We start from the raw sequence: 163,155 nt of genomic DNA, 5'->3' as shown, positions 1-163,155 counted from the left end.
CTTAGACCAAGGAAGGTGAAGAGCTAGGAATAATAGGCGATTAAAACAGTTTCATTAATTGCCACCAAATAGCTTGGTCTTGGTGTCCTACTCGTCGTTTCCAAACCTCGAAAAGAGTTCTGATCAGAGGTAATAGGGCTTTGGAAGAGGCAGCGCGAACGCCTCCTCCTGTTTTACCGACTCAGGCGACGATATCCGTGACTGCCGCCTGCCCCACCGTGGTGACCAGGAAGTCCGCCACGCCATACCCTGAGAAATCGATCGCCAGGGTGCCCATGCCGGTACCCGCCACATAACTCAGCACCGCATCGCCAGCATGCCCGGTAAAGGCATTGACGAAGTTCAGCGCCGAACCCTGGGTGATCCCCGACAGATCGATTTTGTCCCGGCCGCTGACAAAATCCATGATCCGATCACCGGCATTCAGCGCCGAGTCGGAAACGGCGATAAATACGAAGGTATCGTTGCCCGCCCCGCCCCACAGTTTGTCCGCACCGCCCGCGCCATAGAGGATGTCGTTGCCGGCACCGCCGCGCAGCTCGTTGACTCCATCGTTGCCGAGCAACAGGTCATTACCCGCACCGCCGGTGGCATGCTCCACCATGACACCCTGGGCAATGGAGATATTGCCAACCATGCCCCCTACGTCGGAGAACGAGCCGGCATGCAGGTTGATCTTCTGGTTCTGGGTGAAGCCGGAGAAATCCAGAGTGTCCTCACCGCCGCCGTCCCAGACACAAAATACCAAGGCATCCGAGGATTGAGATGCACTCAGGAAGTCGCGCCCCGCATTGGAATTGAAGCCATAGGTGGTATCGTCGGCACGGGTGCTCCAATTGGCGCCATAGAGTTTCTGAATGGCCGCGATGTCGTCCATCAAGGGGGCAGACGCGTAGAAGGTGGCGGCATCGCGGGTGAAGTCCTGGCCGTTGGAGGCTTCGCTCCAGTAGCTCATCACGCTATAACCCAACGTGTCCTGCGCATAGCCGGCATTGCTCGTGTAGCTCACGCCTGCTCCGTTATAGTTGCCGGGATGTGGCAAACCCAGTACATGACCGATTTCATGGGTCAAGGTCTGTCGACCATTGTTGTTCAGTCCCGGATTGTTGTTGTCAGCATATCCTTCAGCAATGCTGTACCAGGTCTGCCCGCCCAATCCCGATGCATCCCCCGGGCGAATGGTCTGGGCGGCTCCGAGCCCGACCTTGTAATTGCCAAAGGTGATATGACCGTCGCCACCCTGTGGCGCTTCGGAAAACCGGAGATTGGCGGCGTCCGACCAGGATTGCATGGCCAACGCCGCCTGAGCCTTTTGCAAGGGGCTGAACTCCCTGAGTCCGGCGATATCCAACGCATAATAATCATCATTGGACAGCAGTTGCGACTCTCTCGGAAAGCTGTAGGTCAGCTCTATTTTCCCGTTCTTATCAATGTCCGCCCAAGGCGTTGAGCCCTTCAACAGATTTGTCGCGGCTTGATCCACTGAATAAGAGGGTTTCCCATTGATTGTCATTCCCCCAGGGCGCTCAGACTTGGCACTGAACTCACGAACGGTTGAAAGAAGATACTGCTGGCTGCCTTCAACATTGCCTGCTTGCAGATTGGCGACTTCAATGGTGCTCGACACGTTTATACCCTATCAATGTAAGACAACCCATTGAACAACCTCCTGGCTACGCGGACTTTTAAATATCGCCCGATACCACCTCCCTTCCCGGCATCTTGATAGGCGTTCCCACGCAAACGGTTCGACGTGGGAACGATCAGCCTCGATCCTTTAGATAACGAAGCGCGCCACCATCGCATTCAGGTCCACTGCCAGGCGCGATAGCTCATGACTGGCCACACTGGTCTGGTTAGCTCCCGCAGCCGACTGGGTCGCCAGATCGCGGATGTTCACCAGATTGCGATCGACCTCCCGGGAGACTTGCGCCTGTTCTTCCGAAGCGCTGGCAATCACCAGATTGCGCTCGTTGATCAGATTGATCGAATGAGTGATCTGCTCCAGGGCGGCACCGGCGGCACGGGCCATTTCCAGGGTGTTTTGGGTTCGTTGATTGCTCTGATGCATCGATTGCACCGCTTCGCCCGTGCCGTTCTGGATCCCGGCCACCATCTGTTCGATTTCCCGAGTCGACTGCTGGGTACGATGGGCCAGGGCCCGTACTTCGTCGGCCACTACGGCAAAACCACGACCGGCCTCACCGGCACGGGCCGCTTCGATGGCGGCGTTGAGTGCCAGCAGGTTGGTCTGCTCGGCTATCGCCCGGATCACGTCCAGTACCTGGCCGATGTCGCGGCCCTGGGTCGCCAACCCTTCGATCAGTATTGAGGTGCTTTGCACGTCCTGGCTCATGGCCTGGATCGCCTCGACGGTTTCGACCACTCGGTCGCGGCCTTCGCGCGCCGCCAGATTGGATTGCTGGGACGCTTCGGAGGTGGAGACGGCGTTGCGCGCCACTTCCTCTACGGCACTGGTCATCTCGTTGACGGCGGTGGCTGCCTGTTCGATTTCATTGTTCTGCTGTTGCAGCCCGCGCGAAGCTTCTTCGGTCGCCGTGTTGAGCTCTTGCGCCGCCGAGGCCAGTTGGGTGGCCGAGCCGGTAATCTGTTCGATGGTCTTGCGTAGGTTGCCCTGCATGGCCGACAACGCCGTGAGTAAACGTGCCGGTTCGTCTCTGCCAGCAACCTCGATCGGTTGGGCCAGATTACCACCGGCAATGGCCTCGGCCGCGATCAGCGCCTTGTTCAAAGGAGCGACAATACTGCGGGTCAGCAACCATGCGAGCAACACGGTCATCAGTGCGGCGACGACCGATACGGTGATAATGCCCAGGCTGGCGCTGTCATATTCCTGTCCCGCCAGCTCCGATGCCTGCGCCGCCCCAGCCTTATTGATCTCAACCAACTGATTGAGTTGCACACCCATCAAGTCGGTACCGGCCTTGATTTGGCTATTGATCAGCAAGCGCAGCTCATCGAGCTTGTTCTGCCGTGACAGCTCAAGCATTCGCGCCTGGTTCTCGAGATAGCTTTCCAGGGTCGCGGCAAACTCCTTGTACTTGGCCAACTCCTCTCCCGCTGAGGGGAGACCGGCATAGCTCTTCTGGTCCTTGCGGATCTTGTTCGTCAGGAACGTAATACGTGCATCGGCCTCCTGTAGTGCTGCTGGCTCGCGATTGACCAGCACGCGAAAGGACAGGATGCGCAGCCGCAGGACACCCTCGATGAGATTCCCCAGATAACCCACACCGGGCAGATGATGGCTCTGCATATTGACCGAAACCTGGCGGATCACCGTCATGCGCGTTTGTGCAAACACCCCCAACACCACCACTAACAGTGCGATAAAGGCAAAACCGAGAAAGGCTCGAGGGGCGATATTCATATTACGTAGGGACATGGGAAGCTCTCTCTGAACATTGGGGTTGCTAGCGTCCCTGCCATTTGTCTATCGGGATCTAGCGCCAGATAGTTTCAACACCGCATCTGTGAAAAGCTCACGGGCTTATTATCAATATCGGCAGGACTTCATGCTTTATTCAGGGTGAGAGGTAAAAATTTCATTAAATAATGATAAACAATCGAATGGCTATGCAGGTGACGCCAAAAAAATGGCTATTTGATATCAATAAAACGGTTCAGCCATGTAACTGCATCGCTTCGAGTCCATCAGATTGTTGGTCACTGAATTGTGGTTGAGGTACTTCACATAGTTGCTGATACCGCTTATGGGGCGCCCTCCACCATTGATTTTTGCTGGCGTGCTCAGGGGATGAGTCCTACGGGTGGATGACCTGGAGCAGCTATGCCGGCTTCATCGGGTCATCGAGCTGATCCAGCTCTCAACCGATATTTCGTCAAACCGGCATTCCAGACTCTACAAGCTGTAACAAATGATGGCGATCCTAGTACCGATGGGCAGGGAGCGTCGCCGATGACCTGGACTTGAGTCGTCGTCGGATACAGAGCACGCCAACGAAGGTGAGCTATGACAGTGATCGAATTGCACGAAAACAATCGCCGAATGACCTGAAAAAACTCCCCTGCCTGCTGCGAACGGATATTATTTTTAGCATGAGCCAGGTTGGACCATGAGGTCCTTCCGTTCCTACCCGCAGGCGAAAGGAAGCGTTCAATGAAACAGGTGGGCAGCATGAGCCAAGTTTTCAGCAAGGTCACCTTCCCCAATGCCTGCCAATTGATGCGCTGGCATTTTCACCCCTTGGGTTTCGAAGCCACCATGGACGCCCCCGTCAGCATGATCGCCCGACTGTTCGACCGGGCCAGTGGCGAAACCCTGATCGCCATTGCTGGAATACCCTGTGCCACAGTGATGAATGCTGCTGATGTCGAACGCATCATCGAGGCAATCGAGGCCGAACTCGAGGCCTTTGTGCCACCCCAGAACCTCAAAGCCCTGGCCTGACCCCCTAGACACGGTCCTCCCGATGAGGCGTGACCATCTCTATGCGGGTTTATGCCTTGACACGAAAATCGGCAAAAAACGCCTTGTCCCCAGCAATCCGATCGGATGCCTTGGGCGCGCTCGCCGCCTGGGCCTCCTGCCGATCCAGATACCAATAGCAATGTTTCACCGCCCTGGTGATCCCGACATAAGCCAGGCGCAGGATCTCATCTTTCTGCGCGGTGTCATAGGGTTCGGTATCGCCATCCTTGCCGAGTCCCGCCATCCGGTAGACCTGGTTCTTATAGGGTGAACGGGTCAGGTGCAGGCAATCACCCAACAGGAACACCACATCGGCCTGCAACCCCTTGGCGCTGTGATAGGTCAATTGCTTGAGCCGACGCTGTTCGCGGGGCAAACTAGAATCCACATTAACTATCGATTGAATATGCTCACTTATCAATGACTTATCACTATTTCTTCGAAACAACATCAAGATACTGTCGCCCTTTCGATAGTGTCCTGCCAAGCGCTGGCCCAGCTCGGCGTCATCCCGATCAAGGATATTCACGGGCAGCGCATCCTTCGCTTCTCCCGCAACCTTGGCTTTTTTCCCGGCGATGGTCGGAGCTGCCCGCACAATATGCTCGGCAGCATCAATGATATGTTGGTGGCTGCGATAATTGTCACTCAGCATCACCCGGGTTGTCATCGGCGAGGGGAACTGCTTGGCGAACTCCATGAAGTACTTGGGTGAACTGCCCCGCCAGCCATAGATCGACTGCCAGTCATCGCCCACGCATAACAACGACGAATGTTGGGCCTCACGTCCGACATGCAAGGCTGGAGTGCGCCGACGAATCTCCCGCAGGCTGGCCCGCAACCAGGAGACGATCTGCGGCGAAACATCCTGAAACTCGTCGATCATCAGGTGCGACAGCGGCCGCAACAGTTCGTCGCTGAGCAATGCCTGGTTTTCCGGGCTATTCTCGCCGAATAGCGAGAACATCCGGTTATAGGTCATGATCGGCGGCGATTGCGCAAGCAAGTGCGTTTCCAGGGCCTTCCAGAACAAACTCAGGGCTTCGAAGAAGAATCGGTCCGGGTCATCCTGGGCAAAACTCATCTGGCCCACCGCAACATGGACGTCCAAGCCAAGGTTCTCGATAAACCCGGCCGCCATGACAAAACAATCGAGCAACGGTGCCGAGGCGAGTTCGCCCTTGACCTTGTAATCAAAGCCGGGACCAGCCGTAGCCTCCCCATCCAAGGAGGATAGAAGGCGCTTTGCAGATTCATAACTATCAAGCCATATCAAAGGCTTACGGCAAAAAGCTTGAAACAAGGTGCGCTTGACCGCCCATTCCGCGCGCACCGTCAAGCGTGAGCCTGGGCGAGCGATCTGCGGACTTTCGCGCTGATCGAAACCCAGCACTACCCAAGCATCCAGCTGCGGGATATAGCCATGGCAATGAAACGGCGAGCCGTTGATATCGACCGTCTCGCGGTTCGGCTCGATACCCTCGATCGGCCAGGCGCCAGCGCGAAACCACAGGTCCTCGACGGTATCGCACAGCTCTTCGTCGCGCCTGGAAGCGAGTTCGGTGACCGCCATGCGTTTCTGCACATCCGGGTGATCCTGTTCCAGCTCCTTGAGTTGTAGCGCCTGCTTGTACAGCGGTACCAGAACGTCGCGAAAACGTGGCTCATCGCGGTACAGCCGGTGGTAGCAGGCATTGAGCTGCTGGCGCTGGGCATCATTGATGCGCAGATCGAAGGGATTGCTGTCGGCGCCTTCGTCCTCGAACAACGTGCGCGTACCGAGGTTCTCGAACGCCTGCAACTGGGCAAAATCCGGCAGACTGCGGACCATGGGCAGGATCTGCGAGTGGAAAGTGCGCACCACGTTCCTGGCGTCCCTGAGACTGAGGGAATGTCCCCATAACGCAAAAACCTCAATCAGCTTGGCGATGAAATCCTTGCGCGACTCGCGGGTAAAGGTCACGACGGTCAGCGAGTCAAGCTCGAAGCCCAGGTAGTGGGTCAGCAAGAGAATGCGCAGGACCAGGGATGTCGATTTACCGGCGCCAGCCCCGGCGATCACCGAGGTAGACGGCGTATCACTGAAGATCATTTTCCATTGCGCGGCGCTCGGTTGCGCATGGGCCGGCAACAGACGGGCGATGTCCGCCTTGATGAGCTTCTTCAGCTCAACACCCAGCGGCAGGCGCCAGTCGTCGAATAGATGACCGTCGACTCCAGGCGCCTGGTGCTGCGCGGGCCGGGTATCGCGAATCAATAATATTTGGCGTCCCTGCTCCAGGCCGTCGGCGCGCCCTTCCTGATAACCGTATTCCACTCCCGCGCTGTGGCCACTGCGAAAGCCATCCGCCTGGCCCTGCAACCAAGAGGCCATGTGCTGTGCCCGTAATCGGCTCAGGCCACTGCCCAACACGCGGGCTATCAGGCGCTTGAGCGGCGGCAATTGGGTCAGGGAGGTAAGTTTGGCAGGCGGTTCGGGGGGGTATGACGACACGCTGACTCCAGGTCTTGGGGCTGTCCGGGCGGGAGGCCTATGGTCGCTCCATTACGCCGGGACTTCTAGTCAATTGCCTATCTATCAGTTATTTAGGCGATGAATTGAAAGTAGAGAGACTCTTCGAAGCGTGCGAATACATCAATTTTTTCGATTATTTTTAAGCATTATTTACGCTTTTTATCGATATTGATTTGATCGAAGATAATCCCACTATCAATCGGTCACCGTCCTGTCCTGGCCCGCGCCAGCCCTCGACGAACCTGAACAGGAGAAGACTCATGCTGCAACTCAGACCCTTCAACACCCTGGGCGGCGCCCATCACGGCTGGCTGGACGCGCATCACCACTTTTCATTCGCCGAATATTACGACCCGCAGCGCATGAACTGGGGCAACCTGCGGGTTTGGAACGATGACGTGATCGCCCCCGGCACCGGTTTTCCGCAACACCCGCACCGGGACATGGAAATCATTACTTATGTCCGAGAAGGTGCGATCAGCCACGAGGACAACCTTGGCAACAAGGGCCGCACCGAAGCTGGCGATGTGCAGGTGATGAGCGCCGGTACCGGGATCGCCCACAGCGAGTACAACCTGGAGTCGACACCCACCAAGATCTTCCAGATCTGGATCATCCCCAACGAAGCCGGTTCAGCCCCTTCCTGGGGTGCCAAACCGTTTCCCAAGGGCGAGCGTGGCGAGGGTTTCGTGACCCTGGCAAGCGGCAAGGCCGGCGATGACCAGAGCTTGCGGATTCGCGCCGATGCCCGGTTGGCGGCAGCCAACCTGAAAGCCGGCGAAAGCGCCGAATACCACCTGGACAGCAATCGTCGGGCGTATCTGGTGCCGGCTACCGGGGTGATCGAGGTCAATGGCCTGCGCGCCGAAGCCCGCGATGGCGTGGCCGTAGCTCAGGAAGCAGTCTTGCGCATCACCGCCGTGCAAGACAGCGAGATCATCCTGGTCGACTTGGCCTGATTCACGGAACGACGCACAAAGGCAAGGTGAACAGCCATGGTGGCGAGCGGGTCAGCCCGTTCGCCACCATGTGTTTCTCTGCCTCAACGATCAGGCCAGCGAAATGGCCTTATCTACCAGTACCTGGGCTTCCGCCACCAGTTGCTTGAGATGATCGTCACCGACAAAACTCTCGGCATAGATCTTATAGATATCCTCAGTGCCCGATGGCCGTGCGGCGAACCAACCGTTCTCGGTCATAACCTTCAGGCCACCGATGGCCTGCTGATTGCCCGGTGCGTGGCTGAGTATCTGCTGGATGGCCTCGCCGGCCAATTGCGTCGAGGCGACCTGCTCCGGCGACAACTTACTCAGCATTACCTTCTGTGCCGGCGTCGCCTTGGCATCGACCCGCACGGAGAACGGCTCGCCCAGCTCCTCCGTCAGGCCATGGTAGATCTGGCTCGGGTCACGCCCGGTGCGCGAGGTCATCTCCGCCGCCAGCAAGGCCGGGATCAGGCCATCCTTGTCGGTGGACCAGACACTGCCATCCTTGCGCAGGAACGACGCCCCGGCACTCTCCTCGCCAGCAAAACCAAGGGAGCCGTCGAACAGGCCGTCGGCGAACCACTTGAAACCTACCGGCACCTCGTGCAGGCGCCGGCCCAAGCGTGCTGCTACGCGGTCGATCAGGCCGCTGCTGACCACCGTCTTGCCGACCGCAGCATCGACACGCCATTGTGGACGGTTTTGAAAGAGGTAGTCGATGGACACCGCCAGGTAATTGTTCGGCGCCAGCAGGCCTGCGGACGGTGTGACGATACCGTGACGGTCATGGTCGGGATCGCAAGCGAAAGCCACGTCGAAACGCTCCTTCAAGCCGATCAGGCCTTGCATCGCATGGCTTGAGGATGGGTCCATGCGAATCTTGCCGTCCCAGTCGACGCACATGAAGCGGAACGTCGGATCGACCTCGGTGTTCACCACGTCCAGGTTCAACCGGTAATGATCGGCAATCGCCGACCAGTAACGCACGCCGGCACCGCCCAGCGGATCGACACCCAAGCGTAGGTTGGCGCCACGGATGACGTCCATGTCGATGACATTGACTAGATCGGCGACATAGCTGTTGAGATAGTCATGCCGGTGAGTGGTGTCAGCCTTGAGCGCCCTCTCATAGCTGATACGTTCGACGCCGGCCAACTGATTGCCCAGCAACTCATTGGCCTTGGCTTCGATCCATCGGGTGATGTGGGTATCGGCCGGGCCGCCGTTGGGCGGGTTGTACTTGAAACCACCGCTTTGCGGCGGGTTGTGAGACGGAGTAATCACCACACCGTCCGCCAGGCCGCGGGTACGGCCGCGGTTGTAACAGATGATCGCGTGGGACACCGCCGGCGTCGGCGTGTATTCATCGTCAGGAGCAATCATGGTTTCCACGCCATTGGCGGCAAACACTTCCAGGGCGCTGACGCCAGCCGGAGTCGACAATGCATGGGTATCGATCCCGACGAACAACGGACCATCGATTCCCTGGGACTGGCGATACAGGCAAATGGCCTGGCTAATGGCCAGGACATGCCATTCATTGAAACTCAGTTCGAATGAACTGCCCCGATGCCCCGAGGTGCCGAAGGCAACGCGCTGGGTGGCGAGCGCGGCATCGGGTTGGCCGGTGTAATAGGCCGATACCAGTCGCGGGATATCAACCAGCAGCTGTGCCGGCGCCGGTTTGCCCGCAAAAGGACTGAGTGTCATGCAAAACCTCTGGAAATGAAGAATACGGAGGGGGAAAAGCGCGCAGTTTACTGGCAGTTCGGCGTTGACGTTAGGCTATCTAAGCCATGACGGGAAGATTTTCCGCAGTAGACATCCCCTGCGCCTCGGGGCGTCCGGGAGGCTCATACAATATTGTCGGGATGTTTCAGCGGACCCTCGCTCGCCCCTCACCGTGATGGCGCTCCCGACCATGCTCAAGGTCATAGCGCAATTCGGCGATCAGTTCGCAAATGGCGCGATTACTGTCTAGTTTCGAGGCACAGATCCCGGTCACCATGAGGTCGACCCGTGCGGATTTCCTGTTGAATACCTTGACGGTCAGGGACTCATCCGCGCTCAGGGTGCACTGGCAGCGCATGGGCAGGAAACTGCTTTCAATGATATTGCGTAACTCCAGTGTCGATAGCGATAGCATGGCGACGCTCTCCATTCTATGAGGCAGCCAGATTTTATTGTAGTAACGGCCACTGGCCGTCTCTCAATTCACGGGTGGCTCGTCTCGCCCTGTCCCGGACAACGAAACCACCTTCAAGATTAGGCCGCTTTTTGCCCGCTGTTAAGGTTATTCGCCCGACAATCCGGCCAGTGGTTGTCACCGGAAGACAGCAGGAAGCATGCCTGCCACGCTAAATAATGATTTGCTGGAAAAACAACGACTTTGACGCACCAATAGCAAAGTGACACCATGCAAAATGCAAGAAAATCGCTTTGGCATAGTGCAATTTGCCCTTATCTTGGCAACTTGCTTGGGTACCCGGACAAAAACCATCGCAGCCCATACGGCATAACGTCGGGACTGTGTGACTCAAACGAGGGATAGTTCCCTCCTGACAGGGCAAAAGAGCTCATGAATTCGACGACTATCGCCACCACATTTCTGTTGGCATTGACCACTACCGCCAACGCGGTCGCCGCCGACAAATCGGACCTGGCCCCCTTCCCCAAGGCAGAAGCTGGCTTTACCCGCACGGTGATCCGGGTACCGAAGATGACCAAGGACGCCGATCACCGGGTGGAAATCATCGCCGGCAAGATCCTGCCCGTCGATTGCAACCAGAAACGCCTGAGCAGCAACCTCGACGAGAAGAACCTCGAAGGCTGGGGTTACTCCTACTATCGCCTGGAAAGCGTCAGCGGCCCGATGTCCACGCTGATGGCCTGCCCACCTGGCACCAAGAGCAAGAAGGACTTTGTCCCGGTGATCGGCACCGGCTACATGCTGCGCTACAACAGCAAGCTGCCGCTGGTGATCTACGCCCCGGACGATGTGGAAATCCGCTACCGTATCTGGACACCGTCCAAGCTGACCAAAAAAGCCGTCAGCGAGTAATCACCGAGAAATGGCAGCGGGCGGTTATCCTCTATTCCAGGCTCACCTTGTAGAGTGCGCCGTTCTCGGCATCGGTCAGGACATACAGGTAGCCGTCCGGTCCCTGGCGCACATCGCGAACCCGTGACTTCAGTTCGCTCAGCAGGCGCTCTTCATGGACGATGCGGTCGCCTTCGAACTGCAGCCGGATCAACTCCTGGGCCGCCAGTGCGCCGACAAACAGGTTGTGCTGCCATTTCGGGAAGCGATCAGCATCGTAGAATGCCATGCCGCTGAGGCCAGGGGATTTATCCCAGACATGATGGGGTGGCACGGTGCCTTTTACCGTCTTGCCCTGAGCCTCGGGGATCGGTTGCAGCGAATAGTTGATGCCATGGGTGGCCAGCGGCCAACCGTAGTTCTTGCCCCGCACGATAATATTGATCTCGTCACCACCTCGCGGCCCGTGTTCGTGGGTCCACAAGGTACCTGTCCAGGGGTTGAGCGCCGCACCCTGCTGGTTGCGATGTCCGTAGGACCAGATTTGCCCACGCACGCCCGGTTGACCGACAAAGGGATTGTCGTCGGGAATCCCGCCGTCAGGGAAGATCCGCACCACCTTGCCTTGCAACTTGTCGAGGTCCTGGGCTGTCGGCCGTTCGTTGTTTTCACCCAGGGCGATAAACAGGTAGCCGTCGCGGTCGAACACCAGGCGCGAGCCGTAGTGATTGCCCACCGACAGCTTCGGCTCCTGGCGGAAGATCACCTTGAAGTCGCTCAATTGCTTCAGGTCGACCGACAGGTGCCCTCGCCCCACCACGGTGCCGGCCTTACCGCCCGCGCCGCCGCCCTCCGCGTAGGACAGGTAGACCAGGCGATCCTGCTTGAACGATGGCGACAGCACTACATCGAGCAAGCCGCCCTGGCCCTTGGCCCATACTTCGGGAACACCGCCCAGCGGAGCCGACAGCTCGCCGCCGGGACTCACCACCCGCAGGTTCCCAGGGCGCTCGGTCACTAGCATGCCCTGCTTGTCGGGCAGGAACGCCAGCGCCCAGGGATGCTTGAGCCCCTCGATGATTTCGCTGACGGTCACCGGCCCTAATTCGGACTGGAAGGTTCGGGAAGCGCTATCGGCCGCCCACACGGACAGGCTCATCAATGAGCCTGCGCACAAAGTCGCCAGAAGTGTTTTCAGCAACATAGGCATATCCTTATGGATGGAGGAAAAACACCCATCACACCGACCGTCAACCCCGTCTCAACGGCGTGGGTTCGGATCGGCGCGAGTTCCGGGTTGGATCGGCACCGCCGTCGGCGCCTGCTGTTCACGCGGATAACCATTGCGCACCGCTCCGTTCTCGAGCGTCGAAGGGCGTAGCGTCGGCAGGGTATTGAGACCGCGTACAGGCGGTGTGGCCGGTTTGGTCCCCTGCTGGCTATTGGGATTGGCGCGGCGAATCGGGTTGTTATAGGGGTTGTCGTTATTGGGCAGGTTCTGCGCCAGTTGCGGCGTAGCGGTCGCTCTCGGATCCAGGACGGCGCCGTCGGCAGGGAGCGCAACGACCAGCAGGCCGATGACCAACAACGGAGTCAGACCGAAGACAAGTCTGTTCATGATGCCTCTCTTGGGACGCATTAGTCGGCGTTGGATAGCTATTTATAAATTAGATAACACCCTACGCCGGAGGTTCGAGGGCGGGAGAAATTTCATATGACAGAATGCTTCAGCGAATCGAAGACTATAGCGCGAAAGGCTCATCGCCAAATCACTTTAGTGAAACAAAGTCGGATCAAACCCTTCACACTACGCCTATTTCGCCTCCAATATAACCTGTCAACTTTGACAGTTATGCGCTGATCTTTTTTACGTTATAACCCTCCACGAACACCCATGTTGAGCGCATAGGGCCCTCAACATGCGCCGTGGTGGCTACGCCCTATCCTTGAAAAAAGGATAAATGCGATGCCTTATTTTCTGCTTCGTTCCCTCTTTGTTTGCTTTTGCCTCCTGATAACACTGCAAGGCGCGCACGCCGCTTGCACTTTCGCCCCTCCTACTGCCGGCAACGATGACTACACCTGCGACAGTGACACCGCTCCGACACTCGTCGACAACGCCGGCAACAACAGCCTGACGATGCCCACCGCCGGCACCGGTAGCATTACCGGCCCGGTGAGCTTCGGCACCGGCAACGACCGCGTCGTCATCGGCGGCGGCACGATCCATGGTGATGTCGATGAAGGCAGCGGAACCGACAACTTCACCATGACCGGTGGACAGATCCAATCGCTGCACCAGGGCGACGGCCTCGACACTTTCGAGATGAGCGGCGGGGTCATCGCCGATGAGTTCGAGGATGGTGACAAGGCTCACATGACAGGCGGGACGATTGGACGCGTCGACATGAAGCTGGACGATAACTTGTTCGACATGGACGGCGGCACTATCGTCGGCAACCTGGTGACTGGCTTCGGCAAGGACACCATCCTCGTCAAGGGCGGGACCATCGGCGGCAACATCAGCGTCAGCGGTGGCGACGATCAGATCCTGGTCAGTGACGGGACCATACACGGTGAAATTCGCATGAGCGCGGGCGCGGACGTCTTCAACTGGCGCGACGCCGGCATCATCCACGGCGCAATCGTGATGGAGCTCGATGACGACCGGGCACTGCTCGACGGCCTCTCGGACGCGACCCTCTCCTCCACTCCAGCAGTGGATGGCGGAGAGGGCAATGACCAATTGACGTTCCAGGCCAGCACGCCGATCAATGGCGCGCGATACGTCAACTGGGAATCGGTGAGTCTTACCCAAGGCACTCAACTGACCCTCAATGACAATCTAGTCCTGGGAGACGCCGGCACCGGCACGGGCACCCTGGATATCGATGCCAGCAGCAGTCTGAGCGCTCACAGCGGCGTGGTCACGGCCTTCACCGCCGGGCAGAATGTCACTCTGACCAACGCCGGTACGATCAACCTCACCAGCGGCGGCGCGCAGGTGGACGACCGCTTCACCGTGGTCGGTAACTATATCGGCAATAACGGTCACTTGAAGTTGCACAGCATCCTCGCCGACGATGATTCACCCTCCGACCGGCTGGTGGTATCGCGAGGCACGCTCTCCGGTACGACCGCCATAGAGGTCAGCAACTTCGGCGGAGGCGGTGCCCAAACCTTGCAAAACGGTATCCAGGTCGTCGAGGCTAACCAGGGTGCCACCAGCAGCGCCAACGCCTTCAGCCTGGCAGGTTCGGTATCCGCTGGCGCCTTCGATTACTATCTGTTCAAGGGCGGCGTCACCGCCGGCACGGAAAACAACTGGTACCTGCGCTCCAGCGTGACCGCTCCAGTGGTACCGCTGCCTGAACCGGAAGGGCCGGTCACACCGCTGCCAGAACCTGGTGGACCCGATCTGCCGACACCCGAACCGGGAGAAACCATTCCCTTTTACCGTCCCGAAGTACCGATCGACGCGGTCGTCACGCCAGCCGCCGCGCAGTTGGCCCAGACCGCGCTGGGCACCTTTCATGAGCGTCAGGGCGAGCAAGGCCTATTGCGGGAAAACGGCGAGCTGCCCGCCGGTTGGGCCCGCACGTTCGCCAGCCATGGGCGGCGCAGCTGGTCGGGAGATGTGAATCCGAGCCTGGACAGTACGATCTGGGGATTCCAGGTCGGTCACGACCTGTTCGGCTCGACCAGCACACAAGGCTACCGGCAACACGCCGGACTGTTCCTCAGCCATGCGCGCCTGGACGGTGACGTGCGTGGTTTCATCGACGGCTTCCAGGATCGCGAAGCCGGCAATCTGCGCCTCAACGGCGATAGCCTGGGCGCTTACTGGACCTTGATCGGTCCCACCGACTGGTATATCGATACCGTCGCCATGGGCACGCGCTATACCGGCAGCGCCCGCTCCGACCGTGGTGTCAAACTCGACCTCAAGGGGCATGCGGTGACGCTGTCCGTGGAAAGCGGTTATCCGCTGCCGCTGTCCGAGCGTTGGGCCATCGAACCGCAAGTCCAATTGATCGGCCAGAAGGTATCGATGAACAATGACGAAGACGGTATCTCACAAGTCGGTTTCGACACCCAAGAGTATCTGAAAGGTCGCATTGGCGTGCGTGCCAAAGGCCCATACCACGCAGGCTCGGTGCCCCTCGAACTCTATGTGCGCGGCAACCTCTGGCATGACTTCAAGGCACGCGACACCGCGACCTTCGACGATTACCCGATCAAGACCGAGCATACCGGCACCACCCTGGACTTCGGCGCTGGCGTGGTGGCGACATTGAGCCGGGACGTCGACCTCTACAGCAGCATCGACTACGGCAGCAATATCGATACCCGGCAACAGGAAGCCGTTTCCGCGACCATCGGGCTGCGCATGCGCTGGTAACCGGTGATTTGCCGGGCACAGGCGCTATCGCCAACGCAAGGAACCCCGGCACTGCCGGGGTTCGACTCTCAGTCAACCAATCGGTTACTGGCTGTTTTTCGCTCGCATGACCTTGTGCATCGGCAGCGACACCACGTAGGCCATGGCCTCTTCCCGAGTACTGAATGAACTCAATCGATCAGCCTGAGTGCGCACCTTCCAAGGACCGCCGCAGGCGTGGATTACCTCATAGCCGTTGACATGCATCTTCCAGAGCAGTGAAACGCTCATAGCCACCTCCTTTCAGTAGAGATATCCAAGGGTTGCTCTCCCACCATACACCTGGCCGGGGCCACTGGACCGTCCATACGTCGCCGGACGACTCACCACCGGCCTCTCGCCACCCCCGAAGTCGCCAGCTTCAGCGGCGTCGTGGCGGGCAAAGCGGTGAATATCCGTTGTCGGCTGCCATACAACTGTCGTCACACCTATGCGACAATATGCAGTATGTCTGGCATGAACCCCGCCTTCATCTCCCAGCAGCTCGGCCATAGTGTGCAGATGCTGCTCTCGACTTATGCGCGTTGGATCAACTCAAGCTCGGATTGGAGCGAAATGAAACAGCTCCAGATGGGTCCCAAATGGGTCCCGGCTCAAATAAGCGCACCCTAAGCTATTGATAGGTAAAGTAATTGATCTCCACAGCTAACATCACCATGCAGTTCGGCGCCAAGCCGCTCTTCGAGAACGTCTCGGTCAAATTCGGCAGTGGTAACCGCTACGGCCTGATCGGCGCCAACGGGTGCGGCAAATCCACCTTCATGAAAATCCTCGGCGGCGACCTCGAGCCGTCCGGCGGCCAGGTCATGCTGGAGCCGAATGTGCGTCTGGGTAAACTGCGCCAGGATCAGTTCGCCTACGAAGAGTTCAGCGTGATCGACACCGTGATCATGGGTCACGAGGAACTGTGGAAGGTCAAGGCCGAGCGCGACCGCATTTACTCGCTGCCGGAAATGACCGAAGAAGACGGCATGGCAGTGGCTGAGCTGGAAACCGAGTTCGCCGAGATGGACGGTTACACCGCCGAATCCCGTGCCGGCGAGCTGCTACTGGGCCTGGGCATCGGCATCGAGCAGCACTTCGGCCCAATGAGCGAAGTGTCCCCTGGCTGGAAATTGCGCGTACTACTGGCCCAAGCGCTGTTTTCCGACCCCGAAGTGCTGCTGCTCGACGAGCCGACCAACCACCTGGACATCAACACCATCCGCTGGCTGGAAAACATCCTGACCCAGCGCTCCAGCCTGATGATCATCATCTCTCACGACCGTCACTTCCTGAATAGCGTGTGCACCCACATGGCTGACCTGGATTACGGCGAGCTGCGTCTGTTTCCTGGCAACTACGACGAGTACATGACCGTGGCGACCCAGTCGCGCGAGCAATTGCTATCGGACAACGCCAAGAAGAAGGCGCAGATTTCCGAGTTGCAATCGTTCGTCAGCCGTTTTTCGGCCAACGCCTCGAAAGCCAAACAGGCCACCTCCCGCGCCAAGCAGATCGACAAGATCCAACTGGCCGAGGTCAAGCCATCGAGCCGTGTCAGCCCGTTCATCCGCTTCGAACAGACCAAGAAACTGCATCGCCAGGCGGTCATCGTCGAGCATATGGCCAAGGGCTTTGATGGCGTCCCACTGTTCAAGGACTTCAGCTTTACCGTCGAAGCCGGCGAGCGCGTGGCCATCATCGGCCCGAACGGTATCGGCAAGACCACCCTACTGCGTACCCTGGTCAACGAACTGAGCCCGGATGCCGGCACCGTGAAGTGGACCGACGCCGCCGAGCTGGGCTATTACGCCCAGGATCACGCCCATGACTTCGAAGACGACGTCAACCTGTTCGACTGGATGGGCCAATGGACCCAAGGTGGTGAACAATTGGTACGCGGCACCCTGGGCCGCATGCTGTTCTCCAACGACGAAATCCTCAAGTCGGTCAAGGTGATTTCCGGCGGTGAGCAGGGTCGCATGCTGTTCGGCAAGCTGATCCTGCAAAAACCCAACGTACTGGTAATGGACGAACCGACCAACCACCTGGACATGGAATCCATCGAGGCGCTCAACCTTGCGTTGGAAAACTACCCCGGCACGCTGATCTTCGTCAGCCACGACCGCGAGTTCGTCTCGTCGCTGGCCACCCGTATCATCGAGCTGAGCCCGAGCGGTGTGACTGACTTCAGCGGCACCTATGACGACTACCTGCGCAGCCAGGGCGTGGTTTTCTAAACACAGCTTTGTCAGGACCGGCGATCGAGGCTTTCAAGCCTTGTATCGTCCGGTCGGCCGCCGTTATCGGCAACCGCTATTGACACAGGCTGTGCGGAGTTTTCAGGTTCGGCGCTTCAGAAAAATTAATTAGCCTGCTTTCTTTTATCCCTCCGGCCCGCCATGATGAAGCTCTCCAACCGCCCGCCCGCGAACGAGCCCTCATGTCCGCCCAGCAACCTCCCCGACTGCCTGGCAACCTGACCGTCACCCTGCAAATCGTTTCCATCGTCTTATACACCTTTGTCGCATTTCTGTGCATCGGCCTGCCGATTGCGGTCTTGCCCGGCTACGTGCATGAGCAACTGGGTTTCAGTGCCGTGATCGCCGGGCTGACCATCGGCTCACAGTATCTGGCTACTCTCCTTAGCCGGCCCCTGGCCGGGCGCATGGCCGACAGCGTCGGCACCAAGCGTTCGATCATCTATGGCCTGTCGGGCATTTTCCTCAGCGGTGGGCTGACCCTGCTGTCGACGCTGGTGCAACACTTGCCCCTGTTGAGCCTGGGCATTCTGATCGCCGGGCGGTTGCTGCTGGGAGTCGCCCAGGGACTGATCGGCGTGGGCACCAGCAGTTGGGGGATCAGCCAAGTCGGTGCCGACCAGACCGCTCGGGTAATTTCCTGGAACGGCATCGCCTCCTATGGCGCCATTGCCATCGGCGCGCCGCTGGGGGTGCTGATGGTCGCCGAGTATGGCTTCCCCAGCCTCGGCATTGCCTTGTCGACACTGGCTGCAGGAGCATTGCTGTTAATCCGCAACAGGCCGTCGGTACCGGTGGTTCGTGGCGAGCGCATGCCCTTCAGAGCGGTGTTCAGACGCATTGCGCCCTATGGTGCAAGCCTGACGTTAGCGTCTATCGGCTATGGCACGCTGACCACTTTTATCACCCTGTTCTACCTCAGCCGCGGCTGGACAGGCGCAGCCTATTGCCTGACGGTTTTCGGCAGTTGCTTTATCCTCGCGCGTTTATTCTTTATCAGCAGCATCAATCGCCACGGCGGTTTCAAGGTCGCGATCGCCTGCATGAGCATCGAAACCCTGGGCCTGGCCTTGCTCTGGCTGTCGCCCTCCCCCGAGATGGCGCTGACTGGAGCCGGGCTGGCCGGATTCGGCCTGTCGCTGGTGTACCCGGCCATCGGTGTGGAAGCCATTCGGCAGGTGCCAAACTCCAGTCGTGGCGCGGGGCTGAGTGCCTATGCGCTGTTTTTTGACCTGGCGCTGGCCATCGCCGGCCCCTTGATGGGCGCAGTGGCGCTGAACCTGGGCTATACATGGATTTTCTTCACGGCGGCATTGCTGTCGATCACCGGTCTGTCCGTCGCCGTGCTGCTGGCGTATCGCCCGACAGCACGCTGAGTCATTGATCGGCGGTCTGTAGACCGCCGCGATTCGGCACGCTGAGGACCTCGCTGAAGAAACGTGCGGCTTCGAAGATCAGATCGCGGTGAATATCCACACGATTGACTCCTTCAGGATCGGTGCATAACGCGGGCGTGGCCTTGAGCTGCTCTTCATTGCAGGGCGCCATGAACACAAAATGCCCGGCCCCGGCGATCATCCTGAACTGCGGTGCCACCGGCAGCTTGCGTGCCAGGGCCGCGACGTTCTTGTCGGGAAATACCAGCTTGTCGCCATCACCGCCGTACATCAGTACCGGCACATGCACGTCGGCCAAGGAGTGACGACCGAACATCAGGCTCAGCGGCGCCATCAGCATCAGTGCATGAACGCGCGGATCGGCGACCGGTCGCAAGTCATCGCGATCGACGATCAACTCGCCCTTTGTCCTGCAGGCATCTTTGTCTTCCGGACGCTCCTGACAGTAGTGGCGCAGGCGATCCAGATTCGGTTGTGCGCCAGAAAGAATCAGCGCGGTCTCGCCACCAGCGGAGTAACCAATCACTCCAACTTGCTCTGCCTCGACAAACGGCGACAGCATCGGGTCGCCAAGGGTAGCGGTGATGGCCGCGGAAATTTGCATCGGTCGACCGTAGAGGTTGCTCAAGGTCCCCAGGCGACTGTTGTCCTTATAGTTATCGCCCGGATGCAGCACAGCCACGACGATAAAGCCTTTGCGCGCCAACGAGGTCGCCAGGTCATGCAGGGCGAGCGGCGTACCGGTATTGCCATGGGATAACATCAGCAGTGGGTAGCGGCCGATAGCAATGGGCGAGTCTTCTCTGGCCTGGATGGTGTAACCGCCGATTTTGCTCGACTGCTCGCGACCGAAGGACGGATAGAAGGCAAGCGCTTTCATCGGTTGCAGGTCAAGCGGGTCAAGAAACGTCAGGCGATGGAAGCCCACGCTCCAATGAGCTGCTGGCGCCGCTCGAGCCGTCATCAGGCTGCTGGATAAACAGATCAGTAACACTGCACAAAGACGCATCATGGAGATGCCCACCTTTGCTGTGTATTTAGCATGCTAAGTTCTCTTTCATTCCCTGAAAATTGGAGCTGCGCTTAAGACTTCGACTGACTTTTTGAGGTGTTCGGAGCATCTGTGCCGAAGAGCAATCCTCAGTCAGCACAAGTCGCGTCAACCAAGGCCACCCGATGCAAAAAACTCCGTATTCGATCACTCGCATGATCAGAGCACAGAGTTTAGTGTTTGTTACCGGAAGTTTCTTGCTCGTTTACAAAAGCTTTACGCAGCGGCGAACAATCTGTTGTTGATCCGTGCCTGGGCGTCGCTCATCGCCTTGGCGCGAACCTCTTCACCGTAAGCCAGGCCGTGGGCACGAATAAACTGGATATCGGTGATGCCCAGGAAACCAAACAGCACTTTCAGGTAGTCTTCGTGGGCTACACCGGTCGGTTGGCCTTCGTGCAGGCCACCGGAAGTGGAGACGATCACCAGCTTTTTGCCGCCAGCCAGGCCTTCGGGACCGTTTTCGGTGTAGTGGAAGGTCTTGCCGGCGACGGCGATACGGTCGATCCAAGCCTTGAGCTGGCTCGGCACGGAAAAGTTATACATCGGCGCGGCGATCACGATGGCATCGGCAGCGAGGAACTCTTCCATGGTCGAAGCACTGAGCTCGGCTTCATGGCGCTGGGCCGCGTCACGCAGTTCGGCGGCGGTGCCACCGGCAACCAAGGTCAGGCTGGAAAAGTGGCTGATGGCATCGCTTGCCAGGTCGCGATAAGTCACCACGCTCGAAGGTTCGGCGGCTTGCCAGGCTTCAACCACGCGACGGCTCAGTTCGCGAGAGGCCGAGTTGTCGCCTAGGATGCTGGAATCGATGTGCAAGAGTTTCATGTGGTCTCTCCAAGTGAGAATCGCCTCTCAGCGATCAAGTTGGGACAATCCTACCTGTGAAACCAATAGCTGATTAGTCGCTTAAAATACGATAGCTTGTCCCACTGATAGAACAATTGAGCGATCACAATGCAGGATCTCAACGTTTTCCTAGACGAACCACTTACACCCCCTTTTCTGATCAATACTCCTCACTCCTCCTAAAGCAATAAACACCCAAATGATACTGATGGGGAGTGATCCTACCCCTACTCTATAGGTTGCAAAGCTACTTAATTGAACCAGCATGATCCGCGCACCCCAGCGTCATGATTATGTCAGAGCCTCGTGCGCCCCCGCCTTCACATGACTGTGGGCAACACGCTCTCCGAGCGCATGATTTTGAGTTGGTGATCAGGTCTCATGCCTGCCTTCAAAGCTATCCAGAAGCAGATAGACAGATGGGAGGACTGGTAAGCCGGCTCTCCATAGGCCAGGTGGCGCTACTCAGCCTAAGCACCGCGCAGCAGCCTGCGTGGGACTTGCTGCCACGCGGTAAGCCCTGAAAGGCCCAGAGAACCTTTGTGATAGCTGATAGTCGCGCCGACATAGCGGCGTCTGGGAAATCTAGCACCGTCAACAGGGCCGTAAGCCCTGCTGGTACTTATACCGGCACAAATTGAACCCCAGGCGGTACACGCATCAGAAGCATCATGCCCCGAGGGACTCGCCACACGGTACTGAGCCAACCAGAGTAGAGAGAGCAACAATGGCGGATGGATGACCCGCCACCATGGAGCGTTGCCTTGCATAAAGAGATGTCCGAGTTGGGCAAACCGCAGGCCGTATTGGCCTTTCCGTGGTTCGGAAGCAGGAATCAGGTACGGGTGCGCAGGTAGTTTCTAATCGTGCTTATGGAGCGATCTTCCTGGTCTTGAGCAGAAATGAGCCCGGCCCTATAGTCCGCCTCATAATCATCCAGAATCGCTGATAAAGCTTTCACAGAAGCATCCGCGAACACATCACTGACAACCGCTTCCATGCGGGCAAGTTCGTTGTACGCGAGGTGGATGTACCGATCCAAGCTCTCAGTTATTTTATGACCAGTCCATTCCTGCAACACCCGCTTGATCACATCAGCGTTCGCCAAAGCTCGCCGCATCACATCGGTGTTTTGCAAATCATAATGAACGATCAACTCCTTAAACTTTTCAGTAATGAAGCGATGCCTGAACATATGTGGATGTGAACGCTCAGAAATCCCTGCTGATTGTTTTAAATCTGAAATACCGTTCGTGATAGTATTAATCGCCAGCGCATTGCCGTTTACGGCGTTCACAAAAACAAATCCATGATCAACAAAACCAGAATACTGTGGTTTTTGGCTGATATCATAAATAATATCAGCACGATCACCTTCAATATAAGCAACCCAGGTATCAATCACCACATGCGGAACGGGAACGAACCGGTATTCATTCGAACCTTTAGCCGAAGGAATCTTCACCAAGGGGTGTGAGAGCGAAGACCTATAGGCGCGCATGATGTCAGGTACTCGGATCCGGGCAGCTTCACAACGCCTACTACCAGTATTTACTAGAATGGAGATGAGTAGTAATGAACGAGACGCTACATCCCGGGAACATTTTCTCGCAGCGGATTTTAGGGCAGTTATTGCACTGGGCGTGATAGGACTTCTGGTTCGTGCACCACTAGAAAGGGGAAATGAGTGGTGATACCAGACGACCTTTCTGAAATGGGAAGGATCATCACGTCGTTGCTTTTGGTTAACCTTAAACGCTTTGACAACTCCTGCTTCAGAAACAAAATCGGGGCGATTGAAAAGGCTCGATATGAAAGATAGGCAGTCAAGGCATTTTGTACCAATAGCCCTTACAGTATCTGGCACTTTTATAGGGTCATTATATTCATCAACCTCAGCACTAAGACCTTTAATGAACATTGTAAAATACGTATCAGTCAATTGTAAAAAACCTAGCCTATTCCTTTCTAAAAACCTGATAAGGTGAGTGATCTGCATGCAATACTGCCTCAACGACCCCCCATTGTTAAGGAGTGATGCTTTTTCGAATCTCCATACATTAAGAATATATGCGTTAACCTCAAAGCAATACTCACCACTAGACCAATAGAAGCATGGTAGATCGGCGCAACTCGTCTCCCCCTCATCATAGGTAAGGCCATCGTGCAGAGTAGCATGGGGGGGCAGAGGGCGGTGGAGCTGATTAGCTACCATTTTACAATCTCCTGGTACCAAGGATTTTCATGATCTTTTTGATCTCTAGATCATAGTATTCTTTAGGACTCACTAAATCCAAAGTCGCGAGATCAAGAGAAAGCCTCATCAGCTCGGTAATCACCAATGTCAAGCGTTGCAAATCTACGTCCTGCGCCGAAATGACTTTTTGCAGCTTCGCCTTGTCATCTTGCAGTGATCGGCGAGAACCAGGCTTGGTTTTTTTTGTCTTCAATTTTGAAAAAGCTCTGTTGACCAACAGCCTTAAATCCTCTACCCCCTCAAAGCCCTCACCTAAGCCAGAGCAAAGCTTTTTGAAAGTATTGAGACTACATCCAACGATACCTAACTCCGGGTTGTCATAAGCAGCCAACTTTACCTGGGACTTCACAGCCCCCCTAATCACTTGATCAGCCGCGTACTGCTGCGGTTCATCTAATATCCCATACAGCAATTTTACAAGCATCACAATTGTAGCTTCGCTTGTGCGATGAGGTTTTTTCATCACAATTTCAACTTTACAATCAAATGGACGTCCTGGCGGATGCCTTGATCGTCTTCAACACGCACAAAATCAGGCTGCAAATCAATTAGCTTAAGAGTTAAAAGATACTCTAAATTGTCATACACGTCGGTTTCTGAAAGGCTAGGTATATCACTCCTAAGTTGTTCACCACATGACGCACTAGCCCGACGCAAGATCGATTTTAGGGACGAGACATCCTTGAGAGTTAAGTCGTGAACATTATTAACTTCACAGAGAAACCTCTTGAGAACATTGATGTTTTCGATAGTAGGAGATTCAGCTAGAGCTGCTTCAGTAAGTGTTCTTGCCTTGACCTCCTGTAACATGGCCCCTGGGGTGACCTCAACAATGTAAGTGTACAGATGTTGAATATCGCTATGGCCCATGAATGCACGGAGTGCATCAAGATCTTTAAATCCTGCAGAAGCGAAGAAAACCATTGCGAAAAAACGACGAAACTGATGCTGACGCACATAAAACCGGTGTACCCGACCATTCAATTCAATAGTTGGTGTCTGAGTATAATCACAGATCGCTGTAAGACAACTATTGTAGGTAGATGGGCTCATCGGCCTAGCGGTGACATTTTTTGCCCCAACGTAAAAAAACAAAGGCATGTCCGCAGGCATCAGGCCCTCGCGAACAAATGCATGGTGAAATATTTTGAGATCCCAGAGTAACTTGGCAACCAGCGTAGGGATTGGAACTGTCAAAAATTCTTTGGCATGCCGATTACCGGTTTTGCCTGCCATGAAGCCCAGTTCGTATTCGACGGATAGGTTAGCGGGATCGTAAGGATTAACATCCGGATATAGACACGTTTCTGACGCAGCGGTGAGCAGTTCAGTCTGCCTACGGGCGGTCAAAGCGCCAATGATCACCAAATAACTGCCCATTAAAATTAGATATGAATTAAACAACGCTTGATTTTGGCGAAGAAAAGGGTGATATGCAGGGCTTTGAGTTGAATAAGGAATTAACCAATGCTTATAGTCCCCTCCGAGAACCTGGAGCTCAGAGTCAATAATTATTTTCGCCGCAGAGTCAAGCGAAATATATTGGAGCCGAATATCGCCATGGCTTGTACCGGCCAGCTTAGCAACAAGTGGCATAATTAGTGCTTTAAACCTAAATATGTAGTCATATGAATCACGAATTAAGTTAAATACTACCTCACCTGGTACTGACCGATAACGACCGAGGGGCTTCGGCCCCACTTTTTTAAGGATACTAGATAGACTCAAATTAACGCACACATTAGAATTGAATTTAAGTCCTGGAACCAACTCCTGCGCCAACCTTAGACTCCGGACAACTTTCAAATGGATTGATATGACACGCTTCGAGGGTGGCCGAGTGGTCTCATTGCGCACGGGCACTGCGGGAAACTCTGAATTGCACGCAATGCCTTCATTTAACTCATCAAAGGTAGGCGGAACCAAGCTCCTTCCTGCAAGTGTATTTCTGTAAAAGAAACACAAAAACTCAGAGGAATTGTATTTCACCATACGAAATTGACGAGAGAAAAAATTATTAATTACGATATACGTACGAGCCTTTATTAATTCATCATCTGTTAGCAACAACTTCCTGTCGGAGGTCGGAGGCAAATCGCGCAAATTTTCAAATATCAGCTCTGCTTCACTGATTTGGCTTTCAGAGATACCGGATGCAGCGCGCTTTAGAAAGCCTTCGAGCTTCGATGGATAATCGTATAAACATGAAGATGCCGGATTGCCGGTTTTATTAATCAGATAGTCCGTTAAATCAACAGATCGTATGAGGTTGAAGCCAGAGGTAATTAAACCAAGACGTTCACCATTCATCAGTAGGTGGTCTGTAAATTTCATGCCAAGCCTAAACCGATTAGCTTCAGCACCGCCCGACTTCCTTCTGTTTCTGTTATATTTCGGATGTATCTGTATGGCTAGAAATGTTTTTATCCCTCTAAGCAATGTCGAATTCTTAGCATCAGTTAGCAGAGATGAATCATATAGCTCTATACGGAAGTCCACTGTAATCCGAATATTGCTACTTGCTTGACCGAAACAACAATGCCAAACATTAGAATTGAAATTTGATCCACTCACCAGCCAGTCGGGAAAGTCTAGATCTTTGTCGCCAAAAGCACCATTCTCTTTGGTTTTCTTCAAAAGCATGCGCTGGTCATAAAAGCTTAGGTTTTCAAAGTCAGCATGATCAGGTGATAAGTTCCCCGGACTGTAATGTTTTGGGCGGCTTTTTTTTGTGTTTTTCATGCTGCCTCTTTGAAACCAATAAGCTGATGAATTTTTGCTACCAAAGGCTCTGATAGTTCAATCTTCGATAAGATAGATAGCACCTTATGGTCAACCAAATCGAGCTCGCCACTTTTGGTAAGCTCAACCGCGTGCCGGGTGAGCGCGGCAGTATTGCGCCAGTTTTGAAGCACTTCGGGCACCTCATGCCCGGAAGCAATTAACTGGCTGACAACATGATCGACACAAACCATGAAAGTAGATATTCCAATTTCAACCGGTATTATCCCTTTGTTTAAAATTTGGCTTGGATTCCTCTCATCTGCTGGCAACCAATTTTTTAGGTTCAGTTGACCTGGCAAAGATTTCAACCGATAGTGCTTAAGGAATTCGTCAAGCTCTTCGAGCGTATTTAGTCCTATTACATCCAGGAGGTGTTCTGAATCCTGGAAAGACTCGAAGATGATTCCATCTTGAAAAGTTCTAATCCACCTGCCAAGATAGTAACGCCTGATCACCTTAGGCAAATATCTATCCAGCAGTTTTGCCGAATAATGCTTGTGACCTAGAGCTTCAGACATCGCTTGGACGCTTGACGTTTTGAAATAGACAATCACACCGGCAGTGGCACGCATGGATTTAAGTGACAGTCGTCTCAGGAGTGTCTTCGAATGCTTACCGAAATAGAAGGAGATTTTCTCTGCCAATAAGCTCGTGCAATTTTTCTGAGCGCTCATTCCTGATATTTTACCGAGCCTGGTAGGTGAGGCCAAACCTGTAGAGGAACTCAATAACGTATAACGCGCTGCTGGATCATTATGCGCTTGTAACCAGGCCCTTGCCTCACCTGTCAGTTCGTAAATTTCGGATAACAGAACTCTGGCCTTCGCAGTGAGGCGTAAGGTTTGCTCAGCATCTGCAGCGCCTCTGCGTGGCTTCAATCCAGTAGCAGAGTTAAGCTCGTCATTGAATCCAAATTTTTGATTATACTTATCGGTGTACTTGTGCCCCAACAACCAAGATTTGGTTATAGCTGGAACTTCATTAATCAACAGATAAATAAATGGTAACAAAGTAACGCTATCTAGCAGTTTAAGCTCTCGACTTGCTTCAGCCTTTTTGACACCATAAAATTTTTCAAATTTGTAGTCATCAAGCGTGAAATATACGTTGTCAGTCCATTTTTTACATAGAAGCATGTACTGTTTTTCTTTTTCTGTCGCATTCGCGAACAGCTCTTCGTTTGAACAATTTACGGCCGCAGCCTGCTGCCTTCTAAATGCCTCTAGAGTTTCAAGGCGCGCTTCTTCACATGCCTGTACGATAGTATCAACATCGGTATTTATTTTGTCATACAGACGCTTTGCTGCAGACTCATCGCTGATATGAGAAGGCATGGCTGTAATGAGACTTACAAGGTTAATACTTCCGCCTTTCGCGAATGGATTACCATCCACAACGCCAACATATTCTTCAAACGCGAAATCATATAATTTTGCCGGAAACAGCTCGTGCGTTATGAAAACATCTTCAACTACTCGCATCATCGCAGACCAATCTCGCGAGAACGCTTTCATATCAAGCCCCTGATTCAATCTTCTTTTCTGTTCGAGCGCATGGGCGTGTTCAAAGAACGCGTGCATTTCGATGGGATCTTGAACAAGATCCAGTTCGAATTTATCCTTAAATGCTTTAGTTAAAGATTTTAATAGCATTGACACACTTCGGTTCACCGACATAGCGCTAATGTAAGGGTATTTAGTTACATGATCCCGGATACGGCGATAAAATTCGTCACATACACCCTTTCCGAACTGGTCATAAACAGCCGACAAATACACGAATATTGGTTTTTTATCTGGATAGGAAAGCCACCAGCCTTGATAGTAATTGATTCTTTCCCGACTCACACGAAGAGACCTGTAGTATTCCTTACACTTATTCTTCAGCTTACTGCCACAAACAATTTTAAAATCCTCAACATTTAAGCCTATTAAATGTCCCACCTTCCTAACCTTACTAACTAGTATCCAAGCGTAAACATCTGTCGCATTAGTTTCTACTAGAAGAAACCCCCAGAATGCGGCTATAAACATCGGGTCTTTCAAGGCGCTTATATCCAAGCGAGCTATATCTAAAAACTCATCCAACAACCCCAAGGCTTGCGCAGCGACACTGCGGTCAGTTTGATTAGCAAAGAAACCCACAACCTCAGATATAAAATCCCCGCTTAGAAAAACACGAGGATAGTAAGAAAATGAAATTGTCCTAATCACGAGACTCACACTCTAAATTTTAATATTATAAGCAATACCATGGTATCCCAATCAACGCAAACTTATTTAAAGCCAACTAAAAATATTTGCCTCAAGTACCAAAGTTATGTGACACGGCCAAACGCATTCCTAGATTTACACGTGCTCTTTAGGCAAATAACTTCGTCGTGCGTCACTATGCGCAGCACACAAGCGCGCCGAATCGGACAGACTCTCTTTAAACTAAATCCCTGCAAATAAGTTTGGCTGAGCTCGCCATCGCGACGTCGACAGGGGCTGCATGGGAGATATGTTTGCTTAGCGAGGCGTTACGTCAAGTTTTTTGCCCAATTTGGGTTAAATAGGTCACATGCTTGATGATGGCAGACTTCCGGTCAGCAGCATTGGAGGAATACTTATATATTTCAATAGGATAACAACTCATCATCCAGTGCTGATCGTTGTGCGCCTACCTTCAGGACGCTGTTGATCTGAAGCGTTGCTCGCCTGCCTAGCTCCCAGCCCACCAGGCACCTTCTTTCCCCTTGCTCCGCCTCGCTCTCCTTTCCGCTCCAATTTACTTACAACAACCAAGAGTTACTTATTTTGAGGGAGGAACCTCCACTGGCTCAGCCCACAAATAGTTAAACAACTTAATTAACTTTCAACTACCACACAAGCTAGATCATATTTATAGCAATTACTTCCTCCGCACCTGACCTTAGGCGACGTGAAGGCGAACTCTATGTAATCTCCTGTTATTTGCAACGCACGCTAACCGGAGCGTAAGCTACATCGGCGCCTACTCCTTGGGTTAACGTTTCAACGGTTTTAGCTGGGACATGCCGGGCTCACCCAAGCATCTATCGTTACGGAGCTGTTTCTCAGTTGAACAAATTCAGCGCGAAATATATCTAGGAATTATAGATACCAGTCGTAAATACAAACGACTCCCTGCACTTGTCTAATCGAGCAAACACGAAGCAAATAGGATGCCGCAGACATCAATCAACCGCACGAACCTACCTAGCAAACCTTCCTTCAGGTAAAAGTCAGTGGCCCCATGCCAGCGCCGCGGCCTGTGTCGCTACAGCTGATCATAGGTGTAATTCAATCAGGCTCAGCCAACGACGAAAACAGGCTTTTGCCTATAAAGAATTTAGTGACGCCATTCAACAAAAGTGGGACGATTAAAAGAACCAAATCCTTCAAGTTGCAAGATGCCCGTTCACTCCTCACCAACCTATTCTCCAACGGCGCATATTTTATCAGAGACATTGGTATCAACAACGTAATATCCTGTTTCGCACAAGTCGCCGCTGAACGATGGAACATCGTCGAAAGATTGCGAGTTTAACACACTAAAATAACTGCTCCGAATACCGAAGTCTTTATACAACTCAAGCCCCAACTTCAGCGCTGCGTCTTGGCGCAACCGCAACTCTTTCAGATTCTCCAATTCATCCAACGAGGCCAAGTACCGGCCATGCTTATTGACCTTGACTCGACCAGCCATTACTAACGCCCTGACGTACTCGTGAGTGTTGCCTTCAAACCAGAGCCAGCATCCTCCCCTTTCTACGACTGGCTCTCTACGAACAGGCCCGTCATGTAGCAGTACCCGCGACCCGAAATCAAATGGCAAGATCAACTGAGACAAGATTCCGACATTCAAACATGATTTGAAGTCATAACACGCGCTGGCGAATGCAGAATTCACCTCATTCTCACTGAGGCCTTCAAGGCTATCCGGCAGCTTGTCGCATACAAGGATATGATCAAAGTGCGTAGTGGAAATGATTTGGCGATCAATCAGAGACAGAATGTCGTATTGAAGTGCCCGAGCGCTCGCCATATCAGGAACAACTACCCCTATTCCCGCCCATTTCTTCTGGGACAGTTTAAGTCCTGGGATAGTGTTACCTTCCCATCCGCTGCTCTCAATCCTCTCGATACGACGCTTATAGTTCCCCGTGTGCAACCACCTCCACTCCGGCTCGCTGCCGCCCGTAGGGGATCCACTATGTCCTGCATCCCTCCCAACCACTGGCTGGATTCCTCCCTTCTGCGCGACCTTCAACGGGAAGGTCAGGGCGTACTGGGTGGCTGACTCGCTACGCGGACTGAAACCATCACGCACGGCGATCAGGTCAGCCAGGTTGAAGTCAGAGAAGCACACCGCCGGCTGGGGGCTAATAATGGTTCTGTGGCCCTCTCGGACACCATAGGTCGCCCAGATGTGTTGGAAACGCACAGCGGCTCTCAAAAGAAAACCTGCAGACCATTGATCATCGGCATATTCGCAATTCAGCGGAAACGCTTCGGGAATGAACTCCGGACGCGACTTACTCGCTAGATCAACATTTCGAAAATAGTGCACGACGCGCGGGCCTATTTTCTGGTCAATTTTCTTACGCATCCTTAGCCTCCATCATCAAAGAAAATCATCCAACATCATCACTCTTAGAGCCTATAACTCACCACCAACGAAACAAACATAGATCCAACTAAACCACTCCGCAAGTATCTGCCCAATCTTTTCGGCCACACCCTTACTTAGGGATATTACTTATATTGAGCAAACTACAATATTAAGGACAAGCGCTACTAATTAGGTGAGACCGCAAAAACCAATCGCTTCATAAAAACCTGCGAAAAGACCTGTACCAAACCCCTTAAATACTCCCATGAAAACCCCAATAAACATGAAGTCTTTAAACAACAATTGAAGGTATTGGAGACTATTAGCGTTTAGGCACCGGAAGGCGGATGAGCGACTATGCAGGCCGACCCGAGGGCCAGATCACCGATTCACCCAGAACACCCTAATTCACATCCACCGATGCGGGCAGATCCATTGCGGCGCCCCATTGCCCCTAATACCGACCCGGCTGACAGCCCACCGAAGACGCGCTGCGCGGTGACTCCCCGCCCTTTGGAAATCGCGTTGGTACAAACCACGACCGTTTGTCGGGACAGGTCTAGGGCAGAGCCCACTTAGGCAGATTCAGAAGGGGAGCACTATGCAAGACAAAGGGCGCGAGGCCGCTAGTGGCGCCCCTGCGTACCCCGAACCACCTAGCATTTTCGTTCCGACGACCGCCAAATGGCCACCGCCTGGATGCACAGATATCCCGCCAGACCAGGCAATAGCAAAATGACACCATCCCAACGTCCTCTACTGGACAAAATGCCACCATTTCGATACCCTATTTTTCGGGAATAAAGAATGACATTCAGATGCTCATCAATAGGTTAGCGGCGCTACCTTAAACTTTATATTTGGAATGGAGTCCACGATGATGTTCGCTCAGACCTGTCTATCCTGTTAGCGCATTTCTGCTGAGATCAATTTTGATCAGGGATTAGTTTCATGAGCCAACGGCTCAGAAAATTCTCTACTGCAGGAGCCAAAAATGGCTAACGGAAAAATCCTCAGGCAACTCTTCAAAGCCGGCACCCTAGGTGATCCAGCGGCGTTTCGCCTCGCATCCGAAGCGATCATTGAAGAAGAGCGCCAGAAGCAGCATCACCTGCTTGCTAACGATCTGGAACAGATCCTCTACGGTGGAGACCTGCACAAGCAGTCTTCCCCGAGAAAACCGAAGTTTGAGTTCGACATTCCCACGGATAAAGAGCGTGGACTCCCCCTGCTCGACATTCGTCCTCCTAAGCGCTCACTGGAAGAAATCATCCTTCCAGAAACCAGCTCTGCAATGGTTGAAGAAATGTTGGAGGAGCATCGTCGCTCGGACATCCTGCGCAGCTACGGTATGAGGCCTTCGGGTAAGGTCATCTTCTTCGGCCCTCCTGGTTGCGGTAAAACGCTCGCAGCCGAAGTGGTGGCCTTTGAGCTGGATAGACCACTGGCGATTGTTCGCCTGGACGCGCTCGTTTCGTCGTTTCTGGGCGAGACCGCTGCCAACCTGCGCAAAGTCTTCGAATTCATTGCCGACCATTCGCTTGTCGTACTTTTCGATGAGTTTGATGCGATTGGTAAAGAACGTGGCGACAGCGCTGAGCACGGCGAGCTTCGCCGTGTAGTCAATGCGGTGCTGCAGATGATGGATGCCTACGACGGCAAAAGCTTGATCCTTGCTGCGACTAACCATGAGAGCATCCTGGACTCGGCCATCTGGCGTCGCTTTGATGAGGCGATCGAGTTCCCGCTCCCGAACCGCGCACAGTTGACGATGTTACTTAAGCTCAAACTGAGGGGCATCCGGCGGCAGTTTGAATTGGACGACGACGAGCTGCTCGCGGAGTTTGAAGGAAAAAGCGGGGCCGACCTAGAGCGTGTGGTTCGCAGGGCCGTTAAAAGAATGATTTTGAGGGGCCAAGAATTCCTTACTATCAAAGAACTGCGCAGCGCTCTTGTTCGCGAAGGACTTCGAAAACATTAACCACCTCAATCAGGGATGATGTAATTGGCTACCTACAAACACCTCACGATTAATCGTGAGCAGCTTAGTAACGATCGTCGTACGAGACAAGCGCCTCCCCCGCGAAAGATTGATGACCTCAGAGGCCATGGGCAGAAGCTCAATGGCTATTTCGCGACCGCCAAAGCTGAAGTCCAAAAGCAGAACGCCTCCCAAGACAGAGACAGCGCCACTTATATTCTGAAAATTCGCTATGAGGGGGCATTGAACTTTAAGCACCTCAACATTCATGGCCTGGAGTTTGTAAGCCATGAGGGCAAGGAATTATGCGTTGTCTTCGCTACCGAAGAAGGTCTCGCCAAATTCCAGGAGCATCTGAACAAGTTAGGGGTTTCAGGCGAAAGCCTCACCTACAAACAGGTGCTGACCGCGATTGAGGGCATTGACAGCTGGTCTGCCGAAGATCGGATGAGTTGGGCACTTCAGAACAAAGGAATGCCCCAAACGCAGACATTCAGTCTGGATGTGGAGCTCTGGCCGTATCATACGGCCAACCATCCCGTCCGTCTCAGAACCCACACCAATTTCGAAGCCTGGCTGGCTGGCATCGGCGCGAGGCAAATTGATCGCATCAACTTGGACAGCCTCCTCATGTATCGGGTGGAGGTTAACCAGGAACAGGCCGATCAGTTACTGGATCATCGCGATGTCCGCCTGGTAGACCTCATTCCTCAGACTGGTATCAGTTTTCCCCAACTGAACCGTGATATCGCAGAGCTTCCGCTCAACATTCACGCGCCGCACGCCGATGCTGCCCGAGTCTGCATCTTGGACAGCGGTATTAACACCAACCACCCGCTGCTGCGCTCCGCTATCGGTGAGAGCCACTCGTTTGTTCGTGGTCAGGATGAATTTGATGAGGCGGGCCACGGTACAGCGGTGGCAGGAATCGTGCTGTATGGCGACGTTGAAGCTTGCGATCAGAGCAACTACTGGCATCCCGCATTTTGGCTGTTCAACGCCAAGGTGATGCGCAAGTGTGAGCACTCAGACGAGGCGGTGTTTGATGAACACTCGGTCGAAACAACGCTCACCAATGCCATCGAACATTTCATTGACCTCGGCTGCAGGATTTTCAACCTGTCGCTAGGCAATTCGAACGCGCCCTACGACGGTATGCATGTCCGAGGACTGGCGTACATCCTCGATGTTCTTGCACGCAAACATAACGTCCTGTTTGTGGTGTCGACCGGAAACTTTCGCGGATCAATGGATCCGCCCGTTCCCGTGAACAGCTGGCGAGAAGAGTACCCGGAGTATCTCCTGAACTCCCAAAGCGTGATCATCGATCCAGCCCCGGCGTTGAACGTGTTGACGGTGGGAAGCATTGCTCGCCACAACGCCACCGTGGATAGCCAGAAATACCCTGACATCCATCAGCTTTCGCCGGCTAGCGAATCACAGCCATCCCCTTTCACACGGCACGGCCCATCTGTGAAAGGCGCTCTCAAACCTGAGCTGGTAGCACCTGGCGGCAATCTCGCTAGCCCGATGCGGCGCGATGGGGAGCAATGGGATCCCAGCACAAGAGGACTTGGCGTACTCACGCTCAATAATGCGTTTCAGGGCAACACCGTCTTCAAGGAAATCAGCGGAACGAGCTTTTCGGCCCCATACGTCACGCATTTGGCGGGGCGCTTGCTGAACGAATACCCAGAGGCGTCTGCGAATCTGCTTCGGGCCATGCTTGTCAATCACGCTTATTTCCCGGCGGAAGTTGAATCAACCTTCACTGACGAAATGAAGAAGGCTTACCACAAGGACAAGGCGACTTGGCAGCGCGAAATCGCCCGAGACGTCGGTGGATATGGCCAGATCAGCGACAACGATCTTTTCCGATCTTCCGACCATTGCGTCGTGCTGATGTGTGAAGAAGCCATTGAGCGCGATTCCAGCCAATTCTATGAACTCCCTCTTCCTCCCTCATTCCTTCGCGCTTCACGCGGGCAGCGAGAGCTCAGCATCACCTTGGCTTACACGCCGGCTGTTCGAACAACACGGATCGAGTACGTCGCCACTCAGATCAGCTATCGACTGGTAAAGGGCGATTCCCTAGAAGCGGTGCAGAAGTCCTTCAACCACGCCTACCAGAAGGACGAAGCGACTCGCAACGATGACATGACCGGAAATCGTGACATCTCGGCGCAGTTGCGTAGTAAAGGCACCGTTCAATCCTCACGGTGGACGTTCAAACAACGCAACCCCAAAGAAAAGTGGTTCGTCGTTGTCACCCGATCAGACAGAGACTGGAATCACCCCGATGTTCTGGACAAGGAACAGTACGCACTCGTGGTGACTGTCGCCGATCGGGACAATGAAGAAGCACAGCTTTACACACAAATTGAGACCGTCCTCGCTGCACAGGTTCAAGCACGCAATCAGGCACAACTGGAGGCCCGTCAACGCGCCACTAGCTGAGTCGAGATTTGAGGCCCGAGAACGCGCCATAAGCCAGGTGCTGTATACGTTTCACACTGGTACCTAGCCTGTCGCCCAGACCAAAGCCAAAGTCAAAGTCAAAGTCAAAGTCAAAGTCAAAGCCGGACACAGACACGGACAGGCTTCCGACTCTCGCAACGGTTAACGCATATATTGGCTGGATCGATTGCCGGTCAGGCAGTGTACAATTCGCCATCATGCCAATGCGCCAAGCTCAAACCCAGCTGTGCTGTCGAAGGCGAATAGAACAGGATTGTCAGGGAACGAAATGAGGACACCAGAGGATCTGAAACTCGCAGCCGCAATATTGTGGCTAAACATTCATTCCGCTAGAGCCACTGATAGGATTGTGAGCTCTATTGGGGTCTATCGTATCTGGCAAAGCGCACCTGCCGACGAGTTTCAGAACACGCTTGTTTTCAGCTTAAAAACATCCAGCATGGTGGTTCTAGAGCGTCTGTTAGCACATCTGCAGGATCTCAGACTGAGCCCTCAGTCTGACGAGCTGCTGCTCCGGCTGAACAGCATGTCAGAAGCTCAGTTTTCCAGCTACGCCAGAACCCACAGCTTCAAACAGGTGGTGAGAGCCTCCATCACATTGCCATCTGAGATGGTAGGCAGCCTGGGCATCGACGCCGCTGACAACTACCACTCCGAACCCAAAGCCGGTCGACCGACTGCAGGCCTAGAAACTCCAGACATCCGTGTGAAACCTTTGAGCCAGATCCACCCGGCTCCGTTCACATCCCAGGGGTTTGGAGTGACTGCGCCGAACGCTACGACACATAGCGTCTTTTTCGGGACGGACAGAAACCATATCTCCAGCCACCTCAAAGCCCAGTTTGGTGATGAGCGAACCGAAGAAGGCATTACCTATGGCGTGGCAGAGGTTTCGATCCCTCACGTCCATAAAGAAGGGAGCGTTGAGCGTCCGACCAAAAGATTCAGACTCTTCCCGACAGCTGAAAACCCCAACCTGCACATCGTCATCCATAAGGTGACCGCCCGCTCCTTACAGGACTGGATTGAGTCTGCAAAGGTAACTGATTCTGATGGCCTGCTCTTCATCCATGGGTTCAATGTGACCTTCGATGAGGCACTCTGGCGTACCAGCCAGCTCTGTCATGATCTGAAGTTTTCCGGGCGCAAATTTTGTTACTCGTGGGCGTCGTGCGGCAGGGTTCTGAGCTACCCAACAGACGAGGCAACGATAGACTGGTCGGTGGCACACCTTCGCGAGTTCCTGCATACCATCACCCAAAACCTCGGCCTGAGGCGGCTCCATATCATCGCGCACAGCATGGGGAATCGAGCTCTGCTTGCAGTGCTTGAGAACTGGAAGCACGCAGCGGGAGAAACGCCAATCAGCCAAATAGTCCTGGCTGCTCCTGATGTAGATACAGGGCGTTTCAAGCAAATCGCCAAGGTGTTTGGCCATTATGATCAGGTAACGCTGTACGCCTCGCGCGACGATAGGGCCATCAAAGTCTCCAGGGCTGTCAAATCACTGCCTAGGGCAGGAGATGCCAATCCCCCCATTGTCATGACAGGGCTGTCGACGGTCGATGTCACAGCCGTCGCCGGCGAGCTGTTTGGGCTTGGGCATAGCTACATCGCCGCCACCTCCCCCGTGTTCCGTGACCTGTATTACATCATCCAGGAGGGGCTGGCCCCGGAGAAGCGAGCTGGGGTTCGCAAATGCGATGACGGGTATTACATACTCAGCTAGAGAGGCCAGGCTAGAGGTTTGCTTTGTCGCCAAAAAAAAGCGTAGTGTCAGCCGCAACCCCAACGACCTGCCGCAGGAGAAATAGGATGGCGAAGACGTTCCGAGATCGAATCCAGTCGATGAATGAGATGTACAAGCTGCCTGTCCACGACGCGCCGCACCTTTTCGAGGGTACCGACGAGCGTCTGTTGAAGTTCAAGAAGACACTGCTGGATGAGGTTCACGAGATCGATGAGATTGTCGCGAGCATCAAGGAAGGAGCAAATCCTCTGGACATACAGGTCGCGCTGGCCGACCTCTTGGGGGATGTGATCGTGTACTGCCGCTCCGAGGCCATGAAATACGGACTTCCGCTGGAGGAGGTCTTGGACGTCATCATGGATAGCAACGAAAGCAAGCTGGGTGCTGACGGAAAGCCTATTTACGACGAGAATGGGAAATTCCTGAAAGGCCCTGCGTACTGGAAGCCGGAACCACGGATCAAAGACCTTCTGGCAGGCTACACGCCCAAAAAATGATTCCGTCACCGAGGTGATTCGTTGGCCAAAATTAATGTAGGTAAATGCCGCAGCCTGGCTGACATCGAACGCGCTATCAGCCAGATGGACAGCCAGCCCCAGGATGACAGGTTTGTTTTTCCTCTGGACTTTTTCAAAGGTCGCCATAGCCCAATTTACGACGCTTCGAGACTGCAGATGGTCGTTACGCTGGCTCGGCATCGGCTCAAAGATGGGTATCTAGACATTCATCAGAATGCATCCCCTGAGGACGCCAAAAACGCCGTCTGCAGTTACTCACCAGGCATCGCTGGTGCGCGCTTAACGCGAGGCATTCGCCTGGGCGAACAGGTGCTTGATCGGCGTGACGTGCTGACAGCTGCGGCGGAAAAAATGCAGAACACCGATGCTGGAAATTTCCGCGATGTCATTCGCGGCAGATCGTTGGATCTCATCTGTGTTGCAGCCTCCAAAGTCCAATATCTTCGGCCACTTTTCGCCTCCGCCCAGGTGGCCAAGAAACAGAAGGATATGCGGAACTCGATGGCCGAACTCGTTGCCTTCGTAAACCAGCAAAGCCGTGAAAGCGTGCCTGAATCCCTTATTGATGCCTTGGGATCGTTTTCGAGCGAGCTTCTTCAGAATACCCAAGACCACGCTGTCACCGATCATGAAGGCACTGAATATCTGTCGCACGTTGAAGGCCTGATCTTGGGATGGACACGTCTGAGTGAAGAGTTATTTGCCGAAGATTTTTCGGGAAACGACAAGCTGGAAGACTACTGGGCTACCGAAGCAGGCGAGACAGAATCGGGCCTCACAAGCCTGCGCGTTTTTGAAATCAGTTATTTCGACTCCGGCCCTGGGCTTGTCAGTCGGTACACCGGCAAATTGGTTACCGAAATGACAATTGAGGAGGAAAAGGACGCTCTGCTTCGATGTCTTCAACACAATGTTTCATCGAAACCCCAGGATGCTGCCGGCGAGGGTTTGCCACTGGTTCTTAACGAGTTGAGCAAGATCGGAGGGTTGATCAGGATAAGGTCAGGTCGCTTGTCGGTCTTCAACGTGTTCACCAAAGGTGATGACGAGCGCAATCATTTCGACTTTGAGGACTGGGTTCCCCAGCCTCTCGCCCCGGTAGAAGGCGCGGTTGTGTCTATCCTCGTGCCATTGAGGGCAGAGTAATGGAAAGATTCTACCCATGGCGTCATGTGAAACACTGCGCTGTTCAAGGCTCCGTTGAGGTTTTGAGCCTTTGCTACAACCGGTGCGACCTTAGCCCTAGCGATGTCTATGACGACGTTGATTTTGCGCTCAAGCGCGAAGCCAACCTCCCCGATTGCGTTTATATCTTCGGCAACAGCAACCAGCTTGGGGCATTCCAACAGGCATGGGCAACTGATAGCCCACAGCGCACCACAATGCTCAAGCGCGGTGAGAAGAGCCAGATAGATTTCGTGCGTCAATACGTGTTCAACGAGTGGCAAGGCGCCGGCTTCACAAGACACTCGTTAGGGGGCGGTACAGAGAATTTCCAGTTTTCGGCAAACGACCTGCTGGAGCGCGGTGTTTTTTCGCTGCTCCAGCGCAACAATGCCATTCACAGAGCACCGTCTGGCCACATTTTCAAGCACCCTTCAGGCACTAAAAACCGCGTATTTATCCAGGCTCGTGATATCGCCAGCGGTGAAGCCGAGCTGTTTGTGGTGGGTTACTGCATTGCCCTAAGGCACAGCTCACGCCTGCGCGTCGCCAAAAAGATCTACATCGATACCATGGGTATTTACGCGTTTGTGAAGAATGCTCTGAGCTTGTGTGGTGGCGATGCGGAGATCCACAGCTTTCACTCATACGATGAACTAGAGAAGCTCATCCCTCCAAGCTTTCCTTACTTCTGCGTCGTATCCGCTTCCACCACGGGACGGATGGCTGCAAAAATGCGGGAACGCTGGTTCTCCGAGGATTGCATCCTGACATTGGTGGACGTCACGAAGCAAAGCCGCGATGGTGATGTCTTGGTTTCGCTAAATGCGATGGGGCTCAGCCTGCCCGAGCTCGGTGAAAAAGAGGGAACGCTGATAGAAATTATTGGGGAAAATTTCTCTTCCAAGGCCAAACCGCCTAGAGCTGTCGTGATCGGCACGAAGCACGCTCCGGACACACTGGACATAATCCATAAGCATTTCGGGTTCACAATTCCGCCCCTGAATTCTCGTGTTGATGGTGGCCGCTCCAAACTGATCCAGCTCGACCCTCAGCAGGTTTTCGAAAACCCTGATTTCATTGAGTGGCTGGATGATGAGATCAGCTGGCGATTCCCTATCGCGACCAACCTCGTCATCCACGCTGCCGACGACAGTTCGTTGCGATTGGCGCAGGCAGTCGTCGAGAAGCTCAGAGAGAAGCGTGAAAGTGACAGGCCGATACGACTGATAGCGTCTGCCGATCTTCTCGCAACCGAGTGCAGCGATGTAACCGGGGTGGTAGTGGTGTCAGCAGTGTCGCGAGATGGGGGCGTGCTCAGGGAAATCAGCCGGGATCTGCGTACGCGCATCTTGAGCAATATACCCAGACAGTACCTAACGCCAATCGGGATCCCGCAGAGCGCCAGCGCGTGGAAGCAGCTGGAAATTTTCCTTGCACGAAATCCAACGGATCGCCTGTACGGCTTTTCCAACTGGATCAACATGCCGATTGGGGAGGACACGGAGCAAAGCTTTTGGTCTCAGCTCACCGCAATGGGCTCGCTGGCACAGACGCTTACCCTACTTGAGCTAGACCCTGGGGGTGGGATCAGCCCCACTGTCGTGACTCAATCAGTAGACCTGGCAACTGACGAAATCGAGGCGGCCCGCCAAGCGCTGATGCGCTCGCCGCGAGCAGCGCCTCTCAAGCTGTCAGAGGGTTTTCTGTTCTTCAAAAAGGATTCTGACATCGCCACAGGGTACGAGCGCGTAAGCCAGAGCACTGTGTACCTAACCCTCTCGGCGGTGCTTCAGTACGCTCGTGAGCATGAAAACCCCAATTTGCGACTTTGCCCCAACGGCTATGAATCGGTGGTGCTCGGCCCCGAATGCTTCTTGCGATTCAATGATTCGATCCTCCAGGCGTGCTTACTGAGGGCGAGTCTTCCTTCAGAACTGGACTATTCTGCCAGCCCTGAATTGAGCAGGCTCATGCGGGAATTCCTGTCGAAGGTGTTCATTCGCTGCAACGAAGAGTATGGCGATGCCGGCCTGGAATTCGCTGCGGCGCTGGCGATCGGCAGGTTGCGGTTGGTGAAGAAAGACATCGACGACCTGCTGGCTGAAAACTTTCAGAGAGCACATGGGGTGGGTCAGCCGTCCGCGCTGCTAGGGATGCTGATTCTCGCAAAGTACCAACTTGGATGATCCAGCCTACCGCTTGACCGCTCAGAGATACGGCGGTCGATTCGCCAGAGCGGTTTGCCACAGGGTGACTCATCTTTTCTACTTCGCGTGTACTCCGACAAACGCCAGAGGTTAGCTGACACAGCTGACCAATGGCGGATGAGCGCACGGATCTTATCCGTGACCTCACATATCCCTCCGCCACGGCTTAGCCTTTGGCAACCCGTCGCTTGCTCATTAACCATCGTGGCGACTCAGGAGTACCCAGGCGCACTCAGAGACGGTCAACGCACAGCCCAGCATTTCGTACATCAGATCGGCCACAGCGCTTGGCTTTGCGTGGAGCACCGCGTAGCCAAAAAACTCGTCGCCAATTTCGACCTAGAACCATCAGCCCTCGCTGGATAACCTGAATGCACTACTCACGGAGCCACTCCAGCCAGTCTGGAACTCCAAATTCAGGAGCATCACCATGAACCAGAAAAACCCCACCAACAAATCCTCAGGCACACAGCCATCGTCGTCTCAGCGGGCTCAGGCCAACCATCGTTCTGATACCTCAAACGCCAACAAAGGTACGAAAGGTTCGAACATCACGAACTCCCAGGTGCATGGCAACCGGGGCAAACAACTCAATCCCAACCAATACTAAGCACTAACGGCGATCGAGGCATTACCCATGGAACGACTGTACACCTCCCCTACCCTCGGCGACGTCGCGCAGTACGCCGTTGCAGCGTCCGGCGTGATGCCTCGCAAAGCCCATAATCGTGAAGACGAGACCGAGTTTGATCAAGGCATAGCAAAGACCTATCAGAAGCGTATGCAGAGGTTGGCCAAGGAGGACTGCAATTTGCAGGAGGCGTTTGAAGATATCGCTGATCTGCTGACCGCTTCACTTCGCAGGTACATCCGCTGCCCCTTTTGGGCCCAGCAGGCTCAAGAGGTACTGAACGAGCTTTATGGCTCATATGCGTCGATGGTCAAGACCATGGGTACGACCATGACCAAACGCGATACCGCGCGATTCTTCTTGACCAGCTACGCCGTCGAAGTCGCCGTACGGTCACTGGCTCGAAACTGGGTAGTCTTTCAGGGATACATCTACGCAGCCCCGCAACCGATGGAACCGTGCTGGTTTCTGCCATCGAGTGTCGAGGGAAATATTTCAACGCCGCTGGATAAAGTTCTGGCTTGGGCTTATGCCTCCTGCGGCCTCACCCTTGCGACATTCCACGATCCAATCGGTGTAGTCGGCGATACCACACACCTGAAACAAAATGAGCGAGCAGCACGAAGCTGGAAAAACGCCAAGCACCTGCCGTCACTTCCCGCACTTGTGAAAAACCTTGAGGACTCGTTTCAGGCGCAGGCCTCGGTTGGTAACGTCGTTGATCAAAGGCTCCAAGACGGCATCATCACTTGCGCCACCATCGCGCGAATCATCACATTCATTTTGATGGATATTCAGGAGCGGCTGGGAACCGAGTATCTTCAAGACATCACGCGCCAAACTCGCCTTTATTTCGGGTGGATCAAGGAAGAAATCACCGAGTACCTAACCCAACTAGATCGGGAAGTCGTGGCGGCTGTCTCAGTCAAACCTCGCGGGTACACCCCACAGGAACAAATTCAAATCGAAGCCACGGAACGAGTTGAGCTTGGGATCAGGATGGGCCCGCACTTCTGGGGACATTTTGAGGGCAAACTCCAGAACGCGAATGAGCTGTTGCTAAGCAATCAAGATAGTCGAGGTTACGTCCCAGACAAAGTCGTGCAGTGGATTGAAAAGAGATACGGATCCTACGCTGCAAGGATTCGCTCGGACGCGATTTCTCGCTGGAGGGTAGATAAGCCTGAACATTTTGATCACTACCTCCAGCGTGCCCTTGCCATGAGAAACAGCGAAGGTGTCACGCTGGAGGCTGTGGATGCGCTGTGCGAACAGATGAGACTGGCGGGGGTTGCCGAGCGCCTTCCATGGCTTATGCACTGGCTGAAGGGAATAGTGTGCTATCGGGCTGAAGACTTTGCCTCTGCGTCCCCTCACTACACTAAAGCCTTTCAGCTTGCTAAGTACTCCGCTGGAGACCTGCAGTATTTGTTGGTCAACCAATACCTGGAGGTCATGGCCAAAACCAAGCAATGGAGGCAATTCAAACAAGGTGCACGCTGGGCAGGTTATCTGGATATTCCCGTTCGTTGGCTGCGTGACAAGGAGCCCACAGAACAGAACATTCGCAATAGCTACGGCATTCTCGGACTTGAGAAAATCCAATACGCACGCCTGTAGTAGACGCGCTACCTCGATCATGGCTCAATCTTGTTATCTGAGTACCAGGGCATTGCTCACAACATCACGCGGGGCACTCGCCAATGCGGCGTGCGAATAACATCCACAGAGCCTGATATGAACCTCAGCCATGCGACACTGGTTCTGCTGTTAGCCGCAAAATCCACGGCACGGATGCGGGTGTGAGGGCGGCAGCGAAGAATGTGGTCAAAAAATTGCCCCGCAGTCAGCGCGACCTCATCTACCGGGTCATCGACAGCAAGCAGCCACTAGAAATTGTCAGGCAGATGGCGTTGAATCTTGACGCTTGATTATCTCGACTCGCTTTGAAGACAGAGTGATACAGGGCGAACGACCGCCCTGCATCCACACATCTTGATCAACCTGGCCATCGATTAGACGGATAGTCGCTCCAATAACGGTGCCACATGTTGCCATCGCACCCGGAGCCTCACGTAGACCCACTCACGTTAAGCTGTCCGCGCTCTTCCCAGTGTCTCTAACTCCTATAGACACTCTTGGCCTAAGCGCTTTTGGAGTGGTCAGCTAAGCTATTGAGCAATCTCGTTGGCTGAACTCGCCAAACTGCCGCTACCCAAAAATGGAGCCTCCCTATGAACAAGCTGACCCAGCCCAAAGACGTCACCGTGACTTTCGGTATACACCGCCTTCAGGCGGATGCCGATCTGAGCCAGGAGGAAACCTTGGCACTTGCCCAATTCTTTAAACGGCTCGATTGGAGCGAAGTACGTGGGTGCGCAATAGATGATAACGAAGCCTATACAATTCGAGCCGCTGTCGGAAAGCTGCAGGATGCCCTGGCCCATGGTGGTTATGCACCACGCTGATCCTTTCGGTATGACCCAAAAAGCTAGCCGCCTCCCCGCCCGATCACCACAACCACTTTGGCTAATGCGGTCTCAGCTATTGCTACAGGCGAGGCAATGGAGCTGCCATAGGACTCGCCTATAACGCCTCAAGCGACAACAACAGCTTTCTGATCTCTGCGAATTGATCTTCCGCCAAGATGTCGTATTCCCCGACGCTGCTGAGCCGGTAGACATCCCGAGCCTTCTTGACCCGATCAAGCAGCGGAAGAATCTGGCTCGATGCAAGCTCCAGAAAATCGTTTATGTCAGCGCGTGTTCGAGGGATCTTGTACCCCTTCGTAGCGGAGGCGATGATTACATCGCAGTCCCGCAGTTTTGCGATCCCACTTGATCTGATCTTCTGATCGCCCAGCCCAGGGAAGCCTCTGTCCGCCAGGTGCTTGGCGATGTCTTCAGTGGAGACGTACTCGTCGCTGACAAATTCGCTTCGAAAGCGCAGGTAATCCAGGATGCAGAGTGGTAGCCGCTCCTCTTCGCTTGGATGCTCGCCAATCTTGGCGAGAAACAAATCTGCCTGCTTCAACGCTTGCTGGTGTACTCGGTAGTCCGCATACGCAGACTCGCTCATTGGTGGAGGCAGGAAAGGCTGAAATTTGGGTGGCCACTCAAGCAGCCCCAGAGTGCTGTTACGCAGGATATTTTTGTAGACCTCAACCACCTCGTTCGAGGTTTTGCCTTCGTAGATATGGGCCACAGTGCCGGCGAAAAAATCAGCTACCTGGATCAGGACATCGCTCTTGCTGCTCTTGGTCTGGAATGCCGAGTCCCCGAAAAGATCATTGGCGTACCGCGCTGCGACGTAATCCCGCAAGCTCTCTTGGAATTCCGGCCCACCGTGCTCGTCGACGGTCATATGCAAATCTTGGCAATGATTGAACAGGCGTTCGTACAAGAGATTGTTCACGCTTTTGATGAAGGACTGCTTGAATTGGTGCCCTCCGTCCTTGTACACAAGCCTTTTGTCTACAACCGTGAAATAAAGCTTTAGGGGCAGCTCAGCAAGATCGACAAGGATCTTCCGGCGACGATCAAAATCCTTTGCTTTGAGCTTGCTGGATTTGATCTCGCCCGTTTGAAAGTGTTGTGCCCGTAGAGCCTCCGCAAGCTCGTAGGCTCGCGGCAGATCTTTTTCGGTGATAATGATCGAGCAGATCACGAAGAAGCTTGAGCTTCCCGATTTCGACGTGTCCAGGTCGTGATTGCCTGACTCGTCAACGAATGCGAACGTCCTTCCCACACACCTACTCCATCAGTCAAAGCGCTCAGCGCAGCTCTGAGCATACTACCTGAGTTCCAGACGCCAGCAGTCATACGCTCCGGGGCCCTGTAAGACCGAGACCCTCTATATAGAGCGTCATTCGCGCAGTCCTTGATCTGCCCTCGTAACAAAATGATACCCTTCGTACGACCGGAAATAGGGCAGAAGCGCTCGTTGGCCAGTGTCGCAAAAATCGACACCCACACCCGGCACTCGTCCTCGTCGAAAGAAAATGGAGATTTACCGCAAGTGGATGCTAAAGATTCCAGCTCGCCAGTTGATGAGCTACCAGAGCCATCCTTACCGAATGGCATCTTGTCCCGGATGACCAACCTGATTCTCGATGCGGCAGGTATATGCCAATTATCCGCCTGGAGAGCTGGCCGATCCGCCGGACGCCATGAAGGCTATCGGGAGGGGTGGAGCGCTGGGCAGATTTCGGGCGTTTCGACTGGGGACGAAGCAGGACACTCCCGGGGGCTTCACGAGGGGCATGAGTCTGGGCATGAGAAAGGTCGAGCAGTGGGGTATGACGAGGGCCGCGCGGAGGGTCTTGAAACTGGCTATAAAGCTGGATTCGATGAAGGAAAACTGATCATTGAACTGCAGCCCGGGCCAGCTCCGAAGATTGATGCTCCGGGTATCAGGGAGGACGTGCTTTTCAAAAATTGGCGCTTCCCGATAACAGATGAACTGGAACAGAAGATTCGATCAGACGTAGAAGCCAAGCTACCGAATCAGCCTCCCTCAGCGGATCAGTGGAAGATGATCCTCTCCAGGACGCCTACCACGTCAGTTGTTGCCGGCGCTGGCAGCGGCAAATCTACGACGATGGTATTGCGGCTCTTGGTCTTGCGGCACTACCTGGGCATTGATTTCTCCAACCTCACAGTAGTGACTTTTACGGTCGAGTCCAAGAAAGACTTTGCGAACAAGGTCAGAGAGGTTTTTAAGCTTTGGGGCTATGACATATCCCATGATGACTCACTGAAAATTGTCCGCACCTTCCACTCGCGGATCCTTTCGTTCGCTCGCTGCCTTCCTGGGATGGCGAGCGTGCAGCCGTTCGAGTTTTTAGAAAAGGATGGGAGCGCGAAGGAAAAAGGCTCGGTGTTCCAGGTGAAAATGGGTGAGCCCCAGCTTGAGCTGATGAATAAATGCTATATGCGGCTGTACGACAATAATCCCGAATTCAAGGCGTTGATCGGCAAACTGTATCGCCACGCATTAGCGATGGAGAAGGTCAATGCAGACAGCCCCGAAGCGTTGAAAGCCCAACGACAAGCTCGTGACCTCGCGAAAGCGGACGAAGACATCTGCGATACCTTGGAGAGGCTATGGCGTGGTGCCGGTAAATGGCCGATCGACGGGATTGAGCCTTCGCGCAAGGTAATTCAATTGCTCGGACACGATTTCCAAGTCAACGGATACATCCCGGAGCTTGATGCTTTCGTTATTCTTGGAGTGGACAAGTCAGAGTCCCAAGATTTGAAGGCGAAGGAAGGACGGTTTCCCTACCTGAATACGGATGTCAAAAACAAACGAATCCTCTTTCAGGCGCATTGTTCCCGCCCTGTAATCTATCTCAAAAGCTACGTCGACTCAGCCAGCTCCATCGAGGCGATCAAGAGCCTAGTGAACACCTGCCCTAAATTCACCTACAAGATCGAAGGTGACATTTTTCCTCAGTACATCACTGAAGCTTTCTACAGCGCTGCGTCGTACATGGAAAATCTGGGCTTGGACGTCTTCGAAGCCATCCGGGCGATGCGCTTGCCGAAGGGCGACGTGGATCGAGATTTCTTCCATGCGTTGGCGATCTACTGGAATGATTTTACCCGCATGCTGTTCAACATGACCCCGCCGGTAATGACGTTCAATACCATGTTCGCCATCTTCAGCGAGCGTAAGCCACACAATCTCAAAGCGCTCTCACCGGGCGTGCTAAAACCTCTGACGACTCTGCTTGTTGACGAGTTTCAGGATGTCGGTGCCAACACGATATCGTGGATTCGTGCGACGTTCGCCGAGATCGAAAGGCGCAATTTGACAGTTCCCACCAACGGTTCACCAGCCTACGCTTCGCTTATGGCAGTAGGTGATGACTGGCAAAGTATCTACGGCTGGCGAGGTAGCTCTCCTCACTACCTCATCGATTTCGACAAGGTGTTCGAGTCGCCTGAGCCAAATCAGGTGCTCATGCAAGAGAACCATCGATCCCATCAGATGGTGATTGATGCAGCAGAGGAAATTGTGAAACACACCCCTGGAGGCGTTCCCAACAAGCAAGGGGTTGCGAAAAACAATTCCGTAATAAAGCACCAAGTGCCAGTTGAAGTCCGGGAACTGAACTGGAAGCAAATCGCTGCTGACGTTGAAAGACATTACCTCGCCGGAGACTCCATACTCGTCTTGACGCGCTCAAACTCAGTGAAGGATGAGGCACGCGACGAACTTGAGGAGTTGCTTGATAGGGCAAGGATGGAGAAACGCTCCAGCCAGATAAAATTCCTTACCTACCATTCAGCCAAGGGTCTCCAAGCAAAGGCTGTATTTCTACTCGGTGACTGTGACCTGAAGACTTCCTCGCCCTCAAAGAACGACCTATACGCGCAGGCGGGTCTAAATCGGGTAGGAGACCCGTGTGGATATGACACCGCGCAGGGCGAGGAAGCACTCCGTACGGCATATGTAGCGATCACCCGCGCCATCACGTACTGCTACTGGTATCTGGATGATGAGTCGAGACCGGCAATTCAGAGGGCCAGCCGACATATCCAGTCGGCACAGCCGTATTGGAATGTAGTGAAGGCGCCCGTCCCTGCATCCAAGCCATGAAAGGTAGAGTGCCCCACCCAAGGTAGTCAGGAGATGTGTACCGGCAAGCTTTGAGTACGCGCCAGTTCATTCCGAATGGGCCTCCTGGCAGCGTGAGCCCCAACACAACGCAACAAGTCTGATTTCTTTCACCGATCAGACCCTTGCCCAGGCTCAAATCGAGCTGGACGCCTGCCACAATGCCCGGCGCCCATAGATTCCTCGTGACGCCATCTGCTCCACCGTAACAACGCATTAGACTGCCCGCAATGCACCTAGGATGAACGCTTTGCTCAGGATGCATTCGCCCGACTTATGAACTTAACCATGTCGTCAAGCTCGCGCGAAAACCCCCAGAGCATGTCTTCTGGCGTCAGGCCCTCCAACGTGAGAGCGGCCCTCATCATTGCCACCTTGTTGGCCTCTCCCCATAAGCTTTTGCCATGAACATGAATTTGCTCGACGCCGTCTTTGACTTTCAATGAGGTGACACCGGCGCTCTCAAAAAAAGCCTGCAGGGCCTGGTGAAAAGGCTGGTATTGCCCGCACATAAAATCATCAACTGGCAGAGTTGCTTCATGGTCTGCGTATCCCTGCCAGCACGAAGACGCTGCGTGGAGCAGCGCTTTAGGTGGGAGATAGTTTTCAATCTCGCGCCCTTTGGTAACGCAAAATAGGGCAGAGTCCGCCCGGCTGCCATTCAGTCGATCCACCTCAGCTTTTACCGCCCGTGCACCAGGCTTCAAATGCTCAGAGTCGTTACCCACCACTACCCCATCAAGATCTGAGTCGATGGCGATGATGATGTTGCGGCAGATACTGAGTGCATCAAAGGCCAACTCGCGGTGCTCATCATCCGCAACGCCAAGGTACGAAATCAGCCCCCCCCCATAATGCATGATTGTGTAATGAAACCCCTCCTCCAGATCTAGTCCCTGCAATGCATGCTTAAGCCAGTGCCGGTAGAACACGAGCTCCGTAGGGCCTTCAACCCAAAGCACGACATTTGCAGTAAAAAGGGTACGAGCAGGTTGCACGCCCAGTGCCTCTAGCAGAAGGAAGCCATCCTTGCGACTGGTCACCTCTCGAACTTGAAGAGTCGTATTCTCTGCGTCCTCCTCGTAGGAAGAATCGCACCTGTAAATCTTGCTATCGACCGCGAAAATAGGAGCAAACTCTAGCGCATGTGTAGCAATCAGAAATTGCCGTGGATCTTGTTGAATGAGATCCAGGATTCTGATCCGACGGGTCGGGTGCAGTCCATTCTCGGGCTCGTCCCAAATTACGAAGTCTGTATGGTTCAGAAAATGAGTCAGACCAAAGTATGCAAGTGAGACACGGGTGCCGGACGATGCCCTGCGGTAGTCCACTCCATCAATGGATAAGCATTTCTCGCCATCAACCTCATGAAAATCTACCTCATGCTGCAGAAGGTGGTTCAACGCAGCATGAGCGGCACGGAATTTTTTCTTCTCGGCTGGTTTACCAGACTGCTGCTCACACATCCGATTAATGAAGTCTGGAATGACGCCCTCTAGGTTCTTGGCCGAATCCACCCAAACCGCTGCTGGGAAACGGGTGTTGCTCAGGGCTTCATCCAGAAGCTTTCGGTTGACCTCCTCCGTCACAGTACCCGGCTTTATGATCTCGCATTGCATCGCCACCTCAAGATCAATTAGGTACTTCTCGTGCGCTTGCCGGATACGGTCGAGCTCCAGCCTGACACCTTGGTTACTTTGATTCTGATTGAGTTGAGCCTGTGCTTCGTCTATACGTTCCTCGGTCTGCTGTATAGCATTCTGCAAATTCTCGATTACCTCAATTTTCTTAGCAGATACAACATGGACTTCTGACTCGGATTTAATAGATTCAATAAAGAAATCAGTATCATCGCATTTAATTCTTAAATGCAAAGTATCTGAAACCATCTCAAGCAAGTCAGACATGGCATTGGCGAGAGTTCGATCTTGATCCTGAAACACCATGTCAACTGAAGTGAACGTCAGCCAGCTTGGAACATCACCAATCTCACCGCATATGGTCTTGCGAGACAAAATCTCAAGCGCCAGTTTCACTACTAACAATGCAGTTGTTTTCCCAGCCCCATTGGGCCCGACAAAAACATTCACCTTTTCAAAATCCAAGCACAGCGTTTCTACACCCGGCAACCCATGAAATACAGCACTCCGAAGCCTCATTTATACTCCACGAATATTTAGATTAAACTATCAAACACTGATTAAGAAACTCGCAAACAATTCGGACTGAGTCTTGATGTTCAATTTGCTATAGATATGCCGGCGATGCGTCTTCACGGTATCAACCGAGATCGCCAAGCGGTCGGCGATTCCCTTGCTCGAATGGCCACTGAGCATCAGTTGGCAGATATCGAACTCCCGAGCGGTCAGCGCTGCCCGCAATCCATCAAGGCCATCTGTCGCTGGTACCTCCACCCGCTCCTGAGCTTCATACGCAACGCGCTGACGCATCAAGGAGATGACCCATGGCTGGATCATGGCCAAAGCCCCCATTTCCTCGTCCGTGTAACTCCGATGCGAACCAAAGGACAGGCACACCAACCGCTTGCTATCCAGCTGACAGTTGAACTGGACTTCATCAGCAACGATGTTGAGGTGGAAGTAGCGCTGATAGTACTCCGTCTCTTCAAAACAGTCGGGGGCTACATCTCGCAGCTGTATCAGGCCGCTGCGGGGAGTCTCGCAGTTTACGCCGTAGAACGGGTCAATCAGATAAATGCCTTTCAGGTAATCCTGAAACAGCGGGTCAGGCCCGCCGCCTGGCGCAGAGGACTCGGCCAAAAGATGAGGCCTCCCCTCCTGGAAGAGCAACGCCACCCAGTTGTCGAAATGAAGTACGTCGGAGATCCGTCCAACAACCGCTTGCCAAAAGCCTGGGCGGTCAATGCTGTCTATCAGAAGACCGACTGAGCGATGCCATGCGATTTCTGGAAACGAGGGGGCCATTGTCACTCCTTGGGATTACCCACCACGTGTGATTACCGTCATGGTAAGGGCAGCCCATAATAGCCCAGCGTGAAGGCGTTTAGCCCGTTCAGAGTGCTTGGAGATTTGGAATGAAAGTCGAGTTGGCCCAGATAAAAGGTCGAGATGGCGACACCGCATACAACTTGACCAGAGCGTTGGAGGTGATCGCTACCTGCGCGGTCGATACCGAACTGCTGATCCTCCCGGAAACCTACATCACCGGGTTTCCGACCAAGGACAACATCGCCATCCTAGCTGAGCCTTTGAATGGCCCAAGCATTCAAAGCCTGCACGCTGCCGCCAAGGCTCGAAACATCTCTGTCGCCGTAGGGTTCGCTGAAGTGTGTGATGGCCGCTACTTCAATACCAGCCTTGGGAGGTAGCAGATGCAGCCTGCTACCTCACAGCCCCCGAAAGCGGGTTTATAACTGGCCAGGTGCTTGATGTGGCAGGCGGGTGGCTAATGCGATAGCGGTTATGTTGGGCACCGCGAGAAGGCGGTGCTCAACATGTCTATTCAAGTGATCGTACTGGTCAAAGCAAGATTATGCTCGATACTCTGCATGGCCCTGCTCGTATTTAAATACCTATTGGTTTGACACATCGGGCGCCTCTAGCTTCGCCAGCTTCATAGCGTCTTCGTCAACATCTAAAACACCGGCAAAAAACATAGAGCCTTCAGATGTATAGTGCGCATACTTATGATATGTAAAATGGCTTGCAATCAGTTTTAATTGAGGAGGAAACGCCAGATACTCCAGCAACTCTTCCACGGTTGGTTTCTCACCCACCCATAATTGATGTAAAACCTTATTGACTTTCTTTTTGCCATCGACGTAGCTGAATTCAGAAATATTACGCTCCTGAAAAAACTTACCAGTCAATGAGAAGTCAGAAATATATACACCATCGATAGGGGGACTGGAATAGGTGAACGAATTAAGAATTAATGGTATTAGTCGAAATTCTGACAGATCTCGCCCAAACAAAGACTTTACGATATCAGGCTTAAGTTTAAGCCCAGCCTCCAACCGTTTAATCTGACCGATAGTTTCCGATAGAAACTGAGCATATCTCAAAGCCTTAACGGCGTTATTCCCGGATACTGACGTATTTTTACATTCAATCAACAGCAATGCATCATCAACAACAAGGAGCGCATCATACTCGAATGGCGCGCCATCAATATTAAATTTAGCCGCCTCACAGTCATAACCCAACTTATTAAAAAAAGATATTACTTTCCGCTCAAACCCCTTCCCCTTTTTGGCGGAAATCTTTGACTTCTTAGACGAGTCTCGCTCACTCCGGGGCATTCCTTTCTCGCTTTTCTCAAGTTCGATATCGAGCGCGCTCAACTTGGATGGTATAACCACAACCAAATTGGCGGAAAGCAGCGCCTGAGGCAAGAACGAATACTTACCGTCTTCTGAAACAATTAGCGGGGAATCAAAAAGGTCTCGCCCATCCGGGCCAAATGTTAAATGATTGATCAGGATAGACGCGCTAGCTTCGGACAAATTATACGCCCGTAATGACGCCTTAAGAAAACCCTTATCCACTTGCACAAAGCTGGTGTCCGAAAATTCATTCTCTACGACGAGTTTTAATACAGAGTACCCTCGCACCCACTCACAGAGTGTCAGGCCATGATGCTTTTCTTGATCATCTTTGATGTCGAAGGCGAATAGCTCACTCAGGCTGGCAGCGACTATAGCTTCGTCCTTGGAAATGTATCTATGTATCGCCAAGCCAGGCGGCGTTTCGCCCGCGCCCATGACGACGGCATCTATGTGCGGTGAGTAAAACATCCGGGTCATATTCTGGAACGCCCAAGAATGAAGTCTTCGATTTGCTAGAAAATCTAATTTCTCGATATCACAAGGGCTACGATAAAAAACCTTCCTATCTTCAAAAGTCGCAAAAAAACTTTTGTCAAACAACTCCTCAGGCACTCCCCCATCTTCGAAGCTCGTGATTTCGCCTCCGAAAAATAGTGTTCTGTTAGCGGCATCTTCAAGAGCATCCCATGCCAAAGCGAACTGCTGAATGGCAGCCGCTTTAGACACATGATCTGCCGAAATTGTAGGCCTAGAAGGCGCGATAAGCTTCCCACCTTTAATCCAACCATTCTGATGAGCTAACATTTTCAACGTCAGGCCCAGAGTGCTTATTATCGAGGAAAATGCACCATCAATATTGACATCACCGCCTTCCTCATTTTTTACAATAAGCATCTCGGGCATAGCATAGTGGGCATTGCCGCCCACACTTTCTTGAATTGCTTGATCAATTTTATCATGAAAATGTTTCAAACCCTGAGAGGCGCCCTCGACTGCGCTCCACATCTGAATATCGACTGGATATTTGGAAATGTCACACTTCGGCAACGTCGCACGTATTTTATCAAACTCACTTTCAATGGCGAGTATCTTCGCATGTTGCCCCTTGACGTACTCTTGGGCTTTCGCGAACTGCTGGGAAAATAAGTCATCCCCTAATAACCGCGAATAGAAATTATTTCGCGCTTTTTGGCCACCACGAATACTATAAGATCCTGGCTGCGCAAACGACTCCTCAAAAAAGTCTAACATCTCATCTGAGGATAGCTTCGTCATGTTCTCAGTAAACATTGGAAAATCATATTTCTTTAAAGCAGTTCCTAACAGCTGACGAAACGATTCATTTTCAACGCCCATAATTCCCCACTTGGACTTTAATATTTCTAGATACTTTAGAAAACGGGTATGGTGCGGTGCTCCGCTTCAGCTTTCTGATTCGCGAAAAACCACTAACACGCGAGATAAAGCGTTATATCATTAGCCCTAAAGGCGGCGACGATTACTACTCACTTACAAGCCAATAGGCACGTGAAGCACCTCCCTGTCGAGCGTAACCAATACAAAATGCCATCAGATCACTCAATCTTTCATCAACCAATGAACTGCGGATGCCAGGTTGAACACCAATCACCGAAAAACTTAACTTAGTCGCTGGAGTAGCCTTCAGAACTTGCGAAATTTCCGGCAGACTGCCCGTTACGAAATAGGATGGACAAGTGTGCCTTCGATGCATACGATCCTCCATGTGTTCCAAGAGCGTAGCCACATCGCAGTAATAAACAGATTTGACGAGTTGGCCAGCGACTTCATACACATCACCCACTCGACCTCCATTGGCCGGGCCGCCTGCGCCTTTGCAGTGATAAAGACTGACATTTACCTCATTATCTGCGTTTTTTGTGACACATATATAGTCGGCTGCCTCACCCGTCCTGTGGTCGTAAAAAATCCCCTCAACGTCCGGCAAAGTGAGTAAATGCTGCTGGAGGTGCTCCTGCACTGTAGCCTTGCCTTGTAGTAACGCTCGCCTTCGCTGTGTCTCAGCTGAGTTGTCGTTCGGCAAGAATTCCACCCTAATACTGCAGTTATCCCAATTAATTGTGGCGGTGTCGCCGGGCACAAGTCTCAGCGTTTGCAGGAGCGGGGCCGCCATTAGGTTCATGCTCTCGAACGACGATTTATCCGCAGCATAGAAGACAGGGCTATGGTCACACAGCCAGTCTGCAAGCGGAGTCCAACTATCATGAGCAGGCTCAATCTCGATTGTGACAGCAGGTTCCTCGCACGTAATCATTCGCCCCTGCTCAAGATGGAAACACATGCCAACCGCGCGATCTACGTGGGCAACGGAGAACTGCATTCGGCCATTTTGCGGGTCGCTCCGGAAATCCTGCAGATCCCACTCAACCAACTTTGAGTAGCGAAATGCCTGCTCATGTGTACGGTATCGGACTCGTGGGTTGTTCTTGAATGCTTCCTTTGGCCAGTTTGCCGCAATCACGTTATCAGGAAGCCGGCGCAGCTTAGTGGTTGTACGCACGATATCTAGATGTGTAGCGCTGAAAGGAACATTACCGGCGATGCGTTCATTTAGCGTGCGTATCCAATCGACAAAATCAGGGATGGAAAGGCGTTGATTGCTCCACATTCTGGAGCTACTGCTCGCTCCTATGGTCTCCTTGATCTGCCCATTCATGCCACTACCAAAGAAATGCCCTTGGGCATACGCTCGGCTGTCTCCAGAGGTCACTGCTCGCTCTGCCTGAGGCCCGGTCAGCGTTCTGTAGGTTTCGCTCTGAGAGTTAAATGCCGTGTTCTTTAATCCAACGTTGAAGAACCTCACACTGTCCAAGCCTGCACGCGCCCTACTCGTCTCCTCATAGCTCAGTGCCCGACAACCTGCCGGACAAACGACATCCATAATTGCCAGGTAAAGCTTCTCCGTCCTGAGGGTTGAACCGATAAAACAGTAACCGGATACCGGAAAGTACATTAGAAGAAAGGCTTGATGGCTGATGTCAATCAGCGCATCCAGAGCTGTCCAGTTGGGCGGTGCCTCGTCGGCAGTCAGTACAAGGGAAAGGGTTCCATCCCCAGCTGCCCACTGCTTAACGATTCGTAGTTGTCGGCCAATCTTCGCCCCGAATAACGAAAAATCAGGAGCTTCATCACAATGGAAGCCGCGAACGTGGGCATATAGGTGAAAAGATAAAGGTGTCACAGAATCATAATCTGACTCCGTCACGCGTCTGACAGGCAAACCTTCCATAAACTGCTGATCGTCAAGCGTGCCCTGGATCTCGGCAAGAGCGGCGTCATCAATCATCTGAGCAAGGTTGACACCCTCTTTAAGCAGCGCCGCAGTCGCCTCTCTGATTCTAAAGCTGGGAGCGATCAACGTCGGCGTACCGGTGGAGTCATCAATCCTCGCGAATCGGCCTATGAACTGAATGGTCGGCACCAGTGATTTATGTGGAGCATGCAAAGCTGCGACTTTGAGCTTCGGAAAATCATAGCCCTCGCCAAACATGTCCACACAGATGATGGCTCCAAGCTCGCCCGAGATCAGCCTCGCTTCAACGTCATCTTGCTGACGTCTGGTTAGCTTGCTATTGATCGCTTCCACAGCAATGCCCAATCCTTGATACAGAGGGACGAGGTCGTGCGCAGCCTTAATCGTTGCCGCCCTGATGAACAAGCGATGGTCGAATCCATTGGCACGATCTTGATTGAAACGCTCTACGGCTGCCCTGGCGATAACCTGATCCACATGGGCATCATCAAGCTCGTTCTCGACTTGCACGGCGCAGAAGGTAACAGGGTCAAAAGCGCCCTCCTCTACCGCTCTCATGACCGGGTAGCGATAGATGAGCTTCCCCGGGATTACCAACCCATCTCGTCTAAACGGCGTAGCGGTAAGGAACACAAACCTCGCCTGCTGGTAATGCTCCAAGTAGGCCATCCAAGAGTTGGCTGGTGCGTGATGTGCCTCGTCGAAAATAATGAGATCGAAGAGATCGTCAGGTGAACCGGGAGCAATCGCTGGAGATGAGCTTCCTGGCGTCGACACGACAACGTCGTACTGTTCTAGCGAGCTCCAGTCTTCAACTGACTGAGGTCGTCCTGAATGCAGATGAACAGCGGGTAGCGGAGAAGCTTCAGCTAAGACGCCGATTCTCTTCAGCGTCGATAGCACTGAGAAGTGTGAATGGACTTGCTTTCGAAGTGCGCTCGACGGCTCAACTACCAAAATCCGCTTGGGGCACATCAACAGGGGCAGCGCCATCATCAACGAGGTTTTGCCATAACCGGTCGGCAGACAAATGATCGCTGGGTCGTCCTGCACAGAAAAATGAGCGAGTACTGCATGCAGCGCACCGAGCTGTCCAGGCCTAAAGCCCCGGTTAGGAAGCATTTGCTGCTGGAACAGGTTCAATGAGCCCGCTTGCGTGGCAAAGTAGTCGGGCACGACACCCCTCCATGGGAATTAAATCTCTGCCCTCATCCTAATAGGGTGCTGGCCATAAGCAAGCACCAAAATGGATTTTTCCCACTACACGGATTCAAGCAAAAATCGACACCTACTCTGGAATCGATCGAGCTTACCGCTTTCGCCTAGCCAAGCCCCGTGTTGTGACTGAGTGGATGTAAGGACGTAGGTCGAAGAAACGATCCATCAGTCGGCGGTAGGAATTAAGCCTAATGTCTTGCAGCAAGCGGCCTGATCCAGTGGAAAAACCAGCTGTACGTCAACTTCGCCTGCTACCCCTAAGCCGCCGAGCGGTAGCTAGCTAAACGTCTGCTCCTCTTGCCCTACCACCTTGGGTGGCAGGGCTTTTTCAGGTTGAAACCTTGCTGAATGCTACCCTTACGACGCCTGATTGAGATTTTATAGAAGCCCTAGCAGACGCCGTTGTCGGACTACCTCATACCGTTGCGACTGACCGTGCTGCTTGAAAGGTGCGAACCGGCGAGTAGGGAATGTCATCTACCGGGTAGAAAGGTCGAGCGACAGTGAACGCCTGATCCTTCGGATGGTAAGCAGTCATGCCCGGGGTATCGGCAGTAACGCACTCCCCAAGCGATGCGTAGTTGAGACTGAAGTGATACCCCGATCGAGCTACCAGGACGTCCTTGTCTTCAACCGACACCTGCATCGCACGGTAGAAATTGGGATCCATGTAGGTTTGAGGCAACTCAGTAACCACAATGTAGATATCGCCCTTCCTCACGACCGCATATTCGCCCGTATCGAGTTTGGCTCCGCCTTGTGAGGGCCCCTCGAACACAGTAGTTACATTTGCGCCGCAAGCATGCAGTACCCCCTCCACCGTTACCGGTGCCGTATCCTTGGAGTAAGTCCCGCCCAGGGTATCCCTGGCGAGTGCATCAAAGCGCACTATCACCCAGCCCAGATAAAAGACTTCCACCACTACGTGCCTACTTACGTTAACAAGACCGTGCGCTGCGAGCACTGCCCCCCAATCGACTTATAGGATGGGGTCTACAGCAGCACTTCTGTTAGCCGAGAAAGCTGAGCTGAACCTAGGCCAATTACCCGCCCAGCAGGTACTGGCTTTTCTGTTGCAGCTCTTGGATGGAGCCTGCGGCCCCATCCAGTGCTGGCTCTGCAGAGCCGTCATCGTTTAGTTGGGAGCTGAACCTTCCGGCAAGTGGTAGCGCGTGGCCAAAGCAGCAATCTCCTCAACGGTGATTATCTCGCCCGACCTGGGATTAGCAACGGTGTCAAAGATCGCATGGATCACGGCTTCCACATCAGGGATCTCCATTTGAATGTTGCGACAAAAGGCCAATCTGGCACGTTGCCCCTTCTTGATTTGCCGCACCAAGATTTCCCATCGGTGATCGTCTGGAATGATCGCCGCTTTCATTTGAGAGGGAACCGTTTCCCGCTCGCCTGGATGCATAGGCCGTAACCGGTGAGATCTATCTGGGTGGCTCTCAAACCAATTGGCGTCGTCCGTTTTCCAAGGCGTGTCGGTCAACGAGATCCCTTGGACAGGGCCCGAGAGCCCAGCGCGGCGCTTGGTGCTTTCGACGATTTCCTCTAACCCGCCAATGCCCGACTGTAGGCGCCTAGATGCTTCGAGTGCATCGGCGACTGGTTGCCCTCCCGAGTTACCTTTCATTTGGCCTAATACATCCCTGATGGCATCGGTGTTTTGATTGATATAGACCCCGGAGCCCATGACGACGTCGAGCTGGTCTTGACAACACTCACCCGCCAATGCCGCGCGTCCATCCGACAACACTCCACCAAAAGTACGGGAGTTGTGTTGAAGTGGCTTACGGCAGATCCCGCAATTGTCACCGGCCTTCTTCAAGACCTTTGGAAACTCTTTCTCGTACCTACGGCGCTCTGATCGGTTCATTCCTTGGAAACCTCGTGATTGGACGAAGGGGAAGCTTGCGCCGCATGCTCGCGGCGTTCTGAATGCTCTGCAATTGGGGCCACCGGGCGGTGGGTTTCAGGCTATCGGGGCTCTGATCATGGTACGCGGCGTATCTAACGACCTTGAATTCGTCAGAATATTAGTCATAGATCTCGCCTCATACCAACGCGAGAGTTTTGCAGTCACCAAGGAGCTTTGATGAAACGCAATTGAGTAAGCGACGCAGACTCACTGCGGCAATTCGAAGCCTTGGTTGTTGGTGGCAGCCCATCCATACCCGAAGGAGTTGAAGACCCACGCCCCTGCCGCCCGGCTCTTCTCCATGTACAGGCTCAGTTTCAGACGCTTCCTCAGGAAGCCCGCGACGCTGCTCATCGTCCGCTCGCCCGAGCGAGGATTTGGCACATAGATGTTCGCGTCGCCATATGCTTGAGGTACGAGACCCCGATTTCGAACTGCTGGATTTTTAGCGACTGGCCCGCCCTAAATGCTAAACGGCTCTTTGCTAAACTCAGAAAAGATAATACTGTATGCGCATACAGTATTATTTTGGAAATGTTTATGGACGCCAGCCAGATTGCTGACTCCCTGGCGCAATGGAAGACCAGCCTCGATGCTCGCGCGACTTGGCAAAACCCCGGAGCCCAATACCGCTACCTGGTGCGCTACGCCGACAAGCTGGCGGCATGCAAAGCCATCGACCCGCTGGAGCGATTCGACATGGTCGAAATGGCGCTCGCCGCGTTTTGCCATTTTGTTGAAGAGAAGCCAGAGGAATGGCGGCACCCGGCGTCCGAGTATGATGTTTACAACGATGCGGGCGCTCAGGTCGGAAGCCTGCAAGGGAGCAGATACTTCCTGCACGGTGCAACTGTACGACCCGACCCGAAGGGGTTTTTCGCACAGATCCAGGAGAAAGACGGCGAGAGTTTGCTAACGACCCGCACTTACGCGCCCTACGGCGTGCTACGCGATCGATACATTCACACCCATACCGGTCAACGCCTGACGCTGGTGGAAACAGCTCGAATGATCAACGGCAAGTGGCGAGTCCGTATTGATGACCCGGATACGTACCGAGGTGTCGTGGATGCCTCCCAAGTGGCGTTGGAGCAAGGCAACACGGCGGCCTACGTTGACCTGTGGGAGAAGGAGCATTTCTCGATATTCACTCAATGTTCGCGGTGCTGCGACCGCTTCGACCTGCGGGAAGATTGCACGGGGTGCGAAGGACGCGGCTTCATCGAAGATCTGCAATGTCCGAGTAGGCTTCCGTCATCGGCGATCGCCAGAAAGAGCCAAGCACCTGACCTTCAGGTGCCGAAAAACCATGAACCTGCTCCGTACTGACCGCTCTAAAATCTGTATCGATGGACACATCTCAGGAAAGCCTTTGGGCTGGCCAACAGGATGCATGAAACACAGGGGGTACCGATGGGCCTGACAATGATCTTATTCACCATGATCGCAGCCTGGGTGGTCGCGGCGATGGCAATGCTATGGGGAGTGCTGCGCGTCGCGCGTCGTCACCATGCCATTGCCCAGGCAGATATCGACATATCTAGGCCGAGCAAGACTTCCCACCTTTCAGCTGCAAGTTGACATCGAAATGGCTCACAGCAGCGTCCACCGCCTATGAACCCTACAACCCCTGACGGTCGTTATTTCGTCGTAAAAGGGCAACTGTGGCGCTGCTCCAATCCCTTGTTGAACAGCGATGAACGCCAGCGACTCGTGAGTGAGTTAATGAGCGCGCGGCGAGCCGTGAGGGCGGCGAAGGCGTCAGGTGATCCAGGAGAAATGGAGCTTGCGCGATCAGGCGTTCAGGCCGCGAAAGTGGCGCTTGGCGAGCGTGGCCCTGTCTGGTGGGACGATGGCAGCCCGGACTTCAATCGACACCGGGTGGAAAACTCACCCTATGCACACTGGTATCGCTCGCTGCCTCATTGATCAGTTTCCGACGGTACGTGAAGTTGCTCTTGAGCAACCCTACGCTGCTTCAACTGATCGAGCATCCAATCTTGAGCGTCATCCAGCTCGCGCATCATTGCGTCAAACTCATGGGCTGTGAGTGGCCCTGGCGTGTTGTCGTGCATCACATGTCTCCGATAATCACCCGCAGGAACGATATACCCCGGTAAGGCCCTACAAGCCCAGGTCACCCGCGAAGTAGCTGTCGCCGATCTCATCACTCCAACCTGCCGTCTGCATCAGCTGCCATTGCAGATGCCGCCTCAGATGAGTCCGTAGATGCGATCGGACGACAATGAAGCCTTGGCCACTCCAAGCGCTCTGTGCGATGCCCTGCGTCTCCAGAGCCCCCAGCAGCGCATCAAACCCCGGTACTCCGATGGTAGATGCATGCACTCGGGTTGGGTCATCTAAACCGGGCTGACGCTTGAAACTGGCGATCCCCTGTTCCACCAGGTTCTGCAATCGCACACCAAAGACCTGTGCGGCTGTTCCCCACACGCGGCCTTCGAAATCAATATCCACAAAACCTCATCTGCCAGAGCACCACACTGTTGTCCGACACCGGTACAAATACAGACGCACCTGTGGCGCTTTTCAAGAGCAATCTATTTGAATCCAAATGAAAAGCAGCTGCCTAACGACCAAGGAGCGATTCCCCTATGCCCCCTGCCCTGCCAACCGACCTTTTCCTGCTTCGATACCTCGGATTGAAAACCAACAGCTAAGAGCCAACAGCCCCAAAAACCGGGCAGATGGAGGAAGAGTCGGCGAGTTCGAGAGAGCTGCTTTTTCCTTGCCCTCAAATAATAATACTCCGTCTCGTTTAAAAATTTTCAAGTGGGGGGGGGGGTGAAAATAAACGAGCCCTGTCCGACAGACGGTAGCTGAATTGGCTATTTGGCAATTGTGTTGAGTAAGCCAAAGGCCCCGAATCTATTGGCTTAGAAGCAGACTACCGGCCAGAAAACGCCTTGACGACTCCCGTCGCTGAGATTCGAGTTTGGCCGGGCTCTTTCCTGCCCAATTGCGAGTTTAGGGTTACTACGGGCTGCCCAGCTCAAGCACCCTAATTCCTTCTTTTCATGCTTGGTTCCGGCGTTGTTTGATCCGATGATAAGCTTTGGCGCAGGCCTTCCTGCATGCTGCCAGCTATGTATACGGAGCGACTTCTTGAAATTCTCCCATCGCAACGGTTTTGATCCCAATCGCCAGCAAGGCCCGATCGTGGAGGACGCTCCGCCATGGTTACGAGATGAGTTCCAAATTTCAATTCTCTCGAAACTGACCTACGTGGACTTGGACAGTCGGCAAAAAAACAAGGAGATGTTGCCTCTGGGCATCAAAAGCCTGAACGAACGGCTATGCATAGAGACGCAACGTCAGATGGATGACAGTGACTGGGACACCTGGACGTGTGCCGACGGCCTTGCGTACACCCTTAAGCATTGTGAGTGGTACCAGTTCTACGATTGCGTGGAAGTGGTAGGAGAGCAGCTGAAATCCGTCGAACCGTTCTATAAGGGCGCTCCGGGCACCATTGATGTGGCAGCTTTTAGCTTCGCCGCGTACCGCAAAAAAGTGAATGACGTCTTCACCAGGCACAATGTGGGATGGCGCCTGAACAGCAAGAGCCAGCTGGAATCTGCGCTCCCCAAGGATCTGGCCGACCGAATGGATAGCGTCGAGGCGGGACTCGATAAATTTGAAGCCGCACGGGAACACTTTGGCAAGGCCAAGCGGTATGCGTTGGGCACACACCGGGATTGCGAAAACTCGATCAAGGAATCGGTGAGCGCTTTTGAGAGCGTGGGCAAGGTTCTGCATGATCGAACTGCAACGCTTGGGGACGTGCTCAGCCGCATGAAAAAAGAAGGTTCAGTGCCCCCAATGCTCGTGAGTGTCATGGAGAAGTTCTACGCGTATGCAAACGCAGAACCTGGCGTAAGGCATGGCGGAGTCCAGAAGCCCAAATCGGGAGACATGGACGCGGAATTAGCGTTGCACCTCAGCGGAGCTTTCATACGCTACATCATTGAAGTGCAAAGCCAGGAAATCAATGAGAATGGTGGCTCGGTTGAGGAGGCTCAGTAGGCAGTTAAACTGTGTTGAAGATTTGATCGCGGGGCTCTTCGGAAGGCCGTGGCGCTAACGGCTGCCCTGCCCCTGATCGGATCTGACATTTTGTGGAACAGCCTAGCTGGGCGTCCACACTCTAAGTCACGCCACCCTCAATCCTGATCGATGACCAGTCGGGCAAACCGCGTGAGATCTCGGATCTTCCCTGCACGTGTTCGACTCAACAGGATGCCCATAATGCCTACCATCCGGGGGCCATCCCTGTCACACCTCGGCGAGTCTCCGATCATGTACACGCGCCCCATTTCGACCCCGAAACCATCACCAGGCTCTACTCCCATCTGGTTGCAAGTAGACAGATAGATTTTAGGGTCGGGCTTCATGATCGCCTGCTCGTAGCTAAACGCGTATCCATCCATCATGGGAAACAGCTCTCTAACAACCCGGCCAAACGGAGCTGCGAGGTTTGAGCAGATACCCAGCTGGCACCCCGATTTCTGCAGCATCTCGATCGCCTCCAAAGCCTCGGGATACGGTCTGATCGACGACAGTTCGAGTTCCAGTGCACGGTTCAACTCCTGACGAACCGTGGAACGGAGAGTGATGCCGAGATGAGCGGCGAACTCATCCAGCGGTAAGTCCATCGTCATCGCGCAACCAATTGTGTTCGGCCCCAAAATGCGCCCTTGCCGGCGACCTTCGCGAAAGAGTTGGAGATACGGATTCGTCCGCTGGCCAATCTGCAGAATTGTCCCAAACGCATCAAAGATTACTCCACCGACCATTGCGCTCTCCTTCTCTGGCATCACTTACCTGGATCGTGCGATCCGCCATGCTCGCGCTACGGAATTCACATCAATTGCGCTCTCTACGAATACCCACTGAGGTGCCAACCTCGCGTTCGATATCGCAAAAGACACTTTCCAGAATGGCATGGTGACCCGAGTCTTTAAGGGCTTGAACCAGAGCCACAAGCGCATGCCCCTGGGCCACGGACATCTGAATATCGCAGTGAACTACATTTGAGCTGCGGCTCAATGCAGCGATGCCTGTACCCTGGTCGTGAAAGTCGACAGTCCAGGATTTGTCGATGATTCCTTCCGGAATGGTATTGATGGCTTCGAGAGCAGCAGGCCGTCGAAAGCCTTTCCCAAAGAGTATGTAGATCGTGTCTTCAGTCTCAAAAATACCGCGCCCGTCGTAAGAAATCGCGTAACCGCTTCTGACGGACGCGCCTTTGTCGACCCGCCCAAAGCTATCGAATCCGACGTCATGGGAGAAAAGCACCAGTGGCAACCTCGCTGGCCTAGAATCGCTCGGATCAACGTCAGCGGAGTCTTGAAGAGTGGCACTAGATTCGCTCTCAAGACCGCATTTGGCTGCTGCCACATCAAGTACGATCCACGAATACACTGCACAGTAGCGCTTCGAGGTGCGCGATCCGAGGGCTGACAAAATCGAAGAGTCGTTTATTGGAAGCCCTTCCAGTAATTCACCGCTGAGGTTCGACGGTGCCACACAATCTGGGATTGGCATAAAGCCCTCCTGCAGCATGGTTCGCGGTAGCAACGCCGCTCCACGGCGTATATCAATACATACATCACCAGGCTCATTGACCGGTGCTTCAGTGCAGGCTGCCTTGCGGCTCTGAGCTGGTTAGCCGCAGTTTGCTCAATCCAGCGAAGGCGTTGCCACCCGCCTGAACCAAGAGGTAGCGACTGCCCGAAAACGTATGCGCAATAATCCAGCCGTCCTCCTCTATCAGCCTCAAGATTTGGGACGTTCTGATCAAACGGCCATCTCCGAATCGATTACTCAGATCCATGTAAATGCGGCCTATGAGGCACGGGTAATCGATCTCGGGCTGCCAGAGCAAAGCACTGATCGGCGTTGCTAGCTTCACAGTAGCTGCCGCCAGCACCTGAGCTGGCCAATCAACCGTGATAGCCATCAGCAGCCTCCCCTGGCTTGGTCTCAGTCACAACGACGTAGTGGTCTGCGCCATCCAATGTTCTCAACAACTTGAAGCCTCCTATGGTCGAAACCAGGCGCACAGGTTGAGTTGCCACCGTCATGCCATCGGACGCTGCACCAGATCGGTCACAGAACACTGTCGCTGCGAAGCGATTGCCTACACAAGCTGCGTTGAACAGATAAGCGTCGACTAAAACGCCCCAGTTCTGGGCCATTGCCTGGACAACCTCGTCCGGCAGATTGTCTTTTTTCATCGCTTCAGCCCGCGTACGTGCGCACTCTGTTAAAGAGATAACGTTCGATTTCAAAGCCCCTGCACTCATCACATCTCGATCTCAAAAGCGGGGTTGAACCCTGTCGATTCGCCGGGATAACCACGCGGGTTTGAAACAATGCGACAACCGCCGTGTTCAACATCGACAAATTCGTGCGTATGACCAAAGACCCACAGATCTGCCTGTTCAATCAGTCGTGGCCAGTCGTTCGTGTACGCTGCGTTGAGGTGTCCATCATGCTTGCTCCCGACAACTAGTGACGACGGCGAATGGTGAGTAATGACGATCGTTTTACCTACGAACGGCCTTGCGAGCTCTTCGGTCAGCCAGCTTTTCGCTGCATGATTTCGGGCAATCAGATCTGCCGGCCTGAGCCGTCGGTAACCTTCATCGATGCGAATGTAGCCGAAGTCGTTCATGCGCTCCCAGGCGACCCTCGAAGCTGCAACTTGGTCGCCGGTAGAGCTGAAATCTGTCCAGCCCGTTGTACCTAGAACCCTCACACCGTTGAGCACGACGAGATCGTTTTCAAGCACATGGACATGCGGTTCTGCCGCATCCCGCATCTTTGTGAGCGTGCGATCGATATGCCCGTCATAGTATTCGTGGTTGCCGCACACATACGCGACTGGGCACGTGAAATTCTCATTTGCCCATTTCACGCCTCTGCACTTTTTGTCGATGTCACCGCCCAGGATCACAAGGTCGATGCTCGGATCTAGCGCCGGCATATCGTAGCTGGCGAATTCGAGGTGCAAATCTGAGTAGATTCTCAGCTTCATCTAGGCTTCCAAAATCGTGCGATGTGTCAGGGGGTAAGAGACGCTGCAGCGATGCAGTTGACGGCTTGCTCGCAACGCGTGCTTAAATTCGATTTACGCAATAATTGAATTTGGCTGAGCAGGAATGTGGTCTCAAGAGGCCTCTACCGCCCTTACTCATTCGAAGCCGCTGGTTGGCACCGCTTCTGATAGAGCAGAGGTGCTCGCTCCGTCATGCTCTTTTTTTTAAATATATAGATTTGAGTAAGCATTGGCAAACGCGGCATATCATTTCGTTTGCGCGAGAACACTGATGATGTCGCTACGCCAAGCGTTCGCTGCCGCCCTGAAATTCGTTAGGGCACACCACAAGCTTCTGCAGCAAGACGTGTCCAGCGGCGTAACACAGGCGCGCATCAGCCAGCTCGAATCCGGTAAGAACAGCGCAACATTGGAGACTACGCAGCAGGTCGCCCAGGCCATGCGTATGACGACCACGTCGTTCGTGGTAACGGTACTCGCCGCCAAGGACAGAACGACTCCCCGCCAGATTCTCAGCGAAGCGCTTGCCGAACTGGAATCTCTGGGACTGTTGGACGTGGACATCTCTGAGCACGTCCCAGATCCGAGCCATCCCGTTACTCAAAAGGCGGCAAATACCCGCGAGCAGGTTCAGAAGCTGAAGGCAGAGGGGCACAGGCATGTCGAGGTTGCCAGGATACTCGGGTTGAGTAAGTCGACCGTGACCCGCCATTGGCGAGAAGAATGATTGGCGCCGATGCCTGGCGATCCTCCTACTGCGTACTCAGCCAATGCCCTTGATCCGATTTTGAAAAGTGGCCCTCAAACTGCATGCGAAAGAGCTTAGGGAGACGAGTGCCTGGCCAATCATTCCAAGATCGACGCCTCTGACCCCTCCCGTGCAATTTCCATGGCCGGGCGCCCTGCCAGTTTCATCGCTGAATAGTCCTGAACTAAGATCACACGGCTAACGGTTTCGAAATCCGCTCGATAGAAACAGAGCCTTTCGAAGTTTGCATACATGGCTTTCGACATCGCCAACGCATGGCCGCAGGTCTCACCGGTCGTAAGGGCCGGTAGGTTCAACAGGATGGCGTCACGCAGAGCGATCGCAGCCCTGTCATCTTCACCAGTCGACGAGCGACCTGAATGGTATGGACGTGCTGCGCGAGCCTGCATCAACTCAGTGGCCTCGTCGTTGATCCGGGAGAGAGAAGCGTTTCCATTTTCTGAGAAAGGGAAGTTATCGTCGTGCCGCATGTCGGTGTATACGCACAGCGTGTCAAACATACCTTGCACATGGGCATTACTGATCACGCCACTGAAATCATTATCGAATTCGTACAGATGGTCGAGCTTCAACTGGGCAGCCTCAAGAAGCGCTCTCTCCCAAGGACTCGAAAACGCGGGTTGCTTATCCATGGCCTGACTCATCAAAAATACTGCGCGATGCTACTACATGATCGTGTGAAACGTTTCCTGATGCAGTTGGTCAGCAGCTAGCTAGACTGAGGTCTTTGACTTCAAAGAGAGCGCTGGAATGACCGAGTCCCCGTACGTTAAGCACCGCGAAGCCTTACTCGAAGGCAAGTACGGCACCGCGTACCTGCTCCAACAGTTCATTCTCCATCAGTACGACCCCTACAGGTACTCGTTCGAAATCGATAATCATCGCGGAGGGTTCGACAGCCGACATTTGCAGATGTACCAGGACATGAAGCAGTGGTTCTGGGAAAACGGTCAAGCGTCGGATGGCTTCAGGGAGCTCGCTGAGACTATCGAAGCTAGATGGATCCGCCAGGCGGAAGCCAACCGGGATGAGCTTTTTCGGCTCAGGGAGATGCGTCCGGAAGACTACCCGCACGACAATGGGAGTGATCAACTGGACTCGTACAAATTGGCTATAGCGCGTCATGAGATGTACCACGAAAGATATGTCGAGAAGGGTTTTCTCGATGAGTAATCTCACCGCTGAGACAGCGTGGACGCCGACATGGCACGGAGCTATCGTTCTGCATCGCGCGACGTAGGCATTGGGCTGTTCACTGGCTGGCGATAGCTGATCAGTACTGCCCTTCCCTTCGTTGTCATGTCGCATTCTGCTCAGAAGGGAATCCCATGATCTATCAATGCAACGGATGCAACAGAACCACGTTTGAAACCGCCTGCCCGTGGTGTAACAGCACCCAGGTGTCCCCCTCTGCAGAACTGCGCGCACAGAACCTGACGCCTCTTGACCCGTCCTTTTACCCCGACTTCCAGTACCAGTCCAAGGGACTCATCATGGATTTTCTGGGCAAAAAGAAGGAGCAGGCCCAGCTAAAACGATCTGCTCAATAACGTGTTGAGGAAACCCCTTACTGGAAACGAGTGTACGAATCACCTCACTGGTTTCTTACGCCTTTTCTACGCCGACGTGCGTCTCATCCCTCCCCTTCGTTACAATACCCACGCCTACGCCACCACAGCTCACTGGAAAAGAAGCACGTGTCTACCAGCGCCCCCAGAAACCTGAATGATCTTTTTTACTTTGCCAAGGTTGTTGAGGCAGGAGGATTCGCGGCGGCAGGCCGGATACTGGGGATTCCCAAATCACGGCTATCCCGTCGAATCTCTGAGCTTGAAGAACGCTTGAATGCCCGGCTTCTGCAGCGCACTACCCGCAAGCTCCAACTCACCACTTTAGGGGAGCGGTACTTACGGCATTGCCAAGCGATGCTGCTTGAAGCGGATCTGGCGGATGAGATGGTGGCAAGCGCTGCAAGTGTGCCGCGAGGGCCGCTACGAGTGAGCAGCCCGGTGGGTTTAGCAAATCAATTTCTGACGCCTATTGTTAGAGATTTTTTGTTGAAATTCCCGCAGGTTGAACTTGATCTGCTGCTAGTCAACCGTCGAGTAGACTTGATTAACGAAGGCATTGATGTCGCCTTAAGGGTTCGCGAAGCGGACGATGAGGAACCCAACTTGATCAGCCGGCGGCTGCGTGAAGCTCACACCGAAGTCGTTGCCTCGCCGGATTTCGCTAGTGATCGGAAATTGACTCACCCACATGAGTTGACGTCCCTGCCCTTCCTTGGGGCTCTCGACCCAGATCGTCTTTCGCGAACGCGCCTCTTTAATGAGAAAGGTGAACGGTACGAGCTAGCGATGCCTGCGCGCTTAGGCGTTGAGGACTTTTCGATGCGAAAGCAGGCAGCTTTGGCCGGCTTGGGCTTCACGGTGCTTCCAATGATGTACTGCGAAACAGAGCTGGCCGAAGGAACGTTGGTGCGACTACTTCCTGAGTGGCACTGCCCTCCCGCGTGGCTGCAAGCAGTGTATCCGCACAGACGTGGGGTCTTGCCCGCCGTAAGGGCGTGGCTAGAACATCTGGGGCATGCATTCGATCAGTGTGGCGATCGTCCGCTCTGATCCTCTCTCGAACTCACGACCTTGGGGTGCTGGATAAATGGAGTTTCTAGACTAGGCTCAGCCAGGATCGTAGCCGCTCAATTCTGATTTTTTTTGACGAGTCGTCAATTTCATTATCAACCTAATGCTCTGATACTTATCAATAAAAGGTTTTTTGATTGGTGGTGCCTCTAGGAAAACAGGCCATCTCTACTACTTCGCCAAGGTGGTGGAAGCCGGTGGCTTCGCCGCCGCCGGGCGTTTGCTGGGGGTTCCCAAGTCGCGCCTGTCGCGGCGTATCGCCGAACTGGAGGAGCGCCTCGGTACGAGGTTGTTGCAGCGCACCACGCGGCAATTGAAACTGACCGCTGTCGGCGAACGTTACCTGCGCCATTGCCAGGCAATGTTGTTGGAGGCGGAAATGGCCGATGAGGCCGTGGCCAGCATGTCCAGCGAACCGCGTGGGCGATTGCGGGTGTCGTGTCCGGTGGGACTGGCCCAGGAATTCATGCCCTGGGTGATTTCCAGCTTCCTGGCCGCGCATCCGCTGGTCCAGCTTGAGGTGCTGATGGTCAACCGTCGTGTCGACCTGGTCGCCGAGGGCATCGATGTCGCTCTGCGGGTTCGCGAGCACGGCGACGAAGATCCGTTGCTCGTCACCCGGCGGCTACGCCGGGCGCAGACCTTCATGCTAGCTACGCCGGCTTTCTTGCAAGAACACCCGATCAACAGCCTCGACGATCTCAAGGACGCACCGATCCTCGGCGCCCTGGAGGCGGATCGACTGGTCCACCTGAGCCTGCGGGACGAGCGTGACCAGAAACGCGAATTGATCCTCGAGGCCCGGCTGGGGGTGGACGATTTTGTCGTGCGCAAGGCCTGCGCGCTCGCAGGGCTGGGCTTTACCGTGCTGCCCATGTTGTACTGCGAACAGGAGCTGGCCAACGGTACCTTTGTGCGGATTCTGCCCGAATGGTCGTTACCCGGCGGCTGGCTGCAGACGGTCTATCCCCATCGACGCGGAGTATTACCGGCCGTGCGGGCCTGGATCGATCACCTGGCCGAAGTATTCAACGGATGTGGGGACAGGACACTGTGAAAGGATCCACGATGAACCCGGCAGCAATTGCGCGTTTCTGCCTTGATCTGCCAGGTGCCAGGGAGGACGACAAGTGGAACGGCGTGCAGGTATTTTCCATTGCCGAGACCAAGATGTTCGCCCTGCTCAACCTGAGCGGCGACACCCTGTCGTTCAAGGTCGACAAAGAGCTGTTCCTCGGTCATATCGATCGTCCGGGAATCCGCCCCGCCCCCTATCTGGCCCGGGCCTATTGGATCACCATGACGGCGCCCTACCCGCTGGGCGCCGGCGAACTGCAGATGCTGCTCAAGCGCTCTCATCAACTGGTGGTCGGCAGGCTGCCCAAGCGCATGCAGGTGGGCCTGCTGCTATAGAAAGGACAGGCGAGCCAAACCGGTGCCGAGAAACAACGGAGCGATCCAAAACACCTGGTGCGGTAGCGTGATAGCCCGCAAAGCAATACCCAAACTTGAGTTTGAGCCTGGGGGGCTGCAACTGGCCAACGGGCGTTGGCCAGTTGCGTCACGGGTTACCCGGCCCCGTCATCCTTCGCTCGACCAGTCGATCCAGCCGAACTGCCAAGTGGCCAGAATCACCAGGCCAAACACGATCCGATACCAAGCGAACGCCGCATAGCTGTGACTGGCGATGAATTTCAGCAGGCCACGGACGGCGATCATCGCGAACACAAAGGATGTCACGAAGCCCACGGCAAACACCGGCAGATCGGCCATTTGGAACTGATGGCGAAAGCCGTAGCCGGAGTACACCGCGGCGGCGACCATGGTCGGCATCGCCAGGAAGAACGAGAACTCGGTAGCGGTCTTGCGCGACAGGCCAAACAATAAGCCACCGATGATAGTCGCCCCGGAGCGCGAGGTACCGGGAATCATCGCCAGGCACTGGGCGAAGCCGACTTTCAAGGCATCTTTCCAGTTGATCTCATCGACGCTCTCGGCACGCACCACATGCTCCCGGCGCTCGGCCCAGAGGATGACCAGGCCACCGACCACCAGCGCTGTGGCAACGGTAATCGGGTTGAACAGGTAAGTGGCGATGAGATCCTTGAACAACACCCCGAGAATCACCGCCGGCATGAACGCCACCAACAGGTTGACGGTGAAGCGTTGTGCCGTGCGCTGGGTCGGCAGATCCCGTATCACAGTGAAAATTTTCTCGCGAAACTCCCAGACAACCGCCAGGATCGCCGCGAGCTGAATGATGATATTGAAAGCAATTGCCCTTTCACCACCAAAATTGAGTAGATCCGCCACGATGATCTGATGTCCAGTGCTGGAAATCGGCAGAAACTCGGTCAAACCCTCGACAATACCCAGTATCAACGCCTGCGCGGCGCTCCAAAGATCCATCATTCCCCCTCACGGCCCGCCCCTGCGGGCCCTTATAAAATTCAAAAGCCGCGGCTCGCCCCTGGCGTCATCTCGCATCGAAGCGGCCTCACCACCTGTCGCCAAACCATGAAAAATGCCTGAAAAATCAAACATCAATCAGGTTTGGCGATTTCGGGCCGAAATCCTATCAGACATATTTGTTTATCGCTGCCTCGATATAGTCATAAGCAAGCCACAAGGAGCAATCAACCCACTCCTCTCCCTGAGACAGTCTGGTTACAATCCGCCCCTTCTTTTTCGATTCAAAGGAAACTCCATGTCCGGGCTTGAACTGGTTGGCGCCGCGCTCGGCGTGATCGCTGTCTGGCTGACAGTCAAGCAAAACCCCTGGTGCTGGCCGATCGGCCTGGTCATGGTGCTGCTTTATAGCTGGATCTTCTTCGACGTCAAGCTCTATTCGGACATGCTGCTGCAAGTGGTTTACGCCGTACTGCAGCTCTATGGCTGGTGGCAATGGACTTACGGCGGCACCGTCCGCCATGGCCGAAAGGTCACGACCCTTGGCTTGCGACCCTTGCTCACGGGACTCGCCGCCGGTGCCTTGGGCAGCCTGCTGCTGGGCGCCGCCATGGCTCATTGGACCGACGCCGCCCAACCCTGGCTGGATGCCGCCCTGACCGCCTTCAGCCTGGTGGCGCAAGTTTGGATGGCGCAGAAGCGTATCCAGTGCTGGCCGCTGTGGGTCGCTGTCGATGTGATTTTTGTCGGCCTGTTTATCTATAAGGACCTGTACCTGACCGCGGCTCTCTATGCCTTGTTCACCCTGCTGGCTGTACAGGGCTGGCAGGCATGGCGAGCCGACTCGGCGCCGCAAACATGAAGGTAGTGGTGCTGACCGGCCCCGAGTCCAGCGGCAAAAGCTGGCTGTCGGGCGAGTTGCAGGCACGCTTTGGCGGCCTGTTGGTGGGTGAGTATGTACGTCACTTCATCGACCAACACGGGCGCGACACCTGCCTGGCCGATATCACCGAGATCGCTCGCGGTCAACTGGCTTGGGAGGACGAAGCCCGCGCCCGCCAGCCGTCACTACTGATTCTCGACACGCACCTGCTGAGCAATATCCTCTGGAGCCAGACCTTGTTCGGCGATTGCCCGGCGTGGCTCGAACCGGCACTGCTGGTCCGACAGTATGACCTGCATCTGTTGCTCAGCCCCGACGGGGTGGGCTGGACCGACGACGGCCAACGCTGCCAGCCGAACCTGAACGAGCGTCGTGCTTTTTTTGCCGCCAGCCTGGCGTGGCTGACAGCACATCGGCAGGCAGTCCAGGTAGTCGACGGTGATTGGCAACAACGACGCCAACAGCTCATGGCGGCTGTCGGGCAACTGCTGGAGACCTGAGGGAAAGCGAGGCAATCAGCCGACGATGGGCAAACCAGGGCGCAGGGACGCAACCGATAACCGTGGTCTGCAGAGTCGACGACCAGGAGACTTCTGGGAGGCGCAGTTTGCTGCAAGGTTACTCGCCACCACTTGAGCTAAAAAATACCATTAAAAACAGCAGCTTGTAAAACCAGATCGTCGCACCTGCAATAACTTGACGCCTACTTGCATCGTTTGATTATTAGCTTGTTCAGCCACGGCTGATGGTACACATGACCGAGGCCACAATTTTCTATTCCCAGTCGCACAATAGTGCGTTAACGAACTATATAAACAAAAATGAAAAAACTTTATTTACCATGTGACCTGATACCACTTAGCGGACATCAGTATATATAACCAGCCGCGACGGTACGCCCAACCGACGGCTTGCAGCATGATTATCGGGCCACTTTGAGAGAAGACCCCATGAACGCCCCGCTCCGTTTCAACGAAGCACTCCTGATGGCCGGCAACGCATTCAAACCCTTCCAATGCGTAGCCTGGACGGCACAAGACAAAGGCGACCTGAGCCTGACGGTGATCGATCGCACTAATAACAGCATTGGCCGCCAGCAGATATCCTGCAGCGACTACTCGGACCCGAAGCAACTGAAATTACTGTTGGAACAGGCCCGTGCCGAATTGAGTAAAAAAGGCTACGACTTACAGCCGTGGACCATGTCCGCCTGAGCTACCGGGCAGCACTCGGATCCGTATTGCCGTCCCAGCCGCCACCGAGCGCCGCAATCAACTGCACGCTGGCGATCAAGCGGCTTTGCAGCAGGCTCAGTACGCTGCGCTCATTGCTCAGGGCGGTGGTCTGCACCGTGACCACATCCAGGTAGGCAATCAGTCCGGCCTTGTACTGGTTATCGGTCAGCCGCAGTGACTCACGGGCTGCATCCAGTGCCTGCTGGCGGACTGCTGCTTCGTCCTCCATGACCTTGAGCTGCACCAGGTAGTTTTCCACCTCGCGGAAGCCGTCGAGCACGGTCTGGCGGTATTTCGCGACGGTCTGGTCATACACCGCCTCGGTACGGTCGACTTCCGCCGAGCGCTGCCCGCCGTCGAACAGAGTCATCGCCAGTTTAGGCCCCACCGACCAGAATCGGTTCGGCAGGCTGATCCAATTGGCATAGGTACTGCTGCTGTAACCGCCGGACAGGCTCAGGCTCAGGTCCGGGTAGTACGCCGATTTCGCCACACCGATCTTGGCATTGGCGGAAATCACCGAACGCTCCGCCGAGGCAATATCGGGACGCCGCTCCAGCAACTGCGATGGCAGACTCAGCGGAATCTGGGGCAACGCCGGAATATCCTGGGTGGTCACCAGGGTGAATTGCGCCGGTGGTTGACCGGTGAGTACGGCAATTGCGTTTTCGAATTGGGCACGCTGCCAGATCAGGTCAATCAGATCACCCTGGGTACTTTTCAGTTGCGTTTGCGCCTGGGCAATGGCCGCCCTGCCGGAAACCCCAAAACGGTATTGGTTCTCGGTGGTTTTCAAGGAGCGCTCGTAAGCCATGACCGTGGCTTCGAGCAGACGCTTCTGCTCATCGATCACTCGCAACTGCAGGTAATTCTGCACCAGCTCCGATTGCTGGCTTAAGCGCATGGCCGCCAGATCGGCAAAGCTCGCCTGGGCGCTGGCCTGATCGGCTTCCAGGCCACGGCGCAACTTGCCCCAAATATCGGCCTCCCAACTGACCCCAAGCTGAGTGTTGTAGGTATCACGTATCCCGCTCGACGAACTGCTCAGGCTTGAGGTGCTACTACCGCTGCCTTGGCTGGAGCGAGTCTTGCCGGCACTCAGGTCGACACTCGGAAAGAATGCGCCGCGCGAGCTGCGCACCAGGGCCTGGGCCTGGCGAAACTGCGCTTCGGACTGGGCCACCGTCTGGTTGCTGCTGTTGAGTTTCGCCACCAGGTCGTTGAGCGTGCGGTCGCCATACAGCTCCCACCAGGCGCCACGAGCCAGCGAATCGCTGGGTTGAGCCTGGCGCCAACCGGACGCCTCCTTGTATTGCTCCGGGGTCTGGGCATCCGGGCGCCGGTAGTCCGGGCCAACAGCACAAGCGCTGAGCAACAGCCCGGCCAAGGCCAGAGTCAGCAGGCGCGAGCCACGGGCCGTCTCAAGGCGTAGGGCTGCCGGTACGGGCGCGTTGCAGTGTGAACGGTCAGTCATAGCGGAGTTTCCAGAGCACCATCGGTACGTACACCGCGCCAGGCGTTAAAGCGGTGGCGCAGCCGGTCGAGATAAAGGTAAACCACCGGAGTGGTATAGAGCGTCAGGATCTGGCTGAAGATCAGCCCGCCAATAATGGTCAAGCCCAATGGCTGGCGCATTTCCGCACCTTCGGCGCTGCTGAGCAGCAACGGCAAGGCGCCGAGGATCGCCGCCAACGTGGTCATCAGGATCGGGCGCAGGCGCAGCAGGCAGGCTTCGCGGATCGAGGCCAGGGGCGCAAGTCCCGAATGCCGCTCCAGTTGCAGGGCCAGATCGATCATCAGAATCGCGTTTTTCTTTACGACACCGATCAGCAGGAACAACCCGAGCAGGGAAATCAAGCTGAACTCGCCCCCCAGCAGATAGATACTGAGCAAGGCGCCGACACCCGCCGACGGCAAGGTGGAGAGAATGGTCAACGGATGGATGTAGCTCTCGTAGAGAATCCCCAACACCAGGTAGACCGCCACCAGCGCTCCGAGAATCATGAACGGCTGGCTTTTCTGGGTTGCAGCGAAGGCGTTGCTGGTCCCGGCCATTTTGGCAATCACAGACTCCGGCAGGCCGACCTTGGCGACCGCCCGCTCAATCGCTGCGGTGCCCTGCTCCACCGTCACCCCAGGCGCCATGTCGAACGACAGGCTTTGCGAGGCAAACTGGCCCTCATGGTCGACCCGGTCGTCCTGCAGGCTGTTTTCGTAATGGGCGATGGCCGAAAGCGGTATGCGCTGCCCATCGCTGCCGATCACCTTGACCTGGTCCAGAGTTTGCGGGTCTTGGGCATATTTCGGGTTGACCTCCATCACCACCTGATACTGGTTCAGACTGTCATAGATGGTAGAGATCTGGCGCTGGCTATAGGCATTGTTCAGTACCGCCGTGACCATGTTCATGTCGACGCCCAGGCGCTTGGCGGTGTCGCGGTCGACCACCAGGGTGGTCTGTTGGGCGCCACGACCTTCGCGGGCGTCGATGGCGGTGAGTTCCGGCAAAGACCTGAAGGCGGCGACCACCTTCGGATACCACTCGCGCAAGGCCGCCAGGTCGTCGCTTTGCAAGATATAGGAGTACTGTGAGGTGGTCTGTTCACGACCACCACCGAACTGCAGGTCCTGGTCGGCCATCAGCATCAGGCGCGCACCGGGAACCTTGGGCATTTCGTTGCGCAGGCGCTCGATCACCTTCTGCGCCGAGACACCACGCGCCTTGATCGGCTTGAGTCGCACCAGCATGAGGGCGTTGTTAGTGCCGCTGTTGCCACCGATGAAGCCGGCCACGCTCTCCACCGCTGGATCGGCCAGGACTGCTTTGCGGAAGATTTCCATTTTCGGCTGCATAATGCCGAATGACAGGCCGTCATCGCCGCGCACAAAACCGATCAACTGCCCGGTGTCTTGCTGTGGCATAAAGGTTTTCGGTACCACCACGTACAGGGCTATATTGACCCCAATGGTGACGAACAGGCTGAGCAAGGTCAGGCGCCGATGGCGCAACACCCAGTCCAGGCTGACGGCATAACTGGCGATCATCCGCTCGTTGACGTTCTCGCTCCAGCGCTGCAAGCGCGTGCGCCGCCCCTGGGCATGGGGTTTGAGCCAGCGGGCACAGAGCATCGGGGTCAGGGTCAGGGAGACCAGCAGCGAAACAACAATGGAAGCCGCCAGGGTAATGGAAAACTCGCGGAACAGACTCTCGATGATCCCGCCCATGAACAGGATCGAGAGGAACACCGCCACCAGCGACACGTTCATCGACAGCAAGGTAAAGCCGACTTCCTTAGCCCCCAGGTACGCCGCCTTCAGCGGCGCGAGGCCAGCGTCGATGTGCCGGGAAATGTTCTCCAGCACCACGATTGCATCGTCCACCACCAGGCCGGTGGCGAGGATCAGCGCCATCAGCGACAGATTGTTCAGGGAGAATCCGTAGAGATACATGATGGCGAAAGTGCCCACCAACGACACCGGCACCGCCAGGGTCGGAATCAATGAGGCGCGCCAATTGCCGAGGAACAGATAGACCACCAGGACCACCAGGACCACGGCAATCAGCAAGGTCATCTCGGCTTCATGCAGAGTTGCCTTGATCACCGGCGAACGGTCCATGGCCAGGTTCAGCTTGACGCTGGCCGGTAGCACCGCCTGCAGAGCCGGCAGTTGGGTCTTGATCGCGTTGACCGTCTGGATGATGTTGGCCCCAGCCTGACGATTGATCACCAACAGCACGGCTGCGTCGTTGTTGAAAAAACCGCTGTTGTAACGGTCCTCGACGCTGTCGTTGATCTTCGCCACATCGCCCAGACGCAATGCCGCGCCATCCTGGTAATGGATAATCAGTGGCTCGTAGTCCTTGGCCTTCTCCAACTGGTCGTTGGCCTGTATCTGCCAGTTACGCTGGGCGTCCTCCAGCGAACCCTTGGGTCGGCGCACGTTGGCGTTGGCGATGGCGTTCCGCACTTCGTCCAGGGCCACGCCATACTGGTTCAGGGCCTGAGGTTCGAGCTCGATGCGCACCGCCGGCAGCGAGCTGCCGCCAATCTGCACCTCCCCCACCCCTGGCACCTGAGACAGGCTCTGGGACAGGATGGTCGAGGCCAGGTCGTAAAGCTGACCCTTCTGCAACACATCGGAGGTCAGCGATAGCACCATGATCGGCGCTTGGGATGGATTGACCTTCTTGTAGGTCGGCATGCTGCGCATACCGCTGGGCAGCAGGTTGCGCGAGGCGTTGATGGCCGCTTGGACCTCCCGCGCCGCGCCGTTGATATCACGGTCGAGATCGAATTGCAGGATCACCCGGGTCGAGCCCTGACTGGACCGGCTGCTCATGGTGTTGACGCCGGGGATCACGCCGAACGAGCGCTCCAGCGGCGTGGCGACGGTCGAAGCCATGACTTCCGGACTCGCTCCGGGCAGACTGGCCTGGACCACGATCACCGGGAAATCCATCTGCGGCAATGGCGACACGGGCAACAGACCGAAGCTGACGCCGCCGAGCAGGACAATGGCCAGGCTCAGCAGCAGGGTCGCCACCGGCCGGCGGATAAAGGGGCCGGAAAGGTTCATGTATCCGCCTGTTCCAGGCGACTCGGATGGCGGCCCCAACGCTGTCCGAGACGGTCGAAGAACAGGTAGATCACCGGCGTGGTGAACAGCGTCAGCACTTGGCTGACCAACAGCCCGCCGACCATCACCAGGCCCAAGGGTTGGCGCAGCTCAGCGCCGGAGCCGGTCGCCAGCATCAGTGGCACGGCACCGAACAACGCCGCCAGAGTGGTCATCAGGATAGGCCGGAAGCGCAACAGCGCCGCCTGGTAAATCGCCTGCTCGGGCAGCATGCCTTGGTTGCGCTCGGCGTCGAGGGCGAAGTCGATCATCATGATCGCGTTTTTCTTGACGATGCCGATCAGCAATATGATCCCGATGATGGCGATCATGCCCAGGTCATTGCCCGTCAGGATCAGCGCCAGCAAGGCGCCGACCGCCGCCGATGGCAAGGTCGAGAGGATGGTGATCGGATGGATGTAGCTCTCGTAGAGCACGCCGAGCACGATATACATAGTCACTACTGCTGCCAGGATCAGTAGCAAGGTGCTCGAAAGCGACGCCTGGAAAGCTTCGGCGGCGCCCTGAAACTGGGTCTGCACGCCCACCGGCATACCGATGTCCTGCTTCACCTGGTCGATGATTTCGACGCCCTTGCCCAGGGCGATGCCCGGTGCCAGGTTGAACGACATCATCACCGCCGGGAACTGGCCAATATGGGTAATCGCCAATTGCGCCTGGCGCTCCTCGACGCGAGCCAGGCTCGACAGACGTACCTGGCCGCCGTCGCTGGTCTTCACATGGATCTGATCCAGAGCCGCCGGACCGATCTTCTCTCCCGACTGCGCCTGGAGCACCACGCGATACTGACTGGCCTGGGTGTAGATGGTGGAAATCTGCCGTTGGCCAAAGCTGTCGTACAACGCATCGGTGATATTGGCGACCGACACCCCGAGCCGCGACGCGGCGTCCCGGTCGATCGTCAGGTACACTTGCAGGCCTTTGTCCTGCAAATCGCTGGCGACATCGGTCAGTTCCGGGCGCTGGGCCAGAGCCTCGACCAGCCTGTGGCTCCATTCGGCCAACAGGTCGGCATCCGGCGAGGACATGCTGAATTGGTACTGGGTGCGGCTGACCCGGTCCTCGATGGTCAGATCCTGCACCGGCTGCATGTACAGGCGAATCCCCACCTGCTTGTCCAACTCGGGCTGCAAGCGGGCGATCACCTGCGCGGCACTCAGGTCGCGCTCGCGATGGGGCTTGAGGTTGATCAGCAGGCGCCCGCTATTGAGGGTGGCGTTGTCGCCGTCGACGCCGATATAGGACGACAGGCTTTGTACCGCCGGATCGTTGAGGATCACCTTGGCTAACGCCTGCTGGCGTTGGCTCATGGCCGCGAACGACACCGACTGCGGCGCCTCGGAAATGCCCTGGATCACCCCAGTGTCCTGCACCGGGAAAAAGCCCTTGGGCACCGCCAGGTAGAGGAGTACCGTCAGGGCGAGTGTGCCGACGGCAACCAGCAGGGTCAGCGGTTGGTGCTTGAGTACCCATTGCAACTTGCGCCCGTAGGACGCGATCAACCAGTCGATCCAGGCCCCGCTCGCACGGTAGAAACGCCCCTGCTCTGCTTCCTTGGGCTCACGCTTGAGCAGGCGTGCGCACATCATCGGGGTCAGGGTCAGGGACACCACCAGGGAAATCAGGATCGCCACTGCCAAGGTGATGGCGAATTCGCGAAACAAGCGCCCCACCACATCGGCCATGAACAGCAGCGGAATCAGCACCGCGATCAGCGACAGCGTCAATGACACCAGGGTGAAACCGATCTGCCTGGCGCCTTTGAGTGCCGCCTGCATCGGGCTATCGCCCTCCTCGATAAAGCGCGAGATGTTCTCCAACATCACAATCGCATCGTCGACCACAAAGCCGGTGGCAATGGTCAGGGCCATCAGGGTCAGGTTGTTGACCGAAAAGCCCGCCAGGTACATCACGCCAAAAGTTCCGACCAACGACAGCGGCACGGCCACCGAGGGAATGATGGTGGCACTGGCCCGGCGTAGAAACAGGAACGTCACCATCACCACCAGAGCAATGGCGATCAGCAGCTCGTGCTGTACATCGGTGACCGAGGCGCGAATGGTCTGGGTGCGGTCGGTGAGTACAGTGACATCGATACCGGCCGGCAGGTTGTCGGTGATGCTCGGCAACAACGCCTTGATCCGGTCGACCACTTCGATCACGTTGGCTCCCGGCTGGCGCTGGATATTGACCAGCACCGCCTGGTTTTCGTTGGCCCAGGCCGCCAGGCGTTCGTTTTCGGCACCATCGACGATCTGCGCCACATCCTTCAGGCGCAACGGTGCGCCATCCTTGTAGGCGAGGATCAACTCGGCGTATTCCTTGGGCGAGCGCAACTGGTCGTTGGCATCGAGCATCGACACCCGGGTGGGGCCGTCGAAGTTGCCCTTGGGCTGGTTGACGTTGGAGGCGCCGATCAAGGTGCGCACATCGGACAGGTTCAGGCCGTTGGCCGCCAGAGCCTCGGGGTTGACCTTGATCCGTACCGCCTGGCGCTGGCCGCCGGCAATGCTGACCATGCCGACACCACTGATCTGGGCGATCTTCTGCGCCATGCGAGTGTCGACCAAGTCATTGAGCTTGGGCAGCAGCATGGTCTTGGAGGTGATCGCCAGGGTCAGCACCGGGGTGTCCGCCGGGTTGACCTTGTTGTACACCGGCGGTGCCGGCAGGTCCTTGGGCAGCAGGTTAGTCGCGGCATTGATCGCCGCCTGGACCTGCTGCTCGGCGACATCCATGTTGATGTCCAGGTTGAAGCGCAGGGTCAGCACGGACGCACCACCGGAACTGGTGGACGCCATCTGGATCAACCCCGGCATCTGCCCGAACTGACGTTCCAGCGGCGCGGTCACCGCACTGGTCATCACATCCGGGCTGGCGCCTGGGTACAGGGTCATAACGCGAATCGTCGGGTAGTCGACCTGCGGCAGCGCCGAGACCGGCAGCAGCCGGTAGGCGATCACTCCGGCCAGGACAATCGCCAACATGCTCAGGGTGGTCGCTACCGGGCGAAGGATAAACAGCCGCGAGAGATTCATGCGCCGACCTTTTTCGCCTTAATATCCGCCGAAGCGTCGTCGCTCTGCGATTTCGCGCCGTGCAGGTGTTCGGTCGGCGTGCTCGGCACGTCCTGGCTGTCGTTGACCACTTCCACCTCGCCGCCGTCCTTGAGACGGTCGGTACCTTCGAGCACGACGCGGTCGCCGGCGCCGAGCCCTTCGGTGATCACCGTGACGTTGCCGTCGCTGGCGCCGACTTTCAGTGGGCGGATCTTGACCTTCTTGTCACCGTCCATGGCGTAGACAAAGGTGCCGTCGTTGCCGAACTGGATCGCCGCGCTCGGTGCCAGCACTACGTTCTTCAGGGTATCGGCAAGCAGGCGCACATTGACGAACTGGTTGGGAAACAGGGTCTGTTCCTTGTTCTCGTAGAGCGCCTTGAACTTTAGGGTGCCAGTGGTGATATCGATCTGATTGTCCAGGCTCTGCAACACCCCGGTAGCTTGCAGCTTCACGTCACTGCGATCCCAGGCCTCGGCAGGCAGGTGCGCGCCGCTGCGAAAACGCGGCAAGACGACGGCCAGGTTATTTTCCGGCAAGGTGAACGCCACGCTGATCGGTTGGGTCTGGGTGATCACCGCCAGCGCTTGACTATCGTTCGCCGCCAGCAGGTTGCCGACATCCAGTTGGCGCAGGCCCAGGCGCCCGGCAATCGGTGCGCGGACCTTGGTGAACTCCAGGTTCAACTTGGCGGCATCGACCGCCCCCTGGTTGTTCTTGACCATGCCCTGGTACTGCAGCACCGTGGCTTCGGCGGTATCCAGGGTCTGCTTGGCGATACTGTCCTCGGCATACAACCCGCGATAGCGTTGCAGGTCGACCTGGGCATTTTTCAGTTGCGCCTGGCTCTGCAACAAGGTGCCCTGGGCCTGCAGCAAGGCACTTTGGTAGTTGCGCGGGTCGATCTCGGCCAGCACATCGCCGGCCTTGACCATTTGTCCTTCCTGGAAATAAATCTTGACCAGTTGCCCCGCTACCTGCGAGCGCACATTGACCGTGTTGAGCGCGGTCACCGTGCCCAGTGCCTTGTAGTAAAGTGGGAAATCGCCAACGGTGACCGGCGCTACGCGCACCGGTACCGGCCCCGCCGAAGCACCGAAACCGGGGCGCATCATGCCGCTCTTGCCGGTACGCCCAACAGGTTGGCGTTCGGCCTTATGGTCCCCGGCGGGCCAGAAATGCCAGCACAGCGCCGCGATGATCAGCAGGGTCAGCAGGCCGAATAGCCAGCGACGGGAATTGCGAGGAGCAGAGGATTGCATGGAGTGATCAACCATTGTGCGAGCGCTTCTTCCTTAGGAGGCTGAAAGATAAGCACTCGGAGGTTTCAAGCAAAGCGCCTTTACCGGCAATTTACCTTCGCCTGACGTTCTTCAGCCTTCGACTAAGGCACTGAAGCACAAATAAAAACGGCCTGGACAGAGGCAGGCCGTCAATAATTGTAAAAGCGCTTAACGCAGCACCTCGAGCGCCGCGGCATAATCGGGCTCTTGACCGATATCGGCGACCAGTTCGCTGTGCAGCACCTGGTCTTGCTCATTGAGGACCAGCACCGCACGGGCTGTCAGGCCGGCAAGCGGGCCATCGGCGATGGCCACGCCATAATTGATCATGAATTCGCCACCGCGCAGGGTCGACAAATTGAATACTTCGCCCAGCCCTTCCGCCCCGCAGAAGCGCGCCTGCGCGAACGGCAGGTCGGCGGAAATGCACAACACCACGGTATTGGTCAACTCATTGGCCCTGGCATTGAAAGTCCGGACCGACTTGGCACAGGTTGGCGTATCGATGCTCGGGAAGATATTCAGCACTTTGCGCTGACCGGCAAAATCCTCCAGGGAAATATCGTCCAGGTCCTGGTTCACCAGGGAAAACGCCGGTGCCCGGGTCCCTGGACGCGGCAACTCACCGTTGATCTGAACCACTACGCCCCTGCGCGTCACTTGTGCCATGACCTGAATCCTCCTGAATGAAGAGATGAAAAGATCGAAGTTAACCACGATACGATCTTACGACCTACCGGCAAACACAATTTGTCACACCAGAGCGCCACTGAAGCACGTTCAACGATTTTTCGCAGCACGCTTGGCCACGAAAAACGGCCTGGGCAGAGCCAGGCCGTCGGGCACCACCGCAACCTTTACTTAAGCACGGCAAGGGCCGCTTGGTAATTGGGCTCGTCGGCGATTTCCTTGACCAGCTCGCTGTGTAGGACATTGTCGTTTTCGTCCAGCACCACGACCGCACGGGCGGCCAGGCCGCTCAGTGGGCCGTCAGCGATGGCCACGCCATAGTTCTCGATAAACTCACGACCACGCAGGGTCGACAGGCTTTGGACATTTTCCAGGCCTTCGGCACCGCAGAAACGCGCCTGGGCGAACGGCAAGTCAGCCGAGATGCACAACACCACGGTGTTGGCCAGGTCGCTGGCCTGAGCGTTGAATTTGCGCACGGAGGTGGCGCAGGTCGGTGTATCGACGCTTGGGAAAATGTTCAGCACTTTGCGCTTGCCGGCAAAGCTGCTCAGGGTAACGTCGGCCAGACCGGCGTTTACCAGCGAAAAGGCAGGTGCCTTGGAGCCGGCTGATGGCAGTTGACCTGTGACTTGAACCGGATTGCCTTTGAGGGTGACTTGAGCCATGAACGAAATCCTTCCAGACGTTTTTTGAAGAGGCCGAAATTAAACACAACAGTGTTTGGCGACCTCAAGGGACGCACAAAGTGTCATACGATCCCTGGCGTGGCAAACCTGAAAAACAGCTTTTTAGTGTAGGAACGGGAGCAAAGCGCCGTTGCCCACTTCCGAGCTCGCTCAAGCGCGTTCGCGAGGAATCAGGCTCTGCAACTGCGCGGCAAGGAAATTGGCATCGAACGCGAAGATGTCCGGGTCTTTCAGACCATTGGTCTTGCGCCACTGCCAGTCCCCTGTACCCGGCACACCCACCAGTGAAACGCTGCCATAACGCGCCGCGGTCAAGCCCACCACCGCCAGGGAAATCGCGCCACCGGCCCCCATCACTTCGGGGACGAACTCCACCGCCTTGCCGACGATATGAATGCTCAGTTTCTGCGTCTTGAAGGTCGAGGTTTCCACCGCGACGCCAGCACCGAAGGCCACATACTCTTCGCGTCGTACTTCCAGCAGATGCGGCGCCTTGACCGGCTCCAGCCAGTGTTCGATATGATCGAACAACTCGCCAATCCGCGCGGTCCAGTGGGCCGACTGACTGTCGAACAGTTGTCGCTTATGTGCTTCGCTCTCGGCGTAGTGCCGAAGCATTTCCCCCAGTTGCCGTATGTCGTCCATTGAGCCGCTCCTCGGGTGAACCTGAATCGAAGTTACGATCATGGCAGATCGTATCCGCAAGCGTACAACTAACTCATGAACAGCACCCACAGTATCGACAGGAGCACCACATGCGTACCATCGGCCTTATCGGCGGCATGAGCTGGGAGTCCAGCGCCGAGTATTACCGGATCATCAACCAGCGGGTTCGCTCGCGGCTAGGCCCGTTGCGCTCGGCGTCGTTGCTCATGTACAGCGTCGACTTCGGACCTGTCGAACAAGCCCAGCACGCGGGACGCTGGGACGAAGCTGGGTTGATCCTGGAGAACGCCGCGCAGCGCCTGCAGGCGGGTGGCGCCGAATGCGTCGTACTCTGCACCAACACCATGCATCGGGTCGCAGAGCAAATCCAGGCAGCAGTGGACATACCCCTCCTGCATATCGCCGAGCCGGTCGGACAAGCTGCCCTCGACGCCGGAGCACGCACCGTGGGGCTGCTCGGCACCGCGTTCACGATGGAGCAGCACTTTTTCAAGCAGCGGCTGGCCGCCCTGGGCCTGGAGGTACTGGTGCCCGAGCCCGACGAGCGCCAGGCCGTGCACCGGATCATCTATGAGGAACTCTGCGTCGGTATCATCAGCGAGCACTCGCGCCAGGCTTACCGGCGACTGATTGACGGATTAGCCGCCCGCGGCGCCCAGGCAGTGATTCTCGGCTGCACGGAAATCAGCCTGCTGATCAAGCCCGAGCACAGCGACCTGCCGCTGTTCGACACGACCGAGTTACACGCCATGGCGGCCGTGGAGTTTGCACTCGGCTAGCTCGTGGTAACCATCAGCGCAGGCAGCATACCTTCCCCGACCGTTCAGCCAAGGTTCAGCTATTGTCAATGAAAGCGGTTTAGCAATGAGTATCATTATGTTACAAATTACCATTCATTTTGTAACGGACATGATAACCGCATGCTGGTTCCCTTTCTGATCATGTTGCGCGAAGGCATCGAAGCCGCGCTTATTGTTGGCATCATTGCCAGCTACCTCAAGCAGACCGGCCGGGGCCAGTGGATGCCCGCCGTGTGGGTCGGCGTTTTCCTCGCGGCTGCCCTCGCCCTCCTGGTCGGAGGCGGCCTGGAGCTGATGAGCGCCGAATTCCCGCAAAAGCAACAGGAACTCTTCGAAGGTATCGTCGGCCTGGTCGCCGTCGGCATCCTCAGCTCGATGGTGTTTTGGATGCGCAAAGTCGCACGCTCCATCAAACACTCCCTGCATATTTCCCTCGACCACGCCCTGGCTGGCTCCAAGCATCAGGTCTGGGCATTGATTGCCATGGTGTTTTTCGCCGTGGCCAGGGAAGGCCTGGAAACCGTGTTCTTCCTACTGGCGGTGTTCCAACAGAGCGAAGGCCCGAGCGCCCCAATCGGCGCCCTACTCGGCCTGAGCCTGGCGATTTTCATCGGCTTGGCCATCTACACCGGCAGCATGCGTCTGAACCTGGGCCTGTTCTTCCGCTGGACTGGCTTGTTCATTCTGGTGGTCGCCGCCGGTATCCTCGCCAATGCGGTACAGGCGCTGCATGAAGCCGGCTTGTGGAATCACCTGCAGGGCGTGGTTTTCGATATCAGTGCCACGCTACCGATGGATGGCCCGACCGGTTCGGTCCTGGCCGGCATGTTGGGTTACCAGGACGCCCCGACCGTCAGTGTCGTGAGCGCCTACTTGCTGTATCTGGTGATCGCGCTGGTGATGTTTTTCATCCCGGCTGCATCACCACCCCCCAAGCACTCTTCTTCCGTTCCCAATCAGTAAGGTTACCCATGTCCAACCCTGCAACTGGCAAGCTGCCCCGAGCCTTGCGCTGGGCAGTAGCCGGCTCGGTGATCGTGATGATCGCAGCCGGCGGACTGTTCTATTACGCCTCGCAACTGGCGGCGAGCAAACGCCAGGGCCAGCACCACGAAATCAGCGTCAGCATCCTGTCCCACGGTTGCGAGCCCAACGCACTGACTGTTCCGGCAGGGTTGAACCGCTTCCGGATTCTCAACAAGTCGGATCGCGCGGTGGAATGGGAAATCCTCGACGGCGTGCTGGTGGTCGAAGAGCGCGAGAACATCGCTCCCGGCCTGAGCCAGGTGATCAGGGCCAACCTCGCTCCAGGCGACTATATGATTACCTGCGGACTGCTGAGCAATCCACGTGGCACGCTGCACGTGACCTCGACCGCCGCCTCGACAGCAGCTGCCCAGGCGCGCCCGCCGATGACCGCCTTTATCGGCCCGCTGTCGGAATTTCGCGTCTATCTGAGCACCCAAGGCAGTGCCCTGATCCAGGCGGTCGACGCGCTACAGCAAGCTATCGCCGCCGGCGACCTGATCCAGGCCCAGGCACTCTATGCGCCGGCCCGCGCCGCCTATCAACGTCTGGCACCTGCCGCCCAACGTTTTTCCGAGCTGGACAACGCTATCAACGCCCGCGCCGACTACTACGAACAACGCGAACAGGATCCTGGCTTCGATGGCTTTCATCGCCTTGAATACGGGCTGTTTCAACAACGCCACCTCGCCGACCTGCTGCCGATTGCCCTGCGCCTGCAAGCCGATGTGACCCACCTCAAGCAACAGCTGCTGGGCCAGTCGCTGCCACCCGAGCAACTGATCAGTCTGGTAGCCCGGAACATACGCAGCATCGCCGACCGCCGTGGCATCAGCGGTGAGGAAGAACGCTACAGCCATGTCGACCTCGACGGTTTCGCCGCCAACCTGCAAACCACGCGCAAGGTCATCGACCTCCTGCGGCCATTACTGGTGAAATCGGCCGCCGATCTGCTACCCAAGCTCGACGAGGCCACCGTTGCCCTCGAAGCCGAATTCAACGGCCTGAAGATTGCCAGTGGCTACGTGACCTATGACACCGTCGGCGCCGAGCAGCGCCAGCAGATCGCCGACAAGGCCAAGGTCGTGGCCGATGCACTCGAAGGAATCGATCCCGCCCTTGGCCTCTCTGGCCTGTAATTGAGCAGACGACCCGAACATGAGCGATTTACCACCCCGCAACAACGAGTTTTCCGCCGACCGCCGTCGTGTCCTACTGGGCATGGGCGTAGCCGGCGCGGCAATCGCTGGCAGCGCCCTGAGCTGCCCGGCCCTGGCCGCTGCCGCACAGACCCGGTTGACACAAGCCCAAGTGACCCAGGCGCCGAGTAGCGATAAGACCCAGGACCGCCACGATTTCCACGGTCGGCACCAGACCGGCATCGTCACGCCGCGTCCGGCAGCCGGGATGATCGTCGCCTTCGACGTCCTCGCCAGCGACCGCGCAGACCTTGAGCGGCTGTTCCGCACCCTCAACCAACGCATCGCCTTCCTGATGAGCGGTGGCGCGGTAAAGCAGCTCGACCCGAAGCTGCCACCCGTGGACTCAGGGATTCTCGGCCCGGTCGTCACTCCGGACAACCTGACCATTACCGTCTCTGTCGGCGACTCGTTGTTCGATGAGCGTTTCGGCCTGGAGGCCGCCAAGCCCAAGCGCTTGAGCCGGATGATCGGTTTCCCCAACGATGCCCTGCAACCTGACCTGTGCCACGGTGATCTGAGTATCCAATTCTGCGCGAACACGCCGGACACCAACATCCACGCCCTGCGCGATATCGTCAAGAACACCCCGGACCTGTTGCTGGTGCGCTGGAAGCAGGAAGGTACGGTACCGCCCCAGGCCCCGACCCAGCCCGGCGAGCCGGCTCAGAGCGCGCGCAATTTTCTCGGTTTCCGTGACGGCTCGGCCAACCCGGACTCCAACGACAACACCGTCATGGACCGTGTCGTCTGGATCCAGCCCGGCAGCGACGAGCCCGCCTGGGCCAGCCATGGCAGCTACCAGGCAGTACGCATCATCCGCAACCTCGTGGAGCGCTGGGACCGCACTCCCCTGCAAGAGCAAGAGAGCATCATTGGCCGCATCAAGAGCTCGGGCGCACCGATGGACGGCCAGAAGGAAACCCAGGTACCGGACTACACCAAGGACCCTGAAGGCAAGCTGACCAAGCTCGATGCCCACATCCGCCTGGCCAACCCGCGTACCGCCGAGACCCAGCACAATCTGATCCTGCGCCGCCCGTTCAACTACTCCAACGGCGTGAGCAAGAACGGTCAACTGGAGATGGGCCTGCTGTTCATCTGCTATCAGGCCAACCTGGAGCAAGGTTTTATCGCGGTCCAGACACGGCTCAACGGCGAGCCCCTGGAGGAATATCTCAAGCCGATCGGTGGCGGTTATTTCTTCACCTTGCCGGGGGTCGCGAACGATCAGGACTTCATCGGTCGCTCGCTACTTTCGGCAACATCAGCAAAAAAACAGCTTAATCCTTAACTCACCCGGAAACGTCCCATGAAAAAGTCGCCTCTTGCTTGGTTGTTGGCTCTCGGCCTGGTTCACGCTCCGCTCTCGGCTTTCGCGGCCACTGCGCCCTTGGACCTGGTGGGGCCGCTCTCGGACTACAAGATCTACGTCACAGAACAGCTCGACGAGCTGGCCAACAAAACCCAGCAGTTCACCGATGCCGTGAAGAAAGGCGACCTGGCCACCGCGCAGAAACTCTACGCGCCGACCCGTGTTCACTACGAGTCGATCGAGCCGATCGCTGAGCTGTTCAGTGATCTCGACGCGGCTATCGACTCCCGTGTCGATGATCATGAGCAAGGCGTCAAGGCCAAGGACTTCACCGGTTTTCACCGCATCGAATACAGCCTGTTCTCCGAGAAGACCACCGATAGCCTGGGCGAACTGGCCGATGGCTTGAACGCCAACGTCAAAGAGCTACAGGCCCGTGTTGCCGACCTGACCTTCCCGCCCGAGAAAGTCGTGGGCGGCGCCGCCACCTTGCTCGAAGAAGTGGCCGCGACCAAGATTTCCGGTGAAGAAGACCGCTACAGTCACACCGACCTCTATGACTTTCAAGGCAACATCGACGGTGCGAAGAAAATCGTCGAACTGTTCCGCCCGCAGATCGAGCAGCAGGACAAGGCCTTCGCCGCCAAAGTCGACAAGAACTTTGCCGCAGTGAACAAGATCCTGGCCAAGTACAAAACCGAGGACGGTGGTTTCCAGACCTATGACAAGGTCAAGGACGCCGACCGCAAGGCGTTGGTCGGCCCGGTCAACACCCTGGCCGAAGACCTGTCGACCCTGCGCGGCAAGTTGGGTCTGAACTGAGTAAACAGGAACACGCCCAATCACCGATATCGGTGACTGGGCTTTCCAACAGTGCTCCAGGATCAGGGGTATACGCCAACAGGAGCGGTGATGGACTTAGCATAGGCAGACATCGCCGCAGCTCTTTCACCCCACAACCTAGTCATATCCGCGGTTTTTGCATTGCCTAGTGGACGACCGCTACCATCCAGAACAAAAGGCGTCGAATAATAATTAACATTATTTCCACATAGAAAAGTTGCCGATGTGCCATTACTGAATCCAAACTTATAATTATCAGTGCCACCCGTATTGCAGTGCCCGCCGCCGACATTATGCCCGATTTCATGCCGAAATGCGGCAGGCTGGGCAGTTCTCTGAATACTATAACGGCCAGGCGCATAAGCAATGCCCCCCGCCGCATCACCTGTAGGCATATTAAAATACCCGGCAACCATATCAGCCCCGGACTCAAGAATACCATTCTTGAAAATACTCGTGACCAAGCTAAGAGTTGTCTCAGTGACCGGATAATCCTCGTTGACAATCTGGGTGCCCACTAACCTGAGACGCACCGTATCGGCTCTTGAATTTCGCAGTCCCAAGTTTGCACTTTCGATTTGCGCAAGTGCAAAAGCGGTAGCGTCTCCCACCCGATCAGCGGCAGACTTCGAGAACCCGGCCAATACATCGACAATGATCCGGCCATTACAATCATGATCAACCAGCAGGCTGTTTACCGAGTTATCCGCGACAAAGGACAAATCCTCGAACTGCGCATCGGACTCAACGGTGTCCGGGGTAAGATAATCATATTTTTCTTCCTTGATCCAGGTTTGTGCTCCGTTGGCGCTACCAATGATAGTTCCACGGTTTTCCGGAGTATCGAGAAATGCAACAAAACTACCGTCGGCGCGAAGGGCAACAATCAGAGCCCCAAAATCGCCATTATCCTTTATCAAATTCGCGCTGCTTACCTGATAATCTTCATAGATGTTCCTGAGTTCCAACATGGAAGGGCGAACGCCCTTGAGTAACGACGAGAGCTGCCCGGTCGGCGATTTCGAGAGCAATGATTGAATGTCCGGAAAACGCCCCTCAGGCAGCTTGGCCTGTTGGCTGGTATCGGCCATTGCCAGGTCGCTCAGCGAGGTTACCGGACTCCTCCCTGTCCAACATCCGCTGGCGGCGGTATGCCACCAGGCATTCTCCCGCGTGTTGGTTGGGTAATAATGTGTGGCTTGTGCAGCACCATTGAATTTTGAAACAAAGCGCTTTGTATGACCGAGCCCATGTATTGCGCCGACATAAGAGAACTCGCTCCAGGATTTCGGATCATTAAAAGTCCCGGCATGTGCCCCACGAAAAAGCCACCAGGCATTATCGGCGCCAGCAGGTGGATAGTAACAGGTCGAGCATGCACTACCGTTGAACCTGGCCTCATAGAAACCGGTATTTCCCCGATGTATCGCTCCTACATAGGTAGTTTCACTCCAGGACTTCGGATTCGAATACAAACCCGAATTCACACCGCGAAAGAACCACCAGGCATTATCGGCTCCAGCGGGCGGGTAGTAACAGGTAGAACAGGCTCGACCGTTGAATCGAGCCTCATAAAAACCATCCCCGCTTCGATGTATAGCGCCCACATAGGTGATTTCGCTCCAGGACTTCGGGTTCGAATACAAGCCCGAATTCACACCGCGAAAGAACCACCAGGCATTATCGGCTCCAGCGGGCGGGTAGTAACAGGTCGGGCATGCGCCACCGTTGAATCTTGCCTCATAAAAACCATCATTGCCCTTATGTATCGCCCCTATAAAGGTGGCCTCGCTCCAGTGCTTCGGGTCTGCATAAGTGCCGGCTGCCCTGGCTGCGTCGGGATTATTTTCGGAAGCTGTCGTTGGCAGCTCATCCGTGGAGGAATCCGACAACGACCCCTCCCGAGAGAAAGAGCAGCCTTGGAATAATATCAATGTTACAAGTAGATAAAAAATACCGGCACGCATCGCAACTCTCCAAGGGCACTGAGCCTCTATCATTAGGCTCTCTCGGAATCGAAAAGTACTGGAGAGACAGCCATAGGACTGAAACTACATACATGCGCGACAATCATCTACTGTCAAAAATAACAGGTATTTATATTATTTAATAATAACACTTAGCCCTTTTGATACGAGTTGACAATGTGCCACCCATCAGGCAATCAGAGCATCCGATACAACAATCTTTCGATCTTCACCCGACTGACCCGCCGCAGGAACTTGCTCACCGCCTCCGGATATTGCGCCAGAGTATCCAGCTCCTTGAAGCTGTCGATGCGACGCGCGTTCTCGAAAATCAACGCCAGTTCCCGAGCCCGTGGCGCCAGTAATTCGCTGCGCGGGTCGTCGATCAGCAAGGCGTTTTCCAAGTCCAGGCGGAATGCCCGAGGATTGAGGTTGTTACCGGTCAGCAAGGTATAACGCTGGTCGATCCACATACCCTTGAGGTGGTAGGTATTCTCGCCATCGCACCACAGATGCAAGTTCAACAGACCGCTGTCGATGGCCGCCTGATGACGTTTGGCAAAGCGTCGCAGGCTGATCTCATACAGGTACGGCAATGCCGCGATGACCCTGAACGGCTGGCTCGGTGGAATGTAGAAATCGTTGGCGATCTTGTCGCCGACGATGATGTCGATCTTCACCCCGCGCTCCAGAGCCCGGTTGATTTCCCGTACCACCGCCAGCGGCAGGTTGAAGTACGGTGTACAGAGAGTCAGTTGCTGCTGACTGGTGGCGATCAGTTCGCAGATCACCCGGTTCAGCGGATTGTTTTTCCCCAGGCCCAGCAGTGGGCTGACCGAAAGACTGAAGCTCGGCGCGACACCGGCATGGGTATCGTATTGGGCCTTTTTCAGCCGGGCGCGCAAATCGCCGATATTGCCACGCAGGCTGCGGGTGCTCGGCAAGGTCGGCAAGTCCAAGCGGCAGACCGCATGGGAGGCCAGCAACTCTTCACGCACCAGACTCTGCATGGAGTCGGCCAAGACGCGATTGTGCAACAGGTGATAGCGATCGAAGCGGTACTTGTCGAACTTGTGCAAGTAGACGTTGTTCAGGCTGGCGCCGCTGTAGATCACGCAATCATCGATCACAAACCCCTTGAGGTGCAGCACGCCGAACAACTCACGAGTCTGCACCGGCACGCCGTAGATCGGCACTTCGGTGCTGTGGTTACGGGTTTGCGCCTGATACCAGGCGCTGTTGCCCGGCTGCTTGCCGGCACCGATCAGGCCCCGCTGGGCCCGCAGCCAGTCGACCACGACGACGATCTCCAGCGCCGGATGGGCTGCCTTGGCCGCATGCAGCGCATCGAGAATCTCCTGCCCCGCCTCGTCCTCCTGCAAGTACAACGCCACCAGGGTGATGCGTCGCCGTGCTCCGGCGATCTTCTCTAACAGGCAGCGCCGGAATTCGGCGGCGCCCGACAGGATGGTCAACGCATCGGCAGCCAGGGGAAAACCGCGCAGTTTGGGCAGCAAGGAGCGTTTGAAGAGCGACGGCATAAGGCTCGCTAAGGGTCGAATGCGAAGAACCCGAGAGCTTACACCATGCATCGCTTTTTGCGTGTGTCTTGCAACCGGGCACTGCTGTCACGCTTTCGGCTCCTTTCGCCATCGGTCCGATAGGCCAAAACAAATTCAGGCCCTCCCTTGTAACACAGCAAAACTTGGCCTATCTAATGGCCTACTGACATCAATTTTGTTTCTTTCGCTAAGGAAATCTGAATGCCCCGCTCGTTGACAATCGCCAAACGCCTTGGATTGGGATTTGGGCTGGTACTTTCGCTGTTGATTCTGGTGACTCTGATTGGGGTCAATCGCGTGGGCTTGATCGACTCGACCCTGACCAACGTCAGTGACGACAGTGCGGTCAAGCAACGTTACGCCATCAACTTCCGCGGCAGTGTGCATGACCGCGCCATTGCCATTCGCGATGCGGTGCTGGTCCGCGATGGCGCCGGCCTGGAAACCCATCTGCGCGCTATCGAACGGCTGAACGCCGATTACCAAGCCTCGGCCCAGCCGATGGACGCGATCTTTTCCCACATGGGTGCCTCCGACGCCGAACGGCGCCTGCTCGATGACATCAAGGACAGCGAGCGCACCACCCTGGCCCTGACCGCTCGCTTGCTCGACCTGCGCAAGCAGGGCGACATGGACAAGGCCCAGGCTTTTCTGCTGTCCGACATTTCCCCGGCCTATACGCAATGGCTGAAACGCATCAACGCGCTAATCGATTGGGAGGAGGCCTCGATCGGCACACTACTGGCGCAAGTGCGCACCACCGCCAGCCATTTCGCCACCCTGATGCTACTGACCACCAGCGTCGCCGTGCTGCTCAGCGTGTTGGTCTCGTTACTGATCATCCGCAACCTCAAGTCGACCCTCGGCGCGGAGCCGGAAGCGGTTGCCGACTCGATCCGCCAACTGGCCAACGGTCAACTCGACGGCGAGATCGAGACTCGCTATCCCAACAGTGTCATGGGAGCGCTGAAGACCAGTAACCAGCGTCTGGCTGAAACCATCCACCAAGTGCGCGCGGTGGCCCACGATCTGATGGGCTCCTCCAACCAATTACTGGCCAGCTCCGACAACAACAACGAGCAGATGCGCGTGCAGACCGGGGAAACCCAGCGCATGGCCAGCGCGATCAACCAAATGGCGGTCACGGTTCACGAAATCGCCGGCTACGCGCAGAAAGCCGCGCTGGCCAGCAATGCCGCCGATCAAGCGGTGGAAAGCGGCAAACAGGTGGTCGAAACCACCGCTGGCGATATGCAGCGCCTGGCTTTGGTGCTGGATCAGGCCGCTGACTCCGTGGGTCAAGTGTCCCATGACAGCCAGGCCATCGAGAATGTGGTGGCGGTGATCAACTCGATTGCCGAACGGACCAACCTGTTGGCCCTCAACGCCGCTATCGAAGCGGCACGAGCCGGTGAAGCCGGGCGCGGTTTTGCCGTGGTGGCCGATGAAGTCCGCTCCCTGGCGACCCGTACCCAGGATTCGACCCGGGAAATCCGCGAAATGGTTGCCCAGTTGCAGTCCGGTGCCGGCAAGACCGCCGAGATCATGCGCAATAGCCGCGAAATGGCCCAGCAAACCGTCGAACACACCCGTCTCGCCGAAGGCGCGCTGATCCGGATTCGGGAGGAAGTCGGCGCGATCAACGACATGAACGCGCAGATCGCCAGCGCCTCTACCCAGCAAGGCGTCGCGGCTCAGGAAGTGAACCAGAACATCAATCGCATTCACGACGCGGCCATGGAAACCTCAGTCGGCTCCAACCAGGTGGCCCGCTCCAGCCGTGAGTTGTCGCTACTGGCTGACAGCCTGACGCAGAAAGTCAGCTTCTTCAAAGTTTGAACCAATGCTTTCACGGTTGCCAGGGACGGCGATACTCTTCTTGCCAGTGTATGGCGACAACAAAGATTGATCAGGGAGAACGACCGTTCTACTCTGCATCCCCTAAACCAAAATCTACCTGATGTTTTCGCGCACAAGCCAGGCGAACGCGGGCCAGCACGTTGCTGGTGCTCTGAGGGTGTCATGCTCCGGGAATCATCGCTTGATCTGGATGGCGACTTGTGGAGCGCTACGCGTATCGCTTGAACGCAGTGCGACAACGAGTCTGAACTCAACCTCATTGGAAACATTGAAATGTCATCAAACGCAGACGTCCGCCCGCCACTTCCACCCTTCACTCGAGAATCGGCAATTGAGAAAGTTCGCCTCGCCGAAGACGGCTGGAACTCCCGTGACCCGGAACGAGTTTCCCTGGCCTATACCCTGGACACCCGCTGGCGTAACCGTACCGAATTCGCCAACAACCGCGAGGAAGCCAAGGCTTTCCTGACCCGCAAATGGGCCAAGGAACTCGATTATCGGCTGATCAAGGAACTCTGGGCCTTTACCGACAACCGTATTGCGGTGCGTTACGCTTATGAATGGCATGACGACTCGGGCAATTGGTTCCGCTCCTATGGCAACGAAAACTGGGAGTTCGCCGAGAATGGCCTGATGGCCCGTCGTTTCGCCTGCCTCAACGACTTGCCGATCAAGGCTGAGGAGCGCAAATTCCACTGGCCTTTGGGACGTCGCCCCGATGATCATCCGGGCCTGTCGGAGCTGGGTCTGTAACCACCCTCTCGCCGTTGTCGCCCGACTCATCGCTCCCAAGCTCAGGGCTGGAGCGATCAGGCTAACCCATCCGGCAACAAATGAATAAACTCCGAATATCGCGTGTTCAATCGATACCACCACCGAGGATTGCTCATGTACACCGTCTCCCTGCCCCTGGGCAACTCGCCCACCCGGCGCCATGACCGCCTGACCATCGGCCTGCACTGGCTGACCGCACTGCTGGTGATTTATCTCTTCGCCAGCTCGCAGATCTGGGCTCAACTGGAGCGCGGTACACCGTTACGCAAAGACCTACAGTCGCTGCATATCTCCTGCGGCATCTTGTTGGCGCTAATCGTCCTCACCCGGATCACCTGGCGCCTGTTCGCCGCGCGCCGCTTGCCCGCCCAGCAGCGCGGCGCCATGGATGGCCCGGCCAAACTCGCCCACTGGGCGCTTTATGGATTGTTGCTGACACAGATCTGCCTGGGTTTCGCCTTTCGCTGGGCCCAGGGTGAGCCTTTCCGTTTTTTTGGCCTGATGGATATCCCGACACTGGTCAGCCTCGACCGCTCGCTGCGCCCGCTACTGTCCGGCCTGCACGAACAAGTGGCATGGATTATCGTGATACTGGCGGGCTTGCACGCGATCATGGCCCTGGTGCATCACTATGTTCTGGGCGACGATACCTTACGACGAATGTTGCCGGGCACCCGCCTGAAATAACTTTCGAATTCTGGGAGTCAAATCCGACGCACGGACGCTCTCCAGGTTGCCGACAGCGGAGCAGTATCCATGAACCTTCGTAACCGCACATTCACCGCTCCCCTCCTCACGGCCGGTTGCCTGGTGGCTGCGCTGTCGGGCAGCCTGGCGCTCGCTTCCGACGACGCCCTGCAACCGCCCAAGCCCACATGCACCGATCAACAGGTGTGGAACCCGCAAACCAACCAGTGCGATCCACGGGTGACCAGCACCACCCCCGATCAGGGCCGCGCCGACCACGCCTACAACCTGGTCAAGGACAAGCCGTATCAGCAAGCGTTGAACGGACTCAACAGAGCAGTTGCAGACCATCAAATCACTCAGCGGCAGCCGGTGTGAAGAATATGAGGCGCAAAAAAGACAGTTATCTTTGTCTGCTTGACGGTACCCCATTGAACTCCCATCCGAGAACCCAGGAATGCTCTCCACCGCCAGCCTGCCAGCCTTGAACGACCCACGTTGCGCGTTGATCGTGATCGACGTGCAGAACGACTTTATCCCCGGTGGTCAACTGGCCGTTACCGGTGGCGACGAAATCGTGCCGCTGATCAATCGCCTGGCGAGCCGCTTTGGCAATGTAATCATCACCCAGGACTGGCACCCCGCCGGCCACGCCTCGTTCGCCAGCAGTCATCCGGGACGCGCGCCCTTCGATACCGTGCAACTGGCCTACGGCACCCAGGTGCTGTGGCCCGACCACTGTCTGCAAGGCAGCCATGGCGCCGAACTGCATGTCGAGCTGTACCTGCCCCACGCTCGACTGATAGTGCGCAAGGGCAGCAACCCTGGCATCGACAGCTACTCGGCGTTTGTCGAAGCCGATCGCAAGACCCCGACCGGCCTGGCGGGATATCTCAAGGAATGCGCTATCGACACGGTGTACCTCACCGGCCTGGCCCTGGACTACTGCGTGGCCTGGTCCGCCCTGGATGCCCGTGCGGCGGGATTCACCACGATCCTGATCCCCGACGCCTGCCGCGCCATCGACCTGAACGGCTCCTTGCAACGAGCCATGGCGCAGATGGAGGCGGCGGGCGTGCAGTGTATGGATTCATTGAGCCTGGTTGCGCTGAATCAGTAGGGCTGAGCAATCATCAACGAGACTTGCCGCGTATTCCCCAACGGCGGTCGCTTCGCAGGTCGAGCGGGTCCGGCTGCGCCCTGGACAACCGACAAACATGGCGTTGCGGTACTTATCGCCCAGCAGCCAGCTTCCACACCCGGGCGATGTCGCGAGCCCTTGCCGACAGCAACGGTGCGGCTTGCGCGCAGGCCTGTTCCAGGCTCATCGGGCCGGACGCCAGGGCAAATGCCGCATCGACACCGTGTTGGTACATCTGTTCATAACCCTCGCCCAGGGTTCCGGCGAGGACGATGACCGGCACTCCGTATTGGCGGGCAATCCGCGCCACGCCAAAGGGCGTCTTGCCTCGCAGCGTCTGCGCATCGAAACGCCCTTCGCCGGTGATCACCAGATCGGCACCCTGCATCGCTTGCGCCAGGCCCACCAGTTCCGCGACCACGTCCACGCCTGGCCGGAATCGTGCGCCAAGGAACGCCTTGGCCGCAAACCCCAGTCCCCCAGCCGCGCCGCTGCCGGGCTCAGCGCGCACATCCTTGGGCATTACCCCGGCGCACAGGTCGGCGAAATGGCCGAGCGCGGCATCCAGTTCCCGGACCTGAGCCGGTGTGGCGCCTTTCTGTGGGCCGAAGATCACCGAGGCACCCTGCTCGCCACACAGGGGGTTGTTCACATCGGCGGCGATTTCGAAACGCACCTCGGCCAGGCGCGGGTCCAGCCCGGCCAGTTCGATTCGCCGCAAGTCCGTCAAGGCTCGGCCACCGTGTGCCAGTTCTCGGCCCTGAGCGTCGAACAGGCCCAGGCCCAACGCTTGCAAGGCGCCAGCGCCAGCATCGTTGGTGGCGCTGCCGCCGATGGCGAGGATGATTCGTCGAGCTCCCGCATCAAGGGCCGCGCCAATCAACTGGCCCGTGCCAAAGGTGCTGCTGATGCAGGCATCCCGTTGGCCAGGCGGCAACAATTGCAAGCCACTGGCCTTGGCCATCTCGATAATCGCGGTCTGGCTTGCAGCCAGCCAGCCCCAATGAGCCTGTACCGACCTCCCCAATGGTCCTTGAACCGTGGCCTCGCGCCACTCGCCGTCGCAGGCCGCCAGCACCGACGCCACCGTGCCTTCGCCACCATCGGCCATCGGGCACTGTATCAACTGTGCTTCTGGCAACACCTCGACCAGCCCCTCGGCAATGGCCTTGGCCACCGCGTCGGCGCTCAGGCTGTCCTTGAAGGAATCAGGCGCGATGATGATTTTCATGGGGAGCACTCTCCGGTTCTTATGGCGCCCCTGCGGCCCACCGGAACAGGTGCGGCAACGCCAGGGTGGTCGGGACTCACTGGGCGATCCACCTTACTCTTGCAGCGCAAAAGATCATAATGGCGCGACCGTTTATGGCTTATGGGGCGAAGTCTTCCTTGAACCGATTCGGTCCATTGCCTCTTTCACCTCGATTGATTGGTTTTTTTGCCACCCGCCCCGCTCAGACGTCGATATCAGATTTAGTGAATACCTGGCTGCCATTTCTCCCGCTACCTTGTCAGATACTGGCAAATTATTTGAGGGATTGCTCAACATCGGGCTTCTGGTATCTGATTGAAGCCTCTGCGTCACCACAAAAGGACGTCAATCATGAATTATCGCACCCTCGGCCAATCCGGCCTCAAGGTTTCCACACTGACCCTCGGCAGTATGATGTTCGGCGAACAGACCGACACTGAAACTTCACTGCGTATCATCGACAAAGCCTGGGATCAGGGGGTCAATTTCATCGACACGGCGGATGTCTACAATGCCGGGCGTTCGGAGGAAATCGTCGGTGAAGGAGTGGCCCGCCACCGGCACGACTGGATCATTGCCTCCAAGGTCGGCATCGGCCCGACAGACGGAATACCGAACCGCGGTGGCCTGAGCCGCAAGCACATCTTCAATGCCATCGACGCCAGCCTCACCCGGCTTGGCACCGATTACCTGGATATCTACTACCTGCACCGCGAGGACCACGACACGGCGCTGGAGGTTACGGTAGCGGCCATCGGCGACCTGCTACGCCAGGGCAAGATCCGCCACTGGGGCCTGTCGAACTATCGTGGCTGGCGCATCGCCGAGGTGATTCGCGTCGCCGAACGGCTCGGGGTCGACTGGCCGGTGATCAGTCAGCCGCTGTACAACATTGTCAACCGCCAGGCCGAGACCGAGCAAATCACCGCCGCTGCGGCTTACGGCCTCGGCGTAGTGCCCTACAGCCCGCTGGCCCGTGGCGTGCTCAGCGGCCAGTACGCTCCCGATATCGCGCCGGATGGTAACAGCCGAGCTGGCCGCCGGGACAAGCGGATCCTGGAAACCGAGTGGCGGGTGGAGTCCCTGCGCATCGCCCAGCAGATCCAGCAATACACCCAAGACCGTGGCGTGGGCATTGTCGAGTTCGCCATCGCCTGGGTACTGAACAACGCGACAGTCAGCTCGGCGATTGTCGGCCCGCGCACCGAAGCGCAATGGGACCGTTACACCCAGGCGTTGGCGGTACGGATCAGCACCGAGGACGAAGCCTTTATCGATTCGCTGGTGACGCCGGGGCATGCCTCGACGCCAGGCTTCAACGATGTCAGCCACTTTGTGTCCGGGCGCCGGGCGCTGAGCCGCTGAGACAGACGATACAACCGGATCGCGTTTGCTCGACAGCATCGAAGCTCCCTTTTGGTAAAACGCCCACTGTCTACCCTTGGGCGTTTGCCAGGCCGAAATTGACTGACAGAACTCGCCACATGGGCCACCAGCGCCGCCGCATCCCCCATTAAACTGCAGAAAACCATCAGTCACCGGCATCGCCCGCCAGCGGCAAAGCGTCGACCAAGCAGGGCCTAGAGCCTTCCGTGATATCAAAACGACACGACTGCCCACAACCGGCATTACTAAATATTTTCCGATGTCATCAGACAGAAATAATTCAGGCATTAAATCGCTATCAGTCTGACTTATAAACCCTTTCACTCACCCCTGTACATCGAGGTATTGCCGTGATTTTGCTGACAAAAAAACGCCTGTCGGTCCTGCTGGCTTCTCTCTGCCTAAGCGGCGTTGCTCATGCCACCGATGTCACCGGTGCCGGCTCCAGTTTCGTCTTTCCGGTGTTGTCCAAGTGGTCCCAGGACTACGGCAAGACTTCCAGCAACCGCATCAACTACCAGTCCATCGGTTCCGGCGGCGGGATCGCCCAGATCAAGGCGGCAACCGTGGACTTCGGTGCTTCCGACGCGCCATTGTCGGCTGACGAACTCAAGGCCGGCGGTTTGGGCCAGTTCCCCAGCGTGATCGGCGGGATCGTGCCGGTAATGAACCTCGAAGGCGTCACCGCCGGCCAGTTGAAGCTCGATGGCGAAACTCTGGCGAAGATCTTCCTGGGCACCGTCAGCGCTTGGAACGATCCGGCTATCGCAGCCCTCAACCCCGACCTGAAGCTGCCTGATGCGAAGATCACCGTCGTCCACCGTTCCGACGGTTCGGGGACCTCGTACAACTTCACCAACTACCTGAACAAAGCCAGCGAGGACTGGAAGTCGAAGATCGGTTTCGGCACCACCGTGCCTTGGCCGGTCGGCGTGGGCGGCAAGGGTAACGAAGGTGTTTCGGCCTACGTGAAGCAGATCAAGAACTCGATCGGTTACGTCGAATACGCCTACGCCCTGCAGAACAAAATGACCCATGCGCAGTTGAAGAACGCCTCCGGTAAGTTCGTCCAGCCTAGCGCCAAGGCCTTCCAGGCCGCTGCCGATACGGCTGACTGGGCCGGTGCCAAGGACTTCAACCTGATCATGACCAACGCGCCGGGCGACGCCGCATGGCCGATCACCGCAACCACCTGGATCATCATGTACAAGCAACCGAAGAACGCCGAGCAGAGTTCGGCGGCCTTCAACTTCTTCAAGTGGTCCCTGGAAAACGGCCAGCAACAAGCCGCCTCGCTGGACTACGTTGCCTTGCCTGATTCGCTGGTCCAGCGCATCGAAGGTTACTGGAAGTCCGACTTCAGCCATTGATCCGGCCCGCCTGAAACACCCCGTCATCTGGCCGTCAGCGGCCCGGTGACGGGACTTGAGCAGAGTAATAATGAACGACACCACACAATCCTTGGCCCTGTCCACCTACAGCAGCGATTCGGCCAGCGATGGTCGGGCCGCCCGCGACCAGCGCCACGACCTGTGGTTCAAGCGAACCCTGTTCGGCGCCGCCATGCTGGTGTTGGTCCTCCTGGCAAGCATCGCGGCCTCTACCCTGTGGGGTGGCAGCCTCGCCTTCAAGACCTTTGGTCTCGACTTCCTGACCAGCACCGAATGGGATGCGGTCAATAACCATTTTGGCGCGCTGGTGCCGATCTACGGCACCCTCGTGACCTCCTTCCTGGCCTTGCTGATCGCGGTTCCCGTGAGTTTCGGCATCGCCATCTTCCTCACCGAAGTCGCGCCGCCCTGGCTGCGTGCGCCTGTCGCCTCCGCCGTCGAGCTGCTGGCCGGGATTCCCTCGATCATCTACGGCATGTGGGGCCTGTTCGTGTTCGGCCCGTTCATGGCCGACCACTTGTCGCCATGGATCAACGACTACCTCGGCGCCTTGCCGGGTATCGGGCCGCTGTTCCAGGGGCCGCCCCTGGGCATCGGTATGCTGACCGCCGGCATCGTCCTGGCCATCATGATCCTGCCCTTCATCACCTCGGTGATGCATGAGGTGTTTCGCAGCGTTCCCACCACTCTCAAGGAGTCCGCCTACGCATTGGGTAGCACCACCTGGGAGGTGGTCTGGGACATTGTCCTACCCTACACCCGCTCCGCGGTGGTCGGCGGCGTGTTCCTCGGCCTCGGTCGGGCCCTGGGCGAAACCATGGCGGTGACCTTCGTACTGGGCAATGCCCAGCAGTTCTCCGCCTCGTTGCTGATGCCGAGCAGCTCCATCGCTTCGATCATCGCCAACGAATTCAGCGAAGCCTATACCGACTTGCATCGGTCGGCGTTGATCGCCCTGGGCTTCTTGCTGTTTATCGTCACCTTTATCGTCCTGGCATTGGCACGACTGATGCTCATGCGACTCTCACGCAAGGAAGGTTTATGACGGGCAATGAACGTCTTTACCGGGCCCGCGCCTTCAAGAACCGCCTGGCGATGGTCCTGAGCTGTGCTGCCACGTTGTTTGGCCTGACCTGGCTGGTGTGGATTCTGCTGACCACCGTGATCAACGGCTTCCAGGCCCTCAACCTGCGACTCTTCACGGCGATGACACCACCACCTGGCAGCGAAGGCGGCCTGGCGAATGCCTTCTACGGCAGCGCCCTGATGTCGGCGATCGCCCTGCTGATCGGCACTCCGATCGGCTTGATGGCGGGGGTCTGGCTGGCTGAATTCGCCCGGCACTCGCGTCTGGGTAGCATTGTGCGGTTCATCAACGACATCCTGCTCTCGGCACCGTCGATTGTGCTCGGCCTGTTCGTCTACACCGCCGTGATCCTACCGCTCAATCTGCTGACCAATCATCAGGTTGGCTTCTCTGCCATTGCCGGAGCCCTGACCCTGGCGTTGCTGGTGATTCCGGTGGTCGTGCGGACCACCGACGAAATGCTCCAGTTGCAGCCCTCGACCATGCGCGAGGCGGCCCTGGCCCTGGGCGTACCGCAGTGGAAAATGACCTTGCAGATTGTCTTGCGCGCGGCCAAGGCCGGCGTCGTCACCGGGGTGCTGCTGGCTCTGGCACGCATCACCGGCGAAACCGCGCCACTGCTGTTTACCGCCTTCGGCAACCAATTCTGGAGCAGCAACCTGCTCAAGCCGATTGCCAGCGTGCCAGTAGTGATCTTCCAGTACGCCATGAGCCCATTCGAGGACTGGCATGCCCTGGCCTGGGCCGGCGCCCTGGTACTGACACTGTTTGTACTGCTGCTCAGTTTGCTGTCCCGATTGATCCTTTTGCGCAATAGGCTGACCTGATGAAGACTCGTGACCTTGCCAGCGAGAACACCAAGATCCGTGTTCGTGGCCTGGAATTTTTCTACAACAACCAGCGGTCGCTGAAGTCCATCGACATGGATATCCCGGAGAAACGCATCACGGCGATCATCGGACCTTCCGGCTGCGGCAAATCGACCCTGCTCCGGGTGTTCAATCGTATCTACGCGATGTACTTGAAGCAGGAAGCCCGCGGCGAAGTGCTACTCAACGGCGAGAACATCCTCGCCCCCGGCTATTCGATGAACCGCCTGCGCAGCCATGTCGGCATGGTGTTTCAAAAGCCCGTACCGTTTCCGATGTCGATCTACGAAAACATCGCCTACGCGGTGCGCCACCACGAAAAGCTGTCGCGCCAGGAGATGGATGAACGGGTCGAGCAGGCCTTGCACGGCGCGGCGCTGTGGAGCGAAGTCAAGGACAAACTCAAGCAGAGCGCACAAGGCCTCTCCGGTGGTCAGCAACAACGCCTGTGCATCGCCCGCACCATCGCTCTGCGCCCGCAGGTGCTGCTACTGGACGAACCGACCTCGGCCCTCGACCCGATTTCCACCGGGCGCATCGAGCAATTGATCACCGAACTGAAAGAGCAATACACCGTGATCATCGTCACCCATAACATGCAGCAGGCAGCCCGGGTATCGGACTACACCGCGTTCATGTTCATGGGAGAGCTGATCGAGCACGACGAAACCGATGCGATCTTCACCCACCCGAAAATGAAACAGACCGAAGACTACATCACCGGCCGGTTCGGCTGACCGAAGGACTAGGCGAGACAACGGCTACTAACGCTCAGGCCACGGACGGCAACGCTATTTCTTGGGCAGATTTTGCCAGTCGACACTGACACCAAAGGTCTTTCGTCGAATAAAGAGCCCTTTACCCGCGGCAACCTGTGTCGTGGCGTCACCATTTTTCAAGTTTAAAAAATCGCTATTATCCGGAACCTTTTTGAGAAAGTAATCTTCCACTGCTATGCGAGCAGGGTCGGTGCGTTTTTTATACCGATCAATCACACACCATGAAAGCAGCGGATAATCATTACAATTCAAATCCCTCAAGTGAGCGTTGAGATTGCTCGGCGCCCTGAAATCTTTTTTTTCTGCCTTGAACGCAATCGTCGTCGCATTGGGTGGATCCCCGTCCCGGTCAAACAGATATTCCCATAAGTAACGCCTGTAGGCCCCGGTCCCGAGATCGCTAAAAACACTTGTTGTCGTTTGCTCCAGATTTTCTTGTGCCGCGTGATTCAACAACCCACCCACGCTTATCCATCTCTTGACATCTCTATAGACATCTCCTGCATTACGTAATGGCAAGCCATTTCCGATTATGTACCACTGTATTCTATGGGAATACTCGCCATGGGCAGGCCCCGCGCCAAGGTCCTTGAAAGGACGACCGTCTGCCAGTTGCTGGTTGAAAAGCGATCCGGGAATACCGTGCATGATATCGGCGGGGCGGCGGTCGCCCAAACCAAAATAGTGGTCCACATCAAACCCGCTCTTTTCCTCCCACCGCCCCAAAGCCTCGGTCAGAAGTTTTGAAAAAAGCTCCTTGGCCACCGGTAGATATCCACTCATTTGAGGAGAGTTCAAATTGACGCCAAATCGATTATTGCGCGCCCCCGCCAAAGTCTTCAGCAAGTCATGCAGCGTATCCAGGCTTAATGAATTACCAATGCGCTGGAGTTTCCCCCGCATCTCCGCTATCCGGTGAATCAAGATGGCCGACATTTCAGCATCGAGCTTCTTTAATTGCTCCCTGCAGTTATCTACAGACGACAAGTGCGCACCTATTTGACAATAGGCATCGAAATATTTACTACCCACGCATGCCGGGGAAAAATAACGCCTCAAGTCTCGTTCGACGTCCGCTGCAGACTGACTCATGAGCAAACCTCCGATTCGCTTCGCTCAAAGCGTAGTACATCTTCGCCAAAAACAAGATGGCTGATAGTGCCGGTATTTTCGCAAGTGCCAAAAGGCTGCTTTAATGAGTGCCTCGATCCACTCGAAAGGTAGCGCACCGATGGAACGTCTCACGGCGAAAGACTTTGCCCCTGAACTGCTCGAACTCTATGACTACTACGTCCATGGCAAGATCAATCGCCGGGAATTTCTCGACCGAGCGGCAAAATTCACCCTCGGCAGCATGGCGGCCGCCAGCGTGCTGGCGGCGCTGAGCCCGAACTACGCGCTGGCCGAACAAGTGTCGTTTACCGATCCGGATATCGTCGCCGAATACATCACCTACCCGTCGCCCAAAGGCCATCAACAGGTCCGCGCCTATAGAGTCCGGCCGGCCAAAGCCACGAGCCAGGTACCGGCGGTAGTGGTGGTGCATGAGAATCGCGGACTCAACCCGTATATAGAAGACGTCGCCCGGCGTCTCGCCAAGGCCGGTTTCGTCACCTTGGCTCCCGATGGCCTGTCATCGGTCGGCGGCTATCCTGGCAACGATGAGCAAGGTGTAGCCCTGCAGAAAACCGTCGATCCGGAGAAACTCATGAACGACTTCTTCGCCGCCATCGAATGGTTGATGAGCCATGGCGCGACCACCGGAAAAGTCGGGATCACTGGGTTCTGCTACGGCGGCGGAGTGGTCAATGCGGCGGCCGTGGCCTACCCCGAACTGAGTGCGGCGGTGCCTTTCTACGGTCGCCAGCCCAAGGCCGAGGACGTGCCCCGGATCAAGGCGCCATTGCTGCTGCACTACGCCGAGCTGGACAAAGGCATCACCGATGGCTGGCCGGCCTACGAACAGGCGCTCAAGGCAGCCGACAAGACCTATGAGGCGCATATCTACCAGGGGGTCAATCATGGCTTTCACAACGACTCGACCCCCCGCTACGACGAGGCAGCGGCCAAGCTGGCGTGGGACCGTACAGTGGCATGGTTTCGCCGCTACCTGGTTTGACGTTTCGGCTGTTGAGTCCGCGTTCGCCTGATCAGGGAGCGGTTCAATATAAACGCCGGGGTTATTTCGCCTTGTCATCCTGAGGTTTGTAGAACAGGAACTTGTCGGTCTCGGCGGTCTTGATGTACTGCTTGACCCAGTTCGGGGTGACGCTCCGGTCATGGAAGTACAGCGCGCCGTGGGTGCGGTCCTTGAGTTGCTGGTTGAGGGCCTTGCGCGCGATTTCCTTGGCGATGGTGTAACGTCCCTCCTCCTGCACCTCATCCGAGCGTCCGTCGCACCACCAGGAAAACTGGCAGACGCGCTGCTCGGAACCTTGTTTGACCACCTCGCAGATCGTCCGGGGAAACCCTTCATGTGCCAGGCGGTTCAACACCACGCTGGTCACCGCTTCCATATCGGCCGGCCCGCCGCCCTTGGCTTCCCAGTAGATGGTCCGCGACAGGCAGGTAATGGTATCGGCTACCGCCGCGTCGCCCGCCGGATCCACCGCCTGTGCCTCGACCTTGGTCAGGGTAGGTGCCTGGGGTTGCGCCGCCGGGCCCTCCTTTTTAGCGGCTTTGTGCTCCAGGACCTGCGCCTTCTCGATGGCAACTTCCGGTTTCGGCTCAGGGTCGCCCGCGATGACCGTCCCCGTGGCAAGAGCGGTCACCAGACACAGACAACTGGCTATCCAGGCAAGGCGCATGGTCCGGTCCTGTTAAATGACCCCCGCCCAAAAGAGTGTCGCCGCGCCGCCTCCGGGCAGATGATCCGAGGTTCGCCACCCTATTTGACCTCGGCACGGGCAAATCATTCCTCCTATCCGCGTGGCTGGGCCTGATACTGAGCACCTCCGCCCTGGCCAGCGAAGAAATGCAGTTTGCCTTCGCCCTTAACAGCATATCTGTAAAGTATCGACTATTACTTTTCAGAATATTTTTATTATGGAAAACCACCTGCTAGCATCTACTCCACAACAACAAAGAAGCGCTGCATTGCGAAGGTTTGCCAGACTTATGCCCACTCGCCTCACTACCCTGCTACGTGTCCTGGTGCCTGCTGTCGCCATCGCTAGTGCCTTGATGGCCGGCGGGTGCGCCTCCTCGCAGACAACCCAGACTGATCGATCACAGCAAACCATCCAGATCGGCCCCCAGGGCGCCAGTTATCCGTTCGTGGTCTTTGCTAATCACGACCTGCAGGCCCCTGAAGCCGGGATCGAGCAGGCGGTGGTGATCCTCCATGGGGTCAAGCGCAACGCCGATACCTATTTTGCCACTGGCCGCAAATTGCTCAAGCTGGCGCAGTTGCAGAACCCGCAGACCTTACTGCTGGCGCCCAATTTCCTCACCGAAGCCGATCACCGCGCCAACAATAAGCTGCCGCTGTGGCGCAAGGACAACTGGATGCAGGGCGAGCCGTCGGGGTTTGGTCTCGGCGGCGTCAGCTCGTTCCAGGCACTGGACGATGTGGTGCGCTACCTGGCGGACCGTGAACGCTTCCCGGCCCTCAAGCGTATCACCCTGATCGGTCATTCCGCCGGTGCCCAGTTGATGCAGCGTTATGCCGTGCTCAACCCTCAGGACGAAAGCCTGCGCCAGTCGGGTATCGCCATCCGCTACGTGATCTCCAGCCCGTCGACCTATGTCTATTTCGACGCCAACCGGCCTCACTCCCAGGGATTCGCCCCAGTCGTCACGATCATGTGCCCCAGCTATAACCGCTACCGCTATGGGATCGATGCCGCACCTGCCTATCTACAGGTCCAGAACCTGAATGCCGAGCAGTTGTTCCGCCGCTACGCGGGGCGCGATGTCACCTACCTGGTGGGTTCGAAAGACAATGACCCGGCCAACCGGATCCTCGACAAATCGTGCGGCGCCCGCATGCAGGGTGCGAGCCGGGTCGAGCGCCAGATCAATTACCTGGCCTACGAACGCTTTCTCGGTCAGACCTGGAACATCGCCGTACACCATCCGCAGTTCCAAGTGCCCGGCATCGGTCACAGCGCCAACGGCCTGTACACCTCGCCCCTGACCGCCGAGCGATTATTTCCGGCGCGCTAGGGAACGGACGGCAGGCCCGCCCCGTTCCCCTGAACATCCCGTTAGCCCTCAAAACAATTAAAAAATCCGGGAACCACCCCATCATGAAATGGATACGTGCTTCTGCCGCTGCCCAGCCGATCGGTCGTGGTCGTCATTTGACGCTGCTGGCTGCCACCTTGTTCACGCTTCATGCCCAGGCCGAGACGTTGCCCTCCTCCGGCACCCTGTTCGATGCCAACCGCTCACAGCTAAGCCCTTCCGAGCGCGTCCCCGTCCCGGCCCGCCAGCGGGTACAGATCGATGCACCGGTCACGGAACAGAATCGCCCTGCGGCCGCAACCTCGACCCTGAAGGTCAAGGCCAGTCATTTCACCTTGAGCGGCAACCAGGCATTGAGCGACACGCAATTGCAGGCGCGATTGAAGCCCTTCCTGAACCGGGAACTGGACCTCGACGGCCTGCGCGATGCCGCTGCCAGCATCACGGCGTTGTATCGCGAAAACGGCTACCTGGTGGCCCGCGCCTATCTGCCGCCGCAGAATATCCAGGCCGGCAGCGTCGCCCTTGCCGTGCGCGAGGGGGTGATCGGCCGGGTCCGCGCCGAAGCGGCACCCGATGTACGCCTGAGCGCCGGCATGCAGCAGCGCTTTATCGATGACCTGGTGCCCGGCACGGTAATCCGCGAAGCCGACCTGGAACGGGTGCTGTTGCGCCTGTCCGATATCGCCGGGGTCTCGGTCCGCGCGGTCCTCGCTCCGTCCGCCCAACCGGGGGCCGCCGACATCGTGCTCAAGATCACCGAGATGACGGCCTGGACCAGCCGCGCCAGCATCGACAACTACGGCAACTACTACACCGGTTCCAAACGCATTTCGACCAATGTCAGCCTCAACGACGCCCTGGGCCTGGGCGAAAGCCTGTTCCTCAATACCCAGAACTCCCTGGAGGGCCTGAACATCCGCAGTATCGGCTACCTGCAACCACTGGGTGCCAGCGGTGTCTCCCTCGGGCTCAACCACGCCACGCTGGACTATGAGATCGGCAAGGAACTCAAGGACGCCCAGGCCAGCGGCTCGGCGGACATCGATACGGTCTACCTGACCAGTTCATTACTACGCAGCCGCAACAGCAATATCAACCTATCCCTGGCGCAAGAGTGGCGGCGTTTCGAAGACCGCACCGCAGCGACCAAGGTCAGAAAATCAGCCAACTTCCATAGCATCGGCCTCTACGGCGACTGGCGCGACGGCTGGCTGGGCAGCAACCTGTGGAGCCTGCGCTATGGGCGCGGCAGCTTGAACAAGGACACCGCCGCCGATGCCGCCCTCGACCGGGTCACCGCCCGCGCCGACGGCAGCTACACCAAGGCCAATGCGTCCTTCAGCCGCCTGCAGCAACTGGGCAACGGTTTCTCCCTGCTCGGCTCGATCACCGGCCAATATGCCGACAAGAACCTCGACGCTTCCGAGAAGCTCAGTCTCGGTGGCCCCGATGGCGTGCGCGCCTATCCGATGGGTGAAGCCGCCGGTGACGAAGGCGTACTCGGCAGGCTGGAACTGCGCAAATACCTGGGCCGCTTCGTCGACTCCCAGGTCGAAGCGGCGCTGTTCGCCGACGCCGGTCGGGTCACGGTGAACAAGCACCCTTGGGACAACAGCGAAAATCAGCTCAGCCGGTATGGCTATGGCGTGGGCCTGAATGTCTATCACAAGGATCTGGTGATGAACGCCAGTCTGGCGTTTTCTCCCGGCGCCACGCCGACCGCCGATCCCCACGAGGCACGGCGTTTCTGGTTGTCGATTTCCGGTTCGCCCCAGGCCTTCGTCGGCCTAGCCAGCGATATCGGCGGCAAGGGCGAGGATTTCGAAGAGCCTAGCACCGACTTTACCCTCTACGGTTCCATCGGCATCGTTCCCGAATACGTCGACCGCCATGGCGCCAGCCCGGCGGGCGTGGCCAACCAGAGCAAACTGGCCACCCCCAACGGCCGCAATATGGCCAGTTTTTGGCGGGTGCGCGACAACGTGTCCTATATCGGCGCACACAGCGGGATTCCCCTGGCCTACGACTGGAACTTTCTCTGGCAACTGGAATATGGCCTGTCGCTGAACTATGCCGATCACAGCGACCCGTCCGTGCCGGACGACACCTCGTCCAACGACGAATTGCGCAACACCGGGGTGGCCCTGGCTAACCCGGATCGCGGGACGTTCCTGTATGGCATCTGGGATATGCCGATGAAGGAAAGCATGACCGGCCTCGATCCCTTCCATGGTCGAACCAGCGCCGCCCACTACAACATCATCGGCTCGCCTGGCTTCAGCACCAGCATCACCCGCAATAAAGGCCCGGTGGGCACCGCCTCGGAGGCGAACAACGACGACGCGGCGTTCAATCGCCGCCAATCCGGGGTATTCGCCTACTGGACACCCCAATGGCATGGCCTGCAAATGAAGTTGGCGTACTCCAACAACGGTCTCAAAGCCGCGCCGGACGTCAACGAAGGCTATATCTACGGCGGCAGCCTGACTTATGAGAACGAAGGTTTCACCGCCATCGCCGCGTATGAAAAGCATGTCAACTACTTCGGCGTCGCCAATCTGGGACGCAACGCTCGCGGGGTGGGCAGCAACACCCACGTGACAGCGGGCACTTCGTCCGATGATTTCAGCCTGCGCTACGGCCTGGCCTACGATTTCGGGGCGACCAAGCTCTCGCTGATCGCCGATGACCTGTCCTATTCCGAAGACGGCGTGGTCAACACCAGCAACACCTCCACCGACCTGTCGCGCTATCGCCGCCGGGCCTGGATGGTCGGACTGAGCCACAATGTGAACAAGCAACTGCAGTTGCGCGCCACCTACTCCAAGGCTCTGCCTGGGGAGTGCACGATGATTTCCGGGAACAACCGCGAGTGCTCCACCGACGGTATGGGCGCGACTCAATACGCCTTTGGCGTCTCCTACAAGCTGAACAAGCAGACCGAGCTGTTCAGCCAGTACGTGCTGCTGCAGAACCGCTCGCTGGCCAACTATAACTTCGCGATCTCCGGAGTCTATGCGGCCACCGGTTATTCCCCAGGTGCCGGGACCACGATCAGTGCCTTGGGCACCGGCATCAACTATTCATTCTGAGGAGGCGACCATGAAGACGCACAAGACCCCAGGAATGGCCCGCCCAGCGCTCAGCCCGCTGAGTTGGGCGATATTCGCCGCTGTCTACAGCCTGGTGCCTCTATCAGCCTGGGCGCTGGACCCCAATGCGCTACCGAGCAACGGTCACATCACCGCTGGCAGTGGCAGCATCAACAGCAGCGGCAACGTACTTAACGTCAACCAGACCAGCGATCGCCTGTCCGCCACCTGGGACACCTTCAATATCGGCAGTGCCGCCCAGGTCAACTTCAATCAACCGGGGGCTTCCTCGGTGGCTTTGAACCGGGTGATGTCCAGCGACGCCTCGCAGATCTTCGGCAAACTCAACGCCAACGGCCAGGTATTCCTGATCAACCCGTCCGGCGTGTTGTTCGGCGCCGGCTCGGCAGTCAATGTCGGTGGGCTGGTGGCCAGTACCCTGAATCTGTCCGACGCCAACTTCATGGCCGGCAAGAACCTTTTCGAGGGTAACGGCAGCAGCGGCACGGTGATCAACCAGGGCCAGATCCAGGCCACCGACGGCGGCTACGTCGCCCTGCTCGGCGCCCAGGTACGCAACGAAGGCACGGTGGTCGCCCGGCTCGGCTCGGTGATGCTCGGTGCCGGGGAAACCGTCACCCTGGACCTCAACGGCGACGGCTTGATCAACATGGCGGTGGACAACCCGGCGCTCAATGCCAGCGTGGTCAACAGCGGCCTATTGCAGGCCAATGGTGGCCGCGTAATGCTCTCGGCTCGGGCCAGCGACTCGATGCTCAACGAGGTGGTGAACAACAGCGGCGTCATCGAAGCCACCAGCCTGCAACAGCGCAACGGCGTCATCCGCCTCGACGGCGGCGACAACGGGGCCGTGGTCAACAGCGGCCGCCTCGACGCATCCGGGCGCAACGCGGGGGAAAGCGGCGGCGACGTGACCTTGACCGGCCAATATGTCGGCCTGTTCGACGGCACCCGCATCGACGCATCGGGCGCCAGCGGCGGCGGCAAGGTGCTGGTCGGCGGTGACTTCCAGGGTACCGGGCCGTTGCACCAGGCCGACGCCACCTACATGGATAGCAATGCCAGTATTCATGCCGACGCCCTGAGCAGCGGTAACGGCGGCAAGGTGATCCTCTGGTCGAAGGACAGCACCCGCTTCTACGGCAATATCAGCGTCACCGGTGCCGGCCAGAGTGGCAAAGGCGGCCTGGCGGAAACCTCGGGGCATGCGCTGGATGCCTTTGGCGTAGTCAACCTCAGCGCCGCCTCGGGGATCGGCGGGACCTGGCTGATCGACCCGTACAATATCAATATCACCAGCAGCGCCAGCTCCGGTGCCACCAGCAGCAACCCTTTCACCTCCAGTGGCTCGTCCAGTTCCAACCTGAGTTCGGCGACCCTCAACGCGTCGCTCTCCGAAGGCGCCAACATTCTGGTCTACACCACGTCGGTGGGCGGTACCTCTGGCGATATCAACGTGTTGGACAACGTCAAGGCCGGCGGCAACGCGAGTCTGACGCTCCAGGCTCACCGCAATATCGTGATGAACAACACCAGCATCAGCAACGCCAGCGGCAAGACATTGAACGTCTCACTGCTGTCCAACTTCAACAACAGCGGCAACGGCTCGGTGCAACTGAGCAATGCCAGCATCCGCACCAACGGCGGCAACCTGACCATCAGCGGCGCCGCATCGCCCACCGGGTCCTTTGCCAGTACCAATGTCAGCACCGGCTTCGGCGTCTCGCTGAACAACAGCCAGTTGCTCACCAGCGGCGGCGACATCCTGATTCGCGCCGCCACCTCTTCCTCCCTGGCCAGCGGCTCCTCCGCCACAGCCATGCAGATTGGCGGCGCCAGCCTGCTGGACGCCGGCGGCGGCAGCATCGCCATCGTCGCCAACCAGGCCAGCAGCAGCGGCACCGGTGACGCCTTCGTACTCACCGGCGGCAGCCAGATCGTCACCAGCGGTACCGGTTCGATTCGTATCGACAGCAGCAACCTGGGTAGCGGCAACGGTACGCGGATCTTCAGCACCAGCAACACCATTGCCGCCACCGGCTCGGGCAACGTCACCCTTAACGGCAACGCGACTTCCGGTCAGGGCGTGCTGATCTGCTCGACGGCCGCCGGCTCCACCCAAAGTGTCCGCGTGGGCAGCGGCGCGTTGACAATCAATGGCCGCGGCACCAGCGGACGCGGGGTCAACCTGTCGGCTTCCGGCACGGGCGTGGTCAATCTCCAGGCCACGGCAGGCGGCAAGCTGCTGGTCAGCGGCGACAGCGGCGGCTCCTATGGCACGATCCTCAACGCCACGGGTGTCAGCTCCTCGATCAACCTGCTGAGCGACGGCGATATCAGCGTATCGGGCAACCTCTCGGGCGGCAGCACGCCCGCGTTGGGCCTGGTCAGCGCCGGCAGCGGCAGTGCGCTGGCGCCGGGCTCGCAGATCAACATTGCCAGCAGCGCAGGCAACGTCACGCTGACCGCCAACAACAGCCTGATCAACAACAGCAGCGGCTCGTTCCGGGCGATTTTCTTCGACGCCAGCGGCGCCTATGGGACGATCAACGTCAGCACCCAAAGCGGTCGGCTGACCGTGGACGGCACCAGCGCTTCGGGGCGCGGTATCGATATTGCGCCATCGGGCAACCATGCCAGCGTCAACCTCTCGACCACCACCGGCGACCTGCTGCTCAGCGGCAACAGTACCAACAGCTTCGGCGGCTACGGGATACTCTTCAACTCGACCGGCGGTTCCCAGGGTGTGAGCGTCTCGACCACCAGCGGCAACATCACCCTGCGCGGCGACTCGGTCGGCACCTCCGACGCCATTGCGCTAGGCGGCAGCGGGGTCGCCTCGACCAACAGCATCACCTCGCAGACCGGCAATATCAGCGTGCTCGGCAACTTCCATTCGCCCAACAGCGGCGAACTGGACCACGGTATCGCGATCCTCGGTGTGACCAACATCATCCAGACCCACGGCGACGGCGATATCACCCTCGAGGGCCGCGCCGCCGACGAGGGCAATGGCATCGACTTCTATGGCGGTGGCCGGGCGCTGGTCAGTGTCGACGACGGCCAACTGACCGTGCGCGGCAGCAGCGGCTACGCCGACGGCATCGGCATGGCCACGGGGATCAACCAGATTCAGGCGACCGGCAGCGGTTCGGTGGCGCTGATCGGGACCTCCACCTACGGTAACGGCATCAGCTTCTACCCCTCCGGCAGTGCCAGTTCGGCCACCTTGTCGACCGGCAGCGGCGACTTGACCCTGACCGGTACCAGCGGCGCGGGTGGCGGGTCCGGGATTTTGATTCGCGCCGCCTCGGCAGGGCCGGATAACGGTGTGAGCCTGTTGTCGGACAGCGGTAACGTGCGCCTCAACGGACGTAGCGAGGGCAGCGGCTCCGGTATCGCCTTCGTCGGCAACAGCGATACCGCCTACACCTCGATGCAGACCGGTGGTAGCGGTCAATTGAGCCTCGACGGCTACAGTGCCGGCGGTTACGCCTTGAGCTTCGACGGCGGCAATCACAACTTGCAGGGCGGCGGCGGCGGTGTGCTGGTCAATACCGACTCGCCCACCGAGCGCTTTATCAGCCATACCGACGATATCACCCACTTTGCCGCCAGCGGCCCCGTGGTGTTTCGCCAGGGCGGCACGATCAACCACCTGTTGACCGACCCGACGACCGCCCAGGCCAGCGACGCCGTACAAAGAAGCATGAGCGATGGCTCCTGGGTCAGACCACTCCAGGACCACAGTCGCCTGACGCTCCTCGATGGCCTGCGCGACCGGCCGCGTATCGACCTGGCTCGGTTCGAGCCGACTCCTGTTTCCAACCTATTCGATAACCGTGTAGAGAGACCTCGCGACCATGAATAACCTTAAGCCGACCCGCCCTGCGTTTCGCCTCAGCCGGCTGGCCCTCGGATCGTTGTTGCTGCTGGCAACGAGCGCGGCGAATGCCGCCGACCCCAAGGTAGCCCACGACTACTTCTATTTCCTGGGGGAAATGAACAAAGCCTCGACCGTGATGGTGATCGACAACAAGATTGTCCCTGCGGACCTGGGCAAGAAGATCGTCGCCGCCGTCGACCAGGTCATCAATGACGGCAATCGACCCGGCGCCGAGCGGCCAGCCGACTACCTGAAGTACGAACCGCTGATCCTGGCCATCGCCGGCCCCGACGGTTCGCGCATGCACTCCGGGCGCAGCCGCCAGGATATCCTGTCCACCACCCGCCGCCTGATGCAGCGCGAGCGTGTGCTGAGCCTGCTCGACGCGATGAACAAGTCCAAGGCAGTGCTGCTCAAGCTCGCCGAGCAGAACCGCGATACCCTGATTCCGGCTTATACCAATGGTGTTCAGGCCCAGCCGACCACCTACGCCCACTACCTGTTGGCCTTCAGCGCGGTGTTCGACCGCGATGCCGAGCGCTTGCGCCAGGCCTACGCCCGCCTCAACCTCAGCCCGCTGGGCGCAGGCGCTCTGGGCACCTCGAGTTTCCCCGTGGATCGTAAGCAACTGGCCGAGCTGTTGGGCTTCGACGGTCCCGTGGAAAACTCCTATGACGCCGCGCAACTGGGCGCCCTGGACACCGGCATGGAACTGACCGGTATCTGCAGCAACGCCGCGACCACCCTCGGCCTGCTGGTGCAGGACATGCACACCCAGTACCACCAGCCCTATCCGTGGATCATGATCACCGAGGGTCGCCTGACCGGCACCAGCAGTATCATGCCGCAGAAGCGCAACCCCTACGGCCTGAACCTGTTGCGTCTACAGGCCAGCGATGTGGTGGGCGGTGCCATGACCTATCAGTTCGAGGCGCACAACGTCACTCCAGGTATGCCGGACTACAAGCGCGACCAGGTGGAAAAGACCCTGGACCTGACAGCTAGCTCGTTCCAGATGCTTGCCGACCTGCTGAGCAACCTGCAAATCGACAAGGCACGGGCCCTCCAGGAGATCGATGCCGACTACTCCACCACCACGGAGCTGGCGGACGTGCTGCAACGCGACTCCAACGTACCGTTCCGCGTCGGCCACCACTTCGCCTCGGACCTGGTGACTTATGGGCGCTCCAACAAGATGAAACCGGCTGATATTCCCTTCGCCGAGGTACAGCAGATCTACGGCAAAGCGCTGAAAGCCTTCGATATGCAGAATGGGCAATTCCCACTGACCCAGGAGCAGTTCCGCAAATCCTTGACCGCGCAGAACATGATCGAGTCGAGCAAGGGCCTCGGCGGTCCGCAGCGTGCGGAAGTGGATCGGATGCTGGCGGCGCAACAGGCGAGCTTGAGCAGCAACGAAAACTGGGTCAAGGAGCAGAACCAGAAACTGGCCACGGCTTCGGCTAATCTTGACAAGGAGTTCCTGGCGCGCGGACGTTAAAAAGGTATCGAGGGCACGGTGGGGTCAAGGGATCACGCTTGAATCCATCGATGTCCTCGCCCAGGCTTTCCGATTCAGTGATGCGCGGACTGTGTGCATCTCTGAACCGTGAGGCGGGTTTAGCCACGAAAGGTCGGGGACAGAAACCACGCCCCCCCGAGACTGCATCATTCCCTACCACAGGCCTACCCAATGCCCGAAGACAACTACTCGCTGGAGCACTTCGAGTTCCTCTGCTACTCGCGCAACCACGAAGCCGCCGCGCGTGAACTGGTACGCCTGCTGCTGTTGATCGACCGCCATTACGGCAAGCTGTCCACTACCTTTTCCCTGGCGGTATCACCGGCCCTGCCCCCCGCAGAGCTGGAGGCCCATGCCCTGACCCGCCTGACCAGCGCCATTTCGGCGCTGTTCTCCGACCCCGGCTTTCGCATCAGCCCGGATGGCTTCGGACAACTGATCCATTTCCAGCGCTGGCTGTCGTCGCTGTTCGCCGCCAGCGCCTTCGTCAATGCCGATCACCTCCTGCAATCGTTGAATAACCTGGGGCCGCAGGCCGAAGGATTCCAGGTCAACGGCACCGACCTGGTGAAGTTCTGCGTGCTCTACTCGGCGGAATCGGAGGTGCCCCTGGATGTCGAACTGCTCTGGCGGCAAAACCGCGATATCGCCGCGGCACTGTTCATGGCGTTGTTGTCACCCCGGCTGATCGGCACCCAGGCCGCTCATTCCAAGCGCGAGGCGCTGCTGGCCTGGCTGCCCCGGCGACTGGAGGAAATCGACAGCCTGGACACCCTGCCGGTGGGTATCCTGCACGATGCCTACATGCATTGCAGCTACGCCGACCTGCCGCAACGCCATGACATCAAGGCCTCGATCAATCGCCTGGTGGAACGCAAGCTTGTCGCGGCCCATATCCTCGATCTGCCGACCGCTACCCCGCGTCCCGTCACTTCGGGCAAGCCGGTGATGCTGGTGCTACTCGAATGGTTTTCCGCCGGGCACTCGATCTACCGCACCCATTCCAGGACCCTGGAAGCGGCCCGCGCGGACTTCCAATTGGTCGCCATCGGCTACCAGGCCAATGTCGACGATCCGGGTCGCGAGATTTTCGACTCGTTTATCGCCTTCGATGAACCCGACGATCTCTATGCCTGCCTGCGCCAGCTCAGGAGCGTCGCTCAGGAATGGGCGCCACAGGTGTTCTACATGCCCAGCGTCGGCATGTTCCCGATCACCCTGTTCGCCAGCAATCTGCGCCTGGCGCCATTGCAAGTCGCCGCCCTCGGACATCCGGCCACCACCCGCTCGCGGCATATCGATTACATCAGCGTCGAAGAAGACTTTATCGGCGATCCGGCCTGCTTCAGCGAACGGCTGTTACGCTTGCCCGCCGACGGCCAGCCGTATCGCCCATCGGCCCACGCGGTGCCACTGCCCAAACGTCAACGCCAGGACTCGCCACTGGTGCACATCGCCATCGCGGCCACCACCATGAAACTCAATCCGCGCTTTCTCCTGGCCTGCCAAAAGATCGTCGAGCTCATGCCGCAACTGCATGGCCGCGAAGTGCGCCTGCACTTCCTGATCGGCCAGGCCCAGGGGTTGCTCTATCCACAGGTGGTCCGGTTGATTCAGCGCTATGTGCCGCAGGCAGTGGTGTATGCCCATCAACCGTACCAGGACTACCTGGCGATTTTTAACCAGTGCGATCTGTTCCTCAGTCCCCTGCCCTTCGGCAATACCAACGGCATCATCGATGCCCTGACCGTGGGCTTGCCCGGCGTTTGCAAGACCGGACCGGAAGTGTTCGAGCATATCGACGAAGGGCTGTTTCGCAGGGTCGGCCTACCGGACTGGACCATCACTCACACACTTGAGGAGTACGTCCGCGCAGCCTGCCGTCTGGCCGGCAACTTTGCCGAGCGCGAGGCGCTCTATCGCCAACTGGAGCGTCCCGAAGCGCTGCAGCGCCTGTTCAGCGGTCGCCCGCAGGCCCTCAGTCAGGCGCTATTGGCCCTGCTGAAAACGGCGCCTTGAGTTCACGCCGCATGACCTCGCGGTCGAGGGCGTTATCCCAGCGGGCAATGGCCACGCAAGCCACGCAGTTACCGATGGCATTGGTCAGCGAGCGGCACTTCATCAACCGCTCGACGCCCAACAGCAAAACCATCCCTTCGGTGGGCATGAACGGCAGCGCACTGAGGGTCGCGGCCAGGGCGACAAAGGCCGAGCCAGTCACACCAGTGGCCCCCTTAGACGTCAATGAGGCCACCAGTACCAGCATCACCAATTGCCCGAGGCTCAGCGGTATCTCCTGGACCTGGGCGAGAAAAATCACCGCCACCGCCAGGTACAGGTTGGTGCCGTTGAGGTTGAACGAATACCCCGCCGGCAACACCAGCCGCACCACTGCGGGCGAACACCCCAAGCGCTCCATCCTGGCGATCAGGCCCGGCAGCGCGGCAATCGAGGAAGTGGTGAACAGCACCAGTGCCAGTTCGTCCTTCACATACAGCAGCAGACGCCACAGACTGACGCCCGCGAGCTGGCTGACCAGCGCCAGGACCAGCAGGATAAAGGCCGCGCTGGCCAGGTACAGGGTTGCGACGAATTTGAGCAACGGTACCATCGAGCCAATCCCGTACTTGCCGATGGTGAAGGCGATGGCTCCGAACGCCGCCAGGGGCGCCAGCTTGAGCACAAGGTTCATCAAACTGAACAACAACTCAAGCAACAGCTCGATCATCTGCCGTATCGGCGCGCCGCGCTCGCCGCTCCAGGCCAGGGCGACGCCGAACAGCAGGGCGAGCAACAGCACCTGTTGGATATCACCCTCGACGAATGCGCCGAAAAAACTGCTCGGGATCGTCTCCAGCATGGCCTCGGAGAACTGCCACTGTTGCCATTGGGCGAAAAAATACTCGCTCGACGACGTCAAGCTCGACAGTTCCTCCAGAGCAAAACCCGGCTCCAGATCGTTGCCGGGATGCAGCAGCAGGGCCGCCACAACGCCCACCAACAACGACAATAACGTCATCAGCGCGAAATACAGCAAGGCCTTGCCGCCGATCTTGGCTGCCTGCGTCTGACTGCGCATGCCGGCGATACCCGAGACCACCAACGCGAACACCAGCAGGCTGATGGGCATGCCGATCAATCGGACAAAACCGTCACTGAGGGGTTTCATTTCCACCGCCAGCGCCGGATGCCAGCGTCCGAGGACGATGCCACAGGCGACCGCGATCAGAATCTGTACCACCCCTCGCTTGAAGAACCCCAACCTCATCCGCTGCACCGTCGCTTGTCGACCCTCGCCCATGGTACTGGCATCTTGGCTCACACTCACGCCTGATTTCTTACATGGCCGCGCAGCGTGGGCTGACGGTACAATCGAGACCGTCCGAAGGCGCTGGCAATCATGGCCACCCACAATAAAAGAAGCCCCATGGAACTCCGACACCTGCGTTATTTCCTGATGGTCGCCGAAGAACTGCATTTCACTCGGGCCGCCGCGCGCCTGAACATGCAGCAACCGCCCCTGAGCAACCAGATCCGCCTGCTGGAAAAAGAATTGGGCTTCGAGTTGTTCAAGCGCCATCCCAAGGGTGTCGATCTGACCACCGGTGGTCAGGTGTTCCTGCAAGAGGCCAGGGCCATTCTCAATCGGATCGAGGAGGGTTCGAAACGGGCGGCACGGGCGGCGCAGGGCCTGGAGGGCAAGCTGTCGATCGGTTTCACCAGTTCGACGGCCGCCCACCCATTGATTCCCGGCATGATCCGCGCCTATCGCGGGCTCTATCCCAACGTCGAGCTGTTGCTCAGCGAGGGCAACGCCGGGGAACTGACCGATGAAGTGAGTTTCGGGCGCATGGACCTGGGCATTCTGCGGGCACCGGTCAGCCAGCCCCGAGGCGTGACCCTGTACCGGCTGCTCGACGAGGAGATGCTGCTGGTGCTGCCGGTGGGCCATCGCCTGTTACCGGCGGGCATATTAGTCAACGGCCTGAGCCCGGAAGCGATCGATGCCATGCCGGTGATTGCCCTTGGCGACCTGGCCGACGAGTCATTTATCCTGGTGCGCCGCCATGGCGCGCCCGGTATGTACGCCAATTTGTTGGAAGCCTGTGAACACGCCGGTTTCACCCCGAAAATAGCCTTCGAAATCGAACGGATGCTGACCAACATCAACTTGGTGGCCGCCGGTGCCGGGATCTCGGTGGTACCGGCTTCGATGCGCAGCTTTCATCGCCACAGCGTCGTCTACTGTCGGATCGGCGAGGCGAGCCCACCGCTGGTGGCCCCCATCACCCTGATTGCGCGCACCGAGGACCAGGAGCCGACTCGGCAAAACTTCATCGAATTGGCCCAGGAGCTGGGGCGACAATTTCGCCGAGAACAGCCACCCTGTCCCTGAGTCACGGTCACTGCCCTGCCGCAGCGCGACTCACCTGCATGCGGATCTTGCATTGCGCCGATGCCAGCACGCTCTGGCTCGGCGGCGAAAGCCGTGATGCATTGCCACTATGTCCTTTAGGCGATATCCACAGGCTTATTGGCGTTAGCCGGCAACCATCAGACCGGTTAAAGTCCCTGTAACTTTTTTGCACCCGGATAATGCCATCGATGACCCGCCCTCGCTTTTTGCCCGACAATTTCACCCTGACCCTGATCAGCGTGGTGCTTCTGGCCAGCCTCCTGCCCGCCAGCGGCCAGGTCGCCGTCGGCTTCGGCTGGTTGACCAATATCGCCATTGCCCTGCTGTTCTTTCTGCACGGCGCCAAGCTGTCACGCGAATCGATCATCGCCGGTGCCGGTCATTGGCGCCTGCATCTGCTGGTATTCGGTCTGACCTTTGTCCTGTTCCCACTGCTGGGCCTGGCGCTCAAGCCGCTGCTATCGCCGCTGATCGGCGACCAGCTGTACATGGGCATGCTCTATCTCTGCGCTCTGCCGGCCACAGTGCAATCGGCGATTGCCTTTACTTCCCTGGCCCGCGGTAACGTACCGGCGGCAATCTGCAGTGCGGCGGCGTCCAGCCTATTCGGCATCTTCCTTACGCCATTGCTGGTGACCCTGCTGCTGAAGGTCCATGGCGACGGCGGTTCGATCCTCGATGCCATCCTGAAAATCAGCGTGCAGTTGCTGCTGCCGTTCATTGCCGGGCAGATCGCCCGGCGCTGGATCGGCGCCTGGGTGGGACGCAACAAAAGCTGGCTGAAATTCGTTGACCAGGGCTCGATCCTGCTGGTGATCTACAGTGCCTTCAGCGACGCGGTGAACGAAGGTATCTGGCATCAGATCCCGCTCCGAGACCTTGCCGGCCTGGTGGTAATCTGTAGCGTGCTATTGGCGCTGGTGCTACTGGCATCCACCCTGCTGGGCAAGGCGTTCGGCTTCGACCAGGAGGACCGCATCACCATCGTCTTCTGCGGCTCGAAGAAAAGCCTGGCGACCGGCGTACCGATGGCTCAGGTGTTGTTCGCCGGCAGCACCGTCGGCGTGCTGATCCTGCCGCTGATGCTGTTTCATCAGATCCAGTTGATGGTCTGTGCGGTGCTGGCACAACGTTATGCCCGGCGCCCCGAGTCGGTCAGCGAGTTGATGGGTCAGGTCGACCCCTGACCCCACGATCCCGATAAGGCCCGGCTGAGCGTCCGGGCCTTATCGGCAGGGGTGCGATCAAGCTGCCGCGACTTCCTGCTTGAGGCTGTTCATATCGATCACGAAGCGATATTTCACATCGCCTTTGAGCATGCGCTCGTAGGCTTGGTTGATGTCCTGGATAGCAATCATCTCGATATCCGAGACAATGCCATGCCTGGCGCAGAAATCCAGCATCTCCTGGGTTTCGCGGACCCCACCGATCAGCGAACCGGCCAGGCTACGGCGCTTGAAGATCAGGTTGAATACCGTCGGTGACGGATGCGGGTTGTCCGGAGCACCGAGCAGGGTCATGGTGCCATCGCGCTTGAGCAGCGCGAGAAAAGCATCCAGGTTGTGCGGCGCGGCCACGGTGTTGAGGATGAAGTCCAGGGAGTTGGCAACCTTGGCCATCTCCTCCGGGTTCTTCGACACTACCACCTCATCGGCCCCCAGGCGCAGGCCGTCCTCGCGCTTGTTCGACGAGGTGGTGAACAGCACCACATATGCGCCCATGGCATGGGCGATTTTCACCGCCATATGGCCCAGCCCACCCAAGCCCACTATCCCGACCCTCTTTCCGGGACCGACTTTCCAGTGGTGCAATGGCGAATAGGTGGTGATCCCGGCACACAGCAATGGCGCGACGGCAGCCAAATCGGCGTCGGCGTGAGAGATGCGCAGGACGAACTTTTCCTTCACCACAATGGTGTCCGAGTAGCCGCCAAAGGTATTTTCGCCACCGAACAGCGGACCGTTGTAGGTCCCGGTAAAGCCGTTCTCGCAGTATTGCTCTTCACCTTCCGCGCAGGAGGCACAGTGCTGGCAACTGTCGACCATGCAACCGACGCCCGCCAGCTCACCGACCTTGAACCTGCGTACATTGGCCCCCACGGCAGTCACCCGACCGACGATCTCATGCCCCGGTACCGAGGGATACAGGGTGTTGTTCCACTCATTGCGCACCGTGTGCAGGTCAGAATGGCAAACACCGCAATAGAGGATATCGATCTGCACATCATCGGCGCCTGGCGAGCGACGTTCGAAGGTGAATGGCTTGAGCGAATCTTTCGGGTCTTGAGCGGCATAGCTGTAAGTCTTGACCATCGCGATCACCTCTTGATTCTGCGGCTAAACAGGAGTTGACCAGCATAGACACTGAATCGTTCAGATGAATGTGCCGGACGCAAAGGCTATGACCGATCGGACCGGCGGTCTCGATGACCGGATCATGAAAACAGGCGCTATGCTCCAAGCAACAGCGCGTGTGCAACCACCAGTCCACGCCCGCTGTCCATTCAGTACGCACTCCCCCTGAAACGAGGTGAAGACATGCCGAACAACTCCCGCCCTGCCGTTCTCGAACTGATCGGCAATACGCCGCTGGTGCGCGTAAGCCGTTTCGATACCGGCCCGTGCACGTTGTTCCTCAAGCTCGAATCCCAGAATCCCGGCGGTTCGATCAAAGATCGTATCGGTCTGGCGATGATCGATGCCGCGGAGCGCGATGGCCGCCTGCGCCCTGGCGCGACCATTGTCGAAGCCACGGCGGGCAACACTGGCCTGGGCCTCGCGCTAGTGGGGCGGGCCAAGGGCTACCGAGTGGTACTGGTGGTTCCGGACAAGATGTCCACCGAGAAGGTCTTGCATCTGAAGGCCATGGGCGCCGAAGTGCACATCACCCGCTCTGATGTCGGCAAGGGCCATCCCGAGTACTATCAGGATGTCGCCGCCCGTCTGGCCGAGGAGATTCCCGACGCGTTCTTCGCCGACCAGTTCAACAACCCGGCCAACCCACTGGCCCACGAAACCAGTACCGCACCGGAAATCTGGGCGCAGACCCAGCATGATGTCGACGCCATCGTCGTCGGTGTCGGCTCGGCCGGCACCCTGACCGGCTTGACCCGTTTCTTCCGGCGCGTGCAACCGAACCTGGCCATGGTGCTGGCCGACCCGCTCGGTTCGGTGGTCGCCGAATACAGTCGCAGCGGCATCGTCGGTACCGCAGGCTCTTGGGCAGTTGAGGGCATTGGTGAAGACTTCATTCCCTCGATTGCCGACCTGTCCAGCGTGCGCCACGCCTACTCGATCAGCGACGAGGAAAGTTTCGACCATGCCCGCCAGTTGCTACGCGCCGAAGGTATCCTCGGCGGCTCGTCCACTGGCACCCTGTTGGCTGCGGCGCTACGCTACTGCCGCGAGCAGAGCGAACCCAAGCGCGTCGTGACCTTTGTCTGCGACACCGGCACCCGTTACCTGTCCAAGGTCTACAACGACCAGTGGATGAACGACCAGGGCCTGCTGCAGTACAAGCGCTACGGCGACCTGCGCGACCTGATCGCCCGGCGCTTCGAGGATGGCCGGGTGATCAGCGTGGGACCGGACGACACCTTACTCACCGCCTTCCAGCGCATGCGCCTGGCGGATGTCTCGCAACTGCCGGTATTGGTGGACGGGCAGCGGTTGGCAGGCGTCATCGATGAATCCGATATCTTGTTGGGCATGCACGCCGACGCGGCACACTTTCGCCTGAGCGTGGCCAGTGTCATGACCGATAACGTGCGAACCTTGGCGCCTGCCGCCAGCTTGGCCGAACTGCAGGCGGAGCTGGATCGCGGGCTGGTGGCAATCATTGCCGACGCGTCGGGCTTCCATGGCCTGATTACCCGCGTCGACCTGCTCAATCACTTACGGAGATCCCTGGCATGAGCCCATACGACACACCTACCGCACGCCCCGCCTTCGCTACCCGGGTCATCCATGCCGGGCAGTCGCCGGACCCGAGCACCGGGGCGCTGATGCCGCCGATCTATGCCAACTCCACTTATCTGCAAGAGAGCCCCGGCGTACACAAGGGTTTCGACTACGGACGCTCCCACAACCCGACGCGGTTTGCCCTGGAACGCTGTGTGGCGGATCTCGAAGGCGGTAGCCAGGCCTTCGCCTTTGCCTCGGGTCTGGCGGCGATTGCCAGCGTGCTCGAATTGCTCGATGCCGGTGCCCATGTGGTTTCCGGCAACGACCTCTACGGCGGCACTTTCCGGCTGTTCGACAAGGTGCGCCAGCGTAGCGCCGGCCATCGGTTCAGCTTCGTCGACCTGACGGACCTGAGCGCCTTCGAAGCGGCGCTGCGCGAGGATACGCGGATGGTCTGGGTGGAGACGCCGAGCAACCCCCTGCTGAGCCTCACCGACCTGGCCGCCGTCGCCCGCCTCTGCCGCGACAGGGGGATCATCTGCGTCGCCGACAATACCTTTGCCAGTCCCTGGATCCAGCGCCCGCTGGAACTGGGTTTTGATATCGTGGTGCACTCGACGACCAAGTACTTGAACGGCCACTCGGACGTGATCGGCGGCATCGCGGTGGTCGGGCAAAATGCCGAACTCGCCGAACGCCTGGGATTTCTGCAGAACTCGGTGGGCGCTATTGCCGGGCCATTTGATGCCTTCCTCACCCTACGCGGTGTGAAGACCCTGTCGCTGCGCATGGAGCGCCATTGCAGCAACGCCCTGGAACTGGCGACCTGGCTGGAACAGCAGCCACAGGTGGCGCGTGTCTATTACCCAGGCCTGGCGTCGCACCCGCAACACGAACTGGCACGCCGGCAGATGCACGGTTTCGGCGGGATGATTTCTGTTGACCTGAAGAGCGACCTGGCTGGCGCCAGGCGCTTCCTCGAAAGCGTGCGGATCTTCGCCCTGGCCGAGAGCCTGGGTGGCGTGGAAAGCTTGATCGAACACCCGGCGATCATGACCCACGCCACCATTCCCGCACCGACGCGCGCGCAACTCGGTATCGGCGACGCTCTGGTCCGGCTGTCGGTGGGTGTCGAGGATGTCCAAGACCTGCGGGCGGACCTGGCGCAGGCGCTGGCGCGAATCTAAGTCCTGGGAGGCCGCCCTGCGGGCAGGGCGGCTGTGGCGAAACCACGCGGAAAACCCTCCTCGACTAGAATCCAGGTGTCAGCCCCTATCGTGGAGAACCCGGATGATCAGCAAAAACACTATTTGTCTGTGGTACGACGGCACCGCTCTGGAGGCCGCGACGTTCTACGCCAGGACCTTCCCGGACAGCGCGGTGAAAGCCGTCCACCGTGCCCCTGGCGACTATCCCGCCGGCAAACAGGGCGATGTCCTGACCGTCGAGTTTACGGTGCTGGGTATCCCGTGTCTCGGACTGAACGGCGGTCCGGCGTTCAGGCATACCGAAGCGTTCTCGTTCCAGGTGGCCACCGACGACCAGGCCGAAACGGACCGTTTGTGGAACGCGATTGTCGGCAACGGCGGCCAGGAAAGCGCCTGCGGCTGGTGCAAGGACAAGTGGGGCCTGTCGTGGCAGATCACCCCTCGCATGCTGACAGCGGCGGTTACCCATCCCGACCCGGCGACCGCCAAGCGTGCCTTCGATGCCATGATGGGCATGGGCAAGATCGATATCGCGACGATCGAAACAGCACTGAAGGCCTAAGCGATCCGGACAGGGGTCGGTGGACGCCGGTATCATCGAGGTAACCCAATAGCATGGCCATGCACACAGGAGTCACCCGATGCACAAGGCGTTCGCCCCAACGCTTGAAGAGCTGTCCAGACCCAGGCCGATCAGTTTGCGCGAGGCGTTCTGGTTCTGGCTCAAACTTGGCTTCATCAGCTTTGGCGGACCAGCAGGACAGATTTCGATCATGCACCAGGAACTGGTGGAGCGACGGCGCTGGATCTCCGAGCGGCGTTTTCTGCATGCCCTCAACTACTGCATGTTGTTGCCTGGTCCGGAAGCCCAGCAACTGGCCACCTACATCGGCTGGTTGATGCATCGGACATGGGGAGGCGTGATTGCCGGAGCACTGTTTGTGTTGCCCTCACTGTTCATCCTGATCACGTTGTCCTGGATGTACATCGCCTTTGGTGAAGTGCCCGTCGTGGCGGGGCTCTTCTACGGAATCAAGCCCGCCGTGACGGCTATCGTGGTGCAGGCGGCCCATCGGATCGGCTCTCGGGCGCTGAAGAATAATGGACTGTGGGCGATAGCAGCCGCTTCATTCACGGCGATCTTTGCGTTCAACCTGCCATTTCCTTTGATCGTCCTGGGCGCGGCCTTGATCGGCTATGTCGGAGGACGCCTGGCGCCCGAAAAGTTCAGGACGGGCGGCCATAGCAGCGACAGAAAATCATTTGGCCCCGCCTTGATCGATGACGACACGCCGTCCCCGGCGCATGCCCGGTTCAGTTGGTTAAAACTGGGTTGGCTGGTACTGATCGGCGCCGCGCTGTGGGCGTTGCCGATGGGCGTCTTGAGCGCACTCTATGGTTGGGAGGGCACCTTGACCCAGATGAGCTGGTTCTTCACCAAAGCCGCGTTACTGACCTTTGGCGGCGCCTACGCCGTGCTCCCCTATGTCTATCAAGGCGCGGTCGGTCACTACGGCTGGCTAACCGCGACCCAGATGATCGACGGACTGGCCTTGGGGGAAACCACGCCGGGGCCGCTGATCATGGTGGTCGCCTTCGCGGCTTTTGTCGGGGCCTATGTTTCGCAGGTATTCGGTGCCGACCAGGTATTTCTAGCGGGTGCGGTGGCCGCCACCCTCGTAACCTGGTTCACTTTCCTGCCCTCGTTCCTGTTCATCCTCGCCGGTGGGCCGCTGGTGGAGTCGACCCACGAGGAACTCAGGTTCACTGCCCCGCTCACTGCCATTACGGCAGCAGTTGTCGGTGTGATTCTCAACCTGGCGTGTTTCTTTGGTTACCACGTGCTCTGGCCACAGGGCTTCAGGGGCAATCTCGATTGGCCTTCGGCACTGATCGCCATCGCCGCGGCGATTGCCCTGTTGCGCTTCAAGCGGGGCGTCATCCAGGTGTTGCTGGTCTGTGCGCTCATCGGTCTGGCAGTACATCTGTTGCAGTAATGACGGATGTGATCGCCGGATCAGCGCCGTGTGACAACCTTGCGGTGCTACCCTGCCCGCAGCCATTCGTCACTCACCTTGAACTCCGCCGAAAACCTTCTGGTCGCACCTATATTGATGGGATAGCCGAATCGGAGGAGCCATGATCAGGAGCAGCACGCTGCCGGACCTCGCCGATATCACCCGGCAAGCCCCTCCGGTGCGGCGACTCACGGTGCTCACGCTCAATGTACACAAGGGTTTCACGCCGCTCAACCGGCGATTTATCCTGCCCGAGTTGCGCGATGCCGTGCGCACCACGGGGGCTGACCTGGTGTTTCTCCAGGAGGTGCATGGCAGCCAGATCCGCCATGCCCGCCGCCACCCTGCCTGGCCGTCGTTGCCACAGTACGAGTTTCTCGCCGACACCATGTGGCCGGATTTCGCCTACGGGCGCAACGTGGTCTACCCCGCTGGCGACCATGGCAATGCCCTACTCTCGAAATTTCCGATCCAGGCCTACGACAATCTAGATGTCTCGGTCCGGGGCAACGAGCAGCGTGGCTTGCTGCATTGTCGCCTGGAGGTGTCGGGCCATGCACAAGTGCATGCCATTTGTGTACATTTGGGATTACGCGAAGCCCAGCGCCAGCGCCAGGTCGATCTGTTGCTCGACTACCTGAAGAGCTTGCCAGCCACTACGCCCGTGATCATTGCCGGTGACTTCAACGATTGGCGCCGGCGTGCCGATACCCGCCTGGCCGCGCAATCGCTTGTCGAAGCCTTCTCCCACACCCAGGGCGCCCCGGCCCGCAGCTTTCCCGCGCGCCTGCCGCTGTTGCGCCTTGATCGCATCTACCTGCGCAACGCGCTGCCGGGCACGGCCAACGTGCTCTCCGCGTGGCCATGGTCACACTTGTCGGACCACGCTGCCCTGGCCGTGGAGGTGCTGCTGTGAACGGTTCATGGGAGGACGGCAACGACGTACAACTACTGGTCAACGGCGAGGACTACTACGAGCGGGTGTTCACGAGCATTCGCCTGGCCCAACAGGAGGTGTTGCTAGAAACCTTCATCATCGTCGACGACAAGGTCGGGCGAGCGTTACAACAGGTGCTGATCAAAGCCGCGCAGCGCGGCGTGCGGGTCGAAGTCGCGATGGATGGCTACGGCACGGCTGACCTGCCGAAGGCGTTTATCCATGCCATGACCGCCGAGGGTGTCAGGGTACACATCTTTGACCCCCAACCCCGTCTGATTGGTCTGCGCACCAATCTGTTCCGTCGCCTGCACCGCAAGATCGTGGTCATCGATGGGCGGCGCGCCTTTATTGGCGGACTCAATTACGGAGCCGATCATCTGATCGACTATGGTCCCATGGCCAAGCAGGACTATGCCGTGGAGGTCACAGGCCCTGTGGTCAGGCAGATCCGCGATTCGAGCCTGCGCCTGCTGGCCGCGGTGCTTGCCCCACCGAGCCAGCTACTGCCCACGCCAGTGCCCAGTGGTCCCGCTCGGGCCATGCTGCTCGAACGTGACAACTTGCACCATACCCATGACATCGAGGCCCATTACCTCGCCGCGTTTCAGGCTGCGCGCACACGGCTGGTGGTGGCCAATGCCTATTTCTTCCCCGGTTATCGGCTCCTGCGCGCATTGCGCAACGCCGCCAGACGGGGGGTCGACGTCACCCTGATTCTGCAGGGGCAACCGGATATGCGCTGGGTGCGGGCCTTTTCCCGGTTGCTGTACAACGACCTGCTGCGCGACGGGGTGAAAATTTTTGAATACTGCCAACGTCCATTACATGGAAAAGTGGCGTTGATAGATGACGAATGGGCCACGGTCGGCTCCAGCAATCTTGATCCGCTGAGTTTGGCGCTGAACCTGGAAGCCAATCTGTTCATCCGCGACGCGGTTTTCACCGGGAACCTGCACCGGCATCTGTCCGAACTGGTCAGCCAGCACTGCAAGCGCATCACCTTACAGCGGATGATCCGGGGTTACTGGTGGCGGGCGCCGCTGATCTTCCTATGCTTCCACTGCACGAGATATTTTCCGACTATCGCCGGCTGGTTGCCGGCGCACCGCCAGGACCTGCACCCATGGACGCCCGATGAGCCCGGCAGTTACCTTCACAAGGGCAATAACTGATGACCGCTCAAGCCTGGAAGACATGGAGCAAGCATCTGTTGACACTGTTCTTTCTGGTACTGGTGCTGGTCCTGCTCTACCTGTTGGTGCGTCATCTGGACTGGAGTGAAGTAGTGCGCTCGGCACGCAGCTATGCTCCCGCGACACTGCTAACCGCCCTGGTCATGGCGCTGATGAGCTATGGGGTGGTCAGCGGCTACGATCTGCTCGGACGCTCGTATACCGGCCACGCCCTGCCAACACGCCAGGTACTACCCGTGGCATTTGTCTGCTACGCCTTCAACCTGAATTTCACCACCTGGATCGGCGGCATAGCCCTGCGCTACCGTCTCTATACGCGCCTGGGCCTGGATACGCCGACCATCACTCGGATCATTACCCTGGGAATCGTCACGAACTGGATCGGCTATATAGCTCTGGCCGGAGTGGTCTTTTCCTTGCGCCTGGTCAAACTACCCGATAGCTGGGCCATTGGCGTTGCCAGCCTGCAACTGTTGGGGCTGTTGCTCCTCGTCCTGGCGGGTGGATACCTCTATGCCTGTGGCTTCGTCCAACGAAGAACCTGGGTCTGGCGCCAGCACGAGATTACCTTGCCTTCGCTGCGCCTGGCGCTACTCCAGGTCGGGCTCGGCGCCAGCAACTGGGCACTGATGGCGGGGCTGATCTTCATGCTGTTGCCCCATGAGCTGGTGTATCCCTCGATCTTGGGTGTCCTGTTGATCAGTTGCGTGGCTGGAGTCATCGCCCACATTCCCGCTGGCCTCGGTGTGCTGGAGACGGTATTTATTGCGCTGTTGCACGACCAGTTGGACCGGGCTCCCTTGATCGCCGCCTTGCTGGGCTATCGAACCTTCTACTATCTGGCACCCCTGTTACTGGCGGCGATAACCTATCTGGTCCTGGAAAAACGCGCCAGGACAATGCGTCGGCAATACAGGGAAGTGCCTCGCTAGTCTACTTCAAGCCAGCGCTGGGGGAAGATCGGCGCCTGGCGGTGTTTCCCTGGGCATGGCCCGCGCCAGGGCCTCCTTCAGTTGCAATTGGTTGTAAGGTTTGAGGATTCGCGGGAGCTGCACAGCCATGCCCTCCAGATGCTGGGCATATCCGGTGGCAAGAATGATCGGCAGCGCGGGATACAAGTTGCGCACAGCCTCGGCCAACTGCGCCCCGTCCATCTGCGGCATGGCCACGTCGGTGATCATCAGGTCGATATCCGGTTTGTGCCCAAAGCACTGCAGTGCCTGGACGCCGGAAACCGCGCAAATTACCCGATGCCCCAAATCTTCCAACAGCATCATGGTGCTGTTGAGGACCAGGCTGTCATCGTCAACCACCAGCACCGTCAAGGGCTTGAACAGTGGCCCAGGCGTTTTCTCCGGTAGCAACGGCAGCCGCGTGACGGCATCGGTAGCTACCGGCAACCAGAGTTGCGCGGTGGTGCCCTGATCCTTGCTACTTTTGAGCACCAACTGCCCGCCCAGTTGCTCCGCCAGGCCGTGGACCATCGACAGCCCCAGACCGGTGCCCTTGCCAACCCCCTTGGTAGTGAAGAACGGATCGGCCGCGTAAGCCAGGGTTTGCTCATCCATGCCTTCGCCATCATCGATCACCGACAGGCACACATAGTCATCGTGGGGCAGCGTGCCGGTCCTGCCGTGGATCTCGGCGTTGATCCGGATGGTGCCACCCGCCGGCATCGCATCGCGGGAATTGCTCACCAGGTTGAGCAATGCCAACTCCAACTGGTTGATGTCGACATGTACCGCCGGCAACTCCTCCGACAGTTGGACCTGAACCACCACCTGTGGCCCTGCCGAGCTGCATAACAGGTCGAGGAGATTGGTGATCAACCGCGGCAGGTGCACCACTTCGGTCTTGAGTTCCTGACGGCGGGCGAAAGCCAGCATGCGTTGGGTCAGCGAAACCCCGCGCTCGGTACCGAGCAAAGCGTTGTCCACCAGCCGCGAGAGTTTCGGATCGCCGTCGACGCGTTTGTGCAGCAGCTCAAGATTGCCTTGGATGACCGTTAGCAAGTTGTTGAAATCATGGGCGATACCGCCACTGAGTTGGCCGATGGCCTGGAGCTTTTGCGACTGAAACAGCGCCTCGCGCGCCAGCTCCAGCTTTTTTTGCGCCTCGACCGACTCACTGATATCGCGAGTGATTTTGGCAAAGCCGATAATCTTGCCGGTATCGGCGCGGATCGGGTCCAGTATCACATGGGCCAGGAACTGCGTGCCGTCCTTGCGTACCCGCCAGCCCTGCTTTTCGAATCGCCCCTCGCGCGCGGCGATATCCAGGGCCCGGAGGGGTTCGTCAGTGGCGCGATCCTGTTCGGTGTAGAACATCGAGAAATTCTTCCCGATGACTTCCTGCGGCAAATACCCCTTGATACGCTGTGCGCCCGGATTCCAACTGCTGACCCGCCCCTCGCGGTCAAGCATGTAGATGGCATAGTCGGTAACGCTTTGCACCAGCAGACGAAACTGCTGCTCACTCTGTTTCAGGTTTTGCTCGGCAAGCTTATGCTCGGTCAGGTCACGAGTGATTTTCGCGAACCCCAGCAGGCCCCCCAGTGGATCGCGAATCGGGTCGATGACTACATAGCACCAGAAACGTGTGCCGTCCTTGCGTACTCGCCAGCCCTGGCCTTCAAATCGCCCCTCGCTGATAGCGGTGTCCAGGGCCTGCTCGGGCACTCCGTCTCGGCGGTCTTCAGGGGTGTAGAAGCAGGAGAAGTGTGCACCGAGGATTTCTTCCTCTGGATACCCCTTACAGCGCTCGGCCCCTTTGTTCCAACTGACGACAACGCCCTGGGGATCGATCGTGTAAATGGCGCAGTCGATGCCCGCATCGACCAACAGACGGAACCGGTTATCGTCGAAGTCGTTTCGAAACGCAGGCTGATCGGACATAGAGGGCTCCGCCGTTATTTTCCAATACATTACACCGGCCTCGCTGGTGCAGCCTAAAAAACCACCGCGAGTGTTACATCAAAGGTTGCAGGTCAATTGCCGATCTTCATCCAATGCGAGTACTTTAAATTTAAATTCTGACGCAAAGATTTATCCCGAAGCCGTCAGACTGACGCGGTAATCTCGTGCCTGCCCCTCGATTTATTGCCTCGACTGAAGCAACGCTCTCGAGTTCTCCGCCGAGGCCAGCTTCGCTCGACGACCGGCAGGATTCGCACTGAAGCGATCTAACAGATGGAACCTGAAAGGAGTTATGGCGATTAATTAGGTGGCGATATCAGAACACCAGCTTATAGCCGATCATAAACAGCATCACTGCCAGGAACGGTCGCAACCACCCATCCGATACCCGCCCGGTCAGATGGCTGCCGATATAGATCCCCGGCAGCGAGCCCATCAGCAGGAAGCCCAGCAGTTCCCAGTTCATGTTGCCCATGCTCGCATGCCCGAGGCCCGCCACCAGCGTCAGCGGTACCGCGTGCGCGATTTCCGTGCCCACCAGGCGCCGGGTCGGTAGAAACGGATAGAGAATAAACAACGCCACCGTGCCCAAGGCTCCGGCGCCAATGGAGGTCAAGGCCACCATGGTACCGAGAACCAGCCCGGTCAGCAGGGTCAGCCCGTTCAACTTCGGCGCACTGATTTGCGAGTGGTCGACGCCTCGGCGGTGGGCAAAAGCCAGCAACTTGTTCTTGAACAACACGGCCAGCGCCGTCAGCAGCAGCACAACGCCCAGCGACCGCTTGATAACGCTGTTCAGGGATTCAGGCGCGGTGTGCAGGCTGCTCAGGAACCACAGGGTCAACACCACCGCCGGCACACTGCCAAGGGTTAGCCAGCCGGTGATCTTCCAGTCGATATTGTCGTTTTTCTTATGAACGAGAACGCCACCGGACTTGGTAATCGCAGCGTACAAGAGATCGGTGCCCACAGCCGTTACCGGGTTGATGCCAAACCACAGCAAGATCGGCGTCATCAGAGAGCCGCCACCGACACCTGTCAATCCGACAATAAAACCGACCACCAAGCCTGCCGTGACAAAACCGAAATTACCGACATCCATTAGCAAACCCCGGAGAATCTAGCGAGACGACAAAAACCGGTGGGCAGCATAGCGCTTAATGTTATGAATGCTTATAAAAATACAATCTAAGATTATAACCAGATACGGATAGGAGCCCCTCTTCCGTCTGTTGCCCAACGTCAGGCCGGGCGTCGAGCATCAGTCCAGGCGCAGGCAGCGATAAGCCTCGGTCCGGTAGGGAAAGGCGATGGTCTCTTGGCCACGCAAGGCTGGGTGGCTTGCGATCAGGGTTTGCAATTGCCCGGCAACCTTGGCTTTTTCAGCCGCGGGCAATGCCGCGATAAAGCTGATCGACAAAAAGCGGTCAGTAATCACCGGGCTCATATTACTCGGCTTAGTCGTCCAGCGCCTTGGGCACAGTAGGCGTTTTGCCGGTTTTCTCCGCCTTGCCAGGCTTAGCGCCTTTGACCGGCTTCGCCTCGGCGCCAGCCGTTGGTGGAGCGGGCGTCGGCGCCACGGTTTCCTTCTCGGAAGCCGGCAACGTATCGACCGCGCTGAACACTTCCTTCAGTGCCAATGGCCCGTCATGTTCGAGGGTCTGCTGCTGACCATCCTTGCCCACCAGGATCACCGTGGCCTTGCCCTCGGGCGTGACCCCAAGCCTGAGCCCGCGAATCAGGGCCATGGTGGTCGGCTGCTCCATGTATTTGTTGGCTCGCTTGCCCACGGTCTGCGCCACCTCATAGAGCACCAGTTGGCGCTCGTCGAAAGCCTTCTGGTTGGCAGGGTCATCAAGCGCCTTTTTCAGCCCGACCAACGTCGGGTCCGCCGTACTTGGCGCGATCACGATCAACGCACGGTTTCTTTGGTAGTCCTGGGCCAACGGAGAGTCGGTATCGGCCGCCAACAAGGGGTTGGACACGACAAGCGACAGAGCCGCGAGGGTCAAAGACCGGATGAACATACGCACCTCCTTTGAATATTCATGGGGTAATGATTGCGCATCGTAGGAAAAGATCCACGCAAGGCCGAGTTATTTCTCAAAAATTCAGGTAACGGGATTTTTCTTCCAACAAGATATCGAACAATGCCTGGGCGGCGGCGGACAGCTCATGACCGGGTTTGGTCAATACCCCGATGGCCCGCTCCACCACCGGATCATGCAGGGTGATGCAACGGGCACCCAACTCGCGCATCTGTCCCACGCACAATGCTGGCACCGCGCTCACGCCAAGGCCACTGGCGACCATCCGTCCCACCGTCGCCAACTGATGACTCTCGAACTCCACCGGCAGGGTCATGCCCCTGGCTCGCAGATGCTCCTCTAGCATCACCCGCACATTGGAGGGGCGCTGCAAGGTGATAAAGGGCTCCTTGAGCAACGACTCCCAGTCGATCTCCTGGCGCTCGGCCAAGGGCGAATCGGCCGGTACCACAGCGACAAAACGGTCGACATACAACGGCGTGAACGTCAGCGACGAGTTCTGCAACGGCGCAAACGCCACCCCAAGTTCCACCTGACGATCCCCGACCATCTCCAGCACCTGCTCATTGACCACGTCGTTTACCGCGACATTGACCTGGGGATAGCGAGCGCGAAAGGTCTTGAGGATAGGCGGCAGCAAGTTGCCAGCAAACGACGGCATCGCCGCCAAGGTCACCCGACCCCGTTGCAAGGTGAAACGCTGGCGCAGTTCATCCTCGGCATTATCCCAGTCGGCGATCAGTCGTCGGGCCAGGGGTAGCAAGGCTTCGCCTTCCGGGGTCAGCGCGACATTACGCGTGTTGCGACTGAACAGGCGACCGCCCAACCCCTCCTCCAGCGCCTTGATAGTCAGGCTCAGGGCCGATTGCGACAAATAAAGGCGTTCCCCCGCCACCGCAAAGCTTAAACTCTGGGCAACGGTGAGAAAGGCTCTAAGCTGTTTGACGGTCATCGATATTGTCTCGGCGTGAATGGCCATTATTGAGATTTATCAATCAATCAAACCTAAAAATCAACTTAACAAATATATTTCCTGGAGCAACACTCTACTCAAAGGCCGCTGGGGCCACGAACAACAAAGAGGATCATGCAGATGGCAGGTTTCGATAAACGCGTGGCGTCCTACGAGGAAGCCCTCGCCGGCCTGGAAGACGGTATGACCGTGCTTTGCGGCGGCTTCGGTCTGTGCGGTATTGCGGAAAACCTGATCGCCGAGATCAAGCGCAAGGGCACCCGCAACCTGACCGTGGTCTCCAACAACTGCGGTGTCGATGGCTTCGGCCTTGGCGTGCTGTTGGAAGACCGCCAGATCCGCAAGGTCGTGGCCTCCTATGTGGGCGAAAACGCCCTGTTCGAAAAGCAATTGCTCAGCGGTGAGATCGAGGTGATTTTGACCCCCCAAGGCACCCTGGCGGAGAAAATGCGCGCCGGCGGCGCCGGGATCCCGGCCTTCTTTACCGCCACCGGCTACGGCACCCCCGTCGCGGACGGCAAGGAAACCCGCGAATTCAATGGTCGTCCCTACCTGATGGAAGAGTCCATCACCGGCGACTTCGCCATTGTCAAAGGCTGGAAGGCCGACCATTTCGGCAACGTGATCTATCGCCACACGGCTCAAAACTTCAATCCGCTGGCCGCCACCGCCGGCAAGATCACTGTGGTCGAAGTCGAGGAAATCGTCGAACCGGGCGAACTGGACCCGGCGCAGATCCACACCCCCGGCATCTACGTCGATCGGATCATCTGTGGCACGTTCGAGAAACGCATCGAACAGCGCACCGTGCGCAAGTAAGCCTCGGCCTTATCGACTAACGGAGCACACTACAATGGCACTTTCCCGCGAACAAATGGCTCAGCGTGTCGCCCGCGAACTGCAGGACGGCTTCTACGTGAACCTCGGCATCGGCATTCCGACCCTGGTCGCCAACTACATTCCGGCTGGCATGGAAGTCATGTTGCAATCGGAAAACGGTTTGCTCGGCATGGGTTCCTTTCCCAGCGAAGATGAAGTCGATGCCGACATGATCAACGCCGGCAAGCAGACCGTGACCGCTCGTATCGGCGCCTCGATCTTCTCCTCCGCCGAATCCTTCGCGATGATTCGCGGCGGCCATATCGACCTGACCGTGCTCGGCGCCTTCGAAGTCGACGTGCAGGGCAACATCGCCTCGTGGATGATCCCCGGCAAGCTGGTCAAGGGCATGGGCGGCGCCATGGACCTGGTGGCCGGGGCCGAAAACATCATCGTCACCATGACTCACGCCTCGAAAGACGGCGAGTCGAAACTGTTGTCGCGCTGCAGCCTGCCACTGACCGGCGCCCAATGCATCAAGCGCGTGCTGACCGACCTGGCCTACCTGGAAATCGAAGATGGCGCCTTTGTCCTCAAGGAACGCGCACCTGGCGTCAGCGTCGAAGAAATTGTCAGCAAGACCGCCGGTAAACTGATCGTTCCCGAGCACGTGCCTGAAATGCAGTTTTCCTGATGAGGAATCAAGCGATGCAAGATGTAGTGATTGTCGCCGCCACCCGCACTGCCGTGGGCAGTTTCCAGGGCTCGCTGGCCACTATTTCCGCCGTGGACCTCGGTGCCGCGGTAATTCGCCAGTTGCTGAGCCAGACCGGCCTGGACGGTGCCCAGGTCGATGAAGTGATCATGGGCCAGGTGCTGACCGCCGGGGCCGGCCAAAACCCGGCGCGCCAAGCCGCAATCAAGGCCGGCCTGCCCCACGCGGTGCCGGCCATGACCTTGAACAAGGTCTGCGGCTCGGGCCTCAAGGCCCTGCACTTGGCAGCCCAAGCTATTCGCTGCGGCGATGCCGAAGTGATCGTCGCCGGCGGCCAGGAAAACATGAGCCTGTCCAACTACGTGATGCCCGGCGCCCGTACCGGCCTGCGCATGGGCCATGGCCAACTGGTCGACACCATGATCAGCGACGGCCTGTGGGACGCGTTCAACGACTACCACATGGGCATCACCGCCGAAAACCTGGCGGACAAATACGCCATCAGCCGCGAAGCCCAGGATGCCTTCGCCGCCGCTTCGCAGCACAAAGCCGTGGCCGCCATCCAGGCCGGGCGTTTTGTCGAAGAGATCACCCCCATCGTGATTCCCCAGCGCAAGGGCGATCCAGTGACCTTCGCCACCGATGAACAGCCCCGCGCCGGCACCACCAACGAATCGCTGGGCAAGCTTAAGCCGGCCTTCAAGAAGGACGGCACGGTCACCGCCGGTAACGCTTCATCGCTGAACGACGGCGCCGCGGCAGTGATCCTGATGAGCGCCGCCAAGGCCAAGTCCCTGGGCTTGCCGGTGCTGGCGAAAATCACCGCCTACGCCAATGCCGGCGTCGACCCGGCGATCATGGGCATCGGCCCGGTCAGCGCCACCCGTCGCTGCCTGGACAAGGCCGGCTGGTCCCTGGAGCAGCTTGATCTGATTGAGACCAACGAGGCTTTCGCGGCCCAGACGTTGTCGGTAAGCAAGGAGTTGGGTTGGGACGCGAGCAAGGTCAACGTCAATGGCGGTGCCATTGCCCTCGGCCACCCAATCGGCGCCTCGGGTTGCCGGGTGCTGGTGACCCTGCTGCACGAGATGATCAAGCGCGATGCAAAAAAAGGCCTGGCGACCCTGTGCATCGGCGGCGGGCAAGGCGTGGCGCTGGCTATCGAGCGCTAGGCGAGCCGAACACTCACCTGCACGCCATTGCCCCGGTTTGCCGCCAGGCCGTTGTCCTGATCGCCCGCCGCCAATACCGCTCGGTAGAAAGCAACCATGCCTGCAGGTCCCGCGCTCCTAACTGGATATGGCTAATCGCGATAGCCCCTAGTGGCCTGTGTGGTTAGTCTGCGTCAAGCTTGACCCATCATCCCGCGAGATACGGTAACAGTTGGCCAACTGTTACCACCTGAATCTCGTCGACCATTGGCGGCGGCATGAATCAATTGGTGACGTAATTGCCATTGTACTTGGGTCGGACGCCATTAAAATCAGTTTGCCCCTTCAAATTGATATCATTTTTTAATACCATGAATAACAAACAGCTCACTACGCTGAAAGCCATCTTTTCAAGGCCGGTTCCCAATACGCTTGAATGGGCCCGCATCGAAAGCCTGCTGCTGGCCGTTGGAGCCAGCGTTGTTGAAGGCAGGGGTTCACGAGTACGTTTCGAACTCAATGGCGTCGTCGTGACGTTTCACAGGCCGCATCCTGACAAGGAATCCAAGCCTTATCAGGTTCGCGATGCTCGCGCTTTTCTGGAACAAGCAGGAGTCACACCATGAATGTGATGAATCACAAAAACTACGCTGCCCGTATTGAGTACAGCGATGAAGATGGGTTGTTTGTCGGCCATATTGCGGGAATTCGCGATATCGTCGGATTCCATGGCGAGTCGGTCAAAGAGCTCAGAGCAGCGTTCGAAGAAGCAGTCGATGATTACCTCCAAACCTGTGCCAAGTTGAGCCGCTCGCCTCAAAAACCTTACTCGGGGAAACTCAGCCTACGCCTGGCTCCAGAGCTCCATGCCTCGATAGCCGCCAAAGCCGAGCTATCTCACAAGAGCATCAACCAATGGGTAACTGACATTCTGCACACCCAAGCGTCGGGTTGAGTCGGCTAATGGCCTGTACGGTTAATTGGTTAGCTCAAGTGCGGATATCACAGCTCCATGGTCAAGGCGCGGTAATGAGTCATCGCAAGATCACAAACAAGTCGCCACCGCCGCCAAGCGCCTGGCGCCAATCGGCTTGCTGGTGGTCGCATAATAATCGACCAGCGTGCCATTAACGTCGCGCCGAACATCGACGAAATACTCCGACCCCCTGGTATAGACAGTGGAGCCGCCCTTGTAGCCCAACTGCAGGTAAGCGGCGGCATCCACGCCAAACACCGCCTCGTCCTGCCAGGAGAACTGGACACACTGGGCGACGGCATTGTCGGCCTTGCTCGAGGTAAAGCTCTTGGTCGGCCCGGTGGTGCGGGTCTGATTCATGCCGGGACTCATGCACCCCGCCAACGCCACTGCCACCAACGCCCCGATTAACATCCGCATGACCGTTCCCTGCTCAAAAAAAGCGACTTTAGCATTGAGTCGGCACGATACGAACCGGATTCGCAACGCACTCCCGCCAGTGGAGCGGGCTGGATTGCACTTGCAACCCCGGCACGTTGGGCCAGACTGTTCAGACCACTCTTCCAACAGGCAAAAATGCAAACAAGACCTGCACTTATCAGGGTTGTATTGGGCAAATTTGCACTGTTACGATCCATCATCGTTCGTCCGCCGAACGCACTCAAAAAGACAATAAAAGCAGGGAGTTAGTAATGACTGCTCAGGTTTCATCCGCTGCTGTCACGCGCCTCGCAGACGCTCCGGCCGAGGTGCTGGCCGAGGTGCGCAACCATATCGGCCACCTGACCTTAAACCGTCCCGCCGGCCTCAATGCCCTGACCCTGAACATGATCCGCCTGCTGCAACGCCAGCTCGATGCCTGGGCCGAGGATCCGCACATCCACGCCGTCACCCTGCGCGGCGCGGGCGATCGTGCATTCTGCGCTGGCGGCGATATCCGTTCGCTGCATGACAGCTACCAGAGTGGCGGGCGCCTGCACGAAGATTTCTTCGTCGAGGAATACGCCCTTGATCTGAGCCTCCATCATTACCCCAAGCCGGTGCTGGCGTTGCTGGACGGTTTTGTCCTTGGCGGTGGCATGGGTTTAGCGCAAGGCGCCGACCTGCGGGTAGTCACCGAAAGCAGTCGGCTGGCCATGCCGGAAGTCGCTATCGGTTATTTCCCGGATGTCGGCGGCAGCTATTTCCTGCCGCGCATTCCCGGTGAGATCGGTCTCTACCTGGGGGTCAGCGGCAGCCAGATTCGCGCCGCCGATGCCCTGTATTGCGGCCTCGCCGACTGGTATCTGAGCAGTGACAAGCGCCACGAACTGGACGGGTGCCTCGACCGGTTGGAGTGGCACGACACGCCCCTCAAGGACTTGCAGAATCTGCTCGCCAGGCTCGGCGTACAGACGTTGCCCGACGCCCCACTGGACAAGCTGCGCCCGGCCATCGACTACTTCTTCGCCCTGCCCGACGTCCCCAGCATGGTCGAGCAACTGCGGCAGGCGACCGTCGCCGACAGCCATGAGTGGGCCATGACCACCGCCGACCTGCTGGAGACCCGTTCGCCGCTGGCCATGGGCGTGACCCTGGAAATGCTCCGGCGCGGTCGGCACCTGGGCCTGGAGGAATGCTTTGCCCTGGAACTGCACTTGGACCGCCAATGGTTCGAGCACGGCGACCTGATAGAAGGCGTGCGCGCCCTGCTGATCGACAAGGACAAGCAGCCCCGCTGGAACCCACCCACCCTGCAGGCGCTACGGCCCGAGCAGATCGCCCGTTTTTTCCACGGCCTCGACACGAGCGGGAACTGAACCATGCACGATATCGAACTGAGCGAAGAACAAGTGATGATCCGCGACATGGCCCGCGACTTCGCCCGTGGCGAGATCGCGCCCCATGCCCAGGCTTGGGAAAAGGCCGGCTGGATCGACGACGGCCTCGTCGACAAGATGGGTGAACTGGGCCTGCTGGGCATGGTGGTGCCCGAGGAATGGGGCGGCACCTACGTCGACTATGTCGCCTACGCCCTGGCCGTGGAGGAAATCGCCGCCGGTGACGGAGCCACTGGCGCGCTGATGAGCATCCACAACTCGGTCGGCTGCGGGCCGATCCTCAACTACGGCAGCCAGGCCCAGAAGCAAACCTGGCTGCCGGCGCTCGCCACCGGCAAGGCTATCGGCTGTTTTTGCCTGACCGAACCCCAGGCTGGCTCCGAAGCCCACAACCTGCGCACCCGCGCCGAACTCAAGGACGGCCAGTGGCTGATCAACGGCGCCAAGCAGTTCGTCAGTAATGGCAAAAGGGCCAAGCTGGCAATCGTCTTTGCCGTGACCGATCCGGCGCTGGGCAAGAAGGGTATTTCCGCCTTTCTGGTACCCACCGATACTCCCGGTTTTATCGTCGACCGTACCGAACACAAGATGGGCATTCGTGCCTCGGACACCTGCGCCGTTACGCTCAACCAGTGCAGCGTGCCTGAAGCCAACCTGCTGGGCGAGCGCGGTAAGGGCTTGGCGATTGCGCTGTCGAACCTGGAAGGCGGCCGCATCGGTATCGCCGCCCAAGCGCTGGGGATCGCCCGCGCCGCGTTCGAGGCGGCGCTGGTCTATGCCCGTGAGCGGGTACAGTTCGGCAAGCCGATCATCGAGCACCAAAGCATCGCCAATATGCTGGCCGACATGCACACCCGAATCAACGCCTCGCGCCTGCTGATCCTGCATGCGGCACGGCTGCGCAGCGCCGGCCTGCCATGCCTGTCGCAGGCTTCGCAAGCCAAGCTGTTCGCCTCGGAAATGGCCGAAAAAGTCTGCTCATCGGCGCTGCAGATCCATGGCGGCTACGGGTATCTGGAAGATTACCCGGTGGAGCGTTACTACCGCGATGCGCGGATCACGCAAATCTACGAAGGGTCGAGCGAGATTCAGCGAATGCTGATTGCGCGGGAACTCAAGCATTACCTTGTTTGACCGATGAGCCTGGTCTTGTGGCGAGCCCGCTCGCCACAATGCCCAATAGACTCAACTGTCCTTGAACTGCGCCTCGCGCTTGGCGATAAAGGCCGCCATCCCTTCTTTCTGATCCTCGGTGGCGAACGCCGCGTGGAACACCCGGCGCTCAAAGCGCACACCTTCGGACAGGCTGACCTCAAAAGCGCGGTTGACGCTTTCCTTGACCATCATACTGATGGGAATCGACTTGCCCGCGATCAGGGTCGCGACCTTCAACGCCTCGTCCAGCAACTCGTCGACCGGCACAATCCGCGCAACGATCCCACAACGCTCGGCCTCCACGGCGTCGATAAAGCGCCCGGTCAGGCACATTTCCATGGCCTTGGCCTTGCCCACCGCACGAGTCAGGCGCTGGGTGCCGCCCATGCCCGGCAGCACCCCGAGGTTGATTTCCGGCTGGCCGAACTTGGCGTTGTCGCCGGCCAGGATAAAGTCACACATCAATGCCAACTCACAGCCGCCACCCAGGGCAAAGCCAGCCACGGCGGCAATGATCGGCTTACGCCGATTGGCCACCCGGTCACTGTCGCTGAACAGGTCGTCGAGGTAGATCTTCGGGTAGGTCAGCTCGGCCATTTCCTTGATATCGGCGCCGGCGGCAAAGGCCTTCTTCGAACCGGTCAGGACGATACAACCGATCTGCGGATCGGCTTCCAATGCGTCCAACGCCTGGTTCACCTCGCTGACGATCCGGGCGTTCAGGGCATTGAGCGCCTGCGGACGGTTCAGGGTAATCAGGCCCACACGGCCCTTGATGTCCAGCAAAATGGTTTCATAGCTCATCGATAGAGTCCTTGATCACAGGTTGCGCGAAATGACCATGCGTTGAATGTCGCTGGTGCCTTCGTAGATCTGGCAGACCCGCACGTCACGGTAGATCCGCTCCAGCGGGAAGTCGCTTAGATAGCCATAGCCACCCAGGGTTTGCAACGCCGCGGAACAGACCTTCTCGGCCATTTCCGAGGCGAACAGCTTGGCCATCGAAGCTTCCACCAGCGCTGGCTTGCCGCTGTCGCGCAGGGCGGCGGCGTAGTGCGCCATCTGCCGCGCCACGGCAATCTGGGTCGCCATATCCGCCAGGCGGAAGGCCACGGCCTGATGCTCCACCAGGGCCTTGCCGAAGCTTTGTCGCTCGCGGGCATAATCACGCGCCGCCTCGAACGCCGCCCGAGCCATGCCCACCGACTGTGCGGCAATACCGACACGCCCACCTTCCAGGTTCGCCAGGGCGATGCGATAACCCTCGCCCTCCTCGCCCAGGCGATTGGTCACCGGCACCTGTACGTCTTCGAAGAGGATCTGGCAGGTATCCGAAGCATGCTGGCCGAGCTTGTGCTCAACCCGCGCCACCTTATAACCCGGCGAGTCGGTGGGCACGATAAAGGCGCTGATGCCACGCTTGCCTGCGCTCGGATCGGTCACCGCGAAAACGATCACCACCCCGGCGTTCTGCCCTGAGGTGATAAATTGCTTGCAGCCGTTGAGCACGTAGTGATCGCCGTCCAACCGTGCGCGGGTTGTCAGGCCACTGGCATCGGAGCCGGCCTGCGGTTCGGTCAGGGCAAAGGCCCCGAGCATCGCGCCACTGGCCAGGGGCGGCAGGAACCGGGCTTTCTGCTCCTCGCTGCCAAAGTTAAGGATCGGCACGCAGCCCACCGAGTTGTGTACGCTCATGATGGTCGAGCAGGCACCGTCGCCAGCGGCGATTTCCTCCAGGGCCATGGCATAGGCCAGATAGCCGGTGTCGCAACCGCCCCACGCCTCCGGCACCAGCATGCCGAAAAAGCCCAGCCCGGCCATCTCGTCGATGGCCTCTCGGGGAAAACGGTGTTCGCGATCCCATTCGGCGGCGAACGGTTTCAGCCGTTCCTGGGCAAAGGATCGGGCCGCGTCGCTGATCTGTTGTTGCTCTTGGCTCGGTAACATGGGCACTCCTAGAGGCACTCGACGGCCATGGCCGTGGCTTCGCCGCCGCCGATGCAGATGGCCGCGATCCCGCGCTTGAGGCCTTGCTGGCGCAGGGCCGACAGCAGGGTCACCAGAATCCGCGCACCGGACGCGCCAATCGGATGGCCCAGAGCACAGGCACCGCCATGAACATTGACCTTGCCATGGGGAATTTCCAGCTTGCCCATGGTCACCAGAGTGACCACGGCAAAAGCCTCGTTGATTTCAAAAAGGTCGACCTGATCCAGCGACCAGCCGGTCTTTTTCAGCAACTTGTGGATCGCCCCCACCGGCGCGATGGGGAACAAACCTGGGGTATCGGCAAACGCCGCGTGCCCGTGGATCACCGCCAGAGGCTTGAGACCATGCGCCTTGGCTACGGACTGGCGCATCAGCACCAGCGCCGCCGCGCCATCAGAAATCGAGCTGGAGTTCGCCGCCGTGACCGTACCGCCCGCGCGGAACGCCGGCTTCAGCGTGGCGATCTTGTCCAGCTTGGCTTTCGGTGGCTGTTCGTCATCGCTGATTAGCCGCTGTTCCTTGCCGACAGTCACCTGCAGCGGAACGATTTCATCCTTAAACCGGCCTGCGTTGATAGCCTGTTGCGCCCGGGTCAGCGACGCCACGGCAAAGGCATCCTGAGCCTCGCGGCTGAAACCGTGGGTCTGGGCGCAATCCTCGGCAAAGGTGCCCATCAAGCGACCCTTGTCGTAGGCATCCTCCAGCCCATCGAGGAACATATGGTCAAGCACCTGACCGTGACCCATGCGGTAGCCGCCACGGGCACGGTCCAGCAGATAAGGGGCGTTGGACATGCTTTCCATGCCGCCGGCCACCACCACTTCGGCACTGCCGGCCAACAGCATATCGTGGGCAAGGATCGTCGCCTGCATGCCGGAACCACACATCTTGTTCAGGGTGGTGCAGCAGGTGGATTTGTCCAGTCCGGCGCCCAACGCCGCCTGGCGGGCCGCTGCCTGGCCGAGTCCGGCCGAGAGTACGCAACCGAACAGCACCTGCTCCACGGCGTCGGCGACCACACCGGCACGCTCGACGGCTGCGCGAATGGCGGCGGCGCCCAGTTGCGGCGCGCTGAGGCTCTTCAGGTCGCCCTGAAAGCCGCCCATCGGGGTGCGCACGGCACTGACGATAACAATCGGGTCTTGAGTGGTCATGAGCGCTTCTCCTATTTCGCAGCCATGCGCAAGGCGCCGTCGAGACGGATCACCTCGCCGTTAAGCATGCCGTTTTCAATGATATGCCGCACCAGCGCGGCGTATTCGGAGGGTTTGCCCAGGCGCGGCGGAAACGGCACGCCGGCCGTCAGCGCGGCACGGACTTCAGGGGGCATGCCGGCCATCATCGGCGTCTCGAAGATGCCCGGCGCGATGGTCATCACACGGATGCCGAAACGGGCCAGCTCACGGGCGGCCGGCAGGGTCAGACTGACGATTGCGCCCTTGGAGGCGGCATAGGCGGCCTGGCCGATCTGGCCGTCATAGGCAGCGACCGAGGCGGTATTGATGATCACCCCACGCTCGCCGTCCGCGTCAGCCTCGGTTTCGGCCATTGCCGAAGCGGCCAGACGCAACAGGTTGAAGCTGCCGATCAGATTGACGCTGATCACCTGATTGAAGCTCTCCAGCAGGTGTGGGCCGTTCTTGCCGAGAATCTTCTCGCCACGCACGATACCGGCGCAGTTGACCAGACCGTGCAGACCGCCGAAGGCCATGACCGCTGCCTGTACCGCGACCTGGGCCTGAGCCTCCTGGGTGACATCCGCCACCACGCTGCGGGCCCGCGACCCGAGCTTTTGCGCCTGGGCGGCGACAGCTTCGGCATTGAGGTCCACCAGCATCACCTGGGCACCGGCGGCCACCAACATCTCGGCGGTGGCCGCCCCCAGACCGGAAGCCCCGCCGCTGACCAGGAAAGCCTTGTCTTGAATATGCATCACCAATGTCCTTCGTTAAAACCATAGATAAAGTGGCGGGCCCTTGCGGCCCGTTACCGAAACCGGCTCAGGTGTCGAGTCTCGCCTGGGCCTTGGCGATTTCCTGGTTACGCAGAATGAAGCGTTGCAATTTGCCGCTCGGAGTCTTCGGCAGTTCCTCGACGAATTCGATTTCCCGTGGATAGGCATGGGCCGCCAAGCGCTTGCGTACATGTTGGCGCAGCTCTTCGACCAAATGCGGCCCGGCGCGGTACTGCCGGCTGAGCACCACGAAGGCCTTCACCAGCTCGGTACGCTCGGGATCGGGCTTGCCGACTACCGCCGCCTCCACCACCGCCGGGTGTTCGACCAACGCGCTTTCCACATCGAACGGACCGACCCGGTAGCCCGAAGTGGTGATCACATCGTCGCTGCGCCCGACGAAGCTGATGCTGCCATCGGCGTTCAGCTCGACCGTGTCGCCGCTGAGGTAATAACGGCCGACAAAGGCCTTGGTATCAAAGCCCTTATAGCCGTTGAACCAGCACATCGGCGACTGGGAGCGGTCCAGGGCGAGAATCCCCGGCTGGCCGACACCCAGCTCCTGACAGTCGTCGTCCAACACCACGATGCGATGGCCGGGCGAAGCAAAGCCCGCCGAACCGACATGCACCGGGTGCTGTAGGCCGTGGTGGTTGCACAGCACCATGCCCAGCTCGGTCTGGCCATAGTGGTCAAGGATAGTCACCGCGAGGTTTTCCGCGAACCAGCGGATCACCTCCGGGTTCAACGGCTCGCCAGCGCTGCTAACGGCCCGCAGTTTGCCCTTGACCCTGCCAGAGAAAGCCTCTCCCGCCGCGATCAGCAAGCGATAGGCCGTCGGCGAACCGGTGAGATTGCTGATGCCGTATTTCTCGATCACCCGACAGGTGCTTTCCACGGTGAACGGGCCATCATAGAAGGTGATCGGATGGCCCAGACTCAGTGGCCCGGTGATACCGAAATACAGACCATAGGCCCAGCCCGGATCGGCGATGTTCCAGAACGCGTCTTCCGGGCGCAAGTCCACCGCATCGCGGGTGTAGCTCTGGAAGGCAATGATCGCCTTGAGCGGTACTTCCAGAGGCTTGGCCGGGCCGGTGGTGCCCGAGGTGAACATCAACAGGAACGGCTCTTCACCGCTCAACATCACCGGTTCGCAACGGGCCGGATAGTTGTCCAGCTCGGCCCAGAAGCTGAAGTCGCCGCGCACAATGCCCTGCCCGCGCGGCCCGCCAACGGTGACGATGGTTGGGCAATCGCCGACTTCGCTCAGCTTGGCGCGGTTGACCGCATCGGTCACCACCACCTTGGCTGCGGAACTGCCCAGGCGGTGCTCGATGGCCTTGGGACCGAAAGCGGTGAACAGCGGCTGATAGACGGCACCGATGCGCCAGGTGGCGAACAGGGTCACCAGCAACTCGACATTGCGCGGCAACAGCCCAGCGACCTTGTCGCCACGGCATACGCCCTGGGCCAGCAGAAAATTGGCGAAACGCCCGGCCCGCTCCTGCAACTCGCTGAAGGTATAGGTCGCACTGCTGCCGTCGCAGCCTTCCCAGAACAACGCGATCCGCCCCGGCAAGGCATGCCGCTCACAGCATTCGACGCTGGCGTTGAGCGCCGTCAAAGTCCCTTGCAAGGCCGCATCGACCGTGTGCTGATAGTTAAAGTTCTCGGTGGCAGCCAGGTAGTCGCGCATAACATCAATCTCTCGCTCTTAATCTTGTTATTAGAAGGAAGAGGGAACCGTAGAAAAACCCTGGAAATAGTCGCCCCGTCAGGGACTTGGGACAATGGTCAAAGCCTTCAACCTGCTTGACTGGTTTGGCCAATGACGCAATCGCCATGGCGAGGAACAGCTATGCGGGTCAGAGGCTTGGGCGCTGGAAATGATTAGCCGAACTCACCACACCGGCCACTAGCTATTGCGCTTCGTTGAGGATCAGGCTGCGGTAATGCCCCGGATTGGACCCGGACCATTTGCGAAAGGCCTTGTAGAACGAGCTGGCATCGGCGAAGCCCAAGCGCGTGGCGATTTCGGCGAAACTGATGAAGGGCTCGGCCAGCCAGACGATTGCCAGCTCCTTGCGCACGCTGTCCTTGAGGCCCTGATAGGTCTGTCCTTCCTCCGCCAGCCGGCGCCGCAGGGTCGAGGCCGACATGCACAATTGCAGCGCCAGGCCTTCGGTATCCGGCCAGCGCTCGGCGGGCAACTGCCGCAGGTCGTGCTTGATCCGACTGGCCAGGCTCTGGGCGTCGCGGTACTTGACCAGGATATTGGCCGGCGCGTGGCCGAGAAAGCGCTGCAACTCCTGGGCGCTGCGCTTGATCGGCAGCTCCAGGCAATCGGCGGCGAAGATCATCCGGGTGCGTGGTCGGGCAAAACGCAGGTTCTCGGAAAACATCACCCGATAGTCTTCGCAGTAGTCCGGTTCGGCGCAACGCAACTCGATGGCCAGGATCGGAATGCGCCGCCCGGCCAGCCAGCAAGCGACCCCATGGACGATCATCCAGTAGGCGAAGTAGGTGAATGGCCGACGCGCCTCGCCTTCGGCCTCCAACAGGACGATTTCCGCCAGGCTCTGCTGGATCAGCAATTGGGCCGACAAGCGCTCGAACATCAGCGACAGAAAGCCCAGCACCGCCTCCAGTGCCGTCGCTACCGTGGGTTGTGCCATGCCGACCCGGCACAGGTAGGCGAAGCTGCCGGAGCGCAGCTTGCGCGGGTCCATGCCGAAAAACTCATCGTCGTTGCGGTGCGCCAGCAGGCGCCACAGCCGGGCGTAGTCACTGGCCGGTACGCGGCTGTCGGGCTGCTCCAGCAACCGTGGGGCAATTCCGATCTTGTCCAGCACCTCCTCGGTAGCGGCTCCCGGGGCGCAACTTTGCAACAGCGCCTCACGCACCAGATGAATAGAGATGGTGTCTTTTTTCGACATTGGCCGTCATTAAGCCCTGTGCTGATCCTTATGACGGCCATCTTAGGCGGCGCCGATCAGAAAGAACAGACGACAGGCAGCGCGGCAACGGCTACGCCGTTCAGGACCATCAATCAGAACCGTACTTCGGCGAACGCGGCCCATAAAGCAGCCCCGTGTTTTGCCCCACGGACAACAGGCGCCGGCTGGCCAGACCGGCAATCGGATGCCCGGCGTCGGTGGAGCTGTTGATGATCTGCTTGACCGCCGCCGTGATCAGCATACCCACCAGACCGCCCTGGTTATTGTTATTGCCCTCCTCGCTCGACGCCGTCGCGCTGCCGGTCCACAAGGTGGTGCCGGACTTGAGGTCGACCAGCTTGGCATTGGCGGTCACGATGGTATTACTGCTGAGCACCATGTACTTGGTGCCGTACTGGGTCACGGTGATATACATCGCCGCGTCCGCGCCGAAGATCTCATGCAGCTTTGCCGGTGAGGTATTGTGGATATCGGCGGCGGCGCTCAAACCGTTCTGCTTGAAGGTTTCGTCCACCAGCGTCACGGGCATCACATAGTAACCGGCCTCGGCCAGCGGGAACGTTACCTGGGACAGCAGACTGTATGAGCCTTTGATATCCGGCGACTCGTTCAACGGCGGCAATACCAGGATTGTCCGTGGACGCGCTTGCTTGTAGGCGGAATAATCGAGGCTCTTGATCGGCTTGGCACAGCCAGTCAACAGGCTCACCATGAGCAACCCGGTCACGACAGCCAAAAGACGCAGGTTCATGGCTTGCTGCCCTTTTGCGCGTTACTCAACAGAAAATCCATATAGGCGGCCGATTCGGGGAACAGCGCCTTCTCGGTCTGTAACTGCTGCACCATCTGATCGTCCTGGCCCAGGCTGCCATACAGCATGCCCATATGAGCGTGATAACCTGGCGGCGCGGCGCGATTAGTGGCCTTCATTTTCTCCAGATCCGCTTCCAGCACCACGAGCTGCGCTTCCTTGGATTCGCCCTTGAAGTACTGGTAAACCTGAGGCTCATAGCCTTCCCACTGATACAGCGTCTTGGGTTGTTGAACACATCCGACCAACACCGCACCGCTTGCAACGACAACCGCGACGGATCGCAGCAACTTGAATAGATGACTCATTACGGCTGAAGCTCCCTGTTATCGAATGAATTAACGCTGGCCTGGTTTCCAGGCACCGCTGTCGATGGCGTCGACCATCTTGTTCACCGCTTCGCGCATGGCCAGGTCCAGAACCTTGCCATTGAGGGTGGAGTCATAACTGGCGGTGCCGCCGAAGCCGACGATCTCGCGATTCGACAGCGCATACTCACCGGCGCCTTGGGTGGAATACACCACTTCGGAGGTCACGATATTGACGATATTCAGCGCGACCTTGGCATAGGCCACCTGAGTCTTGGCGCGCCCGAGGATGCCAAACAACTGCTGGTCGCCGGTTTCCTTGCGACCGAACTCGGTGACATCGCCGGTGACCACATAGTCCGCGCCCTTGAGCTTTTGCGCCTGGGCCTTGATGTTCGCTTCCTGCTGGATTTCCGCCATGTTGTCGCGGTCCAGCACGCTAAAGCGATTGGTCTGCTGCAGGTGAGTGATCAGAATGGTCTTGGCCTGGCTACCGAGACGGTCGACCCCATCGGAAAAGATCCCGCGCATGTAGCTGGAGCGGTTATCGAACTTGCCGACGGCAATCGGGGTACGCACGCCGGCAAACGGCCGATTGACGCTTTCAACCTGCTGCACCGGTAACGCCCGGGAAGTTTCTTGGGTGGTACAACCGACGATGGATATCAGCAAGGCCGTGGCCATCCCTGACACCATTATCTGCGACATCTTTTTCACGCAGCACACTCCTGGAGGATCGAACTTAAAAAAATTGCGAAACGGCTTGATTGCTTGACCTATCGGCGACCGGACCTGCCCGCGCGGACACAGCCAGCTTCCCGGCGCGAATTCATTGCGGGGGTCGATGCGTTATTGCCCGAGCGGTTGCGAACGCTCCGGGTATTTAAAGGTGGTTTTTCGAAGGGGGGTAACACAGCGCGGCAACGCCGCGAGGAACCTCATCCCGAGGGTGACAACCCGCATGTACATTCCTAGATACAATTAATATTATTTTGATATCACCATCATAAAGTGCTGGCATTTAGGCGTCAAGAAAACGCGGAACTGTTTGTGATCGCCACATCGTTGTGTTTATCGGTTTGCTGACGGCGGTTGGGTGGGTCTTGAGCGAATGGCGGGAAGCTGCCTGTACGGCAGAGGACTGTGGGGTAGCTTCACCACCCCGCGCACCCGATTTCTGAGCTGCCTATACGGCAGTGAACGGTCAGCGCGGTCGTGCCGGCTCAACCATCACTTTCTGAGCTGCCTATACGGCAGTGAACAGGCTCATGCCAGACAAATCGCGCTTCGTTTCTTTCTGAGCTGCCTATACGGCAGTGAACGTGAAGGCGTGCGCTTCAATCTCGCGATCCCATTTCTGAGCTGCCTATACGGCAGTGAACGTCCTGAAGTTGTTTTGATCGCTGAGCCCGACTTTCTGAGCTGCCTATACGGCAGTGAACCGTCCACCCTTCTTGCCCTTCTTGCCTTTCTTTTTCTGAGCTGCCTATACGGCAGTGAACCTTGAGTTGAACGTTTTTCTTGTTCATGGCCTTTTCTGAGCTGCCTATACGGCAGTGAACCCTTCCAGGCGACGATGACGAGCCGTCGGCCATTTCTGAGCTGCCTATACGGCAATGAACTTGGTCAGAGCCTTGACCGACTGAGCGGTGAATTTCTGAGCTGCCTATACGGCAGTGAACTCGAGTCCGTAGGGATGTCCGGAGCCGACGGAATTTCTGAGCTGCCTATACGGCAGTGAACATGGATGAGATCCAGGGCGAGTTTGAGGTGAATTTCTGAGCTGCCTATACGGCAGTGAACTCAGTCGTGACCACAGCGTCCTGCGTGTACTCCTTTCTGAGCTGCCTATACGGCAGTGAACGGTTTGGCAGGAGTATCTCAAGCCAGTGCAAATTTCTGAGCTGCCTATACGGCAGTGAACATGCCACATGACTATCTCGCCTGCGGCCTTCGCTTTCTGAGCTGCCTATACGGCAGTGAACCATGAGCTTCATCGACTTGGCTGCGGCGTTCATTTCTGAGCTGCCTATACGGCAGTGAACCCCAGTGCTTCAATAATGTCGATGCTCTCGGCTTTCTGAGCTGCCTATACGGCAGTGAACGCAACCGGAATGGGCAGCGAAGTCCGCCGTATTTTCTGAGCTGCCTATACGGCAGTGAACGATCTGTGGGGGCAAATGTGGTTCGTCGACAATTTCTGAGCTGCCTATACGGCAGTGAACCGAGACGCCCTGCAACAGCTCTTGAACGTGGTTTTCTGAGCTGCCTATACGGCAGTGAACGTATTGACCGCCGTGCGCAAAGTAGGCGATGCTTTCTGAGCTGCCTATACGGCAGTGAACGTAGGGCGTCAGCGTTTGGCGCCCCGCCTGAATTTCTGAGCTGCCTATACGGCAGTGAACCAACAGTTGCGCATCCCACTGGACACCACCAATTTCTGAGCTGCCTATACGGCAGTGAACGTCGGCATTCATGAAGAAGCCGGCGACGTTGATTTCTGAGCTGCCTATACGGCAGTGAACTAGACACTTTTCTCGGTAAAGCTTTGTCTACAAAGCTAAATACACCCCAAATCCGTCCCACACCCTCTTTTCTGACCCCTTCGTAAGTTATTGATTTTACGAAGGGGCGTATCTCTCTCAAAAAAGAGGGTCAGAACCAGGGGATGGTCGCGGTGCTGCTCAGTCCGTAGCCGCTGAAGGTCCCTGCCTGCGAGGTTTCGAGTAGCGGTCCATGCCGGATAAACAGCGGAAACACCTGCCCGCTGCCTTTGCTACGCACGTTGGCGAAAGGCAACTGGCTGCGTTTGGCGGCACTGTCCGGGATTCGCTCGCGAGCTTGCGCTTCGCTGATACCGTGGCGCTTGATCAGACGGCGGCGGGTACGCTCTGGATTACTGTCCACCTGCACGCGGCTGACAAGTCGGTAACACACCTGCGTCGGCACGGCTGCCAATTCACTGAATTGCACATGATCGCGCATACCGGTCAACCAGTTCAGGGCCATTAACTGGGTCAGCGCCTGCCGATTACCGTGCAAGCGCAAGCAACTGCCCAAATGATGCCGCGCAGTCTCGATATCGGGAAAGCTGATCCCCACGTCGTCGCGCCGCAGGTCATGCAGGCCCCGGTGCAGTTTGGACATCAGCGCGCTCATCAACTGCGTGGCCGCGAACTCCGAATCGGGCAGCAGCTTCAGGTCGATGTAGTGGTCCATGGCTCAACCCGCCTCACCGAAGACACCACCGCGAATCAGTGTCGCAATCACAAAGTGCTGTTGCTCGGGCGATGGCGCGTTGTCCTTGAGCACCCAACCATCGAGCAGCGTGTAGAAATCGTCCTTGGTGCTGCGTGGCTGGCGATAGGCTTTGCCCTGTGTGGTCACCGAACCGTAGGGTTCCACGGCAATCGGGCCATTGATGTCCGCTTCGTGGTACCAGGTGTCGATGCTACGAATGGCATTGCCGATTTTCTGCGAGTGCAGACCCGCCACTTGGTTGACATGGTAGAGGGTCTTGCTCTTGTCGCCCCGATCCAGAATCAATTCCTGGGACGGAAAGACTTCCTGGCCGGCGCCCATGCGCACATAGGCCGTCACGCCCAGTAGCACATGTCGGTTGCCCGCCAGACCACTGGCGATCAGTTGGGTCAATTCAGCCAGGGGGCCGGCATTTTCAGCGTTGCTGTCGAAGTTGCGCAGGGACAGCGCCAGTCCATCGAAACGCCAACGGGTCGCCGCCTGACCGTCGACCAGATGCGCCACCTCCACCTGCACCTGTTCGGCGCCAATCCGATTGCGCCAGAGGAAGCGACCGTTGGCCAGGTTATGGGCGTAGCGCCGCGCCAACTCAGTGAAACCGTGGCTGTCGACGTAGCCCTTGACGGTGTCGAGCAGCTTCTGCCGATAGTCGGCGTCGTTGCATGCCGAAGGCTGCCCGGTGCCGGCAAGCACCCGCAGGGTGAAGCTGACGCGCAAGGTGTCGGCGTCGTGCGGCAAGGTGGCCACGTCAACGGTCTGGAGGTTGGGATTCTGCATCTGCGCGTCCAACTTCGAAGGGTCCAGGTCTTTGCTCTTCATGCGATTGGAAATGGTCCCGCGCACGGATTTCTCGCGGACCGTCACCGCCGTCCAATGGTCGCGCGACTGCCAGTCGCCGGCATGGAACAACGCATCGGAAGGATCGAGCTTGCGTTCGAACGCGAGCACCGAGGCGGTCTTGAGAGCATCTTTAGTGTCTTTTGCCATGATCAAATACCTTTTAGGACAATAGGCTAAGGGTTAGCTGAAGTCTTCGATGGGGGTCGAGCGGTAATCGTTGCGGCAGCGATAGCGCCCTTCAGCGGGCGCTGAGTCGGCGTACCACAGCAGTTGTTCAGCGCCGTGCAAACGATGCGGGCTGATCCATTCGCCGATGCTGTAGAGGCTTTCGACGAAACGGAAGGGTGTGTGCCTGTCACGAGAATGAAGCACCGAGCCCGGATCTTGCAGCTCACCCAATGCGCCATAGCCCACCGGGATAGGGACGATCCAGCCCAAGCCTTCGCGGTCGCTGGCCCACTGGGTCTTGTCTGGCGACTCCCCTGGCGTGCATGTCCAGTTGATCCGTGACAGCGACAGCCAGGCTTGCAGTTTCGACGACTCAGGATCGAGCACTCGCTGCTCCCGATGCCGCTGCTCCAACAAATCGGTGCGGTCCACCAGGACAAAGCCCGGTAGCAGACGAAGCTTGATCTGGTTGAACAGGCCCTCGCGCTCATCCTCATCGGTCATGGAGACGATGTAGGGGCGTTGTTTGTGCGGCGGTACGGGCGAGGGAATCACGCTGCCCCCGGCGATGCGCATCCGGGAGAGAATGTCGCGGACCTGATGGGCCATGCTTGCCGCCTCATCCTGGCTGGCGGCGTCCAAGGCGGCGCTCTGGAGGCCAAAGATCAGGCTGATACCGAGATGAATACGCCCCTCCTCGACAATCGCCGCCGTGCCGCCGTCGCGGTTGATTGGATTGCGGGTCAGGCGCAGGGCATGCACGAATCCGCCCGTGGTGATTTGCTCTTCATGGCGATGAGCGACCACGGCGGTGGCATTGAACTGTAGGTCCAGTCCGGCTTCGCGCACCTTGCGCTCCAGCGCCCACATCAATCCCAGAAAGGCCGTGATCGCCGGAAAGCCATGGGTCAGCGGGCTGGACAGCGCGTTGGCGTTCTGTACCTGGAGATGGGGAATGACCAGCAGGTGGTCAAAATGCGGGCATGCATCAGCCATGGGGAACCTCCTGCTGACGGTCCATGAGGGTCACGGTGGGTTTGAAGGGCATGGGGGATTGCGCTTCGATAATCGCTTGCTTGGCCCAATGGGTTTGCTCGACATCGCCGACCGGCAAATTGCGTTCCCGCAAAACGGCGTTGAGCCAGTTACCGAAACGTTTGGCCACCTCATCAGGCCAGTCATTCCGGGCGAATGCGGCGACAAAGGCCTGGTCTTCTTCGAGATGATCGTCGCGCCAAGGCAAGCCAATCCGCTCCGGGTCCAGCCACAATTGCTCGCATAGCGGCAGTTTGCAGTCGGGATCGCGGCTCCAACCCGGCTCGAACAGCTCGCGACTGAATAAGCCAAAGGCCGCCAGGGAGTGGGTGATGTCTTGTTCGATCTGCTTGCGTTGGTCGCGGGTTTCCTTGATTCGCTCCGGATCGCTTTCCAGTAATGTGCAGAGCGCCTGGAGCTGTTCTCTCACACCGGCAAAGTGGCGGAACCGCTCCAGTGCGGATTCGATTCGCAAAAACCTGCGCGGACGGTCCTGGTCCCAGATCGGCGGCAGCGATGCCAGGAGATAATTCACCCCGCCCCGGTCGCTGTTGAGCTGGCTGATATTTTGCGGTTTGGTGCCGCCCAGCTTGCGCAGCACCAGTAGGCGATAGTCCCGATACACCCCGTCGCAGGGTTCTCTCTTGCGCCAGGCTTGACGGGCGAGCTTGTTGGTTTCGCCGAAGCGCGCCGACTGAATATCCTGGTGCACGGCATGGGCCAGGCTGCTGGCGGACAAGGGTTGCAGTAGATGAAAGCCGCCGTCATCGGTCGGGTCGCCGTCCACGCTCCAATACACCTGTTTGGCCAGAGCATGGGAGGTCAGGTTGCCGGGTGGACGGATCAAACTTTTGAATGCTGTTGCCCACTCCAGGGCCGTGGCCTCATCGTTGTGCAGCGCCGCCAGGAGATCTGCGTCATTGAGCAGGAACCAATCGAGCAGGCGTTTACCGTCGACTTCTCGTTTGAGGAACTTATAGACGTCCAGCGCGGCGGCATTACCCACGATATCATCGGCATACAGTTCGCCCAGCACATGGCTGCCAATCTCGGGATGTTGCGGCAATGAATCAGGGGAAATATGCAGACTGCTGCCACGGGCGTCGGGATGAGTGGCCTTGAGCACATGAGTGACCGCCTGAATCTGCGTCACCCGGCGCGCCGCGTCGGCCAGCCAGGTGCCGTAATCATACTTGGCGGCTTGTGCGCCATCGCTATCGGCGTCCTTAAGCTTGGCTTCTTTGCGCTCGTCGATAAAGGTGGCAATAGCACTGCGAAAGCGTGTGATGCGGGATATCTGATCTGATGTTTCATCCATGTGCATACCTATTAATTGAATCGGCGTGGCGAATGCCAAGTCCTTGAGCTGCGCTTCATTCTTTGATCCAAAGACCCTCCTCTTTCAGGATGTTTTGTACCGGCCAAACCCCAGTACCGGGTGATACCGCCAACCATTTACATTCTCGTACACACTGACAACCGTGAATTTCTCGGCACAGACTCTCAGCGGCAGGTTTTGCGCTTCGACTTGCTCGTTCAGCAGCGCCAGCAAATCGTGCCGTCCCCAAGGCGTGATACGCGGGCCGAGTCGGCTGTCGAGGTCGATCAGCGTCAGTGAACCTTGAGCCGTGGTGTAGATGGCGGGTGTGTCCCGCCTGGCCGCTTCATGAATACGGTGCAGCCGCAATTCTTCCTCGTCGTCATCGGGCAGAAAAACCAGCTCGACTTCCTCGGCCGTGTTGGCGCGAAACGGTTGCTGCTGAGGCAAGACCCAGGTCAGTGCCGCTTGCGGAAATTGCCAGGCACAGGCCGCATCCAGTCGCTGCTCGGTGGGCTTGACGCCACGGGCTACGGGCTGACGATTGTCGCGAAGCTTGGGCAACATCTGCGCGGCGAGTCGCGCATGCTCCAGATCGACCAGGCTCTGCTTGGGTTGCCAGTCCGATGCTGGGCGCGGCTGTATGCGAGGTCGGGCCGTCACTGTCCGATACTCATCCTCTTTGAGCAACGCACCGAGACGATGGCAGCTCAAGCGAAAAGGGTCACTCGCTTTACCGCCAGTACTTTCAAATCCAGGTTTGATAAATGCCGCGGCCTTTTGACCCTGGTGGTCCAACGGGCTTTTCAGATGCCGCAGGTTGGTGTCGAAAATAAGGATATTCGGCGCCTCACAGACTCGCTGGCGATGCCGTTGCACCCGCCCCGCCAATTGGATCAGCGAACGCATCGACGACGGCTCGACAATTGCCCAATCGTAGTCGTGATCGCGGCCCACTTCGGTCACCGGCGAACCCAGCACCACGAATAAATGGTTGCGCTCCGGGTGTTCATCGATAGCCCGGCGAATGTCCGGCAGCTCGTACACAGCCTCCGCGACACGGCGATTCAGGGCACGGTCCAGTTGGGCTTCAATGGCCGAACGTATCAATAGCGGAAAACGCGAGTGATACACGCACAAGTGGATGCGTTGGTCGCTGTCGGCGCCCGCCTGAAACGACGCTTGGGCCACCTCGAACAACGGCTCGATATTGGCCATGCGCACCAGGCCAAAACTGATGCGTTTACCGCTCACCGGGCAAGTCTCGCTGTGCCGCTCGTGGGCCGTGCGCATTGCCTCGCGCACTTGCGTGGCAAACTCGCGGTGAATGGTCGTACTGTCCTGGCTCGTGATGTTCAACGGCAGCAGCTCGCCCCAACGGCGCACCGGCTGTTGATCGAGGGCCGTTACCCGTGCCCCGACGAACTGCTGGTGTTGCTCGATAAACTGCTGGGCCTCACGACAGGTCGCTACCTGAGTGGTGAACTCGTCAACCCACAGACAGGCAATATCGGGTTCAGCCTCCCGCGTACCGGGCACACCGCGATTACGCCGATAGTGCGCTCGCCCCGCCCGGTAGGCCTGGAACATACCTTCCAACAACGCGGGAGGCAGAGTGGCCGATGACAACAGCACTCGCGTGCCGAGCAAGCCGGCCCAATGCACCAAGCGCGTCAGCGCGGGTAGATCGTCCAAATCGAAATCGTCCAGCTCATCGAGTACCAGATCACTGCTGAGCAGACGCAGCATCGGCGCGATTTGCCGACCGGAGCGCTGCGCTTCGGTGGCCGGCATCAGGTGATCGATGGTGCAAACCAGCAGCGGCGCGGCCAGCAACGAACGGATGTCCGGGTTATCCATGGCCTTGGCGAGCAGGCCGTGATCGGCCATCTGGCCCTCATAGAGGACATGGCTGTCCTCATCGATCAAGGCCTGGCTGGAGGCCGAGCCAGTGGCTTCAGCCCGAGCCTGATGGAACTCGAAGAGCCTGCGGCTGGCCGCGCCGCCGACACGGATGGCCAGTTCATCGTCCTTGAGGTGCAAGTCCCGACGATAGCTGGCGCCAGTCTGCTGAGTCAGCGTGCGCAGGCCCAAGGCAAAGGTGCAACGCATGCCGTGCTGTGGGTCGGCCAGTGCGTACATGATGCGCGCATTGGCCAAGGTCTTGCCGCAGCCGGTCGAGGCCATGTTGACGATAAAAGCGCCCTGCTCCCACGCCTGCGCGCGCAATCCGGCAGCGGCGTCGGCAGCCTTGTCCTGCCAACGGAAATGCTCGACCTTGCCGCGCTTGCGCAGGCCGCGATGATTGGCCAAGCGCGGTAGATGTCGCGCAAAATCGGGCAAACCATGGACGATGGTGGCCGTGAAACGAGCGACACCCAGCAAGTGTTCGTCCAGTGTTTGCTTGAGCGTCCCATCCTTGTCGGTATTGGCGTAAATCCGATAATCGCGCTCGCCCTGGACACGCTCTTTCGATTTAGCCGGCAACGCCGAATAGTGGTGATCGGCCAACATCAGGCTCATACGCGCCAAGTGCATGACATAGGGGTTGGATAACCACTCACCCTTGCCCGCCTTGGCGCACAGAGCCAATAAATGTGTCGCGACCTTAGCGGCCTGGGCGCGCCATTTAGGCAGACTGACCGGTAAGGCGCCGGCGACGTGCCAATAAGGGCCGATCTCGGCTTCGCTAGCCGGGCACTTGATCTCGTTCCAATCGTGATTCACGCCATCCAACAGGTTGTCGAGCCGTTGTGGGTTGAAGCTTTTGGAGCGGCTACCCAACCGCAGTTGATGCCCCTCGACAGGGTCATGCACCGGCAACACCGGCAGGCGGTGGTGAGTGACTACCAACCAGGCAATCGCGGCGGCCAAGGGCGGTAACTGGCGAAACGGCGGTGACGCCTGCTCATCAAGGCCGTCACGTCGATAACGCTCAGCGGCCAGCCAACTCGCATCGTCCTGCTCACTGGGCTGAATCAGGCGGCGCAGCCATAGCGCGTCAGTGTCCTGACCGACAAAGGCGAGAAACAAACGCAAGGACACCCACTCATGGCGATAGAGGTTCTTCTCCCGCACGGGCTTTTTCAGGCGCGCCTGGAACGCCACGCTGGCCTTGCCCAGATCGTGCAGCAAAGCAGCCATTTGAGCGAGAAGCCGGATGTCTTCGGCGGTGTGCCAATCGTTTTCATCGTCTTTGCGCAGTACGTTGCGCCGAGTGGTATTGGTGGGGACCGCGCCTTGTTCGTTGAAGCGAGTGGCGTCACCGACGATCCACAACAACTCGCTATGGTCGAGCCCCCGAATCCAATGGCACGCCACGGCGGTGTTGCGCCGGGCCGTCTTCTTCAGCAACTGGCGCAGAGTGTCCAGGCCGGCTTGGGTAATAGGCGTTTGCCAGGTGCGCTCACCGCGCCGCTCGGCGAATTGATCCAGGATGCGTCGGCTTTCGACCAAGGCCCGTTTATCGCACTGGCAGATCAGCAGGATATTCAAACCAGCGCCGTCCCCAACTGTTCGGCAATCTCCTTGAGGCTGTCGATCATGAAATCCAGGGCTTCGCTACGGGTCAGGTTTTCGATGCAGGCCTGACGAAACGCCTGTTCATCGTCCCCACGCATGCCACTGATAAAGGCTTGCGGCAGGATCAGGCCATCCTTCACCAGATCCGCCACGTCGAACACCAGGCCGCCGCGCCGTGTCTTGCCATGCAACACTGCCAATCCATGGGGCAATCCCAGCACCCAAGTGGCCGTCGCGGCCAGACCATAGGCGAGGTAATTACCGTGGTCGAGAAAATTGTTGGCCGGGTCGCCACCGCTACCGCGCTTGGCCCGCGTGAAATCGCCGTAGTTGGTGGCGGTGGCCGCGAGCTTGAACAGGCGCTTGGTCAGGCGCGCTTCTTCGGTGAGCAGGAACGCGTGGTCGGGTGCAGCGTTCAAGGTCGCCAGCGATTGCGACAGGGCACCGGATAACTGCGACGGATCGACCTGAAAACCGGCCTTGCTGAATGCCGGGTGTTTGCACCATTGCTGCTGGATAAACGCTAGGCGCAGCCGCTGAAAAGCTTTCGCTGCCTCAAGACGCCGCTCCTCATCGAACCAGAACGAGACCCAGCGTTGCAGGTATTCAGTGGGGCGGTATTCACTTTGTGGCGAGAACCAAGCCACCTCGATATCGATCTCGTTGGCGCTGAATAGCGGCGTGCCCCCTCCTCCGCAAAAGCCAACCAGAACACCAGCCCTGGCCAGCTCACGCATCGCCGCCTGGGTCACCGAGGTTCCGGTGCCCAACAAGACGGTCGTGGTGTTGGCAATGGGGATGTTCCAGTAGAGCGACTGCTTGCCGGCGTCGGTCACATATTCGACCCGACCGCCGTTGACCAATACCCGACAGTGCTGCAGGTAGTAGATATTGGCGCGTTTAGAATGAAGGATCGTCTTGAGATCCGAAGAACGAATATCTTCCATGAGCCTACCACTGATTATATTTTTGTTCTTTGAGCAAGGTTATAACTGAAAAGATGGCAGAGTGCCAACTCATCGGTGTCGACCCGGGTTAACGGTGACTGTTCTGCACGCAGTGCGTTAGACAAACGAAGATTTGTGTAACGTCATCCCGCCTCAAAACACTGATTGACCGCTATAGGGCTGCCTATGCGGCAGTGAACAGTTATTACCAGTCATTATTTAATCTCCAGCATTTCTGAGCTGCCTATGCGGCAGTGAACGGCTGCGTATAGCTGCTTTCCTCGCGCAGATATTTCTGAGCTGCCTATGCGGCAGTGAACAGAGCCGGGCCTTCTGGTGTTGCTGGATTTATTTTCTGAGCTGCCTATGCGG

The 163,155-nt window shown here is 57.7% G+C and carries 132 protein-coding genes, 6 pseudogenes and 1 CRISPR repeat array; of the genes and pseudogenes, 70 read left to right on the top strand and 68 right to left on the bottom strand.

Features of this window, described 5'->3' with window-relative positions:
- Nucleotides 1-181 precede the first annotated feature (181 nt).
- From AWM79_RS05840 to AWM79_RS26030, 3 genes and pseudogenes are all read right to left on the bottom strand, one after another.
- Nucleotides 182-1,600, bottom strand: coding sequence for a serralysin family metalloprotease (locus AWM79_RS05840; RefSeq protein WP_244159645.1), 1,419 nt, complete (start codon nucleotides 1,598-1,600; stop codon nucleotides 182-184).
- A 177-nt stretch (nucleotides 1,601-1,777) separates the two neighbouring features.
- A complete protein-coding gene (locus AWM79_RS26035) occupies nucleotides 1,778-2,641 on the bottom strand; it encodes a methyl-accepting chemotaxis protein (protein WP_425262054.1) in 864 nt (287 codons plus the stop codon).
- Nucleotides 2,636-3,388 (bottom strand): annotated as a pseudogene (locus AWM79_RS26030) (MCP four helix bundle domain-containing protein); the annotation flags it as partial. The pseudogene AWM79_RS26030 and the gene AWM79_RS26035, both read right to left, overlap by 6 nt.
- Nucleotides 3,389-4,156: 768 nt before the next feature.
- Here AWM79_RS26030 and AWM79_RS05830 point away from each other — a divergent pair.
- Complete coding sequence (locus AWM79_RS05830) at nucleotides 4,157-4,429, top strand: DUF1652 domain-containing protein (RefSeq protein ID WP_074862492.1); 273 nt, start codon at nucleotides 4,157-4,159, stop codon at nucleotides 4,427-4,429.
- Between the two features lie 49 nt (nucleotides 4,430-4,478).
- Here AWM79_RS05830 and AWM79_RS05825 read toward each other — a convergent pair whose 3' ends face one another.
- Entirely contained in the window at nucleotides 4,479-6,944 is a 2,466-nt protein-coding gene (locus tag AWM79_RS05825) for a UvrD-helicase domain-containing protein (RefSeq protein WP_060782387.1), read from the bottom strand.
- Between the two features lie 281 nt (nucleotides 6,945-7,225).
- On the opposite strand from AWM79_RS05825, the gene AWM79_RS05820 reads away from it, so the two are divergent.
- Nucleotides 7,226-7,924, top strand: coding sequence for a pirin family protein (locus AWM79_RS05820; RefSeq protein ID WP_017131863.1), 699 nt, complete (start codon nucleotides 7,226-7,228; stop codon nucleotides 7,922-7,924).
- A gap of 90 nt (nucleotides 7,925-8,014) precedes the next feature.
- Here AWM79_RS05820 and pgm read toward each other — a convergent pair whose 3' ends face one another.
- A complete protein-coding gene (pgm, locus tag AWM79_RS05815; RefSeq protein WP_060782386.1) occupies nucleotides 8,015-9,661 on the bottom strand; it encodes a phosphoglucomutase (alpha-D-glucose-1,6-bisphosphate-dependent) in 1,647 nt (548 codons plus the stop codon).
- Between the two features lie 166 nt (nucleotides 9,662-9,827).
- Entirely contained in the window at nucleotides 9,828-10,097 is a 270-nt protein-coding gene (locus AWM79_RS05810) for a DUF1652 domain-containing protein (protein WP_017131865.1), read from the bottom strand.
- 432 nt (nucleotides 10,098-10,529) lie between these two features.
- On the opposite strand from AWM79_RS05810, the gene eco reads away from it, so the two are divergent.
- Entirely contained in the window at nucleotides 10,530-11,012 is a 483-nt protein-coding gene (gene eco, locus AWM79_RS05805) for a serine protease inhibitor ecotin (protein ID WP_017131866.1), read from the top strand.
- Between the two features lie 31 nt (nucleotides 11,013-11,043).
- Here eco and AWM79_RS05800 read toward each other — a convergent pair whose 3' ends face one another.
- Nucleotides 11,044-12,195 (bottom strand): PQQ-dependent sugar dehydrogenase, encoded by a 1,152-nt coding sequence (locus AWM79_RS05800; RefSeq protein ID WP_060782385.1) that lies wholly within the window; start codon nucleotides 12,193-12,195, stop codon nucleotides 11,044-11,046.
- Between the two features lie 57 nt (nucleotides 12,196-12,252).
- On the bottom strand, nucleotides 12,253-12,609 hold the full coding sequence (locus AWM79_RS05795; RefSeq protein WP_017131868.1) for a hypothetical protein: 357 nt from the start codon (nucleotides 12,607-12,609) through the stop codon (nucleotides 12,253-12,255).
- 348 nt (nucleotides 12,610-12,957) lie between these two features.
- Between AWM79_RS05795 and AWM79_RS05790 the strand changes: the two genes are divergently transcribed.
- On the top strand, nucleotides 12,958-15,393 hold the full coding sequence (locus tag AWM79_RS05790) for an autotransporter family protein (RefSeq protein WP_017131869.1): 2,436 nt from the start codon (nucleotides 12,958-12,960) through the stop codon (nucleotides 15,391-15,393).
- Nucleotides 15,394-15,477: 84 nt separating this feature from the next.
- Here the strand turns inward: AWM79_RS05790 and AWM79_RS05785 are convergent, their stop codons facing one another.
- On the bottom strand, nucleotides 15,478-15,663 hold the full coding sequence (locus AWM79_RS05785) for a hypothetical protein (protein ID WP_017131870.1): 186 nt from the start codon (nucleotides 15,661-15,663) through the stop codon (nucleotides 15,478-15,480).
- A 156-nt stretch (nucleotides 15,664-15,819) separates the two neighbouring features.
- Here AWM79_RS05785 and AWM79_RS25535 point away from each other — a divergent pair.
- The 3 genes and pseudogenes from AWM79_RS25535 to AWM79_RS05775 form a co-directional block, all read left to right on the top strand.
- Nucleotides 15,820-16,044 (top strand): annotated as a pseudogene (locus AWM79_RS25535) (hypothetical protein); the annotation flags it as partial.
- Nucleotides 16,045-16,064: 20 nt separating this feature from the next.
- Complete coding sequence (locus AWM79_RS05780; RefSeq protein WP_074862487.1) at nucleotides 16,065-17,654, top strand: ABC-F family ATPase; 1,590 nt, start codon at nucleotides 16,065-16,067, stop codon at nucleotides 17,652-17,654.
- 203 nt (nucleotides 17,655-17,857) lie between these two features.
- A complete protein-coding gene (locus AWM79_RS05775) occupies nucleotides 17,858-19,051 on the top strand; it encodes an MFS transporter (protein WP_060782384.1) in 1,194 nt (397 codons plus the stop codon).
- A gap of 1 nt (nucleotide 19,052) precedes the next feature.
- Here the strand turns inward: AWM79_RS05775 and AWM79_RS05770 are convergent, their stop codons facing one another.
- From AWM79_RS05770 to AWM79_RS05740, 7 genes are all read right to left on the bottom strand, one after another.
- Nucleotides 19,053-20,084: an alpha/beta hydrolase family protein gene (locus AWM79_RS05770; RefSeq protein ID WP_060782383.1), complete on the bottom strand. Its 1,032-nt coding sequence runs from the start codon at nucleotides 20,082-20,084 to the stop codon at nucleotides 19,053-19,055.
- Between the two features lie 255 nt (nucleotides 20,085-20,339).
- Nucleotides 20,340-20,951, bottom strand: a complete 612-nt coding sequence (locus AWM79_RS05765; protein WP_060782382.1) for an FMN-dependent NADH-azoreductase — start codon at nucleotides 20,949-20,951, stop codon at nucleotides 20,340-20,342.
- An 856-nt stretch (nucleotides 20,952-21,807) separates the two neighbouring features.
- A complete protein-coding gene (locus AWM79_RS24145) occupies nucleotides 21,808-22,971 on the bottom strand; it encodes a tyrosine-type recombinase/integrase (protein WP_167375420.1) in 1,164 nt (387 codons plus the stop codon).
- Nucleotides 22,972-23,188: 217 nt separating this feature from the next.
- On the bottom strand, nucleotides 23,189-23,692 hold the full coding sequence (locus AWM79_RS05755; protein ID WP_060782380.1) for a hypothetical protein: 504 nt from the start codon (nucleotides 23,690-23,692) through the stop codon (nucleotides 23,189-23,191).
- The gene (locus tag AWM79_RS24880; protein ID WP_156430084.1) at nucleotides 23,692-25,971 is read right to left on the bottom strand and encodes a hypothetical protein; all 2,280 of its coding nucleotides are present in this window, start codon (nucleotides 25,969-25,971) and stop codon (nucleotides 23,692-23,694) included. The genes AWM79_RS05755 and AWM79_RS24880 overlap by 1 nt, the downstream gene beginning before the upstream one ends.
- Nucleotides 25,968-28,226 carry a hypothetical protein gene (locus AWM79_RS05745; RefSeq protein ID WP_060782378.1) on the bottom strand — a complete coding sequence of 753 codons (2,259 nt, stop codon included), beginning with the start codon at nucleotides 28,224-28,226 and terminating at the stop codon, nucleotides 25,968-25,970. The genes AWM79_RS24880 and AWM79_RS05745 overlap by 4 nt, the downstream gene beginning before the upstream one ends.
- Before the next feature lie 1,222 nt (nucleotides 28,227-29,448).
- Complete coding sequence (locus tag AWM79_RS05740; RefSeq protein ID WP_060782377.1) at nucleotides 29,449-30,624, bottom strand: DUF4427 domain-containing protein; 1,176 nt, start codon at nucleotides 30,622-30,624, stop codon at nucleotides 29,449-29,451.
- Between the two features lie 997 nt (nucleotides 30,625-31,621).
- On the opposite strand from AWM79_RS05740, the gene AWM79_RS05735 reads away from it, so the two are divergent.
- The 10 genes and pseudogenes from AWM79_RS05735 to AWM79_RS05685 all read left to right on the top strand — a co-directional run bounded on the left by AWM79_RS05735 (nucleotide 31,622) and on the right by AWM79_RS05685 (nucleotide 43,827).
- Nucleotides 31,622-32,608 (top strand): AAA family ATPase, encoded by a 987-nt coding sequence (locus AWM79_RS05735; protein WP_060782376.1) that lies wholly within the window; start codon nucleotides 31,622-31,624, stop codon nucleotides 32,606-32,608.
- Between the two features lie 24 nt (nucleotides 32,609-32,632).
- Complete coding sequence (locus AWM79_RS05730; protein ID WP_060782375.1) at nucleotides 32,633-35,065, top strand: S8 family peptidase; 2,433 nt, start codon at nucleotides 32,633-32,635, stop codon at nucleotides 35,063-35,065.
- Nucleotides 35,066-35,435: 370 nt separating this feature from the next.
- Nucleotides 35,436-36,815, top strand: coding sequence for an alpha/beta hydrolase (locus AWM79_RS05720; protein WP_208599930.1), 1,380 nt, complete (start codon nucleotides 35,436-35,438; stop codon nucleotides 36,813-36,815).
- An 86-nt stretch (nucleotides 36,816-36,901) separates the two neighbouring features.
- Nucleotides 36,902-37,333 (top strand): nucleoside triphosphate pyrophosphohydrolase family protein, encoded by a 432-nt coding sequence (locus tag AWM79_RS05715; RefSeq protein ID WP_060782372.1) that lies wholly within the window; start codon nucleotides 36,902-36,904, stop codon nucleotides 37,331-37,333.
- Between the two features lie 21 nt (nucleotides 37,334-37,354).
- Nucleotides 37,355-38,500 (top strand): hypothetical protein, encoded by a 1,146-nt coding sequence (locus tag AWM79_RS05710; RefSeq protein WP_060782371.1) that lies wholly within the window; start codon nucleotides 37,355-37,357, stop codon nucleotides 38,498-38,500.
- Nucleotides 38,500-40,707, top strand: a complete 2,208-nt coding sequence (locus AWM79_RS05705; RefSeq protein WP_060782370.1) for a hypothetical protein — start codon at nucleotides 38,500-38,502, stop codon at nucleotides 40,705-40,707. Before AWM79_RS05710 ends, AWM79_RS05705 begins: the two co-directional genes overlap by 1 nt.
- 451 nt (nucleotides 40,708-41,158) lie before the next feature.
- Entirely contained in the window at nucleotides 41,159-41,338 is a 180-nt protein-coding gene (locus AWM79_RS05700; RefSeq protein WP_060782369.1) for a hypothetical protein, read from the top strand.
- Between the two features lie 27 nt (nucleotides 41,339-41,365).
- The gene (locus AWM79_RS05695) at nucleotides 41,366-42,979 is read left to right on the top strand and encodes a hypothetical protein (RefSeq protein WP_060782368.1); all 1,614 of its coding nucleotides are present in this window, start codon (nucleotides 41,366-41,368) and stop codon (nucleotides 42,977-42,979) included.
- A gap of 117 nt (nucleotides 42,980-43,096) precedes the next feature.
- Nucleotides 43,097-43,290 (top strand): annotated as a pseudogene (locus AWM79_RS25530) (DUF7740 domain-containing protein).
- A gap of 303 nt (nucleotides 43,291-43,593) precedes the next feature.
- Entirely contained in the window at nucleotides 43,594-43,827 is a 234-nt protein-coding gene (locus tag AWM79_RS05685; protein ID WP_060782367.1) for a DUF7706 family protein, read from the top strand.
- A 118-nt stretch (nucleotides 43,828-43,945) separates the two neighbouring features.
- Here AWM79_RS05685 and AWM79_RS05680 read toward each other — a convergent pair whose 3' ends face one another.
- Entirely contained in the window at nucleotides 43,946-45,106 is a 1,161-nt protein-coding gene (locus AWM79_RS05680) for a DUF3800 domain-containing protein (protein ID WP_060782366.1), read from the bottom strand.
- Nucleotides 45,107-45,301: 195 nt separating this feature from the next.
- On the opposite strand from AWM79_RS05680, the gene AWM79_RS05670 reads away from it, so the two are divergent.
- Nucleotides 45,302-47,965, top strand: a complete 2,664-nt coding sequence (locus tag AWM79_RS05670; RefSeq protein WP_167375419.1) for a UvrD-helicase domain-containing protein — start codon at nucleotides 45,302-45,304, stop codon at nucleotides 47,963-47,965.
- Between the two features lie 272 nt (nucleotides 47,966-48,237).
- Here AWM79_RS05670 and AWM79_RS05665 read toward each other — a convergent pair whose 3' ends face one another.
- Entirely contained in the window at nucleotides 48,238-50,142 is a 1,905-nt protein-coding gene (locus tag AWM79_RS05665) for an ATP-dependent nuclease (RefSeq protein WP_060782363.1), read from the bottom strand.
- A gap of 30 nt (nucleotides 50,143-50,172) precedes the next feature.
- Complete coding sequence (locus AWM79_RS05660) at nucleotides 50,173-50,928, bottom strand: response regulator transcription factor (protein ID WP_060782362.1); 756 nt, start codon at nucleotides 50,926-50,928, stop codon at nucleotides 50,173-50,175.
- A 110-nt stretch (nucleotides 50,929-51,038) separates the two neighbouring features.
- On the opposite strand from AWM79_RS05660, the gene AWM79_RS05655 reads away from it, so the two are divergent.
- Nucleotides 51,039-51,332, top strand: a complete 294-nt coding sequence (locus AWM79_RS05655; protein WP_060782361.1) for a nitrilase-related carbon-nitrogen hydrolase — start codon at nucleotides 51,039-51,041, stop codon at nucleotides 51,330-51,332.
- A 204-nt stretch (nucleotides 51,333-51,536) separates the two neighbouring features.
- Here the strand turns inward: AWM79_RS05655 and AWM79_RS05650 are convergent, their stop codons facing one another.
- The 5 genes from AWM79_RS05650 to AWM79_RS24875 form a co-directional block, all read right to left on the bottom strand.
- Entirely contained in the window at nucleotides 51,537-53,648 is a 2,112-nt protein-coding gene (locus AWM79_RS05650; RefSeq protein WP_156430083.1) for a hypothetical protein, read from the bottom strand.
- Nucleotides 53,649-53,793: 145 nt separating this feature from the next.
- Nucleotides 53,794-56,760, bottom strand: coding sequence for a DEAD/DEAH box helicase (locus tag AWM79_RS05645; RefSeq protein ID WP_156430082.1), 2,967 nt, complete (start codon nucleotides 56,758-56,760; stop codon nucleotides 53,794-53,796).
- Nucleotides 56,761-57,217: 457 nt separating this feature from the next.
- A complete protein-coding gene (locus AWM79_RS05640; protein ID WP_060782359.1) occupies nucleotides 57,218-57,721 on the bottom strand; it encodes an MlrC C-terminal domain-containing protein in 504 nt (167 codons plus the stop codon).
- A 216-nt stretch (nucleotides 57,722-57,937) separates the two neighbouring features.
- Nucleotides 57,938-58,684: a hypothetical protein gene (locus AWM79_RS05635; protein WP_060782358.1), complete on the bottom strand. Its 747-nt coding sequence runs from the start codon at nucleotides 58,682-58,684 to the stop codon at nucleotides 57,938-57,940.
- Between the two features lie 249 nt (nucleotides 58,685-58,933).
- Nucleotides 58,934-59,080 carry a hypothetical protein gene (locus AWM79_RS24875; protein ID WP_156430081.1) on the bottom strand — a complete coding sequence of 49 codons (147 nt, stop codon included), beginning with the start codon at nucleotides 59,078-59,080 and terminating at the stop codon, nucleotides 58,934-58,936.
- A gap of 186 nt (nucleotides 59,081-59,266) precedes the next feature.
- Between AWM79_RS24875 and AWM79_RS05630 the strand changes: the two genes are divergently transcribed.
- Nucleotides 59,267-60,055: a hypothetical protein gene (locus AWM79_RS05630; RefSeq protein ID WP_244159620.1), complete on the top strand. Its 789-nt coding sequence runs from the start codon at nucleotides 59,267-59,269 to the stop codon at nucleotides 60,053-60,055.
- Between the two features lie 285 nt (nucleotides 60,056-60,340).
- Complete coding sequence (locus AWM79_RS25525; RefSeq protein ID WP_082712574.1) at nucleotides 60,341-60,655, top strand: hypothetical protein; 315 nt, start codon at nucleotides 60,341-60,343, stop codon at nucleotides 60,653-60,655.
- Here the strand turns inward: AWM79_RS25525 and AWM79_RS24870 are convergent.
- Both AWM79_RS24870 and AWM79_RS05620 read right to left on the bottom strand, forming a co-directional pair.
- Nucleotides 60,649-60,801 carry a hypothetical protein gene (locus tag AWM79_RS24870; RefSeq protein ID WP_156430080.1) on the bottom strand — a complete coding sequence of 51 codons (153 nt, stop codon included), beginning with the start codon at nucleotides 60,799-60,801 and terminating at the stop codon, nucleotides 60,649-60,651. The two genes, AWM79_RS25525 and AWM79_RS24870, sit on opposite strands and share 7 nt — an antisense overlap.
- Before the next feature lie 49 nt (nucleotides 60,802-60,850).
- The gene (locus AWM79_RS05620) at nucleotides 60,851-61,201 is read right to left on the bottom strand and encodes a hypothetical protein (RefSeq protein ID WP_060782356.1); all 351 of its coding nucleotides are present in this window, start codon (nucleotides 61,199-61,201) and stop codon (nucleotides 60,851-60,853) included.
- Between the two features lie 648 nt (nucleotides 61,202-61,849).
- On the opposite strand from AWM79_RS05620, the gene AWM79_RS05615 reads away from it, so the two are divergent.
- Nucleotides 61,850-62,770 carry an AbiJ-NTD4 domain-containing protein gene (locus tag AWM79_RS05615; protein ID WP_060782355.1) on the top strand — a complete coding sequence of 307 codons (921 nt, stop codon included), beginning with the start codon at nucleotides 61,850-61,852 and terminating at the stop codon, nucleotides 62,768-62,770.
- Nucleotides 62,771-62,907: 137 nt separating this feature from the next.
- On the opposite strand, the gene AWM79_RS05610 is transcribed toward AWM79_RS05615, so the two are convergent.
- The 5 genes from AWM79_RS05610 to AWM79_RS05590 all read right to left on the bottom strand — a co-directional run bounded on the left by AWM79_RS05610 (nucleotide 62,908) and on the right by AWM79_RS05590 (nucleotide 65,786).
- Nucleotides 62,908-63,540, bottom strand: a complete 633-nt coding sequence (locus tag AWM79_RS05610; RefSeq protein WP_060782354.1) for an HAD family hydrolase — start codon at nucleotides 63,538-63,540, stop codon at nucleotides 62,908-62,910.
- Between the two features lie 70 nt (nucleotides 63,541-63,610).
- Nucleotides 63,611-64,291, bottom strand: coding sequence for a DUF6957 family protein (locus AWM79_RS05605; RefSeq protein ID WP_060782353.1), 681 nt, complete (start codon nucleotides 64,289-64,291; stop codon nucleotides 63,611-63,613).
- 88 nt (nucleotides 64,292-64,379) lie between these two features.
- The gene (locus AWM79_RS05600; RefSeq protein ID WP_060782352.1) at nucleotides 64,380-64,706 is read right to left on the bottom strand and encodes a hypothetical protein; all 327 of its coding nucleotides are present in this window, start codon (nucleotides 64,704-64,706) and stop codon (nucleotides 64,380-64,382) included.
- Complete coding sequence (locus tag AWM79_RS05595) at nucleotides 64,690-64,983, bottom strand: hypothetical protein (RefSeq protein ID WP_060783942.1); 294 nt, start codon at nucleotides 64,981-64,983, stop codon at nucleotides 64,690-64,692. The genes AWM79_RS05600 and AWM79_RS05595 overlap by 17 nt, the downstream gene beginning before the upstream one ends.
- Before the next feature lie 68 nt (nucleotides 64,984-65,051).
- Nucleotides 65,052-65,786 (bottom strand): metallophosphoesterase, encoded by a 735-nt coding sequence (locus tag AWM79_RS05590; RefSeq protein ID WP_060782351.1) that lies wholly within the window; start codon nucleotides 65,784-65,786, stop codon nucleotides 65,052-65,054.
- A 292-nt stretch (nucleotides 65,787-66,078) separates the two neighbouring features.
- Between AWM79_RS05590 and AWM79_RS05585 the strand changes: the two genes are divergently transcribed.
- On the top strand, nucleotides 66,079-66,534 hold the full coding sequence (locus AWM79_RS05585; RefSeq protein ID WP_060782350.1) for a helix-turn-helix domain-containing protein: 456 nt from the start codon (nucleotides 66,079-66,081) through the stop codon (nucleotides 66,532-66,534).
- Between the two features lie 119 nt (nucleotides 66,535-66,653).
- Here AWM79_RS05585 and AWM79_RS05580 read toward each other — a convergent pair whose 3' ends face one another.
- On the bottom strand, nucleotides 66,654-67,208 hold the full coding sequence (locus AWM79_RS05580; RefSeq protein WP_060782349.1) for a hypothetical protein: 555 nt from the start codon (nucleotides 67,206-67,208) through the stop codon (nucleotides 66,654-66,656).
- A 118-nt stretch (nucleotides 67,209-67,326) separates the two neighbouring features.
- Between AWM79_RS05580 and AWM79_RS05575 the strand changes: the two genes are divergently transcribed.
- The 5 genes and pseudogenes from AWM79_RS05575 to AWM79_RS05555 all read left to right on the top strand — a co-directional run bounded on the left by AWM79_RS05575 (nucleotide 67,327) and on the right by AWM79_RS05555 (nucleotide 70,631).
- Nucleotides 67,327-67,749, top strand: coding sequence for a hypothetical protein (locus AWM79_RS05575; RefSeq protein ID WP_060782348.1), 423 nt, complete (start codon nucleotides 67,327-67,329; stop codon nucleotides 67,747-67,749).
- 155 nt (nucleotides 67,750-67,904) lie between these two features.
- Nucleotides 67,905-68,139 (top strand): annotated as a pseudogene (locus AWM79_RS05570) (restriction endonuclease); the annotation flags it as partial.
- Nucleotides 68,140-68,273: 134 nt separating this feature from the next.
- Nucleotides 68,274-69,197 carry a LysR substrate-binding domain-containing protein gene (locus AWM79_RS05565; RefSeq protein ID WP_060782346.1) on the top strand — a complete coding sequence of 308 codons (924 nt, stop codon included), beginning with the start codon at nucleotides 68,274-68,276 and terminating at the stop codon, nucleotides 69,195-69,197.
- Between the two features lie 157 nt (nucleotides 69,198-69,354).
- Nucleotides 69,355-70,275 (top strand): LysR substrate-binding domain-containing protein, encoded by a 921-nt coding sequence (locus AWM79_RS05560; protein ID WP_060783941.1) that lies wholly within the window; start codon nucleotides 69,355-69,357, stop codon nucleotides 70,273-70,275.
- 11 nt (nucleotides 70,276-70,286) lie between these two features.
- Nucleotides 70,287-70,631, top strand: a complete 345-nt coding sequence (locus tag AWM79_RS05555) for an MmcQ/YjbR family DNA-binding protein (RefSeq protein WP_060782345.1) — start codon at nucleotides 70,287-70,289, stop codon at nucleotides 70,629-70,631.
- A gap of 168 nt (nucleotides 70,632-70,799) precedes the next feature.
- Here the strand turns inward: AWM79_RS05555 and AWM79_RS05550 are convergent, their stop codons facing one another.
- A complete protein-coding gene (locus tag AWM79_RS05550) occupies nucleotides 70,800-71,627 on the bottom strand; it encodes an undecaprenyl-diphosphate phosphatase (protein WP_060783940.1) in 828 nt (275 codons plus the stop codon).
- Between the two features lie 298 nt (nucleotides 71,628-71,925).
- Here AWM79_RS05550 and pnuC point away from each other — a divergent pair, with 298 nt between their 5' ends.
- From pnuC to AWM79_RS05535, 3 genes are all read left to right on the top strand, one after another.
- Nucleotides 71,926-72,489 carry a nicotinamide riboside transporter PnuC gene (gene pnuC / locus AWM79_RS05545; RefSeq protein ID WP_060782344.1) on the top strand — a complete coding sequence of 188 codons (564 nt, stop codon included), beginning with the start codon at nucleotides 71,926-71,928 and terminating at the stop codon, nucleotides 72,487-72,489.
- The gene (locus AWM79_RS05540; RefSeq protein ID WP_060782343.1) at nucleotides 72,486-73,010 is read left to right on the top strand and encodes an AAA family ATPase; all 525 of its coding nucleotides are present in this window, start codon (nucleotides 72,486-72,488) and stop codon (nucleotides 73,008-73,010) included. The genes pnuC and AWM79_RS05540 overlap by 4 nt, the downstream gene beginning before the upstream one ends.
- 450 nt (nucleotides 73,011-73,460) lie before the next feature.
- On the top strand, nucleotides 73,461-73,724 hold the full coding sequence (locus AWM79_RS05535) for a hypothetical protein (protein WP_017131880.1): 264 nt from the start codon (nucleotides 73,461-73,463) through the stop codon (nucleotides 73,722-73,724).
- Between the two features lies 1 nt (nucleotide 73,725).
- On the opposite strand, the gene AWM79_RS05530 is transcribed toward AWM79_RS05535, so the two are convergent.
- From AWM79_RS05530 to AWM79_RS05500, 7 genes are all read right to left on the bottom strand, one after another.
- Nucleotides 73,726-75,219, bottom strand: a complete 1,494-nt coding sequence (locus AWM79_RS05530; RefSeq protein ID WP_060782342.1) for an efflux transporter outer membrane subunit — start codon at nucleotides 75,217-75,219, stop codon at nucleotides 73,726-73,728.
- Nucleotides 75,216-78,323, bottom strand: coding sequence for an efflux RND transporter permease subunit (locus tag AWM79_RS05525; RefSeq protein ID WP_060782341.1), 3,108 nt, complete (start codon nucleotides 78,321-78,323; stop codon nucleotides 75,216-75,218). The genes AWM79_RS05530 and AWM79_RS05525 overlap by 4 nt, the downstream gene beginning before the upstream one ends.
- Nucleotides 78,320-81,421, bottom strand: a complete 3,102-nt coding sequence (locus AWM79_RS05520; protein WP_017131883.1) for an MdtB/MuxB family multidrug efflux RND transporter permease subunit — start codon at nucleotides 81,419-81,421, stop codon at nucleotides 78,320-78,322. The genes AWM79_RS05525 and AWM79_RS05520 overlap by 4 nt, the downstream gene beginning before the upstream one ends.
- Nucleotides 81,418-82,719, bottom strand: a complete 1,302-nt coding sequence (locus tag AWM79_RS05515; RefSeq protein ID WP_026013168.1) for an MdtA/MuxA family multidrug efflux RND transporter periplasmic adaptor subunit — start codon at nucleotides 82,717-82,719, stop codon at nucleotides 81,418-81,420. Before AWM79_RS05515 ends, AWM79_RS05520 begins: the two co-directional genes overlap by 4 nt.
- Before the next feature lie 174 nt (nucleotides 82,720-82,893).
- Nucleotides 82,894-83,394 carry a thiol peroxidase gene (gene tpx, locus AWM79_RS05510; protein WP_017131885.1) on the bottom strand — a complete coding sequence of 167 codons (501 nt, stop codon included), beginning with the start codon at nucleotides 83,392-83,394 and terminating at the stop codon, nucleotides 82,894-82,896.
- Nucleotides 83,395-83,582: 188 nt separating this feature from the next.
- The gene (tpx, locus tag AWM79_RS05505; protein ID WP_017131886.1) at nucleotides 83,583-84,083 is read right to left on the bottom strand and encodes a thiol peroxidase; all 501 of its coding nucleotides are present in this window, start codon (nucleotides 84,081-84,083) and stop codon (nucleotides 83,583-83,585) included.
- Nucleotides 84,084-84,254: 171 nt separating this feature from the next.
- Nucleotides 84,255-84,749: a hypothetical protein gene (locus AWM79_RS05500; RefSeq protein WP_017131887.1), complete on the bottom strand. Its 495-nt coding sequence runs from the start codon at nucleotides 84,747-84,749 to the stop codon at nucleotides 84,255-84,257.
- A gap of 110 nt (nucleotides 84,750-84,859) precedes the next feature.
- On the opposite strand from AWM79_RS05500, the gene AWM79_RS05495 reads away from it, so the two are divergent.
- The 5 genes from AWM79_RS05495 (at nucleotide 84,860) to efeO (AWM79_RS05475) (ending at nucleotide 89,932) form a co-directional block, all read left to right on the top strand.
- Nucleotides 84,860-85,549 carry an aspartate/glutamate racemase family protein gene (locus AWM79_RS05495; RefSeq protein ID WP_017131888.1) on the top strand — a complete coding sequence of 230 codons (690 nt, stop codon included), beginning with the start codon at nucleotides 84,860-84,862 and terminating at the stop codon, nucleotides 85,547-85,549.
- A gap of 141 nt (nucleotides 85,550-85,690) precedes the next feature.
- Complete coding sequence (gene efeU / locus AWM79_RS05490) at nucleotides 85,691-86,533, top strand: iron uptake transporter permease EfeU (RefSeq protein WP_060782340.1); 843 nt, start codon at nucleotides 85,691-85,693, stop codon at nucleotides 86,531-86,533.
- Nucleotides 86,534-86,541: 8 nt separating this feature from the next.
- Nucleotides 86,542-87,735 carry an iron uptake system protein EfeO gene (efeO, locus tag AWM79_RS05485; RefSeq protein ID WP_060782339.1) on the top strand — a complete coding sequence of 398 codons (1,194 nt, stop codon included), beginning with the start codon at nucleotides 86,542-86,544 and terminating at the stop codon, nucleotides 87,733-87,735.
- Nucleotides 87,736-87,754: 19 nt separating this feature from the next.
- On the top strand, nucleotides 87,755-89,089 hold the full coding sequence (gene efeB / locus AWM79_RS05480) for an iron uptake transporter deferrochelatase/peroxidase subunit (protein WP_060782338.1): 1,335 nt from the start codon (nucleotides 87,755-87,757) through the stop codon (nucleotides 89,087-89,089).
- 18 nt (nucleotides 89,090-89,107) lie between these two features.
- A complete protein-coding gene (efeO, locus tag AWM79_RS05475; protein ID WP_017131892.1) occupies nucleotides 89,108-89,932 on the top strand; it encodes an iron uptake system protein EfeO in 825 nt (274 codons plus the stop codon).
- A gap of 62 nt (nucleotides 89,933-89,994) precedes the next feature.
- On the opposite strand, the gene AWM79_RS24865 is transcribed toward efeO (AWM79_RS05475), so the two are convergent.
- Together AWM79_RS24865 and pssA are read right to left on the bottom strand one after the other, a co-directional pair.
- Nucleotides 89,995-91,920, bottom strand: coding sequence for a hypothetical protein (locus AWM79_RS24865; protein ID WP_156430079.1), 1,926 nt, complete (start codon nucleotides 91,918-91,920; stop codon nucleotides 89,995-89,997).
- A gap of 197 nt (nucleotides 91,921-92,117) precedes the next feature.
- Entirely contained in the window at nucleotides 92,118-93,461 is a 1,344-nt protein-coding gene (pssA, locus tag AWM79_RS05465; protein ID WP_060782336.1) for a CDP-diacylglycerol--serine O-phosphatidyltransferase, read from the bottom strand.
- Nucleotides 93,462-93,683: 222 nt separating this feature from the next.
- On the opposite strand from pssA, the gene AWM79_RS05460 reads away from it, so the two are divergent.
- The 5 genes from AWM79_RS05460 to pncA all read left to right on the top strand — a co-directional run bounded on the left by AWM79_RS05460 (nucleotide 93,684) and on the right by pncA (nucleotide 97,923).
- A complete protein-coding gene (locus AWM79_RS05460) occupies nucleotides 93,684-95,321 on the top strand; it encodes a methyl-accepting chemotaxis protein (protein WP_060782335.1) in 1,638 nt (545 codons plus the stop codon).
- 294 nt (nucleotides 95,322-95,615) lie between these two features.
- Nucleotides 95,616-96,095, top strand: a complete 480-nt coding sequence (locus AWM79_RS05455; protein WP_017131895.1) for a nuclear transport factor 2 family protein — start codon at nucleotides 95,616-95,618, stop codon at nucleotides 96,093-96,095.
- 135 nt (nucleotides 96,096-96,230) lie between these two features.
- Nucleotides 96,231-96,803: a cytochrome b gene (locus AWM79_RS05450; protein ID WP_017131896.1), complete on the top strand. Its 573-nt coding sequence runs from the start codon at nucleotides 96,231-96,233 to the stop codon at nucleotides 96,801-96,803.
- A gap of 69 nt (nucleotides 96,804-96,872) precedes the next feature.
- Entirely contained in the window at nucleotides 96,873-97,181 is a 309-nt protein-coding gene (locus AWM79_RS05445) for a hypothetical protein (protein WP_017131897.1), read from the top strand.
- 79 nt (nucleotides 97,182-97,260) lie between these two features.
- Nucleotides 97,261-97,923, top strand: a complete 663-nt coding sequence (pncA, locus tag AWM79_RS05440) for a bifunctional nicotinamidase/pyrazinamidase (RefSeq protein ID WP_017131898.1) — start codon at nucleotides 97,261-97,263, stop codon at nucleotides 97,921-97,923.
- A gap of 112 nt (nucleotides 97,924-98,035) precedes the next feature.
- Here the strand turns inward: pncA and AWM79_RS05435 are convergent, their stop codons facing one another.
- Nucleotides 98,036-99,175, bottom strand: a complete 1,140-nt coding sequence (locus AWM79_RS05435; protein WP_017131899.1) for a glycerate kinase — start codon at nucleotides 99,173-99,175, stop codon at nucleotides 98,036-98,038.
- Here AWM79_RS05435 and AWM79_RS24860 point away from each other — a divergent pair.
- From AWM79_RS24860 to pstB, 6 genes are all read left to right on the top strand, one after another.
- A complete protein-coding gene (locus tag AWM79_RS24860; protein ID WP_143063322.1) occupies nucleotides 99,162-99,515 on the top strand; it encodes a hypothetical protein in 354 nt (117 codons plus the stop codon). The genes AWM79_RS05435 and AWM79_RS24860 overlap by 14 nt on opposite strands.
- A 32-nt stretch (nucleotides 99,516-99,547) precedes the next feature.
- Entirely contained in the window at nucleotides 99,548-100,561 is a 1,014-nt protein-coding gene (locus AWM79_RS05430) for an aldo/keto reductase (RefSeq protein ID WP_017131900.1), read from the top strand.
- Between the two features lie 374 nt (nucleotides 100,562-100,935).
- The gene (pstS, locus tag AWM79_RS05425; RefSeq protein WP_026013170.1) at nucleotides 100,936-101,952 is read left to right on the top strand and encodes a phosphate ABC transporter substrate-binding protein PstS; all 1,017 of its coding nucleotides are present in this window, start codon (nucleotides 100,936-100,938) and stop codon (nucleotides 101,950-101,952) included.
- A 70-nt stretch (nucleotides 101,953-102,022) separates the two neighbouring features.
- Nucleotides 102,023-103,018, top strand: coding sequence for a phosphate ABC transporter permease subunit PstC (gene pstC / locus AWM79_RS05420; RefSeq protein ID WP_060782334.1), 996 nt, complete (start codon nucleotides 102,023-102,025; stop codon nucleotides 103,016-103,018).
- Nucleotides 103,015-103,887 (top strand): phosphate ABC transporter permease PstA, encoded by an 873-nt coding sequence (gene pstA, locus AWM79_RS05415; protein ID WP_060782333.1) that lies wholly within the window; start codon nucleotides 103,015-103,017, stop codon nucleotides 103,885-103,887. Before pstC ends, pstA begins: the two co-directional genes overlap by 4 nt.
- Nucleotides 103,887-104,666, top strand: coding sequence for a phosphate ABC transporter ATP-binding protein PstB (gene pstB, locus AWM79_RS05410; RefSeq protein ID WP_017131904.1), 780 nt, complete (start codon nucleotides 103,887-103,889; stop codon nucleotides 104,664-104,666). The genes pstA and pstB overlap by 1 nt, the downstream gene beginning before the upstream one ends.
- A 54-nt stretch (nucleotides 104,667-104,720) precedes the next feature.
- Here pstB and AWM79_RS05405 read toward each other — a convergent pair whose 3' ends face one another.
- Nucleotides 104,721-105,800 (bottom strand): LirA/MavJ family T4SS effector, encoded by a 1,080-nt coding sequence (locus AWM79_RS05405; protein WP_017131905.1) that lies wholly within the window; start codon nucleotides 105,798-105,800, stop codon nucleotides 104,721-104,723.
- Nucleotides 105,801-105,939: 139 nt separating this feature from the next.
- Here AWM79_RS05405 and yghX point away from each other — a divergent pair, with 139 nt between their 5' ends.
- On the top strand, nucleotides 105,940-106,827 hold the full coding sequence (gene yghX / locus AWM79_RS05400; RefSeq protein WP_060782332.1) for a YghX family hydrolase: 888 nt from the start codon (nucleotides 105,940-105,942) through the stop codon (nucleotides 106,825-106,827).
- A gap of 61 nt (nucleotides 106,828-106,888) precedes the next feature.
- Here the strand turns inward: yghX and AWM79_RS05395 are convergent, their stop codons facing one another.
- On the bottom strand, nucleotides 106,889-107,515 hold the full coding sequence (locus AWM79_RS05395; RefSeq protein WP_060782331.1) for a cell wall hydrolase: 627 nt from the start codon (nucleotides 107,513-107,515) through the stop codon (nucleotides 106,889-106,891).
- Between the two features lie 310 nt (nucleotides 107,516-107,825).
- Here AWM79_RS05395 and AWM79_RS05390 point away from each other — a divergent pair, with 310 nt between their 5' ends.
- From AWM79_RS05390 to AWM79_RS05370, 5 genes are all read left to right on the top strand, one after another.
- Complete coding sequence (locus AWM79_RS05390) at nucleotides 107,826-108,875, top strand: alpha/beta hydrolase (RefSeq protein ID WP_060782330.1); 1,050 nt, start codon at nucleotides 107,826-107,828, stop codon at nucleotides 108,873-108,875.
- Between the two features lie 83 nt (nucleotides 108,876-108,958).
- The gene (locus AWM79_RS05385; protein WP_060782329.1) at nucleotides 108,959-111,991 is read left to right on the top strand and encodes a ShlB/FhaC/HecB family hemolysin secretion/activation protein; all 3,033 of its coding nucleotides are present in this window, start codon (nucleotides 108,959-108,961) and stop codon (nucleotides 111,989-111,991) included.
- 10 nt (nucleotides 111,992-112,001) lie between these two features.
- Nucleotides 112,002-115,883, top strand: a complete 3,882-nt coding sequence (locus AWM79_RS05380) for a beta strand repeat-containing protein (protein ID WP_082712573.1) — start codon at nucleotides 112,002-112,004, stop codon at nucleotides 115,881-115,883.
- Entirely contained in the window at nucleotides 115,876-117,399 is a 1,524-nt protein-coding gene (locus tag AWM79_RS05375) for an argininosuccinate lyase (RefSeq protein WP_017131910.1), read from the top strand. Before AWM79_RS05380 ends, AWM79_RS05375 begins: the two co-directional genes overlap by 8 nt.
- A 192-nt stretch (nucleotides 117,400-117,591) precedes the next feature.
- Nucleotides 117,592-119,439 (top strand): hypothetical protein, encoded by a 1,848-nt coding sequence (locus tag AWM79_RS05370; RefSeq protein ID WP_017131911.1) that lies wholly within the window; start codon nucleotides 117,592-117,594, stop codon nucleotides 119,437-119,439.
- Here the strand turns inward: AWM79_RS05370 and AWM79_RS05365 are convergent.
- The gene (locus AWM79_RS05365) at nucleotides 119,399-120,748 is read right to left on the bottom strand and encodes a cation:dicarboxylate symporter family transporter (RefSeq protein ID WP_244159619.1); all 1,350 of its coding nucleotides are present in this window, start codon (nucleotides 120,746-120,748) and stop codon (nucleotides 119,399-119,401) included. The genes AWM79_RS05370 and AWM79_RS05365 overlap by 41 nt on opposite strands.
- 99 nt (nucleotides 120,749-120,847) lie before the next feature.
- Between AWM79_RS05365 and AWM79_RS05360 the strand changes: the two genes are divergently transcribed.
- Together AWM79_RS05360 and AWM79_RS05355 are read left to right on the top strand one after the other, a co-directional pair.
- On the top strand, nucleotides 120,848-121,816 hold the full coding sequence (locus AWM79_RS05360) for a LysR family transcriptional regulator (protein ID WP_060782328.1): 969 nt from the start codon (nucleotides 120,848-120,850) through the stop codon (nucleotides 121,814-121,816).
- Between the two features lie 209 nt (nucleotides 121,817-122,025).
- On the top strand, nucleotides 122,026-123,024 hold the full coding sequence (locus AWM79_RS05355; RefSeq protein WP_017131914.1) for a bile acid:sodium symporter family protein: 999 nt from the start codon (nucleotides 122,026-122,028) through the stop codon (nucleotides 123,022-123,024).
- 57 nt (nucleotides 123,025-123,081) lie between these two features.
- On the opposite strand, the gene AWM79_RS05350 is transcribed toward AWM79_RS05355, so the two are convergent.
- A complete protein-coding gene (locus tag AWM79_RS05350) occupies nucleotides 123,082-124,149 on the bottom strand; it encodes an NAD(P)-dependent alcohol dehydrogenase (protein ID WP_017131915.1) in 1,068 nt (355 codons plus the stop codon).
- Nucleotides 124,150-124,374: 225 nt separating this feature from the next.
- Here AWM79_RS05350 and AWM79_RS05345 point away from each other — a divergent pair, with 225 nt between their 5' ends.
- The 7 genes from AWM79_RS05345 to AWM79_RS05315 all read left to right on the top strand — a co-directional run bounded on the left by AWM79_RS05345 (nucleotide 124,375) and on the right by AWM79_RS05315 (nucleotide 132,030).
- Nucleotides 124,375-125,751 (top strand): pyridoxal-phosphate dependent enzyme, encoded by a 1,377-nt coding sequence (locus AWM79_RS05345; RefSeq protein ID WP_017131916.1) that lies wholly within the window; start codon nucleotides 124,375-124,377, stop codon nucleotides 125,749-125,751.
- Nucleotides 125,748-126,926, top strand: a complete 1,179-nt coding sequence (locus AWM79_RS05340; protein WP_017131917.1) for a cystathionine gamma-synthase — start codon at nucleotides 125,748-125,750, stop codon at nucleotides 126,924-126,926. The genes AWM79_RS05345 and AWM79_RS05340 overlap by 4 nt, the downstream gene beginning before the upstream one ends.
- A gap of 103 nt (nucleotides 126,927-127,029) precedes the next feature.
- Nucleotides 127,030-127,509 carry a VOC family protein gene (locus tag AWM79_RS05335; protein WP_017131918.1) on the top strand — a complete coding sequence of 160 codons (480 nt, stop codon included), beginning with the start codon at nucleotides 127,030-127,032 and terminating at the stop codon, nucleotides 127,507-127,509.
- A gap of 79 nt (nucleotides 127,510-127,588) precedes the next feature.
- Nucleotides 127,589-128,944 carry a chromate efflux transporter gene (gene chrA, locus AWM79_RS05330; RefSeq protein WP_017131919.1) on the top strand — a complete coding sequence of 452 codons (1,356 nt, stop codon included), beginning with the start codon at nucleotides 127,589-127,591 and terminating at the stop codon, nucleotides 128,942-128,944.
- Between the two features lie 142 nt (nucleotides 128,945-129,086).
- The gene (locus tag AWM79_RS05325; RefSeq protein WP_060782327.1) at nucleotides 129,087-129,881 is read left to right on the top strand and encodes an endonuclease/exonuclease/phosphatase family protein; all 795 of its coding nucleotides are present in this window, start codon (nucleotides 129,087-129,089) and stop codon (nucleotides 129,879-129,881) included.
- Nucleotides 129,878-131,077, top strand: coding sequence for a cardiolipin synthase ClsB (gene clsB / locus AWM79_RS05320; protein ID WP_017131921.1), 1,200 nt, complete (start codon nucleotides 129,878-129,880; stop codon nucleotides 131,075-131,077). Before AWM79_RS05325 ends, clsB begins: the two co-directional genes overlap by 4 nt.
- Nucleotides 131,077-132,030 (top strand): lysylphosphatidylglycerol synthase domain-containing protein, encoded by a 954-nt coding sequence (locus AWM79_RS05315; RefSeq protein ID WP_017131922.1) that lies wholly within the window; start codon nucleotides 131,077-131,079, stop codon nucleotides 132,028-132,030. Before clsB ends, AWM79_RS05315 begins: the two co-directional genes overlap by 1 nt.
- 6 nt (nucleotides 132,031-132,036) lie before the next feature.
- Here AWM79_RS05315 and AWM79_RS05310 read toward each other — a convergent pair whose 3' ends face one another.
- Nucleotides 132,037-133,992, bottom strand: coding sequence for a hybrid sensor histidine kinase/response regulator (locus AWM79_RS05310; RefSeq protein WP_017131923.1), 1,956 nt, complete (start codon nucleotides 133,990-133,992; stop codon nucleotides 132,037-132,039).
- A gap of 229 nt (nucleotides 133,993-134,221) precedes the next feature.
- On the opposite strand from AWM79_RS05310, the pseudogene AWM79_RS25520 reads away from it, so the two are divergent.
- A pseudogene (locus AWM79_RS25520) lies at nucleotides 134,222-134,305 on the top strand (creatininase family protein); the annotation flags it as partial.
- Nucleotides 134,306-134,329: 24 nt separating this feature from the next.
- Here AWM79_RS25520 and AWM79_RS05305 read toward each other — a convergent pair.
- From AWM79_RS05305 to AWM79_RS05290, 4 genes and pseudogenes are all read right to left on the bottom strand, one after another.
- Nucleotides 134,330-135,115 carry a sulfite exporter TauE/SafE family protein gene (locus tag AWM79_RS05305; RefSeq protein WP_060782326.1) on the bottom strand — a complete coding sequence of 262 codons (786 nt, stop codon included), beginning with the start codon at nucleotides 135,113-135,115 and terminating at the stop codon, nucleotides 134,330-134,332.
- Between the two features lie 159 nt (nucleotides 135,116-135,274).
- A pseudogene (locus tag AWM79_RS05300) lies at nucleotides 135,275-135,451 on the bottom strand (class I SAM-dependent methyltransferase); the annotation flags it as partial.
- A gap of 19 nt (nucleotides 135,452-135,470) precedes the next feature.
- Entirely contained in the window at nucleotides 135,471-136,040 is a 570-nt protein-coding gene (locus AWM79_RS05295; RefSeq protein ID WP_017131925.1) for a DUF4174 domain-containing protein, read from the bottom strand.
- A gap of 76 nt (nucleotides 136,041-136,116) precedes the next feature.
- The gene (locus tag AWM79_RS05290) at nucleotides 136,117-137,013 is read right to left on the bottom strand and encodes a LysR family transcriptional regulator (RefSeq protein WP_026013173.1); all 897 of its coding nucleotides are present in this window, start codon (nucleotides 137,011-137,013) and stop codon (nucleotides 136,117-136,119) included.
- A gap of 141 nt (nucleotides 137,014-137,154) precedes the next feature.
- Between AWM79_RS05290 and AWM79_RS05285 the strand changes: the two genes are divergently transcribed.
- The 5 genes from AWM79_RS05285 to AWM79_RS05270 all read left to right on the top strand — a co-directional run bounded on the left by AWM79_RS05285 (nucleotide 137,155) and on the right by AWM79_RS05270 (nucleotide 140,674).
- The gene (locus tag AWM79_RS05285; protein ID WP_026013174.1) at nucleotides 137,155-137,853 is read left to right on the top strand and encodes a CoA transferase subunit A; all 699 of its coding nucleotides are present in this window, start codon (nucleotides 137,155-137,157) and stop codon (nucleotides 137,851-137,853) included.
- Between the two features lie 34 nt (nucleotides 137,854-137,887).
- Nucleotides 137,888-138,547: a CoA transferase subunit B gene (locus AWM79_RS05280; protein WP_017131928.1), complete on the top strand. Its 660-nt coding sequence runs from the start codon at nucleotides 137,888-137,890 to the stop codon at nucleotides 138,545-138,547.
- A 14-nt stretch (nucleotides 138,548-138,561) separates the two neighbouring features.
- Nucleotides 138,562-139,740, top strand: a complete 1,179-nt coding sequence (locus AWM79_RS05275; protein ID WP_017131929.1) for an acetyl-CoA C-acetyltransferase — start codon at nucleotides 138,562-138,564, stop codon at nucleotides 139,738-139,740.
- Between the two features lie 350 nt (nucleotides 139,741-140,090).
- Nucleotides 140,091-140,345 carry a type II toxin-antitoxin system HicA family toxin gene (locus tag AWM79_RS24135; RefSeq protein ID WP_074862472.1) on the top strand — a complete coding sequence of 85 codons (255 nt, stop codon included), beginning with the start codon at nucleotides 140,091-140,093 and terminating at the stop codon, nucleotides 140,343-140,345.
- Entirely contained in the window at nucleotides 140,342-140,674 is a 333-nt protein-coding gene (locus AWM79_RS05270) for a type II toxin-antitoxin system HicB family antitoxin (RefSeq protein ID WP_017131931.1), read from the top strand. Before AWM79_RS24135 ends, AWM79_RS05270 begins: the two co-directional genes overlap by 4 nt.
- 90 nt (nucleotides 140,675-140,764) lie before the next feature.
- Here the strand turns inward: AWM79_RS05270 and AWM79_RS05265 are convergent, their stop codons facing one another.
- Nucleotides 140,765-141,115, bottom strand: coding sequence for a hypothetical protein (locus tag AWM79_RS05265; RefSeq protein WP_026013175.1), 351 nt, complete (start codon nucleotides 141,113-141,115; stop codon nucleotides 140,765-140,767).
- Between the two features lie 272 nt (nucleotides 141,116-141,387).
- Between AWM79_RS05265 and AWM79_RS05260 the strand changes: the two genes are divergently transcribed.
- Both AWM79_RS05260 and AWM79_RS05255 read left to right on the top strand, forming a co-directional pair.
- Complete coding sequence (locus AWM79_RS05260; RefSeq protein ID WP_060782325.1) at nucleotides 141,388-142,494, top strand: enoyl-CoA hydratase/isomerase family protein; 1,107 nt, start codon at nucleotides 141,388-141,390, stop codon at nucleotides 142,492-142,494.
- 3 nt (nucleotides 142,495-142,497) lie between these two features.
- A complete protein-coding gene (locus tag AWM79_RS05255; RefSeq protein WP_060782324.1) occupies nucleotides 142,498-143,649 on the top strand; it encodes an acyl-CoA dehydrogenase family protein in 1,152 nt (383 codons plus the stop codon).
- 51 nt (nucleotides 143,650-143,700) lie between these two features.
- On the opposite strand, the gene AWM79_RS05250 is transcribed toward AWM79_RS05255, so the two are convergent.
- The 15 genes from AWM79_RS05250 to cas1f form a co-directional block, all read right to left on the bottom strand.
- Nucleotides 143,701-144,474, bottom strand: coding sequence for an enoyl-CoA hydratase (locus AWM79_RS05250; protein ID WP_017131933.1), 774 nt, complete (start codon nucleotides 144,472-144,474; stop codon nucleotides 143,701-143,703).
- Between the two features lie 15 nt (nucleotides 144,475-144,489).
- Nucleotides 144,490-145,617, bottom strand: coding sequence for an acyl-CoA dehydrogenase (locus AWM79_RS05245; RefSeq protein WP_017131934.1), 1,128 nt, complete (start codon nucleotides 145,615-145,617; stop codon nucleotides 144,490-144,492).
- A gap of 8 nt (nucleotides 145,618-145,625) precedes the next feature.
- On the bottom strand, nucleotides 145,626-146,813 hold the full coding sequence (locus AWM79_RS05240; protein ID WP_060782323.1) for an acetyl-CoA C-acyltransferase: 1,188 nt from the start codon (nucleotides 146,811-146,813) through the stop codon (nucleotides 145,626-145,628).
- Nucleotides 146,814-146,824: 11 nt separating this feature from the next.
- Nucleotides 146,825-147,592, bottom strand: a complete 768-nt coding sequence (locus tag AWM79_RS05235) for a 3-hydroxyacyl-CoA dehydrogenase (protein WP_060782322.1) — start codon at nucleotides 147,590-147,592, stop codon at nucleotides 146,825-146,827.
- A 67-nt stretch (nucleotides 147,593-147,659) separates the two neighbouring features.
- Nucleotides 147,660-149,312, bottom strand: a complete 1,653-nt coding sequence (locus AWM79_RS05230) for an AMP-binding protein (protein WP_060782321.1) — start codon at nucleotides 149,310-149,312, stop codon at nucleotides 147,660-147,662.
- A 223-nt stretch (nucleotides 149,313-149,535) separates the two neighbouring features.
- Entirely contained in the window at nucleotides 149,536-150,552 is a 1,017-nt protein-coding gene (locus tag AWM79_RS05225; RefSeq protein ID WP_060782320.1) for an AraC family transcriptional regulator, read from the bottom strand.
- A gap of 109 nt (nucleotides 150,553-150,661) precedes the next feature.
- Nucleotides 150,662-151,324 carry a DUF799 domain-containing protein gene (locus tag AWM79_RS05220; protein WP_017131939.1) on the bottom strand — a complete coding sequence of 221 codons (663 nt, stop codon included), beginning with the start codon at nucleotides 151,322-151,324 and terminating at the stop codon, nucleotides 150,662-150,664.
- A complete protein-coding gene (locus AWM79_RS05215) occupies nucleotides 151,321-151,692 on the bottom strand; it encodes a DUF4810 domain-containing protein (RefSeq protein ID WP_017131940.1) in 372 nt (123 codons plus the stop codon). The genes AWM79_RS05220 and AWM79_RS05215 overlap by 4 nt, the downstream gene beginning before the upstream one ends.
- Before the next feature lie 30 nt (nucleotides 151,693-151,722).
- Complete coding sequence (locus tag AWM79_RS05210; RefSeq protein WP_086009301.1) at nucleotides 151,723-152,400, bottom strand: CsgG/HfaB family protein; 678 nt, start codon at nucleotides 152,398-152,400, stop codon at nucleotides 151,723-151,725.
- Nucleotides 152,401-152,866: 466 nt separating this feature from the next.
- Nucleotides 152,867-154,217: direct repeats of the CRISPR family, unit length 28 nt; unit sequence TTTCTGAGCTGCCTATACGGCAGTGAAC.
- 130 nt (nucleotides 154,218-154,347) lie between these two features.
- Nucleotides 154,348-154,911 carry a type I-F CRISPR-associated endoribonuclease Cas6/Csy4 gene (gene cas6f, locus AWM79_RS05205; protein ID WP_060782319.1) on the bottom strand — a complete coding sequence of 188 codons (564 nt, stop codon included), beginning with the start codon at nucleotides 154,909-154,911 and terminating at the stop codon, nucleotides 154,348-154,350.
- A gap of 3 nt (nucleotides 154,912-154,914) precedes the next feature.
- Complete coding sequence (gene csy3 / locus AWM79_RS05200) at nucleotides 154,915-155,940, bottom strand: type I-F CRISPR-associated protein Csy3 (RefSeq protein ID WP_060782318.1); 1,026 nt, start codon at nucleotides 155,938-155,940, stop codon at nucleotides 154,915-154,917.
- Nucleotides 155,941-155,973: 33 nt separating this feature from the next.
- Entirely contained in the window at nucleotides 155,974-156,957 is a 984-nt protein-coding gene (gene csy2 / locus AWM79_RS05195) for a type I-F CRISPR-associated protein Csy2 (RefSeq protein ID WP_060782317.1), read from the bottom strand.
- The gene (csy1, locus tag AWM79_RS05190) at nucleotides 156,950-158,314 is read right to left on the bottom strand and encodes a type I-F CRISPR-associated protein Csy1 (protein ID WP_156430078.1); all 1,365 of its coding nucleotides are present in this window, start codon (nucleotides 158,312-158,314) and stop codon (nucleotides 156,950-156,952) included. The genes csy2 and csy1 overlap by 8 nt, the downstream gene beginning before the upstream one ends.
- Nucleotides 158,315-158,398: 84 nt before the next feature.
- Complete coding sequence (gene cas3f, locus AWM79_RS05185; RefSeq protein ID WP_060782315.1) at nucleotides 158,399-161,809, bottom strand: type I-F CRISPR-associated helicase Cas3f; 3,411 nt, start codon at nucleotides 161,807-161,809, stop codon at nucleotides 158,399-158,401.
- On the bottom strand, nucleotides 161,806-162,783 hold the full coding sequence (gene cas1f, locus AWM79_RS05180; RefSeq protein ID WP_060782314.1) for a type I-F CRISPR-associated endonuclease Cas1f: 978 nt from the start codon (nucleotides 162,781-162,783) through the stop codon (nucleotides 161,806-161,808). The genes cas3f and cas1f overlap by 4 nt, the downstream gene beginning before the upstream one ends.
- Nucleotides 162,784-163,155: the final 372 nt, after the last annotated feature.

Origin of the sequence: Pseudomonas agarici, assembly GCF_001543125.1 — a bacterium.
Lineage (GTDB): Bacteria > Pseudomonadota > Gammaproteobacteria > Pseudomonadales > Pseudomonadaceae > Aquipseudomonas > Aquipseudomonas agarici.
Note: the sequence above shows the minus strand (reverse complement) of the source record. Positions and strands in the feature narration are given on the sequence as shown.

What these genes read in the sequence shown, in the direction of transcription:
- AWM79_RS05240 (WP_060782323.1), bottom strand. Translation starts at nt 146,813, where the DNA reads ATGACCACTCAAGACCCGATTGTTATCGTCAGTGCCGTGCGCACCCCG.
- AWM79_RS05235 (WP_060782322.1), bottom strand. Translation starts at nt 147,592, where the DNA reads ATGCATATTCAAGACAAGGCTTTCCTGGTCAGCGGCGGGGCTTCCGGT.
- AWM79_RS05610 (WP_060782354.1), bottom strand. Translation starts at nt 63,540, where the DNA reads ATGGTCGGTGGAGTAATCTTTGATGCGTTTGGGACAATTCTGCAGATT.
- AWM79_RS05390 (WP_060782330.1), top strand. Translation starts at nt 107,826, where the DNA reads ATGCCCACTCGCCTCACTACCCTGCTACGTGTCCTGGTGCCTGCTGTC.
- AWM79_RS05785 (WP_017131870.1), bottom strand. Translation starts at nt 15,663, where the DNA reads ATGAGCGTTTCACTGCTCTGGAAGATGCATGTCAACGGCTATGAGGTA.
- AWM79_RS05530 (WP_060782342.1), bottom strand. Translation starts at nt 75,219, where the DNA reads ATGACTGACCGTTCACACTGCAACGCGCCCGTACCGGCAGCCCTACGC.
- AWM79_RS05770 (WP_060782383.1), bottom strand. Translation starts at nt 20,084, where the DNA reads ATGATGCGTCTTTGTGCAGTGTTACTGATCTGTTTATCCAGCAGCCTG.
- AWM79_RS05215 (WP_017131940.1), bottom strand. Translation starts at nt 151,692, where the DNA reads ATGAGTCATCTATTCAAGTTGCTGCGATCCGTCGCGGTTGTCGTTGCA.
- AWM79_RS05430 (WP_017131900.1), top strand. Translation starts at nt 99,548, where the DNA reads ATGAATTATCGCACCCTCGGCCAATCCGGCCTCAAGGTTTCCACACTG.
- AWM79_RS05310 (WP_017131923.1), bottom strand. Translation starts at nt 133,992, where the DNA reads ATGTCCGATCAGCCTGCGTTTCGAAACGACTTCGACGATAACCGGTTC.
- csy1 (WP_156430078.1), bottom strand. Translation starts at nt 158,314, where the DNA reads ATGGATGAAACATCAGATCAGATATCCCGCATCACACGCTTTCGCAGT.
- AWM79_RS05455 (WP_017131895.1), top strand. Translation starts at nt 95,616, where the DNA reads ATGTCATCAAACGCAGACGTCCGCCCGCCACTTCCACCCTTCACTCGA.
- pstB (WP_017131904.1), top strand. Translation starts at nt 103,887, where the DNA reads ATGAAGACTCGTGACCTTGCCAGCGAGAACACCAAGATCCGTGTTCGT.
- AWM79_RS05260 (WP_060782325.1), top strand. Translation starts at nt 141,388, where the DNA reads ATGACTGCTCAGGTTTCATCCGCTGCTGTCACGCGCCTCGCAGACGCT.
- AWM79_RS05525 (WP_060782341.1), bottom strand. Translation starts at nt 78,323, where the DNA reads ATGAACCTTTCCGGCCCCTTTATCCGCCGGCCGGTGGCGACCCTGCTG.
- AWM79_RS05435 (WP_017131899.1), bottom strand. Translation starts at nt 99,175, where the DNA reads ATGAAAATCATCATCGCGCCTGATTCCTTCAAGGACAGCCTGAGCGCC.
- AWM79_RS05790 (WP_017131869.1), top strand. Translation starts at nt 12,958, where the DNA reads ATGCCTTATTTTCTGCTTCGTTCCCTCTTTGTTTGCTTTTGCCTCCTG.
- AWM79_RS05700 (WP_060782369.1), top strand. Translation starts at nt 41,159, where the DNA reads ATGAACCAGAAAAACCCCACCAACAAATCCTCAGGCACACAGCCATCG.
- AWM79_RS24875 (WP_156430081.1), bottom strand. Translation starts at nt 59,080, where the DNA reads ATGAGCAGCGTCGCGGGCTTCCTGAGGAAGCGTCTGAAACTGAGCCTG.
- AWM79_RS05370 (WP_017131911.1), top strand. Translation starts at nt 117,592, where the DNA reads ATGCCCGAAGACAACTACTCGCTGGAGCACTTCGAGTTCCTCTGCTAC.
- AWM79_RS05555 (WP_060782345.1), top strand. Translation starts at nt 70,287, where the DNA reads ATGAACCCGGCAGCAATTGCGCGTTTCTGCCTTGATCTGCCAGGTGCC.
- AWM79_RS05395 (WP_060782331.1), bottom strand. Translation starts at nt 107,515, where the DNA reads ATGCGCCTTGCCTGGATAGCCAGTTGTCTGTGTCTGGTGACCGCTCTT.
- AWM79_RS24870 (WP_156430080.1), bottom strand. Translation starts at nt 60,801, where the DNA reads ATGCACGACAACACGCCAGGGCCACTCACAGCCCATGAGTTTGACGCA.
- AWM79_RS05315 (WP_017131922.1), top strand. Translation starts at nt 131,077, where the DNA reads ATGACCGCTCAAGCCTGGAAGACATGGAGCAAGCATCTGTTGACACTG.
- AWM79_RS05755 (WP_060782380.1), bottom strand. Translation starts at nt 23,692, where the DNA reads ATGAAAAAACCTCATCGCACAAGCGAAGCTACAATTGTGATGCTTGTA.
- AWM79_RS05595 (WP_060783942.1), bottom strand. Translation starts at nt 64,983, where the DNA reads ATGAAAAAAGACAATCTGCCGGACGAGGTTGTCCAGGCAATGGCCCAG.
- AWM79_RS05275 (WP_017131929.1), top strand. Translation starts at nt 138,562, where the DNA reads ATGCAAGATGTAGTGATTGTCGCCGCCACCCGCACTGCCGTGGGCAGT.
- AWM79_RS05445 (WP_017131897.1), top strand. Translation starts at nt 96,873, where the DNA reads ATGAACCTTCGTAACCGCACATTCACCGCTCCCCTCCTCACGGCCGGT.
- AWM79_RS05360 (WP_060782328.1), top strand. Translation starts at nt 120,848, where the DNA reads ATGGAACTCCGACACCTGCGTTATTTCCTGATGGTCGCCGAAGAACTG.
- pgm (WP_060782386.1), bottom strand. Translation starts at nt 9,661, where the DNA reads ATGACACTCAGTCCTTTTGCGGGCAAACCGGCGCCGGCACAGCTGCTG.
- efeO (WP_060782339.1), top strand. Translation starts at nt 86,542, where the DNA reads ATGTCCAACCCTGCAACTGGCAAGCTGCCCCGAGCCTTGCGCTGGGCA.
- csy3 (WP_060782318.1), bottom strand. Translation starts at nt 155,940, where the DNA reads ATGGCAAAAGACACTAAAGATGCTCTCAAGACCGCCTCGGTGCTCGCG.
- AWM79_RS25525 (WP_082712574.1), top strand. Translation starts at nt 60,341, where the DNA reads ATGAACCCTACAACCCCTGACGGTCGTTATTTCGTCGTAAAAGGGCAA.
- AWM79_RS05655 (WP_060782361.1), top strand. Translation starts at nt 51,039, where the DNA reads ATGAAAGTCGAGTTGGCCCAGATAAAAGGTCGAGATGGCGACACCGCA.
- AWM79_RS05210 (WP_086009301.1), bottom strand. Translation starts at nt 152,400, where the DNA reads ATGTCGCAGATAATGGTGTCAGGGATGGCCACGGCCTTGCTGATATCC.
- efeB (WP_060782338.1), top strand. Translation starts at nt 87,755, where the DNA reads ATGAGCGATTTACCACCCCGCAACAACGAGTTTTCCGCCGACCGCCGT.
- AWM79_RS05460 (WP_060782335.1), top strand. Translation starts at nt 93,684, where the DNA reads ATGCCCCGCTCGTTGACAATCGCCAAACGCCTTGGATTGGGATTTGGG.
- AWM79_RS05335 (WP_017131918.1), top strand. Translation starts at nt 127,030, where the DNA reads ATGATCAGCAAAAACACTATTTGTCTGTGGTACGACGGCACCGCTCTG.
- AWM79_RS05550 (WP_060783940.1), bottom strand. Translation starts at nt 71,627, where the DNA reads ATGGATCTTTGGAGCGCCGCGCAGGCGTTGATACTGGGTATTGTCGAG.
- AWM79_RS05225 (WP_060782320.1), bottom strand. Translation starts at nt 150,552, where the DNA reads ATGTCGAAAAAAGACACCATCTCTATTCATCTGGTGCGTGAGGCGCTG.
- AWM79_RS05540 (WP_060782343.1), top strand. Translation starts at nt 72,486, where the DNA reads ATGAAGGTAGTGGTGCTGACCGGCCCCGAGTCCAGCGGCAAAAGCTGG.
- AWM79_RS05405 (WP_017131905.1), bottom strand. Translation starts at nt 105,800, where the DNA reads ATGAGTCAGTCTGCAGCGGACGTCGAACGAGACTTGAGGCGTTATTTT.
- efeO (WP_017131892.1), top strand. Translation starts at nt 89,108, where the DNA reads ATGAAAAAGTCGCCTCTTGCTTGGTTGTTGGCTCTCGGCCTGGTTCAC.
- AWM79_RS05295 (WP_017131925.1), bottom strand. Translation starts at nt 136,040, where the DNA reads ATGTTCATCCGGTCTTTGACCCTCGCGGCTCTGTCGCTTGTCGTGTCC.
- AWM79_RS05250 (WP_017131933.1), bottom strand. Translation starts at nt 144,474, where the DNA reads ATGAGCTATGAAACCATTTTGCTGGACATCAAGGGCCGTGTGGGCCTG.
- pssA (WP_060782336.1), bottom strand. Translation starts at nt 93,461, where the DNA reads ATGCCGTCGCTCTTCAAACGCTCCTTGCTGCCCAAACTGCGCGGTTTT.
- AWM79_RS05810 (WP_017131865.1), bottom strand. Translation starts at nt 10,097, where the DNA reads ATGCTATCGCTATCGACACTGGAGTTACGCAATATCATTGAAAGCAGT.
- AWM79_RS05605 (WP_060782353.1), bottom strand. Translation starts at nt 64,291, where the DNA reads ATGCCAATCCCAGATTGTGTGGCACCGTCGAACCTCAGCGGTGAATTA.
- AWM79_RS05830 (WP_074862492.1), top strand. Translation starts at nt 4,157, where the DNA reads ATGAGCCAAGTTTTCAGCAAGGTCACCTTCCCCAATGCCTGCCAATTG.
- AWM79_RS05450 (WP_017131896.1), top strand. Translation starts at nt 96,231, where the DNA reads ATGTACACCGTCTCCCTGCCCCTGGGCAACTCGCCCACCCGGCGCCAT.
- AWM79_RS05740 (WP_060782377.1), bottom strand. Translation starts at nt 30,624, where the DNA reads ATGCGTAAGAAAATTGACCAGAAAATAGGCCCGCGCGTCGTGCACTAT.
- AWM79_RS05265 (WP_026013175.1), bottom strand. Translation starts at nt 141,115, where the DNA reads ATGCGGATGTTAATCGGGGCGTTGGTGGCAGTGGCGTTGGCGGGGTGC.
- tpx (WP_017131885.1), bottom strand. Translation starts at nt 83,394, where the DNA reads ATGGCACAAGTGACGCGCAGGGGCGTAGTGGTTCAGATCAACGGTGAG.
- pncA (WP_017131898.1), top strand. Translation starts at nt 97,261, where the DNA reads ATGCTCTCCACCGCCAGCCTGCCAGCCTTGAACGACCCACGTTGCGCG.
- AWM79_RS05345 (WP_017131916.1), top strand. Translation starts at nt 124,375, where the DNA reads ATGCCGAACAACTCCCGCCCTGCCGTTCTCGAACTGATCGGCAATACG.
- tpx (WP_017131886.1), bottom strand. Translation starts at nt 84,083, where the DNA reads ATGGCTCAAGTCACCCTCAAAGGCAATCCGGTTCAAGTCACAGGTCAA.
- eco (WP_017131866.1), top strand. Translation starts at nt 10,530, where the DNA reads ATGAATTCGACGACTATCGCCACCACATTTCTGTTGGCATTGACCACT.
- AWM79_RS05635 (WP_060782358.1), bottom strand. Translation starts at nt 58,684, where the DNA reads ATGAACCGATCAGAGCGCCGTAGGTACGAGAAAGAGTTTCCAAAGGTC.
- AWM79_RS05220 (WP_017131939.1), bottom strand. Translation starts at nt 151,324, where the DNA reads ATGAACCTGCGTCTTTTGGCTGTCGTGACCGGGTTGCTCATGGTGAGC.
- AWM79_RS05325 (WP_060782327.1), top strand. Translation starts at nt 129,087, where the DNA reads ATGATCAGGAGCAGCACGCTGCCGGACCTCGCCGATATCACCCGGCAA.
- yghX (WP_060782332.1), top strand. Translation starts at nt 105,940, where the DNA reads ATGGAACGTCTCACGGCGAAAGACTTTGCCCCTGAACTGCTCGAACTC.
- AWM79_RS05800 (WP_060782385.1), bottom strand. Translation starts at nt 12,195, where the DNA reads ATGTTGCTGAAAACACTTCTGGCGACTTTGTGCGCAGGCTCATTGATG.
- AWM79_RS05230 (WP_060782321.1), bottom strand. Translation starts at nt 149,312, where the DNA reads ATGCGCGACTACCTGGCTGCCACCGAGAACTTTAACTATCAGCACACG.
- AWM79_RS05245 (WP_017131934.1), bottom strand. Translation starts at nt 145,617, where the DNA reads ATGTTACCGAGCCAAGAGCAACAACAGATCAGCGACGCGGCCCGATCC.
- AWM79_RS05580 (WP_060782349.1), bottom strand. Translation starts at nt 67,208, where the DNA reads ATGGATAAGCAACCCGCGTTTTCGAGTCCTTGGGAGAGAGCGCTTCTT.
- AWM79_RS05495 (WP_017131888.1), top strand. Translation starts at nt 84,860, where the DNA reads ATGCGTACCATCGGCCTTATCGGCGGCATGAGCTGGGAGTCCAGCGCC.
- AWM79_RS05695 (WP_060782368.1), top strand. Translation starts at nt 41,366, where the DNA reads ATGGAACGACTGTACACCTCCCCTACCCTCGGCGACGTCGCGCAGTAC.
- AWM79_RS05575 (WP_060782348.1), top strand. Translation starts at nt 67,327, where the DNA reads ATGACCGAGTCCCCGTACGTTAAGCACCGCGAAGCCTTACTCGAAGGC.
- AWM79_RS05350 (WP_017131915.1), bottom strand. Translation starts at nt 124,149, where the DNA reads ATGGTCAAGACTTACAGCTATGCCGCTCAAGACCCGAAAGATTCGCTC.
- AWM79_RS05775 (WP_060782384.1), top strand. Translation starts at nt 17,858, where the DNA reads ATGTCCGCCCAGCAACCTCCCCGACTGCCTGGCAACCTGACCGTCACC.
- AWM79_RS05385 (WP_060782329.1), top strand. Translation starts at nt 108,959, where the DNA reads ATGAAATGGATACGTGCTTCTGCCGCTGCCCAGCCGATCGGTCGTGGT.
- AWM79_RS05535 (WP_017131880.1), top strand. Translation starts at nt 73,461, where the DNA reads ATGAACGCCCCGCTCCGTTTCAACGAAGCACTCCTGATGGCCGGCAAC.
- AWM79_RS05585 (WP_060782350.1), top strand. Translation starts at nt 66,079, where the DNA reads ATGATGTCGCTACGCCAAGCGTTCGCTGCCGCCCTGAAATTCGTTAGG.
- AWM79_RS05255 (WP_060782324.1), top strand. Translation starts at nt 142,498, where the DNA reads ATGCACGATATCGAACTGAGCGAAGAACAAGTGATGATCCGCGACATG.
- AWM79_RS05600 (WP_060782352.1), bottom strand. Translation starts at nt 64,706, where the DNA reads ATGGCTATCACGGTTGATTGGCCAGCTCAGGTGCTGGCGGCAGCTACT.
- AWM79_RS05340 (WP_017131917.1), top strand. Translation starts at nt 125,748, where the DNA reads ATGAGCCCATACGACACACCTACCGCACGCCCCGCCTTCGCTACCCGG.
- AWM79_RS24880 (WP_156430084.1), bottom strand. Translation starts at nt 25,971, where the DNA reads ATGAAAAACACAAAAAAAAGCCGCCCAAAACATTACAGTCCGGGGAAC.
- AWM79_RS05375 (WP_017131910.1), top strand. Translation starts at nt 115,876, where the DNA reads ATGAATAACCTTAAGCCGACCCGCCCTGCGTTTCGCCTCAGCCGGCTG.
- AWM79_RS05665 (WP_060782363.1), bottom strand. Translation starts at nt 50,142, where the DNA reads ATGAGGCTTCGGAGTGCTGTATTTCATGGGTTGCCGGGTGTAGAAACG.
- AWM79_RS05355 (WP_017131914.1), top strand. Translation starts at nt 122,026, where the DNA reads ATGACCCGCCCTCGCTTTTTGCCCGACAATTTCACCCTGACCCTGATC.
- AWM79_RS05270 (WP_017131931.1), top strand. Translation starts at nt 140,342, where the DNA reads ATGAATGTGATGAATCACAAAAACTACGCTGCCCGTATTGAGTACAGC.
- AWM79_RS05765 (WP_060782382.1), bottom strand. Translation starts at nt 20,951, where the DNA reads ATGAAACTCTTGCACATCGATTCCAGCATCCTAGGCGACAACTCGGCC.
- pnuC (WP_060782344.1), top strand. Translation starts at nt 71,926, where the DNA reads ATGTCCGGGCTTGAACTGGTTGGCGCCGCGCTCGGCGTGATCGCTGTC.
- pstC (WP_060782334.1), top strand. Translation starts at nt 102,023, where the DNA reads ATGAACGACACCACACAATCCTTGGCCCTGTCCACCTACAGCAGCGAT.
- AWM79_RS05280 (WP_017131928.1), top strand. Translation starts at nt 137,888, where the DNA reads ATGGCACTTTCCCGCGAACAAATGGCTCAGCGTGTCGCCCGCGAACTG.
- AWM79_RS05305 (WP_060782326.1), bottom strand. Translation starts at nt 135,115, where the DNA reads ATGGATGTCGGTAATTTCGGTTTTGTCACGGCAGGCTTGGTGGTCGGT.
- efeU (WP_060782340.1), top strand. Translation starts at nt 85,691, where the DNA reads ATGCTGGTTCCCTTTCTGATCATGTTGCGCGAAGGCATCGAAGCCGCG.
- AWM79_RS24145 (WP_167375420.1), bottom strand. Translation starts at nt 22,971, where the DNA reads ATGCAGATCACTCACCTTATCAGGTTTTTAGAAAGGAATAGGCTAGGT.
- AWM79_RS05515 (WP_026013168.1), bottom strand. Translation starts at nt 82,719, where the DNA reads ATGGTTGATCACTCCATGCAATCCTCTGCTCCTCGCAATTCCCGTCGC.
- AWM79_RS05650 (WP_156430083.1), bottom strand. Translation starts at nt 53,648, where the DNA reads ATGGGCGTTGAAAATGAATCGTTTCGTCAGCTGTTAGGAACTGCTTTA.
- cas6f (WP_060782319.1), bottom strand. Translation starts at nt 154,911, where the DNA reads ATGGACCACTACATCGACCTGAAGCTGCTGCCCGATTCGGAGTTCGCG.
- AWM79_RS05735 (WP_060782376.1), top strand. Translation starts at nt 31,622, where the DNA reads ATGGCTAACGGAAAAATCCTCAGGCAACTCTTCAAAGCCGGCACCCTA.
- cas1f (WP_060782314.1), bottom strand. Translation starts at nt 162,783, where the DNA reads ATGGAAGATATTCGTTCTTCGGATCTCAAGACGATCCTTCATTCTAAA.
- AWM79_RS05380 (WP_082712573.1), top strand. Translation starts at nt 112,002, where the DNA reads ATGAAGACGCACAAGACCCCAGGAATGGCCCGCCCAGCGCTCAGCCCG.
- AWM79_RS05820 (WP_017131863.1), top strand. Translation starts at nt 7,226, where the DNA reads ATGCTGCAACTCAGACCCTTCAACACCCTGGGCGGCGCCCATCACGGC.
- AWM79_RS05500 (WP_017131887.1), bottom strand. Translation starts at nt 84,749, where the DNA reads ATGGACGACATACGGCAACTGGGGGAAATGCTTCGGCACTACGCCGAG.
- AWM79_RS05590 (WP_060782351.1), bottom strand. Translation starts at nt 65,786, where the DNA reads ATGAAGCTGAGAATCTACTCAGATTTGCACCTCGAATTCGCCAGCTAC.
- AWM79_RS05715 (WP_060782372.1), top strand. Translation starts at nt 36,902, where the DNA reads ATGGCGAAGACGTTCCGAGATCGAATCCAGTCGATGAATGAGATGTAC.
- AWM79_RS24135 (WP_074862472.1), top strand. Translation starts at nt 140,091, where the DNA reads ATGAATAACAAACAGCTCACTACGCTGAAAGCCATCTTTTCAAGGCCG.
- csy2 (WP_060782317.1), bottom strand. Translation starts at nt 156,957, where the DNA reads ATGGCTGATGCATGCCCGCATTTTGACCACCTGCTGGTCATTCCCCAT.
- AWM79_RS05285 (WP_026013174.1), top strand. Translation starts at nt 137,155, where the DNA reads ATGGCAGGTTTCGATAAACGCGTGGCGTCCTACGAGGAAGCCCTCGCC.
- AWM79_RS05705 (WP_060782370.1), top strand. Translation starts at nt 38,500, where the DNA reads ATGGAAAGATTCTACCCATGGCGTCATGTGAAACACTGCGCTGTTCAA.
- AWM79_RS05795 (WP_017131868.1), bottom strand. Translation starts at nt 12,609, where the DNA reads ATGAACAGACTTGTCTTCGGTCTGACTCCGTTGTTGGTCATCGGCCTG.
- AWM79_RS05290 (WP_026013173.1), bottom strand. Translation starts at nt 137,013, where the DNA reads ATGACCGTCAAACAGCTTAGAGCCTTTCTCACCGTTGCCCAGAGTTTA.
- AWM79_RS24860 (WP_143063322.1), top strand. Translation starts at nt 99,162, where the DNA reads ATGATGATTTTCATGGGGAGCACTCTCCGGTTCTTATGGCGCCCCTGC.
- AWM79_RS05660 (WP_060782362.1), bottom strand. Translation starts at nt 50,928, where the DNA reads ATGGCCCCCTCGTTTCCAGAAATCGCATGGCATCGCTCAGTCGGTCTT.
- AWM79_RS05630 (WP_244159620.1), top strand. Translation starts at nt 59,267, where the DNA reads ATGGACGCCAGCCAGATTGCTGACTCCCTGGCGCAATGGAAGACCAGC.
- AWM79_RS05685 (WP_060782367.1), top strand. Translation starts at nt 43,594, where the DNA reads ATGAACAAGCTGACCCAGCCCAAAGACGTCACCGTGACTTTCGGTATA.
- AWM79_RS24865 (WP_156430079.1), bottom strand. Translation starts at nt 91,920, where the DNA reads ATGCGTGCCGGTATTTTTTATCTACTTGTAACATTGATATTATTCCAA.
- AWM79_RS26035 (WP_425262054.1), bottom strand. Translation starts at nt 2,641, where the DNA reads ATGCAGGGCAACCTACGCAAGACCATCGAACAGATTACCGGCTCGGCC.
- chrA (WP_017131919.1), top strand. Translation starts at nt 127,589, where the DNA reads ATGCACAAGGCGTTCGCCCCAACGCTTGAAGAGCTGTCCAGACCCAGG.
- pstA (WP_060782333.1), top strand. Translation starts at nt 103,015, where the DNA reads ATGACGGGCAATGAACGTCTTTACCGGGCCCGCGCCTTCAAGAACCGC.
- AWM79_RS05520 (WP_017131883.1), bottom strand. Translation starts at nt 81,421, where the DNA reads ATGAATCTCTCGCGGCTGTTTATCCTTCGCCCGGTAGCGACCACCCTG.